This is a genomic window from Pseudomonas sp. S34 (genome assembly GCF_009866745.1).
In the GTDB taxonomy this organism is placed as follows: domain Bacteria; phylum Pseudomonadota; class Gammaproteobacteria; order Pseudomonadales; family Pseudomonadaceae; genus Aquipseudomonas; species Aquipseudomonas jessenii.
Genome location: NZ_CP019398.1, coordinates 2548090 through 2778775, shown reverse-complemented (window position 1 = coordinate 2778775; position 230686 = coordinate 2548090). Strand labels below are relative to the sequence as shown.

Genomic DNA, 230686 nt, shown 5'->3' with positions numbered 1-230686 from the left:
TTGATGTTTCATGTTCCGTGCCAGCTCATGAGCCCTTGTAAACCGGCACCTCCAGATCAACGAAGTCAATTTGACTCAACCCAGATATTGTCCTTATGACAACACAAAGAGTCATTACGACAACAACGTCCTCCAGACACGATTCAATCAACCTAAAAGCAAACCAATATCATTTGCGCAGACATGAGCCATTTGCTTTAATCGCGATCAATTCTTATTTACACAAGGACGCGAACCGCCCATGGACATGCGCTCACGATGACGGTTGCCGATTCCTCCTGCGTCCAGACCCTCTACGCCACGCATCACCGCTGGTTGCACGCGTTGCTGCGCCGGCGTCTGAACAACGCGTTTGATGCTGCCGACCTGGCCCATGACACCTTCATCCGTGTGCTCAAGCGCCCTCAGGTGTTCGACGGCGAAACCCACGAACGTTCGTATCTGGCGACCATCGCCCGAGGCTTGTGTATCGATCACTGGCGTCGTCGGCAACTTGAACAGGCCTGGCTGGACACCCTCGCGGCGCAGCCCCAAGCCGTTCACCCTTCGCCAGAGCAGCGGGCGATCATCGTCGAAACCCTGTATGAAGTGGACGCCATGTTGCAACGCTTGCCCCAACGGGTACGTGATGCGTTCGTGTTGGCCCAGTTGCAGGGGTTGCCCTACCGCGCCATCGCCGAAGAAATCGGCGTGTGTGAGCGCATGGTGAAGAAGTACCTGGCCCAGGCATTGATGCATTGCGCCATGCTCGAAGCAGAACTCGATGGCCTGCTGATTCAATGACACAGACCGCATCGAACGCCATCAGCCATGCCAGTCTCGAACAAGCTGCGCAATGGTATGTCCAACTCAACGACCAACAGGCCGGGGAACAAGAGCGCCAGCACTGGCAAGCCTGGCTGACGCAAAGTAGCGAGCATCAGGCTGCCTGGCATTATGTCGAGCGGGTTGGCCAGCGCTTTGCCGCCTTGCAGAACGATCATCCGCAAGCGGTCAGCCATGTACTGCGCAACACCGAACGTGCCGCCATCAGTCGCCGCCACACCGTGAAGGGTCTGCTGGTTCTGGTGTCGGGAGGTTTGCTGGGGTGGAGTGCCTGGGAGGAAACCGCCTTGGCGCCCACCCTGGTTCGCTGGCGCGCCGACCTCTCCACCGGCACCGGCGAAACCCGCGAAACCCGGCTCAGCGATGGCAGCCAGATCTGGCTCAATGCGTTGAGCGCGCTGAATGTTCGGTTCGACAGCACACAACGACTGCTGCTGTTGCGGCTTGGGGAGGTGTTGATCGACACCGCCAAAGACAGCCACCGCCCGCTGCTGGTGCACACCGCCCAGGGCCGGATGCGCGCGCTGGGCACGCACTTCAGTGTGCGCCAGGAGGATCGGCAGACAGTGCTCAACGTCTACGAAGGCGCCGTTGAAGTCCGGACTGCCCAAGGTCAGGTTCAGGTGGTGGAAGCGGGACGCCAAGTGGCATTCGGCGAAAACCACATTCCGATACCGACCGCAGCCACGGCGACTCGTGAAGCCTGGCGCCGTGGCCTGTTGCTGGCAGACAACCTGCCGTTGGGCCAATTGCTCCAGGAGCTGAGCCAATACCGTCACGGGCATCTGGGCTGCGACCCGGCGGTGGCCGGGCTGCCGGTCATGGGTTCGTTCCCGCTCAAGGACACCGATCAGGCCTTGCGCCTGCTGGAAGCGGCATTGCCGGTACGGGTGCAGAAGCCGCTGGACTGGTGGGTCAACGTCGGCCCAAAAGCCTGATGAAGGTTTTTTCTGTCGCGCCGGTTCCCTTTTGCCTTTTTCGTCCGGTTAACCCTTCAAGCACCTCGATTGCCGATTGATCCGACTCCCGGGAACCCCATGTCGCGCGCCACCGTTACCCGCAACCGCTTCGCCTTGCATCCGCTGATGCTGGCTCTGGCGGTTGTCTTGCCGGGCCTGGACGTGTCGCGGACTCAAGCCGCCCCCCTCGTCAACAGCGAACAACCCGGCAGCCAGGCACGCCATTACACCATCGCTGCCGGATCGCTGGTGAGCGTCCTCAACCGCTTTGCCGAACAGGCCGGGATTTTTCTCGCCGGACACAATGACCTCGCGGCCGGCAAACGCAGCCCTGGTCTTGACGGTGTCTACAGCCAGCAGCAAGCGTTGCAACGACTGCTGCAAGGCAGTGGCCTGCAAGCGCAACGCCAGGGCACCGGCAGCTACGTGCTGCAGGCCACAGCCGTGACACAAGATGCACTGGAACTGGGGGCGACGAACATTTCCGGGCAGGCACCCGGGACGATCAGCGAAGACTCCCGCGCCTACACCGTCGGCTCGACGTCTTCAGCCACTGGCTTGGCGCTGTCCCTGCGCGAAACGCCGCAATCGGTCACGGTCATCACCCGCCAACTCATGGACGATCAGGGGGCCACCAGCATTGTCGATGTCCTGCGCCGCACTCCTGGCATCAGCGTGCAAAACTACGACAGCGAACGCTGGGAGTTTTCCAGTCGTGGCTTGCCGATCACCAATTTCCAGTACGACGGCGTCAATACCGACTACGACGGTGTCTACGACTACGGCACCTCGAGCACCGACATGGCACCCTACGACCGCGTTGAGATCATCAAAGGCGCGACCGGCCTGATGACCGGGGCGGGTGATCCCTCGGCAACCGTCAATCTGATTCGCAAGCGCCCGACCCCGGCATTCAAAGCCTCGGTCACCGGCACCGTCGGCTCCTGGGACAACTATCGCAGCGAAGGCGATATTTCCGGCCCGCTGAGCGCCAGCGCAAATGTCCGCGGGCGTCTGGTCGGGGTCCACCAGGACCGCAGCGCCTACGCCGATCACTACCGCAACACCAAGGACATCGCCTACGGCATTGTCGAAGCCGACTTGACCCCGGACACCCTTGTCACCGTCGGTATCGACCAGCAAGACACCCGTTCCCGGGGTGCCAGCTGGACCGGTTTCCCGATGTACTACAGCGACGGCTCGCGCACCGATTTCTCCCGGTCCTTCAACCCGGCCACCGACTGGAGCCGTCGCGACTTCACCAACCAGACGGTGTTCGCCTCCGTGCAGCAGCAACTGACCAACGATTGGGCACTCAAGGTCAGTTACGACCGCAAACACCGCCAGCACGATACCTTCCTCGCCTCCGCCAGTGGTGGCAACCCGGACCCGGTCAGCGGTAACGGCATGTTCATGTATATGGGCAAGTTCGAGGGCGATCAGGTTCAGGACAACATCGACGTCAACCTGACCGGTCCATTCACCCTATGGGGTGGCGATCACGAACTGATCGTCGGTTTCATGTCAATGAACACGCGCCAGGACATCCCGGTGTACGGTTCGGTGTACCCGCCAGTGGACGGCAGCATCTTCGACTGGCGCGGCGAGTTTGCGAAACCCGGGATCCCACGGGTGGGCACCGACGACATTGTCCAGCGCCAGACCGGCGCCTACCTGGCCACCCGGCTCAAGCCCGTCGATGACCTGGCGCTGATCCTCGGTACGCGTGTCAGCGACTTCTCGGGGCACGACGACCTGGATTACAGCGACCCGCACACCGCCGACCTGCGCGACAGCTATCGCCAGAGCGGTGTCGTCACGCCTTATGCCGGGCTTGTCTATGATTTCGACGACACCTGGTCGGTGTACACCAGCTACACCAGCATCTATCAGCCGCAAATGAGCAAGGACGCCAACCGGCGACTGCTCGATCCGGTACAAGGCAAAAGTCTTGAAGCGGGCATCAAGGCTGAATACTTCGATGGACGCCTGAACACCAGGTTCGCCCTGTACCGCATCGAACAGGACAACATCGCCGAGTATGTCAGCGGCGTTGATACCGAGTCGGTGTACCGCGCCGTCCAGGGCGCCACCACCAAAGGCTTCGAGATCGAACTGGCCGGCGAGTTGCGGGACGGCTGGAACCTGTCGGCCGGCTACACCTATAACCACACCCGCGATGCCAAGGGTGATTACGTCTACGGTTCGGTGCTGCAAACCACTGCACCGGAACAAGTGGTGCGAGTATTCAGCACCTACCGCCTGCCTGGCCCCTGGGACAGGCTCACCGTCGGTGCAGGCGTGAACTGGCAAAGCGAATTCTTTGGCAATGTGTTCCGTCCCGACCCCGCCGATACGGTGAACTTCGGTCAGTACACGACGATCACCCAGCCCGGTTACGCCCTGGTGGACGCGATGGCGCGCTATCGCTTCAACGAGCACCTGAGCACCACACTGAACGTGAAGAACCTGTTCGATAAAACCTACTACACCGGGCTTGGCAACTTTGGCACCGGGTTTTATGGCGAACCGCGCGCCGTACAACTGATCACCCGATGGGCGTTCTGATCGTGGCCTGAAACGGGTGTTTGGCGATCTACGGTACTGCCGAACGAACTCAGGCTGGCTACGCTGTAATCCAGCATGCATAACCTGCCGAGGAGTGCCCGCCATGCAACGTGTTCAAAAACTCACGCCCTGCCTGTGGTTCGACGATCAGGCCGAAGAGGCGGCAAAGTTCTATTGCTCGATCTTCGACCATTCGAAAATCACCGCCATCACCCATTACGGCCACGCCGGATTCGAATTCCACGGCCGGCCCGAAGGTTCGGTCATGACCGTCAGCTTCGAGCTCGACGGGCAGAGCTTCACCGGTCTCAACGGCGGGCCGATGTTCACGTTCAGTGAAGCGGTTTCGTTTCAGGTCAATTGCGAGATCCAGGAAGAAGTCGACCATTTCTGGGGCCGCCTGTCGGCCGGCGGCGCGCCCGAGGCCCAGCAATGCGGCTGGCTCAAGGACAAGTTCGGGCTGTCATGGCAGATCGTCCCCGTTGCGATGATGGACATGATCAAAGACCCGGACACGAAAAAATCCCAACGAGCCATGCAGGCGATGATGCAGATGAAAAAACTCGATATCGCCGAACTGCAACGAGCCTTTGACGGCGAGAGCTAATACACTCGGGCACTGACCTGCCGAGGAGCGAGCATGAAGCACGCCGTTGCCAAGAACGCCGACAAGGCCCCGCGCTTCTGGCGCGATGATGCCCTGCCTTTCATCGAAGCCCGCTCCATCGCCGACGGGCGCGAAGTCTGCTACACACGGCATGCCCACGAGCACTTTTCCATCGGAGCGATCACCGCCGGGCGCAGCACCTATCTCCATGAGCAGTCGGCGTTCGAGGTCAGCGTCGGCACTGTCGTGCTGATGAACCCCGGTGACGTCCACGCCTGCAACCCGATCGAAGACCAACCCTGGTCGTACCTGATGCTGTACGTCGATACGCCGTGGCTGACCGATTTGCAGCATCAGCTCGGGTTCAGCGATGACGCGGCGTTTCGCCGCTTTTCAGTGACCCATACCCGGGACGCCAACCTGTTTGCCGGCCTCGCGGGCTTGTATGAGGTACTGGTCGATCCACAGCAAGACGTGCTGCGCAAACACAGCGTGGCCGTGGAGTTCTTTACCGAGGTTCAGCTCCGGTTCAACCCGGTCGATCAGCCGCTGCGCGAACCCAATTTCAAGCTGGAGCGTGCTGCCGATTACATCCGCGACCACTGCACGCAAACCCTCAAGCTCGAAGACATATGCGAGGCGGCGCAACTGTCACCGTCCTACCTGATCCGCGCCTTCAAACAGCATTACGGCATGACGCCCCACGCGTTCCTGGTGAACCGGCGCATCCAGTTCGCCCAGGATCAATTGCGCAGCGGCAAACTGATTGCGGACGTGGCACTGGAAGCGGGGTTCGCCGATCAGGCGCATTTTCAACGGGCATTCAAACAACACCTGGCGGCGACACCGGGGCAGTATCGGGGCTGAGGCAACACAAAGATGCTCTTGAGCCTGACTCCCCTGTGGCGAGGGGGCTTGCCCCCGTTGGGCTGCGAAGCGGCCCCCGACGTTCTTTCAGACATACATTGCATGCAGGATTTACGACGGCTGCGCCGCCGAACGGGGGCAAGCCCCCTCGCCACAAAACCTGCAGTGACTGCCGTTACGGCAGCAACAGGTACACCGCGCTCACCACCAGCAGCAGCGCCATGGCGCGATTGAACAGGCGCATCCCCGCCGGGTTGTTCAGGAAGCCGCGCAGAAATGTCCCGGCATACGCCCAGCAACCGACCGACACATAGCAGATCACCAGGTAAATCGCGGCGAATTGCCAAACCAGGCGTGCCTCGCCATCGGCGACAAACGCGCCCATGCCGGCCACGCAGGCCAGCCAGGCTTTCGGGTTGAGCCATTGCATGATTGCGCCATACAGCATCGACGGCGCCTGCGCCGATTCGCCGGCTTGCACCTGCCCATTGTCGGCCGCCAGCTTGAAGGCCATGTACAACAGAAACGCCACGCCTGCCCATTGCACCCCCTGCGTCAGTGCCGGCCATCGTTGCAACAACTCATGCAGGCCCAGCCCCATCAGCACCAACAGCAAAACAAACCCCAGGGTGGCCCCGGCCACGTGACGCTGGCTGGCCCGGAAGCCAAACCGCGCGCCGGAACTCAACGCCACAATGTTGACCGGCCCCGGCGTGATGGACGCGACCAGCGCAAACGCTGCCATGGACATCATCAGACTCATTGCACACCTTCTTCCATCGAGTTGAACAAGGCCCTCAAGGTAAAGACCCCACCGGTTCGCGTATTGAAGAAAACTACCCTTCCCGGCCTCGCTACGAGTAATAACTGACGATGTTTTTCACTTTGCTCAAGGCAGTGCGCAACGAGTCCATGTCCACCGAACCCAACGCCAGGCGTATCGCGTGCGGCACGTGGGCCGAAATCGCAAAAGGCTCGGCCGGCGACACCGACACCTGCTCGCGCATCAGTGCCATGGCGATCTGGTCGGCCCGGGCGTCCTCCGCCAACGGCAGCCAGATGAAGTAGGAATTGGGATGACTGATGGTCCTGAGCCCTGCCAGCATCTCGCGGGCCAGGGCTTGCCGGGCCCGGGCGTCTGCACGCTTTTGCGATTCCAGTTGGCTGACGGTGCCATCGTCGAGCCAGGCCGTGGCGATGGCGGTCACAACGCCGGGAGTGTTCCAGGTGGTCGCCATGATCGTGCGCTCGAACGCTGCGACCCATTGCGCCGGTGCGGCGATGAAACCGACGCGCAGCCCGGTGGCGACATTCTTCGACAGACCGGACACATACACCGTCCTCTCCGGCGCCAGCTCGGCCAACGGTGGCGGTACGTTTTCAGCCAGGAACGCGTAGGCGGCATCCTCGATGATCGTCAGGTCATGCTGGCGCGCTATCGCCACCAGTTGCTCGCGCTGACCGGCGTCCATCACCCAGCCCAGCGGGTTATGCAAGGTCGGCATCGAGTACACGGCCCGTACCGATCGGCTGCGACAGAGTTTTTCCAGTGCGGGCAGATCAGGCCCGGTATCCGTGACCGGAATGGGCAAGACTTCCAGATGCAGGGTTTCGGCCAGCGTCTTGAAACCGGGATAGGTCAGCGCATCGGCGGCGATCACATCACCAGGCTTGAGCAGCGACATCATCGCCACCGCCAGGCCATGCTGAGCGCCGCTGACGATCAACACCTGTTCAGCCGGCACGCTCAGCCCTCGATCAAGCAGATGGCGCGCGACCGAGGCCCGCTCGTGCAGGCGTCCCGCGTGAGGCTGATAGCGCAGGAGGGATTCAAGGTCCCCGGACAACGCCAGTTGACGCAAGGCAGTGCGCAACAGGTCGGCCTGACCGGGCAATGACGGGTAGTTGAAATTCAGGTCGATCATCCCCGCTGCCACCACGTGCTGCGAGATGCCCTGCCCCGGCGGCAGCGAGGTCTCCCTGACAAAGGTCCCGCGTCCGGTTTCGCCGCTGACCAGGCCCATACCCTCCAGCTCGGCATACACCCGGCTGGCGGTGACCAGCGCCAGACCGTGCTCGGTTGCCAGTTGCCGGTGAGTCGGCAGGCGCGTGCCGGGCGGCAGATGCCCGGAGCGGATGTCGGCGGCAAAGGCATCTACCAGGGTTTTATAGCGGGATCGCGGCATGTCGAGATGTATCCATGACAATTTTTTGATTGTATCGATAGTCGCTCATAGGATGAGTTTCGTGCAATCAGACAATGAGCGTGAGCCAAATGGAACGGACCTCGAACCTGCAACCCCGGACGCTGGACAGCAGCACCAGCGGCTGGATCAACGGCCTGATCGGCGTGGTGATCTTCAGCGGCTCGCTGCCGGCGACACGGGTGGCGGTGCTGGAGTTTGACCCCGTGTTCCTGACGGTTGCGCGCGCGACCATCGCGGCGGTCCTGGCGTTGTGCCTGCTGTGGTTATTCAAGGAAAAACGCCCGGCGCGCCAGCAACTGATTCCGTTGATGATCGTCGCCCTGGGCGTGGTCATCGGCTTTCCCCTGTTGACCGCGCTGGCGCTGCAATACGTGACTTCCGCGCACTCCATTGTCTTCGTCGGCCTGTTGCCCCTGGCAACAGCGGTGTTTGGCGTTCTGCGCGGCGGCGAGCGGCCAAGGGCGGCGTTCTGGATTTTCTCGGTGCTGGGCAGCCTGCTGGTGGTCGGGTTTGCCCTGTCCCAAGGGCTGACCGCCTCCCCCCAAGGCGACATCCTGATGCTGCTGGCCATCCTCGCCTGCGGCCTGGGTTATGCCGAAGGCGCGAAACTGTCGCGCACCCTCGGTGGCTGGCAGGTGATTAGCTGGGCGCTGGTGCTGTCGCTGCCGGTCGTGGCCGTGCTCAGCTGGATGCGCATGCCGGCTTCGTTCACCGGCATCAGCACGCCGGCCTGGTTCAGCCTGGCTTACGTCTCGCTGTTCAGCATGCTGATCGGTTTCGTGTTCTGGTATCGCGGCCTGGCCCAAGGGGGCATCGCCGCCGTCGGGCAATTGCAGCTGCTTCAGCCGTTTTTCGGGCTGACCCTGGCCGCCACCCTGCTGCATGAGCATGTCAGCCTCGGCATGCTGGGTGTCACCGTCGCCGTGATCCTCTGCGTCACCGGGGCGAAAAAGTTCGCCAGATAACCCCGTGTACGGTGGTTTGCGCCCATGACTGTATGGGTCTGGCCAAGGGTGAGCCGTGATAAAAATAGCGCTCTTGCTACAGGAGCCCACCATGGACCTCGCCACCCTCACCCTGTTTCTGCCGGCCTGTTTTGCCCTCAACATGGCGCCAGGCCCCAACAACCTGTTGTCGGTCAGCAATTCGACCCGCTATGGCTACCGTACCGCGTGCGTGGCCGGCATCGGCCGGTTGCTGGCGTTCGCCGGGATGATTGCCCTGGCCTCGGCGGGGCTGGCGGTGGTGCTGCAAACCTCTGAGCTGCTGTTCTACGCCATCAAGATCCTTGGCGCGGCATACCTGTTCTACCTCGCCTGGCAATTGTGGCGCGCAGATCCGGGTGTGGAAAACGTGGTCACCTCAGCGCCCGTGGGCACGCTGGCGCTGGCCCGGCAGGAATTCCTGGTCGCGGCCGGCAACCCCAAGGCCATCCTGATTTTCACCGCGTTCCTGCCGCAATTCGTCGACTCGACCCACGCCATTGCGCCGCAGTTCGTGGTGTTGGGCGCGCTGTTTCTGGTGCTGGAATGGGTCGCCATCGGCGCTTACGCCTACATGGGCCTGCACATGCGCCGCTGGTTCGCCAGGCCATCGGGCAAGCGGATGTTCAACCGCTGCTGCGCCGGGTTGTTGTCGGCAGCGGCTTCGGTACTTCTGATGGCCAGACGCGCCTGAAGTAGATGTTTTACCCATGTGGGAGCGGGCTTGCTCGCGAAGGCGTAGTGTCAGTCACCTCAATTTCGACTGACACTATGTATTCGCGAGCAAGCCCGCTCCCACAGGTTGGAATCACCTTTCGACTGGAAATTCGCTGTCGATTTTCCGGTGGAGGTCGCCCATGACGCGATCTATGCTGGGCCCATGAACCTACAAAAAACGCTTCTACCGCCCCGTGCCGAGATGGTTCGCGCCATGCTCGAACGAGACACCTCCTACGAGGGGGTGTTTTTCACGGCGGTCAAGACCACAGGCATCTTCTGCCGTCCCGGTTGCACCGCCCGCAGCCCGAAGCCTGCGAACGTCGAGTTCTTTGCCAGCGCCGAACAATGCCTGGCGGCGGGCTATCGCGCCTGCAAGCGCTGCAAACCGCTGGACACCGCCGCCAGCGCGCCGGACTGGGTGCAGAAACTGTTCAAGTCGGTAGACGCCGACCCGGAACAGCGCTGGACCGACGCCCGGCTACTGGCTGAAGGCATCGAACCACTGAAACTGCGTCGCTGGTTCAAGCAGCATTTCGGCATGACCTTCCACGCCTGGCTGCGCACCCGGCGCCTGGGCATGGCGTTGGGCGGGATCAAACAGGGCGACTCCATCGATGACGTCGCCTTCGATTCCGGCTACGAGTCCCTGAGCGGTTTTCGCGATGCCTTTCAAAAATCCTTTCACATCACCCCGGGCCGGGCGGCCAACAGCGAGCCGCTGCTGTTCACGCGCCTGACCACACCCCTGGGGCCGATGATCGCCATGGCCGAACGGCGTGGGCTGGTGCTGCTGGAGTTTCTCGATCAGGCCTCGCTGAACCCTTCGGTCCAGGCGCTGCAAAACCGTTTCGGTTATGCCGTGGCACCGGGGCACAACGCGCATTTGCAGCAGATCGAAGAGCAGTTGTCCGCGTATTTCGCCGGTACGCTCACTGAGTTCAGCGTGGCCTTGCACATGCCCGGTAGCGAGTTCTCCCGCCGGGTCTGGGCTGAACTGGCGAAGATCCCTTACGGCCGGACCACCACCTACGGCGCCATTGCGGCGATTCTGGGCAAGCCCGGTGCCAGTCGGGCGGTGGGCCTGGCCAACGGGCATAACCGCTTATCGATTGTCGTGCCCTGCCACCGGGTGATCGGCGCCGACGGCTCGTTGACCGGCTACGCTGGAGGCCAGCCGCGCAAGGCGTTTCTGCTCAGGCTGGAAAACGCAGCGGTGCAGCTCACGGAGCAGCTGGCGTTCTGATCCCCCCCACAGTTTTTTCATAAGGAAGGAAACTCGATGGACAGGCTCGACAATCAACTGCACCAACTGCATCACGAGGGTTTGCTGATCCTCACCAACGTCGCCGATGCCGCCGGTGCGCGGCTGGTGGAGCAACTGGGCAGCAAGGCCGTCGCCACCAGCAGTGCGGCGGTGGCCTGGGTACATGGCTATCCGGACGGCAACACCCTGCCCCTTGAGCGCCTGGTCTCGACGGTCGAGTCGATTGCCCGGGTCATTTCGGTGCCACTGACCGTGGACATCGAAGCCGGTTATTCCGATGACCTGGAACGGGTGGCAACAGTGGTTGACGCCGTGATTGCCGCCGGCGCTGTCGGAATCAATATCGAGGACGGCTCCTCGCCGCCGGAATTACTGGTACGCAAGATTGAAACCGCACGCCAGGTGGCCGATCGACGTAACGTGAACCTGTTCATCAATGCGCGCACCGATGTTTATCTTCGGGGTCTGGTGCCTGCCGAAGATCGCGTCGCCGAAACCCTCAGGCGCGCCGCGCTGTATCAGGCGGCCGGTGCCAATGGCCTGTTTGCCGCGGGCGTTACCGCGGAGTACGAGATCAAGGCGCTGTGCCACGGCACCTCACTGCCGTTGAATGTGCTTGGCTTCCCAGGCCTGCCGTCACCCGAAGTGCTCAAAGAACTTGGTGTGCGCCGCCTGTCCGCAGGTTCAGGCATCGCCGAATTCCTCTACGGTGCCATGGCCGGCATCGCCAAAAGCTTTCTGCAAACCGGCAAGTTCGATACCCACGACCTGAAGGCCCTCACCTATGGCGAAGTGAACGCCCTCTTGAAACCGTCCGGGAAAGCCTGAGCCCATGGCCGACGGCTATCAGGCGGCCAGTGAGTTCCTGGCGGCCATCGATGACGACTGGCGCCGCCACATCGACGCCGTCGGCCCGTGCCTGCACCAGCCGCATGCGGCCCGTGATCCCTATGAGTCGCTGGTGCGGGCGATTGCCTATCAGCAACTGCACGCCAAGGCCGGCGATGCGATTGTCGGCCGGCTGCTGGCACTGTTCGGTTCGGGTGCGTTTCCCAAGCCTGAACAGATCGTCGCGACCGATTTCGACCAACTGCGCAGTTGCGGATTTTCCGCGAGCAAGATCGCGACCATTCAGGGCATCGCCCAGGCGTCGCTGGACGGCGTGGTGCCCGATTACGCCACGGCGCTGGCCATGGACGATGAAGCACTGATCGAACGCCTGATCACGTTGCGCGGCGTGGGCCGCTGGACCGTGGAGATGCTGCTGATCTACAGCCTGGAGCGGCCGGATATCCTGCCGGCCGATGACTTTGGCGTGCGTGAGGGCTATAGGCGACTCAAGGGCCTGGAGGTGCAGCCGACGCGCAAGCAGATGATCGAGATCGGGTTGGGGTGGAGTCCTTATCGGACGGTGGCCTCCTGGTATTTGTGGCGGGTGCCAAACAAATAGACCGCGTTATCGTTTTTCGCGAGCAAGCCCGCTCCCACATTCGACCGCATTCCCATGTCAGAACTCGGTTAAATGTGGGAGCGGGCTTGCTCGCGAAGACGTCAGTCCAGTCAACACACCATCAAGGACCAGTCACAACCCCGACTTCAACCGACTGAACGCCCTGATCAACGCCCGGTTGAATGCCTTGCCATTGTCATTCTTGCTGTACAGCGAAGCCCGGACCGCGGCCGGCGGATACGTCCCCGGATCGTTGCGAATCGCCGGGTCGATCAAGCCGTCCGCCGCCGTAATAGCATTGGCGTAGTGGATGGTGTCGGTGATCGGCGCGATCACTTGCGGGGTCATCAGGTAATCCATCAACGCCAGGCCGGCCTGCGGATGCGGCGCGTCCTTGGGAATGACCATGGCATCGAACCAGATCAACGTGCCCTCCTTCGGAATCCGGTACTTCAGCGAATATGGCTTGCCCGCCGCCTCGGCCTGGCCCGCCGCAATGGCCACGTTGCCGTTCCACGACATCGCCACGCAGGTGTTGCCGTTGGCCAGGTCGCTGATGTTCAGGTCGTTGTCGAAGTAGCGGATGTACGGACGAATCTTCGCCAGTTGCTGCTCGGCCAACTTCAGGTCATCGAGGTTCTGGCGGTTGATGTCCAGGCCCATGTACTTCATGACCGCCGCAAACACTTCGTTGGGATCGTTGAGCAAGCTGACCCCGCAATCGGCGAACTTCGAGACCACGGCCGGATCGAACAGCATCGCCCAACTGTCGGTCGGCGCGTCGGGCAGGCGCTGTTTGACAGCCTGTTCCTGATACCCCACACCCGTGGTGCCCCAGGCGTAGATCCCGGCATAGCGGTTGCCCGGGTCGAACACCGCCATGTGCTGGCGGAACTCCTCGCCGACGCCGGCAAAGTGCGGCAGTTGCTGCTTGTCGACCGTCTGCACCGCGCCACTCTCGATGGCCCGGGACAGATGCTGCCCCGCCGTCAGCACCAGATCGTAGCCACTGCGGCCGGTGAGCAGCTTGGTCTCGACGGTTTCCAGGGAGTCGAAGTGGTCGACCACCACATGGATGCCGGTTTTCGCTTCAAAATTCTTCAAGGTGTCCGGGGCCAGGTACTCGCCCCAGATGTAGAGGTTGACCACCGGTTTGGCGGCGTCGGCAGCCTGCACACACAGGGGTGCAAGCACCAGCAGTATTGCTTGAGTCAGTTTGTGCAGGCCCACGATCACGCTCCCCTTTTGTTGTTGGCGGTGACGGCGTACTGCGGCATGGTGATGCACGCGACGTTGCCGCCACCGAGGAGGATTTCCCGGGAGTTTTCGATGCCGACGATGCTGTGTTGCGGGAACAGCTCGGCCAGGGTCGCCAGCGCCACTTTGTCGTTGCGATCACCAAACAGCGGCACCACGATGGAGCTGTTACCGGCGTAGTAGTTGATGTACGACGCGCAGATTTTCGTCCCGGCCTGGCGGGTATGGGTGCTGTCCTGCCGGTCCAGGCCTTCGGCTTCTTCGGCGGTCCACTCCAGCACCTCCGGCTGCGGCAGCTTGTGCACGATCAACTCGCGGCCACGACTGTCGCGGGTGCTGCGCAAGATGTCGTAGGCTTCCTGATAGATCTCCCACTGCGGATCGTCGCGGTTGTCGGTCCATTGCAACACCACTTCACCGGGGCGCACGAAGCACGCGAGGTCGTCGACGTGGCCGTCGGTTTCATCGAACTTGCAGCCCCGCGGCAGCCAGATCACCTGCTCGGCGCCGAGGTAATCGGTCAGGCGGCGGGTGACTTCGTCCTTGCCCAGGTGCTGGTTGCGATTGCGGTTGAGCAGGCATTGCTCAGTGGTCAGGATGCTGCCCTGGCCATCGCTCTGGATGCCGCCCAGTTCGGCGATCAACGGTGCGCGATAGCGGTCGAAGCGTTCGATTTCGAGGATCTTGCCGGCGATCTGGTCGTCCTTGTCCCACGGATAGTACAAGCCGCCGTCGAGGCCGCCGTAGGCGTTGAATTCGAAGTCGACGCCGCGCACTTCACCACGCTGGTCATTGACCACAAAACACGGGCCGCTGTCGCGGAACCAGGTGTCGTTGCAGGTCATTTCGACCACGCGTACTTGCGGCGGCAACTGGCGGCGCGCGGTGGCGAACTGTGCCGCCGAGGCGCACACGGTGACCGGTTCGCTCATGGAAATGGCGGTGACGATCTGCACCCAGACTTTCTGCGCCGGCTTGGCACCGTTGCGCCAGACGTCGGTACGCTCCGGCCAGCCGAGCCAGCAACCGGACTTGGCTTCGAATTCGCCGGGCAGACGGAAACCGTCCTGTTTGGGAGTGGTGTCGAGCAAACGGGCCATGGTCAAACCTCTTCAGCGGGGATTGGAATGACCACAGGCTAAGGGCGACAGCGACTGGCTCGCCAACGATGATTATTTCGGAATACTTGAATTCAACTCATCAATCGAGCAACTGATCGTTGAACCATTCCAGCATTTGCGCCACCGCCGGACGCTCCAGCCGCAGCCGCTCGCACACCAGCGCATATTGGCCCAGCGCGGTCATGCTCGAGGTGAACGGCCGTACCAGCCGCCCGCTGAGCAAATCTTCCTGGGCCGTCAAGTTGTCGCCCATGGCCACGCCCTGCCCTTGGGCCGCGGCCTCCAGTGCCAGCCCGGCGTGGGCGAAATACAGTTGACGATCAGGGCGCTGGTCACCGGCATGGCTGGTAAGCCACGCGGTCCAGGTCTTGCCGTCCTGGTCGTCGTGCAGCAGACAGTGGCGGGCCAGGTCCTTCGGGGTTTTCAGGGTGCCCTGGTTGAACAGGCCGGGGCTGCACACCGGGAAGAACTGCAACGCAGGCAGCGGCCGGACGAAATACGCGGTGCTGTCCACCGGGCCGGTGCCGTAGGTGATCGCCAGGTCGATGTCTTCCCCGGGCGCCGTGGCGTCGATCGGCTGTTCGTACAGATGCAAGGTGATGTGCGGGTAACGCGCGTAGAAATCCGTGAGACGACTCATCAGCCACTTTTGCGCCAGCTCGGCGGTAACCGCCAGACGCAATACCGCCAGGGATGAAGGGTCGCGCAGTTCATCGCAGGCATCGCCAATCAGTTCGAAAGCCTGCTGCAAACTTTGCATCAGGCGCCCGGCGGCCAGGGTCGGGCGAATCTGCCGGCCCTCGCGCACGAACAGCGGCACACCGAGTTGCTCTTCGAGTTGGCGAATCTGGTGGCTGACCGCGCTGTCGGTGACACACAACTCGGCCGCCGCCCGACCGAAATGGGCGTGACGGGCGGCGCATTCGAAGGTTCGCAGGGCTGCCAGGGAGGGTAATCGTCGCATCAGGTCATGTCCCGGTTTCGAGGGGGACATGCTGACTTGGCCTTTCGTGGGCGTCCAGTGGGACCGCGTTATCGTTCTTCGCGAGCAAGCCCGCTCCCACACTTGGAACGCAATACCCCTGTGGGAGCGGGCTTGCTCGCGAATAGGCCGGCCCATTCACCACAAATCCAACGACCTATCACGCTGACTGATCAACGATGACACTCCCCCAAACCCGGCGCGGGCACCTGCGATCGGTGAAGTGTTCATCGCCCGGGGCCGAGTGGTGAAGGCCGGCAAGAAACAGGTATTTGCCCGCGCCGAGCTGTTCGCGCAAACAGCCGGTCAATTGAAACTGGTGGCGACCGGCGACGCGATTCTGGTGCCGGTCGAGTAGCCCTTACGGTCTAGGCTGTTCAGGGTACGCTCAAGTCAGCCGGAGGCTCCCATGCATCTCGAAGGTTCCTGCCATTGCGGCGCGGTGTCGTTCAGTTTGACCAGCGCCCACCCCTACCCTTACCAGCGTTGCTACTGCTCGATCTGCCGCAAGACACAGGGCGGTGGCGGCTATGCGATCAACCTCGGTGGCGATGCCGCCAGCCTCAAGGTTCGCGGGCGCAAACACATCGCGATTTACCATGCGCGGCTCAAGGAACAAGACGACAAGCGCGCCCACAGCAGCACGGCCGAGCGGCATTTCTGCTCGGTCTGCGCAACGGCTCTGTGGCTATTCAGCCCGGAGTGGCCTGAGTTGATTCACCCCTTTGCCTCGGCCATCGACACGCCGCTGCCGGTGCCGCCGGAGCACACGCACCTGATGCTCGGTTCAAAAGCGCCGTGGGTGGAGGTCCAGGCGCAGCCCGGGGATCAACAGTTCGATCAGTACCCCGAGGAATCCATCGCCCAGTGGCATGAGCGTCTCGGCCTGGCCTGCCGAGAATAATTATCAGTTTTTTTCATACGGCAGTTCCCCTTTGCGTTTTTCGTTCGGTCAACCCCTCAGAAGCACTTCAACTACCGATCGATTCGATGCAAAGGGATCCCCATGTCGCACCCGCTTGTCGCCCGTTTCCGTTTTGCCTTGTGCCCTCTGGCGCTGGCCCTGCCTGCCACCCTGCTGAGCCTTGTACCCGTTGTCCACGCCGCTGAAACCGATGCCGAAAAGAACTCGGCCCGGGACGACGGCGTACTGCAACTGGGCGCAACGACCATTTCCGGCCAGGCGCTGGGCGCTACCACCGAAGGCACCCACTCCTACACCACCGGTTCAACATCCACGGCCACCGGCCTGCCCCTGTCGATCCGCGAAACGCCGCAATCGGTGACCGTCATTACCCGTCAGCAGATGGACGACCGCGGTGTGCAGAGCATCGGCGACGCGCTACGCAACACCCCCGGCATTTCGACGCAGAAGTACGACAGTGACCGCACCGAGTTTTCCGCCCGCGGCTTTGCCATCACCAACTTCCAGTACGACGGCGTGAACATTCCGTATGACGGTGTCTACGGTGAAAACCCTAACAACGGCGACGACGCGTCCAGCCTGGACCGCATCGAAATCGTCAAGGGTGCGACCGGCCTGATGACCGGTTCGGGCGACCCGTCCGCCACCGTCAACCTGATCCGCAAGAAGCCGACCAAGGAATTCAAGGCGTCGATCAGCGGCACCGTCGGTTACTGGGACGCCTATCGCAGCGTCGGCGATATTTCCGGTTCGCTGAACGATTCCGGCAGTGTGCGTGGCCGCTTTGTCGGCGCTTATTCCGACAAGAACTCCTACCAGGATCATTACAGCCAGAAGAAAGACCTGTTCTACGGCATCCTCGAAGCCGATCTGACACCCGACACCCTGCTGACCTTCGGCGTCGACAAGTCAAGCACCACCCCGCGAGGCTCGTCCTGGACCGGCAACCCGGTGTACTTCTCGGACGGAGGCCGTACCGACTTCCCCCGTCACTTCAACCCGGGCGCCGACTGGAGTCGTCGCGACTTCGACGACATCACTTACTTCGCCTCCCTGGAACAGGCTCTGGCCAACGACTGGAAGTTCAAGGCCAGCGTCGACCAGAAAACCACCGACCACGACACTCGCCTGGCCTCGGCCAGCGGCGGCAACCCGGACCGCGCCACCGGTGAAGGCATGTTCCTGTACTGGGGTCGCTGGGAAGGTCATCGCGTGCAAAACACCGCTGACGTGAACGTCACTGGCCCCTTCACCCTGGGAGGCCGCGAGCATGAACTGGTGGCTGGCTTCATGGCTTCCCACTCGCGCCAGACCGGCGCGACCTACGACACCAGCGCCTTCGAATTGGTCCCGGGCAGCATCTACGACTGGAGCGGCGATCTGCCGGAACAGAACTTCCCGAAAAACGGCAAGTACGAACGCACCCAAAGCCAGAATGGCCTGTACCTGGCCACGCGCCTGCACGCAACCGACGATCTGTCGATCATCCTCGGCAGCCGCCTGAGCACCTTCAAGTACAACGAGGATTATTCGTACTATCCGGGTGCGGGACTCGATGACACCCATGCCAGCTACAAGGAACATGGCGTGGTCACGCCCTATGCCGGTGTGGTCTATGACCTGGACGACACCTATTCTGCATACGCCAGCTACACCAGCATCTACCAGCCACAAACCTACAAGGATGCCACCGGTTCGACCCTGGCACCGGTCGAAGGCGCCAGTTACGAAGCCGGCCTGAAAGCCGCTTACTTCGACGGGCGACTGAACGCCAGCCTGGCCTTCTTCCGCATCGAGCAAGACAACGTCGCCGAATCGATCGGTACCAACCCGGTCACCAACGAAGGCATCTACAAAGCCATCGACGGCGCAACCACCAAAGGTGTGGAACTGGAACTGGCCGGTGAAGCGGCCGAAGGTTGGAACCTGTCGGCCGGCTATACCTACGCCCGCACCCGTGACGCTGATGAACAGCGCATCTTTGGCTTCCCGCTGGCGACCTCCAAACCGGAACATGTCGTGCGTACGTTCACCACCTACCGCCTGCCCGGCGCACTGGATCAGGTGACCATCGGTGGCGGTATCAGCTGGCAGAGCGCGTTCTACGGCAAGATCTACAGCCCGACAACGGGCGGCGACACCCGCATCAAGCAAGGTGGCTACACCCTCGTCGACCTGATGAGCCGCTATCAGTTCAACGAAAACCTGAGCTTCACCGTCAACGCCAACAACGTCTTCGACAAACGCTACCTGACGGGCCTGGGCAACTTCGACACCACGTACTACGGCGAACCACGCAACGTGATGTTGACCACCAAGTGGGATTTCTAAGCTGAGCGCCCGCCAGAAAACTGATACCTGTCAGTTAACACCGGAACCTGTGGGAGCGAGCTTGCTCGCGATAGCGGACTGTCAGCCACCTCAGGTGTGACTGCCTGATCCGTCATCGCGAGCAAGCTCGCTCCCACAATGGGTTGCGGTGTTCATGCCGCAGCCGGTATGCCGCTATGGAAGCGAAATTCCACATCCGGGGATTCGATCAGTTCCTGCTCGGCGGCACGGACCCTGTCGATCACCTGGGCGATGTCCTTGGCGTCCCCATATTGGTAGGCCAGCTTCAGGTAACCCTGGAAATGCCTGGCCTCGCTCTTGAGCAGACCGAAATAGAACTTGCCCAGTTCTTCGTCCAGGTGCGGCACCAGCGCTTCGAAACGCTCGCAACTGCGGGCTTCGATGAAGGCGCCGACCACCAGGGTGTCCACCAGTTTCACCGGCTCGTGACTGCGCACCACCTTGCGCAGCCCCGACGCATAGCGCCCGGCGGACAGCTGGCGCAGTTCGATCTTGCGCCGTTTCATCAGGCGCATGACCTGTTCGTGGTGCACCAGTTCTTCCCGGGCCAGACGCGACATCATGTTGATCAGATCGACGTGGGAGTGATACTTGGCGATCAGGCTCAACGCGGTGCTGGCGGCCTTGAATTCGCAGTTCTTGTGGTCGATCAGCAGGGTTTCCTGATCGGCCAGCGCGGCCTGGATCCAGCCGTCGGGGGTGCGGCAGCCAAGGAACTCGTGAATTTCGGGAAGGATCATGGGGCTCACGGAAAAATAGGTTCAAAACGAAGGGCGCCGATTATACCGGCCTGCCCGCAGACCACCAGTCGCCGACCGTTGATATGCATCAAGTCCCCGAATCGCCGACAGCAACTATAGTTGTGCAACGCCGTGCTTTTTCATTTTCAGGAGATCCCGCTCATGCAAGCCATTCGCAGCATTCTGGTGGTCATCGAACCCGAGCACTCGGAAAGCCTGGCGCTCAAACGGGCGAAGTTGATCGCCGGTGTGACCCAGGCGCAGTTGCATCTGCTGGTGTGCGACCCCAAGCATGATCACAGTGGCATGTTGGGTGTGCTCAAGGCCGCTTTGACGGAGGACGGCTACAGCGTCACCACCGAGCAGGCCTGGAACGACAGCCAACACCAAACCATCGTCGATGTGCAGCAAGCCGAAGGTTGCGGCCTGGTGGTCAAGCAGCACTTCCCCGACAGCCCATTGAAAAAAGCCCTGCTGACCCCGCAGGACTGGAAGCTGTTGCGGTCCTGCCCGACTCCGGTGCTGCTGGTGAAAACCGCCGATTCATGGAAAGACAAAGTGATCCTGGCAGCCATCGACGTTGGCAACTCCGACCAGGAGCATCGCCACCTGCACAACACCATCATCGATCATGGTTATGACATCGCAACCCTGGCCAAGGCCCGCCTGCACGTGATCAGCGCCCACCCGTCGCCGATGCTGTCGGCGGCCGACCCGACGTTTCAACTGAGCGAAACCATCCAGGCGCGCTATCGCGAACAGTGCAAGGCGTTCCAGGCGGAATTCGACATCGACGATGACCACCTGCACATCGAGGAAGGCCCGGCGGATGTGCTGATTCCGTTCATGGTGCACAAACTGCAGGCAGCGGTGACGGTGATCGGCACCGTAGCGCGCAGCGGGTTGTCAGGGGCGTTGATCGGCAATACGGCGGAAGTGGTGCTCGATGCGGTCGAGAGCGATGTGCTGGTGCTCAAGCCGATGGAAGTGGCGGATCATCTCGAGGAGATTGCGGACAAGCATTGAGATTTGTGGTGATTGAAAGGTCGTCTTCGCGAGCAAGCCCGCTCCCACACTGGATCTTCAGCAGACACAAACTTTGTGTTCGACCGAGGATAAATGTGGGAGCGGGCTTGCTCGCGAAGCTTTTAAAGTTCAGCCGCCAAAGGCGTCTTGCAGGAACCCCGGCGCAATATAGCGCTGGTAATGGGCTTCGGAGAGCAGGAAAAATTCCCGATCAATGGCGTCGCGCAATTCCGGCAGGTTCCACTCGCGAAACTCCGGCAGCAGCACCATCCCGTAGGCTTCCAGGTTGTTGATCACCCGCGCACCGCGCGCGATCAACTGGTAGGCCCAGCAATATTCCGACTGATGGGGCACGAAGCGGATCTTGCGCTGCTCCAGCTGCATTCGGAGCAGCGCCGGATCGAAAATTTCCACCTTGGCGGCCATCACCTGTGACAGCAACTGCTCAAGACGCAGCCATACCGCGCGCTTTTCTTCCTCGTTGTAACCGTTCCAGTGGATCACTTCGTGGTGGAAACGCTTGCAGCCACGGCACACCAGGTCACCGTAAACAGTGGAGCAGAGGCCGACGCAGGGAGTCTTGATGGTCTGATTGGGCATAGATAGGCAAAAACGCGAAAAAGCAGAACAGGCCGGCATGTTAGCCCTTTGTCGGCCATTGATCACCCCTCAAAGTTCAGGGCCTGTGGAGAATCGGGCTCTGGTGACCGCCACCACCAAAGTCCAATAAACACTGACTTACCTTTAATTTTTTTTTGCCGTAGAATCAGCCTGCCTTTTTAGGCGCCAATGTCCGTTAGAAGCTGTTTTCAAAGCGTCACGAGCACAGTCGTTCCTTCAGAGCGGTGTTGGCGAGGGGTTTTTCCAGCGGGGAAAAGCCCAACGCCAACCCTCATCAGCTCCCGTTCTGCAGGCGTAAAACTTTGAAAGCAGCTTCTGTAAGGAATTGTCGGTAATTCTGGCTAAGTGGCTCACAACGCCATGCAGCGCATGAGTACGGCAATTTCGGGATGAGCGTCCCGGACACCCATTTGGGACCACTGATGAGGGTAATAACTGTGCTTGAAGCCTACCGCAAACATATCGAAGAGCGCGCAGCACTGGGTATCGTTCCCCAGCCGCTAAACGCCGAACAAACTGCAGGCCTGGTCGAGCTGCTGAAAAATCCCCCGGCTGGCGAAGAAGCATTCCTCGTTGACCTGATCACCAATCGCGTTCCGCCTGGAGTGGACGAAGCAGCCTATGTAAAGGCCGGCTTCCTGTCCGCCATCGCCAAAGGCGAAGCCAAATCCCCCCTGATCGACAAGAAGCGCGCTGTTGAACTGCTCGGCACCATGCAGGGCGGCTACAACATCGTGACGCTGGTTAACCTGCTGGACGACGCCGAACTGGCTCCAGTAGCGGCCGAAGAACTCAAGCACACCCTGCTGATGTTCGACGCCTTCCACGACGTCGCTGAAAAAGCCAAGAACGGTAACGTTCACGCCCAAGGCGTGCTGCAATCCTGGGCTGACGGCGAGTGGTTCGTGAAGCGCCCGACCCTGGCCGACAAGATCAGCCTGCGCGTGTTCAAGGTCACCGGCGAAACCAACACCGACGACCTGTCCCCTGCTCCTGATGCCTGGTCCCGTCCAGACATCCCGCTGCACGCCCTGGCCATGCTGAAAATGGCTCGCGACGGCATCGTGCCTGACGCACAAGGCGTCACCGGTCCGATGAAGCAGATCGAAGAAATGCGCAACGCCGGTTTCCCTATCGCCTACGTCGGTGACGTGGTCGGTACCGGTTCTTCGCGTAAATCGGCGACCAACTCCGTACTGTGGTTCTTCGGCGACGACGTTCCTTATGTACCGAACAAGCGTGCCGGCGGTTTCTGCTTCGGCAGCAAAATCGCTCCGATCTTCTACAACACCATGGAAGATGCCGGCGCACTGCCAATCGAATTCGATGTTTCCAACATGCACATGGGCGACGTGATCGACCTGTACCCGCATGCTGGCAAAGTCTGCAAGCACGGCACCGACGAAGTCCTGACCACCTTCGAAATGAAGACTCCGGTGCTGTTGGACGAAGTTCGCGCTGGCGGCCGTATCCCGCTGATCATCGGCCGTGGCCTGACCGAAAAGGCTCGCGCCGAACTGGGTCTGCCACCTTCGAACCTGTTCAAGAAGCCTGAAGCACCGGCTGAAAGCACCAAGGGTTTCACCCTGGCGCAGAAAATGGTCGGCAAGGCTTGCGGCGTGACCGGCGTTCGTCCGGGCACCTACTGCGAACCGAAGATGACCACCGTGGGTTCCCAGGACACCACCGGTCCAATGACCCGTGACGAACTCAAAGACCTGGCGTGCCTGGGCTTCTCGACCGACCTGGTGATGCAGTCCTTCTGCCACACCGCGGCTTACCCTAAGCCGATCGACGTGACCACCCACCACACCCTGCCTGACTTCATCATGACCCGCGGCGGCGTTTCCCTGCGTCCGGGCGACGGCATCATCCACTCGTGGCTGAACCGCATGCTGCTGCCAGACACCGTCGGTACCGGTGGTGACTCCCACACCCGTTTCCCGATCGGCATCTCGTTCCCGGCCGGTTCCGGCCTGGTTGCGTTCGCCGCAGCCACCGGCGTCATGCCGCTGGACATGCCTGAGTCGATCCTGGTTCGCTTCAAAGGCGAACTGCAGCCAGGCGTCACCCTGCGTGACCTGGTTCACGCCATTCCTTACTACGCGATCCAGGCTGGCCTGCTGACCGTAGAGAAGAAAGGCAAGAAGAACGCCTTCTCCGGTCGCATCCTGGAGATCGAAGGTCTGCCTAAACTGACCGTAGAGCAAGCGTTCGAACTGTCTGACGCCTCGGCTGAACGTTCGGCTGCCGGTTGCACCATCCAGCTGTCCAAAGAGTCGATTGCCGAATACCTGCAGTCCAACATCACCCTGCTGCGCTGGATGATCGGCGAAGGCTACGGCGATGCACGTACTCTGGAACGTCGCGCTCAAGCAATGGAAGCCTGGCTGGCCAACCCTGAGCTGCTGGAAGCCGACAAAGACGCCGAATACGCCGAAGTCATCGAGATCGACCTGGCCGACATCAAGGAGCCTGTGCTCTGCGCGCCGAACGACCCGGACGACGCTCGCCTGCTCTCCAGCGTTGCTGGCGAGAAGATCGACGAAGTGTTCATCGGCTCGTGCATGACCAACATCGGTCACTTCCGCGCCGCCGGCAAGTTGCTGGAACAGGTCAAGGGTCAGCTGCCAACCCGTCTGTGGCTGTCGCCGCCGACCAAAATGGACGCTCACCAGCTGACCGAAGAAGGCTACTACGGCATCTACGGCAAGGCCGGCGCTCGCATGGAAATGCCAGGCTGCTCGCTGTGCATGGGTAACCAGGCACGTGTAGAGCCGAACTCGACTGTAGTGTCGACTTCGACCCGTAACTTCCCGAACCGTCTGGGTGACGGCGCGAACGTCTACCTGGCTTCGGCCGAGCTGGCGTCCGTGGCTTCCATCCTGGGTCGCCTGCCGACCGTCGAGGAGTACATGGAATACGCTGGCAAGATCGACAGCATGGCGGCCGATGTCTACCGCTACCTGTCCTTCGACCAGATCGCCGAGTTCCGTGAAGCTGCTGCGAACGCCAACATCCCGGTCGTTCAAGCCTAACGTTGCAACGCAATGAAAAACGCCGCCCATCGTGAGATGAGCGGCGTTTTTTTATGGCTGTTTTTTGTGTGTATATCCGTTTCTGGAGTAATGGCTGCTATTTGTTCCGCGAGCCGACCTGGCTCTGACTGAGGTCCCCGAACCTCTGTAGGAGCGAGCCTGCTCGCGATGGTCGTCAACGATAACGCAGGCTGTCTGAATCCCCGCGGTGTCCCGGCGTTTTTCGCGAGCAGGCTCGCTCCTACAGCCGACCGCGGCAGACCGAATACCCCCGAGCCCCCCAAAAAAAACGGCCAACCCGAAAACCGGATCAGCCGTCATTCACTCAGCAAATCAAACAGCAATCACGCACTCAGCGAATAGACCAACGCCGAAATCGCCACCAGGCCCACCGCCGTCACGAAGACATTGGACGCCTGACCGCGATAGCGTGCCATCGCCGGCACCTTGCGGATGGCGTACATCGGCATCAGGAACAGGATCGCCGCGATCACCGGGCCACCGAGGGTTTCGATCATGCCGAGGATGCTCGGGTTCAGCGTGGCGACGATCCAGCACACCACCAGCATGAACGCGGCGGTCATACGGTCCAGGGCCTTGGCGGACGGACGCTTGCCGCTCTTGACGATCAGACCCTTGAGGCCTTCGCTGGCGCCGATGTAGTGCCCCAGGAACGACTTGGAAATGGCCACGAAGGCAATCAACGGCGCCGCGAAAGCAATGGTCGGATTGCTGAAGTGGTTGGCCAGGTACGACAGGATCGACAGGTTCTGCGCCTTGGCTTCAGCCAGTTGCGCTGGCGACAGGGTCAGCACGCAACTGAAGACGAAGAACAGCACCATCACTACCATCAACAGATGGGCACGGGACAGGATCTGCGAGCTGCGTTCCTCGGCGTGTTCGCCATAACGACGCTTCTGGTCGACCGCAAACGCCGAGATGATCGGCGAGTGGTTGAACGAGAACACCATCACCGGAATCGCCAGCCACAAGGTGTGCAGCAGCGCAGACGGCGCAGGCACTTGGCTCGCGGTGGCGAGAATGCCGCCGTTCCAGTGCGGAATCAGGTACACCGCCAGAAACAGCAGCGCGACGATGAACGGGTAAACCATCAGGCTCATGGCCTTGACGATCATTTGCTCGCCGCAGCGCACCACGGCCAGCAGGCCAAGGATCAGCACCAGCGACAACACGGCGCGCGGTGGCGGCGTGATGTGCAATTGATGCTCAAGGAAACTGCCCACGGTGTTGGTCAGCGCCACGCTGTATATCAGCAGGATCGGGAAGATCGCGAAGAAGTACAACAGCGTGATCAGCGCGCCGGCCTTGATGCCGAAATGTTCTTCCACCACTTCAGTGATGTCGGCGCCTTCGCGCCCGGACAACACGAAACGGGTCAGCCCGCGGTGTGCGTAGAACGTCATCGGAAACGCCAGCAACGCCAGGATCAGCAGCGGCCAGAAACCGCCCAGGCCTGCGTTGATCGGCAAAAACAGGGTTCCGGCACCAATCGCCGTGCCAAACAGGCCCAGCATCCAGGTGGTGTCTTGGCGATTCCAGCTTGTAAGCGTCGCGGGTGTCGCGTCTACATAGCGTTCGTTAACGCTATTGGCCTGATCATTCATCCGGTGGGATCTCCACATTCCGGTCACTTGCCACCCGGCCAGGACGCGTCGGAATACCCGACAGGCGGCGCCCGGCCGAAACAGGGGCGCGATTCTGGAGGATTAGTGAGCAGAAGCAAAGACTTAGGTGAGGAACGGTGGTACCAGGTAGGCGAAAACCCCCTGTGGGAGCGAGCTTGCTCGCGATGGCTTCGGCACATCCAACAACCACTTGCCAGACACACCGCTATCGCGAGCAAGCTCGCTCCCACAAGGAATTGCAGTGTTTTCGAGGCTACGTTTCATCGCCAGACAGCATCCACCGCTTGATAAAGGTTCACCATCATGTATTTTTAACCGACCTGCATTCCTTCTGGAGTCTGCCCATGCCACTGGTTCGCGTCGACATCCAAAAACACCGGGACCCCACCCACGCCAGACGCATCGGGCAACTGATCTATGCCGCCATGCGCCAGACCATTGGCGTGCCTGAACACGACAACTTCCAGATCCTGGCCGAACACGACGAGCAGCATTTCATCTTTGATCCCGAGTATCTGGGCATCAACCGCACCGATAACCTGGTCGTCATCCAGATCACCCTCAACGAAGGGCGAACCCTGGAGCAGAAAAAAGACCTCTACAAAACCATCGCCGAAAGCCTTAACGCAGAGCTGGCGGTGCGCCTGGAGGACGTTTTCATCAATCTGGTGGAAGTGAAAAAAGAGAACTGGTCGTTCGGCAACGGGATTGCCCAATACGCCCTCTGATAGTCCACCTGCAAACCGAGAATGACCCATGCCCCGAGTTTCCCGCAAACAAGCCGACCTCAACCGCGAGACCATCGTCGATGCCGCCACCCGGCTGTTTCGTGAACGCGGCTTGCACGGGATCAGTGTGGTCGATGTGATGGCCGCCGCGGGCCTGACCCACGGCGGTTTCTACGGGCACTTCGAATCCAGGGAAGCCCTGGCGCAAGAGGCCAGCGGCCGGGCTTTCGAGCAGGCCGCGCAACGCTGGACAGGACGGGTGGCCGAGCATGACGGCAAGGACGCCGCCCGCCGTGCCGTGGTCGAAACCTACCTGTCCAACGAAAGCCGGGACAATCCGGGCGACAGCTGCCCGGTGGTGGCCTTTGCCGGGGACATGTGCCATGAGGCCGCCGAGAGCGGACTGCGCCAAACCTATCTGCAAGGCCTGAACAACCTGCTCGATTCCCTCGGCTCGCTGCTGGACGCAGAGGACGAAGCCGGCAAACGGCAGCAGGCGCTGGTGCAGTATTCGCTGATGTTCGGTGCGCTGATGCTGTCCCGGGCCACCCGAGGCGACCCGCTATCGGATGAAATTCTCGAAGCTGCCCGGGCCGCCCTCACGCCGTCGAAGTAAATCGCCCGCCCCCACGCAATAAAAGATCGCAGGCATTACCGGCTCCTACACTCAGCGCAGTGTCCACAATGGCGCAGGAGCTGCCACGAACTGCGATCGCTGGTGGTTGCCAAGCCGCCCTGAAATCAGCAATCTCAAGTGACGTTCGAGCCGATTTTTCGATGCCCACAGGGAGCCAAGCATGCCTGTAACCGTTCTGGTACTGGTTGAAACCATCAATGAGTACCTGCCTATCCTCGAACATCAGGGCTTTCACCTGATCCTGGCCCCGACGCCCGCCGAGCGCGCCGAAGCCATTGCCCACCACGCCGGGCAGATCGACGCCGTCCTCACCCGTGGCCCGCTGGGGCTGTATGCCGATGAAATCGCCGCCCTGCCCAGCCTCAAGATCATTTGCGTGATCGGCGCCGGCTATGAACACGTCGACCTGCTGGCCGCCGCCAACCGGGGCATCACCGTCACCAATGGCGCCGGGGTCAACGCCTCGTCCGTCGCCGACCATGCGATGGCGCTGCTGCTGTCGCTGGTGCGCGACATACCCCGCTGTGATGCCGCCGTTCGGCGCGGTGAGTGGCCGAAGATCATGCGCCCTTCCCTCGCTGGCAAACGCCTGGGCATCCTCGGCCTCGGCGCCGTCGGCATGGCCATCGCCAAACGCGCGGCCAATGGCTTCGACATGGCGGTGAGTTACCACAATCGCCAGCATCGCAGCGATGTGCCCTACACCTTCTGCTCCACCCCCACTGAACTGGCACGTGCTTCGGACTTTTTGATCGTCGCGACCCCGGGTGGTCTCGGGACCAGACACCTGATCAACAAAGCGGTCCTCGATGCCCTGGGTCCCAACGGGTTCATCGTCAACATCGCCCGCGCCAGCGTGATCGTCACCACCGACCTGATCAGCGCACTTGAACAACGCCGGATCGCCGGCGCCGCACTCGACGTGTTCGACGCCGAACCGAAGGTGCCGGATGCACTCAAGACCCTGAGCAACGTGATCCTCACCCCCCATGTCGCCGGGCTGTCCCCGGAAGCCACCCAGGGCACCGTCGAAATGGTGGGCAAGAACCTCGTGGCGTTTTTCTCCGGCCAACCGGTGCTCACGCCGATCGAACTGCCGGCGGCCCAGAGCCGGCTCGCCCATTGATGGCGATTCAAACAGCTGTATCAAAAACAATGATTGGCCGGCAACACGCTCACCTATAAGAGCCGTTCGCGGTTGTAGGTGCGCAGTGTGCGCATTAGATTAGCCAATAGTTTCAGGCCTCCAGAATAAGCAGAAGGGATAAGCATGGCGCTTACTGACCAGTCCACCCGTACCCGCACCGGCGAAGAGCTCGATGCCGGCCTGATCGATCCGTACCTCAAGGCCCATATTCCAGGGCTCAGCGGCTTGCCACGGATCAGCCAGTTTCCGGGCGGCGCTTCAAACCTCACTTACTTGCTGGAATACCCCGAACAGGAATTCGTCCTGCGTCGCCCGCCCTTCGGCCACAAGGCCAAGTCGGCCCACGACATGGGCCGTGAATTCCGCATCCTCAATCAACTGCGCGACGGTTTTCCGTACTGCCCGAAAGCCTACGTGCACTGCACCGACGAATCGGTGATCGGTGCCGAGTTCTATGTCATGGAACGGGTCAACGGCATCATCCTGCGCTCGGACCTGCCGCCGGAGCTGGGCCTGGATTCGGCGAAAACCGAAGCCCTGTGCAAGAGTTTCATCGACAAGTTCGTGGAACTGCATCGCGTCGACTACAACGCCTACGGCCTGGGTGACCTGGGTAAACCCGAAGGCTACGTGGCGCGACAAATCAAAGGCTGGAGCGATCGCTACGAAAAGGCCCTGACCCCCGATGCGCCACAATGGGAAGCGGTCAAGGCCTGGCTCAACGACAAGATGCCGGCCGACCATCCGACCTCCAGCATCGTGCACAACGACTACCGCTTCGACAACGTGATCCTCGACCCGAACAACCCGATGCAGATCATCGGCGTGCTCGACTGGGAACTGACCACCCTGGGCGATCCGCTGATGGACCTGGGCAACACCCTCGCCTACTGGATCGAAGCCGATGATCCGGCGCCGGTGCAGATGATGCGCCGCCAGCCGAGCCACGCGCCGGGCATGCTCACCCGCCGCGAGTTCGTCGATTACTATGCCGAACGCTCGGGCATACGCATCGACAATTTCGACTTCTACTACACCTACGGCCTGTTCCGCCTGGCTGGCATCGTGCAGCAGATCTACTACCGCTTCTACCATGGCCAGACCCAGGACAAACGCTTCGCGCAGTTCATTCACATGAACAAGCTGCTGGAGCAGATGAGCTTGCAGGTCATTTCGAAATCCAGCCTCTGACCGTATGCGATCCCTGTAGGAGCGAGCCCGCTCGCGAAGATCGTGAACGACAACGCGCACTGACTGGCCTCAACTGAACAGCATTAGCCGCAACACGGCATTTGACTCGATAACAAGACTTTTCATAAGGGAATCCCATGTCCAAGACTCAGTTGTTCGACCTCGACGGCAAGATCGCTTTCGTCTCCGGCGCCAGCCGTGGCATCGGTGAAGCCATCGCCAAACTACTGGCCCAGCAAGGCGCCCACGTGATCGTGTCGAGCCGCAAGCTTGAAGGCTGCCAGCACGTCGCCGACGCCATCATCGCCGCCGGCGGCAAGGCCACCGCCATTGCCTGCCACATCGGCGAGATGGAACAGATCAGCCAGGTCTTCGCCGGCATCAAGGAACAGTTCGGGCGCCTGGACATCCTGGTCAACAACGCCGCGACCAACCCGCAGTTCTGCAACGTGCTGGACACCGACCTCAGCGCCTTCCAGAAAACCGTCGACGTGAACATCCGCGGCTACTTCTTCATGTCGGTCGAAGCCGGCAAGCTGATGCGCGAAAACGGCGGCGGCAGCATCATCAACGTGGCGTCGATCAACGGTGTTTCACCGGGTATCTTCCAGGGCATCTACTCGGTGACCAAGGCGGCGGTGATCAACATGACCAAAGTCTTCGCCAAGGAATGTGCGCAATTCGGGATTCGCTGCAATGCCTTGCTGCCGGGTCTGACCGACACCAAGTTCGCCTCGGCACTGGTGAACAACGAAGCCATCCTGAACACCGCTTTGCAACAGATCCCGCTCAAGCGCGTGGCTGACCCAAGCGAAATGGCCGGCGCAGTGCTGTACCTGGCCAGCGATGCTTCCAGCTACACCACCGGCGTTTCGCTGAATGTGGATGGCGGCTTCCTGTCCTGATCATCTGAACAGCACAAATCCCTGTGGGAGCGAGCTTGCTCGCGATGGCGTTATCAGGTTCAACATCGATATTGACCGATACCCCGCTATCGCGAGCAAGCTCGCTCCCACAGAGTGAAACCCGGATTTACTGCGTGACGCAACGAGTCGTGGTGGTGACTCGGGTCACCTGCCCGTCTTCAGCCCGTACATCGCCCAGGACATCGGTTTTATCCATGGCCTGGCAAGTGCGTTCAGGAGGGGGTGGAGTGACCGCTGGAGGGGGTGGCGGACTGGCACAGCCGCCGAGGATCGCCACGCAGAATGCCAGCGACAAGGGTGAGATAACGCGTTTCCCAAGAGTTTTCATAGGTTGACCCGCGATAAGTGATAGACACATTTTTGTGACAACAAAACCGGCGCGCAAAATCCATGCACCTGTCAAAAAAATAAATATCTGCGAATCACTTATAGCCAAATCCGTAGCCAGCACCCGTAAAAGCTGACACTTCTTACATCACCGAATCAGGGCGCTGCAAGGAATTGCTGTCCAGTTCGTAACGCAGTTCTTCGGTCAATGCGGTGACCGATAGTGCGTTTGTAGGTTAACCCTGCCCCTTCGACCGGGATTCACCAGAGAACAGTCCCCCGCTCCCGCGCCCAGACAATCGCCTCGCTGCGGCTGTGCACATTGAGCTTGGAGTACACCGTCGCCACATGGTTGCGCACTGTGTTCGGTGCCAGTTTCAGGCGCGCGGCGATGTCCTTGTCGGCCAGGCCTTCGCAGATCAGACCCAGTACATCGCGCTCACGGGCGGTTAGTTGCCCAGTGCTGGCCCGGTCGGTGACATCGTCCATGATCAAGACCAGCGATTCCGGCTTGCCACGGCCGTCAACCAATACCAGGCTGCGCACGCGATGGACCCAGGTGCGCGCTTCGTTCCCCGCCGATGTCACCTCCACCAGCACATCGCTGAACGTCTCGCCACGGGCCACCCGACTGATCGGGTAGCTGTCGGCCGGCACGAGGTGATTGTTGCGATAACGCAAGGCGAAGCGTTTGACATAGGCCTTGGCGTTGCTGCCCAGGTCGCTGATCTGCGAGGCACCGTGCATGGCCAGCGCAGCCTCGTTGGCCCACAGGATGCTCTGGTCGGGATCGAGCAGAATCACCCCGTCGGACAAGCCGGCGATGATTTGCTGCAACTGGCGACGATTGGTCTCCGAGGTCAGGACGTGCTGGCTCATTTCGACTCCACAAGTATGGTGCCCCTGTGAAGAATACGACCGCCGGAGTTTTGGTTAGTGCAACGAACCTTGGGGCAGCGGGCTTGCTCGCGAAAGCGGTGGAGTTGGTCAGCGAAAAGCCTGGAGGGCCGGTGGTCCTTTGACTATTGCACGTTAAAGGACGCGTCAAGCCCCGCCAACTTGTCCGGATTACGCATGATGAAAACCCGATTCACCCGCCCGGTTTCATCGAAAGCAAACGTCATCGACGCGGTGATAACACCGTCGGCCTTGATGATGGCGCCTCGGGCCCCATTGATTTCAACGGGCAGCCATTCACAGGTTTGCCAATAGGCGTGCAACGACTGGCCAATGAAATCCAGCACGCTTTCGATGCCAAACAGCGTTTCACGGATCGCCGAAGCCTTGCCGCCGCTGTCGGCGCAGAGTTCGACGTCTTCGCTCAGTATCACGCTCAAGTTCGCCGTGGAACCACTGGTGATGGCGTTGTGGAAGGCACTGAGCAACTGGTTTTGGCGAGCAGGTTCCGGTTGATAGCGGGCCTGGGCACTGCCAAGACTCGCCTTGGCCCGAGACACCAGTTTGCGGCAAGCGGCTTCCTGCACCCCGACCGCATCGGCAACCTGCGGGTAATCCATGTCGAAGATTTCGTACAGCAGGTACGCGGCACGCTCCTTGGGTGTCAGCCGCTCCAGCAACAACACGAACGCGGTGGACAGCGACGAAGCCAGTTCATGCATGTGCTCGGGTGAGTCCTGATGCGCCGTGTGGATCGGCTCCGGCAGCCAGGTACCGATGTAATCTACCCGGGACTTGTGCGCCGACCGTAGCAGGTCAATGCAATGGCGGGTGCAGGCGGTGGTAAGCCAGGCGGCCGGCGTGGCGATGGAGGCCCGGTCGGCCTCCAGCCACTTGATGAACAACTCTTGCACCGCATCCTCGGCTTCGGCGCGCGAACCGAGAATGCGATAGGCCAGACCAAGCAAAAAGGGCCGCCGCTGCTCGAACACAGTGGCGGCGTTTTCAGCGCAGTTCATCAATCAGTGCCTCGACACCTGCAAGCGGTTCCACAGGTTGATCATGCCGATCTCGGCCGTCAAGGCGCCGATCTGTTCGTCATTGAAATACGCCCTCAGTTCACCGCGCAGGCTGGCGTAATCGGTTTTTTCATCCAGTACCGTCAAGGCTTCGGTCCACGCCAGCGCGGCGCGCTCCGCAGGGCTGAAATCACTGACGTGACGCCAGACGATCAGGCGATCCAGACGCTCGTCGGTTTCATTGGCTTCCCGGGCTTCGCGGGTGTGCATCTTCACGCAAAAACCGCATTGGTTGATCTGCGAGGCGCGCAGGTGGATCAAGTGCTTGAGGCCTGGATCAAGATCATGCTGATCGAGCGCGACATGAACCTGGGTCAGGCTTTCGAAAACCTGTGGAATCGATTGCAGCAGGTTGACCGCTTGGGTGTTGGACGACATCGTGTTGCTCCACTGATTGAGGGATTCAACAGGATGACGATTGAGGGTTGGGGGTTGTGACGTGCGCTGATTCATTCAGCGCACGTCACTCGGTTCAAGCAGCCAACTCTCCCTTCGCAAGTGCCGCCGAAGCCGCCAGCATTGCCCGCAACAGCACCGCACACCCGGCCGCCAGGTCATCCGGCGCGGCGTTTTCGATTTCGTTGTGGCTGATGCCGCCTTCGCACGGCACGAAGATCATCCCGGCCGGGCCGAGTTCGGCGAGGAAGATCGCGTCGTGGCCCGCGCCGCTGACAATGTCCATATGCGACAGGCCCAGGCTTTGGGCGGCGCCGCGTACCGCTTCGACGCAGCCCTTGTCGAAGTACAACGGTGGGAAGTCGGCCGTTGGCGTGAGTTCGAAGGTCAGGCCGTGTTCGTCGCAGGTGGTTTCGATGACTTCACGCACTTCGGCAATCATCGAGTCCAGGCGCGCCGGTTCCAGGTGCCGGAAGTCCAGGGTCATGCGCACTTCGCCAGGGATGACGTTGCGCGAGCCGGGATAGGCTTGCAGGCAACCGACGGTGCCGCAGGCATGGGGTTGATGGCTGAGGGCGGCGCGGTTGAGCGCACCGACGATCACCGCGGCGCCGACCAGAGCGTCCTTGCGCAGGTGCATCGGGGTCGGGCCGGCGTGGGCTTCGACGCCGCGCAGCTTGAGGTCAAACCATTTCTGCCCGAGGGCGCCCATGACCACGCCTATGGTCTTGCGTTCGTCTTCCAGTATCGGGCCTTGCTCGATGTGGGCTTCAAAGTAGGCGCCGACTTTGTGGCCGCTGACTTTGCGCGGCCCGGCGTAACCAATGGCATTCAGTGCCTGCCCCACCGTCACGCCCTCGGCATCGACCTTGGCCAGGGTTTCCTCGAGGGTGAATTTTTCCGCGAACACGCCGGAACCCATCATGCACGGGGCGAAGCGCGAGCCTTCTTCGTTGGTCCAGACCACCACTTCCAGCGGCGCTTCGGTTTCGATGTTGAGGTCGTTGAGGGTACGCAGCACTTCGACGCCGGCCAGCACACCGAAGCAGCCATCGAACTTGCCGCCGGTGGGCTGGGTGTCGATGTGGCTGCCGGTCATCACCGGTGGCAGGTCGGGATTGCGCCCGGGGCGACGGGCGAAGATGTTGCCGACGGCGTCGATGCTGACGGTGCAGCCGGCATCGATACACCATTTGACGAAGATGTCCCGGGCCTGGCGATCCAGATCGGTCAGGGCCAGGCGACACACGCCGCCCTTGACCGTGGCGCCGAGCCTGGCCAGTTCCATGAGCGATTGCCACAGGCGGTCGCGGTTGATGTGCTGATGGCTGGACTGCAGAACGTCTACGGCCGCGTTCATGATGATCTCCTCAGGCTGTTCTTATCGGTTTCTCTCAAGCATTTTTTGGTGTGTTTGAGGCCCTCTTCGCGAGCAAGCCCGCTCCCACCTTTGGAATGCATTCCCCGTGTGGGAGCGGGCTTGCTCGCGAAGAGGCCAGTCATCACACCGCAGATTTCGCGACAGACGGACTAGGCCGTATCACACTCAACCCGTAATAAATAACCCCACCCAGCGCCGAGCCAGTGAACCAGCCATAGCTGTAGAACCAGCTGAACGCATCGCTGCCCAGGGACAGCAGCGTCAGCACCACCGGCACACCAAACGCGATGAACCCGCTCCAGTTCCACGCCGGATACACGTCATCGCGATACAGGCCGGCGAGGTCCAGTTGCTGCTTCTTGATCAGGAAATAGTCCACCACCATGATCCCGGCGATCGGCCCCAGCAGGCTGGAATAGCCGAGCAACCAGTTGGAATAGACCGTTTCCAGGCTGAGATCGGAAACGATCAGGCCGAGCTTTTTCAGCAGTTCATGGGCCATCAGCGCCAGTCCGACCAGCCCGGTGAGGATTACCGCTTTGGTCCGGTTGATCGCCTTGGGGGCGATGTTCTGGAAATCGTTGGTGGGCGATACGATATTGGCTGCGGTGTTGGTCGACAGCGTGGCGATGATGATCAGCGCCATGGCCAGCGCCACCCAGACCGGACTCTGGATATGGCCGATCAGGGTCACCGGGTCGGACACCGTCACCCCCACCAGCTTCACCGAGGCGGCGGTCATCACCACGCCCAGGGAGGCAAACAGGAACATGGTCAGCGGCAAGCCGATGATCTGCCCGACAATCTGGTCCTTCTGGCTTTTCGCGTAGCGGCTGAAGTCGGGGATGTTCAGCGACAGCGTGGCCCAGAACCCGACCATCGCGGTCAGCCCGGCCGCGAAGTAACTGGCCACGCCCGCGCCTTCGGGGCGCTTGGCCGGGATCGCCAGTAACTCGGTCATCGACACGTTGGGCATGGCCCACACCAACAGCCCTACCCCCACCAGCACCAACAGCGGTGCCGAGAGCGTTTCCAGCCATTTGATCGACTCGGCACCGCGAATCACCACCCACAGGTTCAGCGCCCAGAACACCATGAAGCCGATGACCTCACCGGTGCCGCCCAGGGACTTCCAGCCCTCGAACACCGAGCCGAGGAACAGGTGAATCGCCAGCCCGCCGAACATGGTCTGGATGCCGAACCAGCCACACGCCACCAGGGCGCGGATCAGGCACGGAATGTTGGAGCCGAGCACGCCGAAGGACGAGCGCAGCAACACCGGAAAGGGAATACCGTATTTGGTGCCGGGAAAGGCGTTAAGCGTCAGGGGAATCAGCACGATGATGTTGGCAAACAGAATCGCCAGCAGCGCTTCACCGACGGTCAGGCCGAAGTACGCGGTCAGCACACCACCAAGGGTGTAGGTCGGCACGCAGATCGCCATGCCTACCCACAGCGCGGTGATGTGCCATTTGTTCCAGGTGCGTTCACGCACCTTGGTCGGTGCAATGTCGTGGTTGTAACGGGGACTGTCGAGGACATCGCTGCCGGCTTCAAGCTCGAACAAGCCGTCGCGCTCGGTCACTTGCGATCTGATCTGTTGCATGGCCGCTCCACTGTTCTTTGAATTATTTTTTGCTCATCGGGGGCTGGCGGCATCAATAAACGTGCCGGGTGCCCCGCTTACGCATCGGGCAGTTCCATAAACACTCTGTAAGCAACTGATGTTTATCAGTTTTATGCAGTCAACGATGCAGTCCTCAGTTGCATGTCATGCCACTCAGGCCGAATGCCAGGCAAGTTGTCCTGACAGTCAGGACTCAATCTGGTGCGTTGATCTTTTTTTCAATGGCTGCGCATCAACCATAGACCATACTCAAACAGCTGATTTCACATAAGAAATCTTGACTATTTTTCGATCCTGTCAAGTGCGTCAAAATGGTGAACGGCTTCACCATTTTGGTGATTCTTATAATTAATCTTTTAATATCAATTAGTTAATAACTGCATAAGCTTATAAAAAATATTCTTGCCGATTCGGATAACTGCAGCTAGCGTTTAATCCTGACAGCACTGACAGGAATAAATCTGACCGGGCTGTTTTTATATAGAACATCTAGAACCGGCATAAACCGGTCATTGCCTGCGAGGAACTCGGAATGTCTCTGTTGATCCGTGGCGCCACCCTGATTACCCATGATGAAAGTTATCGCGCCGATGTGTATTGCGCAGACGGCGTGATCAAGGCCATCGGCGAAAATCTCGATGTACCTGCAGGCGCCGAAGTGCTCGACGGCAGCGGCCAATACCTGATGCCCGGCGGCATCGACCCGCACACCCACATGCAACTGCCCTTCATGGGCACCGTGGCCAGCGAAGACTTCTACAGCGGCACGGCGGCCGGACTGGCCGGCGGCACCACGTCGATCATCGACTTCGTGATTCCCAACCCGCAGCAATCCTTGCTCGAAGCCTTCCATCAGTGGCGCGGCTGGGCCGAGAAGTCGGCGTCGGACTATGGCTTTCACGTCGCCATCACCTGGTGGAGCGAACAGGTCCGCGAAGAAATGGCCGAACTGGTCAGCCAGCACGGCGTCAACAGCTTCAAGCATTTCATGGCCTACAAGAACGCGATCATGGCCGCCGATGACACCCTGGTGGCGAGTTTCGAACGCTGCCTGGAACTGGGCGCGGTGCCGACCGTTCATGCGGAAAACGGTGAACTGGTGTATCACCTGCAACGCAAGCTGATGGCCCAGGGCATCACCGGACCGGAAGCGCATCCGCTGTCGCGGCCTTCACAGGTTGAGGGCGAGGCCGCGAGCCGGGCGATCCGCATCGCCGAAACCCTGGGCACGCCACTGTATCTGGTGCACGTCTCGACCAAGGAAGCCCTGGACGAAATCACCTACGCCCGGGGCAAGGGCCAGCCGGTCTACGGCGAAGTACTGGCCGGGCACCTGCTGCTGGACGACAGCGTCTACCGCGATCCGGACTGGCAAACCGCCGCCGGTTACGTGATGAGCCCGCCGTTCCGCCCCCGCGGCCATCAAGAGGCGCTCTGGCATGGCCTGCAATCGGGCAACCTGCACACCACCGCCACCGACCACTGCTGCTTCTGCGCCGAGCAAAAAGCCGCTGGCCGCGACGACTTCAGCAAGATCCCCAACGGCACCGCCGGCATCGAAGACCGCATGGCGGTGTTGTGGGATGAAGGCGTGAACAGCGGACGCTTTTCGATGCAGCAATTCGTCGCGCTGACGTCCACCAACACGGCGAAGATCTTCAACCTCTACCCACGCAAAGGCGCGATTCGTGTGGGTGCCGATGCCGACCTGGTGCTGTGGGACCCGCAAGGCACGCGGACCATTTCCGCCAAGACCCACCATCAGCAGGTGGACTTCAACATCTTCGAAGGCAAGACCGTGCGCGGCGTGCCCAGCCACACCATCAGCCAGGGCCGCGTGGTCTGGGCCGACGGCGACCTGCGGGCCGAACGCGGGGCCGGGCGCTACATCGAACGACCGGCGTATCCGGCGGTGTTTGATTTGCTGAGCAAGCGGGCCGAGTTGAATCAGCCGGTTGCCGTGAAACGCTGAAAGCGGCCTTCGGCCTATCGCGAGCAAGCTCGCTCCCACAGGGATCTCGGGTGTTCACAAAACCTGTGGGAGCGGGCTTGCTCGCGAAGAGGCCGGTACAGACAACGAAAAACAATGCCCATTCAGAGGCAGCACCTCAAATAACCGTGAGGCCAAAACCGTGATCAAGACCCTGGACCACCTCCCGCATCCCGTTGAGAATGCGGCCGCCCTCGCCGGCCATTTCACCGATCTGGCGCCGCCGCTCAACGAGCGCCAGGCGCACCTGGAAGCCTCGCGCTGCCTGTATTGCTACGACGCCCCCTGCGTGAATGCCTGTCCGAGCGAGATCGACATTCCCTCGTTCATCCGCAACATTGCGCAGGACAACGTGCAAGGCGCCGCGCAGAAAATCCTCTCGGCCAACATCCTCGGCGGCAGTTGCGCCCGGGTGTGCCCGACGGAGATTCTTTGCCAGCAAGCCTGCGTGCGCAACAACGCCCACGAATGTGCGCCAGTGATGATCGGTCTGTTGCAGCGCTATGCCGTGGACAACGCGCACTTCAGCGAACACCCCTTCCCCCGCGCCGCGGCCACCGGCAAACGCATCGCCGTGGTGGGTGCCGGTCCGGCCGGTTTGTCCTGCGCCCACCGCAGTGCCATGCACGGGCATGACGTGGTGATTTTCGAGGCGCGGGAAAAGGCTGGCGGCCTCAACGAGTACGGAATCGCCAAATACAAACTGGTGGATGACTACGCGCAAAAGGAGCTTGAGTTCTTGTTGGAGATTGGCGGCATCGAAATCCGCCACGGGCAGAAACTCGGGGAGAACCTGACCCTCAGTGAACTGCATCAACAGTTCGATGCGGTGTTCCTCGGCCTCGGGCTCAATGCCAGCAAACAACTGGGTCTGGCCCACGAAGACGCCCCCGGCCTGCTCGCCGCCACCGACTACATCCGCGAACTGCGCCAGGCCGATGACCTGAGCCAACTGCCCCTGGCCGACCACTGCATTGTCCTCGGCGCAGGCAACACCGCCATCGACATGGCGGTGCAAATGGCCCGCCTCGGCGCCCACGATGTGAATCTGGTGTACCGCCGTGGCATCGAGGACATGGGGGCCACCCATCACGAACAGGAGATTGCCAAGGCCAATCAGGTGCGGCTGATGACCTGGGCTCAACCCGAAGAAGTGTTGCTCGATGACCATGGCCGCGTGCGCGGCATGCGTTTCGCCCGCACCCGTCTGGTGGAAGACCGCCTGCAAACCACCGGTGAAACCTTCGAACTGGCCGCCGACGCGATCTTCAAGGCCATCGGCCAGACCTTCGACGGCAGCGCCCTCAGCGATCCGCTGGCCCGAGAACTCAAGCGTCAGGGCGAACGCATCGAAGTCGATGAGCAACTGCGCACCAGCATCCCCGGCGTGTATGCCGGCGGCGACTGCACCAGCCTCGATCAAGACCTTACCGTGCAAGCCGTGCAGCATGGCAAGCGCGCCGCCGAGGCGATCAACGCTCAACTGATGCTCAACGTGGAGGCTGCGTAAATGGCCGATCTGTCGATTGTCTTCGCCGGCATCAAAGCACCCAATCCATTCTGGCTGGCCTCCGCGCCGCCGACCGACAAGGCCTACAACGTGGTCCGCGCCTTCGAGGCCGGCTGGGGTGGCGTGGTCTGGAAAACCCTGGGTGAAGACCCGGCGGCGGTGAACGTGTCGTCGCGCTACTCGGCACACTTCGGGGCTAACCGGGAGGTGCTGGGCTTTAACAACATCGAGCTGATCACCGACCGCTCGCTGGAGATCAACCTGCGGGAAATCACCCAGGTCAAAAAGGACTGGCCGGACCGTGCGCTGATCGTGTCCTTGATGGTGCCCTGCGTCGAAGAATCCTGGAAACACATCCTGCCGCTGGTGGAAGCCACTGGCGCCGACGGCATCGAGCTGAACTTCGGTTGCCCCCACGGCATGCCGGAACGCGGCATGGGCGCGGCGGTCGGCCAGGTGCCGGAATACGTGGAACAGGTCACCCGCTGGTGCAAAACGTATTGCTCGCTGCCGGTGATCGTCAAGCTCACGCCGAACATCACCGACATCCGTGTCGCCGCCCGCGCCGCCCACCGTGGCGGTGCCGATGCGGTGTCGCTGATCAACACCATCAATTCGATCACCAGCGTTAACCTCGAACGCATGGTCGCCAATCCCATGGTCGGCAGCCAAAGCACCCACGGCGGTTACTGCGGCTCGGCCGTCAAGCCGATTGCCTTGAACATGGTCGCCGAAATCGCCCGCGACCCGCAGACCCAGGGCCTGCCGATCAGCGGGATCGGCGGCATTGGCAACTGGCGCGATGCGGCGGAATTCATCGCGCTCGGCAGTGGCTCGGTGCAGGTCTGCACGGCGGCGATGCTGCATGGCTTCCGGATTGTCGAAGACATGAAGGACGGCTTGTCACGCTGGATGGACAGTCAGGGCTATGCCAGCATTTCGGAATTTTCCGGCCGCGCGGTGGGCAACACCACGGACTGGAAGTACCTGGACATCAACTACCAGGTGATCGCGAAAATCGATCAGGAGGCTTGTATCGGTTGCGGTCGCTGCCATATCGCTTGTGAAGACACCTCGCACCAGGCCGTGGCCAGCCTCAAGCAAGCGGATGGCACTCACAAGTATCAAGTGATCGATGAGGAGTGCGTGGGCTGCAACCTGTGCCAGATCACCTGCCCTGTGCAGGACTGCATCGAGATGGTGCCGGTGGAGACCGGCAAGCCGTTCCTGGACTGGAATCATGATCCGAGGAATCCGTATCACGTCAGCCCTTGATGCCGGCGGCGCCTGAGCTGACGCCTTCGCGAGCAAGCTCGCTCCCACAGTGGATTTGTGTCGTACATCAAACCTGAGTACACCAATGATCCCTGTGGGAGCGGGCTTGCTCGCGAAGAGGCCAGCCACTGCAACACAAATCTCAAGGCGTCAATCCAATCTCTTGCGACTGCACCAAACGCTGATATCCCCCTGATCATCGCCAAAACACCTCATTGCCTATCAGTTCTGCTAGTAGACGCTCCGCCAAAAAAGTCTGAGGCTGATTCGGTCAAATTGCCGAAGGGAATTCGTCCCATGAAAATACTGCGTCGCTATAAATACGATCCCCTGGACCGCCTGGCGGGATTGCAGGCGCAAGAGCAGGCATTCACACAACGCTTCTATCAAGAGAACGACCTGGTGACGGAACTGGGGGAAGAGGATCAGCAAACGATCCTTCGTCATGGGGAGCAACCCTTGGCGCAACGGCAGACCCTGGCCGGCGCCACTGACACCCTTCTATTGGCAACAGATCAGGCGCATTCGGTATTGCAAACCCTTTCAGCGACCGGTCGCGAGCGCATGGCTTACTCCGCGTACGGACACCGTCCGGCTGACAGTGGATTGAGCAGTTTGCTCGGGTTTAACGGTGAATGCCTTGACGGTATTACTGGTCATTATTTGCTAGGGCAAGGGAAGCGGGCTTTTAATCCGGTATTGATGCGATTTAACAGTCCGGATGAGTTGAGTCCTTTTGGTGAAGGTGGGATTAATCCATATGCGTACTGCGGGGGAGATCCGATCAATTTCCAAGACCCGACAGGAAATATTAAATTACGTATTGTTCTAAATCACTTCCAATTGCCAGGTATTGCTAAAAAATCAAATAGCATAGCAAAGCCAGCAACTGGTCCAACCAAGGCAACTATATCAACAGCGGTTCAACCAATCGCACACGCCCCTCAATTTGAGCTTGGCGTGCCAGTAGCAATTCCCAAGAGCCAGCTAAAGACCAATCAAAGACCAAGAAAAACTCCATCTAAAAGTACGTTGGCTACTAGAAATCTGAAAAACAGGGCTAAAGAATACGATAAATATATTTCTGAAAACCCAGGACACCATCCGACGCCCCCTTCAAAATACCAAGATAAACTGAACAGGCGCCGAGGTGAACTTGAAGAGGCTAAAAATCGCAACGCATCGAAAACAGAAATTAATATGCATCGAGTAAACTATCTTCGCGCTCTTCGAACCTTTAAAGCTCAGGCAATTAAAGCAATTGATCTGACAGCGAAAAAAGTTCGAACCTCATGAAGTAAAACACAACTCACCATTAACTAAGTTGCTTACCCCTTCGCCGACGCTTCTAGGGCTCCAACCCAATCCCCCGCAAAATCACACTGGTCACCGTCTGCACCGCTTTCTCGAACTGCATGTCCGACAGCGGCTGATGGTCGTTGAGAATATTCACCTGGTGATCGAAGTCGGCGTAGTGCTGGGTCGAGGCCCAGATCATGTACAGCAGGCTCGAGGGCTCCACCGGCAGGATGCGTTTGTCGTCCACCCACTGGCGGATTTTCGCTTCCTTCATCTTGGCCCAGTCGTACAGGCTCGCATCCAGCGCTTCGCCGAGGGTCGGCGCGCCATGGATGATTTCGTTGGCCCAGACTTTCGAGCCATAGGGCCGGCTGCGGGAATGGTTCATCTTGGCGCGGATGTAGCTGCTGAGCACCACACGCGGGTCATCGAACATCTCGAAGCACAGCGCATCCTGCTTCCAGACTTCCAGCAAGTCGAACAGCACGGCGCTGTACAACTCGGTCTTGGTGCTGAAGTAGTAGTGCAGGTTGGAGCGCGGCAGTTGTACTTCAGCGGCGATGTCGGCCATGGCGGTGCTGCCAAAGCCCTTTTCAGCGAAGACTTTTTCCGCCCCCAGCAGGATTTTTTCGACGTTACTGCGACGAATCTCGATCTTGTGATTGCCCATGCGGATCCCCGACAACAACGTTGAGCAAGACTAGCATCCGCTCTGGATCGCGGCGACAGGGGAAAACGAAACTTCGTGCAGCCACTGTCGTAAAGCTAAACTCTGCGCACTTGGAAACTGCCTGAGGTACCCACGATGTTGCTCAGGAAAAACCTGACCGTCGCGGCCCTGCTCGGCACGCTGCCTCCGATGATTTCCAGCTGACAATCCAATCCCTTGTGGGAGCGAGCTTTTGTGGCGAGGGGGCTTGCCCCCGTTCGGCTGCGCAGCAGTCGTAAATATAAACTCCTCGATATGCCTGAAAGTCGTAGGGGCCGCTTCGCGACCCAACGGGGGCAAGCCCCCTCGCCACAGGGAACGGTGCAAGCCTTGAAAATCACACAGCAGGTCAACATGTCGCTAACACTGATCGAACTCGAAGACGAATTCACCCGCCTCACCCTCGCACCCGAGCTTGGCGCCAGCATCGTCAACTGGACGGTGCGCAGCACCGGACAGCCCTTGTTGCGGCACGCCGATGAGCACGCCCTGAATACCGGCCTGCCCGGCAAACTCGGCTGCTTTCCCTTGATCCCCTGGTCCAACCGCATCGCCGATGGCGGTTTCGATTGCCCCGATGGCTGGCTGGCACTGGCGCCCAACAGCCTCACCGATCCCCTGCCGATTCACGGCAGCGCCTGGCAGCAGCCGTGGGACGTGGTTTCCCGGTCGGAAAATGAAGTGGTCCTGCAACTCGACGGCACAACCCCCTTCGCTTATCGCACCCGGCAACGTTTCCAATTGAGCGCGGGCAAGCTGAGCATCGAACTGCACGTCACACACCTGGCCGAGCACGCTGCGTGGCATGGCCTGGGATTGCATCCGTATCTGCCGCGCACCGCGAACACCCGACTACAGGCACCTGCCCGGCATGTGTGGTTGTGCGACAGGGCAAAACTGCCGACAGAACTCAGCGCATTGCCGCTCGAGTGGGATTTCCAGCAACTGAAGGCATTGCCCGAATCGCTGGTGGACAATGGCTTCTGCGAATGGAACGGTCACTGCCTGATCGAGCAAGCGGATCTTGGTTACACGCTCGACTGCCAGGCCACCGGCAGCGATTACTACCTGCTGTACTGCCCCGTGGGCCTGGAGTTTTTCTGCATCGAGCCGGTGAGCCATCCGGTCAACGCGCACCACCTGCCCGGTCGGCCGGGGTTGCGTTTGCTGGAACAGGGCCAATCCACCGAACTGGGTTTCACCCTGCAGTATCGACCGCTTCAGGCAGATGCTCCCAACAGTTGACTCAACACCGCTCGCAACTTGCCGGGCTTCACCGGTTTGTTCAGCAAGGGTGCGTTGAGCCGCTGCAACGCACGCCGACATTGGTCGGTGCGGTCGGCGGTAATGATCACCGCGGGAATGTCCTGGTGGAAATGCTCGCGTAAATGTCGCACCACATCACAGCCGACCACCCCGTGATCGAGGTGATAGTCCGCGAGAATCAGCTCCGGCGCCTGTCCGCTTAGCGCCGTCAGCGCAGCCGCTTCATCGGTGGCGACCAGAACGTCGCAGCCCCACTGCCCGAGCAACGCGCCCATGCTTTCGAGAATGCTCACTTCGTTGTCGATCACCAGTAAACGGCGGCCCGGCAACGGATTGCCGGTGCCCGGTTGTGGTACCGCCTGGCTCACGGGCAACGGAACCTCGTCGGATATCGGCACCTCGATGCTGAACATCGAACCCCGCCCCGGCAACGAGTACACGCCGATCCTATAGCCAAGGATCTTGGCGATGCGCTCGACGATCGCCAGCCCCAGGCCCACGCCCTTGCGGTCGGCGGCGCGACCGACGTCCAGTTGGTTGAACTCGAGGAAGATCGAATCGAGCCGGTCGGCGGCGATGCCACGCCCGGTGTCCCAGACCTCCAGGCGCAGCATCTCGCCCCGACGCCTTACCGCCAGCAGGATGCTGCCTTCATCGGTGTAGCGGCAGGCATTGCTGAGGAAGTTGCGCAGGATCCGCGTCATCAGGCGCAAGTCGGTGCTGATGGCGTAATCGGCCATGCGCACCCGCAGGTTCAAGCCGGCCGCCTGGGCGACGGACTGGAACTCCGACACCAGCGGCCCAAGCAGTTCGTCGAGGCGGTACGACGCGATGTCCGGCTTGACCGCGGCCTGATCGAGCCGGGAAATGTCGAGCAGATCCGTCAGCAGGTCTTCGGCCCCTTCCAGGGCCTGGTGAGTGCGTTCCACCAGCACCTGTTCGGCTTCCGGCAATTGGCGTTCGCGCAAGGTCGAAATCAGCAACCGCGCGGCGTTCAGCGGTTGCAGCAGGTCGTGGCTGGCGGCGGCGAGGTATTTGTCCTTGCTGTGATTGGCGGCCTCGGCGGCATCGCGGGCATCGCGCAAGGCCTTGGCGATCTGTTTACGCTGGATGATCTGCTGCTGAAGGTTGCGGTTGGCTTCGAGCAGTTCATTGGTGCGCGAGACGACGCGCAGCTCCAGTTCGTCATTGAGTTGCTGCAGGCGTTGCTGGGCCTGTTTGCGCTCGGTGATATCGGAGACGAACCCCTCCACCAGCCCTTCCTGGCCGGGCTTGAGCAGCAGGTTCATCAACACATCGAGATGGCTGCCGTCCTTGCGGCGCAAGCGGGTTTCATAGCCGTGCAGGCTGCGCTGGTGCCTGAGGATCTCGCCGATGTTTTCCAGCTCCTGCGCGCCGTCGACAAACAGGGCGCCGGCCAGGTCGGTCAGGGAGAACAGCACCTCCTGCGGGTCCTGATAGCCAAGCATGCGTGCCAGCGCCGGGTTGGCGGCACGCATGCCATCGTGCAGGCTGGCCTGGAAGATCCCGTGCACCGCGTTTTCGAACAGCCACTTGTAGCGGTTACGCTCGGCTTCCAGATCATCCAGGCGCGCGGCCAGTTCCGGGTAATGACTCTTGCGCGCCGAATGGCTGCCCAGCCCCAGCAGCCCGGCCAGGGCGCGTTGTTGCTCGTCAGAGGGCTTCGCCATAGACGACCTCGACATCACGCTGGCTGGATTCGCGCGGGTTGGTCAGGATGCACGGATCATGCATCGCATGCTGCGACAGGAACGGAATGTCCGAGGTCCTGACGCCATGCAAACCGAGGGTTTCGTGAAAGCCGATGGCGTGCTTGAGGGCGATCAGGTGTTCGACCAGGCGCCCACAGATCTGCCGGTGATTCAGGCCTCGGCAGTCGATGCCGAAGGTCTCGGCGATCACCTTGAAGCGCTCCGGTGCCGAGTTGTAATTGAAGGCCACCACATGCTCGACGAGCACCGCGTTGCACAGGCCGTGGGGCAGGTCCAGAAAGCCGCCGAGGCTGTGGGACATGGCATGCACGGCGCCCAGGATGGCGTTGGAGAACGCAAGCCCGGCCTGCATGCTGCCGAGCATGATCTTCTCGCGCAGGGCGATGTCGGTCGGGTTGGCGATCATCTGCACCAGGTTGCCATTGATCAGGCGCATCGCTTCCAGCGCATGGGGGTCGGTCAACGGCCCATGGCCGGTGGACACGAAGGCTTCGATGGCATGCACCAGCGCGTCGATGCCGGTACAGGCCGACAGGAACGGGTCCATGCTCAGGGTGGTTTCCGGGTCGATCAGCGAAACGTCCGGCACCACGGCCTTGCTGACGATGGAGAACTTCATGCGCTCCTGCTGATTGGAAATGATCACGAATTGCGAGACATCGGCCGAGGTGCCGGCGGTGGTCGGAATCAGGATCAGCGGCGGGCTGGGCACGCGGATGGTGTCCACGCCCTCGAAATCGAGAATGCTGCGGCCATGGGCGACGACGATGCCGATGCCTTTGCCGCAGTCCATCGGGCTGCCACCACCGACGGCGACGATCACGTCGCAGTGGTTTTCCCGATACATCTCGGCACCGAGCATCACCTCTTCGACCCGTGGGTTGGGCGAGACATCGCTGTACAGGCAGTATTCGATGCCCAGCGCTTGCAGGCTGGCCTCGACATCGGCGACCCAGCCGGCGGCGATCACGCCGGGATCGCTGACCACCAGCACCTTGCGTGCGCCAAAGGTCTTGGCGTAATTGCCGACACTGTGTCGGCTACCGGCACCGAAGATGATTTCAGGGGAAACGAACTTGCGCAGCTGGTTGAGACTCTGGCTCATTGGAAAGCCTGTTTTTATTGTTTTGGAAGGTAGAAACCACACTAAACCATCCAGCTGCGAATGCAATCAGACCAATGGGTAGCAGGCTGGGGCGTACTCAGATTCGAATTCACCGCGGCCCCCCTGTGGGAGCGGGCTTGCTCGCGAAGAGGCCCTGTCAGTCAATATTGATGGTGACTGACACACCGCTTTCGCGAGCAAGCCCGCTCCCACACGGATCTGTGTCGCCAGACTAACCGCGATAGATCAGCTGTGAAGTCTTCGCATTGCGCAGCGTCAAGTGTTCGATCCCCAACCCTGGCGCCGAGGCTTCTTCGCGGGCCTTGAGGATCACGCCGTGGTGCGGCGACTTGCTGCACACCGGGTCGGCATTGCTGGCATCGCCAGTCAGCATGAAAGCCTGACAGCGGCACCCGCCCAGGTCCTTGTGCTTTTCATCGCAGGAGCGGCACGGCTCCTTCATCCAGTAATCGCCGCGAAAACGATTGAAGCCGAACGAGTCGTTCCAGATGTGCGAGAGGCTGTGCTCGCGCACGTTGGGAAACGCTACCGGCAACTGCCGGGCGCTGTGGCAAGGCAAGGCCGTGCCGTCGGGGGTGATGTCGAGAAACAGGTTGGCCCAGCCGTTCATGCAGGTCTTGGGGCGTTCCTCGTAGTAGTCCGGGGTGACGAAGATCAGCTTGCAGGGATGGCCCTGTGCCTCAAGCCGCTGGCGATACTCGTTGGTGATGCGCTCGGCGCGCTGCAATTGTTCCTGTGTGGGCAACAGGCCGACGCGGTTGAGTTCAGCCCAGCCATAGAACTGGCACGTGGCCAATTCGACGAAATCCGCTTCCAGCTCCAGGCACAACTCGATGATCTGCGCGATCCGGTCGATGTTGTGCCGATGGGTGACGAAGTTCAGCACCATCGGATAGCCCTGGGCTTTCACCGCACGGGCCATGGCGAGTTTCTGGGCAAAGGCCTTGCGCGAGCCGGCGAGCATGTTATTCACCGCTTCGTCGGCGGCCTGGAAGCTGATCTGGATATGGTCCAGCCCGGCCACCTTGAAGTCGCGCACCTTCTGCTCGGTCAGGCCGATGCCCGAAGTGATCAAATTGGTGTAGTAGCCCATGTCCCGGGCGGCCTTGATCAACTCGGCGAGGTCCTGACGTACCAGTGGCTCGCCACCGGAAAAGCCCAATTGCGCGGCGCCCATGTCCCGCGCTTCGCGGAATACGCGAATCCATTCGTCCGTACTCAGTTCCTCGCCGTGTCGAGCAAAGTCCAACGGATTGGAGCAATAGGGGCACTGCAACGGACAGCGGTAAGTCAGCTCGGCGAGCAGCCACAACGGCGGTCCAGGCAGCGTCTCACTCGATCCAGAATTGCGCATGGGCCACCTCCAGAAACGCCAGCACGTCTTCGTCGATCCCGGGTACGCCGGGGAAATTCGCGCTCAATCGATCAATGATCGCCGCCACGCTGCGCTGGCCATCCACCAGGTCCAGAATCTGCCCGGCGCTGCTGTTGAGCTTGATCATGCCTTCGGGGTACAGCAGCACGTGGCAATCCTGACAGGGCTCCCATTGCAGACGAAAACCACGACGCAAGGCCGGTGACTGCTGGCGATTGATCAGGCTCACAGGGCGATCCCCCGGTGCCAGACGTTGTCGCCGGTGACCGTGTGATAAGGCGGGCGTGCAAGTTCGTAGGCCATGCTCATGGCATCGAGCATGCTCCACAGCACGTCGAGCTTGAATTGCAGGATCTCCAGCATGCGTTGTTGCCCCTCGGCCGTCACGTAGTGCGCCAGGGTAATGCGCAAGCCATGCTCGACATCACGCCGCGCCTGACTCAGGCGCGTGCGGAAATAGTCGTAGCCGGTGACGTCGATCCACGGGTAATGGGTCGGCCAGGCGTCGAGTCGCGACTGATGGATCTGTGGGGCAAAGAGTTCGGTCAGCGAACTGCTGGCCGCTTCCTGCCAGCAGGCGCGACGGGCGAAATTGACGTAGGCGTCCACCGCAAATCGCACCCCGGGCAGCACCAGTTCCTGGGACAAAATCTGCTCGCGATCCAGGCCCACGGCTTCGCCCAGGCGCAGCCAGGCTTCGATTCCGCCCTCGCTGCCGGGGACGCCGTCGTGGTCGAGAATCCGTTGCAGCCACTCCCGGCGCACGTCGCGGTCCGGGCAGTTGGCCAGGATGGCAGCGTCTTTCAGGGGGATGTTGACCTGGTAATAGAAGCGATTGGCGACCCAGCCCTGGATCTGCTCGCGGCTGGCGCGTCCGGCGTACATGGCTTGGTGGAAGGGATGGTGGATGTGGTAGTAGGCGCCCTTGGCGCGCAGGGCGGCTTCGAATTCTGTAGGGGACATCGGGGTCTCGGTCATTGGGGTACTCCTGGAAGCGCTGCGGTGTCTGGTCTGGCCTCTTCGCGAGCAAGCCCGCTCCCACAGGGGTCAGGGTTGAACACATTTTTTTGATCGAAACAGATCCATTGTGGGAGCGGGCTTGCTCGCGAAGGCGTCAGTCGCTACAGCACGATATCCATGCCGTCATAAGCCACTTCGATCCCCCGCCGCTCCAGCAAAGCCCGCTCGGCCGAGTCTTCATCGAGAATGGGATTGGTGTTGTTGATATGGATCAGCACCTTGCGCTGGCGATTGAAACCCTCCAGCACGTCAAGCATCCCGCCGGGGCCGCTTTGTGGGAGGTGCCCCATTTCGCTGCCCAGGCTCTGGCCGACTTCGCAGATACGCATCTCGTCGTCCCGCCACAGGGTGCCGTCCAGCAGCAGGCAATCGGCACGCTGCATCCAGCCCAGCACTTCATCGAAGATTCGGCCAAGGCCAGGCGCATAGAACAGCGAGGCACCGCTGCGCAGGTCTTCTATGAACAGGCCAATGGTGTCGCCCGGTTGCGGGTTGCCGCGATTGGGTGAATACGGCGGCGCGTTGCTCACCAGGGGAATCGCGCGAAATTGCAAATGCTCGCAGGCCGGGATGCCGAACGGCTGGCGATCGAGGCCGACCGGTTGCCATTGCAATCCGCCGTTCCAGTGCTCAAGCATGGTGAACAACGGGAAACCGCTGCTCAGGTCCTGATGCACACGCGCGGTGCACCAAACGTCATGCGGACAGCCTTCGCGCAGGCTGAGCAAACCGGTGCAATGGTCGATCTGGCTGTCGAGCAGTACGACGCCGGCGATGGCAGTGTCACGCAATCGGCGCGCCGGTTGCAGCGGCGCAAAACCCTCGAGTTGCGCGCGAATGTCCGGTGAAGCATTGCACAGCACCCACTCCACACCGTCGTCACTCAGGGCAATCGACGACTGCGTACGGCGCTGGGCCCGCAGGCTGCCATTGCGCACACCGGCGCACTGGCGGCAGTTGCAGTTCCACTGCGGGAAACCACCGCCAGCGGCGGAACCGAGAACGCGGATGTGCATGGCGGATGCTCCAGAAGGCAGGCCCGGCCAACGCATCGGCTGGCCGGGTGGTCAATCAACGGTTGGCGAAATACATCGTCACTTCGAAGCCAATGCGCAGATCGGTAAACGCGGGTTTAGTCCACATGGGTCATTCCTCTTCTTGTGCCCGGGTGATTCCGGTAGAGCCATTAATGCACGGGGCGCCGAGTGCCCGAATGCTACTTTCGAAGGAGTTTGCGGGGTGATTTGGTAGGGGGTGATGCGCAGCCATTGGCATCACACAAACCCTATGTGGGAGCGGGCTTGCTCGCGAAAGCGGTGTGCCAGTCAACATCTCTGCTGAATGACACTCCGTATTCGCGAGCAAGCCCGCTCCCACATTTTGGTTTGCGGTGTTCCTGGGGAAGTTAGAAGAACCCCAGCGGATTGATGTCGTAGCTCACCAGCAGGTTTTTGGTCTGCTGATAGTGGTCGAGCATCATCTTGTGGTTTTCCCGGCCGACGCCGGACTTCTTGTAGCCACCGAACGCCGCGTGCGCCGGGTACAGGTGGTAGCAGTTGGTCCACACCCGCCCGGCCTTGATCGCCCGGCCCATGCGGTAGGCCCGGTTGATGTCGCGGGTCCACAGGCCGGCGCCGAGGCCGAACTCGCTGTCGTTGGCAATCGCCAGCGCTTCGGCTTCGTCCTTGAAGGTGGTGACGCCCACCACCGGGCCGAAGATTTCTTCCTGGAACACGCGCATCTTGTTGTGCCCCTTGAGCAGGGTCGGCTGGATGTAATAGCCGCTGGACAGGTCACCCTCCAGACGTTCGGCCGCGCCACCGGTGAGCAGCTCGGCGCCCTCCTCCTGGGCAATGGTCAGGTACGAGAGGATCTTGTCGTATTGCTGCTCGGACGCCTGGGCGCCGACCATGGTCTCGGTGTCCAGCGGGTTGCCGCGCTTGATCTTGACGATCTTCTTCATCACCTCGGCCATGAACGGCTCGTAGATCGACTCCTGGACCAGTGCCCGAGACGGGCAGGTGCAGACTTCGCCCTGGTTGAAGAACGCCAGCACCAGGCCTTCGGCGGCTTTTTCGATGAACGCAGGTTCAGCGTTCATGATGTCTTCGAAGAAAATGTTCGGCGACTTGCCGCCCAGTTCGACGGTACTCGGGATGATGTTCTCGGCGGCGCAATGCATGATGTGCGCGCCCACCGGGGTCGAGCCGGTGAAGGCGATCTTGGCGATGCGCTTGCTGGTGGCCAGGGCCTCGCCGGCTTCGCGCCCGAAGCCCTGGACGATGTTCAACACGCCCGCCGGCAGCAGGTCGGCGATCAGCTCGGCGAAGACCATGATCGACAGCGGCGTTTGTTCGGCAGGCTTGAGCACGATGCAGTTGCCGGCGGCCAGGGCCGGGGCGAGTTTCCAGGCAGCCATCAGCAGCGGGAAGTTCCACGGAATGATCTGCCCGACCACGCCCAGGGGCTCATGGAAGTGATAGGCCGTGGTCAGCTCATTGATCTCGGCAGCCCCGCCTTCCTGGGCGCGGATGCAGCCAGCAAAGTAGCGGAAGTGGTCGGCCGCCAGCGGCACGTCGGCGTTGAGGGTTTCGCGCACGGCCTTGCCGTTGTCCCAGGTTTCGGTGACGGCCAGGACCTCAAGGTTCTGCTCGATGCGGTCGGCGATTTTCAGCAGCACCAGGGAGCGGTCCTGGGCCGAGGTCTTGCCCCAGGCGTCGGCAGCGGCATGGGCGGCGTCCAGGGCCTTGTCGATGTCGGCGGCGCTGGAGCGCGGGAACTCGGCGATCACTTCACCGTTGACCGGCGAGGTGTTGGTGAAGTACTCGCCATTGATCGGGGCGACAAACTCGCCACCGATGAAGTTGCCGTAGCGCGGCTTGAAGGTAATGACGGCGCCTGGGGTTCCGGGTTGTGCGTAGATCATGATGGGCCTCTGTCTGGGTCGGAGCCTGTCGTACTGACAGGCGATACGCCGATACTAGAGAACCCCGCGCGCCAGACGAATGCATCGTTGGCAGGAGGGGCTCTCGTTATTTGGTCGTAGGTTTCACACATTCCAATGTGGGAGCGGGCTTGCTCGCGAAGGCGTCGTGTCAGCCAAAAAACCTGTTGAATGACACACCGCTTTCGCGAGCAAGCCCGCTCCCACAGGGGGTTATGCGGTGGGTTCGGGGGTTAGTGCTTGGCTACCAGATCCTTGGGCAGCTTGAAGGTCCAGAGCATGCCGCCCTGGTTGAAGTCCTTCACCCGCTTGGCCACTTCGCCGCCCCACAGCGGTACCGCGCCGCCCCAGCCGGAGAGCACCGAGACGTACTGTTCGCCGTCCATTTCCCAGGTCACGGGCGAGCCAAGCACGCCGGAGCCGGTCTGGAATTCCCAGACCTTTTCGCCGGTCTTGGCGTTGAAGGCCTGCAGGAAGCCTTCAGGCGTGCCGGTGAACACCAGGTTGCCCTTGGTGGTCAGCACCCCGCCCCACAGCGGCGCGTAGTTCTTGTGGCGCCAGACTTCCTTGCCGGTTTTCGGATCGATGGCCCGCAGCACGCCGATGTAGTCTTCGTTCAACGGCTTGATGGTGAAGCCGGCGCCGAGGAACGCCGCGCCTTTCTTGTAGGCGATACCTTCGTTCCAGATGTCCATGCCCCATTCGTTGGACGGCACATAGAACAGCCCGGTGTCTTTGTTGTAGGCCATCGGCATCCAGTTTTTCGCGCCGAGGAACGCCGGCGCGACGAAGACCGAACTGCCCTTGGCTTCGGAACCCGGGGCACCGGGACGGCTGGCTTCGTTGTAGATCGGCCGGCCGTTCTTATCCAGGCCAGTGGCCCAGGTGATCTTGTCCACGAACGGGAAACCACGGATGAATTTGCCGTTGGTGCGGTCCAGCACGTAGAAGAAGCCGTTACGGTCGGCAGTGGCCGCCGCCTTGATCTCCTTGCCACCTTCGCTGTAGTTGAAGGACACCAGCTCGTTCACGCCGTCGTAGTCCCAACCATCGTGAGGCGTGCTCTGGAAGTGCCACTTGATGGTGCCGTCGTCCGGGTTGAGCGCCAGGCGCGACGAGGAGTAGAGGTTGTCGCCAGGGCGCAGGTGCGAGTTCCACGGCGCCGGGTTGCCGGTACCGAACAACAGCAGGTTGGTTTCGGGGTCGTAGTAACCGCCAAGCCAAGGGGCCGCGCCACCGGTTTTCCAGAGATCGCCTGGCCAGGTCTTGCCCGCCTCGCCGCCGGAGATGCCGTTTTCCACCGCTTTGCCGTCCTTGTAGACGTAGCCCATATGGCCTTCGACCGTTGGCCGGGTCCACAGCAGATCACCGTTTTTCGGGTCGTAGGCCTCGATCTTGCCCACCACGCCAAACTCGCCACCGGCCACGCCGGTAATCAGCTTGCCGTTGATCACCAGCGGCGCGGCGCTGATCGAGTAGCCTTCTTTGTGGTCGGCGACTTTCTTGCTCCACACCACCTTGCCGGTGTCCTTGTTCAGCGCCACGAGCTTGGCGTCGAGGGTGCCGAAAATCACCAGGTCGCCATACAGCGCGACACCACGGTTGATCACGTCGCAGCAAGGGCGGATGTCATCGGGCAGGCGCGCATCGTATTGCCAGAGTTTCTTGCCGGTGCGCGCATCCACGGCAAATACCCGGGAGTAGGAACCTGTCATATACATCACGCCGTCCTTGACCATCGGCTGCGCTTGCTGGCCACGCTGTTTTTCTCCGCCGAAGGAAAACGCCCACGCCGGGCGCAGCTCCTTGACGTTGTCGACGTTGAGAATATCCAGCGGGCTGTAGCGCTGCCCTTGAACGCCGAGGCCGTTGGTCACGACCTGTTCCGGGTTCTTCGGGTCCTGGAGAATGTCCTGGTCGGAAACCCCGGCCAATGCCTGGCCGGACAACAGCATGGCACTGAGCAGCAGGCTCAAGACGAAGGGCTGGCGACGTGCGGGTTGGGTCATGACGGCTTCCTCTGCGGATTTTTGTTATGTCCGGAAAATTTTCCCGGTCTGGTGCAGATTCTTGGGCGCCGCTGCCCTGGCAACAATTGCCCGCAATGTGGAGTTTTCTAGTTCCTTGGTACAGGTTCGGAGGAGATGAGTAGCTAACTTTGTGCCATACATAGATCCCCTGTGGGAGCGGGCTTGCTCGCGAAGGGGCCGTGTCAGTCACCTTTTATGTCGACTGACACTCCGCTTTCGCGAGCAAGCCCGCTCCCACATTAGATCAGGGTGGGTCAGTTATTTGCGGCGGAGTCCACCCGGGTCATCTGCCCGCGCTCGTAACGTGGATACAAATGACTGACGCTGCGGATCAGTTCATAACGGCTCAGGTTGATCCCGGCGAAGCGTTCGGGGATGGGGCTGCGGATCATCTCGGCCATATCACTGCCATTGGCCGCGCCGTCGCGCATGAGCTGATCGAGCCAGGTCAGGTAATCGCGCATCTGCTCGAAGGGTTGTGGATCGCTCGACACCGGCCCATGGCCCGGCACGATCTGCGTCCAGGGCAAGCCTCGCAGGGTCGCGATGTCCGCCAGCCACACCGACAGCCCTGGACTGTTGGGCGTTGTCAGCGCCCGCTGATAAAACACCAGGTCCCCGGCAAACAGCACGCCGGTTTGCTGGTCGAGAATAGCCAGATCCGCGCCCGTATGCCCACCCAGGCTCAGCAAGCGCAGATCGTGATTCCCAAAACTTTTCACGCCGGGTGTCAGCGCCTGGGTGGGCAGCACCACTTCGGTGCCACGCATCCAGTCGCCGACCATCCGGTACATATTCTCCGCCATGGCATCGCCTTGCTGGTGCAACAGCTCGCTGGTGCCGGCCAAGGCGCCGATTGGCACGTCGGTGAAGGCTTGATTACCCAGCACATGGTCCGGGTGGTGATGGGTCAGCAAGACCTCGATCACCGGCTTGTCGGTGGTGGCGGCAATGGCCTTGCGCATCGCTTCGCCGTAACGCCTGGACGGCCCGGTGTCGATCACCACCACACCGCGTTCAGTGACGATAAACGCGGTGTTGACGATGTTGCCGCCGTTGGCCTTGGCGAAATTATCGGTGCGGCCTTCCAGTAACCAGGTGTCCTGGGCAATCCGCCGGGGCTTGAGCGAGTACTCGAGATCGGCCAGGGCCGGCAGACTGACGCTTAACACCATCAACAGGATCCAGCGCATGCCACGCTCCTTAGGGTCAGGGGATCGACGCATCGAACTCATTGCCGCTGTTGTCCCGTAGCAGCAGGCGCGTTTGCCCTGCCCCTTCGATGTCGAAGGCCAGGTTGGGGTTTTCGCTGACCGCGGGGAACAGCTCCAGCCGGGCCAGCACTTGCTCGTTGCGGTCGCGCAGTTCGGCATGGTTGATGAAGAATTCCGGAATGCCGCTGACCATGCCGTTGTCCATGGGATGGGCCACCTGCATACGCAAACGGCTGAACCCGTCCCGGGGATAACGGCCGCCGAGCACTTCGCCGATGCGCTCCTCCCAGCCCGGTTGAGTCCGCACCACGCTCGGCGCGGTGCAACCGCCACCCGCGGCGTCAATCAGGGTCGAGCCGACATGCCACACGCCGTCGCGGGTCAACACCGCCGCGCGCAAGGGCGTCGCCTGTTCGATGCGAATGCGCAAAGACAGCCACGGCAAAACCGAATTCAGCGGCTGGAAGTCGACGATTTTCGGCAACGGATTCAGCTCTGCCCAGGCGAGGATTTTCACCACCTCGCCATTGAACGCCCGGGCATCGATTTCCAGCGGCACCTGCCGGGCATCTTCGGCAAACGGCGGCGCCAGCAGCTTGACCCGCTCATCGAACACGAACGGCGCATTGCCCAGAAACCGCTGATGGTAGAAGGCCCACATCACCGATGGCACCGGATCTTTGCCCGGATCGATAGCGTCAGCCTGTGCCGCCAGGCTCAACCAGCAGGCCAACAGACAACTCCCTCGCCATTTCATCGCCTGCTCCTTATTGATACATCTCGGGCACGTCGTAACGCAGGCCGTAATGGCCGTAGATGGTCTTCACCGAACCGTCGCGGATCAGCGCTTCCAACGCCTCTTCCACGGCATAGGCCAGTTGACGGTTGCTTTCGTGCACCGCCATGCCGATTTCCCATAGCTGCTTGCCCATGTTCGGGTAGGCATTTTCTGCCAGCGCCACCTGTGGGTCGGCCGCTTCGTGCACTTGCCAGTCGATTTCTCCGCGCATGGCCATCACCGCGTCGACCTCACCGGCCCTCATCGCGGCAAACGCCTGGGGTACGCCCGAATAGTGATGCGTCTTGCCGGCGAGCATGCCGTTGAACACCGAGGTCAGGTAGAACGACGGCACGCTGTCGACTTCGACACCAATCGGGTGATGCTCGAACACCGCGACGCTGGCGACCTTGTCCAGCCTTCGGCGGTCATAGGCCACCTGCCATTGTTCGTTCTGGTACGGACCGAACATCACCACTTGGCCGTTGACCAGTTCGCCGAACTCGTTGCGCTTCTGCGCGTAGTCACGGTCGTAGGGCACGCGCATCATCAGGTCGGCCAGTTGCTGGTTGTGCAAGGCACTGGCACGCCAGATGTAGTCGCGCAGGTCGTCATCGAGTTTTTCCCCGGCCGGTGCCCAGATCAGCGACAGGCGCACACCGAGTGCCTTGGCCAAGGCCTCGGCGAGTTCAACATCGACTCCCTGGGGCTTTCCGGCGCTTTCGAAACTGTAGGGGGCGAAGTCCTTGTAGACCGCCACCTTCAGCTCCCCGGCGGCGATCATTTCGTCGTAGTTGCGAACCTGCGCCTGCACCGCCTGGCAGCACAGCCACAGAGCGCTGATCAACACCGCGAGCAGGCGCATGGGTCACTCCTCGACGCGCACAGTGTCCAGATAGGTACGCACCGCCCACAGGGCTTCCTGGCTCAGGTAGTCGGCCATCTTCGGCATGTACACCCGACCGTCGCGCACCGCGCCATGGCGCACCCGTTCGGCGAACCATTCATCGCCCGCCTCGCCGACATCGAGCATGCGCAAGTCGGGGGCGATACCGCCGGACTTGGCTTCCAGGCCATGACAAGCCGCGCAGTTCTGGGTATAGGCCGAGGCGCCGATTTCCACTGCCTTGTCGTGTTCCGGGGCGGTGCGATACGGGTTCACCGCGGCCCAGCCATCGGCATCGAGCTGCACCCCGGCGTCCTTGATCGGGGTCAAGCCCTGGGTGGCGACAGCCTGTGGCACCACATTGCCGTGGGCCCAGACGGAACCTGCACTGATCAAACTGGCCAATAGCCCGGTCACGAGCAAGGCGTTGCGTTTTGTTGTCATTGTTATGCCCTCTGGATTGCACGCAAAACCTCTTGGCAGAGGCTATGGCAGCCATCTTAGAAACGGCATCGCGCTCACCCCATGCTGCTTTGGTGGTCGCTACCTAGTCCCTTGGTAGTAAGGCGCTGGATGGACACCACCGGTACTTTCTGCATATTTCCTCAGCTTCACGGGCTACCTATGCTGGCGCTACCTGTAATGGAGTGCCCTATGCGCCAGCTCATCCCTTACGCCCTGATCTACCTGCTGGCGATTGCCTGCGCCGCCGGCCTGGCCACCCAGAGTCAGGCCGCCGATGCACCCTTGCAGGTGCGGATCGGCTACCTGGGTTATCGCCCCGACGCCGGCCCGTTGCTGTCGAACGTCATCCCCGAGCCCACCGATGCCGGGCTGCGCGGCGCCGAACTGGCGATCACCGACAGCAACAGCACCGGGCGTTTTCTCAACCACGGCTACAGCCTGGTCAGCGCCAGTGTCGACAGCCCCGAGGCCTTGCTCGAAGCGGCAAAGGTGCAGCATGAACAGGGCCTGCGCCTGTTTGTGGTGAATGCCCCCGCGACCAGCCTGCGCCAATTGAGTGCGGCACTGCCCGATAGCCTACTGTTCAACGCCGGCAGCCCCGACGACAGCCTGCGCATCAGCGATTGCCTGCCGAACCTGCTGCACACCTTACCGAGCCGGGCGATGCTCGCCGATGCACTTGCGCAGTTTCTGGTGTTGCGCAAATGGCAGCGGGCGCTGCTGATTGTCGGCCCGACGGCGGATGATCAAGCCTATGCCGCCGCCCTGCGCCGCGCCGCCAAGCGCTTCGGCTTGCAACTGGTGGCGGAAAAACCCTGGAGCTTTGATAACGACCAACGCCGCAGCGCCCAGGCCGACATGCCGCTGTTCACCCAGACCGCCGAGTACGACGTGGTGCTGGTGGCCGATGAGCGCGGCGACTTCGGCGAATACGTGCCCTACCAGACCTGGTACCCGCGCCCGGTCGCCGGCACCCAGGGCCTGACCCCGGTGGGCTGGCACAAGACCGTGGAAACCTACGGCGCCGCGCAGCTGCAAAAACGCTTTGAAGCCCTGACCGGACGCTGGATGAATGACCGCGATTTCGCGGCATGGATGGCCGTGCGCAGTATCGCCAGCGCTGTGAGCAAACTGCGCCAGGCCGAGCCGATGGCGATCCGTACGCTTGAAATCAGCGATCAGTTGCCGCTCGACGGTTTCAAGGGTCGCAAGCTCAGCTACCGGTCGTGGAACGGCCAGTTGCGCCAGCCGATTCCCATCGTCCAGCCCCGGGCGCTGGTCAGCACCTCACCCCAGGACGGCTTTTTGCACCCGTTCAACGAGATGGACAGCCTGGGTTACGACAAGCCCGAGGTCAGCTGCCGCTTTCCCTGATCCGAACATCACAACAATAAGGAATCCGCCATGCGCCGCACCCTGCTCTCTTGCACCTTGCTGCTCGCCGCTGGCAATGCCGTTGCCAGCACTGCCTGGGTCTCCAACGAAAAGGACAACAACCTGAGTCTGATCGACATGCAGACCCTGCAAGTCACCGACACCCTGCCCGTCGGCCAGCGCCCCCGCGGCCTGCTGCTGTCCCATGACAACAAGCTGCTGTACATCTGCGCCAGTGACTCGGACCGGGTCCAGGTGATGGACGTGGCCACGCGCAAGATCATCAAGGAATTGCCCTCGGGCAAAGACCCTGAACAATTCGCCCTGCACCCCAACAATCGCTGGTTGTACGTCTCCAACGAAGACGATGCGCTGGTCACGGTGATCGACACCGAGACCTCCAAGGTACTCGGCCAGATCAACGTCGGCGTCGAGCCCGAGGGTATGGCCGTCAGCCCCGACGGCAAGTGGGCGGTCAACACCAGCGAAACCACCAACATGCTGCACTGGATCGACACCGGCACCCAGACCCTGGCCGACAGCACCCTGGTGGACCAGCGCCCGCGCTTCGTCGAGTTCTCCCCCGATGGCGCGAAGCTCTGGGCCTCGGCGGAAATCGGCGGCACCGTGACCATTCTCGATGTGGCCAGCCGCACCGTGCTCAAGACCCTTAACTTCCAGATCAAGGGCGTGCACCCGGACAAGGTCCAGCCGGTCGGCATCAAGCTCAGCGCCGATGGCAAGTACGGTTTCGTTGCACTGGGCCCGGCCAATCATGTGGCGGTGATCGATGCCAAGACTTACGAGATTCTCGATTACCTGCTGGTGGGTCGACGGGTCTGGCAGATGGCGTTCACCCCGGATCAGAAGCAACTGCTGGCCACCAACGGCGTCAGCGGCGATGTCTCGGTGATCGATGTCGACAGCCTCAAGGTCAGCAAATCGGTGAAGGTCGGGCGCTATCCCTGGGGCGTGGTGGTGACGCCATGAACGCCCTTGAAGTCAGCGACCTGAGCTTTGCCTACGGCTCCCGGGAGGCCTTGCGCAAGGTGAGTTTCAGCCTGGAACCCGGGCGTTTCGCCGCGCTGCTGGGGCCCAACGGCGCCGGCAAGTCGACCCTGATTGCCCTGCTGACCCGGCTCTATGATCTGCAGCAAGGCGAGATCCGCGTCGGTGGCTGTTCATTGCGCAGCGCGGCACGCCCGGCACTCAGGCAATTGGGCGTGGTGTTCCAGCAAAGCACCCTGGACCTGGACCTCAGCGTCGAGCAGAACCTGCGTTATCACGCGGCATTGCATGGCCTGTCCCGGCGTCAGACCGACCTTCGGGTCGAGGCCGAACTGGCCCGTCAGGCCCTGACCGACCGTCGCCGCGAACGGGTGCGCGAACTCAATGGCGGCCATCGTCGCCGGGTGGAAATTGCCCGCGCCCTGCTGCATGAGCCGCGCCTGCTGCTGCTCGATGAAGCCAGTGCCGGCCTCGACCCGGCGAGTCGCCTGGCGCTCAACCGGCACATCCGCAGCCTGTGTCGCGAGGAGCACATCAGCGTGCTCTGGACCACCCACCTGCTCGACGAAGTACAGCCCAGCGATGACTTGCTGATCCTGCATCAAGGCCGGTTGGTGGCCAGTGGGCAGGCCGACGCCCTGAGCCTGGAGCACGGCGGCGATCTCGGCTCGGCCTTCACTCGCCTTACGACATCAGGGGTTGTCCAATGAACGCTTACTGGCAATGCTTGCGCGGTATCGTGCTGCGCGAATGGCTGCGCTTTGTGCTGCAACGCACCCGATTTCTGAGCGCCCTGGTGCGGCCGCTGCTGTGGCTGCTGGTGTTCGCCGCCGGTTTTCGCGCGGCACTGGGAATCGCGATCATCGAGCCCTACGACACCTACATACCGTACGAGGTCTACATCATTCCCGGGCTGGCCTGCATGATCCTGCTGTTCAATGGCATGCAGGGGTCACTGTCGATGGTCTACGACCGCGAGATGGGCAGCATGCGCGTGCTGTTGACCAGCCCCCTGCCCCGAACCTTTCTGCTGTGCAGCAAACTGCTGGCCACGTCGCTGATTTCGTTGTTGCAAGTGTATGCGTTCCTGGCGATTGCCTGGGTCTACGGCGTGCGGCCACCGGCCATGGGCCTGTTGCTGGCGTTGCCGGCCCTGTTGCTGGTGGCGTTGATGCTCAGTGCACTGGGCCTGTTGCTGTCGAACGCGATCCGCCAGCTGGAGAACTTTGCCGGGGTGATGAACTTCGTGATCTTCCCGCTGTTTTTCCTGTCATCGGCGCTGTATCCGCTATGGAAGATGCGCGAGGCCAGCCAGTGGCTGTATTGGCTGTGCGCGGTGAATCCCTTTACCCATGCGGTGGAACTGGTGCGCTTCGCCCTGTATGAACGCTTCAATCCGCTGGCGCTGGCGGTGTGTGCGGGTTTGACGCTGCTGTTCGCGCTGCTCGCCGTGCTGACCTTCAACCCGCAGCATGCTGCCTTGCGCAAAACCAGCTAACACCACAATCCCCGGTGGGAGCGGGCTTGCTCGCGAAGGCGGCGGCAAACTCAATAAATAAGTCGACTGACACAACGCTTTCGCGAGCAAGCCCGCTCCCACAGGGGGATCTTCATTGAACAGGGTGAAATTACTACTTTAGTACTGGTTTCCCTGTCTATCGTCGCATTCCCAACGCCCCCCGACTGGCATGTAATAGGTCCATAACTATAAGGACTGAACCCATGCCGCGAGCCCGACGTTGCCTGTTGCGCCCTACTCTCGCCGCCCTGTCGCTGGGCCTGCTGCTGAGCACCGCGCAGGCCGACACGGCGCTGTTCTCCACCGACGGCTATCGCATCGGCCTGTACCGCAGCCCGACGCCGGAACAACTGCAAGGCGCAACCATCATCGACACCCCCGCCCTGCAAACCCTGCTCGGCCAAACCCCGCGCCCGGTGCTGATCGATGTCTACCGCCGTCAGTGGCTGCAAGGGCAGTTCATCGAAGACCAGCCCCATGAAAACCTGCCCGGCAGCCATTGGCTGGCCAATACCGGCGACGGTGACCTGACGCCCGCCTGGCAGGATTACTTTTCCCGGAACCTGAAATCACTGACTGGCGGCGACCCGACGCGACCGCTGGTCTTCTACTGCCGCTCCGACTGCTGGTTGAGCTGGAATGCGGTCAAACGCGCAGCCACCATGGGCTATAAGACTCTGTATTGGTATCGCGATGGCCTGGACGCCTGGCAAGCGGCCAATCTGCCGGTTTCGCCAGCCAGCCCCGAACCCTTTCCCTGAAGCTTTACGCGTGCGTGTAGTTGCCACACCATAATCAAAATAATGAGGTGAAAGGCCATGTACAAAATCCTGATTGCCGACGATCACCCGCTGTTTCGCGAAGCCATTCACAACGTCATCAGCGACGGTTTTGCCGGCACCGAAGTGATGGAAACCGCCGACCTGGACAGCGCCCTGGCGCTGACCCAGGAACACGATGACCTGGACCTGATCCTGCTCGACCTGAACATGCCCGGCATGCACGGGCTCAATGGCCTGATCAACCTGCGTAACGAAGCGCCGACCATTCCGGTGGTGATTGTCTCCGCCGAGCAGGACAAACAGATCGTGCTGCAAGCCATCACCTACGGTGCGGTGGGTTTCATCACCAAGTCTTCACCCCGTACCCAGATGACCGATGCCATCCAGCAGATTCTCAATGGCAATGTCTACCTGCCCCCGGACATCATCCGCACCGCCAAAAGCAGCACCCATCGGCGGATGAACGACACCCCGGGCTTCCCGCCCGAACTGCTCCAGGCCCTGACCCGCAAACAACTGCAGGTACTGGAACGCATGACCAAAGGCGAATCGAACAAGCAGATCGCCTACACCCTGGAAATCGCCGAGACCACGGTCAAGGCCCATGTCTCGGCGATCCTGCGCAAGCTCAACGTGCACAACCGGGTGCAGGCGATCCTGAGTGCCGGGGATATTGATTTCGGGTCTTATCTGCGGCGTTGAGTCAGCAAGACCGCGGCGCGCCCTTCGCGAGCAAGCCCGCTCCCACACTGGACCTGCGTCGTACACAAAAAATGTGTTTGATGAAGATCAAATGTGGGAGCGGGCTTGCTCGCGAAGAGGCCAGCACCGACACCCAGAAAATCAAGGCCTGCCGAGCAAATGACTCATCGCCGTCTTCAGCTTCATCGGCCGCACAGGCTTGTGCATCAGGGTGTGGCCCAGTTCGCGGATCTGCTGCTTGAGTTCATTGCTGTAGTTGGCCGTGATCATCATCGCCGGGACCGGTGACGCGCGCCGGGCATTGATTCGGGCCACGGCGTCGACACCGTTGCGATCGTTGTCCAGGTGGTAATCGGCAATCAGCAGGTCGGCCTCGGCGTGGTAGTTGTCCACTTGCCGCGCCAGGTCCTCCTCCGACAGCGCCGTCACCACCCGACACCCCCACCCCTCCAGCAAGGTGCGCATGCCGGCACAGATGGTCGCGTCATTGTCCAGCACCCATATCCGCGCACCGCGCAGGCGCTCAAGCATCGGCTCGCTCATCTGCAACGTCGGCGGCGGTTTCGGCGCGGTGGCGCTCAACGGTACTTCGACCGAGAACATTGAACCCCGTCCCGGCCATGAGCGCACATGAATGCGATGCCCGAGGATGCCGGCAATCTTCTCGACAATCGCCAGACCCAGGCCCAGGCCGCGATCCTGATCGGGTCGCTGCACATCACCGCGCTTGAACTCCTGGAAAATCTCCTCCAGGCGATGCTCGGCAATGCCCATGCCACTGTCCCAGACTTCGATCGTCAGGCACTGATGATGCCGCCGGCACCCGAGCACCACGCGACCACTGTAGGTATAGCGGATCGCATTGCTCAGCAGGTTGCGCAGAATCCGGGCGAGCAGCTGGATGTCACTGCGCACCAGCGCCGAACAGCCGATGAAGTGCAGTTGCAGGCCTTCACTGCGCGCCACCTGGGTGTATTCGGCGGCCAGGTTGTCCAGCAGTTCACTGAGGGCGAACGGCGCAATGTCGGCTTTGATCACCCCCGCATCGAGCTTGGAAATATCCACCAGGGTGCCGAGCAGGTTCTCCACGTCTTCCAGGGAATTGCTCACGTTGCGCACCAGAACTTCGCTGGACATCGGCTCGCGCCGCTCCAGCAAGGCACTGGTAAACAGCCGAGCTGCATTCAACGGTTGCAGGAGGTCATGGCTGACGGCGGCGAGGAACTTGGTCTTCGACAGGTTGGCCTGCTCGGCCTCCTGCTTGGCCTCGCGCAAGCGTGACTCGACCAGGCGACGCTCATCGATCTCGCGCAGCAGTTGGTCATTGAGTGTGGTCAATTCCGCCGTGCGCTCGCGTACCCGCAGCTCAAGGTTCTGATAAGCCTGATGCAACGCCTCGGCGGTGCGCCGGCGTTCGGTGATGTCGCGGATCAGCACGAAAATCCCCACCACCTCGCCACTGGTCAGACGGTTGGGCACATAGGAGCGCAGCATATAGCGCTCCTGGTTGTTGACGTTGGTTTCGGCGAACTCGAACGTCACGCTCTCGCCGGCCAGTGCCCTGGCCACGTAGGACTCCAGCCGCTGGTAGTGCTGTTCGCTGTGCACTTCGCGCAGGCTCTGGCCGAGCATCACGCCGCGGGGCCAGCAGTACCACTCTTCGTAGACCTTGTTGGTGAACTCGTAGACCAGGTCGGCATTGAGGTAGGCAATCAATGCAGGTACGTGATCGGTGATCAGGCGAATCCAGTGTTCGCTTTCACTCAGCGCCTCGGCGTGCTGGTAGCGTTCGGTAATGTCGGTGAAGGTGTTGACGAAACCGCCGGCGGGCAACGCATGGGTGCGGATTTCCAGGACCCGGCCATCGTACAGGCGCTGTTCGCATTCGCGTACCGGTCGTCCGTTGCCATCGCGACTGGCCGGGGTCAGCAGGTTCAACTCGCTGTCGGCGATTACTTCGGCAAACGGGCGATGGGCCGCCACGGGCGCCAGACCGCTCAACTCCAGGAAACGCCGGTTCCACAACTCCAGAATGCCCTCGGCGCTGACCATCGCCACCCCTTGGGACAGGTTGTCGACCGCCCGTTGAAGCAGATGCGACTTCTGCGCCACCGCCTGCTCCCGGCGTACGGTTTCGCTGAGTTTGACGTCGGTAATGTCGGTGAACAGAATCACCCGCCCACCCTCCTGGGTCGGCCGCTCGCTGACTTGCAGCCAGCGCCCGTTCTGCAGGCGGTAAAGCAGGTTTTCGTCGGCATGCCCGCGTGGCTCTTCGGTGAACAGGCCGTTGTTCATCATCAGCCGCTTGACCTCGGTCAGGCGCATGCCGGAATTGATCCGCACCCGGCTGTTGCTCCAGAACGCCTTGAACCGACTGTTGAACAGCACGATGCGCTGCTCGGCGTCGAACAGGACGAAGGCGTCGGAAATGCTTTCAATGGCATCGATCAGGTGTTGATGCGCCGTTTCCGCGCGCAGGCGGGCTTCGCTGAGCAAATGATTACCAGCCTTGAGTTCGGCCATGGCCTGGTTCAGGGCATCGGTGCGTTCGCGCACCTGCTCGGCCAGCACCACCGAATGCTGGAATGCCGCGTACGGATCGTTGCCGCGGGTCACCCCGGACTCGACCCGTTCGATCAGCGCGCCATTGATGCGCTGCAGTTTATGGTTTTCCAGGCGCAGCCTGGCCAGCTCGGCCTGCAGCTCAGCGATGTCCTGGGGCACGGCCACGGGCAATGGCAACGCCGGTGAAGGTCTGGTTGATGTGCATGCCATTGAACTGTTCTCCGTAGGTGTTGAAACCCATCACCCGTTGCTCACGCAAAAACGTGCCGATCTGATCAAGACTGCCGTCGTCTTCGAGTTCCAGACGCCGCAGGAAACAGTCGCAACCGATGGTCAGCAGCAAATCACCCAGGCGCTCCTGCAAACCCTCGAACAGGCTTTGCAGGTTCGGCAGCATCGGCCCCGGAGTCATGGCGGTGAGGACGATGCCGTTTTCCACGGCGCAGTAGAAGCTCAGGCTCAGGTCCGGATGCACCTGCTGGATGGCCCGCACGTAGTACTGCTGATTGATCCGCACTGCCAACGGGTGCGCGGCGAAGACCCTGTGATCGAGTTGCGCCACCGGCACGCCGATGTGCCGGGCGTACTCGGCGGCGGCCGGCTCGGCATTGAGTTCGAAGACCCGGCGCAAGGTGCTGTCGGCCCCGGTGACCACCAGCTTTTCGGCGCGGGGCTGTACGTGGTGGGTGGTGAACACTTCGAAATCCAGCCAGGTATTGACCAGCACCACCACGGCCGCGCCGCTGTGGAACTCGCCATCGAAGTACACATGGGTATGGGTCAGGTAGTTATCGTCGCCGGCCGAGCCGCCGAAATGCGGAATGTCGCCCAATGCCGCGCTCAAGGCCGCCAGGACCATTTCTTCACGGCTGGACAGGCCGTCGAGCAGGGTCAGGGCAAAGCTGTTGCCCTTGATCGGGGCCAGGGTGTTGCTGCGACAGCCACTGACCAGGCGCTCGACCATTTGCTGGGCGTCGATCAGGCTGAAGTGCTCCATCTGGTCGATCAACTCGATCGCGATGGAAAAGTGCCGATGATCGAAACCCACCGCCGTCACGCAATTGCGTCCGTAGCCCAGCGGGGTGATTTCCCCGGCGCTGGTGCAGCCCACCAGGCGAATGCCGCCGAAGCTTTGCTGCAAGGCCTGGCCCAGCGCCTGCAAGTCGTACTCGGCGGAACAGAAGAACAGCACGAACCCCAGGTGCGGGTGCAACAACTGTCGTGCCAGTTCCTGCGCGACCTGCCGGGCATCGGTGGCCTGGGACACCGCACTGACGACGCCTTCGCTCTGCTGCATCCTTACCTCCCGCAGGTGCGTGTGTATGAGGCACGAGTGTACGAAGTCTGTGAGGTGCGACGAATGCTACTTGGGTAGCGGGTAGCCGCTTCGATGGGATGAGACGGTTGGCGACCCTCGCCGCGATGCGCACGGCCAGGGCCACCTCCCGGGGTTACCAGGTCAGCACCGCCCCCACGGCAAAGGTGTCGGTGTCTTCGTTCTGCTCGTCGGTGTCGTGGCCATTGATTTCGAACTGGTTGTACTCGGCCACCAGCTTGAGGTTGTCGTTCACGTCATGGAACAACGCGATGCCGCGGGTCTCGTAGTCCGCGCCGCTGCCGACCACGCCGTTGCCATCGTCATTGGTCTTGCCGTAGGACAAGGCCAGGCGGTTCTTGCCCAGTTTGTAGGAGCCCTGCATCAGGTAGCCGTCGCTGTCGACATTGCGCAGGGTCGGCTCGCCGGCATTGTTGGTGAAAAACGGGTTGATGCCCTTGGCCTGGAAACCGGAGCCGGTGAGGGACAAGCCGCCCATCTTCGCCTGCACGCCATAACCGACACCCTTGGAGGTGACGGTCTCGACCGTGGAATCAGTGTTGTCCGAGGTCTGGTAGCTGCCGTTGACCCAGCTGTAGATCTTTGCCCCGGCCAGGTCGAATTGATAGGTGACTTCGCTCTCGGTACGCGGGTTTTCCTGATAGGCCTTGCCCGTCGGGCTGCTGTCGTTGGTGTCCACCGGGTCCATGATGCCGACCGCCACGCGCAGACCGTCCATCACCGGGGTGCGATAGGTTATCTGTGAGGTCGGGAACGGATACGGATAACCGGTGCCGATGTTGCCGAACGACACCCCGCCGCCATCCACCAGTCCCAACGTATCGCTGACCTGACCATAACCGGCGAGCATTTCGTCGAGCAGGATGTTGGAACGGGCGAACAGCCCGAAGTCCTTGCCGATCAGCACCTCGCCCCACTCCGGGTTGGCCACGGTGCCGAAGAACTGCCGCACATCGATAGCGGTGTCGGTGCCGTTGGTTTCGCTGTCGTTGATGGTGACCCAGAACGAGGCACGGGCGCCGAGCTTGAGGTCGTCTACCTGCTTGCCCATGTTGAACCCCAGGTAGTTGGGCAGGAACCCCATCTTGACCCGCGACTGTCGACGGTCGAACTGATCGCCGGCGCGATCGACATCGCTGTTCACGTAGAAGGCGTTGATGTATCCGTCGGTGGAGAACGTGGTCTGGTCCTTGTCGTACAGCATGATATCCGCCTCGGCCAGCGGGCTCAGGCCAAGGGCGGACAGGCTGGCGATGAAGGCAGGCAGAAAACGATGCGTGACGTTCTTATTGTTGTGCATGGCGCGCTCCGAAACGGGGGACTGAGTGTCGGAGGCGATTATCGAAACCTGACGGGCGGCGCCATACGCTGCCTTGGGGCTGGTTTTCAGGTGCTTTGGATTGGCTGGCGGTGTGTGACCACTACGGTGTAAGACCGCGCGTCGGTGAGGCTCGCCACTAAGGGTGTAGGCCTGTGGACCCCACTGGCGTCCACAGGAACCGGTACCGGTCAGGCGTTGGCCCTGAACAGCATGTAGGCGGCGACCACGACGCAAATGCTGGCGAATCCGACCTGCAACGCCCGCGCCGGCACCCGGGCGCAGAGCTTGCGGCCGATGATCATGCCGACGATGCTGGAGACGATGAAGGCAATACCCGAATCGTCGATGCGCACCCCGGCATGGAACGCGCCGATCACGCCGATGCCGGAAATCAGGCTGATCACCATCAGCGACGTGGCGATGATCCCGCGCATCTGCACGTCGGTCAGTTGCTTGAAGGCCGGGACAATCAGAAAGCCGCCGCCCACCCCCAGCAATCCAGAGACCACGCCGGTTACTGCCCCGAGCGCGGCGAGGGTCGCGGTGCATTTGGCGGTCCAGGAAAAGCGCCCGGTCTGTTGATCGAGCATGCAGTTCTTCTGGCCCCAGTTAGCCTGACCATGATCGCTGGGACCCTCGTCCTTGCGCTCGCGGCGCAACATCCGCCCGGCCACCATGACCATCAGCAGGCTGAACAGGATCATCAGGATTTTTTCCGGCAACTGGTGGGCAAAGTAGATGCCTATCGGCGAAAACACCGCACCCAATGCCGCGATCAGCAGCGCTGCGCGATAACGCACCAGGCCATGGCGCAAGCCGTCGATGGCACCGACCGCCGCCGCACTGCCCACCGCGAACAACGCCACCGGAGCGGCCTGGGTCATGCTCCACCCCAACCCCAACACCAGGGCCGGGACCGCAAGGATACCGCCACCGGCGCCCGTCAAGCCGAGCACCAACCCCATCACTACACCAAACAGACTTGCCAGCAACATACGGAGTTCTCAGTCGACCCTGGACACACGTGTCAGCCACTCGCGGCCCTTGAGCATACCGTTCCAGTAGAACCACGGTAGCAGTGTCGCCTTCAGCCACCACGCCGAGCGGCGCGGGATCGTCGGGTCAAGGGGAAAGGTCGGCAGCAACTTGCCCGCGTACCCGAACTCGGCGAGGATCACCTTGCCCTTCTCCACTGTCAGCGGACAGGAGCCATAGCCGTCGTACTTCAGCGGCAGCGGTTGCTGCTTGCGCAAGGCCAGCAGGTTTTCCGCCACCACCACGATCTGCTTGCGCACCGCCGCAGCAGTTTTTGCATTCGTGGTGCCGCAGATGTCGCCCAGCGCGAACACACCTGGATAGCGCGGATGTTGAAGGGTGTAGGGATCGACCTCGCACCAGCCGGCGGCGTCGGCCAGCGGACTTTGGGCGATGAAGTCCGGGGAGACTTGTGGTGGCACGACATGCAGCAGGTCAAAGGTTTTTGCCTGGCGGGTGACATTGCCATCGGCATCCTTGACGTCGAACCACGCGGTTTTCGCCGGGCCGTCGACCTTGACCAGATTCGAGTTGAACGCCAACCGGGCTTTGTACTTTTCGATGTACTTCATCAGTGGCGGGACAAAGGTCGGCACTCCGAACAGTGCCGCGCCCGCAAGATTGAACTCGACGTCGATGTCGTTCAGCACACCGCTCTTGGTCCAGTGATCGCAGGACAGGTACAGCGCCTTTTGTGGCGCTCCGGCACATTTGATCGGCATGGCCGGCTGGGTGAACAGCACCTTGCCGCGGCGTAATTTCTGCACCTGGTCCCAGGTGTAGGTCGCGTGCCGGTAGCTGTAGTTGGAGGTCACGCCGTGCTGGCCGAGGGTGTCCTCCAGACCTTCGATTTTCTCCCAGGCCAGACGCAGGCCGGGGCAGACCACCAGGTTTTGATAGCCGACCGTACGCCCGTCACCGAGGGTGAGTTGGCGCTTGTCGGGATCGATGCCCGTCACGGCAGCCTGCAGCCAATGGGCCCCGCGCGGCATCACCGACGCCATGGGCCGCACGGTGTTTTCGACGTTGTAGGCACCACCGCCGACCAGCGTCCAGGCCGGTTGATAGTAGTGCCGGGAGTCGGGTTCGATCACGGTGATGTTCAGATGCGGGCTACGCTTGAGCAGGCTGGCGACAAGGCCGATGCCCGCCGTGCCGCCGCCGATGACCACGATATCTGCACTGATGGATGGGCCCCAGTGTTGATCGTTCATTGCTTGTTCCTTTTGCTGCACGCAAGGATGTTGCCAGTTTCACCACAAAACAACTGTGGGAGCGGGCTTGCTCGCGAAGGCGGTGTGTCAGTAGACATAAACGTTGGCTGACACACTGCCTTCGCGAGCAAGCCCGCACCCACAGGTTCTGTGTGTTGACCGGCATTCAGGGTTGAACCCAGCTTTTAAGCACGGCCCCGCAATAAAGCCCGGAGAGGGTTTTCATCACCTGGATCACTTCGTGACTGGCGAGACCGTAAAAAATGTACTTGCCTTCACGACGGGTGGCGACCAGTCCTTCATCGCGCAGGATCCCCAATTGCTGGGACAGGGTCGGCTGGCGCACGCCGGTCATTTTTTCCAGCTCGCCTACGTTGCGTTCGCCCTGGGTCAGTTGACACAGGATCAACAGGCGATCCTCATTGGCCAGGGCCTTGAGCAGCGCACACGCCTTGGAGGCCGAGGCGCGCAGTTGGGCGACTTCACATTCGGTCAGACTGGATTGCATTTGCAGGATGCCTTCAACGTCACTTAAGCTGTAAACATTATGTTTAAACATATAATGTTGCAACCCATGACTGAAATTTCGCCGTCTGACTTTTCTAACCCTGCACAGGTTCGTGTCCATGCCCGCACTGATTGAAGCTTTCCTCGACCCCGCCTCCTCGACCTACAGCTACGTGGTCTATGAGGCTGATGGCGGGCAGTGTGCGATTGTAGATCCGGTGCTCGACTACGACGGTGCCGCCGGGCGCACCGCGACGACCCAGGCTGACAAAATCATCACCTTCGTCCGTGCCCACAAGCTGCAGGTGCAGTGGCTGCTGGAAACCCACGCCCATGCCGATCACCTGTCCGCCGCGCCTTATCTGCGGCGGGAGCTGGGCGGCAAGATCGCCATAGGCGAGTCGATCAGCAAGGTCCAGGACGTGTTCAAGACACTGTTCAATCTGGAGCCCTCCTTTCGCGTCGACGGTTCCCAGTTCGATCACCTGTTCGCCCCCGACGAATCGTTCATGATCGGCAACCTCAAGGCGACCGCCCTGCACGTGCCCGGCCATACCCCGGCGGACATGGCTTACCTGGTCGACAGCGATGTGATTCTGGTCGGCGACACGATGTTCATGCCCGACGTCGGCACCGCCCGCTGCGATTTCCCGGGCGGCAATGCCAACCAGATGTTTGCCTCGATCCACAAACTGCTGGCCTTCCCCGCCAGCGTGCGGCTGTTCGTCTGCCACGACTACCCGCCCAATGGCCGCGCGCCCCAATGCATGACCACCGTCGGTGAACAACGCAAAAACAACATTCATGTACATGACGGGATCGATGAAGCCGCGTTCGTGGAAATGCGTACACGACGTGATGCAGGGCTGGGCATGCCGACACTGTTGCTGCCGGCGATCCAGGTGAATGTGCGGGCGGGGAATTTGCCGCCGGCCGAGGACAACGGCGTGACCTACCTGAAAATCCCGCTTAACAAATTCTGACCCTGTAGGAGCGAGCTTGCTCGCGATGGACTTGAGGGCAACGCATTTATCCAGAAGACTCGCGTTATCGTTAACGTCCATCGCGAGCAAGCTCGCTCCTACAGAGTGATCGTGTCAGTTGCCCAAAGTCAGGCCATTGGCCGGCAACGGCAGCGCGGTCTTGTACCTCACCTGCTTGAGCGCAAAGCTCGAACGGATGTTCGCCACCCCCGGCACCTTGGTCAGAAAGTCCATCATGAAGCGCTCCAGCGACTGGATGGTCGGCACCAGCACCCGGATCAGGTAGTCCGGATCGCCGGCCATCAGGTAGCACTCCATCACCTCGGGGCGATCGGAAATCGCTTCTTCGAAATGCTGCAACGCCTCCTCCACCTGCTTCTCCAGGCTGACGTGAATGAACACATTCACATGCAGCCCCAACAGATCGGCATCCAGCAGCGTCACTTGCTCGCGAATCACCCCCAGCTCTTCCATGGCCTTGACCCGGTTGAAACACGGCGTGGGTGACAGGTTCACCGAACGCGCCAGGTCGGCGTTGGTGATGCGCGCGTTCTCCTGAAGGCTGTTGAGAATGCCGATATCGGTACGGTCCAGTTTGCGCATGAGACAAAACCACCTGTTTTTTATGTTTATGCAGGTTTTTTATCTGCAAATGATCTTTAGCGCAACGAAACAGAGAGAAATATTCTTCTTGGTCGGGCCTATGATTGTTGTAGGACAAGATTTCTTCTACCGAACGAAATCTGTCAGCTCACTACAAGAAATTCACAAGATCGAGCGTAGAAGCCATGACCCAAGCGTATGAACCGCTGCGCCTGCACGTCCCCGAACCCTCGGGCCGTCCCGGCTGTAAAACCGACTTCTCCTACCTGCATCTGACCGATGCCGGCACGGTGCGCAAACCCCCAATCGACGTTGAACCGGCTGACACGGCTGACCTGGCCCGTGGCCTGATCCGCGTGCTCGACGACCAGGGCAATGCCCTCGGCCCATGGGCCGAAAACGTACCGGTGGAGATCCTGCGCAAGGGCATGCGCGCCATGCTCAAGACCCGCATCTACGACAACCGCATGGTGGTCGCCCAGCGTCAGAAAAAGATGTCGTTCTACATGCAGAGCCTTGGCGAAGAAGCCATCGGCAGCGCCCAGGCCCTGGCCCTGAACATCGACGACATGTGCTTCCCGACCTACCGCCAGCAAAGCATCCTGATGGCCCGCGACGTACCGCTGGTCGACCTGATCTGCCAGCTGCTGTCCAACGAGCGCGATCCGCTCAAGGGCCGTCAGTTGCCCATCATGTACTCGGTCAAGGACTCCGGTTTCTTCACCATCTCCGGCAACCTCGCCACCCAGTTCGTGCAAGCCGTGGGCTGGGGCATGGCCTCGGCGATCAAGGGCGACACCAAAATCGCTTCGGCGTGGATCGGCGACGGCGCCACCGCCGAGTCGGACTTCCACACCGCCCTGACGTTCGCCCACGTGTACCGCGCGCCGGTGATCCTCAACGTGGTCAACAACCAGTGGGCGATCTCCACCTTCCAGGCGATTGCCGGTGGTGAAGCCACCACCTTCGCTGGTCGTGGCGTCGGTTGCGGCATTGCCTCCCTGCGGGTCGACGGCAACGATTTCTACGCGGTCTACGCCGCCTCCGCCTGGGCTGCCGAACGTGCGCGGCGCAACCTCGGCCCGACCATGATCGAGTGGGTCACCTACCGCGCCGGCCCGCACTCGACCTCCGATGATCCGTCCAAGTACCGTCCGGCCGATGACTGGAGCCACTTCCCGCTGGGCGATCCGATTGCGCGCCTCAAGCAGCACCTGATCAAGATCGGCCAGTGGTCCGAAGAGGAACACACCGCCGTCAGCGCCGAGCTCGAAGCCCAAGTGATCGCCGCACAGAAAGAAGCCGAACAGTACGGCACCCTTGCCGGCGGCCAGATTCCGAGCGCCGCGACCATGTTCGAAGACGTCTACAAAGAGATGCCGGAGCACTTGAAGCGCCAGCGTCAAGAGTTGGGGATCTGACATGAACGATCACAACAACAATATCGAGCTGGAAACCGCCATGACCACGACCACCATGACCATGATCCAGGCCCTGCGCTCGGCCATGGATGTGATGCTTGAACGTGACGACAACGTCGTGGTCTTCGGCCAGGACGTGGGCTACTTCGGCGGCGTGTTCCGCTGCACCGAAGGCCTGCAAGCCAAGTACGGCACCTCGCGAGTGTTCGACGCGCCGATCTCTGAAAGCGGTATCGTCGGCACCGCCGTGGGCATGGGCGCCTACGGTCTGCGCCCGGTGGTGGAGATCCAGTTCGCCGACTACGTCTACCCGGCCTACGACCAGATCATTTCCGAAGCCGCGCGCCTGCGTTATCGCTCGGCCGGCGAGTTCACCGCGCCGATGACCCTGCGCATGCCCTGCGGCGGCGGCATCTACGGCGGCCAGACCCACAGCCAGAGCATCGAGGCACTCTTCACTCAGGTATGCGGTCTGCGCACCGTCATGCCGTCCAACCCCTACGACGCCAAAGGCCTGCTGATCGCCTCCATCGAAAACGATGACCCGGTGATCTTCCTGGAGCCGAAACGACTGTACAACGGTCCTTTCGACGGCCACCACGAACGCCCGGTTACCCCGTGGTCGAAACACCCCGCCGCACAGGTTCCGGACGGTTACTACACCGTACCGCTGGACGTTGCCGCTATCGCCCGTCCGGGCAAGGACGTCACGGTGCTGACCTACGGCACCACCGTCTACGTGTCGCAAGTGGCCGCTGAAGAAAGCGGCGTGGATGCCGAAGTCATCGACCTGCGCAGCCTGTGGCCGCTGGACCTGGAAACCATCACCAAGTCGGTGAAGAAAACCGGTCGCTGCGTGATCGTTCACGAAGCCACCCGCACTTGCGGCTTCGGCGCCGAACTGACGGCGCTGGTGCAAGAGCACTGCTTCCACTACCTGGAAGCGCCGATCGAACGCGTCACCGGTTGGGACACCCCCTACCCGCACGCGCAAGAGTGGGCGTATTTCCCAGGGCCGTCCCGAGTGGGCGCGGCGTTGAAACGGGTCATGGAGGTCTGAATGGGCACGCACGTCATTAAAATGCCGGACATTGGTGAAGGCATTGCAGAAGTTGAATTGTCGGTATGGCACGTCAAGGTCGGCGACATGGTCGTCGAAGATCAGGTGCTGGCCGATGTGATGACCGACAAGGCGATGGTCGATATCCCGTCGCCGGTGCATGGCAAGGTCATTGCCCTCGGTGGCCAGCCGGGCGAAGTCATGGCGGTCGGCAGTGTGCTGATCAGCATTGAAGTCGAAGGCGCGGGCAACGTTAAGGAATCGGCGCAACCGGCACCTGTTGTTAAAGAAGCACCGGTTGCAGCAACGAAAGTCGAAACCGTGGTTGAAAGCAAACCGGTCACTGCCCCGGCGCCGAAAGCTGCCGTATGCCAAGGCCCGATGGTTGCTCGCGAGGCCGATGAGCGTCCGCTGGCCTCCCCGGCCGTGCGCAAGCATGCGCTGGACCTCGGCATTCAATTGCGCCTGGTGCGTGGCACCGGCCCCGCCGGACGGATTCTGCACGACGACCTCGAAGCCTATCTGGCCCAGGGTCAGTCGAACGCTTCGGCACCGGCCCCCGCCGCTTATGCCCAGCGCACTGATGAACAGCAGATCCCGGTAATCGGCATGCGTCGCAAGATTGCCCAGCGCATGCAGGACGCCACCCAGCGCGCTGCCCACTTCAGTTATGTCGAAGAAATCGACGTCACTGCCGTGGAAGAGCTGCGCGCGCACCTCAACGAAAAACATGGCGCGACTCGCGGCAAGCTGACTTTGCTGCCGTTCCTGGTCCGCGCCCTGGTCGTCGCCCTGCGTGATTTCCCGCAGATCAACGCCCGCTACGACGACGAAGCCCAGGTCATCACCCGCCTCGGCGCGGTGCATGTCGGCATCGCCACCCAGGCGGATATCGGTTTGATGGTGCCGGTGGTGCGTCACGCCGAAGCCCGCAGCCTGTGGGACAGCGCCGCTGAAATCTCCCGTTTGGCCACTGCCGCCCGTAACGGCAAGGCCAGCCGCGACGAGTTGTCCGGCTCGACCATCACCCTGACCAGCCTTGGCGCCTTGGGCGGCATCGTCAGCACCCCGGTGCTGAACCTGCCGGAAGTGGCGATAGTCGGCGTGAACAAGATCGTCGAACGGCCAATGGTGATCAAAGGCCAGATCGTGATCCGCAAGATGATGAACCTCTCCAGCTCCTTCGATCACCGCGTGGTCGACGGCATGGACGCGGCGCTCTTCATCCAGGCCATCCGTGGCTTGCTCGAACAACCCGCGACCTTGTTTGTGGAGTAAGTCATGCAGACCCTCAATACCACGCTGCTGATCATCGGCGGCGGCCCCGGCGGTTATGTGACGGCGATCCGTGCCGGCCAACTGGGCATCCCGACCATCCTGGTGGAAGGCCAATCCCTGGGCGGCACTTGCCTGAACATTGGCTGCATTCCGTCCAAGGCACTGATTCACGTCGCTGAGCAGTTCCATCAAACGCAACACCACAGCCAGCATTCGGCCCTGGGCATCAGCGTTTCGGCGCCCACCCTGGACATCGGCAAGAGCGTGGAATGGAAAGACGGCATCGTCGATCGCCTGACCACCGGCGTCGCGGCGCTGCTGAAAAAGAACAAGGTCCAGGTGGTTCAAGGCTGGGCCAAAGTGGTTGACGGCAAAACCGTCGAAGTTGGCGACACACGTATCCAGTGTGAACACCTGGTGCTGGCCACCGGCTCCAAAAGCGTCAACCTGCCAATGCTGCCGATTGGCGGGCCGATCATCTCGTCCACCGAGGCTCTGGCGCCGACATCCGTGCCCAAGCGCTTGATTGTGGTCGGCGGTGGTTACATCGGTCTGGAGTTGGGCATTGCCTATCGCAAGCTCGGCGCCGAGGTCAGCGTGGTGGAAGCGCAGGAACGCATCCTGCCGGCCTACGACGCCGAACTGACTCAGCCGGTGCACGACGAACTGAAAAAACTCGGTGTGAAGCTTTACTTGAAACATAGCGTGCAAGGCTTTGATTCTTCTAACAATACCTTGCAAGTACTTGCCCCGAACGGCGAGACCCTGAACCTGGAAACCGACCAGGTACTGGTGGCCGTCGGTCGCAAGCCGAACACCCAGGGCTGGAACCTCGAAGCGCTGAACCTGGACATGAATGGTTCCTCGATCAAGATCGACAACCGCTGCCAGACCAGCATGCGCAACGTGTATGCCATCGGTGACCTGAGCGGCGAACCGATGCTCGCGCACCGGGCCATGGCCCAGGGCGAGATGGTGGCCGAGCTGATCAGCGGTAAAACCCGCGAGTTCAACCCGACCGCCATCGCCGCCGTGTGCTTCACCGACCCGGAACTGGTGGTGGTCGGCAAGACCCCGGACGAGGCCAAGGCCGCAGGTTGGGACTGCATCGTGTCGAGCTTCCCGTTCGCCGCCAATGGCCGGGCGATGACCCTGGAGTCGAAAAGCGGCTTCGTGCGGGTGGTCGCTCGTCGGGATAATCATGTGATTGTCGGCTGGCAGGCGGTGGGCGTCGGCGTGTCGGAGCTGTCCACGGCGTTTGCCCAGAGCCTGGAGATGGGCGCGCGGCTGGAAGACATCGGCGGCACCATCCATGCACACCCGACCTTGGGTGAGGCGGTGCAGGAAGCGGCGTTGCGGGCCCTTGGCCACGCATTGCATCTGTGATTCAGAGCGATTGATGGCGGCTGTGATGGCCTCTTCGCGAGCAAGCCCGCTCCCACATTTGGAATGCATTCCCCTGTGGGAGCGGGCTTGCTCGCGAATTCTCAAGGTCAACGCGAATTATCTGTCCGTCATCCGATAGTCCGGGCTGCGAAACAGCCCAAGAATGAAGTATTGTTGTCCCCATCCAAAAAACGTCAGAAGCCTTGAACCGTTTCGACGGTTGTTCAGTGATAGAGGGTGTCATGGGTAACGAAAGCATCAATTGGGACAAGCTGGGTTTTGACTACATCAAGACCGACAAGCGCTATCTGTCGTACTTTCGCAATGGCGAGTGGGACAAAGGCACCCTGACCGAAGATAACGTGCTGCACATCAGCGAAGGCTCCACTGCCCTTCACTATGGCCAGCAATGCTTCGAAGGCATGAAGGCCTATCGTTGCAAGGACGGCTCGATCAACCTGTTCCGCCCGGACCAGAACGCCCTGCGCATGCAGCGCAGCTGCGCCCGCCTGCTGATGCCGCAGGTGGAAACCGAGCAATTCATCGAAGCCTGCAAGGAAGTGGTCCGCGCCAACGAGCGTTTCATTCCGCCGTACGGCACCGGCGGCGCGCTCTACCTGCGCCCGTTCGTGATCGGCGTGGGTGATAACATCGGTGTGCGCACTGCACCCGAGTTCATCTTCTCGATCTTCTGCATTCCGGTTGGCGCCTACTTCAAGGGCGGCCTGACCCCGCACAACTTCCAGATTTCCAGCTACGACCGCGCCGCGCCACAAGGCACCGGTGCCGCCAAGGTCGGTGGCAACTATGCCGCCAGCCTGATGCCCGGCTCCAAGGCCAAGAAAGCCCACTTCGCCGACGCCATCTACCTGGATCCGATGACCCACACCAAGATCGAGGAAGTCGGTTCGGCCAACTTCTTCGGGATCACCCACGACAACAAGTTCGTGACCCCGAACTCGCCATCGGTACTGCCGGGTATCACCCGTCTGTCGCTGATCGAGCTGGCCAAGACCCGCCTGGGTCTGGAAGTGGTTGAAGGCGACGTGTTCATCGACAAGCTCTCCGACTTCAAGGAAGCCGGTGCTTGCGGTACTGCCGCGGTGATCACGCCGATTGGCGGCATCGACTACAACGACCACCTGCACGTGTTCCACAGCGAAACCGAAGTCGGCCCGGTCACCCAGAAGCTCTACAAAGAGCTGACCGGTGTGCAAACCGGCGACATCGAAGCGCCAGCGGGCTGGATCGTCAAGGTTTGACCTGACGCCAGACGCACAAAAGCCCCCCATCGGGTGACCGATGGGGGGCTTTTTGTTTGCATAGTACTGACGAACCCACCACTCCCCAGTGGGAGCGAGCTTGCTCGCGATGACGGCATTGCATTCAACACAGAAACAACCGGAATACACGCTCGTCAGTCAGCGAATGTTCCAGAACTCCGCCGAACCTGCGGCAATTTGCGAAACGTTGACATTACCCTCAACCACCAACGGCAACCCGATTCCAAACCGCGTTCCAAACTCCTTGCGCCCCAACGCCGTCAACGCCAACGCCCGACTGTCCAGATCCTGGGTCACCCACTTGCGCTTGAGCGCCGTTTGCAGCAACGCCGCGCCCAGCGACCCACCCAGATGTGGCCGACGCATGCTCCAGTCCAGGCACGGACAGGCGAAACGACGGCGCAAGGTGCTCAAGTCCTGCGTCTCGATCCCGAGCCCTTGAAACATTGCCGTACCGCTGTCGCTCAAGCGATAGGCCTGTTCGTCGGTTTCCTCAAGCCAGCCCGCTTCAAGCATCCGGTCATGCAGTAGCACGGCCAGGGTTCCCGCCATGTGGTCGTAACAGGTGCGGGCAAATTGCAGGCGATCCGGGGTCCGTGCCCGGAAGCTCGGCGCGGTGTTCTGGCCGATCACCATCAGGGCCTCCAGGGCCTGGGCCACGCGTTTGTCCGCCAGGCTGTAATAGCGATGACGCCCCTGAACGTGCAGCCGCACCAGCGCCAGCTCCTTGAGCTTGGCCAGGTGGGCACTGGCGGTCGACGCGCTGACTTCGGCCACCGCCGCCAGTTCGGTGCTGGTGCGGGCATGGCCGTCCATCAGCGAACAAAGGATTTTCGTCCGCGCCGGCTCAGCGATGGCTGCCGCCACCTGCGAGACGCCGATGTCGTGTTGTTCTGCGCTCATATTTCGCTCCCGGACGAATCAATGCCCTTTCGGACTGGAGATAGTAGCAACACTTTCCAACAACCAAAGGCTGTGCCCATGGACCCGATCATCGCTGCGACCCATGCCGATCCTTATCCCTACTACGCACAACTGCGTGCCGACGGTGGGCTGGCTTTTCATCCGGGGCTGAACATGTGGGTGGCCAGCAGCGCCCGGGCGGTGGCCGCCGTGCTGGCGCATCCCGATTGCCACGTTCGCCCCGCGCAGGAGCCAGTCCCCAAGGCGATCGCCGACGGCATGGCCGGCCAGGTGTTCGGCCAATTGATGCGCATGAATGAAGGTGAACGCCAGCGTTGCCCACGGTCGGCGATTGTGCCGGGGCTGGAGTTGATCGATGCGCGGGAAGTCGAGGCCCTGGTCAGCGCCCGATTGATGACCGCCGATGCCGCTGGCCTGTACAACGCCATGTTTCGCGGACCGGTTTGCGTGGTGGCGGCGTTGTTGGGGTTCACCCCGGCTCAGGGCCGCGCCATCAGCGAGTTGACGGCGGATTTCGTCGCCTGCCTGTCGCCCTTGAGTGACGCGGCACAATTGACCGCCGCCCACGCTGCCGCCGAACAATTGAGCGGTTATTTCATCGAATTGCTCGACGATCCGTACAACCACAGCCCTTTGCTTGCAGGTATCGGCCAGCGCTTCGCCTGCGGCGCGCCGCAAACCCTGATCGCCAACCTGATCGGCCTGTTCTCCCAGACCTTCGAGGCCACTGCCGGGCTGATCGGCAACGCCGTGCTGGCATTGATTCAACATCCGTCGTTGCGCAGCGAATCACCCCCGGTCGAAGACCTGCTGGCCGAAGTACAGCGCTTCGACCCGCCGGTACAGAACACCCGCCGCTTCGTCGCCGCCCCCTGCGAAATTGACGGGGTGAGGCTGAACGCCGCAGACGTGATCCTGGTGCTGCTGGCCTCGGCCAATCGCGACCCCCAGCTCAACGACAACCCCGACACCTTCCTGCTCGACCGCCCGAACCGGCGCAGCTTCACCTTCGGCGCGGGGCGCCATCAATGTCCGGGGCAACGGCTGGCGTTGAGCATTGCCAGCGCTACGCTCAAGCAGCTTCTGGCGATGAGGCCGACACTGGACCATCTGAAGCGGGAATACCGCCCCTCCACGAATGGACGGATTCCACTGTTCCGTGAATGACCGAAAGCCGTTCAAGCAACGCGGAGTTCGACGGTCAGGTGGGACAGTTCATGGACCGGCGCCAGGCGCTCGCGAATGGTGTCGGCACTGACATTGGCCGCCGCCACAACGCTGACAATCGCGGCCCGCGCCTGGGGGCCGACCTGCCAGACATGCAGATCGCTGATGCGCACATCGTCCGACGACTCCAGCAGTTCACGAATCTCGTCGGCGACGTGTGTATCCGTGACATCGAGCAACACCGCTGCGCTGTCACGCATCAATGCAACGGCCCATTTCGCGATCACGATGGCGCCCACAATGCCCATCACCGGGTCCAGCCACACCCATCCCAGATAGCGCCCCGCCAGCAACGCGGCGATCGCCAGCACCGAAGTCAAGGCATCGGCCAGCACATGGACATAGGCCGAGCGCAGGTTGTTGTCGTGATGGTGATGATGGCCGTGCTCATGGCTGTGGCCATGATGGCCGTGGTCGCCCGCCAGCAAAAAGGCACTGGCGATGTTCACCGCCAGCCCCACCACTGCAATCACCGTCGCTTCGGTGAATGCCACGGTCGTTGGCTGAAACAGGCGATAAACGGATTCACCGGCAATGCCGATCGCCACCAGCCCCAGCACCATGGCCGAGGCAAAACCCGCGAGATCCCCGACCTTGCCGGTGCCGAAGCTGTAACGCGCGTTGTTGGCATTGCGCCGTGCAAACCCATAGGCCGCCGCCGCGATGCCCAAGGCCCCGGCATGGGTGGCCATGTGAAAACCATCGGCCAGCAGCGCCATGGAACCGGTGATGTAACCGGCGGCAATTTCGCCAATCATCATCACAAACGTCAGCGCCACCACCCATAAGGTGCGTCGGGCGTTTTCATCATGGGATGCGCCGAGAAAAACATGGTCGTGAGAAAAGCGCGAAGCCTGTGGTGTCAGTGTCATGGAATTCAGGCCTCTATTTGGCATAACGACGGATGGCCAGCAACAGGTCTTCCACGCCCTGGGCGCGATCTTCATCGCTCAGGTCCGGATGGGCCACGTGCTCGCGGGCATGGGCGTCGATGAACTGCTCCAGCAGACCATTGACCGCGCCCCGGATGGCGGCCACCAGATGCAGGGTCTTGGCGCAATCGGCATCGGACTCAAGCGCTCGCTCCACGGCTTCCACCTGCCCGGCAATCCGCCGCACCCGCTTGATCAAGTCATCCTTGTGTTCGTGAATGTGTGCCATACCTATACCCCCTACCCCTATATGGCACCTATGGTCGCCGATAGTGCGGAGCCTGGCAAGGCACAACCCGATGACGGTCGGTTTGGCGTGACATCGATTTTCGCCGGCCGGTTGGCCGCTGAACGCTTGGGTTCAACACCCCTGCTGCCCGGCTGGATTAGTTACACCGGGTTAAAACAGTCATGACGGGCAGTGCGTTTATCCCGCCGGCCTTTCTCCATAGAGTCACCAGGATCATGGTGAACAACGAGGTTCGATCGATGCAAACCCAACTGGACAAGTCACTGAGTGTTTTTGCGCGGGCAGACCTGCTGCAAGGTCCCATGCCCATTCAGCGGGCTGCGCGACTCGAACAGCTGCTGGGCCTCGACAAGCAGGGTATCGGCCTGTTTCTCAAACGCGACGACCATATGTTGATCGGCGCGGGCGGCAACAAGCTGCGCAAGCTTGAATTCCACATCGGCGCAGCACTGCAAGCCGGAATCGATACGATCATTACCGTGGGCGGCATCCAGTCCAATCATGCCCGTCTGACCGCAGCAGTGTGCGCCCGGCTGGGCATCGCCTGCGAGCTGTTCCTGACCCGGGCCGTGGCCAAGGCCGAGGTGGATTACGAGCTCAATGGCAATGTGCTGCTCGACCAGTTGTTCGGCGCGAAGATGCAGGTGTTTGCCGGCGGTACCGACTCACTGGCCAAAGCCGAGGCCAGGGCGGCGCAGCTTCGAGACTCCGGGCACAAGGTCATGGTGCTGCCAACCGGTGGCTCGACGCCCCTGGGCAGCCTCGGTTATGCCCGCTGCGCAGCGGAGATCGCCCAACAAGAGGCCGAACTGCAACTCAGGTTCAATCAAGTGGTGGTACCCAATGGCAGCGCCGGCACGCATGCCGGGCTCGCGGCGGGTTTCCGGTTGCTGGGCCGGAGTATGTCCGTGGTCAAGTCGTTCTCGGTGTTGTCCGACCAGGACTCATCAGCGGCGAGAACCCTGCAACTGACCCGCGAAACATTGGCGCTATTGGGCAGTAGCGCCGAGGTGCGGGCTGATGAGCTGGTGATTGACGGCAGCCAGCTGGGTACCGGCTATGGGCTGCCAACCGCCGCCATGCAAGACCCGGTACGCCTGATGGCGCGTGCCGAAGGCCTGCTGGTCGACCCGGTGTACTCCGGCAAGGCGTTTGCCGGATTGCTGACCGACCTGCAGCAAGGGCGCTTCGTCCCCGGGGACAATGTGCTGTTCATCATGACCGGCGGAACACCCGGCCTGTATGCGTACCGGGAAACGTTTCAGGCCTGACGGTCAATCATCCCGCGTCAGCACTTCCAGCAATTCGATTTCGAAGATCAGGTTCGAATTCGGCGTGATCTTGCCCATGGTGCGTTCGCCATAGGCCAGGTGCGCCGGCACCAGCAACTTGCGCTTGCCGCCGACCTGCATGCCCATGATGCCCTGGTCCCAGCCCTTGATGACCCGCCCGGTGCCGATCACGCACTGGAAGGGTTTGCCACGACTGTACGAAGAGTCGAATTCGGTCCCGTCCTCCAGCCAGCCACGGTACTGGGTGGTGATCAGTGCGCCTTTTACGGCGGCTTTTCCGTCACCCACCTGAAGATCGATTACCTGAAGCTCGTCATTCATTGATTTCACTCGTATGCTCACTCGCCCTCAAGGGCCTGATGCGCGCCGTTTTCCCAGATTTGTCCTCGATTGGCAACCATTGCCGCCTCCGCGCGCGACGTTTAAAGCGGTTTGCTGAACTAAAATAATCAACAATTACCCGTACGGTTCTCCGCCCTGATGGCCACCCCCGAATGATCCTGCTCTGGACCAGCGTCCTCCTTGGTTCAATGACGCTCAGCCTGATCGTCGTGCTGGCTTGGCGCGAACGCTATCTGCAAAAGCAACTGGCGGAGTATCGCGCGATCATCAATAGCCTGTCCGAAGGCCAGAACATCCACAAGGATGACGACGCCGAGCGCTTCAAGCGCAGCCAGTATTTCGCTCGTATCGGCACCTGGGACTGGGATGTCGACACCGACCGGTTGTACTGGTCAGATGCCATTTTCGGCATGTTCGGCTTCAAGATCGGCGAAGTGGCGCCCTCTTACGCCCTGTTCTGTTCCTGCGTGCATCCGGAAGACCGGCTCAGGGTTCGGGCCGGCGAGCTGCGTTGCCTGGAAACCGGCGAAAACCATGATGAGGAATACCGCGTGGTGTGGCCCGACGGAACGATCCGCTGGCTGCGGGAAACCGGCAACGTGGTCAAGAACGACCACGACGAAACGATCAAGATGATGGGCGTTGTGCGCGACATCACCGAAGAAAAGGCCTCGGCCAACTACCTCAAGCACCTGGCCCATTACGACCCGTTGACCGGCCTGCCCAATCGCCTGGTGCTCGAAGAGCGCCTGTCCGAAGCCCTGGAGTTGGCGCGCACCAGTGCCACGCGGGTGGCGCTGGTGTTTGTCGACCTCAATGGCTTCAAGGCCATCAACGACCGCTATGGGCATGCGGCCGGCGACCGCGTGCTGGTCACGACCGCCACGCGGCTTAAGCGCATCCTGCACGGCACCGACACCGTCGCCCGGATCGGCGGCGACGAATTCGTGGTCATCCTCCAGGACCTGCCCCAAGGCAAAAGCCTGCAAGACGAAGCGCGCACGATCTGCCAGAAAATTTTCGTCGAACTCTCCCCACCCGTCACCCTCGGCAACGACCAGCGCCACATCGGCACCAGCCTCGGCGTCGCCGTGTTCCCAGATCATGCGCCGAGCATCGACCGCTTGCTGCACATTGCCGACCTGGCGATGTATGAGGCCAAGCGCAGCGGGAACAATCAGTATCGGTTGGGCACCGAGAGCCTGGTGCGGGCACACAGCGAATAGCGCTTCGTCCTTGAATGCCTTGATCCACTTCGCGCATCAATGCATACCAACAATGCAATTAACCTATCGATGCCCCTGCTCCACTATCCGCCCCAACAAGAACCGTGTGCCAGGTCCTTTGTGAATTCATGTCGCCCCAGAGCAAGCAGTCCCTAGCGGTTGGTGAAACAGGGCCGCCACTCCCATAAATGGGGGACTACACCCACTCAACCGGGTGTTTACCACCTAGTTTGAGGAATATCCCCACCCTACACTTCACCAAAAAGACACATTTTGAAACAACTTACTTATTACTCAGTATCTTCCTCATCCATGGCCCGACGGTTGCATAGCCCCTTGCAACGCAGGCAGATGCTGTCACCAACCGGGGATGGCGGGTTTCGCCGTTGCGCTATGTCGCGAGGGGAACCTCATGAAAATCATTGCATCGCCGTTCAATTCGTTCCGCTCCTTAAGGGTTTCGGGCGCAGGCTCTGTACTGTTGATCACCTTCAGTCTGTCCCCGGTCAACGCAGCACCGCTTGACGATGTCAGCCCGCCGCCGCCAACAGATCCTTCGGCGTATACCAATCCGCCGACCGACTTCAAGGCCGCGCTGGATGCCCTAAAGGCCATGCCACCCGCCAACCAGGGTTCCATCGCCTTGCCCAATGGTGTGTACGGCACCCGCACCACGCCAACGACCGACAACGTGCTGCCGCCAGCCCTGCAGACATCCTTCAAAATCCCCACCAACGGCAAGCCCAGCCCATTGTTCGGGGCCCAGCCGTACACTCAGCAACTGCTGCTGTTCGAAGAATTCGGCACGGAAAAACTCGACCCGACACTGCCGCCGCCCACCCTGACCTTCCCGGTTCCGATCGTCGGCCCGGCGCCCACGCAAGACCCGAACAACATCGCCCGCAGCGGCCCTTCGGCCGCGGCGCTGGAAGCCTTCATGCGCCAGCCGGGGCTGTACCCGTTTCCGGCGCAGTATTCCAACGTGCTGGACCGCAACCCGTGGAAAGCGCAGATCGAAGCCTTCCTCAACCGCCATCCGGTGGGCTCGCCGGCCGAAGGCCGTCCGCCAGGAAAAGGCTGGTCGCACCAGCGCTGGAACGAGTTCTACCCTCAGGTCGCCTTCAAGACCGCTCAAGCCGGCGCCAAGCTCAACGGCGGCATGCGCGACCGCCGCCAGTTGCACAACTACGCCGTCGGTGAATTCGGGCCGGGCGGGCTCTACAACCAGACCTCGGACACCCCGGTCATAACAGGCACCACCAAAGGTATCGACACCCGTTTTCACCCCAACATGCCGATTCAGAACCACAAGGCGCTCTGGACTTTCGACGGCACCTTTCCGCCAAAACTGCTGATGGTGCGGTACGGCCAACCGGTGCTGATGCGCCACTACAACGCCCTGCCGATCGATCCGTCGGCCAACATGGGGTTCGGCCTGCATACCCTCAGCACCCACGAACACAACGGCCACTCCCCGGCCGAAAGCGACGGATTTTCCAATGCGTTTTTCTTTCCGGGGCAGTACTACGACTATCGCTGGCCGATCCAGTTGGCCGGTTACGACACCATCAACACCAGCGCTCAGGATCCGCGCGCGGCATTCCCCTGCGCCCCGGGCGAAACCCTGTTCGTCAACGATGCCACGCCGGGCCTCAAGACCTGCGACAACGGCAGCATCAAAATCCGTGGCGACTGGCACGAAACCATGAGCACCCACTGGTTCCACGACCACATGCTCGATTTCACTGCGCAGAACGTCTACAAGGGCAACGCGGTGATGATGAACTACTACAGCGCCCTGGATCGCGGTAACGAAGCGTTTGTAGACGGCGTCAACCTGCGCCTGCCCAGCGGTTCGGCGTTGCCTTGGGGCAACCGCGACTATGACGTCAACCTGCTGCTGGCCGACAAGGCCTGGGACGCCAATGGCCAGCTGTGGTTCAACCCGTTCAACACCGATGGTTTTCTCGGCGACCAGCTCCTGGTCAACTGGCAATACCAGCCGCGCCTGAAGGTACGGGCGCGCAGCTACCGTTTCCGCATCCTCAACGGCTCGGTGTCGCGCTACTTCAAGATCGCGCTGGTGCGTGAAATCGTCGGCACCGGTGGCGAATTCCCCGGCCCGACAGGTTCCGGCCTGTCCTATACCCGCGTGCCGTTCCACTTGATCGCCAACGACGGCAACCTCATGGAACACGCCGTGCCGTTCGACGGCAGCATGGACCTGGACGCCGACGGCGATGTGCAGGACCACAACGCCATCCTGCCCACCATGGGCATCGCCGAGCGTTACGACATCATCGTCAACTTCGCAAAAAACGGGATCAGCACCGGCGACAAGCTGTATTTCGTCAACCTGATGGAGCACCACGACGGCAAGGGGCCGGAGAGTTTGCCGCCGAGCCTGGCCGATGTCCTGTCCGGCAAGTACAAAGCGGTGCTCAAGCTGGGCAGCAAAGGGCTGGAGTGGGACGCCGGCGACCCGGTGGTGGGCAAGTTCCTGCAACTGCTGGTACAGCCTTATGCCGGCCAGGACGTGAGCATGAACCCCGCTGACTACGAACCCGCCAAGCCGGGCAAGGCGATGGGTAAAACCATGCTTCCGCTGACCCTCAACCGTGACGACCCGACGGTGCAGGCCAAACTGAAACTGGCGCGCCATCGCGAGTTCATCTTCGGCCGCTCCGATGGCACCGACGAAGCCCCCTGGACCATCAAGACTGACGGCGGTTTAGGCTACCAGATGGACCCTCGAGTCATCAGTGCCGCTCCGCAACTGGCCAACGGTCCGACCGCTGCCGGGTTCTCCGGCGACGGCACCCTGGAAGTGTGGAAAATCAGGAACGGCGGCAACGGCTGGAACCACCCGGTGCACGTGCACTTCGAAGAAGGCATCGTCCTCAACCGCGACGGCATGGCACCACCGGAATGGGAAAAATGGGCACGCAAGGACATCTATCGCATCGGCGAGGGCATCGACAGCTCGCAGGACGTGGAAATGGCGATCCGCTTCCGTGAATTCGCCGGGACCTACATGGAGCACTGCCACAATACCCAGCACGAGGACACGTCCATGCTGCTGCGCTGGGATGTCGAGCACCCCGGCCAGTTCCAGTTGATGCCAACCCCCCTACCCGGCTGGGACGGCGTCACCTACGTCAATTCCGCGGCGCTGCCGACCTTCCGCACTGGCGATACACGTGTCGAGGACCCCGATAACCAAAAACCGGTCGCCAACGCCGACAGCGCCATCAGTAACACCGGCCAACCGGTGATCATCAACGTGCTGGCCAACGACAGCGACCCTGACGGTAACGTGCCACTTAAAGTGGTGGGTCTGGAGCAACCGGACTCCGGCAAGGGCGAGGTCAGCACCGATGGCCTGCGTGTGACCTACACACCACCGGCCACGGTCCCTGCGCCGTTTACCGCGACCTTTACCTATAGGGCCGCCGATGCCAAGGGCGCCGAGTCGGCACCGGCGACGGTGTCCGTGGCGGTCTCGGCACCAATCAACGAGAGCCTGATCGTCACCAGCGCCACCGTCACCGCCCGCAGCAACAGCCGCTGGTATTGGGTCCTGTCCGGCACCACCTCCCGTGGCACGGGCAATACCATCACGGCGACGGCCACGACCACAACCGGTACGGTGAACCTTGGCGCCGCCGTCCTGACGCAGACACCGACAGGCGCGCGCTGGAACATAGCAGTGACCACCGCCGGCAGTGGCCCGTCGCCTGGCCCGACGGCGACCATAAAATCGGCCTTCGGCAAAACCGTGACGGTGCCGATAAAAGCGAACTGAGTACAACCTGGCTTTAGCGATGAGGGCCTCATTGGGGCCCTCTTGCTAAAAAACTGACAACGCACCTGGCTGTCAAATCTCCAGAAGACCGGCATTTCAAGCTGTAGCTCGGAGCCAGAGTTTCCATTGTCGGCGGACAAATGACCGTTATGGGTCGATTCTGTTGAAAAAGTCGGTACTTCCAGACTGCTCGCATACTGACCGCTGAAAACGCCTTTTCCGCGCGCCGCTACGCGAAATCTGAACCCGGAATCCTCTGTTCAAAGTAAAGATTTCAATCTCAAGCGCGTACTTTTCTGTCGTGGAAACCATGGTCGACTTTTTCAACAGAATCGGTCGGTTGCAGACCTTCAGGACAGGCAGCAATCGGCTGAAGCGGTCATTCATCAACACTCATGTCTTAGGCCGACTGCCTGCGTATAGCGAGAATCGCAGCACCAAATCCGATGAACGTTACCCCCACCACCCGGCTAACCCAGCGGGACAGTTCGGGTCGTACCAGCACGCCCTTGGCGCGCGAGGCCAGCGCGGCATACAGGCTCAACGACGACACTGAGAGCGCCATGAAGATCGCGGTCAGGATCAGAAATTGCGGGAACAAAGCTGCGCCTTGATCGATGAACTGCGGGAACAGCGCCGTAAAAAACAGAGTCGCCTTGGGGTTGGAGAGTGCGGTAAAAAAAGCCGACCTGTACAGCTTTAGGCGTGTGGGCCGCAGGCTCTGCCCCTCCTGAATGCCATCAGCCAGCAGCGGCGTCTTGTTGAGCAGCTGCCTCACCCCCAGGTAGAACAGATACCCGGCGCCGACGATCTTTACCATGTTGAACAACCCTTCGGAGCTGGCAAGCAGCGCCCCCAGCCCCAGCATCGCAGCCGCCGACAGGCAGAACAGGCCACTGGCATTGCCCAGCGAGGACCACATCGCGCTGCGTTGGCCATGGGCGAGGCTGTTGTTGATCGCCATCAATGTCGCAGGCCCCGGGCTGGCGATGGCAATCGCGGCGACCAGGGTAAAAGCCAGCATAGTGTTCGGGTCCATGGTTCCAGGCTCGTAGAAAATTGAGGGCATACTACCGAAGGTTTCGTTGCCTGATGAGGCAAAATACTCATCACCTACAGGAGCAATCGGAGCCCTGCCAGCGACCCCACAGCAATCGCGACGGTGAACAGCATCGGCAAGCGCCACGCTGCAACCAGTGTGATGCCCAATGCGATCAACTCTTCAGGATGAGGCGAGACAAAGTGTGGAGCGATCACCGAGATCAGCACGCACCCCGGTGCTGCCTCCATTACCGCGCGGGCACGCGGCCCGAGCTTGCGTTTGCGCAGCAGCAGATAACCCGTCAGGCGTGTCGCATAGGTGGCTGACGCCATGCCCACAATCGTCAGCAAAGCTGCCATGCTGATCACGACTCCATCGCCCGCAGGTAAGTGAACAACATCCCGGCGATGACGCCGGCGAACACGAACCAGGCGCCGGGCACCGTAAGGTAGACCAGGATCGCGACCAGCAGGCTGATCAACCAGGAACAGGCCAGCCGCGAGCCTTTCCACATACCCCTGAGCAGCACGATGAAGACCGCCGGGAAGGCCATGGCAAAGCCATAGGCTTCGATGTTGCCCAGTGCCGGTCCGATCGCTGCGCCGATCAAGGCAAAACCGACCCAGACGGGGTAGAAAGGCAAGCAAGCGCCCCAGTAGTAGGGCCAGCTGAAGGCCGTTTGCTGCTGGGCCGAAGACCGCCGCAGGGTGTCGGCATAGCTGATCGCCCAGCCCTCGTCCGCCATGAAGAACAAGGCCGGGATCACCTTGCGTTTGGGCAAGTGCTGGAGATAAGGCGCCAGCGCCGCGCCCATGACGATATGACGGCTGTTGATCAGCAGGGTGATGAGCACGATCGTCAACATCGGTGGCACCGAAGCCCACAGCTTGATGGCGGCGAACTCCGAACCGCCGGCGAAGTTGAGGCCGGTCATGGCACCCACTTCAACCAGTGACAGGCCGACCTGGGAGGCTTGCGTACCGAGGACCATGGCATAGGGGGCGACCGCGAACATGACCGGGAGTGCGTCCCTCGCCCCTCGCAGGATCTCGCTTCTGGTGTTTGGGTGTGTCATTGGCGGCTGCTCACTGCATCGCTATTGCTGTCGTTGTGGCGACAAGTGTGAGTGCACTGGATCACCCAGAAAAGCGAATATCTGTTATACAACACATTCGATTATCGAATGTCTGAATACAATGATTCATTCCAAGGATTTGCAGATCGACTGGTTGCGCACGTTCCTGGCAGTCGTGGATACCGGTTCCATGACCGCGGCGGCGCGTCAGGTTGCCCGGTCCCAGTCTGCGGTGAGCATGCAGTTGAAGAAGCTGGAGGACAGCCTCGGTCGACCGCTGTTCAAACGCGAACCGAGGCAACTGACGTTGACCCCTGCCGGGTATGACCTGCTCGGCCACGCCCGCAAGCTGCTCGAAGCCTATTCGACGATGGTTGATGCGATGCACGGAGGCGCGGTCTCCGGACGCGTCACCCTGGGCGTGCCGGATGACTATGCCCTGACCTACCTGATGCCGGCCCTGCGCAGCTTCATGACCCGCTTCGGCGAGGTCGAGGTCACCTTGGTCTGCGAAGACTCCGCAAGCCTCTGGGCAAAGGTCGACCGCGGCCAGATCGACCTCGCCCTGGTCACTCGCGACGGCCCTTCACGGGGCGAACTGCTGTTCAGGGAAGCGTTGGTATGGGGCGGCGCCGAGCAACATGAAGCCTGGAAGCGCAGCCCGCTGCCAATCGCCGTGCACGGGCTCAGCGAACGTTTACGCACGGCAATACTGGCCGCTATCTCGGGGTTGGGGCGTGAGTACCGAGTGGTCTACAACAGCCCCAATGTCAGCGGCCAATTGACGGTGATGGAAAGTGGCCTGGCGGTGGCCGTGGTAACTCGTTGCAGCCTCCCGGCACATCTCAAGGTGCTGGATACTCGGCACGGTCTGCCGGAACTGCCGGTGGCGGAAGTCGTGTTGACCCGAAGCCGAGACTCGACAGGCTCACGCGCTGTAGATGCGCTGTACGTACATGTTGCCGGGGCGTTGCGCGACCCACTCTGCGATGGACCAACCCACGTCCCTGGGGGTGACAAACATGTCCTCTGAAAGTGCTCTGCCATGGGTACTGATTCCCGGCTTCATGCTCGACGAAACGCTTTGGGATGAAGTGATTGAACACCTGCCATCCACTCAGGATATTCACCTTGCCCACCTGCTTGAGGGACAGACTATCGCGCAGATCGCGCAGCACATTGCATCGTCTGCACCGCCAAGGTTTATCCTCGTAGGTTTTTCCCTCGGTGGCTATGTAGCAAGATCACTCGTGCAGCAGTTCCCTGATCGCGTGGCTGCCTTGGTCCTGATCGCCACCTCGTTACGTGCAGACTCGCCCGAGCAGCGGCGGATCAAGCAAGCCTCCATCGACGCCTCGGCACAAGGACAATTTCGTGGTTTGAGTTTCGCGACTATCGCGAAGTCGGTGCATCCGCAACGAGCTAATGACATGGCCCTGATTGGAAGAATTCGAGATATGAGCGCCCGCATGGGGCATGCGGCATTTGCCACTCAGTCCTTGCTGGATAGAGCGGATGTGCCAACGGACCAAATCCAGTGCCCGACTCTCATCATTGCAGCTGTACAGGACGGGCTGAGGCAGGCAGAAGAGGCACAGGAGTTGTGTGTGCAGATCCCGGGAGCACGGCTGGAGATGATTGAAGGATCGGGACATATGGTCCCGCTGGAGCAACCCGAAACGCTGGCACGGTTGATGTCGCAGTGGCTGGCTGCAACAGTGGTAACGAAGTAGTCGTGCCAGTTTACGAGCGGCCCAGAGTGAGATGGGCATCGAAACCGGTTTGCTGACTTCGATGGGATGCCCGCTTCACGCGCTGAGGAAGTCAGTCAACCAAAATCGAGGTTCTTGAGAATACCTCGCACAGGCCCCATCGTGGATTTATCCGCGATGGGGCCTGCAACCGCGTAGCAACGTTCGGCCAGTAGCAAATGCATCATACCGCCAGGATAAAGTCCGCCTGATCGATACCTGCACTGCTGACACCGACAAGGCGAATAGAGTCCATTCCGATCCCGATCAGCGTGTCCGCTCCGTCAGCCGCAATGCTCACGTTGGCAGCGAACGTCTCGCTGCTGATCCCCAGCCCCGCGATATTGAGCAGGTCCTGCCCTCCGGCCGGATTGACGTCGAAGTCCTGGATCGAGTCGTTGCCGAAGCCTGCGGCAGCAAACGCGAAGGTATCGTTGCCGAAGCCGCCGTTGAGCGTGTCGTTGCCCAGCCCGCCGAGGAACAGATCGTCACCCGCACCGCCGACCAGAGTGTCGTTGGCCAGGCCGCCGAGCATCCTGTGGTTTGCCGCCGCTGCATCGTAGGCCAGTTCACTGCCGCTGCCCTCGGCGTTCGCCTGCAAACCCGCCGCCGCGTATTGGCCATTCAGCGCGACCTGCGCCGCATGCGCGCCGTCGTTCACGATCAGCAGGCCGCCGGTGCCTGTGTCATTCGCTGCATAAGTGATCTGCGTATTGGCGCCGAACGCAATATCGCCAAAGTTCAGCGTGTCACCCTCGGCAAAACCGCTGACGCTGCCACTGAACGCCGTCGACACATCAAGCTTTAGCGTGCCTGCCGCGCCGCTGTCAAACGTCACATGCTGATCGGAGGCAGCACCGAATTCCAGCATCGCCGAACCGCTGATAGTCGCGCTTCCCCCGCCTTGGGCATCTCCGTGGATGGTGATATTGCCATCGTTCGCCCACAGGCTGCCGCTGTTGACCAGCGCACTTTCAATCACCAATCCGCCGCTGCCGCTGGCTTGCAGCACCCCCGTGTTGGTGACGGCGCTGTTACCGGTATCGATCACCAGCGCATTGACGCCGCTGGCATGAATCAGGCCTGAGTTGACCACCATCATCTGCCCCGCTCCCAACTGACCGGCACCCGAGATGGTGTTGTCGGCATTGGTGAGCACCGTGTCGGCGCTGCCGCCGAAAATCACGTTTTGCGCATTGTCGGATAGCAGCACCTGGCCGCCACCGGTCAAGGTCGCGCCACGGAACAGAATCTCAAGGCTGGTCTCGTTGCCGGTGGAGCCGAGCTCGATGGTGCCGCTGTTATGGATGCTGCCACCGAACGGCATGATCGCGCCGTCGGCAATGGTGAGGGTGCCGGCGTTGTTGGTGAGCGGATCGACATCGAACTGGAAGTTCGCTTCGCTCAAGTCCACGGCATCGACACCTTTCAGGGTGACCGTCTGGCCCGAGCTTATGCTGACCAATGCATTGCCATTGGCGTCGTTAGTGATACTCAGGTCAGCAAAGCCGGTGACGCCCGTGAAGCCGATCATGTCGATCTTGTCTGCCGTGGCATCGAAACTGTAGATCTGATTGTTGCCGATCGGCTGGGCGAAGACGAAGGTGTCGGCACCGGACGAACCGGTCAGGTTGTCGTCAGCGGACAGGGCGAAGATCGGCGTGTCGGGGGCAAAGGCCTCGACGTTATTGAATACATAGGAACTGCCCACACTGCCGTCGGCGTTAGTCCAGGTCATGTTGATGTGGAGTACCGCAGCGCCCGCGAAGCCTTCTGGTGTTGTCACGGTCAATGCTCCGGGATCGCTGGTCTGCACGGTCCAGGTGCCGTCGCCGTTGTTGATTCCGGCGTTCAGAGTCCAATTTGACGGAACGTCGGCAATTGTGACAACAAAGCTATCGCTCAGGCCTGCCGATGGATCAGCAATCGCAAGGTTTATTGCTTCTCCGGACACTCCCGCAGGGTAAGTCAGGCTAATGCTTGTTGCAGCACTAACGTTGCCTGCCGCGTCCATAGCCGTGACAAATAGCGTCTTGGTACCCGTAAACTTGCCAGCCAAATCAATATTGGCGAATTGACCGCCGGTATTGGTCGTTCCGGTCCCAATTTCTGTGTCGCCGGCGCCAAACACGCCATTGCCATTGTCCAGGTAAACCTTAATGAATGAATTAGCTTCGGCGCTCCCTGAAAGCTTATGGTTTGTACCGGAGTTGTTGTAAGTCAGCCCAGTCGGTGAAGCTGGCGGTGTTGTATCAATCGGAGTTTCAACGACGTTCTGCACATTCACCGTAATCGTCTGCGTGTCGATTCCGCCATTGCCGTCGGACACCTGAACGTCCACAACGTAGGCGTTGTCACCGTCAGTACCACCGACATCCTGGGCATTCTCGTAATCGGGCGCTGAGTTGAACGTCAGCACCCCGTTCGAACTGATCGAGAACTTGCTGAAGTCCGTCCCGGCCGTATTCAGGATCGAGTAGCTCAGCGTCTGCGCCGGCAGATCGGCATCGGTCGCCACCACCGTCGTGACCGCCGTGGTGTTCTCCGCCACGTTGATCGAAGCCGTCGCACCGCCACCGTTGGAAGTGATCGTCGGTGAGTCGTTGCTGCCGGCGATATGCACGGTGACCGAAGTGAGGGTGCCATCGGCACTGCTCACCGCAAAGGTGTCGGTGTAGGTGGTGCCAGCGGCGAACTCGTTGTGGGCGGAGCTGGCGACATAGGTCCAGGCACCGCCGGTGCCGATGGAGAACTGGCCGTAGCTGCCGGCAGTGTTGGTTTGCGCGACGAAGGTTGCGGCGCTGTCGACGTCGCTGATGGTCAGGGTGCCGGTGGTGGTCAGCGGAGCATTGGTTTCGCTCAGCGTAACGCTGGCCGAGGACAGCACGGCGGCGTCGTTGCTGCCGGTCAGGGTGATCGTCACCGTCTGCGGCGCCGAGGTCGCGTTGCCCGTACCGCTGTCGTCGCTGGCTACCACGGTGTAGGAGAAGCTGATGGTTTCACCGGCGCTCAGGAAGTCCAGGTTCTCGTTGCTGCTGTAGTTCCAGCCGGTCTGATCCACCGAGAAACCGGCGACCAGCGCGGCGGCTTGCGCCGCACCGAGGGTGCCGCCGCTCCAGACGAGGTCGTTGTTGGCAGTCTGGCTGACCGTCACGACGTCGTTGCTGTCCAGATCGGCGAAGCTCAGCGCCCCGCTGTCGCTCAGCGTGGCCGCGCCGTTGCCTTCGTTCATCGCCCCGGTCGTGTCGTCGATGGTCAGCGTCGGCTGGTCGTTGGTGCCGGTCAGGGTGATCGTCACCGTCTGCGGCGCCGAGGTCGCGTTGCCCGTACCGCTGTCGTCGCTGGCTACCACGGTGTAGGAGAAGCTGATGGTTTCACCGGCGCTCAGGAAGTCCAGGTTCTCGCTGCTGCTGTAGCTCCAGCCGGCCTGATCCACCGAGAAACCGGCAACCAACGCGGCGGCTTGCGCCGCACCGAGGGTGCCGCCGCTCCAGACGAGGTCGTTGTTGGCGGTCTGGCTGACCGTCACGACGTCGTTGCTGTCCAGATCGGCAAAGCTCAGTACTCCGCTGTCGCTCAGCGTGGCCGCGCCGTTGCCTTCGTTCATCGCCCCGGTCGCATCGTCGATGGTCAGCGTCGGCTGGTCGTTGGTGCCGGTCAGGGTGATCGTCACCGTCTGCGCTGCCGAAGCGGCGTTGCCCGTACCGCTGTCGTCGGTGGCTACCACGGTGTAGGAGAAGCTGATGGTTTCACCGGCGCTCAGGAAGTCCAGGTTCTCGTTGCTGCTGTAGTTCCAGCCGGTCTGATCCACCGAGAAACCGGCAACCAGCGCGGCGGCTTGCGCCGCACCGAGGGTGCCGCCGCTCCAGACGAGGTCGTTGTTGGCGGTCTGGCTGACCGTCACGACGTCGTTGCTGTCCAGATCGGCAAAGCTCAGTACTCCGCTGTCGCTCAGCGTGGCCGCGCCGTTGCCTTCGTTCATCGCCCCGGTCGCATCGTCGATGGTCAGCGTCGGCTGGTCGTTGGTGCCGGTCAGGGTGATCGTCACCGTCTGCGGCGCCGAGGTCGCGTTGCCCGTACCGCTGTCGTCGCTGGCTACCACGGTGTAGGAGAAGCTGATGGTTTCACCGGCGCTCAGGAAGTCCAGGTTCTCGCTGCTGCTGTAGCTCCAGCCGGCCTGATCCACCGAGAAACCGGCGACCAGCGCGGCGGCTTGCGCCGCACCGAGGGTGCCGCCGCTCCAGACGAGGTCGTTGTTGGCAGTCTGGCTGACCGTCACGACGTCGTTGCTGTCCAGATCGGCGAAGCTCAGCGTACCGCTGTCGCTCAGCGTGGCCGCGCCGTTGCCTTCGTTCATCGCCCCGGTCGTGTCATCGATGGTCAGCGTCGGCTGGTCGTTGGTGCCGGTCAGGGTGATCGTCACCGTCTGCGGCGCCGAGGTCGCGTTGCCCGTACCGCTGTCGTCGCTGGCTACCACGGTGTAGGAGAAGCTGATGGTTTCACCGGCGCTCAGGAAGTCCAGGTTCTCGCTGCTGCTGTAGCTCCAGCCGGCCTGATCCACCGAGAAACCGGCAACCAGCGCGGCGGCTTGCGCCGCACCGAGGGTGCCGCCGCTCCAGACGGGGTCGTTGTTGGCGGTCTGGCTGACCGTCACGACGTCGTTGCTGTCCAGATCGGCAAAGCTCAGTACTCCGCTGTCGCTCAGCGTGGCCGCGCCGTTGCCTTCGTTCATCGCCCCGGTCGCATCGTCGATGGTCAGCGTCGGCTGGTCGTTGGTGCCGGTCAGGGTGATCGTCACCGTCTGCGGCGCCGAGGTCGCGTTGCCCGTACCGCTGTCGTCGCTGGCTACCACGGTGTAGGAGAAGCTGATGGTTTCACCGGCGCTCAGGAAGTCCAGGTTCTCGCTGCTGCTGTAGCTCCAGCCGGCCTGATCCACCGAGAAACCGGCGACCAGCGCGGCGGCTTGCGCCGCACCGAGGGTGCCGCCGCTCCAGACGAGGTCGTTGTTGGCAGTCTGGCTGACCGTCACGACGTCGTTGCTGTCCAGATCGGCGAAGCTCAGCGTACCGCTGTCGCTCAGCGTGGCCGCGCCGTTGCCTTCGTTCATCGCCCCGGTCGTGTCATCGATGGTCAGCGTCGGCTGGTCGTTGGTGCCGGTCAGGGTGATCGTCACCGTCTGCGGCGCCGAGGTCGCGTTGCCCGTACCGCTGTCGTCGCTGGCTACCACGGTGTAGGAGAAGCTGATGGTTTCACCGGCGCTCAGGAAGTCCAGGTTCTCGCTGCTGCTGTAGCTCCAGCCGGCCTGATCCACCGAGAAACCGGCGACCAGCGCGGCGGCTTGCGCCGCACCGAGGGTGCCGCCGCTCCAGACGAGGTCGTTGTTGGCAGTCTGGCTGACCGTCACGACGTCGTTGCTGTCCAGATCGGCGAAGCTCAGCGCCCCGCTGTCGCTCAGCGCGGCCGCGCCGTTGCCTTCGTTCATCGCCCCGGTCGCATCGTCGATGGTCAGCGTCGGCTGATCGTTGGTGCCGGTCAGGGTGATCGTCACCGTCTGCGCTGCCGAGGTCGCGTTGCCCGTACCGCTGTCGTCGGTGGCTACCACGGTGTAGGAGAAGCTGATGGTTTCACCGGCGCTCAGGAAGTCCAGGTTCTCGTTGCTGCTGTAGTTCCAGCCGGTCTGATCCACCGAGAAACCGGCAACCAGCGCGGCGGCTTGCGCCGCACCGAGGGTGCCGCCGCTCCAGACGAGGTCGTTGTTGGCGGTCTGGCTGACCGTCACGACGTCGTTGCTGTCCAGATCGGCAAAGCTCAGTACTCCGCTGTCGCTCAGCGTGGCCGCGCCGTTGCCTTCGTTCATCGCCCCGGTCGCATCGTCGATGGTCAGCGTCGGCTGGTCGTTGGTGCCGGTCAGGGTGATCGTCACCGTCTGCGGCGCCGAGGTCGCGTTGCCCGTACCGCTGTCGTCGGTGGCTACCACGGTGTAGGAGAAGCTGATGGTTTCACCGGCGCTCAGGAAGTCCAGGTTCTCGCTGCTGCTGTAGCTCCAGCCGGCCTGATCCACCGAGAAACCGGCAACCAGCGCGGCGGCTTGCGCCGCACCGAGGGTGCCGCCGCTCCAGACGAGGTCGTTGTTGGCGGTCTGGCTGACCGTCACGACGTCGTTGCTGTCCAGATCGGCAAAGCTCAGTACTCCGCTGTCGCTCAGCGCGGCCGCGCCGTTGCCTTCGTTCATCGCCCCGGTCGCATCGTCGATGGTCAGCGTCGGCTGATCGTTGGTGCCGGTCAGGGTGATCGTCACCGTCTGCGCTGCCGAGGTCGCGTTGCCCGTACCGCTGTCGTCGGTGGCTACCACGGTGTAGGAGAAGCTGATGGTTTCACCGGCGCTCAGGAAGTCCAGGTTCTCGTTGCTGCTGTAGTTCCAGCCGGTCTGATCCACCGAGAAACCGGCAACCAGCGCGGCGGCTTGCGCCGCACCGAGGGTGCCGCCGCTCCAGACGAGGTCGTTGTTGGCGGTCTGGCTGACCGTCACGACGTCGTTGCTGTCCAGATCGGCAAAGCTCAGTACTCCGCTGTCGCTCAGCGTGGCCGCGCCGTTGCCTTCGTTCATCGCCCCGGTCGCATCGTCGATGGTCAGCGTCGGCTGGTCGTTGGTGCCGGTCAGGGTGATCGTCACCGTCTGCGGCGCCGAGGTCGCGTTGCCCGTACCGCTGTCGTCGGTGGCTACCACGGTGTAGGAGAAGCTGATGGTTTCACCGGCGCTCAGGAAGTCCAGGTTCTCGCTGCTGCTGTAGCTCCAGCCGGCCTGATCCACCGAGAAACCGGCAACCAGCGCGGCGGCTTGCGCCGCACCGAGGGTGCCGCCGCTCCAGACGAGGTCGTTGTTGGCGGTCTGGCTGACCGTCACGACGTCGTTGCTGTCCAGATCGGCAAAGCTCAGTACTCCGCTGTCGCTCAGCGTGGCCGCGCCGTTGCCTTCGTTCATCGCCCCGGTCGCATCGTCGATGGTCAGCGTCGGCTGATCGTTGGTGCCGGTCAGGGTGATCGTCACCGTCTGCGCTGCCGAAGCGGCGTTGCCCGTACCGCTGTCGTCGGTGGCTACCACGGTGTAGGAGAAGCTGATGGTTTCGCCGGCGCTCAGGAAGTCCAGGTTCTCGCTGCTGCTGTAGTTCCAGCCGGCCTGATCCACCGAGAAACCGGCGACCAGCGCGGCGGCTTGCGCCGCACCGAGGGTGCCGCCGCTCCAGACGAGGTCGTTGTTGGCAGTCTGGCTGACCGTCACGACGTCGTTGCTGTCCAGATCGGCGAAGCTCAGCGTACCGCTGTCGCTCAGCGTGGCCGCGCCGTTGCCTTCGTTCATCGCCCCGGTCGTGTCATCGATGGTCAGCGTCGGCTGGTCGTTGGTGCCGGTCAGGGTGATCGTCACCGTCTGCGCTGCCGAGGTCGCGTTGCCCGTACCGCTGTCGTCGGTGGCTACCACGGTGTAGGAGAAGCTGATGGTTTCACCGGCGCTCAGGAAGTCCAGGTTCTCGTTGCTGCTGTAGTTCCAGCCGGTCTGATCCACCGAGAAACCGGCGACCAGCGCGGCGGCTTGCGCCGCACCGAGGGTGCCGCCGCTCCAGACGAGGTCGTTGTTGGCGGTCTGGCTGACCGTCACGACGTCGTTGCTGTCCAGATCGGCAAAGCTCAGTACTCCGCTGTCGCTCAGCGCGGCCGCGCCGTTGCCTTCGTTCATCGCCCCGGTCGTGTCGTCGATGGTCAGCGTCGGCTGGTCGTTGGTGCCGGTCAGGGTGATCGTCACGGTCTTGATCACTGTCGCCCCGAAGTCGTCGGTCAGCGTCACCGTGAACACTTCGGACTTGGTCTGGCCCTCGGCCAGGTACTGCGCCGCGCTGTTGTTGAGCGTATAGGTCCAGCCCACGCTGCCCACCGCGTCGTCCGTGCTCTCGTCGCTGACACTGGCCGCCAGCGTACCCAGCGCACCGGCCGGCGCGCTCACGCTGGCCACATGGGCGTCATCGGCCAGGTCCACGTCGCCAAAGGCGAAGCTGCCACTGGCCACCGTGGTACCGTCTTCGGTCACCGCCCCGCTTTCGATTTCTGCCGCCGTCACCGTCGGCGCGTCGTTGGTGCCGGTCAAGGTGATCGTCACGTCCTTGGTCACCGTCGCCCCGAAGTCGTCGGTCAGTGTCACCGTAAACACTTCGGTCTTGGTCTGGCCCGCGGCCAGGTACTGCGCCGCGCTGTTGTTTAACGTATAGGTCCAGCCCACGCTACCCGCAGCGTCGCCCGTGCTCTCGTTGCTGACACTGGCCGCCAGCGTACCCAGCGCACCGGCCGGCGCGCTCACGCTGGCCACATGGGCGTCATCGGCCAGGTCTACGTCGCCGAAGGCGAAGCTGCCGCTGGCCACCGTGGTGCCGTCTTCGGTCACCGCCCCGCTTTCGATTTCTGCCGCCGTCACCGTCGGCGCATCGTTGCTGCCGGTCAGGGTGATCGTCACGTTCTTGGTCACCGTCGCCCCGAAGTCATCGGTCAACGTCACCGTGAACACTTCGGTCTTGGTCTGGCCCTCGGCCAGGTACTGCGCCGCGTTGTTGTTCAGCGTATAGGTCCAGCCCACGCTGCCCGCCGCGTCGCCCGTGCTCTCGTCGCTGATAATGGCCACCAGCGTACCCAGCGCACCGGACGGCGCGCTCACGCTGGCCACATGTGCGTCATCGGCCAGGTCTACGTCGCCGAAGGCAAAGCTGCCGCTGGCCACCGTGGTGCCGTCTTCGGTCACCGCCCCGCTTTCGATTTCTGCCGCCGTCACCGTCGGCGCGTCGTTGGTGCCGGTGATAGTGATGGTCACATTCTTCGTTACCGACGAACCCTGACCATCGCTGATGGTGACCAGGTAAGTTTCGGTTACTGTCTGTCCCTGGGCCAGGTACTGCGCCGCCGCATTGTTCAGGTTGTACGTCCATTGCACCGAACCGTTGGCCGCGTTCGCTGCTTCGCTTACCGGCGAGAGCATGAACGTACCAAGATGAGTAGCGTTGCCCCCCGCCTGCGTGAACGTCGCCATGTGCGTGTCATTGAGGTCGACGTCGTTAAAGACAATCGTGCCGCTGGCCGTCAGCGAGTCGGTCGTGCTCGCAGTGGTGTCGGCGTCTTCGGTTACCGTGCCGGCCTGCTCGCCGAGGCTGATCGTCACACCATCATTCACGCCCGAAAACTGCACGGTAGCAGTGGCCCAACTGAGCGTTCCGTTGCCGAGGCGAATCGCATAGGTAAAGCTGTCCGTCAGGAGCTCACCTGTGGCAAGCGCCTGGAGTTGCTCCTTGAACTCACACGAGAAGGTAGTGGCGTCGTAGCCGACCTTCCCGTCCGAGGTGATCCAGATCTTTGCACCATTCTTACTGGTGTCAGAACTCGCCGTCTCAACCCTCGCCGTATCCTGGGTCAGGAGGTCGGCCGGAGCATAAGCCTTGGTGGCAGTAGAAAAACTGTCCGCGTTGTCGAGTGACCAGAGTGTCTTCGCGTTACCGCCGAGGTCATTGGACATGACGTCCCAATACATGACCCCCAGCAGATTTTCAGTGGTGGCGGTGGTAATGAGGACGTCATCCTTCGCCTGCGGCGTGTTGGAAAACGAGGTAACGGTTCCGCCGCTGGTAGTTGTAGTGCTAGCCATATCTTTCTCCCTAGAATGTCACTCTGAGCAAAAAACCGCTGTGGGCCACCAACAGCCGCAAGCCGATTCTTCCTCAACCCACGAACACTTCACTCCACCGGTACCAGCCGGCTGGCCAGTAGCTTCACGCCTACCCCGGCCCTGCCGCCCAGCGGTTCAATGCGCACGATTTGTCCTTGCGCCTTGAACTTCATGGGGCCGCCGGGCGTGTCGAGTTCGATCTCGAAGTCAATCAAGCTACCCACCTGCTGCTCGCTATCGGTTTCGAAATACAAACCGGAGGCGCTGATGTCACGGATGACACCCTTGCCCCCGCCGATCAGTTGCAGCGACAGGGTGACTTGTTCACGGGGCTCAATTCGGTGTGCGTCTCTCATGACTGCAGTCTAAAAACGGCCGCTGTTTATTACATGAGTGCGCTATCCCTTTTTTTCTGGGAGTCAATCACCCATGAAAACAGTGTTTTATGGGACAAATGTCATGGGAGGGGGGACTGAAGCGCTATAGAAAAAAGCTACAGGCTGCAACGATTGCTATCATGATCAGCTAACACAACCCGCCTAAAGAGGCAGCGACCCGAATGCCAATTCAAGTCCTGTTAGTAGCTCTACCGCTCGTGGCCTGGGGCCTTGAGCGTCTGGTGGAAAGCGCTCAACCAAGGTTGGCGCTGGCGGGTTCGGTGGCGTCGGTGGCGCAATACCTGCTTTCGCAGCACCAATACGCGCCGGATGTGGTGGTGCTGGACCTGGACAGCGAGGACTGTATCGAGTCGCTGGCCGACTTGCACAGACAGACCAAAGCCAAGATTCTGGTCGTGACAGGGTCGAGCGACGTGACGCTGCATGACAGTGCGGTGCTGGCGGGCGCACGTGGCGTGGTGGATAAGCGGGAGTCGGCATCCGCATCAACATTGCTCAAAGCCATAGAAAAAGTGCATGACGGCGAGCTCTGGATTGACCGCAATGCGACCAGCCGTATCTTCCTTGAACTGGCGCGCAAGAAAGTCGAGCGCGATATAGACCCAGAGCAACAAAAAATCGCCAAGCTAACGCGCCGCGAGCAGCAAACCATTGCATCGCTGGCCCGCGACCCCTCTGCCCCTGGCAAGTTGGTCGCCGAGAAACTGCACATCAGCGAGCACACGCTGCGCAATCATTTGACATCGATCTACAGCAAGCTGGGCCTGACGAATCGCGTAGATCTGTACGCCTACGCACACAAGCATGGGCTTTCCACAGGCGACTGAGCCGATTCCTTCCAGATTGATCGAAAACCCGATCTACCCCTCCCATCTCCTGCGAGGCCGGCAAGATTCGCCATCAATCTGCGTAACAGACCACTGCCGCAGTGGATCTTCACGGAACCCAGCCTTTATCCTTGACGCCCCCCGCTGTCCCGAGTCCTGGAGTTTCGCCCATGCCCCATGAAGGCAACCTGCTACAAGCCGCTGTCGTGTTTCTGATGGCGGCCGTACTCATCGTTCCATTAGCCAAGCGCCTGCAACTGGGGGCGGTTCTGGGTTATCTGTTTGCCGGGGTGATCATCGGCCCGTCGGTGCTGGGCCTGATCGACAACCCGCAAAGCGTCGCGAACATTTCCGAACTCGGCGTGGTGTTGCTGCTGTTCATCATCGGCCTGGAACTGTCACCGCGACGTTTGTGGGTGATGCGCAAATCAGTGTTCGGCGTGGGCTTGGCCCAAGTGCTGCTGACGGGTTCGGTGATCGGCGTGGTGGCGCTGTGGCTGTTTGGCCAGCCATTGAACACCGCGATCGTCCTGGGCCTGGGCCTGGCGTTGTCGTCCACGGCGTTCGGCCTGCAAAGCCTGGCTGAACGCAAGGAACTGACCAGCCCCCACGGGCGGCTGGCGTTCGCGATTCTGTTGTTTCAGGACATCGCCGCGATCCCCTTGATCGCCATGGTGCCGTTGCTGGCCGGCGGCGATCACAGCACCACCGTCAGCGAAAACCTGAACCACGGCCTGCAAGTGCTGGCCAGCATCGCCGTCGTGGTGATCGGCGGGCGCTATCTGCTGCGACCGGTGTTTCGCGTGGTGACCAAAACCGCGTTGCCAGAGGTCTCCACCGCCACGGCGTTGCTGGTGGTGATTGGCACGGCATGGCTGATGGAGCTGGTCGGGATTTCCATGGCCCTGGGGGCCTTCCTCGCCGGTCTGTTGCTGGCGGACTCCGAGTATCGCCATGAACTGGAAGCCCAGATCGAACCGTTCAAGGGCCTGTTACTCGGGCTGTTTTTCATCAGTGTCGGCATGGGTGCGAACCTGAGTCTGCTGCTGAGCATGCCGGTGGCGGTGCTGGGCCTGACCCTGTTGCTGATCGCGATCAAACTGCCGCTGCTGTTTATTGTCGGTCGATTGGCCGGAGGCTTGAAGAACGTCAGCGCGATCCGCTTGGGTATCGTGCTGGCGGCCGGTGGTGAATTTGCCTTTGTGGTATTCAAGATCGGGCGAGATCACGGGCTGTTCGCGGCAGAACTGTATGACTTGCTGGTGCTGACCATCACCCTTTCCATGGCCGTGACACCGTTGTTGCTGCTACTCTGCGCACGGTTGGTCAGCCCGAAAGTGCAACCGGTGGAAGTGCCGGAGAAGTTCCGCGAAATCGACGCCGACGCGCCACGGGTGGTGATCGCCGGCATGGGTCGCATGGGCCAGATCGTTGCGCGGATTCTGCGCGCGCAGAACATCAAGTTCGTGGCCCTCGACACCTCGGTGGAAACCATCGAACTGTCCCGCAGTTTTGGTGGCGTGCCGGTGTTCTACGGCGACCCGATGCGCCCGGAAATCCTCAACGCGGCCAAGGTCGGGGAAGCCGAGTACTTCGTGATCGCCACCGACGACCCGGACACCAATATCAAGACCGCCGAGCTGGTGCGCAAGCTCTATCCACATATGAAAATCATCGCCCGCGCCCGTAACCGTCAGCATGTGCACCGGCTGATGGACGTCGGCGCACACGCCGTGCGCGAAACCTTTTATTCGAGCCTGGAAATGAGCCGGCAAACTCTGATCGGGCTGGGATTGACCCAGGCTCAGGCGGATGCGCGGATCAAGCGCTTCAAGCAGCACGACGAAGTGGTGCTCGAAGCCCAGCATGCGGTGTATGACGACGCGGTGAAAGTGATGCAGACGGCGCAGGAAGCGCGAATCGAACTGGCGAAGTTGTTTGAGTCGGATCAGCTGCAGGAGCAGGTGGGCACAAAATGAGGTGGATTTAAGGTCCCCTTCGCGAGCAAGCCCGCTCCCACATTGGATCTTGGGTGTTCACAAATATTGAGCCTGACAGAGCCCCCTTGTGGGAGCGGGCTTGCTCGCGAAGAACGATAACGCGGTGCATTGGATAAACAATCATTTCAAAGGAATCCACCATGACTGACCAACCTGCCCCCGCCCTCAAGGAAATCTTCAACACCGAGCGCCTCAGTCACATCGCCTCCGAGATGACCGCGGTCTATCCGGCATTCGAAGCCAAGCGCTTTCTGAAGCTTGCCCAAACCGGCCTGGCAGACCTCAGTGTCATGCAGCGCATGGCCCGGGTCAGCGAATGCCTGCACGCGGTGTTGCCGCTGGACTATGAAGCGTCGCTGCAGGTGCTGCGCGACCTCGCCCCGCGCCTGAACAGCGGCTTCGTCAGCATGTGCCTGCCGCACTTTGTCGCCAGCTACGGCGCCCATGCGTTCGATCAGTCGATGGACGCACTGAAGTACTTCACCGCTTTTGGCTCTTCGGAGTTCGCAATCCGTCACTTTCTGCGCAGTGACCTCGAGCGCTCGCTCAAGCTGATGCATGCCTGGTCGCTGGATGACAACGAGCATGTGCGGCGCCTGGCCAGCGAAGGATGCCGGCCACGCCTGCCCTGGTCATTCCGGCTGGAGCCCATTCAGGCCGACCCGACACTGGCCGCGAACATCCTCGACAACCTCAAGGCCGACACGAGCCTGTACGTACGCAAATCCGTGGCCAACCACCTCAACGACATCACCAAGGATCATCCCGACTGGGTGCTGGACCTGATCGAAGGCTGGTCGCTGGACAACCGGCACACCGCATGGATCGCCAAACACGCCCTGCGCAGCCTGATCAAACAGGGCAACCGGCGGGCACTGGCGATCATCGGCGCGGGCGGCAAGCCTGAAGTCGAGATCGTTGATGTAAAAGTCGAACCGCCGGTGATTGGCCTCGGAGAAAAAATCACCCTGTCGTTTGCCGTCAAATCCACCGTTCAAAGCAGCCAGCGCCTGGTGATCGACTACGCCATCGATTACGTCAAGGCCAACGGCAGCACCTCGGCGAAGGTGTTCAAGCTCAAGGCGCTGACGCTGCCGGGCAACGCCGTCGAAGCCGTCAGCCGTGGCCAGCAGATCAAGGAACTCACCACCCGCCGGCATTATGCGGGGCGCCATGCGGTGCACATCATGGTCAATGGTGAGCGGTTGGCCAGCACGGCGTTCGAGATTCTCGGTTAAACCATAAGATCAATTCTGTATGTGCCACCGCCTTCGCGAGCAAGCCCGCTCCCACATTGGAATGCGGCCCCCTGTGGGAGCGGGCTTGCTCGCGAAGACGCCAGTTCAGGCACCGCCCAACAACAACCCCTGCTCCCGCTCACACAACTCCACCACATAATCCCAAAGCACCCGCAGCCGCACCGATTTGTGCAGTTCCCGGCGGGTGCTGATCCAGTAGCTGCGCTGGATGCTTTCGTCCGGCAGCAGCGGCACCAGACCGGGATCAGCGCTGGCCATGTAGCACGGCAGCACGGCGATCCCCAGGCCTGAGCGCGCCGCCTGTTGCTGGGCGATCACGCTGGTGCTGTGAAACACCACCCGAGGGTTGCGGCAGAAGCTGTTGAGGAACATCAGTTCCTGGCTGAACAGCAAATCATCGACATAGCCAATCCACGCATGACGCCCCAGGTCCTCCCGACTGCGCAACGGCGGTGAACGATCGAGATAGTCCTGGCTGGCATACAACGCCAGGCGATAGTCGGTGAGTTTGCGGGTGACCAGCATGTCGGCGGCCGGGCGCTCAAGGTGGATGCTGATTTCCGCCTCGCGGTTGAGGATGCTGACAAAGCGCGGCACCGCCACCAGTTCCACCTCCAGCCCCGGATAGCGTTCGAACAAGCCGTTCATGCGACTGGCCAGGAACATGATGCCCAGCCCCTCCGTCACGCCGACGCGGATCTTGCCCAGCGGCGCGGTGGATTGGGTGATTTCCTCCTGGGCCAGCAGCGCCACGTTCTCCATCGCCTCGGCGTGTTTAAGCAACGCCTCGCCGGCCGGGGTCATCTCGTAACCCTGGGCATGCTGGACGAACAACGCCGTACCGAGGCTTTTTTCGATGGCCTCGATGTGCCGCGCGACGGTGGCATGGGTGGTGTTCAAACGACGGGCTGCCGTGAGCAAACGCCCGCTGCGCTGCAATTCGAGAAAAAACCGCAGGTCATTCCAGTCGAACATGAATCGTCCTTGTTCGTTGCCGTTCGGGATGCTGTTTAAAAACGCACAGCAGCTGCGCAAAAACTAACATTCTTTTGACGAAAGCTAACAACTAGGATGACAGACAACAAGAACAACAACACGAGGTCAGGGATGCAGGCTTCCCTAGATGAATTCGATTACATCGTGGTCGGGGCCGGGCCGGCCGGGTGTCTGCTGGCCAATCGACTGTCGGCCGATGCGCAACATCGCGTGTTGCTGCTCGAGGCCGGCGGTCGCGACAACTATGCGTGGATTCACATCCCCGTGGGTTACCTGTTCTGCATCGGCAATCCGCGCACCGACTGGTGCTTCAAGACCGAAGCGCAACCGGGCCTGCAAGGTCGCGCCCTGAGCTACCCGCGCGGCAAGGTGCTGGGGGGCTGCTCCTCCATCAACGGCATGATCTACATGCGCGGCCAGGCCGGCGATTACGACGGCTGGGCCGCCGACGGCAATCCTGGCTGGAGCTGGCGAGACGTATTGCCACTGTTCAAGCAGAGTGAAAATCACTTTGCCGGCGCCGCCGAGTTTCACGGCGCCGCGGGCGAATGGCGGGTCGAACGCCAGCGCCTGTCATGGCCGATTCTCGATGCGTTCCGCAGTGCCGCCGAGCAAAGCGGCATCGCCAGCATCGATGACTTCAACCAGGGCGATAACGAAGGTTGCGGTTATTTCCAGGTCAATCAGAAGGCCGGCATCCGCTGGAACGCGTCCAAGGCCTTTCTCAAACCCATTGGCCAACGCCCCAATCTCACCGTGCTGACCGGTGTCGAAGTCGACCGCGTGTTGCTGGACAATGGCCGCGTCTCGGCGGTCAGCGCCCGCTGGCAAGGCCAGGCAAAAACCTTCAAGGCGCGCAAGGAGATCGTCCTGTGTGCCGGCTCGGTCGGTTCGCCCAGCATCCTGCAACGCTCCGGCATCGGCCCGCGTCCACTGCTTGAGCGGCTGGGCATTGGCGTCGCCCATGAGTTACCCGGCGTCGGTGGCAACCTGCAAGATCACCTGCAACTGCGGCTGATCTACAAGCTGGAAAATGCCCGCACCCTGAACCAGATCGCCGGCAGCCTGTGGGGCAAGCTGGGCATGGGCCTGCGCTACCTGTATGACCGCAGCGGCCCGCTGTCCATGGCGCCGAGCCAGTTGGGCGCCTTTGCCCGCTCGGGGCCGGAGCAGACTTCAGCCAACCTCGAATACCACGTGCAGCCGCTGTCGCTGGAGCGCTTTGGCGAACCGCTGCATGCCTTCCCGGCGTTCACTGCCTCGGTCTGTGATTTGCGCCCGCAAAGCCGTGGCCGGGTGGAAATCCGCTCGGCCGATCCGCAAGAAGCCCCGCTGATCCAACCCAATTACCTGAGCCACCCGCAAGACCTGCGGGTCGCCGCCGACGCCATTCGCCTGACCCGGCGCATCGTCGCCGCCCCGGCCCTGCGTGCCTTCAATCCGGTGGAGTACCTGCCCGGCGACAGCCTGCAAAGCGAAGAACAGCTGCACGAAGCCGCCGCGCGGATCGGCACCACGATTTTCCATCCGGTGGGCACCTGCCGCATGGGCAATGACGCCGACGCCGTGGTCGATGCGCAACTCAAGGTCCATGGCATCCCCGGCCTGCGCATTGCCGATGCCTCGATCATGCCGCGCATCACCTCCGGCAACACCTGCTCGCCGACGCTGATGATTGCCGAGAAGGCTGCACAATTGATCCTCAACCCTGTTGTAAACACATCACCTGTGGGAGCGGGCTTGCTCGCGAAGGCGTCGTGTCATTCAACATCAATGTGAATGATCCACCGCTTTCGCGAGCAAGCCCGCTCCCACAAGGATCGCATTAGATTCACGGACACTGAGCATTACCCCTGAAATGGAACACGCAACACCAGTGGAACAACAAAAACAATCACTGTGAGGGATACCGGTATGTCAGAGAACGTTCAAACCCTGGAAGCCGTGCGTAGCGCGGGCACCAGTCAGGAAACCCAGAAAGTCATCTTTGCCTCGTCCCTCGGGACAGTCTTCGAGTGGTACGACTTTTTCCTCTATGGCGCCCTCGCGGCGGTGATCAGCAAGCAGTTTTTCGCCGGGGTCAACGACACCACGGCGTTTATCTTCGCGCTGATGGCCTTCGCCGCCGGCTTTATCGTGCGGCCGTTCGGCGCGCTGGTGTTCGGTCGGTTGGGGGACATGATCGGGCGCAAGTACACCTTCCTCGCCACCATCGTCCTCATGGGCCTGGCGACGTTCTGCGTCGGGCTGCTGCCGACCTACGCCAGCATCGGCATCGCCGCGCCGATCATCCTGGTGGTGCTGCGCATGCTCCAGGGCCTGGCCTTGGGCGGTGAATACGGCGGCGCCGCGACCTACGTCGCCGAGCACGCGCCCATCGGCAAGCGCGGCTTCCACACCAGCTGGATTCAATCCACCGCGACCCTGGGCCTGCTGCTGTCGCTGCTGGTGGTGCTGGGCTGCCGTTACTTCACCGGCGATCAGTTCGAAGTCTGGGGCTGGCGCATTCCGTTCCTGTTTTCCATCGTGCTGCTGGGCATCTCGACCTGGATTCGCCTGAGCCTGCATGAATCGCCGGCCTTCGTGAAAATGAAAGAAGAAGGCAAGCTGTGCAAACAGCCGATTCGCGACTCCTTCGGCAAGTGGGAAAACCTCAAGGTGGTGTTGATCGCCCTGTTCAGCATCAATGCCGGGCAAGCGGTGACCTTCTACGCCGCGCAATTCTATGTGCTGTTCTTCCTCACCCAGTTCCTGAAAATGGACCCGGCCGTGGCCAACGGTTTGCTGATCGTCAGCGTGACCATCGGCGCCCCCTTCTTCATTTTCTTTGGCTGGCTGTCGGACAAGGTCGGGCGTAAACCGGTGCTGATGATCGGCCTGCTGCTGGCCACCGCCCTGTACTTCCCGATCTTCAAGACCCTGGCCCACTACGCCAACCCGGCCATCGACCAGGCCAGCCGCCAGGCACCGATCACCGTGATGGCCGACCCGGCCACCTGCACCTTCCAGTTCGACCCGGTGGGCAAGGCGAAATTCGACAGCCCGTGCGACAAGGTCAAGACCTTCCTGGTCAAGCAGGGCCTGCCGTACCAGAGTGCTGTCGCACCGGCCGGCAGTGACGTGCAGGTGAGCGTCGGTGACGTGAAGATCGACGGGTTCGACGAAGCCGCTCTGCGCGGTGCCGTGACCCTCGCCGGTTACCCGCAACAGGCGGACATGCAGCAGATCAACAAGCCGATGATCGTGGCACTGATCGTCGCGCTGATCATCATCTCCGCGATGTGCTACGGCCCGCTGGCGGCGTTGATGGTCGAACTGTTCCCGACCCGCATCCGCTACACCTCGATGTCCCTGCCCTACCACATCGGCAACGGCTGGTTCGGCGGCTTCCTGCCGACCGTGTCGTTCGCGTTGGTGGTGTACACCGGGGATATCTTCTACGGACTGTGGTATCCGGTGGTGATCACCGGGGTGAGCCTGGTGGTGGGGATGATTTGCCTGCGTGAGACGCGCAACGTCGATCTCGACAAGAACTGAGGTCATTGCCCGCGACGAGGGAGCTGGCTCCCTCGTCGCGGCGATCAAACCCGATCAAACTTCGGCATCGAGCAACTCGAACTTCACTTGATCCGGGTAGAACGCCACGTACTCTCGAATCTGTTCGACAGATATCTTGGGGTTTTCGTAACTCCACACCGCGTTGGCGCTTTCATGCCCCGGCACCTGCAGGCTGAAATAGCTGGCATCGCCCTTGTAGGGGCAATAACTGGTGTGGTCGGTGCGGGCGAAATACTTCTCGTCGATGTCCTCTCGCGGCACGTAGTACACCGGCGGGTAGTTGGCCTCCAGCAACACCAGGGCCCGCGCCGAGGCGGCCACTTGAATGCCATGAAATTTTACCAACAGACAGCCAGGCTGCTCGGCGATGGTGATGACAGGGCTAGGACCGGAGCTTTTCATGGAAAACGTTCCTCATGACGGTAATGGACCTGCAAATCGATGTGGCAGCGTGGCTTGCCCGCGATGGGCTGCGCAGCAGCCCCAAAACCTGAAACCACGATTTATCAGGTATAACCCAAGTTTTACCCTCGCGACTGCTTCGCAGCCGAACGGGAGCGACACACAAACCTGTACATCCATACAGATAAAGATTGCTCCATCGCTCATCAAGCGCCATTCTGTGCATCTCTGGCACACTGATCGACGATGGTGGTTATGCGGCTGTACCTCTGTGAAAAACCTTCCCAGGCCAAAGACATTGCAGCAGTCCTCGGCGCCCGGCGCCGGGGCGATGGCTGTTGGCTGGGAACGGACGTCACGGTGACCTGGTGCATCGGCCACTTGCTGGAAACCGCACCGCCGGATGCCTACGACGCGCGCTACAAGCGCTGGGTGCTGGCCGACCTGCCGATCATTCCCGAAAAATGGAAAATGACCGTCAAGCCGCGCACCGCCAGCCAGTACAAGGCGGTCAAGCGCCTGCTCGGTGAAGCGTCCGAACTGATCATTGCCACGGACGCCGACCGCGAGGGCGAGATGATCGCCCGGGAACTGGTGGAGCATTGCCGCTATCGCGGGCCGATCCGCCGGCTCTGGTTGTCGGCGCTGGACGATGCGTCCATCCGCAAGGCCCTCGCAGCCCTCAAACCGGGGAACGAGACCTTCAGCCTCTATCACTCGGCCCTGGGGCGTTCCCGGGCCGACTGGCTGATCGGCATGAACATGAGTCGGCTGTTCACCCTGCTGGGGCGCCAGTCTGGCTATCAAGGCGTGCTGCCGGTCGGCCGGGTGCAAACGCCGACCTTGCGCCTGGTGGTGGATCGCGATCGCAGCATCGCCGACTTTGTGCCCGTCCCCTATTGGGCCATCGACGTGCAACTGTTGCACAACGGCACCGCGTTCACGGCGCAATGGCGCGCGGCATCCGAGCTTTGCGACGACCAGGACCGCTGTCTGAATCAGGCATTGGCGCAACAAGCTGCGGCCGCCATAAGCGGCGCGGCCAGTGCGCGGGTGATCAAACTGCGCACCGAACGGATGCGCGAAGTGGCCCCGCTGCCGTTCGACCTGGGTACCCTGCAGGAGGTCTGCTCAAAGAAACTCGGCCTCGGCGCCCAGGAAACCCTCGACATTGCCCAGGCGCTGTACGAGACCCACAAAGTCATTACCTATCCGCGCAGTGATTGCGGCTACTTGCCCCTGAGTCAGCACAGCGAGGCTCCGGCCATTCTGGCGGCATTGCGTCAGGCCGATCCGGCGTTGAACGCCTTGCACGATCACCTTGATCCGCAACGGCGCTCACGGGCCTGGAACGATGCCAAGGTCAGCGCGCACCACGGCATCATCCCCACGGCTGCGGCGAAGAACCTCGAACGTCTGGCGGGCAAACAGCGTGCGGTCTACACCCTGATCCGCGCCCGATACCTGGCGCAGTTCCTGCCCAATCACGAATACGACCGCACCCAGGCCGATTTCGACTGCGCCGGCGAGGCCTTGCGCGCTGTCGGAAAGCAGATCATCGAGCCGGGCTGGAAACGCGCCCTGCCCGAAGCACTGGCTCCGGCCAAGGGGCGCGAAGCCCCGGCACCGCAGACTCTGCCCAACCTGGCCGAAGGCATCGACTGCGCAGTGGCCGGCGTGCAATTCAAGGACCTCTGGACGCAACCGCCAAAGCCGTTTACGGAAGGCGACCTGATCAAGGCCATGAAGAATGTCGCCAAACTGGTGCAAGACCCGCTGCTCAAGCAAAAGCTCAAGGACACCACCGGCATCGGCACCGAAGCGACGCGTGCGTCGATCATTCAGGGCCTGCTCGACCGTGGTTATCTGGTCAAGAACGGCAAGGCCCTGGCCGCCACGCCGGCCGCGTTCAGCCTGATCGACGCGGTACCCCGGGCCATCGCCGATCCGGGCACCACGGCGATCTGGGAGCAGGCGCTGGACATGGTGCAAAGCGGGGAAATGAGCCTGGAAGAGTTCGTCACCAAACAGGCGGCGTGGATGAGCAAGCAGGTCAGTCGCTGTGCCGGCCTGAGCCTGACCATCAGCGGTCCACCGCCCGGCGGGCGCGCCGCAACCCCATGGAAGAAAAAGCGCAAGAGCCTCCCGCGCAAACCATCGAGTGGCACCAGGCGCGGGGCAAAGCCGGCAAGCAAAACCTGAACCCGACACCGAACCTTGTGGCCAACCATAATCAAGGGTGTACCTGCCCCGGCGTAACTGGAGCCAACCCGTATGCCTTCGATAGAACTGCACGCCGCCCAACGCGATGAACTGGAAACCATCGAGAACCTTATGCAGTTCTATACCTACGACTTCAGCGAATGGTTACCGCTGAAACTGGGCGAATACGGTTTCTTCAACATCCTGCCCATGCCCGACTACTGGCGAAACCCGGCTACCCGACCCTTCCTGATCAAGGTCGACGGTGAACTGGCCGGCTTCGTGACCGTGGATAACCAGGTCCATCTACCCGGCTCCGACTACAACATCGGCTACCTGTTTGTCAGTCGACGCTTCCGTGGCCAGGGTGTCGCGCGATTTGTCGTTTCCACCCTCTTGAGTCGGTTCCCCGGTCAATGGCAGATTTTCCACATCGAGGCGAATCAGCCGGCGCGCCTGTTCTGGGCCGCCGTGATGCCGGGGCTCAACGTTGCCGGGCTCACCTTGCACCAGCAGGTGGTTGACCGCTATCCCTGCACTTTTTACCGCTTTGAGTGTCCGCCTTTGTCGTCCTGACCGACACACCTTCGACTCCACCCGCTAATTCCCAACAGCTTTGTCCGACAATATGTAGTGACTAAAAATATTCACTACAAAACCGTTGACGCCTCCGATTTGCCCTTGCATGATGCAGACGTCTCCCCGATCGGGAGTACAGGCAACACGTTTGAGCAAGCTCGTCTGACCGCCGAGCTGTTTTTCCCGGATACACGCTGCCCACAAGGCAGATTGAAGAAGCTGACCTGGCCTGAACGTCCAGTACAAGGGCGAGAAGTCTTGGCGAGCAATCCTCATGAAGCTTGTGGCCGACCCTGAAAATGTCGGCAGTGGCCTTAAGGTTTTCGCCGCTTCTCTTCGTTGTGACGCTATTGCGTAGCAGTTATTCAACACGACTACATGCAACAGACGCAGGACCCCGCCCGATAAGGCGGTCGAACGCTGACGTCCTGGTTTCGGTGCCAGGGATCAACTAACCGATGGGCTACCTGTATTAGCGAATCAACTTTGAAAGATCACCAATTGGTCAAGGGGCTTTATGATGAATCTGAACAATCAACCAACTATCGATGAACTGGCTCGTATCTTCGCTGCAAAGAAAGACAGCCACGACAACCATATTCTCTGGATCAGCAAGTGTGGCCAGGTTCATATCGACTGCCTGTCGCCGCACGCCCATGAAGCAGAGTTCGACCAGAACAACCAGAACCTGCTCGCCCGACTGAAGATGTACCGTCGCGGCCAGGGCTATGTCGGCAAGAAGGCCGCGGCCGACAAGGACTTCATCGGTAATGTTCTGCAAACCCTGAAACAGGCCTGGGCCTCGATGCAGAACCAGAACGAAGTTCGGGTGATTGACCGGTTCTACTGATTAAGATGAGTCATTACTGACTTATTGATAAACAAGGCCTGCTCCCGATAAGGAGCAGGCCTTTTTTTCGACCAGGACACGGTCTCTTGCAGGAGCTGGCTTGCCAGCGATAGTCGTTAACGATAACGCGTGTAAACCGGATAAACGCGGCGCACTTGAGTCCATCGCCGGCAAGCCGGCTCCTTGGGTTGAAGGTTACTTCTTCAGTAACGCCGAGCAGGCGGCTTTATAAGCCTCATGCTGATACTTATTCAGCGTCGCCGACAGCTCAAACCCGTGCTTCTTGGCCTGGGCATTGATGGTCTGCGGCGACAGCAGCGCCACCTCGCAATTGTCCAGCAACTGCAAATCCCCTTCGATCTTGAACGTGGTCGGCCCACCGGCAAACTCACCCTTCTTGCTGCGCTTCTTGATCGCGATCCGATCTATCGAATTCTCGCGCACGAACGACGCAACCTACGCGGCAAACACTTTGACGTTGGCGGCTTCCTCATCATCGTCCAGGGCAATTTTCTTGGTGGCGAGCGCGACGTGATTCAACGCCTGACCGTCGAGGGCGGCCACGGCGATGATCGCTTCGCTGCCTTTGATTTCGATGCCGCAGATTTTCATTTCGATCCCTTTCACAGCCTAAATCTCAAGTTGATTAGCGGTAATACCAAACGCCGCTGCTATTTTTTTGCGAGTGGCCTTCCGAGGCTTTGAGACGGTCTCTTGCTGGGCAAATGCCGGTTGAGAGACACCCATCCGTTTGGCCACTTCATCCTGTGTAAGGCTCAAGTGCTTGCGCCATGGAGCGCTGTTCGAGGGAAGATCAGCGGACTGTGAAAGCTTGATCGAAATTGTCTTGCGCCTTATCGAGCAGAAATTTCTGTAGGATTTTTAGTATCGCAGTACTGCGAAGTTTCCTTTTCCTTCCTGTGACTGTGAATTCGGCGGTACGAATTATTTAGTTTGTGCCGCATCATTCATGGACACCCTTCAGATAAGGAGTCTGGAAATGAATGCTCCCCTCTCCCCTTTGTACACCAATGAAGCCTCCCCTGATTTTGTTCGCAGCTAAGAAGATTACCTTTTCTCGCAGCAACTTGAAGGGGCGAACAAAGACGCCTTGAGGATTATTGAACAACAACGGGCTTACGCCAACGCTCATCCGCCCACAGCTATCTACCGTGTGGCAACCGCGGGCAGCCAACCTCGTAATGACAGGAGGATTCAGCGTGCAACTTCGCCGTGGGAGTTCACATAGGATAAGCACCTAGACCGGGAGTACAGTCTTGACATCATCACTGACATTTAACCGTGCCGCGAGGCTTTCCCGTAGATATACATCCGAGATGCGCGAGAGTTCCCGGCTCTCGCTAGCCTTTGTATCTGGCAATATCGCGCATGTGATTATTGCGACTACGGACGTAATAATGGCTGGATGGATTAGTACCGAGGCGTTAGCTGCGTCGACTTTGGCACAGGGCCTCTACTATCTTCTGTTTTTATTATTTTCCGGGCTACTCATTTCTACAATCCCGTTTATTACTGATGCATTGGTATCTACGGCAAAAGAAGAACAATATGCATCTGTATCAACCAGCTGCATTCAGCTCATAGTAGCTGCATTTTTAATATGCTTAGCAATGCTCTATTTTACGAAAGAAATATTAGTTTTTTTTGGCCAGGATCCGCTTTTGTCTCTCGAAGCTCAGAGATACATGAATAGCCTGATGTGGAGCATCGGTCCAGCGATTTTATTTGTACACCTCAGAAATGTTTTATCAATAATGGGATCAGCGCGATATACAGTTATCGCAATTATTATAGCATCGATCTTTAACTTCGTTGCCAACCTGATTCTAATATTTGGTTTTTTGTGGATACCCCCCTTGGGTTTGTTCGGTGCAGGTATCGCCACGACGCTAACAAACATTTTGCTTTGTATATTGCTGGTCATATTAGGCTTAATGAATCCGCAGTTCAGGGGGCGGCAGCACTGTATAAAATTGACAGTAGTGAGAGGGTGGTTGATGCTGCCTATTTTAAGAAACGGTATTCCGGTCTCTTTAACGCAGGCAAATGACACGCTATTTTTCTTCATCCTCACAATCATAGTGGGTAAGTTTGGAGTCGTTGCGTTGGCTGCTCATGGTATCGCAATGCAAGTTCTTCAAGTCGTATTTACAATACCTAATGGCATTTCTCAAGCTTCTACTACGAGAATAAGCCTCTGCTCTCCTTTGGGGGTGTATTCGCGGCGGACGAGTGACGCCGGATGGAGTGCTTTATGGCTCAGCTGGATAGTACTCACTGTAATATCTTCTATCCTGATTATTTTTTCCCATGATATTGTTCAGCTATTTGTTGCTCGCGGTGAAGGTGGAGATGACGAGTTTATCAAGCTTTCTAGCCTTTTTGTCTGCATTTTAGGAATCTTCCATTTCTTTGATGGAAGTCAAATGGTACTGCTCGGTATATTTAGGGGCTTGAAACAAACCGTCTTTCCGATGTTGCTTTCGATCATTTGTTTTTGGCTAGTGGGGCTACCGCTCGCTCTCTTCTTGGCATTTTATACTGACCTAGGAGCAGCGGGTGTATGGTGTGGCGTAGGGCTTGGACTTATAGCGCTGTTCTCTCTACTTCTATTTAGATGGATCCGATACAAGGCTCCGGCGCAGGTTGCGGCATGAGAAATCTATACGGCATTCGAGGTATAAATTACATACTGAGCCTGCCATTGCTCGAGAGGCTATTCTTCGTGTTCGACAAACCGGCGCTCAAATACGTAGCCAGGGCCCGTTGCTGGCTCATATCAATGACTCTGCTGACGTCTGGGCGCGACTTTGGCAGACGCAAATCCAATTAGGTATTATTCCTTACTATATGTTTATCGAGCGTGATACCGGGGCCCGCCGGTATTTTGAAGTCCCTCTTGTATGTGCGTGGGAAATTTACCGGGACGCGGTCAAACAAGTTTCAGGTATTGCCAGGACTGCCAGAGGACCTTCGATGAGCGCAGATCCGGGGAAAGTTGAGGTCTGCGGTTTAGCTGAAATTCGAGGAGAAAAGGTGTTTGTTTTACGTTTTATCCAAGCACGAAACCCGGATTGGGTGCAGAGGCCATTCTTCGCACGATTTGATCCCGATGCTACGTGGTTCGATCAACTAAAACCGGCTTTTGGGGAGACTGCGTTCTTTTTCGAGAGGGAGGTTTCTTAACCCGTTTTTGCCAGCGTTGCCGCTGATGATCAAACTGCCAGGCTGGGACAATGTGCCCCCACTCAATACTCTGTGCGCGGTTTTCATGGATCCGCGTTTCATAACTGCAGGACGCGAGATCAACTGGTCGCGGTAGGAATGGCAGCCAACTGCCACCCCCGCACAGATCCGTACGTGCGGAATTACCGCATACAGCTCCTGCCTTGGGTTATGAGTAAGCGCTCCACACACACCACCGACTTCAATGTGAGTAGCCCGCTCAACTATTCGCGCGTTCTTTGACACCATCGATCACGAGTGGATGATGTGCTTTCTGCAACACCGAATCGCGGATCGACGGGTGTTAGCGTTAATAGTCCGATGGCTGCGTACAGGTGTTCTTGAAAACGGAAAGCGAACTCCTGCGAAGCAGGGCACACCACAAGGTGCGCCTATTTCACCGCTATTAGCCAATATCTATCTGCGCTTGCGGCTGGAAAAGGCGCGGCAGTTGCTGCGTCAAACCGACATGAGTGTGCTGGAAGTGAGCATTGCCTGCGGGTTTGAATCGCCGTCGTATTTCACCCGCAGTTATCGGGCGAAATATGCACGGTGCCCACGAGAAGACCGGCGTACCGCAAAAGCATGAACACTCGAGATCCGCTGTAGAAGCGAGCTCTGCTCGCGAAAAACGCCTGGGCGACGCGTTCATTCAGGTAGCACGCGTAATCGTTAACGTCCATCGCGAGCAGGGTTCGATCGACGCGCTGGATGCCGACAGCCGAAGCTTCGTGTCGCCGGTCGAGCATCCAAGCACTTGTGCCGTATCGGCCAAAGTGATCAAGACCGCGTGATCAGCACCGCCGATTGTTGAAGAAAGTGACCGCCCTTGCAGCGGTCACTGATTGCGCCATCTCAGCGTTTGACGCCCAGATCGATTTGGGTCATGCGACTACGAATGGTAAACACGCCATCACCCGAGAGAATCGCACTGCGAGCAAACAGGCGCCCGCTCTCCCAGTTCGAAAGCCCCAGTTCCGGCTTGTTCAACGCGTACTGGCCGTCGACCCAACGGGTGATGCCGTTGCCGACAAAAGGCGCGTTGACCGCGTTGTAGAAACGCTCCTGAGCCTCGGCACTTTCACTGATCAATGACACGGTGAATTGCGGGCTGTAGCGATTGAACAAGGCAACGGCATCGTCCAGGTTGTCGACGATCTTCAAGCTGACTTCCGGGGTTTCTTCCCACTCCCATTCACGGCCCAATTGATCTTCCGGCAACGGCTCGGCCTGCGCCTCGCTCTGATAGCCTTCGGCACGGTATACCTGGACCGATGCAGCCAGCCAGTCTTGCGGCAGGTGCGACTCGCTGCCTTCAACGATATGCAGCTTGCAGCCCTGGCCCCGTGCGGTGCCGGCCTGCTTGAGTGCGTCGAGGAACAGCGGCACCAGTTCAGCGGCGCGGTCGCGGTGAATCAGGCAGACGTTCAGGGTGTTGCAGACCTTGCGGTCCAGGGAGTTGCGCACCACGGCGGCAAAGCGCGGGGCGTCGGCATCGGCGTTGGCGATCAGCCACGCACCACCGGTGCCGTGCAGGCTGACCGCCGTGCCGGCCTGCTGCGCGATGCTGCCCAACTGGCTGACGGCGCGACCCGAACCACGGGCCACTGCCAATGACAGGCGTCGGTCAGCGAACATCGCCCAACCGGCGGCGTGGTTGATACTTTCTACCAGCGACACGGCTCCGGCCGGCAAACCGGCGTCGCTCAGCGCAGGGTTCAGTGCATGGGTGACGATCGCCTGGGCGGTGCCCAACGCATCACTGCCGATGCGCAGCACCGCGGTGTTGCCGGTACGCAATACACCGGCCGCGTCGGCAAACACATTCGGCCGGCCTTCGAAGACGAACGCGACGATGCCCAGCGGCGAGACCACTTGCTCGACTTTCCAGCCATCGTGTTCGACGCAACTGATCACCTTGCCACGACTGGCCGGTGCATCGCGCCAGGCGCGCAGGCCGGCGATCATGTCGCGACGCATGCGCTCATCGGCCAGCAACCGGGTGGTCGAACGACCGCGCGCCTTGGCCCGCTCGATGTCGGCCAGGTTGGCGGCTTCGATCAAGGCCCAGCATTGCGCGGTTTCCAGGCGTTGGGCAAACAGGTCGAAGAAGGCGCTGATGGCTTGATCGGACACTGCCGACAGCGCGGTGAATGCCGCCTGGGCGCGCTCGATCGCGACGTTGGCCGCTTGCTGGTCCGCCACGGGAATCAGCAGCAACTCGCCGCTGACCTGCTCCACCAGCAGGTGGTCACCGGGCTGGAAGCGTTGCGCCAGTTCGGGGCTGACGACAGTGACACGATTACCGGCGAAAGGGATTGGCGTGCCAGCGACTAGACGTTCGAGCGCAAGAGACATGAAGCGGTTTCACCATGCAGGGGGCGGCCGGAAAATGTATAGCAATTTCCCTGGAGCGTCACGCTTCGCACCGGCGATCCCCTGTGGGAGCGGGCTTGCTCGCGAATACGGTGTGTCAGCCACATTGATGGTGCCTGACACACCGTATTCGTCGGAACGCCGCCCGGAGCAAGCCCGCTCCCACCCTGGTTGTGCATTGGATGAAAAACCCCATGGTTACGTATCTCAGTGTATACAGCCCCACCCCAGACACACCCCGCACTCAAAACCCCGCCACAACGACACACCGCAGATACACCCCATTGATGAAATACGCCTGTCGATTGGCCAAGCCGATCAAAGCGCTCAACTCTCGGGGGTATGCCGTTGCCCCGCCGCCCTGACCTGAAAGAGAACTACGCCCATGACCACCTCCGTTTCTTCGGCCGTCAAAGGCCTGCACCTGAACCTCGACCGTGCCGGCGACTGGTTTGCCCCCCTGGCGCTGCGGGTGTTTCTCGCCTGGGAATTCTTCGAGTCCGGCCTGGAAAAATTCAACGGCCAGAACTGGTTCGCCGATATCCAGGAGCGCTTCCCGTTTCCGTTCGACCACCTTCCAGCGACGCTGAACTGGGAACTGTCGATGTGGGCCGAACTGATCTTCGCCCTGACCTTGCTGGTGGGCCTGGGCACACGTTTTTCGGCGCTGAGCCTGATGGTGGTAACCCTCGTCGCAACCACCGCCGTCCATTGGCCCGCCGACTGGCACACTCTCAGTGAACTCGCCCAAGGCTATGCCATCAGCAACAAGGGTTACGGCAACTTCAAGCTGCCTTTGATCTATCTTGTGGCCCTCACGCCGCTGTTGCTGTCGGGTGGCGGTAAGCTCGGCATCGATGCGCTGCTGGCGCGTTGCTTCTGGCGACGCTGAAACGACAGCTGCAACGCCGACAAACAAAAAGGGGACTTCCATGAAGTCCCCTGTTTTTTTTTCCCCGGAACTAACCCATCACCTCTTCCAGCCCGGTCTGTTCCGCCAGCTTTGGATGCGCGCTGCGCTCATGCACATGGGATTGCGGCGTGCGGTCGATCAGCAGGCTCAGCAGTTCCGGGCGGCTGTAGTGGCCACGGGAATCCATCATGCGCTTGCGCTTGTCGATCAGGCCCATGTCGAGGTCGGCGATCACCTCGCCCTCACCTTCATGCAACGAACCCAGCACCGAGCCATCCGGGCTGATGATCGCGGTGTAGCAACCGCCGGAGATCGGACCAATGGCGCAACCGGTGTCGGCCATGATCTGCGCCTGTTGCTCGGGGTACAGCCACGCCGTGGAGTTGACCACAAAGCACGCGGCCTCCAGAGCATGCTGACGAATGCTGACTTCCATTTGCGAGGCGAACAGCGGACCTGCAAACGACCCCGGGTACATGGCCGCATGGATCTGTTCGCCATCGGCCATCAAGGCATAACGGGCCAGCGGGTTGAAATGCTCCCAGCAGGCCAGTTGCCCGATGCGCCCTACCGCGCTGTCGACGGCCCGCAGGCCTGAGCCGTCGCCCATGCCCCAGATCATGCGCTCGTGGTAGGTCGGGGAAATCTTGCGGCGACGCTGGATCAGCGAGCCGTCGGCATCGAACAGCAACTGCGTGTTGTACAACGTGCCGCCATCGCGCTCGTTGACGCCGATGGACACGACCATCCCCGCTTGCCTGGCCGCAGCGCCGATGGCATCGGTGGCGTGCGAAGGCACGGTGACCGCCTGGTCCAGCAGCTTGAGGTGTTCGGCGGCCATTTCGAATGGCGACTGCACGTAGGAAAAGTACGGGTAGTACGGCACCACGGTTTCCGGGAATACGGCGAATTGCACACCTTGCTCGCCGAGTTCGAGAATCTTCTGCACCACTTTGTCGACGGTGCCTTCTCGGCTGTAAAGAACAGGGCTGATTTGTACGGCGGCGGCTTTGACGAGGGTCATGGCGGTGATCTCATTGAGGAAAAGGTTTCAACGAGATAAATATTACGCAAATAATATTAAGACCTGAATGTCGTATACACCACCTTTCAGGACATCACGATTCAGCCCCGACTGGCACGCTGAATCACCTGCGGCGGCTGCCCGAACGCACGAATAAAAGCGCGGCGCATCCGCTCCCGGTCACCAAAGCCGGTGTCCGTCGCTACCACATCGATAGAGTGCCGTCCGGTTTCCATCATCAACCGGGCCGACTCCACCCGCAGGTTTTCGATGGCCTTGGCCGGAGACTGGCCGGTTTCGGCATGAAACACCCGGCTGAATTGCCGAGGGCTGAGATTGGCCGCACTGGCCAGCTCCTCGACCGACAGCGCGGACTTGAGATTCTGCCTGGCGTAATTCAGCGCGGCCTGTATGCGATCGGTCTTGGGGGCCAGCTCCAGCATCACCGAAAACTGCGACTGCCCGCCGGAACGCCGGTGATACACCACCAATTGCCGCGCTACCTTGCGTGCAACGTCGACGCCCAGATCGTTCTCCACCAGGGCCAGCGCCAGATCGACGCAAGCGCTCATGCCGGCAGCCGTCCAGACGTTGCCGTCGTTGATGAAGATCCGGTCTTCCTCGACCTTCACGTTCGGGTACGCCTTGCGAAAGGCCGGCACATGCGCCCAGTGGGTGGTCGCCCGCCGACCATCAAGCAAACCGGCCTGGGCCAAGGCAATCGCCCCCGTACAAATCGAGCCCAGACGCCGGGTGCCGTGGCTGGCGCGACGCAAAAACTCCAACATGCCCGGCGTGGTCGGGCGGATCAGGTTGTCGCCCAGGACCAGCAGCGTATCGAACGCGCGCTGGTCGAACGCTTCGGTCTGCACTGCAAAACCGGCGGACGTTTGCACCAGGCCACCCGGCTCGGACAGCAATGCAATCCGGTACAACGGCTCGTCGCCGGCGCTATTGGCCAACTCGAAGGCGGCACACATGGCCAGGCCCAGAACCTGGAAGCCGGGGTAAACAATGAGTCCGATCTGGTGCATGGCGATATGACCATAAACGTGGCATGCCTGATGTTCAGGCCAGAAGACTTGTACTCTAACCCGAACAGCAGGCGCCGGGCATCAGGGTGGAGCACCTCGCGCATCGGCCGATAGCGACGGATAATCAGGTGGTTTGCATCTCACCGAGGAATTGCAGGATGTCACTGACTCTTTATTTCCATCCGCTCTCGTCGTTCTGCCACAAAGCGCTGATCGCTCTCTATGAACTGGGAATCGAGTTTGAAAAAAGGGTCATAGACCTGGGCAACGAGGCTGACCGGGCCGAGCTTCAAGCGCTGTGGCCGATCGGCAAGTTTCCGGTGCTGCGCGATCACGCCCGGCAAAAGGATGTGCCGGAGTCGAGTGTGATCATTGAGTACCTGGACCGGCTTCATCCCGGTCAGGTGCATCTGGTTCCGGACGACTGGGAAACCGCGCTGGAGGTGCGTCTGTGGGATCGTTTTTTCGACCTGCACATCCAGGTGCCGATGCAGAAGATCGTCGCTGACAGAATCAATGCCGCAAATGGCGACCTGACCCGCGAACGCGCCGCGCTAATGACGGCGTACGGCATTCTTGAACGTCAGCTGACGGCAAGAACCTGGGTCGCCAGCCCCGCGTTCAGCATGGCCGACTGTGCCGCCGCCCCGGCACTGTTCTACGCCAGCACCCTCGTACCCTTTCCTGGCGATCATCGCCACTTGAGTGCTTATTTCGACAGGTTGACCCAAAGGTCCTCGGTCAAGCGGGTCATCGACGAGGCAAGGCCGTATTTTTCCTGGTACCCGTTTGCCGAGGCCATTCCGGAGCGCTTTCGGTAGTGGCGCCAACGCGACCGGGGAACGGGAGGCAAAAAACCAACGAATCGACGAATAATAACCGTCGGTCGAGTGTTTTCTGATTATGCAGGAATAAAAAAATGGCAGGGGCGGCTGGATTCGAACCAACGCATGGCAGGATCAAAACCTGCTGCCTTACCGCTTGGCGACGCCCCTGTATCTGTTGCGATGAGTGCCTGGCACTCGCTTTCTTGAGTGGCAACAAGACCTGTTGCCTGCTCTCGCGGCTGGTTCCCTGAGGGTCGCTGCAAGAGTGGGCGCAAATTTACCAACTTTTTCCTCGTCTGGGAAGCCCAAACAAAAAAAATTGTTCATTAAAACAGGCGCTTAGTGTTGAGCCGGATCTCGGGGATTTATCGGCGCACATTCAGCCCGAACAGCTCTGCTACGCTTTTCAATACTCGAATTGAATCGGGAATCGTTTATGCAACACCCTTCCCTTGCCATTTGAGGGCGCCAAAAGTGAAAGGCAAATTAATGGGGGCCGCTGCAACCCTTCTGGTACTCGGGACCGCGGTTTATGGGTTGAACACCTGGGAACACATCCAGAACCAGCGACAGGAAGCGGTCTGCAAGGCCGCCCGGGAGCATCTGAATGACCTGGAAACCCAAGCGCGAGCCTTGGCCTCCGGGTTGACGGTCGAAGCCTATGCCGAAGCCGAAAAAGCCGAGGCCGGCCAGTTGGTCCTGGCACTCGATACCGCCAGGAATGAAGCCGAGGTCGATGCCGTCATCGACAAGCACGCCGCTGCCATCGAGGCGCAGATAACGGCCGAGGAGGCTGAGGTCCAGTCCCGAGGCGAACAACCCTTCCTCGGTCAGGAACTGAAAAGGCAACGCATCCCGACCGACGTCAAACAGGAATTCAAACGAGCTGAAAAGGCCGTCGCCGATACCTGTAAATAGTGTCGACCGCCAGCTCCAGGTTTATCGTCAGCGTCTGGAATTCAGCAAAAGAGGTTTCAGGCTGGAACAGGTGAGCGCGCCGTTGCGGCGCACTCACCGGTCACTCAGTGCGGTGCGCGCGGGATGGTCTTGAGCAGGTCTTCGGGGCTGATGTGCCCCACCACGCTGCCCGGTTGCGGCAGGTTGAGGATGTGCCCTTTCATCTTGCCGATGATGTGCATTTCACAAGGCTTGCAGTCGAACTTTAACGTCAGCACTTCATCGCCGTGTATCAGCTGCATCGGTGCAACCTTGGTGCGCACGCCAGTCACGCCCTTGGCCTGTTTCGGGCACAGGTTGAAGGAGAAACGCAGGCAGTGCTTGGTGATCATCACCGGCACCTCGCCGGTTTCCTCGTGGGCCTCGTACGCCGCGTCGATCAGCTTGACGCCGTGGCGGTGATAGAAGTCGCGGGCCTTCTGGTTGTAGACGTTGGCCAGGAAGGACAGGTGCGACTCCGGGTACACCGGCGGCGGCGTGGTCTCGGCCTTACGGCTGCCACGCGGGTGGGCGGCGATCCGCGCTTCGGTCAAGGCGTCGATCACTTCACGGCGCAGGGCCTTGAGCTGCGAGTTGGGGATGAAGTACGCCTGCGGCGCGTCCAGCTTGATGTCGATGGCGTGGTACTGCGTGGTACCCAGTTGGCCGAGCAGATCCTGCAATTGCTCTAGCGCCTGTTCCGGTTTGTTGGCGGCGCCGAACGGGCCGGCCAGGGTGACGCTGGCGCTGATGCCCTCTTCGCTGGTAGCGGTCAGTTCCAGCTGCTCTTCACGCAGGCAAGCGACCCAGTTCAGGGCAATGCGACGCTCGGCGGAGGTCTTTTGCAGCGCCTGTTGCCAGTTGTGATCAAGGTTGCGATTCAGCGGATGATTGGGGCGCAGCTTGTACATCCCCTCCGGCATCTCGTTGGGCTCGACGCGATAGCGATAACGCTTCTCGCCGTCCTCCTCGAATTCGCCTTTGGGTTCGGCGATGTTGGCGCGGAAACCCACCACTTCCCGCTTGACCAGCACGTTGAGGCCGTCGCCGTTGGACAGCGGCTCATGGGTCACGACCTGCATGTCACGCTTGGCGACTTTCTCGACCACACCCACCGGCAGACCGGTGAAGGTCGGCGAGTCAAAGGCGCCGATATCGATCTTGCGGTCAGTGACGAAGTAATCGGTGCTACCACGGTGGAAGGTTTTTTCCGGGTCGGGCAGGAAGAAGTGCGCGGTGCGGCCGCTGGAGGCACGGGCCAGGTCCGGGCGGTCTTCGAGCACGGCGTCGAGGCGCTGACGGTAGTAGGCGGTGATGTTTTTCACATAGCCCATGTCCTTGTAGCGGCCCTCGATCTTGAACGAACGCACGCCGGCCTCGACCAGGGCGCGGATGTTGGCGCTCTGGTTGTTGTCCTTCATCGACAGCAGGTGCTTTTCGTAGGCGATCACCCCACCTTTTTCGTCCTTGAGGGTGTACGGCAGACGGCAGGCCTGGGAGCAGTCGCCACGGTTGGCGCTGCGCCCGGTTTGCGCGTGGGAAATGTTGCACTGGCCGGAAAACGCCACGCACAACGCACCATGGATAAAGAACTCGATGGCTGCGTCGGTTTCGTCGGCGATGGCGCGGATCTCCTGGAGATTCAGCTCGCGGGCCAGCACCAGTTGTGAGAAACCGGCCTGATCGAGGAACTTCGCTCGCTCCAGGGTGCGGATGTCAGTCTGTGTACTGGCGTGCAGCTCGATCGGCGGAATGTCCAGCTCCATCACCCCCAGGTCCTGGACGATCAGCGCATCGACGCCGGCGTCGTACAACTGATGGATCAGCTTGCGGGCCGGTTCCAGTTCGTTGTCGTGCAGGATGGTATTGATGGTGGTGAACACCCGGGCGTGGTAGCGACGGGCGAACTCCACCAATTGGGCGATATCACTCACTTCGTTGCAGGCATTGTGGCGGGCGCCGAAGCTCGGGCCACCGATGTAGATGGCATCGGCGCCATGCAGGATGGCCTCGCGGGCGATGGCGACATCGCGGGCAGGGCTGAGCAATTCCAGGTGATGTTTGGGCAAAGACATAGTTTTTTTAGTCAGGCTTGTCACGGTCGAGGCGTGCATTGTAGCGGCGAAACGCCTGACCGGCACCCGTACACTGCCAGGTGGTGCTTCGAGCAGGCCTGGCATGCCTCAACCCCTGTGGGAGCGGGCTTGCTCTCGAAAGCGCTGGGTCAGTCAACACTTGTGCCAGCTGACACGCCGTCTTCGCGAGCAAGCCCGCTCCCACAGGGTTTTGTGTATGTCTGACTGAGATCAGGCCTTGGCCGCCATCGCGGTCACTTCCACGCGCATGCCTTCGACCGCCAACGAGGCAACCCCGACAGCAGCGCGCACTGGCCATGGCTTGGCGAAGTAGCGCTTGTAGACTTCGTTGAACGCGGCGCGGTCGGCCATGTCGGTGAGGTAGATGGTCAGGTGCATCACGCGGTCCATGGAACTGCCGGCTCGCTCCAGCGCGACCTTCAGCGCTTGCAGGGTGCATTCGCTTTGCAGGGTGATGTCGCCCAGTTCCAGGCTGCCGTCGGCGCGGGTGGGGATCTGGGTGGAGACCAGCACACCGCCGAAACCGACAACGTCGGAGGAAATCGAATCCGCATCGGGATCAGGGGTGAAGGTCAGGTCGTGGTTTGCCATGAGGACTCTCTTGCTTGAGGTGGTGAGGCAGGCGCCTTTTGCGCGGCCAGTTTACAGGGCCATTGGCGGCGCGTCGCTAATCCAGACCGGACGGCTGCTGGTGACCGGTAGCCTGTCGGTACTGGCGCGGGGTGAAACCGGTCAATGCCTTGAACTGCCGGGTGAACGCACTGTGGTCGGTATAGCCGCATTGCAGGGCGACCTCTGTGATCGGCATATCGGTGTGAAGCAGTCGATGCGCGTGTTCCAGGCGAACCTTCTGGATCATCTGCCGGGGCGTCAGGTGAAACACGCGCTTGCAGTAGCGTTCCAGTTGCGCCACGGAAATACCGGCGATGCGCGTCAACTCGCCCAGGGTGACGCGACGGTTGAAATGCGCGCGAATGTGCTCGTCCACTGCCGCCAGGCGCTGGTACGCCGGGTGCGTGTCACTGGCCGATTGCAGGTCGACCGAGATGCCCGCCAGACCGATGATTTCATTGCGGCGGTTATACAAGGGGCGCTTATGGGTCAGGCACCAGCCCGGCTCGCGGCTGCCGTACAGATGCAACTCCAGCTGGTCTTCCAGCACCAGCCCCTGCTCCAGCACCCGCCGGTCCTGCTCGGTGTAACCAGGCCCCAGTTGCTCCGGGAACACCTCGGCGCTGGTTTTTCCCAATAGCGGCTGGAGCTGCTTCAAGCCACAGCGTTGCACCAGCGTGCGGTTGGCCATGACATAGCGCGCCTGGACATCCTTGATGAAGATCGCCGCATTCGGAATGACATCCAGCATGGGCAGCAAAAGCGCGACACCTGCCAGCAGTTGCTCGATGGATTCGGGGCGGTTCGAGTCGTCGCCCTGGCACAACAGCGCAAACGCATCCTGAGTCATCAACCGGTCCCTCGCAAAAATCAGACATTTCCCATTGTGCTGATTTCGTCATCGACACCCAAGGAAAACATCAATCGCGGGCACACCGCCAAGTTCACTCTATGGCCACCGCCCTCCTCGGCAAAACCGACCGGGGCGTCTTGAAGTGCACACCTGCCTATCCAATAACTCACAAGAAGGCGATGCCATGTCAGGCCAAGGCAAGTTCAAAAAACAACTTTCGTTGATAGACCTTACGTTTATCGGACTGGGGGCCATCTTCGGTTCCGGCTGGTTGTTCGCAGCCAGTCACGTGTCCGCCATCGCGGGGCCGGCGGGGATCTTTTCCTGGCTGCTGGGCGGTTTTGCGGTGCTGCTGCTGGGCATCGTCTACTGTGAACTCGGCGCAGCGCTGCCCCGTGCCGGCGGCGTGGTTCGCTACCCGGTTTACTCCCACGGCCCGTTGCTGGGTTACCTGATGGGCTTCATCACGCTGATCGCGTTTTCCAGCCTGGTGGCCATCGAGGTGGTCGCCGCGCGCCAGTATGCCGCTGCGTGGTTTCCCGCATTGACCCAGGCCGGTTCCAGCAATCCAACGGCGATTGGCTGGCTGGTTCAATTCGGCCTGCTGTGCCTGTTCTTCATGCTCAACTACTACAGCGTGAAAACGTTCGCCAAGGCCAACAACTTGATCAGCATGTTCAAGTTCATCGTGCCGCTGCTGGTGATCGGCGTGCTGTTCACCTTCTTCAAACCAGAGAACTTCCAGTCCCAGGGCTTCATGCCGTTCGGGCTGTCAGGTGTCGAGATGGCGGTGTCCGCCGGCGGCATTATCTTCGCCTACCTGGGGCTGACACCGATCATCTCGGTGGCCAGCGAAGTGAAGAATCCCCAACGCACCATCCCGATTGCACTGATCCTCTCCGTACTGCTGTCCACCGCCATCTATGTGTTGTTGCAAGTGGCGTTCCTCGGCGGCGTGCCTACCGAAATGCTCGCCAACGGTTGGGCCGGCGTGGCCAAGGAACTGGCCCTGCCCTACCGCGACATCGCCCTGGCATTGGGTGTGGGCTGGCTGGCTTATCTGGTGGTGGCCGACGCGGTGATCTCTCCCAGCGGTTGCGGCAACATCTACATGAACGCAACACCGCGGGTGATCTACGGCTGGGCGCAGACCGGCACCTTCTTCAAGGTCTTCACGCGCATTGACGAAAAGTCCGGCATCCCGCGTCCGGCGCTGTGGCTGACCTTCGCCCTGTCGGTGTTCTGGACCTTGCCTTTCCCTTCATGGGAAGCGCTGATCAACGTGGTCTCCGCCGCGCTGGTATTGAGCTACGCCGTCGCCCCAGTGTCCGTGGCTGCCCTGCGCCGCAATGCGCCCGACATGCCGCGCCCGTTCAAGGTCAAGCGCATGGGTGTCCTCGGCCCGGTGTCGTTCATCATCGCCGCGCTGATCGTCTACTGGTCTGGCTGGAGCACTGTGTCCTGGTTGCTCGGCCTGCAAATCCTGATGTTCGTGGTGTACCTGCTGTGCGGACGCTTTGTGCCGACCCAACACCTGAGCCTGGCCCAACAAGTGCGCTCTTCGGCATGGCTGATCGGCTTCTATGCCGTGACCATCGTGCTGTCCTGGCTCGGCAGCTTCGGCGGCATGGGCGTACTCACCCATCCCTTCGACACAGTGGTCGTGGCGGCCTGCGCGATGGGCATCTACTACTGGGGCGCGGCCACCGGGGTGCCGGCGCATCTGGTTCGCCTGGAAGACGAGGACGGTGAAAGCCAAGCCGATCCTGTCCACACCGGCACGACCACAGGCCAGCGTCCGATCGGTGTATCCGCCCAGACCTCTCGCTGAAATTCAGGCCGGCAAAGCCTGCGTGTTCCTCTAATGGAAAGGTTTATGAAAAAAGTACATGTCATTGATTCCCACACCGGCGGCGAGCCGACTCGCCTGGTGATGTCGGGCCTGCCCCAGTTGTCCGGCCGGACCATGGCCGAGAAGCGCGATGCCCTGCGCGAGCAGCATGACCAATGGCGTCGCGCCTGCCTGCTGGAGCCCCGTGGCAACGATGTGCTGGTGGGTGCGCTGTATTGCGAACCGGTGTCGCCGGATGCCACTTGTGGCGTGATCTTCTTCAACAACGCCGGCTACCTCGGCATGTGCGGTCACGGCACCATCGGCCTGGTCAATTCGCTGCATTACCTGGGGCATATCCAGCCCGGTGAGCACAAGATCGATACGCCGGTCGGCCCGGTCATCGCCACGCTGCATGAGGACGGCAACGTCACCCTGCGCAACGTGCCCGCCTACCGCTACCGCCAACAGGTGCCGGTCGAAGTGCCGGGGCATGGCCGCGTGTACGGCGACATCGCCTGGGGCGGCAACTGGTTTTTCCTGGTGTCCGACCACGGTCAGGCGTTGCAGATGGACAAGGTCGAGTTCCTCACCGAGTACACCTGGGCCATGCTCAAGGCCCTCGAGGCCCAGGGCATCCACGGTGAAGACGGCGCGCTGATCGACCACATCGAACTGTTTGCCGACGACGATCACGCCGACAGCCGCAACTTCGTCATGTGCCCGGGCAAGGCCTACGACCGCTCGCCCTGCGGGACCGGTACCAGCGCAAAACTGGCGTGCCTGGCGGCCGACGGGAAACTGGCCGCCGGTGAACGCTGGGTCCAGGCCAGCATCACCGCGAGCCAATTTGTCGGCAGCTACGAATGGGAAGGCGAACAAATCATCCCTTTCATCACCGGCCGCGCCTACATGACCGCCGACAGCACCTTGCTGATCGACGAACAGGACCCCTTTGCGTGGGGCATTTGAGCCCCACGCCTTTTCCCTGACCAAATCTGAATGAACGCCTCAAGGAGTGACAACACAATGAGCGACAACATTTTCACTGGCTGCATCCCTGCACTGATGACCCCATGCACCGCCGATCGCAAGCCGGACTTCGACGCGCTGGTGGCCAAGGGTCGCGAGCTGATCGACATTGGCATGAGCGCCGTGGTGTATTGCGGTTCCATGGGCGACTGGCCGCTGCTGACCGAAGCCGAGCGTCAGGAAGGCGTGGCGCGCCTGGTGGCCGCCGGTGTTCCGACCATCGTCGGCACCGGTGCCGTCAACAGCCGCGAAGCGGTGTCCCATGCGGCACACGCGGCCAAAGTCGGTGCCCATGGCTTGATGGTCATCCCTCGCGTGCTGTCTCGCGGCGCTTCGGCCACCGCGCAAAAAGCCCACTTCGCCGCGATCCTCAAAGCTGCTCCAGGCCTGCCGGCGGTGATCTACAACAGCCCTTACTACGGCTTCGCCACCCGCGCCGACCTGTTCTTCGAACTGCGCCGCGAGTACCCGAACCTGATCGGCTTCAAGGAGTTCGGCGGTGCCGCCGACCTGCGCTACGCCGCCGAACACATCACCTCCAAGGACGATGACGTGACCCTGATGGTCGGTGTCGACACCCAGGTGGTCCATGGCTTCGTCAACTGCAACGCCACCGGCGCCATCACCGGCATCGGCAACGCGCTGCCACGCGAAGTGTTGCGCCTGGTGGCCTTGAGCAAACAAGCGGCCAAGGGCGATGCCAAGGCGCGTCGTCAGGCGCGGGAACTGGAATCGGCACTGGCGGTGCTGTCGTCCTTCGATGAGGGTTGCGACCTGGTGCTCTACTACAAGCACCTGATGGTGCTCAATGGCGACAAGGAATACACCCTGCACTTCAACGAGACCGATGCGCTCAGCGATGCCCAGCGTCGTTATGCCGAGAACCAGTACGCGCTGTTCCGCCAGTGGTACGAGCAGTGGTCGGCCGAGCAGGACTTCGCCTGACATTCAGCCTGTACAGCGGCGTGCCAAGGTGCGCCGCCTTTATTTTCGCCCACGGCGGTACGGCGTTTTTTTTTCGCAACGCCCCCCCTCTTTGTTTCAGGAAAGACCATGACTCTGACAGGCAACATGTTGATCGGCCAGCAGGCCATCGCCGGCAACCGAGAAGCGATCCGCGGCATCGATCCCGCCACGGATCTACCTCTTGAACCGGCCTATCACGGTGGCAGCGGCGAACACGTCGAACAGGCCTGCGCCCTGGCGTGGAGTGCCCTGGACAGCTATCGCGCGACCTCCCTGGACGCCCGCGCCGAATTCCTCGAAACCATCGCCAGCGAAATCGAAGCCCTGGGCGATGAATTGATCGACCGCGCCGTGGCCGAGACCGGCCTGCCACGCCCGCGTATCCAGGGTGAACGGGGCCGCACTTGCCAGCAACTGCGTACCTTTGCCCGCACCGTGCGTGCCGGAGAATGGCTGGATGTACGGGTCGACAGCGCGCTGCCGGAGCGTCAGCCCTTGCCCCGCCCGGACCTGCGTCAGCGTCAGGTGCCGCTCGGCCCGGTGGCGGTGTTCGGCGCCAGCAACTTTCCCCTGGCCTTCTCCGTCGCAGGCGGTGACACCGCGTCGGCGCTGGCCGCCGGTTGCCCGGTGATCGTCAAGGCCCATGGCGCGCACCCCGGCACCAGCGAGCTGGTGGGCCGAGCCCTGGCCCGTGCGGTAAAACTGTGCGGGCTGCATGAAGGCGTGTTTTCGCTGTTGTTCGGCTCCGGCCGCGAAGTGGGCATCGCCCTGGTCACCGATCCGCGCATCAAGGCCGTGGGTTTCACCGGCTCGCGCAGCGGTGGCATCGCCTTGTGCAACGCGGCCCAGGCACGTCCCGAGCCGATCCCGGTGTATGCGGAAATGAGCTCGATCAACCCGGTCTTGCTGTTCCCGGCAGCCCTGCAATCGCGAGCCGAAGCACTGGCGCAAGGCTTCGTCGCCTCCCTCACCCAAGGCGCCGGCCAGTTCTGCACCAACCCAGGTCTGGTGATTACCCGCCAAGGCCCGGACCTTGAGCGCTTCATCCAGTCGGCTGCGCAACTGCTACAGCGCAGCCCGGCGCAGACCATGCTCACCCCCGGTATTTTCAAGGCCTACGAGGCCGGCGTCGGCGCGCTGGCCGAGCACGCCCACGCGAAAACAGTGGCCGTCGGCTTGAAGGGCGAAACCCCGAACCAGTGCCAGACCCACCTGTTCGTCACCCAGGCCAGTGAATTTCTCGTCGACCCGGCGTTGCAGGCAGAAATGTTCGGCGCCGCGTCGCTGATCGTGCAATGCGCCAACGACGAGCAAATCCGCCAGGTCATCGAACACCTGGAAGGCCAGTTGACCGCCACCCTGCACCTGGACGATGCCGACGTGGAGAGCGCCAGGGCGTTGTTGCCGATCCTCGAGCGCAAGGCCGGGCGCCTGTTGGTCAATGGCTGGCCGACCGGGGTCGAGGTGTGCGATGCCATGGTCCATGGCGGCCCGTTCCCGGCGACGTCCGATGCGCGCACCACCTCGGTCGGCACCGCCGCCATCCTGCGTTTCCTGCGTCCGGTCTGCTATCAGGACTTCCCGGACGCCTTGTTGCCGGCCGCGCTCAAGCACGGTAACCCATTGCAGTTGCGTCGCCTGCTCGACGGCCAGAGAGAAGCCTAGGCCATGTCCAACGACTCCCTTTTCAACAGCCCCAATGCAGTGTCGGACGTTGCCGTGATCGGCGCCGGGATCATCGGCGTCGCCTGCGCCCTGCGCCTGGCGCGCCAGGGCCGGCGGGTGGTGGTCATCGATCAGCAGGAGCCCGGTCGTGGCGCCTCGTTCGGCAATGCCGGGCACCTGGCCACCGAGCAGGTGTTCCCCATCGCCGACCTGTCGATCCTCAAACGCCTGCCCGCCATGCTCATGGACCCGATGGGCCCGCTGCGCCTGGACTGGAAATACATGCCCCGGGCCCTGCCCTGGTTCGCACGCCTGTTGCTCAACCTGCGACCGGCGCCGTTCCAACGCACCGTGGCCGGCATCCGCGCGCTCAATGAAAGCAGCCTGGGGGCCTGGCACCGGTTGCTGGAGACCATCGACCGCCCCGGGTTGCTCAAGGAAGACGGCTCGTTGCTGGTGTTCGAGCGCGCCGACTCGCAACAGGCCATCGAAGCGCTACAGGCGCGCATGCGCCAGCAACAAGTGCCGGTGGATTTCTGGCGGGCCAAGGCGGTACGCGATGCGGCGCCACAACTCAGCGAGCAGCTCCGGGGCGGATTGTTCTTCCCGCGCACCGGGCATTTTCTCGATCCCTTCCAGGTGGTTGGCGAACTGGTGCACGCGGCCAAAAGCAGCGGCGTGCAGTTCCTCAAGCAGCGAGTCGAGGGCGGGCAATTGAATGAAAGCGGCGTGTCGTTGATCACCGATCAAGGACGCGTCAGCAGTCGACACGTGCTGGTGGCCTGTGGCGCCCATTCCGCCAAACTCACCGCTGCATTGACCGGCAAGAAGGTGCCGCTGGACACCGAGCGCGGCTATCACCTGATGCTGCCCCACGAGCACGAACGCTTGCCGTTCGCCGTCACCTCGCTGGAGCGCAAGTTCATCATGACGCCGATGGCTGACGGGCTGCGCCTGGCCGGCACCGTCGAGTTCGCCGGTCTCGACTGCCCACCGACCATGGAACGCGCCTGGCAGTTGCACCGCCTGAGCAAAGGCCTGTTCAAGCGCGACCTGAGTGCTGAAGCCGCCACGCCGTGGATGGGTTTCCGGCCGTCCTTGCCCGACTCACTGCCGATCATCGACCGGGTGTGCGACGGCAGGGTCCTGCTCGCCTTCGGTCATCAGCATCTGGGGTTGACCCAGGCGGCGGTCACGGCGGAAATGATCGCGCAAATGGCCTCGCCCTTGACTGGCACCCAGCCCCACAGCCTGCCGGCGACTGCGCCATACAGGCTGGATAGATTCTGAATGAACCCACCGAAAACCTTCTGATCAGGACGCTAGCGCATCTCGATCAGAAGGTCTTGCTGGCGCTGACCACAACGGTGGCGGTGCACACGTCGCCATAGCCGTAGTAGCTCGTGCACTCGTGCGCGGAAAGATCGGTGTCGATGTAGGCCACCGCCCAGTCGACGCCCACGGCGCTATGGGTCAGCCGGGCCTCCCACTCGTGATAGTCGCCGCGGGCATCGCCGTTACCGGCAATGAACACGTCATCCTTGAAATCGAATCGGCCATAGCGCACCTCCAGCCCCGTGTCCGCCGGTAGCACGTAGCTGTAGCCCAACCAGGTGTAGAGGGTGTCCTGGTCCTTGCCCACGAAAGTCTGCAAATCGTTGGAGTAGTAACTGGCGAACTTGAAACCATAGGCTTTGACGATGGCGTAGACCTCGCTCTGATTGAAGTCCGACTGCCTGGCGTAGGTGTACTTGAGGTAGCCAAGGTCGAGGCTGACGTCATCGGTGATCTGCTTGAAGAAGCCCGCGTAGAAATCCTGCTCCAACCGGGTTTTATAGTTCAGGCCGAAATCGACATTGGAGGTCCAGACCCCGGCGTAGGCACCACTGCTGTGCAGCAGTGTGGCGTCCAGTTGCGCAGCCGGGTCGCCCAGAGTCAGCGACAAGCCACGGCTGCGGTAGTCGCTGACCACCGCCGGTTTGAGCATCAGCTGAAAGTCATCGTTCAGCGTAATGGCGTGGGCAGCCAACGGCAAAAAAGTGCAGGCGACAAACAGGGTCAATGCAGGGCGATGCATGTTTCAGGTCCTTTCTTATTATTAAGTTGGCAAGGCTTCGCCCTCCCCTTGCCGGCAGGGCAAAGGGTGGGCGAACAGGGGGGGGTTACGGGCGGCTGTAGACTTCGCGGCCGGCGAAGTAAGTCTTGAGCACTTGGGTGTCGGCCAGTTGCGTTTCCGGCGCGCTGAACACATCGCGATCGACAACGATCATGTCGGCTTGCTTGCCAGGGGTCAGCGTACCGATCTGCTGCTCCAGGCCAATGGTTTTCGCGGCGTTGCGGGTGTAGGCGTTGAACATGGTTTCGCGGTCGATGGCTTCTGCCTGGTTCAGCACCCCCTTGGGGCCTCTACGGCTGATGGCTTGCCCGATCGCTTTCCACGGATCCGGTGTCGACACCGGCCAGTCGCTGGCCCCGGAAATGGTCGCGCCGTTCTTGAGCAACGAACGCGCCGGGTACATGAACTGAAATTGCATGGCATTGATGTAAGGCTGCAGCAAATCGATACTCAGCTCGTCTGCCGATGCCCAGTAAAGCTGCATCGATGCGATGACGTTGAGCGGCTTGAACCGGGTGAATTCCTTGGGGTTGACCATCTGCAAGTGGGTGACGGAGTGGGCCACGTTGTTGTGCCCTTCGCGACGCGCCTGCTCGATGCCATTGAGGGATTCACGCACCGCACGATCACCGATGGCATGCACATGCACCAGCCAGCCGCGGGCATCGGCAGCGCCCACCAATTCGCCGAAGTGCGCCGGGTCGATCAGCAATTCGCCGCCCTTGAGCGAGTTCTTGTAGGGCGACAGCAACGAGGCGGTTTGTGCCGGAAACTCGGCCACACCATCGGCAAACACCTTGATGCCCGGCAGGCTGAGATTGTCGACGTCGGCGAACTGTTGGCGGACCTGCTCCATGACCTCAAGGTCGGCGGGTTTGCTCTTGGGGTTGACGACCATCAAGGCCGCCACGTGCATACGCAGTTCGCCCTTGTCCGCCAACGCCTTGTAGGCCGGCAGCATCCCGACATTTTTCACCGTGGGCTTGAAGTCGAACAACGCATCCCCGGGCACCGCGTTGGCCGCCGGGTCCATCAGGGCCGTCACGCCCAGGCTGAGGTAAAGATCGCGGGCAGCTTGCGCCGCGCCGATCAATTGCTCAAGACTGGCGGGCGGCAGCTGCGACATCACCGCCGACAGACCGGCATCGGCGACGAAACCATTGGGGGTGTTGTCGTCATGGTGGCCGATGGTCGCCACCGCTTCGCCAGCGAGTGCCTTGACCCGCTCGGCATCGATACCGGCGCGTTTGAGCAGGGCCTTGTTGGCCCAACCGGTGTGATAATCCCAACCGACGAACAATATCGGCGTGCCTGCCCACTCGCCCTGGTTGAAGCGCTTTTCAAACTCCGCCACCTGGCTCCAGTAGGTCGAGGGTGTTCCACCGACGACCAGGATGTCGCCATGCCGTGCCTTGCCGTTGTCGCGCCACTCGCGCAAGCGCTGCTCCAGTTCGTCGAACGGCAGCATTTGTGTCTCAAGGTCGGCGGACTTGAGCTTCATCCCACCAAACACCGCGTGGCTGTGGGTGTCAATAAGGCCGGGCATCAACACCTTGCCCTGCAAGTCGATGACTTGCGTGCCGGGGTCCTTGAGGGCCAGCACCTCGGCGTCGCTGCCGACCTTGACGACTTTTCCGTCCTCCACTGCCACTGCCTGTTGCAGGGCCTTGCCTTGCTCGGCGGTAAAGACTTTGCCGTTATGCAAAATCAGATCGGCGGCCGCCATGCTTTCCATAGAGGAAAGACCAATTGCCATGGCCAATGCCGACTGGAGTATTCGCTTCATCGTCCCGCACCTTTTTCTTGTAAGAATGCCGAGAGACTAGCGAACCGGGCGGCAGTAAAGAATACTCGGCCCACGCAACACATACTTTCCAAACAGGAAACACTGCATGGACCAACTCAGCGCCATCGCGATGTTTGTCGAAACCGCCGACCAGGGCAGTTTCACCCGCGCCGCCTCGCAATTGGGCAAGACCACCTCGGCCCTGACCCGGGCCATCACCCACCTGGAGGAGGAATTGGGCACGCGCCTGTTCGAGCGTTCCACGCGACGCATCGCGCTGACCGAGGCCGGGGAGATTTTCCTCGCCAGTTCGCGGCAAGTGCTCACGCAATTGGAGCAAGCCCGGGAAGACATCGATCAATTGCAGCGGGAAATGTATGGCCTGCTGCGCGTGACCGCTCCACCCTCGTTCGCGCCGGCCTTTCTCAATGCGGTCTGCTGTCGCTTTCTCGAGCGCTACCCGCAGATGCACCTGGACGTGGTGCTGAGCGATGAGTTCGTCGACCTGGTCGAAGGCCGGTTCGACCTGGCGGTGCGAGACGGCCCGGTGGAACTGCCCGACCTGATCACCCGCCCACTGACCGCCAACCGCATCCTCTTGTGCGCCAGCCCCCGCTACTTGCAACGCAACCCGCTGGAGGTTCAACCCCACACGTTCAATCAACATGATTGGCTCCTGTTTCGTCATCCCGCCCTGAACCCGCATTACTGGTGGTTGGAGCACGAAGGCGAACGCAAACGAATCCCCCAGCCGATACCCCGGCTGAGCAGCGACAACTATGACTTCCTGTTCGGCGCCCTGCTGGCCGGCCGGGGTTTGCAGTTCTGCCCGCAGTGGAGCGCCGCGCCCTACCTCAGGCGCGGCGAACTGGTGCAACTGCTACCGGACGCCGACCTCGACCCTGAGCAGTTCGGCCGGAAAATCCATGTGATTTACCCGGCGCACCGACGCCACACGCGCAAACATCAGGCGTTCATCGAGTGCCTGAACGAGTACCTGGACGAGCAGGCGCTGCATTGAGGCGGGCATCCGGCCAGTCAAACCGTGCTTTGGTCATTGCAAGGGCGAGAACGTTGCAGGCAGGTAGATCGTCGAGCGCATGTCACGCAGTTGCGGGCCGGAGTTTTCCGGCGGCCAGACGCCGTCGGCGACCGATTGGGTGCGCACCTGCAAGCGCTGTTCAAGGGTGGTCCACGGCCAGATGTGCAGATAGCGCGGCAGCGCGCCGTCGGTGGCGTAGAACGCTGCGTATACCGGCGAATACTGTTCGGCGGTTCGCGCTTCGATGGCTTTGCTCCAGCCGTCGAGGGTGGGCTGCAAGCCGCTGCTGACCAGGTCGTAGACGCGCAGTTCATAGAACGGACCGTGCTGGCCTGCGCTCAAGGGTTCGAGGAAGGGAAACAGCGTGAAGTTTTCGATGCGCAGATCGGTGATGAACTCGTTGATGCCAAACGCCCCGCCCCCCAGCAGGAAACGCTCGCGCTCGGCTTGCCTCAGGTGTTCGTCGGCGTAGCCACGCAGCACGGCGATCTGGTTCAACTGGCCGATCTCCGAGGCCCAGCAGCCTATCAACGTGCCGCCGACTTTCGGGTCGTCCAGCGCCGCCTCGATCTGCGCCAACGCTTGCGCAACCGTGCGCACCCGCACGGTAAAAGTGATCAGTTCAAATAAACGCATAACAACTCCGCCCACCGGTTTGCCAAAAGCACACAGCCTAGGGCAGCCCCCACCAGCGGGATATTGAGACGAACCCCATTGGTAACGGCATTTGCCGCAGTGTTCTAGGTAGTTTCTTTACGTTGAGCAGCGCGCTGTAATTCACATATCGTGTTCAATGCCTTCACTTAATGGCGCTTGATGCAGGAATGGCGACGAATATGCTGTGGGTACGTTTCCGTGATCTCGCATGACAACAAGAGCCCACTCCATGCACAGCCCTAGAACGCTCTACCAAAAACACATCGACAGCCACACCGTATGCGCCCTCGACGATCAGGGCCACGTGCTGCTGTACATCGACCGCCAAGTCGCCAACGAGTACACCAGCCCGCAAGCCTTCAGTGGCATGCGCGAAGCCGGTCGCAAAGCCTGGCGCCCGGGCGCGACCCTGGCGGTCGTCGACCACGTCAATCCCACGGCGCCGACACGCACTGCCGCCATGCCGGACGCTGGCGGCGCTCGTCAGGTGTCTTACTTCGAAGAAAACTGCCGCGACTTCGGTATCGAACTGTTCGACGTGCTGGACAAGCGCCAGGGCATCGAGCACGTCGTGGCCCCCGAACAAGGCTTTATCCTGCCCGGCATGGTCGTTGCCGCCGGCGACAGCCACACCACCACCTACGGTGCCCTCGGTGCCTTCGGTTTCGGCATTGGCACTTCGGAAATCGAACACCTGCTGGCCTCGCAAACCCTGGTCTACAAGCGCCTGAAGACAATGCGCGTGACGGTTAACGGTGTACTCGGTACGGGCGTGACGTCCAAGGACATCATCATGGCCCTGATCGAAAAAATCGGCGCTTCCGGTGCCACCGGCTATGCCATCGAGTTCGCCGGCCCGGCGATCAGCGACCTCAGCGTCGAAGCGCGCATGACCATCTGCAACATGGCCGTCGAAGCGGGCGCCCGAGGCGCGTTCATGGGACCGGATGACAAGGTCTTTGCTTATCTGCAACACAAACCCCGTGCCCCCCAAGGCCAACTGTGGGAACAGGCCGTCGCAAAATGGCGCGGCCTGCACAGCGACGAAGGTGCGGTGTTCGATCGCGAAGTCACCCTGGATGTCGCGGCGCTCGAACCCATGGTCACCTGGGGCACCAGCCCCGATCAGGCCGCATCGGTGGGCGGGCATGTGCCGGACCCGGCCGCGCAACCTGACTTGATCCTGCGTCAGGGCATGCAACGCGCCCTGAACTACATGGGCCTGACACCGGGCATGCCGCTCAGCGACGTGGTGATCAGCCACGCCTTCATCGGCTCATGCACCAACGCGCGCATCGAAGACTTGCGCGATGTCGCCCGCGTCGTGCGCGGCAAACGGGTGGCAGCCCACGTGCGGGCCATGATTGTTCCCGGTTCGACCCTGGTGCGTGATCAGGCCGAAGACGAAGGGCTGGCGCAGATCTTCCTCGACGCCGGGTTTGAATGGCGCCAGTCGGGCTGTTCGATGTGCCTGGCGATGAATGACGACGTGCTCGCCCCCGGTGATCGCTGCGCCTCAAGCACCAACCGCAACTTCGAAGGCCGCCAAGGCGCCGGTGCGCGCACCCATTTGATGAGCCCGGCCATGGTCGCCGCCGCAGCGATTACCGGGCACCTGACCGACGTGCGCACCTTCGCGCTGGAGGCTTGAACCATGCAACCTTTCGATTTCGTCAGCGGCAGCGCCGCCCCGCTCCTGGCCTCCAACATCGACACCGACGTGATCATGCCCAAGCAGTTCCTCAAAGGGATTGATCGCAAGGGGCTGGACAAGGGTCTGTTCTTTGACTTGAGGTTCCTTGAGTCCGGCGAACCCAATCCCGGGTTCATCCTCAACCAGCCGGCCTGGAACGACGCTGCGTTCCTGGTGGTGGGTCCCAATTTCGGCTGTGGTTCGAGCCGCGAACATGCGGTCTGGGGGCTGAAACAGGTCGGCATACGCGCCCTGATCGGCACCAGCTTCGCCGGTATTTTCTACGACAATTGCCAACGCAATGGCGTGTTGGCAATCCAGCTGACCGAGGTTCAACTCAATCAGATTGCCGCGTTGACCAGCAACCCGGCAACGGCTCGAATCAGCGTCAATCTGCCGGAACAAACCATCGAACTGGCAGACGGCAACGTGATCCCGTTCGAGATCGATGAACTGCGCAAGCAATCATTGCTGCTGGGGCTGGATGCCATTGGCACCACGTTGCAACGCGCAGAGCAGATTCGCCGTTTCGAGGCCCGGCATCTGGCGGAAAATCCCTGGTTGGGCTGATGAGAACTTTGTAGGAGCGAGCTTGCTCGCGATGGTCGTCAACGATAACGCGTGTTTACTGGCTATACGCGGCGCTCTTGAATCCATCGCGAGCAGGCTCGCTCCTACAGAGATGCCGGTGGTTCATTCAACCGAAAGATGACGAAAGTATTCCTCGAGAAACTCGACGCAAACCCGCAGCTTGGCCGACTGGCTCAACCGCGTCGGGTACACCGCCCAGACGTTGGCGCTCTGGGTGTAATCGTGCAGCACCTGCACCAGTCGCCCCTGCTCCAGCATCGGCTTCACATCCCACATCGAGCGCAACAGGATCCCGCCGCCACTCAGGGCCCACTGCAACACGATCTCACCGTTGTTGGACGATAACGGCCCGCTGACGCGTACCGATTCTTCCTGCCCGTCCTTCGTCAGGCTCCACACGCCGAACGCGTTGTTGCGTTCCTTGAGCACCAGGCAATCGTGGTCTTTCAAGTCCGCCAGCGATTGCGGCACACCCCTGCGCTCCAGGTATTCGGGCGTTGCACACAGCACCCGCCGATTGCTCACCAGTTTGCGTCCCAGGTGCTGGCCCGGCAGGTCATCACCCACGCGGATTTCCAGATCGAAGCCCTCGCCGACGATGTCGACCACGCGATCAAACACGTCCAGGCGCAATTCAAGCCTGGGATAGGTTTGCGACAGCTCGCAGATCGCCGGTGCCACATGGTTGCGCCCGAAACCGAAGCTGCTGCAGATGTGCAGCGAACCCATCGGCTGTTGCCGCGCCTGTGATATTTCGCCGACGAAGTCATCGAAGTCACCGAGCAACTTCTCCGCCCACACCCGCACCCGCTCGCCGTCGTCAGTCAGCGCGATGCGCCGTGTGGTGCGGTGCAGCAGTCGAGTCGAGAGCGTGGTTTCCAGCACGGAGATGCGTTTGCTGATGTACGCCGGGGAATACCCCAGCTCCTCGGCAGCGCTGGCGAAGCCGTTTTTTCGAACGACGGTGAGGAACACCTTGAGGTCTTCAGGCAAGGGAAATTGATCACGATTCGTGTTCATACGCCTCATACTTTCGCTGTTTATTGCGTTATTAGCGAAGGATACCATCGATCTACCGAGTGGCAATCCATCCCCGGCCAACCGTGGTTTCTGAATCCTCGATAAAAACAACATGAGGAAAGCGCGACATGAACAAGCCCTATGAACAATCCCTGAAAATCGAAACCGCCTCCGACGGCGGATTTGTGCAACGCCTGCGCAGCCTGTGCGCCTACGAAATCGGCGTCATCCCGCTGCCGATCTTTCTCGGCATCGCGGTCATCGTTTATCTCTCGGCCCATCTGGGCTTCCTGCCCAAGAACATGATCGGCGGGCTCGCCGTCATCATGACCATGGGCGTGTTTTTCGGCCAAATGGGCTCGCGCCTGCCGATCCTCAAGGAAATCGGCGGCGGTGCCATCCTGTGCCTGATGCTGCCATCGATCCTGGTGTTCTACGGCTTCTTCGGACCGGCGACGATCGACGCCACCAAAATGCTGATGAAAGAAGCCAACTTCCTTTACTTCGTGATCGCCAGCCTGGTGGTCGGCAGCATTCTGGGCATGAGCCGTTTCATTCTGGTTCAGGGCATGCTGCGGATGTTCATTCCCTTGCTCGTCGGCACCCTGGCCGCCGTTGCCAGCGGGTTGATCGTTGGCAAGTTGGTCGGCTACAGCTTCCACCACACGTTCTTTTTCATCATCGTGCCAATCATTGGCGGCGGGATCGGCGAAGGGATACTGCCCCTGTCGCTGGCCTACTCGGCAATCCTCGGCGGCACGCCGGATATCTACGTGGCTCAACTGGCGCCCGCCGCCGTGGTCGGCAACATCGTGGCGATCATCTGTGCCGGTTACCTGGCGCGCCTGGCCCTCAAGCGCCCGACCATCAATGGCGAAGGCTCGCTGATTCGCGCCAAGGACGAGAATGACCAATTCCTGGTCAAGGAAGACACAGGCACTATTGTCGACTTCCGCGTCATGGGTGCAGGGGTGCTGGTAATCTGCGCGTTCTTCGTCCTCGGCGGCCTGCTGGAAAAAGTCGTGGGCATTCCCGGCCCGGTGATGATGATCCTCGCGGCGGTGCTGTTTAAGTACCTTCGGGTGCTGCCGGAAAAACTCGAGAAAGGCGCCAACAGCTTTTACAAACTGGTGTCATCAGCGTTCATCTGGCCGGTGATGATCGGCCTGGGCATGCTCTACGTGCCGCTGGACAGTGTGGTGAAAGTGTTCTCGGTCGGCTACGTGCTGGTATGCGTCTCGGTGGTGGTGTCGATGACCGTAGCCGGCTTCTTCATCGGCAACCTGATGAAGATGTACCCCATCGAATCGGCCATCGTGACCTGCTGTCACAGCGGCCTGGGCGGCACCGGAGACGTGGCGATCCTGTCGGCTTCCAACCGCATGTCGCTGATGCCGTTCGCGCAGATCTCCACGCGCATTGGCGGTGCCTCGACGGTGATTCTGGCGACGATACTGTTGCGGCTTTTTGTTTGACGCGGTGCCGGTGACCCAAGGGTGTTCTCTTGTGCAAGAGAACACCCTTTCCATCACTTGAAAAAATCGCTCGGCGTCTTGCCGAACTGCTTCTTGAACATGGTCGTGAATGCGCTTGGACTGTCGTATCCCAGCTCCCCGGCGATGTCGATGATCTTCTCCCCGACGGCTATCCGTTCCAGCGCCAACAGCAGTCGCGCTTGCTGGCGCCATTGGCCGAAAGTCATGCCGGTTTCCTTGCGAAACCTGCGCTGGATGGTTTTGGCGTCGAGGCTCAACCGGGCGCTCCAGTCCGACAACGTCGAGCCATCCCCGGGATCACGCTGCAACGCACTACAGATCAGGTTGATACGTTGGTCGGCGGGCTGCGGCAGGTTCAATGGCAAGGTCGGCAGGATCGTCAGCTCATCCAGGATCAGCCGCAGCACCCGGGCTTCCCGCGAGTCCGGATTGCAGGCGAAGTCGAAATCGACCGAGACCTTGATCAGCTCGCTCAGCAACGCGGAAACACTCACCGCCCGGGTTTCGGCGGGCAGATCCAGGCTCGGGTCAGGGCGCACGAAAACGCTGCGCATCTTGATCGCCCCCACGCAGCGAATCGAATGCACTTCACCACTCGGCATCCAGATGCCACGGCTCGGCGGCACCGTCCATTGGCTGGTGGCGGCGTGCACCACCATCACGCCTTCGATGGCATAGATCAGTTGATGCTTTTCATGCGAGTGCGGCGGGATGAACCAGTTTTCCGGGTAGTCGGTCGCACTGCTGCGTACGCTCCAGCCGCCCTGGTCGATCTCCGCGAGAAATGTCTGCAATGGTTTGATCATGACGCCCTTTTTGCGATGGTCCATGCCCGAGTTGCGCGAGACGGGCGCCGTTGAGGCCCCTAGGATAACGCCGAACCCTGAAATTGGCTGCGCCTTGCGTTCGCAGTTCGCGTTTTTATCCGGAAACTCGCCTATGTCGACCACTACCCTGAGCTCACCCTCACACACCGCTTCGGTGGCCAGCCAGGCCAGCCCGCTGGTCATGCGTGTCATTGGTGCCTGTGCCCTGGCGCACCTGATCAACGACCTGATCCAGGCCGTGCTGCCGTCGATCTACCCGATGCTCAAGGCCAGTTATGGCCTGAGTTTTACCCAGGTCGGCCTGATCACCCTGACCTTCCAGCTCACCGCCTCGCTGCTGCAACCGTGGATCGGTTTCTACACCGACCGTCATCCCAAACCGTGGCTGTTGCCGGCCGGCATGGTCTGCACCCTGATCGGTATTCTGATGCTGTCGATGGTCGGCAGCTTCCCGGCCATTCTCGTGGCCTCGGCACTGGTGGGGGTTGGTTCGTCGACCTTTCACCCGGAGACCTCGCGGGTGGCGCGCCTGGCTTCGGGCGGTCGCTACGGCCTGGCGCAGTCGACCTTCCAGGTCGGTGGCAACGCCGGTAGCGCCTTCGGCCCATTGCTGGCCGCCGCGATCATCATTCCCTATGGCCAGGGCAACGTCGCCTGGTTCGGCCTGTTCGCGGTGTTTGCCATCCTCGTGCAATACGGCCTGAGCCGCTGGTACCGCAATCACCTGAACCTGTTCAAGCTCAAGCAAGGCAGCAAGGCCACCCACGGCCTGTCGAAACGGCGGGTGACGTTCGCCCTGGTGGTGCTGGCGGTGCTGGTGTTCTCCAAATACTTCTACATGGCCAGCTTCACCAGTTACTTCACCTTCTACCTGATCGAGAAGTTCGACCTGTCGGTGGCCAGTTCACAGCTGTACCTGTTCCTGTTTCTTGGCGCCGTCGCGGCGGGAACGTTCTTTGGTGGCCCGATCGGCGACCGGATCGGCCGCAAGCAGGTGATCTGGTTTTCCATCCTCGGCGCCGCGCCCTTCACCCTCGCCCTGCCCTACGTCGACCTGTTCTGGACGGGTGTGCTGAGCATGATCATCGGCTTCATCCTCGCCTCGGCGTTCTCGGCCATCGTGGTCTTCGCCCAGGAACTGGTGCCCGGCAACGTCGGCATGATCGCCGGGGTGTTCTTCGGCCTGATGTTCGGTTTCGGCGGGATCGGTGCCGCGCTGCTGGGGCACCTGGCGGATATCCATGGCATCGAGTACGTGTACACCTTGTGTTCGTTCCTGCCGTTGCTGGGGATTCTGACGATCCTGTTGCCTTCGACCCGGAGTGCTCGCTAAAGGATTCAGCCGATCATTTTTGATACCTGCCCTGTAGCACTCGGTAACACCAAGCCCTGTTGCGGTGCGTCTTTGCCACGACGCACCGCCAACCGCCGCGCTTCACACGGGCAATACCGCCATGGCGTACTTTGTGCATCCAAAGGCCATCCTCTTCTGCCTGTAGCCGCCATGCGCCCCAAGGAACTGAAACTCTGGACCACCGGTGTCGCCCACCTGCTCGACCTGCCTGCCGGGCATGGGCGGTTGTCGGGGTTGAGCCATTGGCTTCGGCAAATCTGCCCGGTCGATCATTTCGTGTTGTTTGTCTACGAAGGCAATCACCGGCCACTGGCGTTGTTCGATACGTTCTCGGCGGACAAGCGGGCGGTGTATGTCGACGACTATCAGTGCGGGCCTTACCTGCTGGATCCCTTCTACCTGGCTTGTACCCGTGGGCAGGCGCCGGGGCTGTGGCGTCTGCGCCAGTTCGCCCCCGACCACTTCTACCTCGGCGAGTACTTCCTGACCTATTACCAGCAAACCGGACTGGCCGAGGAAGTGGCGTTCTTCGTCGACCTCGGCGGTGGCGCCATGGCGGTGTTGTCGCTGATGCGATCCAGCGCCAGCTGTGCATTCAGCCGGGACGAAATGCAACTGGTCGAGTGCGCGCAAGCGGTGGTCGAGCAGGTCATCAATGAGGCCTGGCGCTTGCGTCAGGCTCAGGAACCGCGACCGGCGCAGGACCTGGACTTCAAGATCCGCGAAGCCTTCGACCACTTCGGCGCGCACATCCTCACCGGACGCGAGCAGGAAATCGTTCAACTGTTGCTGCGCGGCCACTCCAGCGCCTCAGTGGCCGAACAACTGAACATCAGCCCCGGCACGGTGAAGATTCACCGCAAGAACATCTATGCCAAGCTGGGCATTGGCAGCCAGTCGGAGTTGCTGGGGTTGTTTATTCGGGAGCTGACGGAGGATCCGTTGCAGGCCCCCGGCCTCAAGCTGCAAGCCTGATACCTGTCGGCTAGCAGCCCGCTCCCACAGGTCTATCGGTGATCCGGAGATTGTGGTCAGGGCGGATCAAGCTGATCCAACGCCCCTGGGCTCGGTTTGCAGGTTAATACCTGTCGGTTGGCAATAATCCCTTGTAGGAGCGAGCCCGCTCGCGATGGTCGTTAACGATTACGCGTGATGACTGGCTCAACGCAGTGCTCTTGGGTCCATCGCGAGCGAGCTCGCTCCTACAACAATCCGCTTCTATCCCCCAAGGGATATATACACCGCAAAACCCCGATTGCTAGTTTGGCCCCCGACGCACTGATTCATCACTGCAAAGGAGCCCGTCTCGTGAACAACACCCCGCCAAGCGATATCGAATTCTGCAATGTGGTCAAACGCTATGGCGAGGTGCAGGCCGTCGGCGGTCTGAATTTCGCGGTGCGGCGTGGCTCGTTTCATTCCTTTCTCGGCGGCTCGGGTTGTGGCAAGACCACCACCCTGCGCATGATCGCCGGCTTCGAACAGCCCACCAGCGGCGAGGTCCGCTTGGCCGGCAAGAGCGTTGCCGGCGTGCCGGCCTTCGAGCGGCCGGTGAACATGGTGTTCCAGCATTACGCGCTGTTCCCGCACCTGACCGTGGCACAGAACATTGCCTATGGCCTGCGCTATCGCACCCCGCGCCCTGACAAAAAACAGCAACTGCGCATGGCCGATGAAGCGCTGGAGATGGTACGCCTGAGCGGCTTCGGTCAGCGCAAGCCGAGCGAACTGTCCGGCGGCCAGCAACAGCGTGTCGCCCTCGCCCGTGCGCTGGTGAACAAGCCGACGGTGTTGCTGCTCGACGAGCCGCTGGCCGCACTGGACCGCAAGCTGCGCAAGGAGATGCAATCGGAATTGCTGCGCTTGCAACGCGAGATCGGCATCACCTTCGTGCTGGTCACCCACGACCAGGAAGAAGCCCTGTCGATGAGTGACAGCATCAGCGTGATGCACAACGGTTCGATCATCCAGACCGCCACTCCGGAACAACTCTATGAAGCCCCGGCCAGCCGCTACGTGGCGGATTTTATCGGTGAGTCCAATCTGTTCGACGGCACCGTGCGCCAGCTCAACGGCAACTCCGTGGTGCTGCGTACGGTGCAAGGGCTGGAACTGACCAGCCCCCTCACCCCCACCGGCAAAGCCCTGAGCGCCAACACCGCCGGTTGCATTGCGGTCCGGCCTGAGCTGATCAGCATCGCCGGGGCCAACGCCGAGATGACCCGGGAGGTGAAGCTGCCGGGTTGCGTCGAAGATCGCATTTATCTGGGCAATTCCACCGAGTACCGCGTGCGCACCCAGGCCTTTGGCGTGGTTTGCGTGCGGGTTCCGCGCCAGCAGGATCACGGCGCCAATGCATTCGAACACGGCGCGGCAGTGCGCGTCGGCTGGGATCACGCCAATGGCCTGGCCATGGCGTTGTAAATCATCGATTCGTTTCATCAACCGGATGTGGAGCGTGCTATGGACCAGAAGACTTTTATAAAAACCCTGCGCAGCTGGCAGAACGGCTCGATCAGCCGCCGTGAGTTCCTTGGCCGCACGGGCCTTGGGATCGCCGCCGCCGTGGTCGCGACCAACATGCCCGGCCTGCTGACCTCCACCGCAGAAGCCGCCGAGCAAACCAGGCTCGGTGATCGCCTGTCGCTGGCGACCTGGCCGAACTACCACAGCCAGGAAAACCTCGACGCCTTCGGCAAGACCACCGGCGCCCGGGTGTCGATGAGCGTGTTCGGTTCCAACGAGGAAATGCTCGCCAAATTACAGGCCGGCGGCAGTGGCTGGGACGTGCTGGTGCCGACCAACTACACCATCAGCACCTACGTCGGCCTGGGCCTGATCGAGCCGCTGGACCTGTCGCGAATCCCCAACTTCGACGCCTCGGCGTTCCAGCAAAAGTTCATGGCCCAGGGCACGGTGGACGGCAAGGTCTACGCGGTACCGAAAAACTGGGGCACCACCGGCATGCTCTACGACGCCGGCAAACTGAAAAACGGCCCAGCCAGCTGGAAGGAATTCTGGGCCGCCGCCCAAGGCCCGGCCAGTGGCCGGACGATGGTCCACGACTACCAGTTGACCGCCATCGGCAACGCGCTGAAAAGCTTTGGCTACAGCTTCAACTCCCTGGACCCGAAAGAACTGGCCGATGCCGAAAAGCTGCTGATCGAGGTCAAGCCACACCTGTTCGCGATCAACTCCGACATCCAGCCGTCGATGCGCAGCGGCGATGCCTGGCTGGCGATGTCCTGGACCGGCGATGCTTCGCAACTGCACCGCGACAACGCGCAAATGCAGTTCGAACTGGGCAAGGAAGGTGGCGAGTTGTGGAGCGACTTCTTCGCGATTCCCAAAAGCTCTGAGCACAAGGATGCCGCCTACGCGTTCATCAACTACTTGCTCGATCCGCAGCACAACAAGCTTGAAGTGCTGAGCCACGGCTACCCGAGCGGCGACAAGCGTGTCGACGCGCTGCTGCCTGTGGCGATGCTCGACGATCCGATCATGTACCCGGCCGCCGAGGCCCTGAGCCCGCTGGAGTTCGGTGCCGCCGCGACGCTGACCAGCCCGGCGCGCGCCGAACTGATGGCGCGATTCAAGTCCGCCTGATCGCTTGACCATGGCCAATGAGGAGTCACCCATGAATGCCGCCGCCCACCCGCAAACGGTGCAGCCGGGCCATGCCCTGTCGGTCGAGGTTCGCCAACGGCGCAGCCTCGGCCGGCGCATTACCCTGCTGATGCTCTTGCCTTCGACCCTGTGGTTCCTGCTGCTGTTGTTGATGCCGCTGGTGATCATCCTGGTCTTCAGTTTCGGCGAGCGCAGCGCCGTGGGCGGTTACGCCGGTGGCTTCACACTGGCCAACTACCTGAACCTCGGTTCTCGCGGCGCGGCGTTCAGCAACACGCTGATGTTGGCGCCGCTGGGCACCCTGGTGTGCCTGGTGGCGGCTTATCCATTGGCGTACTTCCTTGCGGTCAAGGTCACAAGGAACCGCTCGCTGTTGCTGACCCTGGTGATCGTGCCGTTCTGGACCAGTTTCCTGATCCGCACCTACGCGTGGATTTTCATCCTCAGCGGCAAGGGCATCCCGGCGCTGCTGGCCAGCCTGGGTCTTGAGGATGTACGGCTGATCAACACGCCGTGGGCGGTGCTGATCGGCATCGTCTACGGCTACCTGCCGCTGATGGTGTTCCCGATCTACGTCAGCCTGGAAAAACTCGACAAACGCCTTCTCGAAGCCTCGGCGGACCTCGGTGCCAGCGCCTTCGAAAGCTTCCGCCGGATCACTCTGCCGCTGTCCGCGCCGGGGATCATCACCGGGGTGATGCTGGTGTTCATCCTGCTGATGGGCGAGTTCCTGATCCCGGCCATTCTCGGTGGCGGCAAGGTGTTCTTTGTCGGCAACGCGCTGGTCGACCTGTTCCTGCAATCGCGCAACTGGCCGTTCGGCAGTGCGCTGGCCATGACGTTGGTGGCGATGATGCTGCTGATCATCGGCGTGTATCTGAAACTGGTGGCGCGCTACGGCGGCCGCCCTGCCGACGGAGGCCTGTGACATGTGGCTGCGCAGCTATTCAACCTCGCTGTATCTGTTTCTCTACGCGCCGATTGCCTTGATCGTGCTGTTCAGCTTCAACGCCGGACGCAGTGGCCTGGCGTTCCAGTGCTGCTCGGTGCAATGGTTCGGCACCGCATTCGGCAACCCGTTCATCATGGAAGCCCTGGGCAACAGCGCGCTGATCGCCTTCAGTTCGGCGGTGATCGCCACGCTGTTCGGCACCCTGGCGGTGTTCGGCCTGCAGCGTTGCGGCGCCAAGGTGCGCCTGTTGTTCGACGCGCTGACCTATTGCGCGATCATCGTGCCGGGCATCGTCATCGGCATCTCGACGCTGATTGCCTTCATCAGCCTGTTCGACCTGATCAACCCGTTGCTGGCGAGCTGGTTGCCAACGGTACCGAAGTTGAACATGGGGTTCTTCACCGTGATCGCCGCGCATTCGCTTTTCACCATGGCACTGGTGATGGTGATCGTGCGCAGCCGCGTCGATTCCCTGGACAAGGCCTTGCTGGAAGCCTCCGCGGACCTGTACGCGCCACCGATGGACACCTTCTGGCGGGTGACCCTGCCGCAGATCAGTCCTGCGATCATGGCCGGGTTCCTGTTGGCGTTCACCTTCAGCTTCGACGATTTCATCATCGCGTTCTTCGTTGCCGGTTCCGAAACGACGTTGCCGATCTACATCTTTTCCTCCATCCGCCGTGGCGTGACGCCGGAGATCAACGCAATTTCCACGGTAATCATCTGCGTGTCACTGGCCCTGCTGTTCACTTCCCGCCATCTGCAAAACCGCCGCACCGGCGTCCAGGAGTCGCACCATGCGTGATCAGCTCTATATCAACGGCGAATGGGTCAGCCCGGACCTGGGCGGCTATCTGGACGTGATTGATCCGGCCACCGAGCAAGTCTTCCACCGCGTGGCGGCAGGCACTGAAGAAGACGTCGACCATGCCGTGCGTGCGGCCCGTCGCGCCTTTGACAATGGCTGGGACCAGACCAGCGGCGCCGAGCGCGGGCAATGGCTGGAGGCGCTGGCTGATGAACTGGAAAGTGGCCAGCAGGCGCTGGCGGAACTGGAAGTGCGCGACAACGGAAAACCCTTGCCCGAAGCGCAGTGGGACATTGGCGATGCTATTGGTTGCTTCCGTTATTACGCCGGGTTGGCCCGCGAACTGGATCAGCAACAGGATCAGCCGCTGGACTTGCCGGACGCGCGTTTCCGCTGTCGCATCCGCCACGAACCGATTGGCGTGGCCGGGCAGATCATTCCCTGGAACTACCCGCTGCTGATGGCCGCGTGGAAGGTTGCGCCGGCTTTGGCTGCCGGGGCCACTGTGGTGTTGAAGCCGTCGGAACTGACGCCGCTGACCGCCCTGGAACTGGCCGCTGCCGCCGATCGTATCGGCTTGCCCGCCGGGGTGTTGAACCTGGTCACCGGCCTCGGCGCCGATGCCGGTAGCCCGCTTACCGAGCATCCGGGGGTGGACAAACTGGCCTTCACCGGCAGCGTGCCCACCGGCGCGAAAATCATGTCGGCGGCGGCCCGCGACATCAAGAACATCAGCCTGGAACTGGGGGGCAAGTCTGCATTTATCGTGTTCGACGACGCCGATGTCGAAGCTGCCGTGGAGTGGATTTTGTTCGGGATTTTCTGGAACCAGGGCCAGGTGTGCAGCGCCACGTCTCGTCTGCTGGTGCAGGAAACCATCGCTGCGCGCCTGATCGAACGGCTGGTGGAGGAAACCCGCAAGATCAGCATTGGCCCAGGCATGCAGCCCGGCGTACTGCTCGGTCCGCTGGTCAGCCAGGGCCAGTACGACAAGGTGCTCGGCTTCATCGACCAGGGCCTGGCCAGTGGCGCCCGTTTGCTCACGGGCGGACGGCGACCGGCGCACTTGCGCGAAGGTTACTTCGTCGAGCCAGCGATTTTCGACGAGCCTGGCCACAGCAGTATTTTGTGGCGCGAAGAAGTGTTCGGCCCGGTGCTGAGCATCAAGCGCTTCAAGACCGAAGAGCAAGCGCTGCAAATGGCCAACGCCAGTCGCTTCGGCCTGGCCGCTGCCGTGATGAGCGCGGACTTGCAGCGCACCGCCCGGGTCGCCAACCAGTTGCGCGCCGGGATCGTCTGGGTCAACTGCTCGCAACCGACCTTCGTCGAAGCCCCCTGGGGCGGCATGAAACACAGCGGCATCGGCCGCGAACTGGGCCAATGGGGGTTACACAATTACCTGGAGGTCAAACAGGTGACCGAGTACGTCAGCGACCAGCCTTGGGGGTGGTACTTGAAGTAAGCAGGTCAAACTGTGGGAGCGAACTTGCTCGCGATAGCGGTGGGTCAGCCAATATCTTTGTTGGATGCGCCGGCCTCTTCGCGGGCAAGCCCGCTCCCACAGGGATGGTGGCCGGTCGTTAAATTGGCGTTCACCGAAAGTCAAAACTGTGGGAGCGAGCTTGCTCGCGATAGCGGTGGGTCAGCCAATATCTCTGTTGAATGTGCCGGCCTCTTCGCGGGCAAGCCCGCTCCCACCGGGATGGTGACCAGCCGCAGGATTGGCGTTCACTGAAAGTCAAAACTGTGGGAGCGAGCTTGCTCGCGATAGCGGTGGGTCAGCCAATATCTCTGTTGGATGTGCCGGCCTCTTCGCGAGCAAGCCCGCTCCCACAGGGATGGTGACCAGCCGCAGGATTGGCGTTCACTGAAGATCAAAACTGTGGGAGCGGGCTTGCTCGCGATAGCGGTGGGTCAGTCAATATCTTTGTTGGATGTGCCGGCCTCTTCGCGAGCAAGCCCGCTCCCACCGGGATGGTGGCCAGCCGCAGGATTGGCGTTCACTGAAAGTCAAAACTGTGGGAGCGGGCTTGCTCGCGATAGCGGTGGGTCAGCCAATATCTCTGTTGGATGTGCCGGCCTCTTCGCGGGCAAGCCCGCTCCCACAGTGATGGTGACCAGCCGCAGGATTGGCGTTCGCTGAAGATCAAAACTGTGGGAGCGAGCTTGCTCGCGATAGCGGTGGGTCAGTCAACATCTTTGTTGAATGTGCCGGCCTCTTCGCGGGCAAGCCCGCTCCCACAGGGATGGTGGCCGGTCGCTGGATTAGCGTTCACTGAAGATCAAAACTGTGGGAGCGGGCTTGCTCGCGATAGCGGTGGGTCAGCCAACATCTCTGTTGGATGTGCCGGCCTCTTCGCGAGCAAGCCCGCTCCCACAGTGTCCCCGGGATTAACTGACTGGCATTGGCCTCTGGAGAGCCGCTTTTTTTTCAGGACTGTCCTGCCCTAAAAACCTTTATCAAAGCGGAATGAGGCGCCGTAAGCAGAATCCGGTAAATGGCTGGCGCCATCGTCCCGTAACCGCGAACGGAAAGTACCGCTCTGTGGCTGGGTACGATACAAGCCGCGTTTTTGCAGTTCAGGAATGATCAGTTCAACGAAGTCCTCAAGGCTGCCCGGGCTGATCAGCGGGTTGAGCATGTAGCCGCTGGTGCCGGAAATACGGGCGTGTTCTTCGATCCGATCGGCCACTTGTTGCGGCGTTCCCACCAGAATCAGATCACTGCCCCGGGTGACTTTGGCAAAGCGCTGTTTGACATCGCCGGCGGTCAAGGGCTTGCCACTGCCATCAGGACGCATCACATAGGAAGTCATGCCTTCGGTGTGAGTGGACAACGCGTCGCTGTCCGCGTAGCGGCTGATGTCGATACCGGTATCACCGGCGTAGCTCACCAGTTGCGCCTGCAAGTGATAGTTGCTTTGCAGTTCGTCATATTTGCGTTGGGCTTCGATCTCGGTCCTGGCTGTGACGATGCGAAGTACCGTCAGTGATTTGACATCCCCGGCATGACGCCCCCGTGCCCTGGCCTGCGTCCATATATCTTCCAATCCCTGGCGAATCTCCAGCGGGTTGGACTTGGCGATGAAAATCAGTTCGGCGTGCTTGGCCGCAAACTCGCGGCCGCGGCCTGACCAACCGGCCTGGATCAGCAAGGGTGTGCGTTGCGGTGACGGGGATGTCAAATGCGGCCCGGCCACCCGGTAATGCTCGCCAACATGATTGATCGGTCGCACGCGATCGCCCTTGGCATAGACCTGGCGAGACTTGTCGGCAACCACGGCATCGTTTGCCCAGCTGCCTTCCCAGAGTTTGTAGACCACATCGAGAAATTCATCTGCGCGTTCATAGCGATCATCGTGCTTGATCATCTGCTCCAGGCCGAAGTTGCGAGCGGCGCTGGTCAGGTAGGAGGTGACGATGTTCCAGCCGACCCGGCCATTGGTCAGGTGGTCCAGCGTGCTGAAGCGCCGGGCGTGGGTGAAAGGATGCTCGTAACTGGTGGTGACCGTGACGCCGAAGGCGAGGTTTTCCGTCACGGCGGCCAATGCCGGGATGATCATCAACGGGTCGTTGGCCGGTGCTTCCACCGCCCACTTCATGGCCGCGTCGGCATTACCGCCAAACACATCGTAGAAACCCAGCACATCACCAAAAAACAGCATGTCGAGATGAGCCTGGTCGGCGATGCGTGCCAGGTTCGACCAGTAGCCCAGCGAGTTGATGGTCAGTCGCTCGTCGGCCGGGTGCGTCCAGAGGCTCGGCGCGCCGCCACAGCCAACGCTGGCTTGCTCGTATAACGCAAACAACAGAGGTTTTGGATCGGACATCGTAGTACCTGTAAAAAGTCATTAAACGGACGGGTCAGCGCTGATGCTTGAAACCTTTGCCGTAGTGGCGTTCAAGACGGTTCTGTATCAACTCCAGTCCAATGGACAGGAGCCAATAGATAACGGCTGCGGTGGTGAGCATTTCGATGTAGCGGTAAGACGAGCGACCATACGACTGCGCCAGGAACATCACTTCCCAGACCCCCATCACCGATATCAACGACGAGTCCTTGAGCATTGAAATGAACTGACTGGTTGTCGGGGGAATGATCGTGCGCATGGCTTGCGGCAGGACGATGTGCAGGAACGTTGCCGCCGGCCCCAGCCCCAGAGCCATCGCCGCTTCGCGCTGTCCGGGTGTTACAGCCATGATGCCGGCACGAAAAATCTCGCTGAGGTAGGCACCGTAATTGAGCGACAGCGCAATGATTCCCGCGCTGATGGCGCCCGGCACGACACCCAACTGCGGCAGCCCCAGGTAGATCAGCAGGATCTGGATCAACAGTGGAGTACCGCGAAAGAAAGACGCATAGAAACTGGCAACGCCGAAAGCCACTGCACTGCGAGACAGGCGCGCCAGTGCCGTCACGAAGCCAAGGAGCAACGAAAGCCAGATCGAACAGAAGCACAGGAACAGTGTCAGCGCGGCGCCTTGCAAGAAACCGTCAGGCCCCAAATGCAAGCCGACCAGGTTGGGCAGCTTCTGCACAATGATCGAGAACTTCAGATCGAAGCTCATGAAAAACATGACGCACAGGCCAAACAGCACTACCCAGGTCAAATACAGGCGAGTGCGAAAACCAGGTATCGGGCTGAAACGACTCGTCTCGGTTTCAGGGGCGACAGCCGTCTTGGCCGGGTGTGGATTGAGGGCTGTCATTGGCTGATATCGGCACCGATCCACTTCTGTGAAATCTTGCTTAATGTGCCGTCGGCCTTGAGCTGGGTCACGACCTCAGTGACTTTGGCATTCCATTGCGGATCGCCCTTTTCGATCGCGACCACGTTGGGCTCCGCATACAGCGTGTCGCCGGCAATTTTGAAGCGAGGATGCTGGGCGATGCGTTCGCGAGCGGTGATGAGGTTAGTGACCATGGCATCCAGGCGCACGCCCGTGCCCAGGGCCAGGTCCTGGAAAGCTACCGTTTCGTTGTCGTATGGCGCGACCTGGACGCTTTCGAATGGATAGCTCAACGGCTTGTCCTCGGCGCCCTCAATCACCAGATCCTTGTTCAGATAGGCTTCATAGGTCGACGCACTGATCACGCCGACTTTTTTACCTGACAGATCCTTGCCCGTGACGATGTTCTTGTCTTTGGCATTGACCACGATCACCGCCGGTGACCGGTAATACTCCACCGGAAAGTCGAACACTTCGGCCCGTGCCTTGCTCGGGGTCATCGAGCAGACGCAGATGTCATATCGTCCGTTCCAGTGGCCGGCAGCGATGACATCCCAAGACGGAGTCTGCAGCTTCAGCTTCACCCCTAGCCGTTGCGCAACGGCCTTGGCGACATCGACGTCAAACCCGTCCAGTTGGTTCTGTTCATTGAGAAAGGAGAATGGCGGATAGCTTTCCATCAGAACGCCGGTCAGCTCCCCGCTGCTGGTTACGCGATCCAGGGTGGCGCCCGCGAAAGCCGTCGAGCAGGTAGCCAGTAATGCCAAGCCAAATGGTAAAAGCGCCTTAGTGTTCACAGACAAGTGCTCCAATCGATTCAAAATACTGAATAGATTAAAACGCACTATAAAAATAGTTTGTACTAGCTTTATGGAATATACGACTGCATTCAAGCTATATTGGATCAAGCGGTTCAGGTGCTTGAACCGCTGACTTTTGGTGGCAAGCAACACCCCGACAGATCCGGTCCGGGCGTTGCTTTTTGTTCAGCGATAGCAATCGAGCAGGCGTGCGGCAACTTCCTTCAATTGCGCTTCGGCCAGATGGTTGATCCCGGCAGCACGTTTGCGCCCGCCCCCCGTTGGAAACTGCCGGCAGAAGGCATCCGCCGTCAGCCCGGCCTCTTCCGGTACCCGCAGGCTGAACGCCCAGTCACCGTCCGCCCTGGCGCTGAGCAAGCCGATCGCCTTACGTGGCGCACCGGCCGCCAACTGGTTGGCCAGCACACCGCTGACCCGCCGCGCCCAGGGTTGCGCGGGCAGGCGGTACAGCTGCGCGCCCCGGCCCTCGTGCCAGGGTTCAAGGCCTGCGGCTGCAGCCATGTCGGCGGCGTGGCCGGTGCGCAGGGTGGTGAAGCTTGTGCTGTGGCGGATGAAGTCCAGCGGGTCGTGGTAAGGCAGAAGCTCGGCGGCCAGCGCCAGCGGCTCGAAGTGCAGGTCCGACAGGCTGTCGCCATAGGCGTTGTAGTTGAGCAGCAGGCCCAGCTCCTCCAGGGCATGCACCTCATCGTCGGCCAGGCCATGCTGCGCCGCCAGCACCCGGGCCGGGCCGGCCAGGCCGTCACCAAAGGCGGCGGCCACCGCCCAGCGGTGATGACGCCCATCCAGGCAGGTGTTGACCAGCAGGCTGGTGCACACCTGGGCGGCCGTGTCGATGAAGGACTCGAATGCCGGATGCCGCGGCAGTTCGCCGGCAAAGTGGTGGTCGAAGTAGCGTACCCGGGCGCCGGCGTCGAGCAAGCGCCGGGTGGCCTCGCGGTTCTGCTCATGGGCCACGTCCAGCACCGTGACCCGCTCGCCGGGCCCGGCCTGGACCCGGCGCAACAACTCGATGTCGCGCTTGACCCCGCTGACCAGGCGCACCTGCGGATCCAGTTCACCCGCCAGGCGCAACTGCTGCAGGGCGCACAGACCGTCGGCATCGCCGTTGAAAGCGCAGTGATCGATTGTGTTCATCTGCCCTGCTCCTCAGTACATGACTTCGCCGCCGTTGGCATCGAGTTGCGCGCCATTGATCGCACTGGCGTAGTCCGATGCCAGAAACAACGCAGCGCGGGCGCACTCCTCGTCGCTGCGCATGCGCCCGCCAGGGATGCCGGCACTGAACTCGGCGCGCACCTGTTCTTCGCTGACACCCCGGGCGGCAGCGCTCTGGCGTACCAGGGCCTGCACCGGCTCGCCCCACATCCAGCCACAGGCCAGAGCGTTGACCCGCAAACCGTGGGCCGCCTGCTCGCTGGCCAGGTAGCGCACACTGGCCGCCAGGGCGCTTTTCGACGCGGCATAGGCCGCGCCACCCTGATACGGTTTGCGCACACCCAGGGTGTTGATCATGACGATCGCCCCCGCGCCCTGCGCGCGCATTGGCGCCAGCACCGCGCGGCTCATGTTCAGCGAGCCCAGCAGGTTGACCTCCAGGGCCTCGCGCAGCGGGTCGTTGTTCGCCTCGTCCACCGCCTGGAAACCGCCATGGGAAAAGGCGCTGTTGATCAGCGCATCGATACGGCCGAATTGCTCGAGGGTGGCTTCGGCGAAACGATTGCACGCCTGCACATCGGTGATATCGGTGGCCACGCACAGCACTTCGCAATGCCCGGCGACTGCCTTGATGCGCTGTTGTGCCTCAAGCAGGCGGCCCATGTCGCGGGCGCCGATGGCCACGGCCCGCGCCCCTTCACGCGCGGCCTCCAGGGCCAGTTTGATACCCAGCCCGGGGCCGACGCCCGAGACCATCACGACTTTGTCTTTAAGCAGCATGGGATGAATCCTCTTATTGTTATGGGGCAGGCTCAGGCGCTCAGATGCCGGGCGCGGTACTCGGCGTAGTCACGCTGCAGCAGCGCGTCGCTGAGGCCGAACTGGTCAGGGCTGTAGTGATGGGCAGCGCGTTTTTCCCGGCCATTGACGGACAACCATTGGCCCATCTCTGCCTGAACCTTTGCCGTGCATTCAAGGCCGGCGAAGCGATAGATGCGCTCGACCACGGCCTGGGGCGCGGCCAGGGTGTCTTCGAACTGCACATCGAGAAAGCGCCCGGCCGGCATGCCTTCGCGCACCGCCATGGCATGGCGCAAGGCCCGCGCCATGCGTCGGTTCCACTGCTCGCCGACGGCTTGGGCATCGGCCTGGTCGCTGTACAACTGCCACAGGGTATGGATGAAGCTGGCCAGCGAGGGAATGGTCCTGGCCGGTTCGCGATGGGTGAGCACCACCTGCGCACCGGGGAACACTTCGAACAACAGCTCCAGGGTATGCAGGTGCTGCGGGCTCTTGAGCAGCCAGCGCCGGCCGGGGGCGATTCCACGACGTGCCTGCTGCCATTGCAGGAACTGCAGGGAGCGCTTGAGGTAACGGTAGACCTGGGTCTGGTCCTGACAGTCGAGCCAGGCGGTGTAGCTGGGGACGTTGACGTAGGAGTCCATGGCGCAAAGGAACGAGTGCTCCATCAGCATGAACTCTTCGTCGGGCTGCTCGGCGTCCAGTGGGTGAATGGCCAGCAGTTGCGGAAGGAACTCGACCATCGCCGCGACTTCGGCGCGCGCCCGACCTAGGCGCTGCAACGGCTGCTCCAGGGTCTCCCCGTCGAGAGGCGCCGGGTAGCGGGTTTCCCACCACTGCGCCTTGCTGAACTGCGGGTCCACCGCCAGGGTGCGTTGCAGCAGCGTGGTGCCGGTGCGTGGCAGGCCGACGATCACCAGTGGGTCGTTGATTTCCAGCTCGAGGATTTGTGGGTAACGCCGACAGTGATCCTCGATGATCAGACGGTTGACCAGTTGCGCCAACAGTTTCTCACGCAACAGTCCGCGCCCCGACACGGATAGCCGCGCTTCTTTTTCCAGGGCGTCAGCCAGCACCACCAGGCCCTGGCGAAAATCGCCGGGGCCGAAATCGTCGAGGCCGCCCGCACGTGCGCAAGCTTCAGCCAGCAAGGCATCCAGGGCGAAGTCATTGGCACTCATCGCACAAGCTCCTTCAGATCATTGAGTTTGACCACGCGTGTCGTTGGCTGCACCGGCTGCTTTGCTCCCACCCATCGCAGGCAGAGGGTGCCATGGGGATGGCCGGCAGTTTCCAGCCAGTTCGCCAGACCGGGGTCAACGCAGCAGAGGATCATGCGCAAGCGGCCATCCGCCTCCAGTTGCGCCGACTGTTTGTTCAGACAGATGCGGTGGTAGCGGTAGTCGAGCGACTCCATCCAGTAGTTGTTGATCTGCACGTTCCAGAAATCGCAGTCGGGCACCTGATCGACCTCGATCAGCAATGCCTCGTCATCAGCCAGAGCCCAGTAGGAGTGGTAATAGAAAATGTTCGGGTCGCCCCCCACCGACTGGCACAGTGCCTGGTCGGCGGCGGGCAGTTGATTGGTGTGCTTCTGATAACCCTGAGCCCAGTCGGCGAATAACCGCGCGGTGTTCTCGACGAAACTTCCCACCCGCTGCAGGCTTTGTTGCAAGCGCGGCGCATTCAGCGGTTCGGGTGTCTGGCGAGCATTGAGGCGTTCAATGCGCAGTTGCGCCGGCTGCTCGCTGCTACGGTCCAGAAAGGTTTGGCGGACAATCAAGGCATTGCTCTGCGGTTCGAGCCGCAGCCAGTTACCGATGCCGGGTGGATGCTGGCTGAGGATGATTTCGAAGTTGCCCTCGGCATCCGACTGCAACATGCCTGCATCGAGAAAACCGGTCTGGATCATCTTGCCATCCGTCTCGTAGCCCCCCTTCTGGGAACCGAAACTGAGGTAGGCAACACTGCCGCGCTGGCCGCTGACCCGATACTCGTGCGCGCCGTTGAGGCGCGCATAGCTATACAGATTATCGGGGTTGTCGGCGCCAATTTTCGCGGTTTCATGGGAGGGGGTGATGAAGCCCGGGAAGTCCGGATCGGCAAATTCCAGGTGCATTTCCAGTGCAATGCGCAGCAAACGCGTGAGATAGCGAAATCCTTCGGCGCGGGTCTGCACATCGGCCGGGGCCTCGGCGCGCAGTATTTGCTCGCCGCTACGCCGCAGTTGCTCGCAGAAGAGGTTCCAGCTTTCGCCGCTGAGCACCTCCTGATCGATCCTGTCTGTAACCATGTCGGTCTCCTCTGTTGGCGGAAAGCCCGCCGCTGCCAGTGACCTTAGGGAGCACCCCCTTGCCGATTCTTCGTCCAAGCGGACTAAATCGCCTGCTAGTCCGCACGGACGAGGAGCCGTGCGCCGTGAGCGGCGAGGATCGCGCCTGAGCCCATGGCTTACTTCCCGCCGCAGTTCGTGGCGCGCAGTCATCCTCAGAGGAGTTACCCATGACCGCAGAGAAAAATCTGGTCCGTTCAGTGACCGTGGACATCGCCGCACCGGCCGAATTTGTCTGGTCGGTACTGATCGACCTGGTGCGTTATCCGCAGTGGAACCCCTACACCGTCAAGGTCGAGTCCAGCTTGAGATTGGGCGAACCGGTCAATCTGTTTCTGCCCGATCCGGGGCGACCTGGTGAACTGCTGCACGTGATCGAGTACCTGGCTGACTTCGAACCCCACCGGTTACTCGCCTGGGAGATGTATGCCAACGCCGACAATCCCGACGCTGCCCGTCGCGAGCAGCACATCGAGCCCACCGGCGCGGCCAGTTGCCGCTACCACACCACCGACCAGTTCCTCGGCGCCACCGCCGACCAGGTCATGACCGATCATGGCGCTTGGGTCAAACACGGGTTCGATGCCGTTGCCCACGCCCTCAAGATCCGTGTCGAGACGCTGTACGCGTCCGTCGCGTGACCTGCAGCTGCCGGCGCCTCTTCGTCCAAGCAGACGAAGAAGTGCCGGCGGTGCTTTACCTACCGTGGTGTTCAGCCGGCGCCAATCCCGGCAGAACTCGAGGAGGTATTCGATGTTGACTCATCTGCAATGGCTGGAAGCGGAAAGCATCCAGATCATCCGTGAAGTGGTGGCCGAGTGTGAAAACCCGGTGATGCTCTACTCCATCGGCAAGGACAGCGCGGTCATGCTGCACCTGGCGATGAAAGCCTTCGCCCCGGGCAAGCCGCCCTTCCCCCTGCTGCACGTGGACACCACCTGGAAGTTTCGCGAAATGATCGCCTTTCGCGACCAGACCGCCGAACGCCTGGGCCTGGAACTGCTGGTGCACATCAACCCCGAAGGCGTGGAAAAGGCCATCGACCCTTTCATCCACGGCTCGGCCTTGCACACCGATGTGTGGAAGACCCAGGGCCTGAAACAGGCCCTGGACCACTACGGTTTCGATGCCGCGTTCGGCGGCGCCCGGCGCGACGAGGAAAAGTCGCGGGCCAAGGAGCGGGTGTTTTCGCTGCGCTCCGAGCAGCACCGCTGGGACCCCAAGCAGCAGCGCCCGGAGCTCTGGCACCTGTACAACACCCGCAAGCGCAAGGGTGAAAGCCTGCGGGTGTTCCCGCTGTCGAACTGGACCGAGCTGGATATCTGGCAATACATCTACCTGGAACAGATCCCCATCGTGCCCTTGTACTTCGCCAAGGAGCGCCCGGTGGTGCGCCGTGACGGCACACTGATCATGGTCGACGACGAACGCATGCCGCTGCTGCCGGGAGAAACCCCGGAACTGCGCAAGGTTCGCTTCCGCACCCTGGGCTGCTACCCGTTGACCGGCGCCATCGACAGTGACGCCGACAACCTGCCGGCGGTCATCGGCGAAATGCTGGTCAGCCGCACCTCGGAACGCCAGGGCCGCCTGATCGACAGCGACTCGGCGGGCTCCATGGAGAAGAAAAAACAAGAGGGGTATTTCTGATGAACGCAATCACCGACGCACGCAATGGCGACCTGACGCCCTACCTGCAACAACAGCAGAACAAGCAGCTGCTGCGCTTCATCACCTGTGGCAGTGTCGACGACGGCAAGAGCACCCTGATCGGCCGACTGCTGTATGAATCCAAGGTGTTATTCGAGGACCAGCTTGGCCAGCTCGAAGCCGACTCGAAAAAGCTCGGCACCCAGGGTGACGAACTGGATTTCGCCCTGCTGGTCGACGGCCTGAGCGCCGAGCGCGAGCAAGGCATCACCATCGATGTGGCTTATCGCTTCTTTGCCACCGACAAGCGCAAGTTCATCGTCGCCGACACCCCCGGCCACGAACAGTACACCCGCAACATGGTCACCGGCGCGTCCACCGCCGACCTGGCGGTGATCCTCATCGACGCCCGCCAGGGCTTGCTGACCCAGACCCGCCGACACAGTTACCTGGTGTCGCTGCTGGGCATCCGCAAGGTGGTGGTGGCGATCAACAAGCTCGACCTGGTGGACTACTCCCAGGCGGTGTTCGAGCGCATCGAAGCCGAGTATCGCGCCTTCGCCGCACAGATCGGCCTGCAGGATATCCAGTGCATCCCGCTGTCGGCGCTGCGCGGCGACAACATGCTCCAGGCCAGCCCCAACACGCCCTGGTACCAGGGCCCGAGCCTGCTTGCCTACCTTGAAGACGTACCGCTGGAGCAGGACCGGCAGAGCCAAGCAGCGTTCCGTCTGCCGGTGCAGTGGGTGAACCGGCCGAACCTGGATTTTCGTGGCTATTGCGGCAACGTCGTGGCCGGCAGCGTGCGCGTCGGCGAGCGCATCCGCGTGCTGCCCTCGGGCCAGCAGAGCGAGATCACCGGCATCCTTGGCAGCGCCGGGGAGCAGCAGCAAGCCCTGTGCGGCCAGGCCGTGACCCTGACCCTCAAGGACGAGATCGATATCAGCCGCGGCGACCTGATCGCCCTGGCCGACACCCCTCCGGCGGTGGCCGACCAGTTCGAAGCGACCCTGGTATGGATGGACGAACAGCCCCTGCTGCCGGGGCGCCCGTACCTGATGAAGATCGGTTGCCGCACCGTCGGCATGAGCTGCGCCAACCTCAAGCACCGGGTCGATGTGAATAGCCTCGAGCACCTGGCGGCCAAGACCCTGGAGCTGAACGGCATTGGCGTATGCAACCTGCACCTGGACCGGCCGATCGCCTTCGATGCTTATGCCGACAACCGCGATACCGGGGGCTTTATCGTTATCGACCGCCTGAGCAATCGCACGGTCGGTGCCGGCATGCTGCACTTCGCCTTGCGTCGTGCGCAGAACGTGCACTGGCAGGCCATCGACGTCAACCGCGAGGCCCACGCCGCGCTCAAGGGCCAGTCGCCACGGGTGCTGTGGTTTACCGGTTTGTCCGGCGCGGGTAAATCGACCATCGCCAACCTGGTCGAGCGCAAGCTGCATGCCCTGGGCCGCCACACCTATCTGCTCGACGGCGACAACGTGCGCCACGGCCTGAACCGCGACCTGGGCTTTACCGAAGCCGACCGGGTGGAAAACATCCGCCGGGTCGCGGAGGTGGCCAGGCTGATGCTCGATGCCGGACTGATCACCCTGGTCTCGTTCATCTCGCCGTTCCGGGCCGAGCGTGACATGGCCCGCAGCCTGGCCGGTGACGGCAACTTCCTCGAGATCTTCATCGATGCGCCGCTGGCCCTGGCCGAGCAGCGCGACCCCAAGGGCCTGTACCTCAAGGCCCGGCGCGGTGAGCTGAAGAACTTCACCGGCATCGACTCGCCCTACCAGCCGCCAGTGGCGCCGGATATCCATATCGACACCCGGCACGAGTCTGCCGAGGCCGCCGCCGAACGCATAGTCGAAGCCCTGCTGGCGCTGTAAGAGCTACCGGGCGCAGCCTGCCCCTTGGGCATGCGCTGCGCCCGTCAGCGCCTAGGCCAAACGGACGATTTTGCCGCCGTGACCCCGGTCGATACTCGCCCATGACAACACGCAGCCAAAGAGGCGCGCATGACCCTGCCCTTTTCCACCTGCCCGGACCTGCACGCCAGCATCGACATCCCCTCTGCCGAGCTCAGCAACCTGCTCGGGCTGGTCTACCACGGCACGCTGGAGCCCACGCCCTGGGCCAGTTTGCTGGAAGCCCTGCGCCAGCGATTCGCCGCCAGCTTCTTCACCCTGGTGCTGCGCAACCCCGACCATGAACGCCCCGGGCTGATCGTCAATGCCTCGGTGCATGGCGCGCTGTTGCCCGGCGAGCCCTCTTACAGCGAACACTTCTATTCGATCTGCCCGTTCCTCGACTGGCCCGCGGACCAGGTGGCCAGTGCCGACCAGGTGCTGGGCACGGAGGCCTGGCTGGCCCATGATTTCTACCGCAACTACCTGCACCCCCTGGACCTGCGCGATGTGCTGGTGGCCAACATGCGCACCGCCGCCGGCATGCACTGCGCGCTGTTCGCCTGCCGCGACCACGCCAGCGAAGCGTTCACCCCGGCGCAGATCAACCTGATCCGCCTGTTGCTGCCGCACCTGCAACAGGCGGTGGACCTGCACTCGGCGGTGGATCAACTGGATGCCGAACGCCAGCTCTACGCGGCAACCATCGACCGCCTGATGGTGGGCACGGCCATCCTCGACGAGAACGGCCGGATGATGCGCTGCAATCGTGCCGCCCAGCGCCTGTTCGACAGCCATGACGGTCTGGAGTGCAAGCACGACAAGCTCTGTGCCTTCGCCAACCATGAGAACCGCACACTGCAGCAGGCCATCCAGGCCGTGTTGAAACAACGCCCCCGCGGCCTCGACGACCTGCAAGTCCTGACCCTGTCGCGGCCCAGCGGTGAGATGCCGCTGAACCTGCTGCTGCGCCCGATTGCCATGAACTACCAGACCCACAACAGCGCCCGACGCCCGGCAGTGGTGGTGTTCATCCGCGATCCCGCCGACTCGCCACAAGCCTCGCGTGACCTGCTGCGTAGCCTGTTCCAACTGACCCGCACGGAAACCGAAGTGGCCATGCTGGTCATGGACGGCCAGACCCTCGATGAGACAGCCGAGGCACTCGGGGTTTCGCGCAACACCGTGCGCGCTCACTTGCGCGGTGTATTCGCCAAGACTGGCGCCACGCGCCAGGCGCAACTGGTCAAGACCTTGCTCAATAGCGTGGCGTCGTTGGGGTAGATGTCTTCATAAACTCAACCGCGCACCAGGTAGGCCCCCGGGGGAACCCGATGTCGCAGCTTCTTGCATTTGCCGGGTGCGGGCTGATGCCCCGCCGGGCGATCAGGAAACCAGATTCGGCATTTACCCGGACGCGGCATATGGCCGCGGGGAATCTCGACCTCAGCGTACGCCCGCTCTGGCTCGACATTAGTCATTTGTAATTTTCCTTCGGGCCCGGCTCTGCCAGCCGACGGCGCATCCAGCCCCCGATATGCCTCTGCGCGAGCCAAGTTGCCAGCGTCGTTCCCAGTGTCCGGAGTGGATTGCTCAGCAACGGCAATTTCCGCTTCGCGACGCCTTTGGGCCTCCTCCTCCAGCCCCTTCTGTACTGCGACCACGTCCTCTTTTGCATTGGGTGGGGTACCCGAAGATTGGGCCTGCTGCGCCGCCTGGATCAATTGGAAGTTGCGGTTGCGTAACTCGACGTTGCGACCAACCCGTATGTTCGAGCGCGCCGCCAGGGTTTCAGCCTGCTGGTACTGCCCCTGCTGAAGGCGCAACACCCCCAGATAATGCAGCGTCGCGGGATTGTTCGGCTGGATATGCAGGGCACGCTCCAGCGTGGCGGCAGCCTGGTCCAGTTGGCCATTTTCATACTGCCGCGAGGCGGTTTCGATCAGGGTGGTTGAGGCGCTGTTACTCTGCGTCGGCGCGCTTCGTTCGCCAGCAACCGAACAAAGCGACGGGACAGTGCAGAACACCAGGATGAGGCCCGGCAGAAAACTCTTGGTTGGCATCAGGGGGCGGACTCGACTGAATTCAAACGGCACTGCCGTAAAACAGACCACAACGCTGCTCGGCATTTGCGATACAGGGCCGCTATTGACCTGGCCAATACCCTGAAGTTCCTGCTGCAACGACCGTTGCGACCAGTACCATTTTTTACCACCCCCAACATCCAGGCACGATCTGTTGCTGTTCTTCACGCAGGGCGCAAAACGGCTGTGGATTCAACCGGTCGACGTAACAGATTGGCTAAATCGTTCCCCGGGCGTTTCGTAGTTTCGTGTTTTCCGAGGGTGGCTGTTTAGCTGGCTGGTCACTTAATCGAGCGTGTCTTGCGAGTGGTCCGCAACCGGCACTACCAGGTGAGAGGCGATTTTCAATCTCCTGCAAGTGCATGTTCCACCCTCGCTGACAGCAACCGGGCCTCGCGCTCAGGACAGTACAAGGCGACGAACATGTTCCGCAGGTGACATATCGAGCTGGATCAAAACTCGGGTTGAAGCTATACCGAAAGGGTTCAGAGTGGGGATGGACCACACGCTCGATTAACGACTGAGGAGAACTTCGCGGTGTCGAATCAGCTGGTCATACGCAACATGGCCCGTCCCGAACTGGACGAGCTCGTCGATTGGGCTGCCCGTGAGGGTTGGAATCCCGGTCTTCACGATGCCGAGCTGTTCTGGGCGACGGACCCTGCCGCCTTCATCGCGGCGTCCCGGGGCGGCGAATTGATCGGCGGCGGTGCCATCACCTCCTACGATGGCGAATTCGGTTTCATGGGCTTTTTCATCGTCCGGCCTGAATATCGCGGTCAAGGTCTGGGCAATACCCTCTGGCACGCACGCCGCGAGCGACTCCTCGCCCTCCTGCGCCCAGGCTCGAGCATCGGCATGGACGGCGTCTTCGCGATGCAGGACTACTACGCCAAGGGCGGTTTCGTCTTCTCCCATCGCAACATGCGTTTTCGTGCCGAGATCACCGAACGCCCGGCGACCTCGCAATTAGACGACCAGGACATCGTCCCGCTGGCCACTTTCCCGCTCGATCAGGTTGTCGATTACGACCGCACCTGCTTCCCCGCCGCGCGCGCAACCTTCCTGAGCGGGTGGATAACCCAAGCCGATGCACTCGCCGTGGGTTGCCGGCGCGACGGCAGGCTAAGCGGCTATGGCGTAGTCAGACGCTGCCGGGAAGGCTGCAAGATCGGCCCCTTGTTCGCCGATGACGCCCTGGCAGCCAATGCTCTCTACGCGCGCCTGGCGGAATTTGCACAGGGTGGCCCGCTGTTTCTCGATGCCCCGCAGAACAACCCCGCCGCGATGGCGCTCGTGCACCAACAGGGCATGATCGAAGTTTTCGGCTGCGCACGCATGTACCTCGGCCCTCCTCCGGCGATCGCGCACGAACGTGTGTTCGGCGTCACGACTTTCGAGCTGGGCTGATGTCCGCTCGCGACCTCATCGGTTATGGCGGCTGCCCATCTCACCCGCGCTGGCCCGGTGAGGCGCGCGTCGCGGTCCAGTTCGTACTCAACATCGAAGAGGGCGCGGAGTCATGCATCCTCAATGGCGATGCACAGTCGGAGGCCTGGCTTCACGAGCTACCGGGCCGTCCGCCGCGTGTGGGGGAACCGGACTTGAGCGTAGAGGGCATGTACGAATACGGATCGCGCGCAGGTGTGTGGCGCATTCTGGAGCTGTTCAACGCCCGAGGCCTGCCGCTGACCGCTTTCGCCGTCGGCCGGGCACTGGAACTCACCCCGGCGATTGGCCATGCGCTCTGCGCTGCCGGGCATGAGATTGCCGGGCATGGCTACCGTTGGCTGGACTATCGCGACATGCCTGAAGACCAGGAGCGGCGCCATATCCGCCTCACCCTCGACGTGATCGAGCAGATCTGCGGTAAACGCCCCACAGGTTGGTACACAGGAAGGGTCAGCCAGAACACCCGCCGCCTGTTGCGTGAGGAAGGTGGGTTTCTCTATAGCTCGGACGCTTACAACGATGACCTGCCCTATTGGCTCCCGGGCTCGCCCGCCCACCTGGTGATCCCTTACACGCTGGTCAACAACGACGCCCGCTATCTGCTGGCGAATGGTTTCGCCTGCGGTGAAGACTTCTTCCGGCTGCTCAAGGATGCTTTCGACCTGCTGTGGCAGGAGGGCGCGCACCACCCGAAGATGATGAGCGTCGGCCTGCATGGGCGGATCAGTGGCCATCCTGGTCGTGCGATGGCGCTGGCGCGTTTTCTGGATTACGTGCAAGGCCACGACGCGGTGTGGATCTGCCGGCGCGAAGAGATAGCCAGGCACTGGATTGCCCAATTCCCCGCCTGAGTGATAAGTGGCTCGGGACGGCCTGAGCCACGCTCAATGAAGTGGCAATATATTTCGAACCCCAGTACGCGACCGTGCTGGCTACAAACAAATCGGGTGGGCGCGCTATGCGGTTCAACACCTCAATCCGCTAATCCACAATGAACAACTTCGCTGCGGTGGTGGCGGGATCCACCGGCTGAACCCAGAAGAGATGACTGGTCATGCAAGCTTTATGGTGCCGCCCTGGATATCGTCGCGCGCCATCCGCAAGTCATTGGCATCGCGGTTGAGCTGGTGAATCATGTTGAGCAACCGCTGACGAAGCACCTCGTCCTGGAGCTGTTCTGCTGCGCGCATCACATCAAGCGCCGCTACCTCATTATTGGTTGCGACGGAGTCGAGCAGTTTGCGCATGCTTCTTGATGGCCGATTCATCTCCAACCCCCCCAGGTTTCAGTGACGCGAATCATAAGGCTGGAATGTTTCGCCAGTGTTTCAGCTGCACGAACGGGTTCTGAATCACCGACTCCGGCTGAGTCGACGCTAGCCGGGGGCGATTACGCTTCAATCCATCAATGATGAAGCTAAGCGGCCCGCTCCAGGGCATCCAGCAAGCCAACAAACTCCAGCGAAAGCCTGTGGCGAGGAGCCAAATGGACGAGGGGGACTGAAACTTCGTGAGATTCACGCATCTTGACGGAGCTGCTCAGGTAAACCGGTAGCAGAGGTAAACCCTCTGCCAACAGCTCATCAATGAGACTTTGGTGCATGCCAGTGCGCCCAGTGAACTGGTTAACCACCACCCCTTCCACTTCCAGTGATTCGTTGTGATCACAACGTAGATCTTCTACCTGCGCGAGAACGCGATACAGCGCCTGACGAGAAAAGCTGTCGCAATCGAATGGAATCAGTATTCGATCGGCAGCCACCAGTGCACTGAATGTGTAGAAATTCAGCGACGCAGGTGTGTCGATATAGATGCGTTCATAGTCCCCGGACAGCTCAACCAATAACTTGCGTAGCTTGTTGATCTTGAACTTGCTCTCAAGTTTTGCCTGAATGTCTGAGAGTTCAGGGCTGGCAGCCACCAGGTGAAGGTTGTCGTAATGGGTCTCGGTTATGGCCACTCGATTCCTTCTGCCTTCGAAGCCGCTGGACAGTGTCTGTTTGAAGAAATCGGCTATGCCTGCGGGAATGCGCTCGTTGAGTAGTCCCGTGAGGTAGTGAGTCGAGTTTGCCTGGGGATCGAGGTCAACCAGCAGCGTTCGGTAACCTTCGGCAGCACTTACAGCGGCAAGATTGCAGGCGATGCTGGATTTTCCAACACCACCTTTCTGATTGAATACGACACGACGCATCGGGCTTGCTCATCCATGAAAGTGGCCTAAGGCCAACTGAAGAAAATCTAAGTAGTCATTTCAATTCTATGACCGCAACATTACAGTTTTACGACAGCCAGCCATCAGGCCAGCTTCAATCACTCGGAGTGCTGATGCACATCAATGACTAATCAGTACAAGGGGGACCGTTAAGCAACTTGCGCAGATAGTTCGCCGATGCAGGGCACAAATGCTTGAATTGAACTGTCTGGGTGATAGCCGCAGGCGCCTCGTCCCTGCCAAGCAGTTCGTATCCATTGGCAGAGAAAAAACCAGCAGCGCCTTGAGTCAACAGGTGCAATCGGACTGCGCCTTGAGAGACCGCATAGCGTTCCAGTTCAGACAACACCGCTTTACCCAGCCCCTCTCCACGATGCGTCTCACAAACGACTATTGAGCGAAGCAACAGATCGGAACCCGCACCTTCGAGCCCTCCATAAGCCACCCACTCCCCATCCACTTCGAACCGGTAAAACTGTCGATCTGGTTCACTGACATCACTGAAGGGCAGCCCTGCCTGGCTTAATGACTTACACAGATGATCCAGATCACTCGGCCCTACTTTTCTTGCCTGCATTGCCGCCCACCCTTGCTTCTGACTCACTGAGTTTCACGGTAGTAATTACCGGTGTCGACAAGATCACTGCAACGCAAGAGAGCGGTTAATGGCATGCTGACCTCGGTCTGTGATTGAGCACTCTCAAGATCGGTACCCATTTCTCATCCATGGTCAATAGGACGCAGGGTCGGCAGGAGGCATGCAATGGAACTGAAGTTCAGTCACATCGATGTACTGGTCAAGAATCTCGACGAAGCCTGTGCTTACTACGTACAGATACTGAACGCCAAGATCTCCAAAACGCTCGTCTGGGAACGAGGTGGTCTGCACGTGCGCTACGCGATTGCGCTGATCGGTCAAGAGCGTTTCATGTTAGTACAGCCGTTGGCCGGTAACCTGAGGGAGCTATTGGACTCCTCGGGTGAAGGGATGATTTATCGCCACTGCTATTCGACGCCGGACATCGAGAAGGCCTATGACGAACTCATGGTCGCCGGTGTTCAGCCAGAAGACGAAAACGGAAAGCCATTGGCCCGCGCGAACCTGCAATCCCCGTCCGGGACACGCATTATCTGGTTGCCCAAGCGCTTCGGGCACTTCTCTATCGAAATCCTGGAAGAAGAGGCGCTAGAGGCATTTGTAGAAGCTGCATTTGCCTGAGTGATGCGGCGATAAACGTCTGCTTGCTGTGGATTCAACGGTCATACCCATTTTTCGCATGCCCGAGAAGCACCTCCAAAACAGCACTGACAGACAGGGGAGCTACTTTTTCAACAGAACCGGTCAGAAGCAGCCTCCCCCCACAAAATCCTGAAATAAACAGAAGATGTGCCGCGCCGATCACAAAGGTAGCGGTCTGTCTTGAATGACCCGTTTCATGACCAGGGTCGAGGTGAGCCGTTGCACATTAGGCAATGTCGAGAGGCTCTCATCGTAAATCCTTTGAAAGGCGGGCAAGTCCTGGGCAATGACGTGCAGCAGGTAGTCCGGCTCCCCAAACAACCGTTGGGCATCGACCACCTGAGGTATTTCAATGAGCGCCGCCTCGAACGCCTCGACGGCTTGCCGGTCACCCTCGCGGAGCGTGGCAAATACCATTGCGGAAAAATTCAGGCCCAGTGCACCGGGATCAAGCTGCGCACGGTAGCCCAGCAATACACCGGAGTCCTCCAGTGCCCGCACTCGCCGATGACAGGGTGAAAGGCTCAAGCCGACGCGTTCGGCAAGTTCAGTGACCGAAAGACGGCCATCCTTTTGCAGCTCGGCAAGAATTTTCCGGTCAGTTCTATCCACGTAGAATAATCTCCCTCACTGCGACGAAAATACGACCACCTTTGAAAGTTAATTCTAACAATATTTCATTAATCTTCCCCCATCCATTAACAGCCGTACTCCTCTTCAGGAAACAAGAGGGGCGGCCTATGAGAGGCGGGATGATGAATAACGCGATGATTGATAAACGGGCGTGGGTGACGCCATGACCTTCAGTGTCTTTGTTGCCTTCTGGGCGGTGTCGTTTCTGTTCGTCGTTACGCCCGGAGCGGATTGGGCCTACGCGATATCCGCTGGCCTGAAGCATCGCGTCGTCATACCGGCTGTGGGCGGACTGCTGTCCGGCCACCTGATTGCCACATTGGTGGTAGCCGCTGGTGTCGGCACCCTGGTCGCCAACCATCCTGGGGTCATGTCAGTGCTGACGGTGGCCGGGGCGGGTTACCTGCTTTGGTTGGGCATCAACATGCTCATCCGTCCCTCCACACCCCACACCGATGAAGTTCAGGCGTCAGGCTCATGGTTGCGCTGGGCGCTCAAGGGGCTTTGCGTCAGCGGCTTGAATCCGAAAGTGTTCCTGCTGTTCCTGGCGCTCTTGCCCCAGTTTGCCGATGCCACTGCCCCCTGGCCTGTACCGACGCAGATGATTGCGCTCGGGCTCGTCCACACCGTCAGTTGTGGCGTTATTTATCTCCTGGTCGGTTTTGGCTCACAGGTTGTTCTAAAGGCACGCCCAGCCGCCGCTCAGTGGGTCAGTCGTTTCTCCGGAGCGATCATGATCATCATCGCCGTGACGCTGTTTACCGAACAGATGCCGGCTTGATTGCCTCATCAGGACAGGTCGTCGTTCTCATCCAGAGGTGATGATTGATGTGCGCATTCTCGTAGCCAGTTCATGAAAACCAGCAGTCGCTTAGGGATAGTGCCGAGCGACGGGTGAACCAGATAGTAATCGTAGCGGCCTGAGCGGCTGAACTCAGCGAGCGGCAGGACGAGCTCGCCGCGATCAACCCGCTTCTGCACAAGCTGCTGACGGCCAATCGCAATGCCGGCGTGGTTCATGGCTGCGGTCACACATAAATCAGAGCGATCGAAGGTCAAGCTACGTTTGGGAAGTGCCGCGAGCATGTTGTGTTGCTCTGCCCAAAGCGTCCACTCGGCATCATAGGCCGCATGATCCCACGCCAGGGAGTCATGCAAGATTGTGCAGTTCCTTAAGTTGTCCGGGTTCTCCTCCAGGCGGTGGCGTCGCGCATACTCGGGACTACACACCGGGGCCAACCGCTCGCGCATCAACCGATGGCTCGTCAACCCGGGAAACTCGCCATTGGCGTAGTACAGGGCCAAGTCGATTTTACGGGTTCGAAAGTCGACATTGTCATTGCCTACTCGCAGGTCCAATGACACCAAGGGATATCGCTCGATAAAATCCGCCAGCCTGGGAACCAGCCAGCATTGGGCAATGGAAGGCCTGACATAGAGCGCGATCGAGCCGGCAATTTCCGCCTGTGACGATTGCTCGAGTGCCTCGGACAATTCTCCCATCGCATTCTGGAGTATTTCGAAGATACGCTCGCCTTCGTCGGTCAGGCTGACCTGCCGGGTCAGGCGCTGGAACAGCTTCATGGATAAGGCGGTTTCCAGACGACTTATACGGTGGCTCACGGCGCTTGCGGTCAAACACAGCTCCTCTGCCGCACGGGCGAAGCTCAGATGACGAGCGGCAACCAAAAAGGTGTGAAGGTTCGCGAACTGGCTGCTGTTGAGCCTGGAGCTGATACGTGGAGGAAGGTTGAGCACGACAGTTTTCCCTCAAACCCAAAAGCCGCCTTGCGTTGTACGCATTTCCAGCGGGCAAACGTAACGGATGTGGCAAGACGTTGATCTTGCCACATCCGGTTCAGGCTTAAATCAGCGAGAACTCTGTCGAGTCCAGGCAATTGGGGTCCATTCAGGCCAGATCAACCTTTGGCGAGCAATTCACGGCCCTTGGCCAGATAAGCTTCCATCTCGTCGCAAGGCACCATATTGCCGCCCGTTGCCCAAACCAGATGGGTGGCTTGCACCATGGCCTGACGGTCCAGGCGCGCGCGAGCCAGGTAGCCCTGCTGGTCGGCCTGGACTCTGGCAATGCCGGGCACGCCGGCGAGCGCGGATGGCTCTAGGCGCACACCTTCGCTGCGCTCCATCAGTGCCAGCAAACTGTACATTTCCTCGTCGCTGACCGTGTAGAAACCATCAAGCAACCGCTGCATGGCCTTGCCGACAAAACCTGAAGCGCGCCCGACGGCGAGGCCGTCCGCAGCCGTCACGTTGTCGATGCCGAAGTCTTGCACGCTCACTTCGTCGTGCAGGCCGGTATAGACGCCCAGCATCATGCATGGCGAGTGTGTGGGCTCGGCGAAGATGCAATGGACAGCGTCGCCGAAGGCTAGCTTCAGGCCGAAGGCCACGCCGCCAGGCGCGCCACCCACCCCACAGGGCAGATAAACAAACAATGGATGTTGCGCATCCACGGTGATGTCAGCCGCTGCCAATTGCTTTTTCAGGCGCTCGGCAGCCACCGAGTAGCCCAGGAACAGGTTGACCGAGTTTTCATCGTCCACAAAATGGCAGGCTGGATCGGACTCCGCTTGTTGACGGCCTTGCGAGACGGCCACGCTGTAATCGGAGGAGTACTCAATAACGGTAACGCCGTGTGAACGTAACTTGTCTTTCTTCCATTGCCGCGCATCCGCCGACATATGCACGGTCACCTGGAAACCCAATGCCGCCCCCATGATGCCGATGGACATGCCAAGGTTGCCGGTCGAGCCGACGGCTATTTTGTATTGGCCGAAAAAGGCACGCGCCTTATCGCTGTCCAGCACCGCGTAGTCGTCATCAAGCGTTAGCAGATTCGCGGCCAACGCCAGGTCTTCGGCATGCTTGAGCACTTCATAGATGCCGCCACGCGCCTTGATGGAGCCCGAAATCGGCAGATGGCTGTCCCGCTTGAGCCACAGCGTCCCTTGCAACGCCTGACCGTAGCGCTCGCCGAGCAATTGCTGCAGGTGTGGTACGGGCAGAATGTCCGATTCGATAATGCCGCCACTGCACTCCGTCTCCGGAAACGCGCGCCGCAGGTAAGAAGCAAAACGCGTCAGTCGCGCACTGGCATCGGCGACGTCTGCGGCCGTCAACCCCACATCGCCAATCGATTCCGCGACCGGGGCCACGGCAGGGTTGAACCAAGTGGTTTCTTGCAGCGCGACCAGATCGCGAATCAAAGGATAACTGGCGTACCAGCTTTCAAGTGTCTTGCCCAAAATCATGGCGTGGTCCCTTTAAACAATCAGGCGGAAAATACGGGTTGAATCAAACGAATTGCGACAGCAGCAGGGTCAGGCCCAGCGCGATCAATGAAGCCAGTACGGTAGCCGAGGTGAATTTCTTCAACGCTTCGGCGAGCGAGACGCCCAGATACTCCTTGACCACCCAGAAGGCCGAGTCCGTCACATGGGTCCAGCCAATGGCGCCGGCACCGATGGCAATGCAGATAATTTCCTTACTCACGGTGGGATGAGCGCTCAGCATCGGCATCACCATGCCGGCGGCGCTGATCATTGCCACCGTCGCTGAGCCGACGGCGAAGTGCATCAGCCCTGCCACCAACCACGCCAGGACGATGGGATTCATATTCAATTGCGTCAACGAGCCGGACAGCGCGTTACCCACGCCGCTGTCGACCAGGATGCCGTTGAATGCCCCACCGGCACCGATGATCAGCAGAATGCTGGCCAGCGGAGGAAAGCTCTTCTGAGTGTGCGCGAGCAAGTCAGGCATTGATAAGCCGCGGCGCAAACCCAGCGCCCAGTAAGCGAACACCACAGCGATGGACAGTGCTATCAGCGGCGTGCCCAGGAACGAAACGATGCTGAAGAGCCCGGAGTCATGGGGCAGTCCGGCCGCAAAACTTTTGCCGACCATCAGCAGCAGTGGCAGCAGGATCGTCAGCAGTGTCAAGCCAAGGCCTGGCAAGTCCTGGGTCGCGCTGTCAACGCAATGTTCGTCCAGAAAAGCTTCTTGAGTGTCGGGCGCTTCACTCTTGCAGACCAGCTTGATCCACAGCGGCCCGGCGATGATGGCGGTAGGCAGCGCGATAATGAGGCCATACACAATGACCTTGCCGACATCGGCGCCCAGCAGCCCGGTGATGGCCATCGCGGCAGGGTGCGGGGGCAACATGCAATGAACCGCCATCAGCGACACGGCCAAGGGCACGCCCAGGTACAAAAGGTTGATCCGGGTCTCTTTGGCGACCACATAGATCAGGGGAATCAGCAGAACGAATCCAACCTCGAAGAACACCGGGATGCCCGCGATAAACCCTACTAGCATCATGGCCCATGAGGCACGCTCTTTACCCAGGGTGCTCAATAGCGTCTGGGCAATGCGCTCTGCGCCACCGGATTCTTCCAGCATCTTGCCGAGTATGCCGCCAAGACCAATGATCGTTGCCAGGAATCCGAGTGTTCCACCGACACCTTTTTCATAGGAAGAGGCCATTTGCACCAGTGGCATGCCTGAACCGATGCCCACCACAAAGCTCGCTGCGGTCAAGGCCAGGAATGCGTGGACGCGCACTTTGACGATTAGAAAAACGATCAGAATGATGGCGGAAAACAACACCACCAATAGAGTGGGACCACTGTGCATACAATCTCCTGAAAGAGCTTTTATTGTTGAAATAAGTGATCTTGGTCACTCAGCTTTTCGGCATTAGAGAGCGCAACACAGGGGCCTGACAAAGGATGGATTTTCAAGGGATGGATGACATGAGGTCATCTATGGTGAGTGCATGGCGTGAAGTGATGAAAGTTCGAGCCATATCTACAAGGGACTGGAGGCTATCAAAGCCTGGAAGCAAGCCTCGCAGGCCAAGTGAACCTGAAGCGCGCGGCCAATGAGTTTTTTTATCATGTCAAGGAGCGCAAAATGAGCTGTCTGGCGTTCGAATGATGTGTCGCAGTCGGCTGGCGTGTAGACATCTCGGGCACCATGGGTAAGGACTTTCTCGAGTACGATGAGCGCGCTTGCTGTCGACTGCAGGGGCCGGAGGAGGCGTTTTGAAACCATTCGCGCTCAGACCTGGCGCCTCGACTCTGAACATGTTCCTGCAAGGGGGCTTGCCACGCCGTGATGCTGTGCCGCAAACGTTAACGGAAAAAGCGGTCATCCCTGGCATTCCCAATGCTCGCTATTGGTTGGACCACGACCTGACTCTGTTCATTCAGGATGCAACTGAGGGCAACAAACGCGAGAGCGAGGCTCTCGCCAAGGCAGGGAAACCGAACAACATCCTGCCGCTGGCAAATATGCTGGCAGTTTCGGGAGGCGGTGACGCAGGCACATTCGCAGCAGGACTCATTACGGGGTGGACCACGCATGGGACTCGCCCCATGTTCAAGGTCGTCACGGGCATTAGCGCGGGCGCCCTGGTCGCCCCGTTCGCTTACCTGGGATCCGGGTACGACGAAGTCATTCGGTATATCGCTAACGCCATCGGTCCAAAAGACGTTTTTCATTCGCGAAACGTGCTGACCCGTCTTGCCAGCGACGGTATAGCGGACAGCAAACCACTGTCGCGGCTCATCACAAAGTACATCACCGCGGAAACTCTTGCGGCGATTGCGTCGGAATACGCCAAAGGGCGAATCCTGCTGATCGGCACAACCGACCTTGATTCAGGGCGGCCAGTCACTTGGAACATGGGCACTATTGCCGCAAGCGAAGCACCGGGAGCGCTCGACCTCTTCCGCAACATCATGATCGCGTCGATGAGTATTCCCGGCGCCGTCTCACCCGTCATGATCGATGTAGACGTTGACGGCAAACAGTTTCAGGAAATGCACGTGGACGGTGGGGTAATCACTCAGGTGTTCCTTTACCCACCTGGCACAAAGATGGCGCTGAACAGAGCCACCGGAGCACCTTTGCGACTCGAACGGCATTTCTATGTCATTCGTAACGGGACACTGGAGCCGCAATGGTCCGGGACAAAACGCCGTACATTGAGCATCGGCGGTCGAGCCATCAGTGCATTGATTCAAACTCAGGGGATCAGCGACCTGGAGCGAATTTACCGTATGGCGCAGCAGGATGGAGCGGATTTCAATCTTGCGTACATTGGCTCCGACTTTTACTTTCCGCGCAATAAGAAATTCGATGGCGAGTACATGAAGCGTTTATTCGATTACGCCTTTCAACTCGGCGCGAAGGGCTATCCGTGGCATAAATCACCGCCCTCGGAAAACTCTGAACTACGAAACACCCGCTGAACGATTGAGCCAATCTGTTGCGTCGACCGGTTGAATCCACAGCCAAGAGCAGACTGTCAAAAGTGTTTGAAACCCCAAGGGGAATTCATTATTGGACATTGCGGTTGGGCGGTAGCCGGATCGATACGCCGCTCGCGCCTAGCACATGGGGCCTAGGCGCTGCGCTGATAAGGATGCTCCCGGTCTATAGAGCCCGGAGAGATTCAATTTGTTGAGAAGTGTCGTCTATTTGGACGCAGTATCCATATAAGACTTTACCGCCGCGAGCCCAGGTTGACCTTCCACTGTTTGAACATCAAGCAACGTTCTATCAAGCCATTCGGGATGGGCACTCAGCCATTTTTTTACCGCAGAGCGTGGGTCAAGGCCACCATTGATCACGTAGTCCATCATGGTGTTTTCGGCATCAATGGAAAACTCCAGATTTTTCAGGAGCTGACCCACGTTAGGGCATTCGTCCAGATATCCCGTACGCACGTCGGTCCGCACCGACGATGCGCCGAAATTTGCTCCGTAGTACTTGTCACCACCTGACAAATATTCAAGTTCAATATTCTTGTTCATTGGGTGAGGTGCCCAGCCCAGAAACACAATCCAGTCGTTCTTTCTGATTTGCCTGCCGACTTGTGTCAGCATGCCCTTCTCACTGGACTCAACCAGGCTCCAGCTACCCAGGTTATACGCGTTATCCGCGATGAGGTTCTGGATCGGTTTGTTTCCGCCTGGCTCTACTCCATAGATTTTCCCGCCAAACTTTGACTTGTAAGTGTCCAGGTCAGCATAGCTTTTTACGCCTTGCTCATAGACGTATCGCGGAACCGCCAAGGTAAATTTTGCACCCGTGAGGTTCACTCGCACAGTCTGAATCGACTTGTTGTTGTAGTAAGGCTGAGCCGCCTCGATCAATGCGGGATCCCATGTTCCGAGGAACACGTCGATACTCTTGCCTTCCATCGCCTTGTAGGCAATTCCCGTCGATAACGTTATGACTTTTGGGGCGTAGCCCAGTCCCTCCAATACTGCTGTGGTCAAAGACGTCGTCAACGTGATGTCGGTCCATCCCACCTCTGCGAACTGAGGCGCGCGACACCCCACAGGGTCCGCGGCGCCGGCAATCCCCTGGAATGTCATCAACAGCACGGCACAACCGATAGCACTGCTTTTCATACCGGATCCCCTTGCGTTCTCTTGTTTTTTGGAGAATCTAGTGATAACTTTTTTTCATTGAGTGTCCAATGAAAAAAGAGAGCCCCCCATGCCAAAGGTCGGAATGCAGGAAATCAGAAGAAAGCAGCTCGTTGAGGCGACGCTCACCCTCATTGGTGAGCAAGGCATGGCGGGTACCAGCATGGCTCAGGTCAGCGCCCGTGCGGGGTTGGCCAACGGCATCGTCCACCACTATTTCTCGGACAAGAATGCTTTGCTTGAAGCCACCTTGAGAGAGCTGAACAAACGCATAAATGCTGAGATCTTTGCGCGCCTGCGCATGTCCGCAACACCCGCTGAGCGTGTTCTCGCGTTTGTGGACGGGAACGTCAGTGCCTTGAACCTGACGCGAGACAATGTCGCGGCCTGGCTCGCTTTCTGGGCTCAAGTACCGCAGTCCCCCAAATTGCAGCGGGTACAGAACATCGTTGCGCGCAGGAGCCACTCCTTACTTTTCCATGCCTTGTCAAAAAGCATGGACAAGGCAACAGCCCATTCCAAGGCGCAGATGATCGCGATCTTCATCGACGGTTTATGGTTGAGGGCTGCGGTCGATTGCAACCCGGACACGATCGATGATTCGCGCCGCCTGGCTTACGAGTTCCTCAACAACGTACTTGGTTATGATCTGGAGGCGTAGAAATGACACCTGAAGAGTTTAAAAGTCTTGATGCCGTGGGCCTCGTTCAACGGTTGAAGTCCGGTGAAGTCACTCCGCTGGAGCTGGTCAACCTGGCAGCCAGAGAAATTGAAATCCAGGACCCTGCCTTGGGCGCGGTCGTTGCAATCGATATCGAAGGCGCGCAACGAGCGGCGCTAGATCCCAAGGCAGGACCACTCGCAGGTGTACCGATCCTGATAAAGGACACCAATATCGATGTAAAAGGCTTTGCAACCAGGCACGGTTCGCGATTGTACGAAGATGCCGCCCCCGCTCAGGTCGACAGTGAGTTTGTGAGTCGATTGCGCAAGGCCGGGGCAATCATTCTCGGGAAAACCAAAACACCTGAGTTTGCAGGAGACTTTGTGACAGAGCCTGAATGGCAAGGCCCTTGTCGAAACCCCAGGAATCCGCAGTACGCTTCTGGTGGATCAAGTGGAGGATCCGCCTGTGCCGTGGGCGCAGGCATGGTGCCAGTTGCACACGGCACCGACTGTGGCGGGTCGATCAGGGTTCCGGCTTCCGTTTGTGGTGTGGTTGGGCTGAAGCCAAGCAGGGGACGCAACCCTGTAGGTCCTCATGTCGGCGAGTTTGTTGGTGGCCTCGATTCCGAGCATGTACTGACCAGGACCGTCCGCGATAGCGCATTGCTGCTGGATGTCCTGTCTGGCTATGAACCAGGCGCGCCTTATGCTGCTCCCCCCGCCCCTCCCTCTTGGCTCGAATGCCTGAAGACGAGGTCGCCACGACTCAAAATCGCCTTTGCCTGTGCCCGTCCAGATGGCTCGAGTATCGATGAGGCCATCCACAAAGCCATATTGAATGCTGTGGATTTTTTAAGTAAAGACGGCCATGAATTACGCCCGTTCAATTGGCCAGACATGACCAAAGCCGGTGCAGCTGCTGCATTATTCTGGCAGATGGAAATTGAGGCCTTGATGGAACACAAAGCCCAAACTCGCGGTTATCCGATCTCGGCACAAGATGTTGAATGGATTACCTATGAGTTTTACAAATGCTCGACTCAGAGAACGGCACTGGATGTACACCATGCACGGGCCACCCAGAACAAAGTAAGCCACGACATGGCCGATAGCTTCACCGATATCGATGTCCTCATCACACCAACGGTAGCGCTTGCTCCACCGCTGATTGGTGGTTTTGTCGCCACAGGAGAAAGGCATCTGGACGAGTGGTATAAAAACGCTTACGCATTTTCTCCCTTCACCGAGGTTTTCAACTTGACCGGCCAGCCAGCCATCAGTATCCCCGTCGGGATCATGGAGAACGGCCTTCCAATCGGGATGCAGATAGTTGGCAAATTTGGTGACGAGGAAACCATCCTTAGACTTGCAAGTGAAGTTGAACGGAGCTTGTTAGCAACCACCCTGTTTGCAAAGGCATGATCACGCGCTGAACTACGACAGATTTTCTGCGCGTTGTCGCTGGCTCGCTGAATTGACCCAAACTCTATAGACACTTCCTGCAGGCAGCTATTGGTTCGTTGCCTGACGTGATTGGCTGCTTCACGGAGCAGAAGGAGAATTTTATGAGTGTCGGATTTGGGTCGATTCTGTTGAGAAAGTCAGCTTCGGTTTCCACCGCAGAAAAGTTCACGCCTGTGTGCGCAATCCGTGTTTTGCGCAAAAAATTCAGGGCTCAGTGACATAGCCGCGTGCAAAAAAGACGCTCGCACTACTCACGCTCGGCCCAAATCACTTTTGATCTGCTTTGCGCATATGCCCATCTGCTTTGTGACCCAATCCCTGAAAGCGGTGCACTTGGCACTCTCCTCAAAAGGCCTGGGTGACAGCAGGCAATAGGCCGCCCCGTCCTGGATAAAGCCAAACGGTGCGATCAGTTGTCCGGACCTGAGTTCATCCTGAACCATGAGAAAGGACACCACACTGATCCCCAACCCCGCAGCTGCTGCCTGAATACACAGATAGAAATGCTCATAGTCGACCGAGCCAGCATTAGGCATAGCCATTTCCGAAAGGCGCAGCCAGTTGTCCCAGGCCAACGGGCGTGTCTGGCTACGTAGCAAGCGCACTCCTTGCGATTTCCTTTTATCGGGACTATTGGACGGGGTGCACACAGGTCCAATCCATTCCTCACAAATCGTCACGCTGTGGATTGATTGATCCAAGTGAAAATCATCACGCCGGATGGCCAGATCCGCACCTGAGCGCGCGAAGTCTATAGGACCACCGGCCGCCAGCAGTTGGACTTGAAGGTGCGGGTGAGCGGCATGGAAGTCGGGCAGTCGCGGGATCAGCCATTTCATTGCGATGGTGGGTTCACACGATAGTACGAGTACGTCCTCGCGGACTTCTCCCTGCAACCGGTAAACAGCACTTTCCAATTGTTCGAACATGGGCCCGGTAACGTCGTACAGAAGGCGGCCGGCACGGTTGAGAAAGATCGCACGGTTGCGCCGATCAAAAAGTTCGACCCCTATTGCCTCCTCCAACAATCGAACCTGGCGGCTGACTGCGCCATGGGTGACGTGCAGCTGCTGAGCGGCTCTCACGAAGCTTTGAGTCTGGGCCGCAACGTTGAAAAAACGAAACGCAGCCAAAGGAGGCAAATTCATATTGACGATGATTACTCACAGGTTTCGAGGACTATAAATCGTTTTTTTTATCGGTGGCAATTCTCCATCATGACCTCCAATCGCCCCATCTGCACGCACAACCATCAATGATTACAGGCATTGCATGAATGCCATGCGAAGCCAAATACCACTGGGTGATGTAAGTGCCGCGAGCAAGTGAAGCTGCCACCCACCCTCAATCTGTGCAAAAACGTAGCGCAAGTGCAATTACCGCCGTTCGCGGCATGGGCATCCATTGCGCCGGAGAGTCTTCATGAACGAATTGCTTCTAGTTGCTGCCATTTCCATCCTGGCAGTTATCAGCCCCGGCTCTGACTTCGCCATGGTCACCCGCAACAGTTATGCATATGGACGACGCAGCGGTTTGATGGCCGCCCTGGGTATCGCCTGTGGCGTCCAGATTCACGTTTTCTACACAGTGTTCGGCGCTGCAGTGATCTTCACTCAATCACCCTTGCTGTTCATGGCAATGAAGTTGCTGGGCGCCGGATACCTCATTTATCTGGGTATCAAGTCTCTGACCAGTACTTCTTCGTTGACATTTGGTGGCGCCAACGCCTCAGCACCCTCATCCTGGGAAGCATTTCGTACTGGCTTTTTCACTAACGCGCTCAATCCTAAAACCATGTTGTTCGTGGTGGCGACATATAGCCAAGTGGTGCACACAGGCAGTTCGCTAACCGCAAACTTTGCGTACGGCCTGTTTATGTCGTTCACCCATTGGGCGTGGTTCAGTTTCGTGGCACTGTTTTTCTCCGCTGAAGCGTTGCGCCAGCGAATGCTGGAAAAGCAGCAGGTTATCGACAGACTCATTGGCACGGCACTGATCGGCTTGGCGGCGCTTCTGGTCATTCCAGGGGTTGGAGGTTAGTGTCGGAGGGAGTGTTATGAGGTCAGCGCGAAGGGCTCCTTATAGGCAGCACTCGGCCACCAGCTGACAATCGCATTCACTTTTGAATCACCGCTTGAACTGGCTGGGTGCTATCAGTGCAGTTACGGGTTGCGATATTTTCCCGGGCAGTCGCCCCTGGTTTGGTCGCCGGCACCCCCGGCTTGCCGAGTCAGCCCGCCGGCCATACGATTCGACTATTCCTCAGGCGGAGGAGTCATTGTGAAGCCGGTGATGCTCCTGACGCGCATCCTGGCGCCTGCCATCGCTCTGGCGCTGGCATCTGCCGGCCTGCATGCCGACGACCCGTTCGCGCCGTTGCGCGACGCCATGGTGCGGGAGATCGCCAACATGTCATCCGTCACCCGCGACGAAACCGGCAGGGTCGAGTTTGCCGCGCCGGTGATGGCCGCGATGGCCAAGGTGCCACGCCATAAGTTCGTCCCGCCCGACGAGGTGCCCTACGCCTACGAGAATCGTCCGCTGCCGATCGGCTACGGCCAGACCATCTCCCAACCCTACATCGTCGCCCTGATGACCGACCTGACGCAGGTCGGGCCCGGCGACGTGGTACTCGAGATCGGCACTGGCTCGGGCTACCAGGCGGCGATCCTCGCCGAGCTGGCGCAGGCGGTCTACACGATGGAGATCATCGAGCCGCTGGCAGTGCAGGCCGGGGAGCGCTTGGGCCGTCTGGGATATGCGAACGTGCAGGCCCGGCTGGGCGATGGCTACCACGGCTGGCCGGAGCACGGGCCTTACGACGCCATCCTCGTCACCGCCGCCGCCAGCCATGTGCCGCCGCCACTGATCGCCCAGCTCAAGGCCGGCGGACGGATGGTAATCCCGGTCGGCGCGCCGTTCATGATCCAGTACCTGCTGCTGATAGAGAAGGCCGGCGATGGCAGTGTGTCCACCCGGCAGGTACTGCCTGTGCGCTTCGTGCCGCTGGTCGGAGGCGGTTGAGCATGCATTCGCCGCCATTGCTCGCCCTGACGCTGCTGTCTGCCTCCGCGCTCGGCTATGAGGTGCTGCTGCTGCGACTGCTTTCGATCGTCCAGTGGCACCATTTCGCCTACATGATGATCAGCGTCGCGCTGCTCGGCTACGGAGCTGCCGGCACCGCCGTGGCGCTGGCGCGGCCTGTGCTGGCGCCGCGCTTCCATGGCGTGTTCATCGGCGGCGCGGTGTTGTTCGGGCTGAGCGCCATCGCCTGCTTCAGCCTGGCCCAGCAGGTTCCGTTCAATCCCCTCGAGATCCTCTGGGACGCGCGGCAGTCGGCGCGCCTGCTGATGATCTACCTGCTGCTGTTCATGCCGTTCTTCTGCGCGGCGGTGTGCATCTGCCTGACCTTCACCTGCTTTCAGGAACAGATTCACCGGATCTACGCCTTCGACATTCTCGGTGCCGGCGTGGGCAGCCTGGCGATCGTCGCCGCGCTGTTCGCCCTGACGCCCGTCGATGCGCTGCGGCTGCTGGGCGGCACCGGCATCGCCGCCGGGGCGCTGGCTAGCATGGCTTGCACGGGGCATAGGCACTGGCTCGCGCCGTTGCTGTTGGCGGCGGCAGTCGCGGTACCGGCCAGCGTGCCCGGGCGCTGGATCGCCCTGTCGCCCTCCGAGTACAAGGAACTGAGCCAGACGCTGCGTATCAAGGATGCGCGCGCAATCACCCAGACCTGGAGTCCGCTGGGCCTGCTCACGGTCGTCGACAGCCCGACCATCCCCCTGCGCCACGCGCCGGGCCTGAGCCTCAACGCGACGCAGGAACCGCCCGCACAACTGGCCATCTTCACCGACGGCGACGGCCTTTCCGTGCTGAACCGCTATGACGGGCGCCGCGAGCCGCTCGCCTACCTGGACTACCTTACCTCGGCTCTGCCCTATCACCTGCTGCGGCAACCCCGCGTGCTGGTGCTGGGCAGCGGCGCCGGCGCCGATGTGCTGCAGGCGATCTACCACGGCGCCAGTGCGGTGGATGCCATCGAACTGAACCCACAGGTGATCGATCTGGTCCAGCGCCGCTTCGCCGACTTCTCCGGCAAGCCATACAGCGCGCCCAACGTCCGTGTGCTGATCGGCGAGGCGCGCGGCCTGGTGGCTTCGCGCGGCGAGCCTTACGACCTGATCCAGATCGCCCTGCTGGACTCCTTCGGCACTGCCTCGGGCGGCCTGCATGCGCTGTCCGAGAACTACCTGTACACGGTGGATGCCTTCGCCGAGTACCTGCGCCATCTCGCGCCCGGCGGCCTGCTGGCCATCACCCGCTGGGTCACCCTGCCGCCCCGCGATGTTCCCAGGTTGCTGGCCACCGCGGCCGCGGCCATCGAGCGCGACGGGCAGGCCAGCGCGGCGCGCCGCATCGTCATGATCCGCGGCTGGAAGACCGCGACGCTGCTGGTCAGCAACAGGGATTTCGACGACGCCGGCATCGCTGTGCTGCGGGAGTTCTGCCGAGCGCGCTCCTTCGACCTGGCCTACTACCCCGGGATGACCGTGGCCGAGGCGAACCGCTACAACCTGCTCGACCGGCCCTGGTTCTTCGACGCGGCGCAGGCCCTGCTGTCCGGCGAGCGCGCGGAGTTCCTGGCGCGCTACAAGTTCGACGTGCGTCCGACTACGGATGATCGGCCGTATTTCTTCCACTTCTTCAAGTGGCGCTCGCTGCCGGAACTGTTGGCGCTGAAGGCGCAGGGCGGCCTGTCAATGCTGGAGTGGGGCTATCCGGTGCTGATCGCCACGCTGCTGCAGTCCAGCGTGGCCGCCGTGCTGCTGATCCTGGCGCCGCTATGGGTGGCGCGGCGGCGCCAGCGGTGCTCTCGGAATGCGGCTTTGGCCAGGTTCGAACTTCGGGTCGTGTCCTACTTCGCCGCCATCGGCTTCGCCTTCATGTTCGTGGAAATCGCCTTCATCCAGAAGTTCACCCTGTTCCTCAGCCACCCGTTGTATTCGGTGGCGGTAACGCTCAGCGCGTTCCTGATCTTCGCTGGCCTCGGCAGCCGTTACTCCGGCCGGCGGCGGGGGGACATTGGAACGGGTGTGGGGCCCCGTCATCCGCTCGCGCGGCCAGTCCTGGCGATCTGCGCGATCGCCCTGCTCTACCTGATCGCCCTGCCCCCATTGTTCCAGCTGCTGGCGCCGGTGGGGACCCTCGCCAGGTTCGGCATCTGCGCCGCGCTGGTAGCGCCGCTGGCGTTCGCCATGGGCATGCCGTTTCCGCTCGGACTCGGGCGCGTCTCCGCGCGCGCCGAAGCACTGGTGCCGATCGCCTGGGGCGTCAACGCCTGCGTATCGGTGGTGGCGGCCGTGCTGGCGACCCTGTTGGCGATCCACCTGGGCTTCACCGTGTTGTTGCTGCTGGCGTTGCTGCTGTATCTCGCGGCGGCGGTCGCATTTCCCTGATCGCGGCGGTTCGCAGCAAAACGTCAACAGACCCTGGTGAGACGAATGGCCTGTTGGAACGCCGCTTGCCGCAGTTCACACGTCTTGCCGTGTCGATCAGCGAGGGTGACGCCTTTGCTGCTTCCAAGCTAAACATTTGAAAATGTGGACGTGTGCGTCATGCCAAAGATGAGAGGTTCCGTGCCGCAAGCAATTGGTTTTGGCCGACGCAGTCGAGTCGTAAGAAGTGGCTTTCATCCCATAGCTGCCGGTGGTGATCGGCAGAAACCGGCCAGAAGCTGTCGTTCGAACACCAAGGTTAAACGGGCTTGTTCAAGCCACCATTGCAACCTTACAGTTACTAATCCTTGCGAGTAAGGGCTAATGACGAAGCATCTAATGATGCCTCGTCTTGAAGCTTAGGCTGGCTTGAAACAGTACGCGGCCAGCTTGTTCCCATCGAGATCCCGCGCGTAAGCCGCATAGGCGTCAGGTGCCCAGCCTCGCGGACCCGGTGCACCTTCGTCGGTGCCGCCACTGGCCAGCGCCGCGGCGTGGAAAGCGTCAATGGCGGCACGATTCGGCGCCTCGAAGCTGATGGTGACACCATTACCCACACTGGCCGGGGCGCCGTTCGCCGGTTTCAGCACGAAGAAGGATGGAGCGCTCTCACCCCAGATCGAACCATTCTCGTCCAGATCAGCGATGCGTTTTTGGCCCAGGGTACCCAGGACATTGTCATAGAAGCTGCGCGCTTTTTGCAGGTCGTTGGTACCGACAGTCACATGAGTGAAAATGGTCATCTTTGTGCTCTCTTTGGTGTAGATACGGTGGGTTGATGTTGCAGGTTTTCGCGCCTTTGACTCGCCCTGACGGGCTTCGCCAATCTGTTGAGTCAGCGATCGAAATGGATAACGGTGCGGATGCTTTCGCCTTTGTGCATCAGGTCGAAGGCTCTGTTGATCTCGTCCAACCCCATGGTGTGGGTAATGAAACTGTCCAGCGGAATGTCGCCCTTTTGCGCGTTCTCGACATAGCTGGGTAGCTCGCTACGTCCTTTCACACCGCCAAATGCCGAGCCGCGCCAGACGCGCCCGGTCACCAGCTGGAAAGGACGGGTACTGATTTCCTGACCGGCGCCAGCGACGCCAATGATCACCGACTCACCCCAGCCCTTGTGGCAGCACTCCAGGGCGGCGCGCATCAGATGGACGTTGCCAATGCATTCGAAGGAATAGTCCACACCGCCCTCAGTCATCTCGATGATCACGTCCTGGATCGGCCTGTCATAATCCTTGGGGTTGATGAAGTCGGTAGCGCCCAGTTGCCTGGCAATCTCGAACTTGGCCGGGTTGATATCGATCGCGATGATCCGGCCGGCCTTGGCCATGGTCGCACCGATAATGGCTGCCAGCCCGATGCCACCCAGACCGAAGATTGCCACGCTGGCTCCCTCCTCCACCTTGGCCGTATTGATCACCGCGCCAATGCCGGTGGTCACACTGCAACCGAGCAGGCAGACCTTCTCCAGTGGCGCATCCTTGGGGATTTTGGCCAGGGAAATTTCGGGAAGCACGGTGTATTCGGAGAACGTCGAGGTGCCCATGTAGTGAAAGACAGGCTGCCCTTCGTAAGAGAATCGGCTGGTGCCATCTGGCATCAAACCTTTGCCTTGAGTGGCACGGATTTTCTGACAAAGATTGGTCTTGCCGGAGGTGCAGAATTTGCACTCGCCACATTCCGGGGTGTAGAGCGGGATCACATGGTCGCCCACCGCCAGTGAAGTTACCCCCTCGCCAACCGCTTCGACGATACCGCCACCTTCGTGGCCAAGAATAACGGGGAAGATCCCTTCGGGATCGGCACCGGATAACGTAAACGCATCGGTATGGCAGACACCTGTCGCAACAATGCGTACCAGCACCTCACCGACTTGCGGCGGCGCTACATCGACTTCGACAATTTGCAGAGGCTGGTTCGCCGCGAAGGCGACGGCCGCTCGTGATTTGATCATGTTCGTGATTTCCCGGACGCAAAGAGGCGCCGTTCCTGTGTAGAAACAGTCAAGAGATTGTGTTCATAGGAGCGTTACAGAGGGCGGGCGTCCTTGCCCTTGAGGCCGATTAGAGCGATGCCTCGATCTTCTTTGCTGCGGCTTCGTCGACCCAGGCATGCCAGATTTCCGGGTGTTCCTTGAGGAACATCCTGGCCAGCTTCGGCGATTCGATGCGTTCCCGGGTCATCCTCGCCAGGTTCTGATTCAACAAGTCGATCGGAATGTTGACCTTCTCCAGTACTGCGACCAGTTCAGGAGCCTGTTCATGAAATGCCTTGGAGAGTCCCACCATGGTGATGACGTCTTTGTTGGCGCCGGTCTTTTCCTCCAGCCTTATCGCATCGATCTGCCCCATCAGCGGCGTCGGTGACCAGTAGTAGAACAGCACCGGCTCACCGCGTTTGTAACTGGACAGGACAGCCGCATCCAATGCCGCACCGGTACCTGGACGAAAGTTTGTGAACGTGTTTTCAAGACCATACTCTTTCAACATCTCGGTATTGTCCTGCTCACAGATCCAACCCGCAGGACAGTTGTAGAAACGGCCTTTGGACGGTTCTTCCGAATCGCGAAAAACACTCGCGTACTTGCTCAGGTCCGCGACTGTCCTGAGGTCGGGCGCCTGCGCTGGCCGGTTACGTTTAGCGTCCCCTTCAACGACGTAACGCGGCACATACCAGCCCTGAGTCGCACCAATGATCGGAGCGCCAACCCCGACAACCTTTCCGGCCGCCGCCGCCTTTTTCCAGACTTCGCTGCGCTCCATCCACTCTTCGCCAAACACCTGAATGTCGTTGCCGGCCAGTGCGGTCTCGAGAATGATGGTGTTACCCACCAACTGATCCGTTGCACAGCCATAACCATCCTTGAGCACGATCATCATGATGTCGGTGAGGAGCATCCCGCTCTCCCAGTTCAACCCGGCAAATTTCACCGACTTGCCCGATTCACACCACCCTGAGGCCTGGCTTGAAGCACTACCGACAAGCAAGCCAAGGGTGAGCAACGAGGCCAACAAACTCTTCCTGTTTTTCATGATCAGACGCTCCGAATCATTATTATTGGGGGCAGCGAACTGTTGTGTGCGACACAGGAGCAAACGAGTCCATCAGATTTAGCATGGACAAGTGCGTGCGCAAACACGTGAAACAAAGGCGTGAATCAATTGCATTTATTGTTATTGGCGAAGCTCAAGCTAATGGATCAACAGAAGTACGCCCATAGAACAACTGGCGCGCATAGGCACTGAACTCGACATCGGGTTGGTCCACGTACGCAAACACCGCGTTGAGCCTCAGCCTGTCCCCTTCCACCGGCGTGACCCGGTGCAATGAATAGCGGCCGCGGAACAATGTCAGGGTGCCGGGCACTTGAGGCAGAACCTCTACCTGCTGTGTTTGCGAGTCATCGAGGAATTGCCTGACCGCGTCATAGCAATCGTCGCTTTCATTGCGCAGCATCCGCACATACTCGAAATCCCCACCGGCGCTTGCAGCCTGAAGCGACAACGTGACGCTGAAGTCGGAACGATCAAAGTGCCACCCCAACTCCTGCCCTGCCGTGAAGCCCTGCAAGTTAAGGGCGGCTAATGGATCGGCATGACGATAGAGCGTGTCCAGAGCCAAAACATCTTTGATGAAAGCAAGGACTTCGTCCGATCCATAGATCTGCCGGATCAAATGGTCGGCGGGAATATCGGCATAGGCAACAGTGTCTTTTGCCGTGTTCATCAAGCGTCGTAGCGGGTGTTCCGGATCAACGCTTTCGTCCTGAGGTTTGAAATAAACCGTGTGGTTTTCCCGAAAATGAAACATGCGCGAGTGCAGTGCAAGTGTCTGCTGCGCCATCGCGACAACCGATGGATTGCGAACAAAACCCGGAAAGATCGCAACGCCCTCTTGTGCCAGCAACGACTGACTGTGAGTGACCAGTGCGAGATAAGCGGGGCTGGTGCGATCGGTGATTGGGTAACGCTCGAGATCGACGAGATCGCCCAGGGTTAGCGCAGGTGTGAAAGGCAGGGTAGTCATTGTTGTTGGTCTCCGTTGGCTCTGCTGGATTCAGATTGCATCGGCACCAAAAACAAGTCACGCTCATAATTTTACGCAATTTTGTGAATTATTTTCAGGTCGTATACCCATGAGACTGACGCTGGATCACTTGGTGATGTTGCAAACCTTGTCGGAAGTCGATTCGATCACCGCGGTGGCCGAACGTTTATGGCTGACACCTTCAGCCGTCAGTCACCGCATACGCGAAGCGGAGCGGCGGCTAGGTGTGAGCCTGACGGAAAGATCAGGAGGAAAGCTCAGACTCAGCCCTGCCGGCGTGCGTCTGGAACGGGCCGCCAAAGACATCATCGCCATACTCAATGAGGCTGAGTCCGAGGCCCGGTCCATGGCTGGTGGCGTCACAGCGTTTGTCCGTATGGGTGTCACCTCCTACGGCCCATTTCGCTGGATTCCAAAATTCATCAAGCACTACTCAAGTCTTCGGCCGGACATCGAAATCACACTGGTGACCGTGCCCCGTAACGACGTTTACGCGAGCCTGATGCAAGGCAGACTGGATGTGTCCATTATCGATGACGGCATGGTGCCTAGCGGTGTCGCGAAGTTGCCACTTTTTCGGGACGATTTGATTGCAATCATGGCAACCGATCATCCCCTTGCGGGAAGGAAAAATATCTATGCGGAAGACTTCAAGACTTACAACCTGGTGACGTATTCGACCGATCGCGCCAGTGGCTGGGAGTATGACCGTTTCTTCGCCCCCGCCAGCATCTTGCCGCGCCGCATGATCACGGTGGAGTTGATCGAAGCCATCGTTGAACTGGTCCGCTCAGGATACGGAATCAGCATATTGCAACGGGATTTGGTAACCCCCAGTCTTGAACGCGGGGAACTTGCGTGGGCCGTCCTGAATGACGGCCTGGATATCGCCTGGAACGCAATCGTTCGGCCCTCGGAACGGGAAGATAGCGAGGTCAGTAAAATGGTTACGGAGCTTGATACCTGGATTAAAAATTCAGGAAAGCCTGAACGCAGCTAATCGCTGGTTAGCGCGTAAAAATGGTTTTTTAGTCGATTGCAGCCCTTCGCGACGGGCAACAATCGGCCAGAAGCCGTCATGGGCAGAAAACACAGCTTGCCCGTCAGCCGACGAATTCTTAGGCACGCCAGGCGGGATTTTCGATCAGTAGCGCCATGCCCTGCCCACCGCCAACACAGGCCGCGGTAACCCCGTAACGCAGATTGTGCTCACGCAGTTGTCGGGCCAGGGTCAGCACCAGGCGCAAGCCACTGGCGGCCAAGGGGTGGCCGAGTGCCAACGAACCACCCTGGACGTTCAGACGCGAAGGGTCCAGCTCCAGCTCCTGAGCCACTGCCAGGACCTGGGCGGCCTGGGCTTCGTTGATTTCAAAGCGGTCGATCCGATCCAGGCTCAAGCCGCTGCGCTGCAGCAGCAGGCGAATCGCCGGTGCCGGACCGATGCCCATGAACTCCGGCGCCACCCCGACCACCGCGCTGGCCCGCAGCAAGGCCAACGGTGTATCCCGACGGGCCGAAGCGCGCCCGACCAGGGCCGCCGCCGCGCCATCGACCACCGCACAACTGTTGCCGGCGGTTTGCACCCCGCCTTCGTGCACGGTGTGCAACCGGGACAACGCCGCGATGTCTCCGGGCCGTGGGTGGCTGTCTTCACTCACCGTGTCGACGCCGCGTGACAGGCGGATGCCCCGTGGCTGATAGCCTTGCAGTTCGAACACCTGATGCCCCACGGCAACGAGCTCGGGTGCCAGCCAGCCCGCGTGTTGTGCCGCAAATGCCCGCTGATGACTGGCACAGGCGTATGCGTCCACCGCTTCTCGACTCAGCCCATAACGCCGCGCGAGGTTGTCGGCGGTGGTGATCATGTCCACCCCGGGAGCCGGGTCGTACAAGGCTTCCCAGAGAAAATCCTTGAACTGCACTTGCGCGCCAAGGCGGAAACCGCCTCGATGGGTATAGGCCGCAATCGGATTGCGCGACATCGATTCGGTGGCCACGCACAGGGCCAATTGCACGCCGTCATCCAGTTGCCTGGCGGCCTGGCGCAGCAGTTCGAAACCGGTGGCGCAGATCCGCTGCACCCCCAGTGCCGGAACCGATTGCGCCACGCCGCTGTAGAGGCCGATGTGCCGTGGCAGCATGTAGGCATCGAAACTGGCCTGGGCCATGGAACCCGCCAGCACGCTGTCGACTGCCAGCGGGTCAACTTGCGCGCGCGCCAGTACTTCGCGCCCGACCTTGATGCCCAGGTCGATCGGCGACACCTCGGCCAGTGCCCCGCCGAGGTCCACCCACGGTGTGCGCACCGCATCGAAAATCGCCGCATCGGCAAAGGCCGAGTACTGCCCGCCGGTGTTCAGGACTACGCTCACGACTTCGCCCCGGCGCGCAGGATGGCTGGATCGAGCCCGCGATACAGCGCCTCGACCTGCTCCGCGCGCCACTGCAATACCGCACGCTGGTTGATCGAACCCTTGTCGGTGATTTCCCCCCGATCGATGGACGCCGGCTCGTCAAGCAAGGCGATCCATTCCAGGCGACTGGCATTGCCCGTGGCCTCGCGATTGAATCGCTGCAACCAGCCGGCGAACCACTCGCGCACCGGCGCACTGGCCAACACCTCGGCGTCGCTGGCACTGGCCGCCAGCCCTGACAGCCGTCGACATTCGAACATCCGCGCAAAGACCAGCGCACCCAGGCACTCGCGATCCGGCGCGGTCACCACCAGGTCCTGGACATAGGGTGAACCTTCGAGCACCGCGCGGCTGCGCAACGGCCCGACGCTGACGAACACCCCGGATGACAACTTGAAATCTTCGGCGATGCGCCCGTCGAACATCAGCCCCAATTGCGGATCGCGCGGGTCGGCGAGCTTGAGCGCATCTCCGGAGCAGTAGAAGCCCTGCGAGTCGAACGCATCGTGGGTCTGCTGTGGTGACCGCCAGTAGCCGGGCATGATGTGCGGCCCACGAAAGCGTCCTTCGAGTTTGCCGTCCACCGGCACCAGGCGCACCTCACAACCTGGCGCCGGCAAGCCGACATAACCGGCCATGGACAACGGCCCGGTGGTGAAGGTGCAAGACGGCGAAGCCTCGGTCATGCCGAGCCCGGCCATCATGCGGATACGCTCACCGCAGTGCTGTTCGCTGATCCGGTCGAGGCGGTCCCAGACACTTTGCGACAGACCGGCGGCGGCAAAGAAAAACAGACTGATACGCTTGAAAAAGATCTCCCGCAGCTCCGCGTCCTGCTCCAGTGCCGAGGCCAATTCTTCCCAGCCTTTGGGTACGGTCAGGTAGGCCGTAGGCGACACGTCTTTGAGATTACGCAGGGTTTGCGCAAACCCCTGCGCCGTGGGTTTGCCGTCGTCCAAGTAAAAGCTGCCACCGTTGTAGAGCACGATGCCGACGTTATGGCTGCCGCCGAAAGTGTGGTTCCACGGCAGCCAGTCCACCAGCACCGGCGGTTCTTCGCCGAACACCGGAAAGGTCTGCAACAGCATCTGTTGGTTAGAGCACAGCATGCGCTGGGTGGTGATCACCGCCTTGGGCAGCTTGGTCGAGCCGGAGGTGAACAGGAACTTGGCGATGCTGTCCGACCCCGTGCCAGCAAAAGCGGCCTCGGCCTCGGCTCCGCCCGGTTGTTCAAGCAGGCTGGCGAAACTCACCTGGTGGCGTCCCGCGATTTCGCCCCGGACGGTAATCATGGGCGTTTCAGCGGGTATCACGGCATCAATGGCGCGCTGGTAGGCCGCAGCATCACTGACAAACACCAAGCCAGGTTGCAGCAGATCGCAGACGTGACGCAGCTTGGCGAAATCCTGGGACAGCAGCGAATAGGCCGGCGACACCGGGCAGTAGGGAATGCCCGCGTACATGGCGCCGAAGGCGAGTTGCAAATGCTCGATGTCATTGCCTGAGAGCAACACCAGCGGTTTGTCTGCTGACAGGCCGTAGCTCAACAGGCTTTGGGCGATGGCCCGAACACTCTCGAGCATCTCGGCGTAACTGACCCGGCGCCAGTCACCGTCGGCCTGGCGGGCGGCGATAAAGGTTTGCTCGGGACGCACCTTGGCCCAAAGCACCAAACGGTCAAGCAGTCGCGATGGATACTCGGCCAATGGCTCCAGGGAACGCATGTGCAACGCGCCCTGCTGTTCTGTGACCTCAACCGCTGCGCGACCGATGGCCACGTGACGGTAGCGCGGCGCGCAGGCCTCGGTGTGGGGTTGCGATCTGAATTCGGAACTCACGTGCTTGTTCTCCATCAAGGCACGCTACCACCAAGCCGCACGAATGGGCATGGCGGTGGCTACAGCCTTTTTTTATTGTTATTTCTGCGGTTCAGATCGGGTAGTGCCGCGGTCCATGCTGCAAAGTAACCCAGCGCAACTGGGTGAAATGCTCGATGGACGCCTTGCCGCCAAAGCTGCCGTAGCCGCTGGACTTGACTCCACCGAAGGGCATTTGCGCTTCGTCGTGCACGGTCGGGCCGTTGATATGGCAGATGCCCGACTCGACCCGTTGGGCCAGCGCCAGGGCGCGCCCGGTATCGCGGCTGAAGATCGCCGCCGACAACCCGAACTCGGAATCGTTGGCCAGACGCAGCAACGCTTCATCGCCCACCCCGCGCAACAACACCGCCACCGGGCCGAAGGATTCCTCGCGGTACAGACGCATGCTCTCGTCAACGCCATCGAGCAGGGTCGGCTGCAAAATGCTGCCGTCCAGCTGTCCACCGACCACCAACCGCGCGCCCTTGGCCAGGGCATCATCGATCAACCCCTTGATGCGCGTTCCGGCACTGGCATCCACCAGCGAACCGAGCACCGAATCCGCCAGCGCGGGATCACCGGCGCGCAGGGTCTCGACCTTGGCCGCCAGCTTTTCGACAAAGGCGTCGGCGACCTTGGCATCGACGATCAGCCGTTCGGTGGACATGCAGATCTGTCCCTGATTGAAGTACGCGCCGAAAGCGGCTGCCTCCACCGCCGCATCCAGGTCGGCATCATCGAGCACCAGCAATGGCGCCTTGCCGCCCAGCTCCAGCAAGGCTGGCTTGAGGTGGCGCGCCGAAAGCTCGCCGACGATGCGCCCGACATGGGTCGAGCCGGTGAAGTTGACCCGCCGCACCGCCGGGTTGGCGATCAGCCGCTCGACAATCGCCGAGGCATCCGCCGGGGCATTGCTGATGACGTTGACCACGCCGTCACCCAACCCTGCATCCTGCAAGACCTGGCCGATCAGTCGATGCACCGCTGGGCTCAGCTCAGACGCCTTGAGCACCACGGTATTGCCGCACGCCAGCGGCATGGCGATGGCGCGGGTGGCGAGAATCACCGGGGCGTTCCACGGGGCGATCCCCAGCACCACGCCACAGGGTTGGCGCAGGGCCATGGCAAAACTGCCCGGCACATCCGAGGGAATCACTTCGCCATTGATCTGGGTGGTCATCGATGCCGCTTCACGCAGCATGTTAGCCGCCAGCCGCACGTTGAAACCGTACCAGTTGGCCATGGCCCCGGTTTCGCCGGCCGCCGCGATGAATTCGTCGCTGCGCGCCTGCAACTGCTCGGCCGCCTTGAGCAAACGGGTGCGACGTTCATTGGGCGCCAGGGCGGCCCAGGCGGGAAACGCTGCCTGGGCCGCAGCCACCGCGGCATCGGCATCTTCCAGGGTGGCGGCAGCAACCCGCGATACCAATTCACCGGTCACCGGGTTGCGGCGCTCAAAGGTTCGACCGTCGCGGGCAGGCAGCGACTGGCCGCCAATCAACAGGGGCACGTCCAGCATGGTGATTCCTCTTTATTGTCTTTGTCGGGAATGCATTCGAGCGATGCAGAGCGCCGGGGCGGACATGCACCCGGTGATCAGTCTCAGCGCTTGTAGGCCTGCAGACCGGGCTTGATGCTCTTGTCGTCGAGGAACTGCTTCATGCCCTGCTCGCGGCCACCCTCGGTGTCGAGCAGGCGCGACTGGTCAAGCTTGGCGTACAGGTAGTCCTCGTTCTGCTCCCAGGTCAGCTCGCGGCAGCGCTTGAAGCCATGCTTGGCCGCACGCAGTACCACCGGGTTTTTCTCCAGCAGGTTGCGCGCCAGGTCCACGGTGACTTCACGCAGTTGCACCAAGGGTACGCTTTCGTTGACCAGGCCCATCTCGGCGGCTTTCTGCCCACCGAAGGTCTTGCCGGTCATGATGTAGTACAGCGACTGACGATGGCCCACGGTGTCGGCCATGGCTTTGCTCACCAGGTTGCCCGGCGGGATGCCCCAGTTGATTTCCGAGAGGCCGAAGGTCGCTTCGTCGGCGCAGATCGCCAGGTCACAGGCCACCAGTGGGCTGAAGCCACCACCGAAACACCAGCCGTTGACCATGGCGATGGTCGGCTTGGTGTACATGCGCAGCAGTTTCCATTGCCACTGCGAGGCTTCGCGGCGGATTTTTTCCTGGAGGATCTCCGGGCCCGCGTCCACTTCGCGGAAGTATTCCTTGAGGTCCATGCCCGCGGTCCAGGCTTCGCCGGCACCGGTCAGCACCAGCACGCCGGCCGCCGGATCCTGCTCAAGGGTTTCCAGCACATCGATCATTTCCCGGTTGAGCGTCGGACTCATGGCGTTGCGTTTTTCCGGGCGATTGAGGATGACCCAGGCGATGCCTTCTTCGATCTCGACCTTGACGGTTGTCCAGCGACCTTCGTAATTGCTCATGGCGATACTCTCTTGTTCTTGGCTTGAAGATGACTGGAAATTAAAGGATCGATATAGTTATGTCAATTAACTATTAATCGAATTAACCATTTTTTATCCACCCGAAAATATCCTCCGCCCCCTTCACCATGAACGACGGGCATAGCTATCAGCGGCCAACCCCGGCAAACTAGATACACTTGTTAACCTCCATCTCTTCAGGATTCACCCGCAATGGCCAAGCCTTCTCCCCTCGCCGACCAGAACGAGTCCCCATCCGCCACCGCCGAGCTGCAGGCACCGCTGGATTCGGCACTGGATGACCTGATCGGCTACGCGATGCGGCGCGCCCAACTCAAACTGTTCCAGAACCTGATCGGTCGCCTGTCAGCCCATGACCTGCGCCCCGCGCAGTTCTCGGCCCTGGCGATCATCGACCAGAATCCGGGGCTGATGCAGGCCGACCTGGCCCGGGCCTTGGCCATCGAGCCGCCGCAGGTGGTGCCGTTGCTCAATAAACTGGAAAGCCGCGCGCTGGCGGTGCGAGTGCGTTGCAAGCCGGACAAACGCTCCTACGGAATCTTCCTGAGCAAGACCGGCGAAACCTTGCTCAAGGAGCTCAAGCAGATCGCCGCGCAAAGCGATTTCGACTCCACTTCAGCGCTGACCGGCGAAGAGCGCGAAGAGCTGCTGCGCTTGCTGAGGAAGGTTTACCAGGACTGAACGCACGCTGCCGGCACGCTCCAGAAGGGGCGGCCGGCGGGGAACATCGAAGGGCCCGGGCTTACCAGATCGGCAAGGTATAGAGCACCTGGAACCGGGTCTGGTTTTCATCACGAAACGCCGTACCGCTCGGGAAGTCATTGCGATAGATCGCCTTGCGCGCCAACAGCCCGACGTTTTTCAGCGGGCCGCTCTGAATCACATAACCCAGTTCCATCTGGAATTCGCGCTCTTTGCGGTCCTCGGCGTTGAAGGCGGCCAACTCGATATTGTCGCCGCGCACGTAACGCAACCTTCCCTTCAAACCGGGCACCCCGGACGCGACGAAGTCGTAGTCATAGATCGCTTGCCAGGTGCGCTCCTTGGCGTTGAGAAAATCCGAAGCCATGGTCTGTTCGCTCATGCCCATCAACTCGGTGCCAGAGATGTACGGCGTCGCCGTGTCGCCGCTGGAGTGCATGTAGCCGAGGCTCACCCGGTGCCCGCCGAAGCGGTAGCCAAACAATGCCGAGAGGTTGCGGTTGTCCACCTCACCCGCTTTGGCGGCGCCATCCTCACGGCTGAAAAAACTGCGCAAGTCACTGGTGAACACACCGTCGCCAAGCGGCAGGTTGTGCAGCAGCGCCAGGGTGTCCTGTTGGTAAAGCTCGGCCACCTCGGCATGGTAGGCGCGCAGACTGAGTTCTTTGTTGACCTGATAATCGCCCCCCACGTACGCCAGATGCGAGGTGGTAGCGGCACCGTTGAATCGCCGGTTTGGCGTGGCGATGCTCATGGCCTGATAGTCCGTGGAATCGCGCTTGTTGATGCGATCGATGTAACCGGTGTTCAGGGTCAGGCCATCGAAATCCCTGGAGCTGAGCGTGGTGCCGCGAAAGGTCTGTGGCAGCAGCCGCGACGGGCTGGCAAAGGCAAACGGCAGGAAGATCGAGACATCGCCGCTCTTGACCGTTGTCTGGGCAAACCGCAGCTTGGCCGTCGGCGCCAGCCGCGAATAATCATCCGCCGCGCGCTTGTCGCTGGCCGACACCGGCAACAGTTCGGTGCCGCTGCGATCCGGGGCGGAGTCGAGCTTGACCCCCAGCAGCCCCCGCACATCCAGGCCAAAGCCTACAGTCCCTTCGGTATACCCGGACTCCATGCCCAGGATGAAACCCTGGGCCCACTCCCGTGCAGCAGACTTGGCCCCGCCATCCTTGTAGTCACGGTCCATGTAGTAATTGCGCAGGGTCAAGTTTGCGTGACTGTCCTCGATAAACCCCTCGGCCCGCAGCTGAGAGGGCAGAACGCTGACGCCTAGCAGTGCCACGACCCACCCTGGATGGATACTGCAAACGCAGGGAAGTGACGCTACGGAACCGATGTTCATGGGGCGTTTTGGCATGTTCGATGTCCACTTTTTATTGTTGTTCGTGGGTGCCGGATCCGCACGGGACTGCCGGCTTCACGACCAGAGAATGGAAACAGCCAAGGGTCGCCGTCAATCGCACATGATCGATAATCGAACATTAATATTATTATCTATTTACACATATTCATATGAATGCATTCATAACAGTCTGTTTTTAAACACTTTATTTGTGGTTTTTACAGCTTTTAGGACATCATTCTTTTTTTAGTTATCTTTGTTATCTTAATCGCCAGCGGTCACCGACGGCGCGCCCAACGCACGGAGGGTTCGACTGCATAAAAAAAACAACAATGAGGTTCACCCATGGACAGTCCATCGCGTCGCTCGACGCTGACAATCGCTTTGTGCTTTATCGTTGCGCTGATCGAAGGGTTTGATCTGCAGGCTGCCGGCACTGCTGCCGCAGGTTTGCGTCAGAGCTTTGCCCTGGACCCGAAGATGATGGGCTGGGTGTTCAGCGCCGGGATCATCGGCCTGCTGCCTGGTGCGTTTTTTGGCGGCTGGGTGGCCGATCGTATCGGCCGCAAGAAAATCCTCGTCGGCGCCGTGCTGCTGTTCGGTGTCTTCTCGCTCTGCACCGCCTATGTCGAGAGCTACTCCAACCTGCTGCTGGTGCGCTTCATGACCGGCCTGGGCCTGGGTGCCGCCCTGCCCAACCTGATTGCCCTGTGTGCCGAGGCCGTGAGCGAGCGCCATCGCGGCACCGCCATTAGCGTCATGTACTGCGGCGTGCCCCTGGGCGGCGCGCTGGCGGCCGTGGTGGCAATGTTTTCCAGTGAACACTGGCAAACCACCTTCATCATCGGCGGTCTGACGCCCATGCTCGTAGTGCCGCTGATGGCCCTGCTGCTGCCCGAATCCACTGCGTTCCGCCAACAACATGTCACCACCGGCAGCCCACGGTCGTCCACCGCCCAGGCGCTGTTCGGCGAAGGACGCGCACGCTGCACGCTGGCCTTGTGGTTGAGCTACTTCTTCACCCTGACCGTGATGTACATGCTGCTCAACTGGCTGCCCTCGCTGTTGCTGGAACAGGGTTTCACCAAGCCACAGGCAGGCATGGTGCAGATGCTGTTCAACATCGGCGGCGCCATTGGTTCGCTGCTCGGCGGGGTGATGCTGGACCGCTGCAACGGCCTGAAAGTGGTCCTGTTCGTGTACGCCGGGGTGTTGGCGGCGCTGGCCGGGGTCGGCCTGTCAGTGGGTATCGTGCCGATGGCCATCGCCGGGTTTGCCGTCGGGCTGTTCGTCATGGCCGCACAGCTTGTGCTGTACGCCCTGGCGCCCCCTTCCTACCCGACTTCGGTGCGCGCCACCGGTGTCGGCGCGGCCGTGGCCATCGGCCGGCTCGGTTCGGTGGCAGGCCCCCTGGCCGCCGGCCAGATTCTCGCCGCCGGTGCCGGCACCACTGGCGTGCTGCTGGCAACGTCACCAGGATTGGTAGTCGCCGCGCTGTCGATCCTGACCGTGATCGCCCGCACTGGCGCGATCGCCGAGCCGCAACCGGAAGCGGCAAACTAAGCCCCGCTACAAAGGTTTCAGGAATGAAAATGCCCGGCAATTTGCCGGGCATTATTTATGGACATCAGACCAACTGCCCGGTTAGAGGTGCCTCGTACCGTGTTGGATGCGAGAAGCAGCAACCGGTTGAATCCACAGCCATAAGCAGTCACTCAGCGACATTCAATAATCTGTGTGCTTTCCCGGGTTTTTAAGTCCATATGCCCTGGTGAATCAAGATTGTACGGTCATCGTCTCAATGCTCTTTGACTTTCTTGATGCGAAGCACAATCAACGTAAGAATGCCGATTGCAAGCGGCGTCATTGCGAGCATGGCCTCTCGCGGGGCCACCGCAACGCCGAGCAGGTGCAGCCCCGAGTAGCCAAGTTTGAGCAGGTTAAGCAGGTAGTAGGTAATAGCAATAATCGACAGCCCCTCCACTGCGCGCTGGATCTTGATCTGAGCATCGGCACGAGCATTCAGGCTTTTCAGGATTTCCGAGTTCTGTTCCTCCATTTCTACCTGAACCCGTGCTTGTAACAAATCGCCAAGGTTGGCCACGCTTTCGGCCAGGTGCTCCAGGCGCTGTTCGGTGGCGGTGCAGTACCTGACGGTAGGTTTGAAGCGGCGCTCGATAAATACGCCCAGGCGTTGGCAATCACCTACGTGACTTTCTCGCAGCTCCCCCAAACGTTCGAACACCAATTGCGCATAGGCTTGCGTGGCACTGAAGCGGTGCCGGGTTTTCGCAGAGCTGCTGACCACTTGGGCAGAAAGGTTGGAAATATCCGCAAGCAGGGCTTTCGCATTACTGCCGTCCGGGTCGGCGTTCTGTTCGGAAAGGGCGACCAAGGTCTTGTCAAAAACATCGAGCTGCGCGCTCAGGTCTTTGGCCATGGTCAACGATAACGAGGCCATCATCCTATAGGTCTCGATTTCCAGCAGGCGGCGTATCATCCGGCCCTGGCGGTAGGCATTCAGGCGTCGGTTGACGAACAATATGTGGTTGTTGCCCTCCTCGCTGAGACGAAAATCGCTCCAGACCATTGCATCGCCACCACCCACGCAAGAGCCGCTCGGATCCTTGAAGCCGTAACGGGACAGATCCAGGTTGTTTTCACCACGCACGACAATCTGCACCGAGTTGATCAAGGCCGGCAAATGCGCTTCGACCTTTGACGCCAGCACCTCGGGCAGCGTCGTCCAGGACAGGTCGTCACAGGATGAAGTGACCACCAGAGTCAGGGTGAAAAACTCGGTATGGCGCTCCCATTTCAGTGCATGGCCATCGAGATGGGTAATTCCTTGGGCGGCAGTCAGGTCGAGGGAAGCAGGGCAGCAGTTTTCAAGGAATGCATTACACTCCTGAACGCTGCCGAGGAACGCCAGATGAAACACATGGGCCGGCTCATCGAAGTACAGTGATGGGCGCGCGTGTAGTTCGTTGTGCAGGCTTTGTCGTAACGGGTGCATGTTGTAGGGCCATGTTGGAGTTGTTTTTGCCGCTTGCGATTAATACCCACCCGAGCCGGGCGCCAAGTCTTTCGGGGCATTATCGACTGCTGTTGTTGGTGGGACAGTTTGTCGAACTCACAAGTCACTGCCAGGCCATGAACGTTGGGAAGGTACGGCGCAGCCCGTCCGTGGGGAACCCGGTCTGGAGTCGAAAGAGCGAGACGCGAATGAGCCATCGCGTTTCCTTCAGTAGTAGAGAAGCACTGCCGTCCCTGGCAAGCACCTCTCATACCGATTCCGTTGCCGGCGCTGTCACTCAAAAGCTCCGGTTCAGCTATGCCGATGACATCTGCTCGGGATAGTAGCGCCGGGCTTGTTCGACCGAGATGTATTGGTTTCTTACATCATCCTGGATAGCCTCCAGGCTCCGCGCTTTTGCCGGCCCCCAACCACCGCCGTTGGCAGTGACCAGACGCAGTAAATCGCCTTTCTCAAGCTCCACACGATTGGCTCGACTGAAGCGTTCGGTTGGCCCCTGTGCGCGAATTACTTCAGCGTAGTTGCACGAACCTTCATGACCACCGTCAATTCCCCACGGCGGGGTGATGCCGCGCCCGAAGAATGTCGACACCCAAGCTTTGGGCGACAAGATCCGATAATCGAGCATTACCCCTCTTCCGCCACAGTGACGCCCCGCGCCACCCTCTTCATGATGAAAACCATAGCGCTCGACTAATACCTCATAACAACGTTCGGTCAACTCGACCGGAATATTGCTGGTTTCACCATTTCCCACACAGAACTGACCGCTCTCTCCGTCCTTGTCATGTCCAGCGCCCCAACCGCCAACCAACGGCTGAACCATAAGGTACTCATCATTGGTAATGGAGTTGCGCCCGTTCAACACCATCGAGCACACAGAACCGAGTTGCCCTGCGATCAAGCGATCCGGCAGCGCTTGAGCCAATGCCCGACGTATCACATCGGCTGCCGCCACCATTGACTCGAAGTAAGCAGACACCGGCGCCGGGCGCTGGGCCGTGCAAATGGTGCCAGGCGGGCAGATCACCTCGATTGGGCGGAAACACCCGGCATTGGCCGCAATGCCAGGCCGCACGACCCCCATGAATACTTCGCGTACAGCAGACTGCAGACCGCACAGGGTATTGTTGATCGGCCCTTGCGCTTGCAGGCTTGATCCTGTGAAATCTGCCACGAAGCGACCTTCGCCGATCTCGACTTTGACTTTCACCGTGAACGGCCCATTGCCAAGACCGTCTTCGTCGATGACGTCCTCAGCGTAAAAAACGCCCCTCGGCAGGCTGGCAAACGCCGCCAGCGTCATCGCCTCGCCATGCTCGAGCAACCGCTCGATGGCATCGAGGGTGGTTTCCTCGCCGTACTTGGCCACGATCGACAACAGTCGACGCTCCCCTACGCGCAAAGCAGCGGCGCAGGCATGCAGGTCACCCAGCGTCATGTCTGGAAGGCGGACGTTGGCAGCAATGATGTCCACCACAGCCTGGTTGATCCGCCCCCGGTCAAAGATGCGTACGGTAGGAAACTGCAAGCCTTCCTGGTAAATCTCTGAGGCATCCGAACTGAAACTGCCGGGATCCTTGCCTCCCACCTCCGTCCAGTGCGCCTTGTTGGCCGTCCAGGCGATCAGGCGCTCCTTATGGAAAACCGGCATGATCATCGAGACATCCGAAAGATGCGTGCCACCTCCACCGTAAGGGTCGTTGGTGATGAACATATCGCCCGGCAAAATATCGGTTAGCGGGAATTTCTCCATCACGCTGCGTACGGCGCCATCGAGTGTGCCGATAAAGCCAGGAATACCGTTGCCTTGGGAAATCAACTGTCCTGTCGCATCAGTAAGACCAATGCCGTAATCCAGCGCTTCGTAGATGATCGGGCTCATGCTGGTGCGCTTGAGGGCAATGAACATCTCTTCGCCAATGGCAACCAAGGCGTTTTTGATGATTTCGCGGGTAAATGGATTGGCGTTGCTCATGCCGAAACCTCCTGCACACTGATATGGATATGAAGGCCACCGTACTTGTCGACCTCAAGTCGATCGGCTGGGCGAACGACTGTCGTTGTGGTCGCTTCTTCGATGATTGCCGGGCCATCGATCCGCATACCGCTGAGCAGCGCCGATCGTTGGTACAGGGGCGTCTTGACGGGTTGTTCAGGCTCGAACTCGACCCAGCGCCGCCCACTCAACGCAACTTCGGCTGTAGTCGAAGTGCTCACACCTATGGGCGCCATGGGCGATTTAGGTACTTCGCCAAACGCCACCAGATGGAGGTTGACAACCTCGATCGGCAACTCCAGCCGGAAGGTGTAGGCCTGCTCATGCTGCGCGTGAAAGCGCTCGAGTATTGACGGCAACTGCAGCTCATCAAGGGCTACTTTTACGGTGTGTTCCTGGCCGGTATAACGCGCATCGATGTGCCACTCGAAACGGAGCTTCTCGCGCGACATACCGTCGTCGGCAAATTGTGCTTCGGCAGTGCTCTGAAGGCTGGCAAAAGCCCCGGTCAGGCCAGGCAACCCTTCGTCATTGAGCAGTTGCAAGTGCGTCTGTATGTAATCGCGACGGGAATCGAGCATCAGCATGCCCCACGCCGAAAAAACACCGGCGAATGGCGGGATGATGACTTTTGGAATTCCCAATTCAGCGGCAAGGGCTGTGGCATGCAATGCCCCGCCACCGCCGAAGGCCATGAGCGCGAAGTCACGAGGATCATGACCACGGTTGACCGAAATCAACTTGAGCGCATTGACCATGTTGGCATTGGCGATTTGCAATACGCCATGGGCCAGCAGTTTGGCCGATACGCCAATCTGCTCTCCCAGTTTCGCAAAAGCCTTTTCCACCCCTGCGACATCCGGTTTGATTTCGCCACCGGCGAAGTCATCCGGATTGATCCGGCCCGTATAGAGGTTGGCATCGGTGGTTGTCGGTGCCATGCCGCCTCGACCATAAGCGACCGGGCCTGGCGTAGAGCCTGCACTTTGCGGCCCTACACGCAGGCTACCCGCCGCGTCGACCCATGCCAGACTGCCACCGCCATTCCCGATTTCAACGATGTCCACGACAGGCGTCATGATCGGATAACCGGCACTGATTGCGGTTTTCTCGATGACGTAATCGTTGCTGATGTCCACCTTTCCGTCATGGATCAAGGAGCACTTGGCCGTTGTGCCGCCGATATCCAACGCCAGCAACTGGTTTTCCCCGATCAACTGGCCGTAGGCCTGCGCCCCAAGGATGCCACCTACCGGCCCGGACTCCACCAGACTGATCGGATCCTGCTTGGCCGCATTAACCGGGGAAATGCCGCCATTGGACTTCATGATGAAGGGCGCCGATTGCAGCCCTTTAGCTGTCAGGTGCGTGGACAGATTATCCAGATAGTCTCGCGTAGCAGGCATCACATAAGCCGACAACACCGTGGTATTGGTGCGTTCATATTCACGCAGTGCACGACTGACCTGATGCGAAGCGATGACCGCCACTTGTGGCCACAACTCGTTCACGGCAGCCATTAATTGCTGTTCATGCGCGGGGTTGCAATAAGCATGCAGCAGGCAGATCGCGATCGCTTCAACGCCCTCCCCGCGCAAGGGGTCGAGTATGGCTGGAAGGGCTTCAAGGTTCAGAGGGGTTACTACTTCACCGCGATAATTCAAGCGTTCACAGATTTCCAGACGCAGATGACGCGGCACGAAAGGCGGCGGCTTGCGGTAGTAGGTATTGAAAATATCCGGTGTATTGCCCCGGGCAATCTCCAGCACATCGCGAAATCCACGGGTGGTCAGCAAGGCGGTTTTGACACCCTTGCGTTCGGTCAGGGTGTTGATCACCACGGTCGAGCCATGGGCGAAAAACTCGATGTCGGCATAACTGACGCCACTTTTCGCGACCGCATTGAGCAGTCCCTGTTCAAAGTTCGGCGGTGTAGTGTCGGCCTTGACCGCGTTGATCACGCCGTTTTCCAGGTAAACCAGGTCAGTAAAAGTGCCACCGATATCGGTAGCCACACGGATTGTCATAAGTCCTCCGGCAATCACGCAAAAGCCGGCCAGCCGCAGGGCCGCCGGCTGTTATTTCAAAAAGTGTGGGAAACGGTAAAGATCAAGCGTCCGTCGTTACGCAGGTACTCGCCACTGTTGTGGTAGCGACCCGACAAGTCGGTGTCGACCCAGCTCAGTTTTGTATTGACCGGGCCGAAGCTGCGTTTGAGTGCAACTTCCCAGTTCGAGTATTCATGGGCGCCTGTCAGATCCGGTTGGCGAAAGTACTCGCCAAAGGAGTGCCCGGCCAGGAACGTCAGATCTACATCCAACGGCAGATTGAAGGTGTAGTCGGCCGCCAGGTACTGTGACGACTGAGACGTACTGATCATGTCGTTGGAATAGTAGAAATACGTATTGAAGTTGCCGTAACCGAGACTGAATCCAATCTCCGGATAGTTGATGTTGTAGTTGGTCCCAGGGAACGTGTAGTAATAACCGATCACGCCATAACGCAAGCCGTTTTCCAGTTGGCCGTTATAGCCACCGTAAAAGTCGATCTCGATGTTCGCGCCATCGTCATAGGGGTCGCCACTTTCGAAGCTGTCGGTGTTTGTCGCCCAGGCGCCGACAAATAACCCGCTCTCCCCGGCCCAGTCCAGGCTCATGCTCAATGCCGGATCGTTGCCGGAGTAACCGATACCACGAACCTGGTACTCAGAGGTTAATGCCAGTGTGCTGGAGACTTGGGCATGGGCTGCGCAACTGAATCCGAACGCGGCCATCACGATGAGTCGGATGATGTTCATTGAAACTGCTCCTGAACTTCTAAAGCTTTTTATGGGCGTTGCGGTTGGCAAAAAAAAGACGAGCCAGCCCCGTCGAACACACGCTTGCAGTGTTCGTTTTTCTAAAAACGGGCATGGCTTCGCCCTTCGGGTAAAAACCCGGGTCAACGCATTGGGTGGGGAGTTATCGGTTTTACGAGTGCGACGGCACTACTGTAGAAACAGGGGTCAATCGACTGAGAACCAGGTATGCGACGAGGGCGACCAATAGTGAGTCCAATGTAGGTTGCGACGTCATTGTCCAACCTTCAAAGGACGTCATCCAGGCGACTGCGCTGGCCAATGCCCAACTGACCAGCGCCGGCCAGCCAAATGCGGAGGCCTGCTTCAGTGCGTCGATGTCATAGCGTTGTTGACGTACCAAAAAGAAGTCCGTGACATAGATACTCGCCAATGGCGGGATCACGATGCTCAAGGCCATGATGAAATCAAGGAAATGCGTCATGAACCCACCCACGGCCAGGCCGGTTGCCAGTACGCTCCCCCCCACTGTCAGCTTCCAGCTCGCGGTGCGGCTGACGGTCGCCAGCGTGAGCGTCGCGGAATACAAATTCGCGGTGTTGGTGATCCAGGTGGAGAACACGAGTACGGCCAAGGCCGGCAGCAGCACGCCCAGGCTAGCCATGATCAACATGATTTCGCTCTGGCCGGTAATGATCGACAACAAGCCACCGACGATAAGTACAAACGGAAAACCGGCGGCCATTCCAAGAATGGCAATCAAGGCATCTTTTTCAGTGCGTGCATAACGGGTGAAATCAGGCATCAATACCGGTGTCAAAATCACCATGCCAATGGTGCTGGCGATGGCCAGTGCCAGGCTGTCACCCGAGCCCGCGAACCCGCCCAGTTGACCGGGCGCTGCGCGCTGGAAGCCGAGGTACAATGCAAACAGCATGAACAGCGCCATAAGCGGCACCGAATAAATCGACAGCCGATCGAGCCCGCGCAATCCATAAATGGCCATCAATGTCATCAGGATGCTCCCCCATACACAGTGAACCCATGCCGGCGTGACAAAGCCCCAGGAACTTTGCAACGCGCTGGCCACTGTGCTGCCGAAGATATCCGCCGTGGCGGCATAGAACCCCAGCAAGGTCACCGCCATGGTCAGGTTGATCAGCTTGGCCCCATGCCGGCCAAAGGAAAACTGCAGAACCATGTAGGTACTCAGTCGTGTCCGCACACCGACCATCGCGGTCAATGCACACAGCAATCCGAGCACAACACATACCCCGACGAAGATCAGCGAGGCAGTCGAGAATCCGACTTTCCGGGTCACGTCTGCACCCAGCCAGAACACCGGCAAGGTCATCCCTATCCCAAAGGTAATCAGCGCCAGCCCGGTTCCGGAAACCGTTTCGGACTGGGGTACGGGCCTGCGATCGTACCCATCGGGAATCACGTTTTCTGTACTGTTCATGCTCGCCTCTATACTGGCAACGCCTGCTCTCCCACTAAGAAGCAGGAGGCAAACCGACTATTAGAATTGTTTTGAGGCGCTCGCGAACGCTGGAAACATGTTGCCAGCCTCACTGAAATCTAACTGCGCTTTTGCAGGGGCCAGGAAAAACAATCAACTGTTATTCAGCACGAAACTGCATGTTGTTCGGTAGCGTTTGCCGTAGCAACCATGCTGCGACGTCTGGTTCCAGAGACGCCGCCAATGCCCCCCGAACAGTCCAATGGTACTCATCGAGCCACTGAGTTTCGGCCGGGCTCAGCAGTCCACGGTCTATCAGTTCAATCGCAAACGGCGCCAGGGTAAGGACTTGGAACTTGAGGAACCCCGGATGCGCCTCGACTTCAATCACCTCATAGAGGTTCTCGATGCGAATCCCCAGCTCACCGGACAGGTAAACGCCCGGCTCGATCGAGGTCACCATTCCCGCTTGCAGTGGCACCGCGCTGGCGTGGGGGGCAATCCTGTGGGGCCCCTCGTGCACATGCAGGTAGCTGCCAACCCCGTGCCCGGTGCCATGTGCATAGTCCAGCCCCTCTCGCCACATCACCTGCCGCGCAACGCTGTCCAGTTGCTGACCACTGGTGCCGACGGGGAACAAACAGCTGGCCAGCGCAATATGGGCACGCAGCACGGTGGTGTAGAGGTAACGCTGGCGGGCGGTAGCGGGACTGCAGGCCAGCACTCGGGTCACGTCGGTTGTGCCCTGGGGGTATTGGCCACCGGAATCGATCAGCAGCAACTCGCCGTGCTTGAGCTTTGCCGCCCGCCCTGGCTTGGGCAAGTAATGGGGTTGGGCTCCATTGGCACCGGTGGCCGCGATGGTCTCGAAACTCGCGCCTTGGTAATCGGGATGCCGCGTACGCCAGCCCTCCAGAGATTCGACGATAGACAACTCGCTTTGCCCGAGAAACCGGTCGCAGCGATCGTGGAACTCATACAGAAATCGGCAAAGGGCCAGGCCATCGATACGATGTGCTTCACGGCTGCCGGACAACTCGGCGGGCTGCTTGCAGGCACGCTGCAATAGCAGAGGATTTTGCGCCTCATAAAAGGCACAACCGGCGGACTCGAACTGACGATAAACAGCCGCCGTGCACATTCGGCGATCGATCCATACTCGCTGGCCATAAAGTTCTGCGATGGCCTGGTCGAGCCACTGGGGTGAACGCACAGACACCGCTGCGGGCAGCCAGCCCTGGGGCAGTTGCAGGCGGTTGGCATCGATGAACCAGTCAAGCCGGCCGTCGGCGTACAGCAGGGCGTTGCTGAACGGCAATGGTGCGATATCGATATCCTGGCCGCGCACATTCAACAGCCACGCCACCATATCCGGCGCCGGCAGCCACAGGGCATCGCACTGCGACGCGCCCAAGCTGGCGGTGAGGTTTTCGAGTTTGTCTTGCGCAGCCATACCTGCATATTGCAACCCCCAGGCAAGCACTGGGCTGTTCGGCGCCTCTGGACGATTGCGCCAGCACTCAAGCACGGGATTGTCCAGGGACTCGTGCCAGTTGAAGCCCGACTGTGTCGCCATGACCTGCCAGCGCGCGCATTCGTCGACACTATGCAGCCTTGAATCGCAGGCAATGGTCGCGCCGGGTTGCAGCTGCCCGCGCAGCCAACTGAACAGGCTGCTTTCGTCCAGCATCAAGGTATCGAACTGAGTACATTCCTGGCGGGCCTGCTCGGTATAGCGACCATCGACCAACAGCGCCGCGCGCTCTTGTGTCAGCACCGCCAGCCCTACGCTGCCACTGAAACCGGTCAACCAGTGCAAGGCTTCGTCAGCGGGTGCGAGGTCTTCATTGAGGTAGGCATCGCTGCGGGGAAGCAAAAATGCATCGTATCGACGCGCTGCCATCGCCGCCCTTACATTCGCATAGCGCCCCATCACACACCTCGCGGCTGACGGTAGGCTCGTACGATGGCTATCTCGGCCTCAGGTAACAAATATTCTTGCGCTCCAGCACGACTCCAGATCGCCTCGACCACCTCCATGCCCGCACAGACCTGCCCGAACGCCGCAAAGCCCAGCCCATCAGGATGGCGAGCGCCACCATGATCGAAGTGCGGTTGATCACCGATACAGATGAAAAAATCACCCTCGGCACTGTTGGCCTCGTCACGTCCCAACGACACACTGCCATGTCGATGGCTCAAGCCGGTCTGCAGTGTGCTTTCGAGTTGGATCATGGGCAAATTATCGGCTGCCAGGGGGCGCGTGCCTCCGTGCACGACACTGATGCGCACCGGGTCTTCCGGTTGCTGATTGGACGGATTGACGATGCGAAAAATACTGCTGCCGTCATAGCGACCACTGTCCACGTAGGCCAGAAAGTTCGCGGTGGTCAGCGGTGCCTGTTGGCCAAACAGCTCGAGTGTAAAGGCCCCCAGTGCCGTTTCCAGGGTAACGTACGCAGATGCAGACATGGCTGTTCTCTCCCTCAGGATAAAACCACTATTGTCTGCAAAGACGACGGTGCAAAAGATTGAGATAGCCCGCGTGCATTGCACTTGCTGCGGGATGCACGCGCACTTACCGCAGATTGTGCAGATCGCGCGCCGTCACTCCCGCCAAATCAGATTCTCTAGCGGGTAGCCGGCAAACCACTTGGTTTTGTCGAGAATGATGTTGCTGCTGATTTTCAGGATGTTGGGGTTCTCATCCAGCAGCTGTTCACAGAGCGTGTTGAAATCGGTAACGGTCGAACAGGTGGCCAGGGCAATGTAGTCAAACTCGCCATCGACCTTCAGGCAGTCGACCAGCTCGCGACGCTTGGCAATGAAGCGTTCGAATTGAACACGCAGATGTCCGGCGTGATCACGCAAGCTGAACATGACATAGGCCATGACGTTGATACAGATTGCGTCGATATCGATCGATGCCATGTAGGCACGGATGTAACCGGCATCCTCCAGCGCCTTGGTTCTTTGCAGGCAGGCGCTGGGAGAGAGATTGATTTTCTCGGCCAGCTCCAGATTGCTGATCCGGGCATTGCTTTGCAGATTTTCGAGGATTGCTCGGTTGATACGATCCAACTTCACTTTTTTCATGTTGCCTCTACACGAATCAACGCTAAACCTCAGGAACTAGCGGAAAGAATGTCTGCCACGAGACTGACATGAGACTAGCGATCTGGATAGCCCATATCTTTTGTCCCCAATCGCAATCATTTCTGTTCATTCTGGCATTAACGAATAGCCAATACTGATGTCAGCTTTCGACTGAAGAAAAGAGCTTTGACGAATTGATGATCAGCTTTCCATAGCACTCAACGAAAGCTCAATTGTGGTCGGCGAATGTCTGCAATGGGTCGATTCTGTTGAAAAAGTCAGTACTTCCAGACTGCTCGCATACTGACCGCTGAAAACGCCTTTTTCGCGCGCCGCTCCGCGAAATCTGAACCCGGAATCCTCTGTTCAAAGTAAAGATTTCAATCTCAAGCGCGTACTTTTCTGTCGTGGAAACCATGGTCGACTTTTTCAACAGAATCGGCCAAAAGCGGTCGCTCGGCAGGTCCTGATTTTTGGATCGGCAAGTGATACACATCTGGTATTGCCCAACGAACATCGGTAAGCGTACGAGGAATACGCCTTGTGCAGGGTATGCGTGCGGCGAAGGCCGTACTCAAGTTAGTGCCGTAGGCCAGTGGCATGGACGTTAGCCCTATGAGACCAATGGCGTGCACTAGAGCTGGAGATTGGTAGATCGCGTTAGCCAGGCGGCTTGCCTTGAAGGGAGTGGCGTTCAAGCAGCCACTCGGTGAAGGAATTGAGTGCTGCCGAGAATTTAGCGGCACGCGAACTCTATTTATTCAGTTACCCAATTTAGCTCATGACTTAGGCCCGCCACGGTGGAAGAGCCCCTTCGAAAAGTGAAAAGGCTCGATGCAGGAAACTGTTGAAGCGAGCGGCATCACGCCGCAGCCCTGCCTGTTGACCACCAATCAGACACAGATGGGCCACCCGACCAATCACTTCTGCTTCGCCTGGCATAGGGACCAAGCGGCGGCACGTCCGTATCGCGAAGTCCAGTCGTCTTGTGTCAACACGCTGCTGAAACTCGCCTACCAACGGATCGTGCAGCGACCAGGCTCGGATGGAAACTTCCCGCCCAGGTTGTTTCTCAGCGGCAATACTCAAGTAGCGTTTCAAGATTTCGCCCGCGCTACGACCCTGCGCCGCATAAGCGAGCATGCGCTCCGTGTAGTCTTCTTCCCAAGCGGCCAGCAAGGTGCGGACAAAGTCTTCGCGATTGCGGAAATGGTGATAGAAGGATCCGCGGGTCACATTCAATCGGCGCGATAGGCTCTCGGCCGAAACGCCACTATGTCCTATTTGGTCGAGGGCCTCAAAACCAGCTGCGATCCAATGGTTGCGAGTTAGTTTTCCCACCAGTTATTTCGCTCCATATTTAGCGCCATACAGACTGTGTATGGTGCGCAACCGATTGATACGCTGCGAACACCAGCAAAGATGGCCGTTGCGTTTTGCACGCTAGCACTTTTCATGGAGCTCGCCTTGAAGAAAATCGTTCTGGTTGCTTTTGACCAATTCACTGATATCGACCTATTCCTGATGTGGGACATTTTAGGCCGCAACACTGAGGACTGGCACGTCCGAATATTGGGTGCTAGCGCTATCGTGCGATCGGCGCACGGCCTGCCTGTTCCGGTGCACGGTCCGCTTTCCGAGGCCAATAGTGCCGACGCGGTATTGTTCGTCAGCGGCAAGGAAGGGATACCCGCCGCACTTGCCGCCCCAGATTTCCTGCCGTCGTTTGAACTTGACTCCAGACGCCAGCGAATCGGCTCCATATGCGCCGGAGCTTTCATTCTCGAACGGCTTGGGCTGCTCAGCGGCCAAGCAACTACACACCCGGATGCACGATCGAGCTTGCAAGCTCTGGGACTTGAGCCCGTGGACCAGCCTCTTGTATGCCAAGGGAACGTTGCAACCGCTGGTGGATGCCTTTCGGCGCTCTATCTGGTGGGATGGTTGGTTGAATCCTGGTTCGATGTCGGCAAGCGCCGTGCGACGTTGCTCCCTGTTCTACCAGCTGGGCAGCAAGAGCTCTATGATGTCTTGATCGGGCTCAGTATCCGACAAGGAGCGTTATACGACAAACCATCGCAACAAGAAACGCGACATGGCACGTCATCTAATTGGTAGTTAGAACTCAGGAGAGATCCCCGATGCCCCGAGAATTTGAGCTCATTATGTCCGTGCCTGTACCCTCGAGGTCCGGCATCACCCACCTTTACAAGTCGATGAACCTAGCAGACGCTTTTGCGATTCGGCTCCCGGCGGGCACCTCCAGCAATCCAGATTTGCTAGCTCGATTCATCCTTTCCCACCAGCCATCCTGGATCGGATGGCTCATGAAAGTCCGAGACACTATCGTTGCCTGTTTTGGTCTCAAGACAGCCAAACATTTGGCAACGCTTGCGAATCGGATTCAAATCTTCAAGGTCTACAGCTCGAACCAGACTGAAGTCGTGTTGGGAGAGGACGACAAGCACCTCGACTTCCGGATTTCGATCCTATGTTCTGGAGAGGCAGAGCCAGAAGGCAGTCGCCAACTCGTTTTTTCAACCGTGGTCCAGTGCCACAACCGTCTAGGCCGGGCCTACATATTCGTTATTGCCCCATTTCACCGCTTGGTTGTCAAGGCCAGCCTTCTCCGTGCAGCGCGCATCGGTTGGCCTCTGGCTGCCTGCCCCGAAGGCTGAGAGCCGTTGCTGATCCATTAGGCACGAGATCGCGTCACTTTGGCGGTGCCACGCGGGTGCTGGATTTCAACGCAGATACTCGATGAAGGAGCCAGGGGATGCCCTTAAATCTGCCTTATCCTCGCCACATTTTGTCTACCTGCTAACCGCCGCGTGTGCCACAAATAGCGGCCACCGTCGAAAACAAGCAAGCCCACCGCCATCCAGATTGGGACGGACTATCTAAGTTGGGTCGGTTTCAGCCCGTCGCGCCAGGCATAAATCGGCCAGAAGCGGACTTCCGCTACACGAGCTATGGCTCAAGCCTTTTTCTCCGAGAGCCGTCTATCAAGCTCGTCTCGAATGTCTGTCCACTGCCGGGGCCTACGCCGAATCGAGAGTGCAATTTCGATTTCGGTTCCCCGCGAACAACATAGCCAACTCATTCGCACCCACGAGCAGGGCTGTTGTTTGCATGGCAAATCATTCCGTCCTCCAGCGAGACGTCGGCGAAAGGCTCACCCGACTCCCTTGATCGGCGTGACACACATAAACAATTTTGTGCCATTATGCTTGGCGCACAATTTGATTTTTGTGCCATAACCACCACTGGCGTCACAGAGCCCAACCCCGGGCTGAACCTTCGTCAGTAGCCTTTTCCCAATGACATCACTCCCAAGGAGGCGTCATGAGCAGTGCATTGCTTGGTCCGATCAGTCAGATCGGTTATCTGGTCGAGAGCCTGGAACAAAGCATGGAACGCTGGCGACAGCATCTCGGTGTCGGGCCCTGGACGCTCTTTCGCAACGTCAGCCTCCAAGGCAAGTATCGAGGTGAGCCGGTCACTGTCACGATCGATGTCGGGCTTGCGTATCAAGGGGATATCCAGATCGAGCTGATCCAGGTGACCAACGATGCGAAGTCGCCCTATCGAGATGCTGAAGGCCATCCAATCCGGGGCATGCACCATGTCGCCTGGGTCGTCGATGACTTCGACCAGACCCTTGTGCAATTGACTGCGACCGGGTTGCAAATTGTTTTTGAAGCCAGCAACCCGACGACCCGCGTGGCCTATCTGGAAAACCATTCGGAGCCTGGAGTGCTTTACGAAATCATCCATGGGATCGGGATGCGCGAGTTGATCCAGCAGGGCATTGAAGCCGCGAGGCACTGGGATGGCACGGATCCGGTTCACATTATTGATGTGGGGGCGTAAGGGACAGCATGTCGAAACGACTTGAAGGTAAGGCGGCATTGGTGCTGGGTGTGGCACCTGGCAACGTCGGCGAAGCCGTGGCTCGACGTTATGTCGAACAAGGGGCGCGTGTGCTGGTTTCAGGGCGCCGCGCCGATGCAGTGGCGGCGGTTGCACAGTCACTCGGGGTGCCTTGGTTGGCGTGCGATATCACCTCGCAGGCCGAGGTCGACGATCTGGTGGCGCAGAGCAAACAGTGCCTGAACGGCCTGGACATCGGCGTCAATGCCACGGGCTGGGGGCTCTTGAAGCCGTTCCTGGAACACAGCCGCGAAGACCTGGAGAAAATGAACGCGGTGCAATTCACCGGCCCGTTCCAGTACTTTCAGGCACTGCTGCGTCATATGCCGACGGGGGGATCAATCATCCAGATCTCGTCGGTCACGGCCAGCATCATGTTCGACAACCACGCCGCGTACATGGGCACCAAGGCAGGCATCGACCACGTCATCCGTTGCATCGCTCACGAATTCGGTCAGCACGGGATCCGGGCCAACTCCATTGCCCCCGGTGGTGTTGCCGATGCGCCGATGTCGGGTGGCGGGCTGCTGAGCCCGTCTATCGCTGCCCTCTATCACCGCGAAATCCCCCTCGGGCGCAGTGGTGTATCAGCCGACGTGGCCGATGCGGCACTCTGGCTGGCCAGCAGCGAGTCCAGCTTCGTGACCGGTCAGGTCATTCATGTCAGCGGTGGACAGACGCTTCGGCGCAATCCCTCCATTTCCGAGATCTATGCGGCGGCCACTGCACCCGCAGGCCCGGCCCGGCACCTCTGATAAACAGCACGGCTGGCATTGCCGGCCGTGCGACGGTTCAGGGCTTGATGATGACTTTGGCCGACCGCTGTGGGTCAGCCGCCGTTTTATAAGCCTGCGCAACGTCATCGAGCGAGAAACGGTGGCTGATCATGGACTCCGGATCGAATGCGCCGGATGCCAGCAGTTCCAGTGCCTGCGCGAACTCCGTCGGATAACACAGGGTGCCGATCAGTTCGAGTTCCTTGACCTGCAGGATCGAGAAGTCAAAAGCCTGCGGTTGCTTGTAGACACTTGCCACGGTGATGCGTGCGGCATCCCGGGCCCTGGCGATGGCCTCGTGCAGCACGCCGCTGACCCCTGAACACTCAAAGATCACCTGGGTCGCGGGCGCTTGCGTCCCCAGGAAAGTCGGCACGCGGCCATGGGCCCGTGCGAGTTCGCTCCACAGGTCGTCTCGTGTCGGATCGAGCGTCAGGTTCGCCCCCAGCCCGGCAGCAATCTCCAGGCGCCCGGCAGACAGGTCAGCCACAGCGATCTGGCTGATGCCCCGGGCCTTCAGGCACGCGACGATTCCCAGGCCAATGGCCCCGGCGCCAAGGACCAGCACGGACTCAGCGGCCGTCACCCGTGAGCGATTGACCGCGTGCAAGGCCACCGCCAGCGGTTCGACGAGGGCGGCCACCTCCAGGGGAAGGTTCGCCGGCAGTTGATGCAGAATCGGGCCGCTGTTTACGTTGCGCACCCGGACCAGGTTCGCCAGCGCCCCCTCATCGCTACCCACGCCGATCATCGCGCCGTTGGCCATGGGATTGACCACGACCCGCATGCCGGGCCGGTAGTGGACGACTGCCGTGCCCACCTCGCGGATGACCCCGGAGAACTCATGCCCCAATGGCATCGGTGCCCCATCGCGGCGAATGCCCCCGCTCTCATAGAAGCCCAGGTCACTCCCGCAAACACCGCACGCGGCAACTTCGATCAGCACATCTTTCTCACCCGGGGATGGTAAAGGGACTTCGTCCACCCGCAGGTCTCGAGGGCCGTGGAGTCGTACCTGTTTCATCACATGGTTCATTGTTGAGTCCTGTTGGTGGCTGATGCCGATTCGGCGGCGATGTGATCGGCAGCGATGAAGGCGAAGGTCATCGCCGGGCCAATTGTCGAACCGGGGCCGGGATAGGTCTTGCCCATCAGCGCAGCCGAGGTGTTGCCCACCGCATAGCAACCGGCAATGGCCGAGCCGTCCGGGCGCAGCACGCGCGCACAGGCGTCGGTGCGCAGTCCGCCTTTGGTACCCAACTCGCCCGGATCGATGCGCAAGGCATAGAACGGCGCGCGATCGATCGGGCCAAGGCAGGGGTTGGGTTTGCAGGTGGTATCGCCGTAGTAGCGGTCGAACAGGTTGCCACCCTTGCCGAACTGCGGATCAACGCCAGCGGCGGCGTATCGGTTCATCTGCACGAGGGTGGCTTCGAGCCCGGCGACGTCGACGCCGATCTTGGTTGCCAGCTCGGCCGGTGTTTCGGCGCGGTAGATCACATTGTCGAGCCAGCCGGCGGGGATCTTGCTGTCCGGCTGCACACTGCCCGGCAGCAACACACCGCAGGGATAGCGCTTGCGGTACTCGGCATCGAATACCAGCCAGGCCGGTGCATTGGCCTGGGTGCGCTGATGGTCGGCATACATCGCATAGATGATGTCCGTGTAGGGCGCGGCTTCATTGACGAAGCGCTGGCCCAGTCGATTGACCATCACGCAACGGGGCGCCGCACGCTCAACGAACAGGGCGCGCTGGCTCGACTCCCCTGGCACCTTCACTGTCGGAGCGCCCCAGGTGTGTTCCATCAGCGCCACCGCACCGCCGGCCTCCAGCCCGGCACGAATGCCGTCGCCATGGTTTATCGGCGGCGCCGCCGTCCATTGGGCCTGTGTGGGCCGTGGCAGATACAGTTCGCGCATCGCCTGGTTCGACTCGAAACCGCCGCAGGCAAGCACCACACCGTGCCGCGCCCGCAGGCGTTGAGTGCGACCCTCGCGCAACACATCGATGCCAACCACCCGGCCCTCATCCAGTTGCAATGATTGCATCGAGGTTTGCAACCACAAGGGAATGCCTCGCTCGGCCAAGGCTGCGCGCAGGCTCGCCACCAAGGCGTTACCTAGGGTCAGGCGGCGATCTCGCCGGCTGCGGCGACGCCAGCGAAAATCACTCAGGTAGCGCAACGCCAGCCCGGCGGTCAGCAGCAACCAGCCGCGCTCCTTGGCAAGGATGGTGTGGGCCTCGACCTGGGTCATGGCGATACGTCCGCCAATCAGGGTCGCCGGCGATGCCGCCCGCAACAGCTCGAAGTGTTCACCCAGGCGTGCCCCGTCGAACGGGGCCGGCTCCATGGTGCGGTAGCCGGGCTTGCCACCTTTACGGTCCGGGTAGTAGTCGGGGTAGCGCGGCACTGCGCGAAAATTCGTGCGCGCCTGGCGTGCCAGGTACTCAACCATTTTCGGGCCATTGTCGAGATAGGCGTCGATGCGCTGCTGATCAAAATCTTCGCCAACCACCTCGCGCAGATAGCTGATCGCTTCGTCGTATGAATCGCTGCCCCCCAGTGCGGCAATCTGGTCGTTACACGGAATCCAGATCCCTCCCCCGGATACCGCCGTGGTACCGCCATAGACATCGCTCTTTTCAATCGCGAGTACCGACAAGCCGTTGTCGTGCGCTCGCAGTGCTGCAGTCAAGGCCCCGGCGCCCGAACCGACAATCACCACATCAAACTCGTCGTCCCGGTTCGAGTCCTGCTGACTTCTGGTCATGGCTATGCCTCCTGTTAAATGGCTAACTCTATGTCACAATTTTTATTATCTGTGCCAGAGATTGGCACGAAATGGCTTTTTGTGCCATGCCATGTGAAAATCGGGCTCAATTGCTTTTCCAAAGGGCCGGGCACGAATGCTCGCCCCGCCCCCCCCCGAGCGTGTGAAGGTGCAAATGAGTCGACAATTACGCTGGGGTGATGCCAGCAGGATGGAAAACGCCAGTGATGGCCGGTCGCTGATTCTGCGTGCCGCCCTCGACGCGATGATTGCCGAGGGCGCCGAAGGTTTCTCGATCGATGACGTGGCCCGCGGTGCCAACATCTCGCGACGCACCCTGTACCGGTATTTTGGTTCCAAGAAGGAGCTGATTCAGGCTGTCGTCAGTGCAGAGAACGCTGCCTTTTTTGAGGAAATGCAACGCTCCCTGAATGAGTTCGAAGATGACTTCGAGGCTTATCTCACAGAGTGCGTGTGTTTCTCCGTACGCTACCTGGATCGTCATAACGGCGGCTTCCACCACAGCTATCTGACGAAGAACTCAACCCTGGAGGTGTTCACCTACATCCTCGAAAACATCGCACCGATGTGGCGTGATTTGCTGGAAGAGCCCTATCGTCGTTATGTCGAACGCAACAACAGGTCTGTCGCGTCGCTTGAGAACATCATCGCGCTGATCAGTCGAATCGGGCTCGCGTACTGTCTTGTTCCTGCCGATGAACATGCAATTCGTGAGCAACTGGCAATGCTTCAGCCGACGCTTGTTTGCAGGGCTCTTGAGTAAGTGATTAATCCCGTTTTTTGGTCGAAAATTCAGCGAGTCCTGATTGTCTCGATGAAAAAATTCGTGACAGGCAACTATCAGCGGTCACTCAAACACCGTCACCCTCGCCCACTGCCCTATCGATTAACGCAGTCTAAAGAGTTCGCCGATCCGCCTTAGCCAACCCCGATACTTCTTGCGAAGGCCCACGATTTTTTCAGTAAACGGAGTCACCTACATGGACGTCATCAATCAGTTGCAGCCCGAAGAGTGTGCAGGAATGGAGGATATTCGACGTGAAATCGATGCCCTTGATCAGGTTGTTATCAAACTGTTGGGCAAGCGTTTTCACTACGTACTGGCTGCCTCTAAGTACAAGACCTCAGTGACTTCGGTGCGTGCTCCGGAGCGTTTCAAGGCCATGTTGGCGACAAGACGCGAGTGGGCCGAGGCTGAGGGCCTGAGCCCGGATGCAATCGAGAGGATGTACAGTGACCTGGTGAACCACTTCATTGCAGAAGAGATGAAACACTGGGCGGCTCATCAATCCAACACCGGACTCTAGTGTCCGGATGGACTGTCCGCCATGGGGTGTGGATTCAACCGCCCTTCATGTCAGCTTCAATCGACCATTGGCGGACACATCATTGCTTTCCGTCACCCTGCGCTAGCCTTGGGACTCAGCTAAAGTACTGACTCATGGAGCTTAGAGACGAGCAATGAAACTGAACCACAGGCCAGTGAAGGCTAGCGACGTAAAAATGATCTGCGGCTTTCCTCAGAACGCTCAAGAGTTGTTTTTCATGTTTCCGAAAGCGCACTTCCCGCTAACGGAAACGCAGTTGATTACCGCGATCTCCCAACGCTTCGACTCTACCGTCGTGGAGATCAATGGGACTGTCGTTGGGTTTGCCAATTTCTATCGAGCTGAACGCAATGGCGTTTGCTGTGTCGGCAATGTCATCGTCTCACCGAGCGCTCGGGGCGAAGGAGTGGCCACGTTTATCATAGAGACGATGACCGCCTTGGCATTCGAGCGTTACGGAGCCAACGAGGTGCAGATTTCCTGTTTCAACGAAAACACGGCAGGGCTGCTGCTCTACCCCAAGCTTGGGTTTGTGCCTTATGCCATTGAGGAGCGACCTTCTTTGGGAAACGGCCGATCGGCCCTCATACACATGACGCGTAGCAGAAGCTCGACAGGTTGAATACACGGCCAAAAGCGGCTATTCAGGCCATCTGAAAAAACCGACAACTTGATGTATTCACTGATCCACCATGGGGTGACTGGACTGGGATACCTTGTTGACCCGGTTACTCACCGCTCAGGGAGAGCACCATGTCTGTAGAAATCCAACTTTCTGAAAATGCTACTGAAGCAGAGCGGCTGGGAATTTTGACCCCGTTGCTGGCCCATAACCAGGTCAACGGTGGAGACGACGCACATGAAACATTTGCTCTGTTGCTACGGGACCCTGACAGTAACGAAGTCATTGGCGGACTGTACGGCAAGGTCTCTTATCGATGGCTGCTCATCGATCTTGTCAGCGTTCCCGAGTCGATGCGTGGCCAGGGTATCGGAGAACGGCTAATGCGCATGGCTGAAGAAGTCGCGCAGAAAAAGCACTGTATTGGTATCTGGCTGGAGACTTTCAGCTTTCAGGCACCCGGGTTTTATCGAAAACTTGGTTACTCCGAATTCGGCCGCCTGGCAGATTATCCACCGGGACATACCCGGTTCTATTACCAGAAGTCGTTGTGCTGATCGCGTTTTGGATCTTGGGCCGATAGCTGCGCCTCGTAGCAGGCAGCAATCGGCCGTGGATTCAACCGATGCAACAGATTGGTTAAATAGTTCCGCGGCCGTTCCTGAGCTTCCATCTTTTCCACATGAGCATCAGATGAGCAAATGCCGAGAACGAAAAAAACATGAATACGAGAAAACGAGCCTTTCTGCTTTCCCTGGATTCATATAATTCTTCGCACTCACCTCCTGAAGAACATCGAGCAGAGCAAAGCTTCACGCCATCGACACTGCAGTCCAGCAAGCTGCCATTTATGAAAGACAACTCAATCTCTTTACCTTTTGCCTCCCTGAACAATCCGGGTGCGCGGGTTAATCGATAATCAAGCTGTTTATATCGGCCGGTCTCCGAATCTCGAACTGTGATTACGGACACTTTACTACCGCTGAAATGAACTGCCCTGCCACGCATGAACTCAATGTCGGCTCCACGGTAGCCATAGGAATCAATAATAATGAGCAAAATCAATATGACCACTCCGAAGACACCGAAGGTCAACCTGATCTGCTCAAAACCTCCTTTCGGCCATTGCATTTCAATCCCTCATTTTCCCGCAGCGAGTCTGGAGCCACCACTGTTCAGGTTAACGTGAAAAACAGGTCTGGCCCCGCGCCTCCACTCAAGCACCCCCATTATTTATTTCGCACTATTCAACCGACTTACTTCAATCGCTTCTTCAATTAGAAAACACATATTGCCCCCTGACTTTTCTTGGTGAAAAAAAAGCCAAATCTGGAAATATCTTCTGGCGAACGTAGTATACAAAAGCAAACATTCCGATACCTATAACCGAGCCGACAAACATTGGGATGGAGCCTGAGATCAACCCTTCAAACTGCTTCGCTGCCGAGCCCATGGATAGAACAATGTAAGCATTGTAAGCTCCTGCCAAGTGATTGTAGAAGCCCCAGGCAAACAAGAGCGGGACAAGTGCGCTCAAACCGCCAATTATCCATCTAGCGTTAGGTCCAATAGTTGAACCTATACCAAAGCCGATTAGAACAGCTAATGCTGCCTGGATAAACATTAGCGTAATAACGGCATTAACCTTGCGATCATGTATATCACAGAGGTAGGGGTCAGCAGTTGAAGCGATCAAGCGAGCAAGCAGACTGTCCTTGATCCCTTGTCCTGAGAGCCGAGTGAATACTTCCGACTTAGGTACTCCGGACGAGATCAGGTCTTTTATTTTGGCTTTAGCTTCTTTTTTTTTCATATTAGTGACGACTCCGTGGCACAAGGGCAAATTGTGATAACGCCTGAAGCGAGATGATCACGTTTTCACGAGCCTGCTGGACGGTGTTCCCCTCCAACGCGTACAGGTACCTGACCAAGCATAGCCACTAATTTGCCATCGCTATTCACGACGGCAAAAATGGCCGGTGGTCGTTGCATTACGATTGTCGCCGACGTTTGGCTAAGCTTAATAAATCAAGGCGAGCTGAAGCCTTGAGTAATAGCGGCCATCAACGGATCTGGATTGGCATCAAGGCGACACTCCCAAGGGAGACGACTATGTATGCGGTTATAAGAACCTACCTGGGTACTGGAGCAAAGCAGCTTTTCGAGTTGTTGGAAGAGCGCAATGCCGACGTCGAAGCGACCCTGCGGACAGTGCCTGGCCTCGTCAGCTACACACTGTTGAATACGGGTGATGGTGGTACAGCGGTGACTGTTTGCACGGACAAGGCCGGCAGCGATGCGAGCCTGAAAGTCGCGCGTGACTGGATTCAGAAAAATGCATCGAATATCCGCGCGAACCCGCCGATCGTGACGGAAGGTCCGGTCATTGTGCAGATCAGCCAGTGACCGGTCCGCAGGATGGTGAGTGCTATACTTTTTTCAAATTGCACCGGGTGTGCAACGTTCCCCACAGTACAGCTGCCAAGTGCTGCCGGACAGAGGAGGTCTGCAGCAAACCCGAGATGGGAGGTGTGGCATGAACCGACACTATTACATCAGTGACAATCTCAACGATCTTGAAAACGTTGAATATGAATTGGAAGCCAGCGGCATCAATTCCGAACAGATTCATGTGCTCAGTGAAAAAGTTGCTGATGTAGAAGAACATCACCTCCACGAGATCAGCTCGCTGATGGAACAGGATGCTGTTCACTCTGGTGAGATTGGTGCGGTGATCGGCGTGCCACTCGCAGCGCTGGTCCTGGGTGGCGCCTATTGGATGGGCTGGACCGAATCCGCCGCAGGCTGGATGCCCTTTATCTTCCTTGCCATTGTTGTATTGGGCTTCTGCATCTGGGAAGGCGGTTTTTTTGGGTTCCAGGTGCCGAACACTCACTTCCGCAATTTCAAACAGGCAGTAAAAGAAGGGAAACATATCTTCTTCGTGGATGTTGAACCGAATCAGGAATCGGTACTGGACCAGGTCATCAAACAGCATCCGAAGCTGAAGATCGCCGGCACGGGAACGGCAGCTCCCCACTGGACAGTGGCCTGGCAGCACAAATGGCATCAGTTCAAGCGAGTGATATCGGGTTAGCGCCTGGGGACTCAAGGCCATCCGAAAGCTGCTTGCCTACTGGCCAAAGAAAATGCCTCTGCTGAGGAAAATATAGTCTGCCTCGGAGGCCATCAGCCCGATAAGCACCAGTAAACACAACGGTGGCACCAGTATGGCGTAGACCAATGCCAGGCGCTCCCATGCCATATGCATGAAGATGGAGACAATCAAACCTGCCTTCAACAACATGAACGTGATGATCAGGGACCACCGAAGGTAGCCATGGAAGTGGAAATAGTCGACAAGGTACGACAGCGTGCTGAGGACGAATAACAGTCCCCAGATTTTAAGGTACAAACTGATTGGATGTTGCTGACCCTGAGCATGTGCCATCACTCGTGCTCCTCTACCATAAATAGAAGAATGCAAAAATAAATACCCACACCAGATCCACGAAGTGCCAGTAAAGCCCGGCTATCTCGACGTTCTGATAGTTGCCGGAGCGCTCATAATCTCCGCGCCATACCTTCAGCGCCACAATGCTGAGGTAGAGGGCGCCGATTGATACATGCAGTCCGTGAAAACCGGTAATCATGAAAAAGCTGGCGCCAAATTGCGCCGCTCCCATGGGGTTCCCCCAGGGACGCACCCCTTCTGCGATGAGCTTGCTCCATTCAAATGCCTGCATGCTGACGAAAGTCACACCCAAGGCAGCGGTCGCCAGCATCAGGGCCGCGGTTTTCGCGCGATTACGGCGATAGGCGAAATTGACGGCCATGGCCATGGTGCCGCTGCTACTGATCAGCACAAAGGTCATGATGGCGATCAGAATAAGCGGGATTTCCTTGCCGCCGATCGTCAATGCGAACACTTCACTGGGGTTCGGCCAGGCGCTGGTGATGGTCATGCGTACCGACATGTATCCGGTCAGAAAACAGGTGAATATAAACGTGTCGCTGAGCAGGAATATCCACATCATCGCCTTGCCCCAGGGCACCTGCTTGAAGGCCTCTTTATCCGAGGACCAATCGCTGGCGATGCCCTGCCATCCCGGTGCAGGCGGCGAACCTGGTGGATTGGATGAACTGGATTCGACTTGGGCTTGTGGGTGCAATGCCATGGCTGTTTACCTCAGGCCGCAGAATCTGGCGATGGCTTCATAGGTTTGCGGCGTGCTGGCCAGCAGCGCGAAAAGCACGAACCAAAGACCCAGCAAGTAATGCCAATAGATGGCACAGAGCTCTACGCTGGCGCCAAGTTGCGCCAGTGGCACATGACGCAGAAATCTGGCGACGATCCAGCACCAGGCGATCAGCCCGCCCAGCAGGTGGAGCCCATGCAGGCCGGTCAACAGGTAGAAGAAACTGTTGGCCGGATTGCTGGCGACAAAGTAGCCCCAGGCGACAAACTGCTGCCAGACCCAGAGTTGCCCCGCCAGAAAGGCAATGGCAAACACACCCCCCAATGCAAAACCAATGACCGTTGCGCCCAACCGAGCCTTTCGGGCGGCCATACGCGACCATTGCAGTGCGATGCAACTCAATACCAGAAAAGCCGAATTCAGCCAGAGCGGCCGGAGATTGTCTAACGGCGCCAAAGGCTCTGTCAGGGGTAGCCAGTCGGCCATTTGAGAACGGGCAATAAAGGCGATCAGGAAGAGGAAGAATAACGAACTCACCACCACCAGAAACAAGCGCAGGCCTACCCTTGCGGTTTGCCTTCTATCGGCATCCTCGGCGGCCGGAATACCCTCAGGGTCGCGACTCCAGCTACCGCCGGGATCAGCGCCGTCGGCGTTTCTCAATAGCAGCCTGTTCATGTCTTGATGTCCGCCTTGGTTCCGGCACTGAGTTGCCGCATCTGCTCCAGCTCCTCGGCGGAGACCGTTTGCGGCACGAAATCCTGCTCTATCCCCGGCACACTGTAGTCATAGGCCCAGCGATGCACGACCGGCAACTTCTCTCCCCAGTTACCGTGTTTCGGCGGGGTGTCCGGCGTTTGCCATTCCAGGCTGGCCGCACCCCAGGGATTACTGCCTGCGGGCTTGCCCTTGAATGCACTCCAGGCCAGGTTGAACAGGAACAGCAACTGGGAAACGCCGACAGTCAATGCGATCACCGTAATGAAGGCATTCAAGTCTTGCGCGGACTGCGGGATGAACGCGTAGTTTTCATAGGCGTAGTAGCGACGTGGCATGCCCTGGAAACCCAAGTAGTGCATGGGGAAGAAAATGGCGTAGGTGCCCAGAAAGGTTATCCAGAAATGCAACTTGCCCAGGGTGTCGTTCAACAGGCGCCCGGTGACTTTCGGGTACCAGTGATAAATGCCGCCGAACACCACCAGTACCGGGGCTACCCCCATGACCATATGAAAATGGGCCACAACGAAATAGGTGTCCGAAAGCGGAATGTCCACGATCACATTGCCGAGAAACAACCCGGTCAGACCGCCGACCAGGAAGGTGACGATAAAGGCCAGGGCAAACAGCATCGGCACGGTCAGGTGGATGTCGCCGCGCCACAGGGTCAGTACCCAGTTATAGACTTTCAGCGCCGTCGGCACCGCAATGATCAAGGTGGTGACGGCGAAGAAAAAGCCGAAGTACGGGTTCATTCCACTGACATACATGTGGTGCGCCCAGACCACAAAACTGAGTACGCCAATCGCAATAATGGCCCACACCATCATTCGGTAGCCGAAGATATTTTTACGCGCATGGGTACTGATCAAGTCGGAGACCAGACCAAACGCAGGGAGAGCGACGATGTAGACCTCCGGGTGACCGAAGAACCAGAACAGGTGCTGGAACAATATCGGGCTGCCACCCTGGTGATCGAGCTGCTGCCCCAGCGAGATCATCGCTGGCATGAAGAAGCTGGTGCCCAACAGCTTGTCGAACAGCATCATGACCGCACTGACGAACAACGCCGGGAAGGCCAGCAAGGCCATGATCGAGGCCATGAAGATGCCCCATACCGAGAGCGGCATGCGAAACAAGGTCATGCCGTGCGTGCGCGCCTGCAACACCGTGGTGACGTAGTTCAACCCGCCCATGGTGGCGGCGACAATAAAAATCGCCAGTGAGACGAGCATCAGGACAATGCCCCACTCGACCCCCGGTGTCCCCTGGGTAATGGACTGTGGCGGATAGAGCGTCCAGCCCGAACCTGTGGGGCCGCCAGGGACAAAAAAACTGCTGAGCAACACCAGTACCGCCACCAGGTAGAACCAGTAGCTGAGCATGTTGACATAGGGGAAGACCATGTCCCGGGCGCCCACCATCAGCGGGATCAGATAGTTGCCGAAGCCCCCCAGAAACAAGGCTGTGAGCAAGTAAATGACCA

General features: G+C 60.4%; 197 protein-coding genes, 1 tRNA gene and 6 pseudogenes (1 of these 204 cut by a window edge). 101 read left to right on the top strand and 103 right to left on the bottom strand.

Annotated elements, in window-relative coordinates; all coding sequences use genetic code 11:
* Positions 1-258 precede the first annotated feature (258 nt).
* The 5 genes from PspS34_RS12455 (at position 259) to PspS34_RS12435 (ending at position 5826) form a co-directional block, all read left to right on the top strand.
* Positions 259-783: a sigma-70 family RNA polymerase sigma factor gene (locus PspS34_RS12455; RefSeq protein WP_150814632.1), complete on the top strand. Its 525-nt coding sequence runs from the start codon at positions 259-261 to the stop codon at positions 781-783.
* A complete protein-coding gene (locus tag PspS34_RS12450) occupies positions 780-1763 on the top strand; it encodes a FecR domain-containing protein (RefSeq protein WP_159389831.1) in 984 nt (327 codons plus the stop codon). The genes PspS34_RS12455 and PspS34_RS12450 overlap by 4 nt, the downstream gene beginning before the upstream one ends.
* A 99-nt stretch (positions 1764-1862) precedes the next feature.
* Positions 1863-4352: a TonB-dependent siderophore receptor gene (locus PspS34_RS12445; protein WP_159389830.1), complete on the top strand. Its 2490-nt coding sequence runs from the start codon at positions 1863-1865 to the stop codon at positions 4350-4352.
* 103 nt (positions 4353-4455) lie between these two features.
* Positions 4456-4959, top strand: a complete 504-nt coding sequence (locus PspS34_RS12440; RefSeq protein ID WP_154860127.1) for a VOC family protein — start codon at positions 4456-4458, stop codon at positions 4957-4959.
* Between the two features lie 33 nt (positions 4960-4992).
* Positions 4993-5826, top strand: a complete 834-nt coding sequence (locus PspS34_RS12435) for an AraC family transcriptional regulator (protein WP_159389829.1) — start codon at positions 4993-4995, stop codon at positions 5824-5826.
* A gap of 175 nt (positions 5827-6001) precedes the next feature.
* Here PspS34_RS12435 and PspS34_RS12430 read toward each other — a convergent pair whose 3' ends face one another.
* Complete coding sequence (locus PspS34_RS12430; protein WP_159389828.1) at positions 6002-6589, bottom strand: LysE family translocator; 588 nt, start codon at positions 6587-6589, stop codon at positions 6002-6004.
* Between the two features lie 91 nt (positions 6590-6680).
* Entirely contained in the window at positions 6681-8012 is a 1332-nt protein-coding gene (locus tag PspS34_RS12425; RefSeq protein WP_154860129.1) for a PLP-dependent aminotransferase family protein, read from the bottom strand.
* Between the two features lie 89 nt (positions 8013-8101).
* On the opposite strand from PspS34_RS12425, the gene PspS34_RS12420 reads away from it, so the two are divergent.
* The 5 genes from PspS34_RS12420 (at position 8102) to PspS34_RS12400 (ending at position 12450) form a co-directional block, all read left to right on the top strand.
* Positions 8102-8998, top strand: coding sequence for a DMT family transporter (locus tag PspS34_RS12420; protein WP_159389827.1), 897 nt, complete (start codon positions 8102-8104; stop codon positions 8996-8998).
* Positions 8999-9089: 91 nt separating this feature from the next.
* Positions 9090-9710, top strand: a complete 621-nt coding sequence (locus PspS34_RS12415) for a LysE family translocator (protein ID WP_057715056.1) — start codon at positions 9090-9092, stop codon at positions 9708-9710.
* Between the two features lie 186 nt (positions 9711-9896).
* Positions 9897-10979: a bifunctional transcriptional activator/DNA repair protein Ada gene (locus PspS34_RS12410; protein WP_090457860.1), complete on the top strand. Its 1083-nt coding sequence runs from the start codon at positions 9897-9899 to the stop codon at positions 10977-10979.
* 36 nt (positions 10980-11015) lie between these two features.
* The gene (locus tag PspS34_RS12405) at positions 11016-11828 is read left to right on the top strand and encodes an isocitrate lyase/phosphoenolpyruvate mutase family protein (protein WP_159389826.1); all 813 of its coding nucleotides are present in this window, start codon (positions 11016-11018) and stop codon (positions 11826-11828) included.
* Between the two features lie 4 nt (positions 11829-11832).
* Positions 11833-12450 carry a DNA-3-methyladenine glycosylase gene (locus tag PspS34_RS12400; RefSeq protein ID WP_154860132.1) on the top strand — a complete coding sequence of 206 codons (618 nt, stop codon included), beginning with the start codon at positions 11833-11835 and terminating at the stop codon, positions 12448-12450.
* Positions 12451-12582: 132 nt separating this feature from the next.
* Here PspS34_RS12400 and PspS34_RS12395 read toward each other — a convergent pair whose 3' ends face one another.
* From PspS34_RS12395 to PspS34_RS12385, 3 genes are all read right to left on the bottom strand, one after another.
* A complete protein-coding gene (locus tag PspS34_RS12395) occupies positions 12583-13680 on the bottom strand; it encodes an extracellular solute-binding protein (protein WP_154947012.1) in 1098 nt (365 codons plus the stop codon).
* Positions 13681-13682: 2 nt separating this feature from the next.
* Positions 13683-14807, bottom strand: a complete 1125-nt coding sequence (gene aguA / locus PspS34_RS12390) for an agmatine deiminase (protein ID WP_154908917.1) — start codon at positions 14805-14807, stop codon at positions 13683-13685.
* A gap of 100 nt (positions 14808-14907) precedes the next feature.
* A complete protein-coding gene (locus PspS34_RS12385; RefSeq protein WP_090454991.1) occupies positions 14908-15792 on the bottom strand; it encodes a LysR substrate-binding domain-containing protein in 885 nt (294 codons plus the stop codon).
* A gap of 241 nt (positions 15793-16033) precedes the next feature.
* On the opposite strand from PspS34_RS12385, the gene PspS34_RS28800 reads away from it, so the two are divergent.
* From PspS34_RS28800 to PspS34_RS12370, 3 genes are all read left to right on the top strand, one after another.
* Positions 16034-16168, top strand: coding sequence for a hypothetical protein (locus PspS34_RS28800; RefSeq protein WP_256355696.1), 135 nt, complete (start codon positions 16034-16036; stop codon positions 16166-16168).
* 51 nt (positions 16169-16219) lie between these two features.
* Positions 16220-16714: a GFA family protein gene (locus PspS34_RS12375; protein ID WP_159389825.1), complete on the top strand. Its 495-nt coding sequence runs from the start codon at positions 16220-16222 to the stop codon at positions 16712-16714.
* Between the two features lie 102 nt (positions 16715-16816).
* Positions 16817-19066: a TonB-dependent siderophore receptor gene (locus tag PspS34_RS12370; RefSeq protein WP_159389824.1), complete on the top strand. Its 2250-nt coding sequence runs from the start codon at positions 16817-16819 to the stop codon at positions 19064-19066.
* A 152-nt stretch (positions 19067-19218) separates the two neighbouring features.
* On the opposite strand, the gene miaE is transcribed toward PspS34_RS12370, so the two are convergent.
* Positions 19219-19827, bottom strand: coding sequence for a tRNA isopentenyl-2-thiomethyl-A-37 hydroxylase MiaE (miaE, locus tag PspS34_RS12365; RefSeq protein WP_090454987.1), 609 nt, complete (start codon positions 19825-19827; stop codon positions 19219-19221).
* Positions 19828-19989: 162 nt separating this feature from the next.
* Here miaE and PspS34_RS12360 point away from each other — a divergent pair, with 162 nt between their 5' ends.
* Positions 19990-20853, top strand: coding sequence for a universal stress protein (locus tag PspS34_RS12360; RefSeq protein WP_154860137.1), 864 nt, complete (start codon positions 19990-19992; stop codon positions 20851-20853).
* A gap of 129 nt (positions 20854-20982) precedes the next feature.
* Here PspS34_RS12360 and PspS34_RS12355 read toward each other — a convergent pair whose 3' ends face one another.
* A complete protein-coding gene (locus tag PspS34_RS12355) occupies positions 20983-21453 on the bottom strand; it encodes a DUF1289 domain-containing protein (RefSeq protein ID WP_057715064.1) in 471 nt (156 codons plus the stop codon).
* A gap of 458 nt (positions 21454-21911) precedes the next feature.
* Here PspS34_RS12355 and acnB point away from each other — a divergent pair, with 458 nt between their 5' ends.
* Entirely contained in the window at positions 21912-24512 is a 2601-nt protein-coding gene (gene acnB, locus PspS34_RS12350; protein ID WP_090454986.1) for a bifunctional aconitate hydratase 2/2-methylisocitrate dehydratase, read from the top strand.
* A 344-nt stretch (positions 24513-24856) separates the two neighbouring features.
* Here acnB and PspS34_RS12345 read toward each other — a convergent pair whose 3' ends face one another.
* The gene (locus PspS34_RS12345; protein ID WP_057715067.1) at positions 24857-26137 is read right to left on the bottom strand and encodes a serine/threonine transporter; all 1281 of its coding nucleotides are present in this window, start codon (positions 26135-26137) and stop codon (positions 24857-24859) included.
* A 365-nt stretch (positions 26138-26502) separates the two neighbouring features.
* On the opposite strand from PspS34_RS12345, the gene PspS34_RS12340 reads away from it, so the two are divergent.
* The 5 genes from PspS34_RS12340 (at position 26503) to PspS34_RS12320 (ending at position 30766) form a co-directional block, all read left to right on the top strand.
* Complete coding sequence (locus PspS34_RS12340) at positions 26503-26886, top strand: tautomerase family protein (protein WP_154860139.1); 384 nt, start codon at positions 26503-26505, stop codon at positions 26884-26886.
* 28 nt (positions 26887-26914) lie between these two features.
* A complete protein-coding gene (locus tag PspS34_RS12335; RefSeq protein ID WP_159389823.1) occupies positions 26915-27502 on the top strand; it encodes a TetR/AcrR family transcriptional regulator in 588 nt (195 codons plus the stop codon).
* A gap of 181 nt (positions 27503-27683) precedes the next feature.
* Entirely contained in the window at positions 27684-28649 is a 966-nt protein-coding gene (locus tag PspS34_RS12330) for a 2-hydroxyacid dehydrogenase (protein WP_154860141.1), read from the top strand.
* 144 nt (positions 28650-28793) lie between these two features.
* Positions 28794-29861, top strand: coding sequence for a phosphotransferase family protein (locus tag PspS34_RS12325; RefSeq protein ID WP_057715177.1), 1068 nt, complete (start codon positions 28794-28796; stop codon positions 29859-29861).
* Positions 29862-29998: 137 nt separating this feature from the next.
* Complete coding sequence (locus tag PspS34_RS12320; RefSeq protein WP_159389822.1) at positions 29999-30766, top strand: SDR family oxidoreductase; 768 nt, start codon at positions 29999-30001, stop codon at positions 30764-30766.
* Between the two features lie 584 nt (positions 30767-31350).
* On the opposite strand, the pseudogene PspS34_RS12315 reads toward PspS34_RS12320, so the two are convergent.
* The 5 genes and pseudogenes from PspS34_RS12315 to PspS34_RS12295 all read right to left on the bottom strand — a co-directional run bounded on the left by PspS34_RS12315 (position 31351) and on the right by PspS34_RS12295 (position 36473).
* A pseudogene (locus PspS34_RS12315) lies at positions 31351-31993 on the bottom strand (LuxR C-terminal-related transcriptional regulator).
* Positions 31994-32136: 143 nt separating this feature from the next.
* The gene (sigJ, locus tag PspS34_RS12310) at positions 32137-33030 is read right to left on the bottom strand and encodes an RNA polymerase sigma factor SigJ (RefSeq protein ID WP_159389821.1); all 894 of its coding nucleotides are present in this window, start codon (positions 33028-33030) and stop codon (positions 32137-32139) included.
* A gap of 3 nt (positions 33031-33033) precedes the next feature.
* Positions 33034-33468 (bottom strand): carboxymuconolactone decarboxylase family protein, encoded by a 435-nt coding sequence (locus PspS34_RS12305; RefSeq protein WP_159389820.1) that lies wholly within the window; start codon positions 33466-33468, stop codon positions 33034-33036.
* 94 nt (positions 33469-33562) lie between these two features.
* Positions 33563-34846 carry a Zn-dependent hydrolase gene (locus PspS34_RS12300; RefSeq protein ID WP_154860146.1) on the bottom strand — a complete coding sequence of 428 codons (1284 nt, stop codon included), beginning with the start codon at positions 34844-34846 and terminating at the stop codon, positions 33563-33565.
* Positions 34847-34988: 142 nt separating this feature from the next.
* Positions 34989-36473 carry an NCS1 family nucleobase:cation symporter-1 gene (locus PspS34_RS12295; RefSeq protein ID WP_159389819.1) on the bottom strand — a complete coding sequence of 495 codons (1485 nt, stop codon included), beginning with the start codon at positions 36471-36473 and terminating at the stop codon, positions 34989-34991.
* A 553-nt stretch (positions 36474-37026) separates the two neighbouring features.
* On the opposite strand from PspS34_RS12295, the gene hydA reads away from it, so the two are divergent.
* From hydA to PspS34_RS12275, 4 genes are all read left to right on the top strand, one after another.
* A complete protein-coding gene (gene hydA, locus PspS34_RS12290) occupies positions 37027-38466 on the top strand; it encodes a dihydropyrimidinase (protein ID WP_090454976.1) in 1440 nt (479 codons plus the stop codon).
* Positions 38467-38626: 160 nt separating this feature from the next.
* A complete protein-coding gene (locus PspS34_RS12285; RefSeq protein WP_154860149.1) occupies positions 38627-39994 on the top strand; it encodes an NAD(P)-dependent oxidoreductase in 1368 nt (455 codons plus the stop codon).
* Positions 39995-41269, top strand: coding sequence for an NAD-dependent dihydropyrimidine dehydrogenase subunit PreA (gene preA, locus PspS34_RS12280; protein ID WP_102672357.1), 1275 nt, complete (start codon positions 39995-39997; stop codon positions 41267-41269).
* A gap of 57 nt (positions 41270-41326) precedes the next feature.
* On the top strand, positions 41327-42565 hold the full coding sequence (locus PspS34_RS12275; RefSeq protein ID WP_238786599.1) for an RHS repeat-associated core domain-containing protein: 1239 nt from the start codon (positions 41327-41329) through the stop codon (positions 42563-42565).
* A gap of 52 nt (positions 42566-42617) precedes the next feature.
* Here the strand turns inward: PspS34_RS12275 and PspS34_RS12270 are convergent, their stop codons facing one another.
* On the bottom strand, positions 42618-43238 hold the full coding sequence (locus tag PspS34_RS12270; protein ID WP_008046717.1) for a TetR/AcrR family transcriptional regulator: 621 nt from the start codon (positions 43236-43238) through the stop codon (positions 42618-42620).
* A gap of 393 nt (positions 43239-43631) precedes the next feature.
* Here PspS34_RS12270 and PspS34_RS12265 point away from each other — a divergent pair, with 393 nt between their 5' ends.
* Complete coding sequence (locus PspS34_RS12265) at positions 43632-44522, top strand: aldose 1-epimerase (protein ID WP_159389818.1); 891 nt, start codon at positions 43632-43634, stop codon at positions 44520-44522.
* On the opposite strand, the gene PspS34_RS12260 is transcribed toward PspS34_RS12265, so the two are convergent.
* From PspS34_RS12260 to pedF, 13 genes are all read right to left on the bottom strand, one after another.
* The gene (locus PspS34_RS12260) at positions 44498-46234 is read right to left on the bottom strand and encodes a NahK/ErcS family hybrid sensor histidine kinase/response regulator (RefSeq protein WP_159389817.1); all 1737 of its coding nucleotides are present in this window, start codon (positions 46232-46234) and stop codon (positions 44498-44500) included. The two genes, PspS34_RS12265 and PspS34_RS12260, sit on opposite strands and share 25 nt — an antisense overlap.
* A complete protein-coding gene (gene ercA / locus PspS34_RS12255) occupies positions 46218-47381 on the bottom strand; it encodes an alcohol dehydrogenase-like regulatory protein ErcA (RefSeq protein WP_057715188.1) in 1164 nt (387 codons plus the stop codon). The genes PspS34_RS12260 and ercA overlap by 17 nt, the downstream gene beginning before the upstream one ends.
* Positions 47382-47613: 232 nt before the next feature.
* Positions 47614-48756, bottom strand: a complete 1143-nt coding sequence (gene pqqE, locus PspS34_RS12250; protein ID WP_159389816.1) for a pyrroloquinoline quinone biosynthesis protein PqqE — start codon at positions 48754-48756, stop codon at positions 47614-47616.
* Positions 48734-49006, bottom strand: coding sequence for a pyrroloquinoline quinone biosynthesis peptide chaperone PqqD (gene pqqD, locus PspS34_RS12245; RefSeq protein ID WP_159389815.1), 273 nt, complete (start codon positions 49004-49006; stop codon positions 48734-48736). The genes pqqE and pqqD overlap by 23 nt, the downstream gene beginning before the upstream one ends.
* Positions 49003-49755: a pyrroloquinoline-quinone synthase PqqC gene (pqqC, locus tag PspS34_RS12240; protein ID WP_159389814.1), complete on the bottom strand. Its 753-nt coding sequence runs from the start codon at positions 49753-49755 to the stop codon at positions 49003-49005. The genes pqqD and pqqC overlap by 4 nt, the downstream gene beginning before the upstream one ends.
* Before the next feature lie 143 nt (positions 49756-49898).
* A complete protein-coding gene (gene pqqB, locus PspS34_RS12235; protein ID WP_159389813.1) occupies positions 49899-50813 on the bottom strand; it encodes a pyrroloquinoline quinone biosynthesis protein PqqB in 915 nt (304 codons plus the stop codon).
* Between the two features lie 55 nt (positions 50814-50868).
* Positions 50869-50940, bottom strand: a complete 72-nt coding sequence (gene pqqA / locus PspS34_RS12230; protein WP_003253598.1) for a pyrroloquinoline quinone precursor peptide PqqA — start codon at positions 50938-50940, stop codon at positions 50869-50871.
* 262 nt (positions 50941-51202) lie between these two features.
* Positions 51203-52723, bottom strand: coding sequence for an aldehyde dehydrogenase family protein (locus PspS34_RS12225; protein WP_057715193.1), 1521 nt, complete (start codon positions 52721-52723; stop codon positions 51203-51205).
* A 251-nt stretch (positions 52724-52974) separates the two neighbouring features.
* Entirely contained in the window at positions 52975-54750 is a 1776-nt protein-coding gene (locus tag PspS34_RS12220; RefSeq protein ID WP_102671474.1) for a PQQ-dependent methanol/ethanol family dehydrogenase, read from the bottom strand.
* Positions 54751-55025: 275 nt separating this feature from the next.
* Positions 55026-55964: a quinoprotein relay system zinc metallohydrolase 1 gene (locus tag PspS34_RS12215; RefSeq protein WP_159389812.1), complete on the bottom strand. Its 939-nt coding sequence runs from the start codon at positions 55962-55964 to the stop codon at positions 55026-55028.
* 16 nt (positions 55965-55980) lie between these two features.
* Complete coding sequence (locus PspS34_RS12210) at positions 55981-56742, bottom strand: quinoprotein dehydrogenase-associated SoxYZ-like carrier (protein ID WP_159389811.1); 762 nt, start codon at positions 56740-56742, stop codon at positions 55981-55983.
* 10 nt (positions 56743-56752) lie between these two features.
* Positions 56753-57628 carry a transporter substrate-binding domain-containing protein gene (locus PspS34_RS12205; RefSeq protein WP_159389810.1) on the bottom strand — a complete coding sequence of 292 codons (876 nt, stop codon included), beginning with the start codon at positions 57626-57628 and terminating at the stop codon, positions 56753-56755.
* 3 nt (positions 57629-57631) lie between these two features.
* On the bottom strand, positions 57632-58093 hold the full coding sequence (gene pedF / locus PspS34_RS12200; protein ID WP_057715198.1) for a cytochrome c-550 PedF: 462 nt from the start codon (positions 58091-58093) through the stop codon (positions 57632-57634).
* Positions 58094-58303: 210 nt separating this feature from the next.
* Here pedF and PspS34_RS12195 point away from each other — a divergent pair, with 210 nt between their 5' ends.
* The 6 genes from PspS34_RS12195 (at position 58304) to PspS34_RS12170 (ending at position 63499) form a co-directional block, all read left to right on the top strand.
* Complete coding sequence (locus PspS34_RS12195) at positions 58304-59488, top strand: ABC transporter substrate-binding protein (protein WP_154860159.1); 1185 nt, start codon at positions 58304-58306, stop codon at positions 59486-59488.
* A 30-nt stretch (positions 59489-59518) separates the two neighbouring features.
* Positions 59519-60478: a YVTN family beta-propeller repeat protein gene (locus PspS34_RS12190; protein ID WP_159389809.1), complete on the top strand. Its 960-nt coding sequence runs from the start codon at positions 59519-59521 to the stop codon at positions 60476-60478.
* Positions 60475-61206 carry an ABC transporter ATP-binding protein gene (locus PspS34_RS12185; protein ID WP_159389808.1) on the top strand — a complete coding sequence of 244 codons (732 nt, stop codon included), beginning with the start codon at positions 60475-60477 and terminating at the stop codon, positions 61204-61206. The genes PspS34_RS12190 and PspS34_RS12185 overlap by 4 nt, the downstream gene beginning before the upstream one ends.
* On the top strand, positions 61203-61994 hold the full coding sequence (locus PspS34_RS12180) for an ABC transporter permease (protein WP_159389807.1): 792 nt from the start codon (positions 61203-61205) through the stop codon (positions 61992-61994). Before PspS34_RS12185 ends, PspS34_RS12180 begins: the two co-directional genes overlap by 4 nt.
* A gap of 224 nt (positions 61995-62218) precedes the next feature.
* Positions 62219-62776, top strand: a complete 558-nt coding sequence (locus tag PspS34_RS12175) for a PQQ-dependent catabolism-associated CXXCW motif protein (RefSeq protein WP_057715203.1) — start codon at positions 62219-62221, stop codon at positions 62774-62776.
* A 57-nt stretch (positions 62777-62833) separates the two neighbouring features.
* On the top strand, positions 62834-63499 hold the full coding sequence (locus PspS34_RS12170) for a response regulator transcription factor (protein WP_057715204.1): 666 nt from the start codon (positions 62834-62836) through the stop codon (positions 63497-63499).
* A gap of 141 nt (positions 63500-63640) precedes the next feature.
* On the opposite strand, the gene nahK is transcribed toward PspS34_RS12170, so the two are convergent.
* The 6 genes from nahK to PspS34_RS12140 all read right to left on the bottom strand — a co-directional run bounded on the left by nahK (position 63641) and on the right by PspS34_RS12140 (position 71478).
* Entirely contained in the window at positions 63641-66235 is a 2595-nt protein-coding gene (nahK, locus tag PspS34_RS12165; protein ID WP_174245542.1) for a hybrid sensor histidine kinase/response regulator NahK/ErcS', read from the bottom strand.
* Positions 66204-67361: a nitric oxide-sensing protein NosP gene (gene nosP / locus PspS34_RS12160; RefSeq protein WP_159389805.1), complete on the bottom strand. Its 1158-nt coding sequence runs from the start codon at positions 67359-67361 to the stop codon at positions 66204-66206. The genes nahK and nosP overlap by 32 nt, the downstream gene beginning before the upstream one ends.
* 154 nt (positions 67362-67515) lie before the next feature.
* On the bottom strand, positions 67516-68700 hold the full coding sequence (locus PspS34_RS12155; protein ID WP_057715207.1) for a porin: 1185 nt from the start codon (positions 68698-68700) through the stop codon (positions 67516-67518).
* A gap of 209 nt (positions 68701-68909) precedes the next feature.
* Complete coding sequence (locus PspS34_RS12150; RefSeq protein ID WP_090454959.1) at positions 68910-69716, bottom strand: sulfite exporter TauE/SafE family protein; 807 nt, start codon at positions 69714-69716, stop codon at positions 68910-68912.
* Positions 69717-69725: 9 nt separating this feature from the next.
* A complete protein-coding gene (locus tag PspS34_RS12145; protein WP_159389804.1) occupies positions 69726-70970 on the bottom strand; it encodes an FAD/NAD(P)-binding oxidoreductase in 1245 nt (414 codons plus the stop codon).
* Positions 70971-71136: 166 nt separating this feature from the next.
* Complete coding sequence (locus PspS34_RS12140) at positions 71137-71478, bottom strand: metalloregulator ArsR/SmtB family transcription factor (RefSeq protein WP_007976596.1); 342 nt, start codon at positions 71476-71478, stop codon at positions 71137-71139.
* A 118-nt stretch (positions 71479-71596) separates the two neighbouring features.
* Between PspS34_RS12140 and PspS34_RS12135 the strand changes: the two genes are divergently transcribed.
* Positions 71597-72460 carry an MBL fold metallo-hydrolase gene (locus PspS34_RS12135; RefSeq protein ID WP_159389803.1) on the top strand — a complete coding sequence of 288 codons (864 nt, stop codon included), beginning with the start codon at positions 71597-71599 and terminating at the stop codon, positions 72458-72460.
* Positions 72461-72574: 114 nt separating this feature from the next.
* Here PspS34_RS12135 and bkdR read toward each other — a convergent pair whose 3' ends face one another.
* Complete coding sequence (gene bkdR, locus PspS34_RS12130; protein ID WP_007976593.1) at positions 72575-73063, bottom strand: Bkd operon transcriptional regulator BkdR; 489 nt, start codon at positions 73061-73063, stop codon at positions 72575-72577.
* A 185-nt stretch (positions 73064-73248) separates the two neighbouring features.
* Between bkdR and PspS34_RS12125 the strand changes: the two genes are divergently transcribed.
* The 5 genes from PspS34_RS12125 (at position 73249) to PspS34_RS12105 (ending at position 79470) form a co-directional block, all read left to right on the top strand.
* The gene (locus PspS34_RS12125) at positions 73249-74484 is read left to right on the top strand and encodes a 3-methyl-2-oxobutanoate dehydrogenase (2-methylpropanoyl-transferring) subunit alpha (RefSeq protein WP_154860167.1); all 1236 of its coding nucleotides are present in this window, start codon (positions 73249-73251) and stop codon (positions 74482-74484) included.
* A gap of 1 nt (position 74485) precedes the next feature.
* Positions 74486-75544, top strand: coding sequence for an alpha-ketoacid dehydrogenase subunit beta (locus PspS34_RS12120; RefSeq protein WP_007988197.1), 1059 nt, complete (start codon positions 74486-74488; stop codon positions 75542-75544).
* Positions 75545-76822 carry a dihydrolipoamide acetyltransferase family protein gene (locus PspS34_RS12115; protein ID WP_159389802.1) on the top strand — a complete coding sequence of 426 codons (1278 nt, stop codon included), beginning with the start codon at positions 75545-75547 and terminating at the stop codon, positions 76820-76822.
* 3 nt (positions 76823-76825) lie between these two features.
* Positions 76826-78208 (top strand): dihydrolipoyl dehydrogenase, encoded by a 1383-nt coding sequence (lpdA, locus tag PspS34_RS12110; protein WP_057715215.1) that lies wholly within the window; start codon positions 76826-76828, stop codon positions 78206-78208.
* Positions 78209-78450: 242 nt separating this feature from the next.
* Positions 78451-79470, top strand: a complete 1020-nt coding sequence (locus PspS34_RS12105) for a branched-chain amino acid aminotransferase (protein WP_053158498.1) — start codon at positions 78451-78453, stop codon at positions 79468-79470.
* A 159-nt stretch (positions 79471-79629) separates the two neighbouring features.
* Here PspS34_RS12105 and PspS34_RS12100 read toward each other — a convergent pair whose 3' ends face one another.
* A complete protein-coding gene (locus tag PspS34_RS12100; protein ID WP_159389801.1) occupies positions 79630-80394 on the bottom strand; it encodes a helix-turn-helix transcriptional regulator in 765 nt (254 codons plus the stop codon).
* Between the two features lie 78 nt (positions 80395-80472).
* On the opposite strand from PspS34_RS12100, the gene PspS34_RS12095 reads away from it, so the two are divergent.
* Positions 80473-81582: a cytochrome P450 gene (locus tag PspS34_RS12095; protein WP_159389800.1), complete on the top strand. Its 1110-nt coding sequence runs from the start codon at positions 80473-80475 to the stop codon at positions 81580-81582.
* Positions 81583-81593: 11 nt separating this feature from the next.
* Here PspS34_RS12095 and dmeF read toward each other — a convergent pair whose 3' ends face one another.
* Both dmeF and PspS34_RS12085 read right to left on the bottom strand, forming a co-directional pair.
* Positions 81594-82514 (bottom strand): CDF family Co(II)/Ni(II) efflux transporter DmeF, encoded by a 921-nt coding sequence (gene dmeF / locus PspS34_RS12090; protein WP_150814561.1) that lies wholly within the window; start codon positions 82512-82514, stop codon positions 81594-81596.
* Positions 82515-82527: 13 nt separating this feature from the next.
* On the bottom strand, positions 82528-82803 hold the full coding sequence (locus PspS34_RS12085) for a metal/formaldehyde-sensitive transcriptional repressor (protein WP_057715220.1): 276 nt from the start codon (positions 82801-82803) through the stop codon (positions 82528-82530).
* A 260-nt stretch (positions 82804-83063) separates the two neighbouring features.
* On the opposite strand from PspS34_RS12085, the gene PspS34_RS12080 reads away from it, so the two are divergent.
* Entirely contained in the window at positions 83064-84095 is a 1032-nt protein-coding gene (locus PspS34_RS12080; protein ID WP_159389799.1) for a D-cysteine desulfhydrase family protein, read from the top strand.
* Positions 84096-84098: 3 nt separating this feature from the next.
* Here PspS34_RS12080 and PspS34_RS12075 read toward each other — a convergent pair whose 3' ends face one another.
* Entirely contained in the window at positions 84099-84437 is a 339-nt protein-coding gene (locus tag PspS34_RS12075) for an FKBP-type peptidyl-prolyl cis-trans isomerase (RefSeq protein ID WP_057715221.1), read from the bottom strand.
* A 173-nt stretch (positions 84438-84610) separates the two neighbouring features.
* On the opposite strand from PspS34_RS12075, the gene PspS34_RS12070 reads away from it, so the two are divergent.
* Together PspS34_RS12070 and PspS34_RS12065 are read left to right on the top strand one after the other, a co-directional pair.
* Positions 84611-85684 (top strand): sensor domain-containing diguanylate cyclase, encoded by a 1074-nt coding sequence (locus tag PspS34_RS12070; RefSeq protein WP_150814560.1) that lies wholly within the window; start codon positions 84611-84613, stop codon positions 85682-85684.
* Between the two features lie 412 nt (positions 85685-86096).
* On the top strand, positions 86097-89489 hold the full coding sequence (locus PspS34_RS12065; protein WP_159389798.1) for an Ig-like domain-containing protein: 3393 nt from the start codon (positions 86097-86099) through the stop codon (positions 89487-89489).
* Between the two features lie 400 nt (positions 89490-89889).
* Here the strand turns inward: PspS34_RS12065 and PspS34_RS12060 are convergent, their stop codons facing one another.
* From PspS34_RS12060 to PspS34_RS12050, 3 genes are all read right to left on the bottom strand, one after another.
* Entirely contained in the window at positions 89890-90528 is a 639-nt protein-coding gene (locus PspS34_RS12060; protein ID WP_154862304.1) for a LysE family translocator, read from the bottom strand.
* A 74-nt stretch (positions 90529-90602) separates the two neighbouring features.
* Complete coding sequence (locus PspS34_RS12055) at positions 90603-90899, bottom strand: AzlD family protein (protein ID WP_150814558.1); 297 nt, start codon at positions 90897-90899, stop codon at positions 90603-90605.
* Positions 90896-91606 (bottom strand): AzlC family ABC transporter permease, encoded by a 711-nt coding sequence (locus PspS34_RS12050; RefSeq protein WP_154862303.1) that lies wholly within the window; start codon positions 91604-91606, stop codon positions 90896-90898. The genes PspS34_RS12055 and PspS34_RS12050 overlap by 4 nt, the downstream gene beginning before the upstream one ends.
* A gap of 121 nt (positions 91607-91727) precedes the next feature.
* Between PspS34_RS12050 and PspS34_RS12045 the strand changes: the two genes are divergently transcribed.
* Both PspS34_RS12045 and PspS34_RS12040 read left to right on the top strand, forming a co-directional pair.
* Positions 91728-92639, top strand: coding sequence for a LysR family transcriptional regulator (locus PspS34_RS12045; RefSeq protein WP_159389797.1), 912 nt, complete (start codon positions 91728-91730; stop codon positions 92637-92639).
* Entirely contained in the window at positions 92629-93339 is a 711-nt protein-coding gene (locus tag PspS34_RS12040; RefSeq protein ID WP_154908881.1) for an alpha/beta hydrolase, read from the top strand. Before PspS34_RS12045 ends, PspS34_RS12040 begins: the two co-directional genes overlap by 11 nt.
* A gap of 202 nt (positions 93340-93541) precedes the next feature.
* Here the strand turns inward: PspS34_RS12040 and PspS34_RS12035 are convergent, their stop codons facing one another.
* Together PspS34_RS12035 and PspS34_RS12030 are read right to left on the bottom strand one after the other, a co-directional pair.
* A complete protein-coding gene (locus PspS34_RS12035; RefSeq protein WP_159389796.1) occupies positions 93542-103033 on the bottom strand; it encodes a VCBS domain-containing protein in 9492 nt (3163 codons plus the stop codon).
* 89 nt (positions 103034-103122) lie between these two features.
* Positions 103123-103410: a PilZ domain-containing protein gene (locus PspS34_RS12030; RefSeq protein ID WP_154910473.1), complete on the bottom strand. Its 288-nt coding sequence runs from the start codon at positions 103408-103410 to the stop codon at positions 103123-103125.
* Between the two features lie 203 nt (positions 103411-103613).
* Here PspS34_RS12030 and PspS34_RS12025 point away from each other — a divergent pair, with 203 nt between their 5' ends.
* The 3 genes from PspS34_RS12025 to PspS34_RS12015 all read left to right on the top strand — a co-directional run bounded on the left by PspS34_RS12025 (position 103614) and on the right by PspS34_RS12015 (position 107517).
* Positions 103614-104279: a response regulator transcription factor gene (locus tag PspS34_RS12025; RefSeq protein ID WP_159389795.1), complete on the top strand. Its 666-nt coding sequence runs from the start codon at positions 103614-103616 to the stop codon at positions 104277-104279.
* 170 nt (positions 104280-104449) lie between these two features.
* Positions 104450-106258: a monovalent cation:proton antiporter-2 (CPA2) family protein gene (locus PspS34_RS12020; protein WP_150814989.1), complete on the top strand. Its 1809-nt coding sequence runs from the start codon at positions 104450-104452 to the stop codon at positions 106256-106258.
* Positions 106259-106419: 161 nt separating this feature from the next.
* The gene (locus tag PspS34_RS12015; RefSeq protein WP_159389794.1) at positions 106420-107517 is read left to right on the top strand and encodes a DNA alkylation repair protein; all 1098 of its coding nucleotides are present in this window, start codon (positions 106420-106422) and stop codon (positions 107515-107517) included.
* 105 nt (positions 107518-107622) lie between these two features.
* Here PspS34_RS12015 and PspS34_RS12010 read toward each other — a convergent pair whose 3' ends face one another.
* Positions 107623-108513: a LysR family transcriptional regulator gene (locus tag PspS34_RS12010; RefSeq protein ID WP_150754633.1), complete on the bottom strand. Its 891-nt coding sequence runs from the start codon at positions 108511-108513 to the stop codon at positions 107623-107625.
* Positions 108514-108645: 132 nt separating this feature from the next.
* On the opposite strand from PspS34_RS12010, the gene PspS34_RS12005 reads away from it, so the two are divergent.
* Together PspS34_RS12005 and PspS34_RS12000 are read left to right on the top strand one after the other, a co-directional pair.
* Positions 108646-110313: a GMC family oxidoreductase N-terminal domain-containing protein gene (locus PspS34_RS12005; protein ID WP_159389793.1), complete on the top strand. Its 1668-nt coding sequence runs from the start codon at positions 108646-108648 to the stop codon at positions 110311-110313.
* Between the two features lie 135 nt (positions 110314-110448).
* Positions 110449-112071, top strand: a complete 1623-nt coding sequence (locus tag PspS34_RS12000; RefSeq protein ID WP_057715232.1) for an MFS transporter — start codon at positions 110449-110451, stop codon at positions 112069-112071.
* A gap of 54 nt (positions 112072-112125) precedes the next feature.
* On the opposite strand, the gene PspS34_RS11995 is transcribed toward PspS34_RS12000, so the two are convergent.
* Positions 112126-112494 carry a DUF427 domain-containing protein gene (locus PspS34_RS11995; protein ID WP_090454941.1) on the bottom strand — a complete coding sequence of 123 codons (369 nt, stop codon included), beginning with the start codon at positions 112492-112494 and terminating at the stop codon, positions 112126-112128.
* Between the two features lie 255 nt (positions 112495-112749).
* On the opposite strand from PspS34_RS11995, the gene PspS34_RS11990 reads away from it, so the two are divergent.
* The 3 genes from PspS34_RS11990 to PspS34_RS11980 all read left to right on the top strand — a co-directional run bounded on the left by PspS34_RS11990 (position 112750) and on the right by PspS34_RS11980 (position 116125).
* Positions 112750-114696 (top strand): DNA topoisomerase III, encoded by a 1947-nt coding sequence (locus PspS34_RS11990; protein ID WP_159389792.1) that lies wholly within the window; start codon positions 112750-112752, stop codon positions 114694-114696.
* Between the two features lie 72 nt (positions 114697-114768).
* The gene (locus PspS34_RS11985; protein WP_159389791.1) at positions 114769-115272 is read left to right on the top strand and encodes a GNAT family N-acetyltransferase; all 504 of its coding nucleotides are present in this window, start codon (positions 114769-114771) and stop codon (positions 115270-115272) included.
* 523 nt (positions 115273-115795) lie between these two features.
* Positions 115796-116125, top strand: a complete 330-nt coding sequence (locus PspS34_RS11980; protein WP_032829393.1) for a hypothetical protein — start codon at positions 115796-115798, stop codon at positions 116123-116125.
* 195 nt (positions 116126-116320) lie between these two features.
* Here the strand turns inward: PspS34_RS11980 and PspS34_RS11975 are convergent.
* Together PspS34_RS11975 and PspS34_RS11970 are read right to left on the bottom strand one after the other, a co-directional pair.
* Positions 116321-116737, bottom strand: a pseudogene (locus PspS34_RS11975) (DUF3010 family protein).
* A gap of 18 nt (positions 116738-116755) precedes the next feature.
* A pseudogene (locus tag PspS34_RS11970) lies at positions 116756-116917 on the bottom strand (helix-turn-helix transcriptional regulator); the annotation flags it as partial.
* 545 nt (positions 116918-117462) lie between these two features.
* On the opposite strand from PspS34_RS11970, the gene PspS34_RS11965 reads away from it, so the two are divergent.
* Both PspS34_RS11965 and PspS34_RS11960 read left to right on the top strand, forming a co-directional pair.
* Positions 117463-118803 carry an MATE family efflux transporter gene (locus PspS34_RS11965; protein WP_275113808.1) on the top strand — a complete coding sequence of 447 codons (1341 nt, stop codon included), beginning with the start codon at positions 117463-117465 and terminating at the stop codon, positions 118801-118803.
* A 109-nt stretch (positions 118804-118912) separates the two neighbouring features.
* Positions 118913-119332, top strand: coding sequence for a hypothetical protein (locus PspS34_RS11960; RefSeq protein WP_202982167.1), 420 nt, complete (start codon positions 118913-118915; stop codon positions 119330-119332).
* Positions 119333-119339: 7 nt separating this feature from the next.
* Here the strand turns inward: PspS34_RS11960 and PspS34_RS28550 are convergent.
* Positions 119340-119456, bottom strand: a pseudogene (locus tag PspS34_RS28550) (deoxyribonuclease); the annotation flags it as partial.
* 135 nt (positions 119457-119591) lie between these two features.
* Here PspS34_RS28550 and PspS34_RS28545 point away from each other — a divergent pair.
* A pseudogene (locus PspS34_RS28545) lies at positions 119592-119960 on the top strand (helix-turn-helix domain-containing protein); the annotation flags it as partial.
* A complete protein-coding gene (locus PspS34_RS28275; protein ID WP_146023700.1) occupies positions 119917-120165 on the top strand; it encodes a hypothetical protein in 249 nt (82 codons plus the stop codon). The pseudogene PspS34_RS28545 and the gene PspS34_RS28275, both read left to right, overlap by 44 nt.
* A gap of 61 nt (positions 120166-120226) precedes the next feature.
* Here the strand turns inward: PspS34_RS28275 and PspS34_RS11950 are convergent, their stop codons facing one another.
* The gene (locus PspS34_RS11950; RefSeq protein WP_159389789.1) at positions 120227-121729 is read right to left on the bottom strand and encodes an aldehyde dehydrogenase family protein; all 1503 of its coding nucleotides are present in this window, start codon (positions 121727-121729) and stop codon (positions 120227-120229) included.
* 403 nt (positions 121730-122132) lie between these two features.
* Between PspS34_RS11950 and PspS34_RS11945 the strand changes: the two genes are divergently transcribed.
* Entirely contained in the window at positions 122133-122639 is a 507-nt protein-coding gene (locus tag PspS34_RS11945; RefSeq protein WP_159389788.1) for a DoxX family protein, read from the top strand.
* A 70-nt stretch (positions 122640-122709) separates the two neighbouring features.
* Here the strand turns inward: PspS34_RS11945 and PspS34_RS11940 are convergent, their stop codons facing one another.
* Positions 122710-123684 (bottom strand): nitrilase-related carbon-nitrogen hydrolase, encoded by a 975-nt coding sequence (locus PspS34_RS11940; protein WP_057715240.1) that lies wholly within the window; start codon positions 123682-123684, stop codon positions 122710-122712.
* A gap of 101 nt (positions 123685-123785) precedes the next feature.
* A complete protein-coding gene (locus PspS34_RS11935; protein WP_154862292.1) occupies positions 123786-124718 on the bottom strand; it encodes a GlxA family transcriptional regulator in 933 nt (310 codons plus the stop codon).
* Between the two features lie 158 nt (positions 124719-124876).
* On the opposite strand from PspS34_RS11935, the gene PspS34_RS11930 reads away from it, so the two are divergent.
* Complete coding sequence (locus PspS34_RS11930; protein WP_159389787.1) at positions 124877-125539, top strand: glutathione S-transferase family protein; 663 nt, start codon at positions 124877-124879, stop codon at positions 125537-125539.
* Between the two features lie 99 nt (positions 125540-125638).
* Here PspS34_RS11930 and PspS34_RS11925 read toward each other — a convergent pair.
* Positions 125639-125713, bottom strand: a tRNA-Gln gene (locus PspS34_RS11925).
* Positions 125714-126034: 321 nt separating this feature from the next.
* Between PspS34_RS11925 and PspS34_RS11920 the strand changes: the two genes are divergently transcribed.
* Positions 126035-126463 carry a hypothetical protein gene (locus PspS34_RS11920; RefSeq protein WP_057715243.1) on the top strand — a complete coding sequence of 143 codons (429 nt, stop codon included), beginning with the start codon at positions 126035-126037 and terminating at the stop codon, positions 126461-126463.
* Positions 126464-126567: 104 nt separating this feature from the next.
* On the opposite strand, the gene PspS34_RS11915 is transcribed toward PspS34_RS11920, so the two are convergent.
* From PspS34_RS11915 to PspS34_RS11905, 3 genes are all read right to left on the bottom strand, one after another.
* Positions 126568-128556, bottom strand: a complete 1989-nt coding sequence (locus PspS34_RS11915) for a U32 family peptidase (RefSeq protein ID WP_090454936.1) — start codon at positions 128554-128556, stop codon at positions 126568-126570.
* Positions 128557-128787: 231 nt separating this feature from the next.
* Positions 128788-129168, bottom strand: coding sequence for a RidA family protein (locus tag PspS34_RS11910; RefSeq protein WP_008021538.1), 381 nt, complete (start codon positions 129166-129168; stop codon positions 128788-128790).
* 76 nt (positions 129169-129244) lie between these two features.
* Complete coding sequence (locus tag PspS34_RS11905; protein WP_159389786.1) at positions 129245-130039, bottom strand: AraC family transcriptional regulator; 795 nt, start codon at positions 130037-130039, stop codon at positions 129245-129247.
* Between the two features lie 187 nt (positions 130040-130226).
* Between PspS34_RS11905 and PspS34_RS11900 the strand changes: the two genes are divergently transcribed.
* The 5 genes from PspS34_RS11900 (at position 130227) to PspS34_RS11880 (ending at position 136826) form a co-directional block, all read left to right on the top strand.
* Positions 130227-131873: an APC family permease gene (locus tag PspS34_RS11900; RefSeq protein WP_154862290.1), complete on the top strand. Its 1647-nt coding sequence runs from the start codon at positions 130227-130229 to the stop codon at positions 131871-131873.
* 45 nt (positions 131874-131918) lie between these two features.
* Entirely contained in the window at positions 131919-132845 is a 927-nt protein-coding gene (locus tag PspS34_RS11895) for a 4-hydroxyproline epimerase (protein ID WP_159389785.1), read from the top strand.
* A gap of 57 nt (positions 132846-132902) precedes the next feature.
* The gene (locus tag PspS34_RS11890) at positions 132903-133850 is read left to right on the top strand and encodes a dihydrodipicolinate synthase family protein (RefSeq protein WP_154862288.1); all 948 of its coding nucleotides are present in this window, start codon (positions 132903-132905) and stop codon (positions 133848-133850) included.
* A 108-nt stretch (positions 133851-133958) separates the two neighbouring features.
* Positions 133959-135536, top strand: coding sequence for an aldehyde dehydrogenase (NADP(+)) (locus tag PspS34_RS11885; protein WP_159389784.1), 1578 nt, complete (start codon positions 133959-133961; stop codon positions 135534-135536).
* 3 nt (positions 135537-135539) lie between these two features.
* A complete protein-coding gene (locus tag PspS34_RS11880; RefSeq protein ID WP_090454931.1) occupies positions 135540-136826 on the top strand; it encodes an FAD-dependent oxidoreductase in 1287 nt (428 codons plus the stop codon).
* Positions 136827-136872: 46 nt separating this feature from the next.
* On the opposite strand, the gene PspS34_RS11875 is transcribed toward PspS34_RS11880, so the two are convergent.
* Both PspS34_RS11875 and PspS34_RS11870 read right to left on the bottom strand, forming a co-directional pair.
* Positions 136873-137613, bottom strand: coding sequence for a TorF family putative porin (locus tag PspS34_RS11875; protein ID WP_159389783.1), 741 nt, complete (start codon positions 137611-137613; stop codon positions 136873-136875).
* 85 nt (positions 137614-137698) lie between these two features.
* Positions 137699-139438, bottom strand: coding sequence for an amidohydrolase (locus PspS34_RS11870; RefSeq protein ID WP_159389782.1), 1740 nt, complete (start codon positions 139436-139438; stop codon positions 137699-137701).
* A gap of 106 nt (positions 139439-139544) precedes the next feature.
* On the opposite strand from PspS34_RS11870, the gene PspS34_RS11865 reads away from it, so the two are divergent.
* Complete coding sequence (locus PspS34_RS11865; RefSeq protein ID WP_150814496.1) at positions 139545-140459, top strand: LysR family transcriptional regulator; 915 nt, start codon at positions 139545-139547, stop codon at positions 140457-140459.
* A 33-nt stretch (positions 140460-140492) separates the two neighbouring features.
* Here the strand turns inward: PspS34_RS11865 and PspS34_RS11860 are convergent, their stop codons facing one another.
* Positions 140493-141116, bottom strand: a complete 624-nt coding sequence (locus tag PspS34_RS11860) for an NIPSNAP family protein (protein ID WP_154862285.1) — start codon at positions 141114-141116, stop codon at positions 140493-140495.
* A gap of 250 nt (positions 141117-141366) precedes the next feature.
* Between PspS34_RS11860 and leuC the strand changes: the two genes are divergently transcribed.
* Both leuC and leuD read left to right on the top strand, forming a co-directional pair.
* The gene (gene leuC / locus PspS34_RS11855; protein WP_150814498.1) at positions 141367-142788 is read left to right on the top strand and encodes a 3-isopropylmalate dehydratase large subunit; all 1422 of its coding nucleotides are present in this window, start codon (positions 141367-141369) and stop codon (positions 142786-142788) included.
* 3 nt (positions 142789-142791) lie between these two features.
* Positions 142792-143400 carry a 3-isopropylmalate dehydratase small subunit gene (gene leuD, locus PspS34_RS11850; protein ID WP_159389781.1) on the top strand — a complete coding sequence of 203 codons (609 nt, stop codon included), beginning with the start codon at positions 142792-142794 and terminating at the stop codon, positions 143398-143400.
* 123 nt (positions 143401-143523) lie between these two features.
* On the opposite strand, the gene PspS34_RS11845 is transcribed toward leuD, so the two are convergent.
* The gene (locus tag PspS34_RS11845) at positions 143524-144441 is read right to left on the bottom strand and encodes a LysR substrate-binding domain-containing protein (RefSeq protein ID WP_057715257.1); all 918 of its coding nucleotides are present in this window, start codon (positions 144439-144441) and stop codon (positions 143524-143526) included.
* 128 nt (positions 144442-144569) lie between these two features.
* On the opposite strand from PspS34_RS11845, the gene PspS34_RS11840 reads away from it, so the two are divergent.
* On the top strand, positions 144570-145916 hold the full coding sequence (locus PspS34_RS11840; protein WP_057715258.1) for a 2-hydroxycarboxylate transporter family protein: 1347 nt from the start codon (positions 144570-144572) through the stop codon (positions 145914-145916).
* A 53-nt stretch (positions 145917-145969) separates the two neighbouring features.
* On the opposite strand, the gene PspS34_RS11835 is transcribed toward PspS34_RS11840, so the two are convergent.
* Positions 145970-146743 (bottom strand): helix-turn-helix transcriptional regulator, encoded by a 774-nt coding sequence (locus PspS34_RS11835; protein WP_150814501.1) that lies wholly within the window; start codon positions 146741-146743, stop codon positions 145970-145972.
* Between the two features lie 133 nt (positions 146744-146876).
* Between PspS34_RS11835 and PspS34_RS11830 the strand changes: the two genes are divergently transcribed.
* The 7 genes from PspS34_RS11830 (at position 146877) to PspS34_RS11800 (ending at position 154967) form a co-directional block, all read left to right on the top strand.
* Entirely contained in the window at positions 146877-148097 is a 1221-nt protein-coding gene (locus PspS34_RS11830) for an MFS transporter (RefSeq protein ID WP_159389780.1), read from the top strand.
* 171 nt (positions 148098-148268) lie between these two features.
* Positions 148269-149093, top strand: a complete 825-nt coding sequence (locus PspS34_RS11825; protein WP_150814504.1) for a LuxR C-terminal-related transcriptional regulator — start codon at positions 148269-148271, stop codon at positions 149091-149093.
* Between the two features lie 333 nt (positions 149094-149426).
* Positions 149427-150542, top strand: coding sequence for an ABC transporter ATP-binding protein (locus PspS34_RS11820; RefSeq protein WP_159389779.1), 1116 nt, complete (start codon positions 149427-149429; stop codon positions 150540-150542).
* 39 nt (positions 150543-150581) lie between these two features.
* Positions 150582-151724, top strand: coding sequence for a spermidine/putrescine ABC transporter substrate-binding protein (locus PspS34_RS11815; protein ID WP_057715263.1), 1143 nt, complete (start codon positions 150582-150584; stop codon positions 151722-151724).
* A gap of 31 nt (positions 151725-151755) precedes the next feature.
* The gene (locus PspS34_RS11810; RefSeq protein ID WP_057715264.1) at positions 151756-152673 is read left to right on the top strand and encodes an ABC transporter permease; all 918 of its coding nucleotides are present in this window, start codon (positions 151756-151758) and stop codon (positions 152671-152673) included.
* 1 nt (position 152674) lies between these two features.
* Entirely contained in the window at positions 152675-153502 is an 828-nt protein-coding gene (locus PspS34_RS11805; protein ID WP_015095519.1) for an ABC transporter permease, read from the top strand.
* Positions 153495-154967 (top strand): aldehyde dehydrogenase family protein, encoded by a 1473-nt coding sequence (locus PspS34_RS11800; RefSeq protein WP_159389778.1) that lies wholly within the window; start codon positions 153495-153497, stop codon positions 154965-154967. Before PspS34_RS11805 ends, PspS34_RS11800 begins: the two co-directional genes overlap by 8 nt.
* A gap of 985 nt (positions 154968-155952) precedes the next feature.
* On the opposite strand, the gene PspS34_RS11795 is transcribed toward PspS34_RS11800, so the two are convergent.
* From PspS34_RS11795 to PspS34_RS11765, 7 genes are all read right to left on the bottom strand, one after another.
* Positions 155953-157335: an LLM class flavin-dependent oxidoreductase gene (locus tag PspS34_RS11795; RefSeq protein ID WP_150814509.1), complete on the bottom strand. Its 1383-nt coding sequence runs from the start codon at positions 157333-157335 to the stop codon at positions 155953-155955.
* Positions 157336-157369: 34 nt separating this feature from the next.
* Positions 157370-158215, bottom strand: a complete 846-nt coding sequence (locus tag PspS34_RS11790) for an amino acid ABC transporter permease (RefSeq protein ID WP_159389777.1) — start codon at positions 158213-158215, stop codon at positions 157370-157372.
* Positions 158212-159033, bottom strand: coding sequence for an ABC transporter substrate-binding protein (locus PspS34_RS11785; protein WP_159390390.1), 822 nt, complete (start codon positions 159031-159033; stop codon positions 158212-158214). The genes PspS34_RS11790 and PspS34_RS11785 overlap by 4 nt, the downstream gene beginning before the upstream one ends.
* A gap of 189 nt (positions 159034-159222) precedes the next feature.
* Entirely contained in the window at positions 159223-160191 is a 969-nt protein-coding gene (locus PspS34_RS11780; protein WP_159389776.1) for a DHH family phosphoesterase, read from the bottom strand.
* A 12-nt stretch (positions 160192-160203) separates the two neighbouring features.
* Positions 160204-160992, bottom strand: coding sequence for an SDR family oxidoreductase (locus tag PspS34_RS11775; RefSeq protein ID WP_159389775.1), 789 nt, complete (start codon positions 160990-160992; stop codon positions 160204-160206).
* Between the two features lie 32 nt (positions 160993-161024).
* Positions 161025-162194 (bottom strand): sulfotransferase, encoded by a 1170-nt coding sequence (locus PspS34_RS11770; protein ID WP_159389774.1) that lies wholly within the window; start codon positions 162192-162194, stop codon positions 161025-161027.
* Complete coding sequence (locus PspS34_RS11765) at positions 162191-163306, bottom strand: DUF1214 domain-containing protein (RefSeq protein ID WP_159389773.1); 1116 nt, start codon at positions 163304-163306, stop codon at positions 162191-162193. Before PspS34_RS11765 ends, PspS34_RS11770 begins: the two co-directional genes overlap by 4 nt.
* A gap of 209 nt (positions 163307-163515) precedes the next feature.
* On the opposite strand from PspS34_RS11765, the gene PspS34_RS11760 reads away from it, so the two are divergent.
* From PspS34_RS11760 to PspS34_RS11745, 4 genes are all read left to right on the top strand, one after another.
* Complete coding sequence (locus PspS34_RS11760; protein ID WP_154862273.1) at positions 163516-163986, top strand: SRPBCC domain-containing protein; 471 nt, start codon at positions 163516-163518, stop codon at positions 163984-163986.
* Complete coding sequence (gene cysD / locus PspS34_RS11755) at positions 163901-164995, top strand: sulfate adenylyltransferase subunit CysD (protein ID WP_342792433.1); 1095 nt, start codon at positions 163901-163903, stop codon at positions 164993-164995. Before PspS34_RS11760 ends, cysD begins: the two co-directional genes overlap by 86 nt.
* A complete protein-coding gene (gene cysN, locus PspS34_RS11750) occupies positions 164995-166887 on the top strand; it encodes a sulfate adenylyltransferase subunit CysN (RefSeq protein WP_057715276.1) in 1893 nt (630 codons plus the stop codon). Before cysD ends, cysN begins: the two co-directional genes overlap by 1 nt.
* Positions 166888-167016: 129 nt before the next feature.
* Positions 167017-168189 carry a helix-turn-helix transcriptional regulator gene (locus tag PspS34_RS11745; RefSeq protein WP_154862271.1) on the top strand — a complete coding sequence of 391 codons (1173 nt, stop codon included), beginning with the start codon at positions 167017-167019 and terminating at the stop codon, positions 168187-168189.
* Between the two features lie 14 nt (positions 168190-168203).
* Here the strand turns inward: PspS34_RS11745 and PspS34_RS11740 are convergent, their stop codons facing one another.
* Positions 168204-168968, bottom strand: coding sequence for a tetratricopeptide repeat protein (locus PspS34_RS11740; protein ID WP_154862270.1), 765 nt, complete (start codon positions 168966-168968; stop codon positions 168204-168206).
* Between the two features lie 558 nt (positions 168969-169526).
* Here PspS34_RS11740 and PspS34_RS11735 point away from each other — a divergent pair.
* Together PspS34_RS11735 and PspS34_RS11730 are read left to right on the top strand one after the other, a co-directional pair.
* The gene (locus PspS34_RS11735; RefSeq protein WP_159389771.1) at positions 169527-170399 is read left to right on the top strand and encodes a GNAT family N-acetyltransferase; all 873 of its coding nucleotides are present in this window, start codon (positions 169527-169529) and stop codon (positions 170397-170399) included.
* Positions 170399-171292 carry a polysaccharide deacetylase family protein gene (locus tag PspS34_RS11730; protein ID WP_159389770.1) on the top strand — a complete coding sequence of 298 codons (894 nt, stop codon included), beginning with the start codon at positions 170399-170401 and terminating at the stop codon, positions 171290-171292. Before PspS34_RS11735 ends, PspS34_RS11730 begins: the two co-directional genes overlap by 1 nt.
* Positions 171293-171493: 201 nt before the next feature.
* Here PspS34_RS11730 and PspS34_RS11725 read toward each other — a convergent pair whose 3' ends face one another.
* The 3 genes from PspS34_RS11725 to arsN2 all read right to left on the bottom strand — a co-directional run bounded on the left by PspS34_RS11725 (position 171494) and on the right by arsN2 (position 173230).
* Positions 171494-171709, bottom strand: coding sequence for a hypothetical protein (locus PspS34_RS11725; RefSeq protein WP_057715303.1), 216 nt, complete (start codon positions 171707-171709; stop codon positions 171494-171496).
* Positions 171710-171858: 149 nt separating this feature from the next.
* Positions 171859-172632 (bottom strand): ParA family protein, encoded by a 774-nt coding sequence (locus tag PspS34_RS11720; RefSeq protein WP_150814519.1) that lies wholly within the window; start codon positions 172630-172632, stop codon positions 171859-171861.
* Between the two features lie 148 nt (positions 172633-172780).
* Complete coding sequence (gene arsN2, locus PspS34_RS11715; protein WP_150814520.1) at positions 172781-173230, bottom strand: arsenic resistance N-acetyltransferase ArsN2; 450 nt, start codon at positions 173228-173230, stop codon at positions 172781-172783.
* A gap of 186 nt (positions 173231-173416) precedes the next feature.
* On the opposite strand from arsN2, the gene PspS34_RS11710 reads away from it, so the two are divergent.
* Positions 173417-173872: a VOC family protein gene (locus PspS34_RS11710; RefSeq protein ID WP_154910501.1), complete on the top strand. Its 456-nt coding sequence runs from the start codon at positions 173417-173419 to the stop codon at positions 173870-173872.
* Between the two features lie 180 nt (positions 173873-174052).
* Here PspS34_RS11710 and PspS34_RS11705 read toward each other — a convergent pair whose 3' ends face one another.
* The gene (locus PspS34_RS11705; RefSeq protein WP_159389769.1) at positions 174053-174505 is read right to left on the bottom strand and encodes an Lrp/AsnC family transcriptional regulator; all 453 of its coding nucleotides are present in this window, start codon (positions 174503-174505) and stop codon (positions 174053-174055) included.
* 184 nt (positions 174506-174689) lie between these two features.
* Between PspS34_RS11705 and PspS34_RS11700 the strand changes: the two genes are divergently transcribed.
* The gene (locus PspS34_RS11700; RefSeq protein ID WP_150814522.1) at positions 174690-175307 is read left to right on the top strand and encodes a LysE family translocator; all 618 of its coding nucleotides are present in this window, start codon (positions 174690-174692) and stop codon (positions 175305-175307) included.
* Positions 175308-175315: 8 nt separating this feature from the next.
* Here PspS34_RS11700 and dsdC read toward each other — a convergent pair whose 3' ends face one another.
* The 3 genes from dsdC to PspS34_RS11685 all read right to left on the bottom strand — a co-directional run bounded on the left by dsdC (position 175316) and on the right by PspS34_RS11685 (position 179182).
* Complete coding sequence (gene dsdC, locus PspS34_RS11695; protein WP_154862265.1) at positions 175316-176284, bottom strand: DNA-binding transcriptional regulator DsdC; 969 nt, start codon at positions 176282-176284, stop codon at positions 175316-175318.
* A gap of 161 nt (positions 176285-176445) precedes the next feature.
* The gene (gene dsdA / locus PspS34_RS11690) at positions 176446-177798 is read right to left on the bottom strand and encodes a D-serine ammonia-lyase (RefSeq protein WP_150814524.1); all 1353 of its coding nucleotides are present in this window, start codon (positions 177796-177798) and stop codon (positions 176446-176448) included.
* Positions 177799-177841: 43 nt separating this feature from the next.
* Positions 177842-179182 (bottom strand): gluconate:H+ symporter, encoded by a 1341-nt coding sequence (locus tag PspS34_RS11685; protein ID WP_159389768.1) that lies wholly within the window; start codon positions 179180-179182, stop codon positions 177842-177844.
* Between the two features lie 410 nt (positions 179183-179592).
* Between PspS34_RS11685 and PspS34_RS11680 the strand changes: the two are divergent.
* Positions 179593-180783, top strand: a pseudogene (locus PspS34_RS11680) (patatin-like phospholipase family protein); the annotation flags it as partial.
* Between the two features lie 246 nt (positions 180784-181029).
* On the opposite strand, the gene choX reads toward PspS34_RS11680, so the two are convergent.
* Entirely contained in the window at positions 181030-181971 is a 942-nt protein-coding gene (choX, locus tag PspS34_RS11675; RefSeq protein ID WP_150814527.1) for a choline ABC transporter substrate-binding protein, read from the bottom strand.
* An 88-nt stretch (positions 181972-182059) separates the two neighbouring features.
* Here choX and betI point away from each other — a divergent pair, with 88 nt between their 5' ends.
* Both betI and PspS34_RS11665 read left to right on the top strand, forming a co-directional pair.
* A complete protein-coding gene (gene betI, locus PspS34_RS11670; RefSeq protein ID WP_150814528.1) occupies positions 182060-182650 on the top strand; it encodes a transcriptional regulator BetI in 591 nt (196 codons plus the stop codon).
* A gap of 2 nt (positions 182651-182652) precedes the next feature.
* On the top strand, positions 182653-184077 hold the full coding sequence (locus PspS34_RS11665) for an amidase (RefSeq protein ID WP_150814529.1): 1425 nt from the start codon (positions 182653-182655) through the stop codon (positions 184075-184077).
* A gap of 293 nt (positions 184078-184370) precedes the next feature.
* Here PspS34_RS11665 and PspS34_RS11660 read toward each other — a convergent pair whose 3' ends face one another.
* Positions 184371-185267 carry a LysR substrate-binding domain-containing protein gene (locus PspS34_RS11660; protein WP_159389766.1) on the bottom strand — a complete coding sequence of 299 codons (897 nt, stop codon included), beginning with the start codon at positions 185265-185267 and terminating at the stop codon, positions 184371-184373.
* A 274-nt stretch (positions 185268-185541) separates the two neighbouring features.
* Between PspS34_RS11660 and PspS34_RS11655 the strand changes: the two genes are divergently transcribed.
* The 3 genes from PspS34_RS11655 (at position 185542) to PspS34_RS11645 (ending at position 189578) form a co-directional block, all read left to right on the top strand.
* On the top strand, positions 185542-186159 hold the full coding sequence (locus PspS34_RS11655; RefSeq protein WP_159389765.1) for a LysE family transporter: 618 nt from the start codon (positions 185542-185544) through the stop codon (positions 186157-186159).
* Positions 186160-186399: 240 nt separating this feature from the next.
* A complete protein-coding gene (locus PspS34_RS11650; protein WP_238786597.1) occupies positions 186400-187143 on the top strand; it encodes a protein-L-isoaspartate(D-aspartate) O-methyltransferase in 744 nt (247 codons plus the stop codon).
* Between the two features lie 2 nt (positions 187144-187145).
* Positions 187146-189578, top strand: a complete 2433-nt coding sequence (locus PspS34_RS11645) for an SAM-dependent methyltransferase (protein ID WP_159389764.1) — start codon at positions 187146-187148, stop codon at positions 189576-189578.
* Between the two features lie 398 nt (positions 189579-189976).
* Here the strand turns inward: PspS34_RS11645 and PspS34_RS11640 are convergent, their stop codons facing one another.
* The 4 genes from PspS34_RS11640 to PspS34_RS11625 form a co-directional block, all read right to left on the bottom strand.
* Positions 189977-190360, bottom strand: coding sequence for a VOC family protein (locus tag PspS34_RS11640; protein WP_102669643.1), 384 nt, complete (start codon positions 190358-190360; stop codon positions 189977-189979).
* Between the two features lie 92 nt (positions 190361-190452).
* Positions 190453-191571 (bottom strand): S-(hydroxymethyl)glutathione dehydrogenase/class III alcohol dehydrogenase, encoded by a 1119-nt coding sequence (locus PspS34_RS11635; RefSeq protein ID WP_159389763.1) that lies wholly within the window; start codon positions 191569-191571, stop codon positions 190453-190455.
* Positions 191572-191680: 109 nt separating this feature from the next.
* Entirely contained in the window at positions 191681-192649 is a 969-nt protein-coding gene (locus PspS34_RS11630; RefSeq protein WP_150813667.1) for an ABC transporter substrate-binding protein, read from the bottom strand.
* A gap of 154 nt (positions 192650-192803) precedes the next feature.
* Entirely contained in the window at positions 192804-193643 is an 840-nt protein-coding gene (locus PspS34_RS11625; RefSeq protein WP_154862260.1) for a hypothetical protein, read from the bottom strand.
* 109 nt (positions 193644-193752) lie between these two features.
* Between PspS34_RS11625 and PspS34_RS11620 the strand changes: the two genes are divergently transcribed.
* A complete protein-coding gene (locus tag PspS34_RS11620) occupies positions 193753-194664 on the top strand; it encodes a LysR family transcriptional regulator (RefSeq protein ID WP_159389762.1) in 912 nt (303 codons plus the stop codon).
* 118 nt (positions 194665-194782) lie between these two features.
* On the opposite strand, the gene PspS34_RS11615 is transcribed toward PspS34_RS11620, so the two are convergent.
* The 4 genes from PspS34_RS11615 to PspS34_RS11600 all read right to left on the bottom strand — a co-directional run bounded on the left by PspS34_RS11615 (position 194783) and on the right by PspS34_RS11600 (position 200370).
* Complete coding sequence (locus PspS34_RS11615) at positions 194783-196024, bottom strand: thiolase family protein (RefSeq protein ID WP_150813719.1); 1242 nt, start codon at positions 196022-196024, stop codon at positions 194783-194785.
* A gap of 8 nt (positions 196025-196032) precedes the next feature.
* A complete protein-coding gene (locus tag PspS34_RS11610; RefSeq protein WP_159389761.1) occupies positions 196033-197916 on the bottom strand; it encodes a feruloyl-CoA synthase in 1884 nt (627 codons plus the stop codon).
* A 91-nt stretch (positions 197917-198007) separates the two neighbouring features.
* Positions 198008-199456, bottom strand: coding sequence for an aldehyde dehydrogenase (locus PspS34_RS11605; protein WP_150813671.1), 1449 nt, complete (start codon positions 199454-199456; stop codon positions 198008-198010).
* 83 nt (positions 199457-199539) lie between these two features.
* Complete coding sequence (locus PspS34_RS11600; RefSeq protein ID WP_150813672.1) at positions 199540-200370, bottom strand: p-hydroxycinnamoyl CoA hydratase/lyase; 831 nt, start codon at positions 200368-200370, stop codon at positions 199540-199542.
* Positions 200371-200583: 213 nt separating this feature from the next.
* Between PspS34_RS11600 and PspS34_RS11595 the strand changes: the two genes are divergently transcribed.
* Positions 200584-201072, top strand: a complete 489-nt coding sequence (locus PspS34_RS11595; RefSeq protein ID WP_150813673.1) for a MarR family transcriptional regulator — start codon at positions 200584-200586, stop codon at positions 201070-201072.
* 61 nt (positions 201073-201133) lie between these two features.
* Here the strand turns inward: PspS34_RS11595 and PspS34_RS11590 are convergent, their stop codons facing one another.
* Positions 201134-202456 carry an OprD family porin gene (locus tag PspS34_RS11590; RefSeq protein ID WP_159389760.1) on the bottom strand — a complete coding sequence of 441 codons (1323 nt, stop codon included), beginning with the start codon at positions 202454-202456 and terminating at the stop codon, positions 201134-201136.
* A 330-nt stretch (positions 202457-202786) separates the two neighbouring features.
* Between PspS34_RS11590 and mhpT the strand changes: the two genes are divergently transcribed.
* A complete protein-coding gene (gene mhpT, locus PspS34_RS11585; RefSeq protein ID WP_159389759.1) occupies positions 202787-204004 on the top strand; it encodes a 3-(3-hydroxy-phenyl)propionate transporter MhpT in 1218 nt (405 codons plus the stop codon).
* Between the two features lie 235 nt (positions 204005-204239).
* Here the strand turns inward: mhpT and PspS34_RS11580 are convergent, their stop codons facing one another.
* The 9 genes from PspS34_RS11580 to PspS34_RS11540 form a co-directional block, all read right to left on the bottom strand.
* Complete coding sequence (locus PspS34_RS11580; protein ID WP_159389758.1) at positions 204240-205457, bottom strand: DUF3422 domain-containing protein; 1218 nt, start codon at positions 205455-205457, stop codon at positions 204240-204242.
* A gap of 316 nt (positions 205458-205773) precedes the next feature.
* Positions 205774-207456 carry a hydantoinase B/oxoprolinase family protein gene (locus PspS34_RS11575; protein ID WP_154862255.1) on the bottom strand — a complete coding sequence of 561 codons (1683 nt, stop codon included), beginning with the start codon at positions 207454-207456 and terminating at the stop codon, positions 205774-205776.
* Positions 207453-209504 carry a hydantoinase/oxoprolinase family protein gene (locus tag PspS34_RS11570; protein ID WP_150813678.1) on the bottom strand — a complete coding sequence of 684 codons (2052 nt, stop codon included), beginning with the start codon at positions 209502-209504 and terminating at the stop codon, positions 207453-207455. The genes PspS34_RS11575 and PspS34_RS11570 overlap by 4 nt, the downstream gene beginning before the upstream one ends.
* 56 nt (positions 209505-209560) lie before the next feature.
* On the bottom strand, positions 209561-210274 hold the full coding sequence (locus PspS34_RS11565) for a TorF family putative porin (protein ID WP_154910516.1): 714 nt from the start codon (positions 210272-210274) through the stop codon (positions 209561-209563).
* 172 nt (positions 210275-210446) lie between these two features.
* Positions 210447-211736 carry a cytosine permease gene (locus PspS34_RS11560; RefSeq protein WP_150813680.1) on the bottom strand — a complete coding sequence of 430 codons (1290 nt, stop codon included), beginning with the start codon at positions 211734-211736 and terminating at the stop codon, positions 210447-210449.
* Between the two features lie 160 nt (positions 211737-211896).
* Positions 211897-213669 (bottom strand): aminopeptidase P family protein, encoded by a 1773-nt coding sequence (locus PspS34_RS11555; protein WP_275113804.1) that lies wholly within the window; start codon positions 213667-213669, stop codon positions 211897-211899.
* The gene (locus PspS34_RS11550) at positions 213669-214208 is read right to left on the bottom strand and encodes a peptidylprolyl isomerase (protein WP_150813682.1); all 540 of its coding nucleotides are present in this window, start codon (positions 214206-214208) and stop codon (positions 213669-213671) included. Before PspS34_RS11550 ends, PspS34_RS11555 begins: the two co-directional genes overlap by 1 nt.
* 135 nt (positions 214209-214343) lie before the next feature.
* Positions 214344-214832: an Lrp/AsnC family transcriptional regulator gene (locus PspS34_RS11545; RefSeq protein WP_102675000.1), complete on the bottom strand. Its 489-nt coding sequence runs from the start codon at positions 214830-214832 to the stop codon at positions 214344-214346.
* 786 nt (positions 214833-215618) lie between these two features.
* A complete protein-coding gene (locus PspS34_RS11540; protein ID WP_150813683.1) occupies positions 215619-216173 on the bottom strand; it encodes a TetR/AcrR family transcriptional regulator in 555 nt (184 codons plus the stop codon).
* 126 nt (positions 216174-216299) lie between these two features.
* On the opposite strand from PspS34_RS11540, the gene PspS34_RS11535 reads away from it, so the two are divergent.
* The 4 genes from PspS34_RS11535 to PspS34_RS11520 all read left to right on the top strand — a co-directional run bounded on the left by PspS34_RS11535 (position 216300) and on the right by PspS34_RS11520 (position 219520).
* The gene (locus PspS34_RS11535) at positions 216300-216950 is read left to right on the top strand and encodes a DJ-1/PfpI family protein (RefSeq protein ID WP_154910519.1); all 651 of its coding nucleotides are present in this window, start codon (positions 216300-216302) and stop codon (positions 216948-216950) included.
* Between the two features lie 23 nt (positions 216951-216973).
* On the top strand, positions 216974-217510 hold the full coding sequence (locus PspS34_RS11530) for a DUF2867 domain-containing protein (RefSeq protein WP_159389756.1): 537 nt from the start codon (positions 216974-216976) through the stop codon (positions 217508-217510).
* A gap of 667 nt (positions 217511-218177) precedes the next feature.
* Complete coding sequence (locus PspS34_RS11525; protein WP_159389755.1) at positions 218178-218705, top strand: VOC family protein; 528 nt, start codon at positions 218178-218180, stop codon at positions 218703-218705.
* An 8-nt stretch (positions 218706-218713) separates the two neighbouring features.
* The gene (locus tag PspS34_RS11520; protein ID WP_159389754.1) at positions 218714-219520 is read left to right on the top strand and encodes an SDR family oxidoreductase; all 807 of its coding nucleotides are present in this window, start codon (positions 218714-218716) and stop codon (positions 219518-219520) included.
* 37 nt (positions 219521-219557) lie between these two features.
* Here the strand turns inward: PspS34_RS11520 and PspS34_RS11515 are convergent, their stop codons facing one another.
* On the bottom strand, positions 219558-220577 hold the full coding sequence (locus tag PspS34_RS11515) for an alcohol dehydrogenase catalytic domain-containing protein (protein ID WP_159389753.1): 1020 nt from the start codon (positions 220575-220577) through the stop codon (positions 219558-219560).
* Positions 220574-222313, bottom strand: a complete 1740-nt coding sequence (locus PspS34_RS11510; RefSeq protein ID WP_159389752.1) for an FAD-binding protein — start codon at positions 222311-222313, stop codon at positions 220574-220576. The genes PspS34_RS11515 and PspS34_RS11510 overlap by 4 nt, the downstream gene beginning before the upstream one ends.
* A 175-nt stretch (positions 222314-222488) precedes the next feature.
* Between PspS34_RS11510 and PspS34_RS11505 the strand changes: the two genes are divergently transcribed.
* The 4 genes from PspS34_RS11505 to PspS34_RS11490 all read left to right on the top strand — a co-directional run bounded on the left by PspS34_RS11505 (position 222489) and on the right by PspS34_RS11490 (position 224841).
* Positions 222489-223097, top strand: coding sequence for a TetR/AcrR family transcriptional regulator (locus PspS34_RS11505; protein ID WP_159389751.1), 609 nt, complete (start codon positions 222489-222491; stop codon positions 223095-223097).
* Positions 223098-223314: 217 nt separating this feature from the next.
* Positions 223315-223641 (top strand): isochorismate lyase, encoded by a 327-nt coding sequence (locus tag PspS34_RS11500; protein ID WP_090454865.1) that lies wholly within the window; start codon positions 223315-223317, stop codon positions 223639-223641.
* Positions 223642-223795: 154 nt separating this feature from the next.
* The gene (locus tag PspS34_RS11495) at positions 223796-224284 is read left to right on the top strand and encodes a GNAT family protein (RefSeq protein ID WP_154862246.1); all 489 of its coding nucleotides are present in this window, start codon (positions 223796-223798) and stop codon (positions 224282-224284) included.
* Positions 224285-224415: 131 nt separating this feature from the next.
* Positions 224416-224841 carry a GNAT family N-acetyltransferase gene (locus PspS34_RS11490; protein ID WP_057715321.1) on the top strand — a complete coding sequence of 142 codons (426 nt, stop codon included), beginning with the start codon at positions 224416-224418 and terminating at the stop codon, positions 224839-224841.
* 82 nt (positions 224842-224923) lie between these two features.
* Here the strand turns inward: PspS34_RS11490 and PspS34_RS11485 are convergent, their stop codons facing one another.
* Together PspS34_RS11485 and PspS34_RS11480 are read right to left on the bottom strand one after the other, a co-directional pair.
* A complete protein-coding gene (locus tag PspS34_RS11485) occupies positions 224924-225415 on the bottom strand; it encodes a hypothetical protein (RefSeq protein ID WP_090454864.1) in 492 nt (163 codons plus the stop codon).
* Between the two features lie 142 nt (positions 225416-225557).
* Positions 225558-226097 carry a hypothetical protein gene (locus PspS34_RS11480; RefSeq protein WP_090454863.1) on the bottom strand — a complete coding sequence of 180 codons (540 nt, stop codon included), beginning with the start codon at positions 226095-226097 and terminating at the stop codon, positions 225558-225560.
* Positions 226098-226396: 299 nt separating this feature from the next.
* On the opposite strand from PspS34_RS11480, the gene PspS34_RS11475 reads away from it, so the two are divergent.
* Entirely contained in the window at positions 226397-226690 is a 294-nt protein-coding gene (locus PspS34_RS11475; RefSeq protein WP_057715330.1) for a hypothetical protein, read from the top strand.
* A gap of 130 nt (positions 226691-226820) precedes the next feature.
* Entirely contained in the window at positions 226821-227381 is a 561-nt protein-coding gene (locus PspS34_RS11470) for a hypothetical protein (protein WP_057715331.1), read from the top strand.
* Positions 227382-227417: 36 nt separating this feature from the next.
* Here PspS34_RS11470 and PspS34_RS11465 read toward each other — a convergent pair whose 3' ends face one another.
* The 4 genes in view from PspS34_RS11465 to ctaD are tightly spaced (at most 13 nt apart) and all read right to left on the bottom strand, a layout consistent with a single transcriptional unit that may run on beyond the window.
* Entirely contained in the window at positions 227418-227735 is a 318-nt protein-coding gene (locus PspS34_RS11465) for a cytochrome C oxidase subunit IV family protein (protein ID WP_057715332.1), read from the bottom strand.
* A 13-nt stretch (positions 227736-227748) separates the two neighbouring features.
* A complete protein-coding gene (locus tag PspS34_RS11460; protein WP_057715333.1) occupies positions 227749-228462 on the bottom strand; it encodes a heme-copper oxidase subunit III family protein in 714 nt (237 codons plus the stop codon).
* A 6-nt stretch (positions 228463-228468) separates the two neighbouring features.
* A complete protein-coding gene (locus tag PspS34_RS11455; protein ID WP_150813694.1) occupies positions 228469-229161 on the bottom strand; it encodes a cytochrome c oxidase subunit 3 in 693 nt (230 codons plus the stop codon).
* Positions 229158-230686: the 3' portion of a cytochrome c oxidase subunit I gene (gene ctaD, locus PspS34_RS11450; RefSeq protein ID WP_159390388.1), read on the bottom strand. It continues 244 nt past the right edge of the window; 1529 of the gene's 1773 nt are visible here — the last part of the coding sequence; its start codon lies off the right edge, out of view; its stop codon occupies positions 229158-229160. The genes PspS34_RS11455 and ctaD overlap by 4 nt, the downstream gene beginning before the upstream one ends.

Bases quoted from the DNA above. Each gene is read 5' to 3' on its own strand.
- PspS34_RS11665 (WP_150814529.1), top strand. From the start codon at position 182,653: ATGACACCTGAAGAGTTTAAAAGTCTTGATGCCGTGGGCCTCGTTCAA.
- PspS34_RS12035 (WP_159389796.1), bottom strand. From the start codon at position 103,033: ATGGCTAGCACTACAACTACCAGCGGCGGAACCGTTACCTCGTTTTCC.
- arsN2 (WP_150814520.1), bottom strand. From the start codon at position 173,230: ATGCAGGCAAGAAAAGTAGGGCCGAGTGATCTGGATCATCTGTGTAAG.
- PspS34_RS12210 (WP_159389811.1), bottom strand. From the start codon at position 56,742: ATGAAATGGCGAGGGAGTTGTCTGTTGGCCTGCTGGTTGAGCCTGGCG.
- PspS34_RS12405 (WP_159389826.1), top strand. From the start codon at position 11,016: ATGGACAGGCTCGACAATCAACTGCACCAACTGCATCACGAGGGTTTG.
- PspS34_RS12450 (WP_159389831.1), top strand. From the start codon at position 780: ATGACACAGACCGCATCGAACGCCATCAGCCATGCCAGTCTCGAACAA.
- PspS34_RS11710 (WP_154910501.1), top strand. From the start codon at position 173,417: ATGGAACTGAAGTTCAGTCACATCGATGTACTGGTCAAGAATCTCGAC.
- PspS34_RS12030 (WP_154910473.1), bottom strand. From the start codon at position 103,410: ATGAGAGACGCACACCGAATTGAGCCCCGTGAACAAGTCACCCTGTCG.
- PspS34_RS12045 (WP_159389797.1), top strand. From the start codon at position 91,728: ATGATTCATTCCAAGGATTTGCAGATCGACTGGTTGCGCACGTTCCTG.
- dsdA (WP_150814524.1), bottom strand. From the start codon at position 177,798: ATGATTTTGGGCAAGACACTTGAAAGCTGGTACGCCAGTTATCCTTTG.
- PspS34_RS12050 (WP_154862303.1), bottom strand. From the start codon at position 91,606: ATGACACACCCAAACACCAGAAGCGAGATCCTGCGAGGGGCGAGGGAC.
- PspS34_RS11990 (WP_159389792.1), top strand. From the start codon at position 112,750: ATGCGGCTGTACCTCTGTGAAAAACCTTCCCAGGCCAAAGACATTGCA.
- PspS34_RS12170 (WP_057715204.1), top strand. From the start codon at position 62,834: ATGTACAAAATCCTGATTGCCGACGATCACCCGCTGTTTCGCGAAGCC.
- PspS34_RS12105 (WP_053158498.1), top strand. From the start codon at position 78,451: ATGGGTAACGAAAGCATCAATTGGGACAAGCTGGGTTTTGACTACATC.
- PspS34_RS12360 (WP_154860137.1), top strand. From the start codon at position 19,990: ATGCAAGCCATTCGCAGCATTCTGGTGGTCATCGAACCCGAGCACTCG.
- PspS34_RS12305 (WP_159389820.1), bottom strand. From the start codon at position 33,468: ATGTCGTCCAACACCCAAGCGGTCAACCTGCTGCAATCGATTCCACAG.
- PspS34_RS11525 (WP_159389755.1), top strand. From the start codon at position 218,178: ATGAGCAGTGCATTGCTTGGTCCGATCAGTCAGATCGGTTATCTGGTC.
- PspS34_RS11980 (WP_032829393.1), top strand. From the start codon at position 115,796: ATGAATCTGAACAATCAACCAACTATCGATGAACTGGCTCGTATCTTC.
- PspS34_RS12025 (WP_159389795.1), top strand. From the start codon at position 103,614: ATGCCAATTCAAGTCCTGTTAGTAGCTCTACCGCTCGTGGCCTGGGGC.
- PspS34_RS11835 (WP_150814501.1), bottom strand. From the start codon at position 146,743: ATGATCAAACCATTGCAGACATTTCTCGCGGAGATCGACCAGGGCGGC.
- PspS34_RS11455 (WP_150813694.1), bottom strand. From the start codon at position 229,161: ATGAACAGGCTGCTATTGAGAAACGCCGACGGCGCTGATCCCGGCGGT.
- mhpT (WP_159389759.1), top strand. From the start codon at position 202,787: ATGGACAGTCCATCGCGTCGCTCGACGCTGACAATCGCTTTGTGCTTT.
- PspS34_RS11940 (WP_057715240.1), bottom strand. From the start codon at position 123,684: ATGACCCTCGTCAAAGCCGCCGCCGTACAAATCAGCCCTGTTCTTTAC.
- PspS34_RS11880 (WP_090454931.1), top strand. From the start codon at position 135,540: ATGTCCAACGACTCCCTTTTCAACAGCCCCAATGCAGTGTCGGACGTT.
- PspS34_RS11630 (WP_150813667.1), bottom strand. From the start codon at position 192,649: ATGAAAAACAGGAAGAGTTTGTTGGCCTCGTTGCTCACCCTTGGCTTG.
- PspS34_RS11885 (WP_159389784.1), top strand. From the start codon at position 133,959: ATGACTCTGACAGGCAACATGTTGATCGGCCAGCAGGCCATCGCCGGC.
- PspS34_RS11740 (WP_154862270.1), bottom strand. From the start codon at position 168,968: ATGCCAACCAAGAGTTTTCTGCCGGGCCTCATCCTGGTGTTCTGCACT.
- PspS34_RS12385 (WP_090454991.1), bottom strand. From the start codon at position 15,792: ATGCGACGATTACCCTCCCTGGCAGCCCTGCGAACCTTCGAATGCGCC.
- PspS34_RS12440 (WP_154860127.1), top strand. From the start codon at position 4,456: ATGCAACGTGTTCAAAAACTCACGCCCTGCCTGTGGTTCGACGATCAG.
- PspS34_RS12015 (WP_159389794.1), top strand. From the start codon at position 106,420: ATGACTGACCAACCTGCCCCCGCCCTCAAGGAAATCTTCAACACCGAG.
- preA (WP_102672357.1), top strand. From the start codon at position 39,995: ATGGCCGATCTGTCGATTGTCTTCGCCGGCATCAAAGCACCCAATCCA.
- PspS34_RS11465 (WP_057715332.1), bottom strand. From the start codon at position 227,735: ATGGCACATGCTCAGGGTCAGCAACATCCAATCAGTTTGTACCTTAAA.
- PspS34_RS11825 (WP_150814504.1), top strand. From the start codon at position 148,269: ATGCGCCCCAAGGAACTGAAACTCTGGACCACCGGTGTCGCCCACCTG.
- PspS34_RS12010 (WP_150754633.1), bottom strand. From the start codon at position 108,513: ATGTTCGACTGGAATGACCTGCGGTTTTTTCTCGAATTGCAGCGCAGC.
- PspS34_RS11900 (WP_154862290.1), top strand. From the start codon at position 130,227: ATGTCAGGCCAAGGCAAGTTCAAAAAACAACTTTCGTTGATAGACCTT.
- PspS34_RS11720 (WP_150814519.1), bottom strand. From the start codon at position 172,632: ATGCGTCGTGTCGTATTCAATCAGAAAGGTGGTGTTGGAAAATCCAGC.
- PspS34_RS11660 (WP_159389766.1), bottom strand. From the start codon at position 185,267: ATGAATTTGCCTCCTTTGGCTGCGTTTCGTTTTTTCAACGTTGCGGCC.
- PspS34_RS12430 (WP_159389828.1), bottom strand. From the start codon at position 6,589: ATGAGTCTGATGATGTCCATGGCAGCGTTTGCGCTGGTCGCGTCCATC.
- leuC (WP_150814498.1), top strand. From the start codon at position 141,367: ATGCACAGCCCTAGAACGCTCTACCAAAAACACATCGACAGCCACACC.
- PspS34_RS11545 (WP_102675000.1), bottom strand. From the start codon at position 214,832: ATGAAAAAAGTGAAGTTGGATCGTATCAACCGAGCAATCCTCGAAAAT.
- PspS34_RS11575 (WP_154862255.1), bottom strand. From the start codon at position 207,456: ATGAGCAACGCCAATCCATTTACCCGCGAAATCATCAAAAACGCCTTG.
- PspS34_RS12140 (WP_007976596.1), bottom strand. From the start codon at position 71,478: ATGCAATCCAGTCTGACCGAATGTGAAGTCGCCCAACTGCGCGCCTCG.
- hydA (WP_090454976.1), top strand. From the start codon at position 37,027: ATGTCTCTGTTGATCCGTGGCGCCACCCTGATTACCCATGATGAAAGT.
- PspS34_RS11500 (WP_090454865.1), top strand. From the start codon at position 223,315: ATGGACGTCATCAATCAGTTGCAGCCCGAAGAGTGTGCAGGAATGGAG.
- PspS34_RS12260 (WP_159389817.1), bottom strand. From the start codon at position 46,234: ATGGCGAAGCCCTCTGACGAGCAACAACGCGCCCTGGCCGGGCTGCTG.
- PspS34_RS28275 (WP_146023700.1), top strand. From the start codon at position 119,917: ATGCACGGTGCCCACGAGAAGACCGGCGTACCGCAAAAGCATGAACAC.
- PspS34_RS11590 (WP_159389760.1), bottom strand. From the start codon at position 202,456: ATGCCAAAACGCCCCATGAACATCGGTTCCGTAGCGTCACTTCCCTGC.
- PspS34_RS12355 (WP_057715064.1), bottom strand. From the start codon at position 21,453: ATGCCCAATCAGACCATCAAGACTCCCTGCGTCGGCCTCTGCTCCACT.
- PspS34_RS11580 (WP_159389758.1), bottom strand. From the start codon at position 205,457: ATGCACCCGTTACGACAAAGCCTGCACAACGAACTACACGCGCGCCCA.
- cysD (WP_342792433.1), top strand. From the start codon at position 163,901: ATGGCGCTTGGGTCAAACACGGGTTCGATGCCGTTGCCCACGCCCTCA.
- PspS34_RS11890 (WP_154862288.1), top strand. From the start codon at position 132,903: ATGAGCGACAACATTTTCACTGGCTGCATCCCTGCACTGATGACCCCA.
- PspS34_RS11865 (WP_150814496.1), top strand. From the start codon at position 139,545: ATGGACCAACTCAGCGCCATCGCGATGTTTGTCGAAACCGCCGACCAG.
- PspS34_RS12335 (WP_159389823.1), top strand. From the start codon at position 26,915: ATGCCCCGAGTTTCCCGCAAACAAGCCGACCTCAACCGCGAGACCATC.
- PspS34_RS11625 (WP_154862260.1), bottom strand. From the start codon at position 193,643: ATGACTACCCTGCCTTTCACACCTGCGCTAACCCTGGGCGATCTCGTC.
- PspS34_RS11845 (WP_057715257.1), bottom strand. From the start codon at position 144,441: ATGAACACGAATCGTGATCAATTTCCCTTGCCTGAAGACCTCAAGGTG.
- PspS34_RS11840 (WP_057715258.1), top strand. From the start codon at position 144,570: ATGAACAAGCCCTATGAACAATCCCTGAAAATCGAAACCGCCTCCGAC.
- PspS34_RS11945 (WP_159389788.1), top strand. From the start codon at position 122,133: ATGACCACCTCCGTTTCTTCGGCCGTCAAAGGCCTGCACCTGAACCTC.
- PspS34_RS11530 (WP_159389756.1), top strand. From the start codon at position 216,974: ATGCCCCGAGAATTTGAGCTCATTATGTCCGTGCCTGTACCCTCGAGG.
- PspS34_RS12115 (WP_159389802.1), top strand. From the start codon at position 75,545: ATGGGCACGCACGTCATTAAAATGCCGGACATTGGTGAAGGCATTGCA.
- pqqB (WP_159389813.1), bottom strand. From the start codon at position 50,813: ATGCACATCCGCGTTCTCGGTTCCGCCGCTGGCGGTGGTTTCCCGCAG.
- PspS34_RS11870 (WP_159389782.1), bottom strand. From the start codon at position 139,438: ATGAAGCGAATACTCCAGTCGGCATTGGCCATGGCAATTGGTCTTTCC.
- PspS34_RS11685 (WP_159389768.1), bottom strand. From the start codon at position 179,182: ATGCACAGTGGTCCCACTCTATTGGTGGTGTTGTTTTCCGCCATCATT.
- PspS34_RS12175 (WP_057715203.1), top strand. From the start codon at position 62,219: ATGCCGCGAGCCCGACGTTGCCTGTTGCGCCCTACTCTCGCCGCCCTG.
- lpdA (WP_057715215.1), top strand. From the start codon at position 76,826: ATGCAGACCCTCAATACCACGCTGCTGATCATCGGCGGCGGCCCCGGC.
- PspS34_RS11805 (WP_015095519.1), top strand. From the start codon at position 152,675: ATGTGGCTGCGCAGCTATTCAACCTCGCTGTATCTGTTTCTCTACGCG.
- sigJ (WP_159389821.1), bottom strand. From the start codon at position 33,030: ATGAACTGCGCTGAAAACGCCGCCACTGTGTTCGAGCAGCGGCGGCCC.
- PspS34_RS12075 (WP_057715221.1), bottom strand. From the start codon at position 84,437: ATGAATGACGAGCTTCAGGTAATCGATCTTCAGGTGGGTGACGGAAAA.
- cysN (WP_057715276.1), top strand. From the start codon at position 164,995: ATGAACGCAATCACCGACGCACGCAATGGCGACCTGACGCCCTACCTG.
- PspS34_RS12205 (WP_159389810.1), bottom strand. From the start codon at position 57,628: ATGCGCCTGCTCGCGGTGTTGATCAGCGCTCTGTGGCTGTGCTGCCAG.
- PspS34_RS12135 (WP_159389803.1), top strand. From the start codon at position 71,597: ATGCCCGCACTGATTGAAGCTTTCCTCGACCCCGCCTCCTCGACCTAC.
- PspS34_RS12095 (WP_159389800.1), top strand. From the start codon at position 80,473: ATGGACCCGATCATCGCTGCGACCCATGCCGATCCTTATCCCTACTAC.
- PspS34_RS11915 (WP_090454936.1), bottom strand. From the start codon at position 128,556: ATGTCTTTGCCCAAACATCACCTGGAATTGCTCAGCCCTGCCCGCGAT.
- PspS34_RS12060 (WP_154862304.1), bottom strand. From the start codon at position 90,528: ATGGACCCGAACACTATGCTGGCTTTTACCCTGGTCGCCGCGATTGCC.
- PspS34_RS11565 (WP_154910516.1), bottom strand. From the start codon at position 210,274: ATGAACATCATCCGACTCATCGTGATGGCCGCGTTCGGATTCAGTTGC.
- PspS34_RS11795 (WP_150814509.1), bottom strand. From the start codon at position 157,335: ATGTCCGATCCAAAACCTCTGTTGTTTGCGTTATACGAGCAAGCCAGC.
- PspS34_RS11480 (WP_090454863.1), bottom strand. From the start codon at position 226,097: ATGAAAAAAAAAGAAGCTAAAGCCAAAATAAAAGACCTGATCTCGTCC.
- PspS34_RS11895 (WP_159389785.1), top strand. From the start codon at position 131,919: ATGAAAAAAGTACATGTCATTGATTCCCACACCGGCGGCGAGCCGACT.
- PspS34_RS11470 (WP_057715331.1), top strand. From the start codon at position 226,821: ATGAACCGACACTATTACATCAGTGACAATCTCAACGATCTTGAAAAC.
- PspS34_RS11910 (WP_008021538.1), bottom strand. From the start codon at position 129,168: ATGGCAAACCACGACCTGACCTTCACCCCTGATCCCGATGCGGATTCG.
- PspS34_RS12120 (WP_007988197.1), top strand. From the start codon at position 74,486: ATGAACGATCACAACAACAATATCGAGCTGGAAACCGCCATGACCACG.
- PspS34_RS11935 (WP_154862292.1), bottom strand. From the start codon at position 124,718: ATGCACCAGATCGGACTCATTGTTTACCCCGGCTTCCAGGTTCTGGGC.
- PspS34_RS12085 (WP_057715220.1), bottom strand. From the start codon at position 82,803: ATGGCACACATTCACGAACACAAGGATGACTTGATCAAGCGGGTGCGG.
- PspS34_RS12070 (WP_150814560.1), top strand. From the start codon at position 84,611: ATGATCCTGCTCTGGACCAGCGTCCTCCTTGGTTCAATGACGCTCAGC.
- PspS34_RS11550 (WP_150813682.1), bottom strand. From the start codon at position 214,208: ATGTCTGCATCTGCGTACGTTACCCTGGAAACGGCACTGGGGGCCTTT.
- PspS34_RS12415 (WP_057715056.1), top strand. From the start codon at position 9,090: ATGGACCTCGCCACCCTCACCCTGTTTCTGCCGGCCTGTTTTGCCCTC.
- dmeF (WP_150814561.1), bottom strand. From the start codon at position 82,514: ATGACACTGACACCACAGGCTTCGCGCTTTTCTCACGACCATGTTTTT.
- PspS34_RS12065 (WP_159389798.1), top strand. From the start codon at position 86,097: ATGAAAATCATTGCATCGCCGTTCAATTCGTTCCGCTCCTTAAGGGTT.
- PspS34_RS12190 (WP_159389809.1), top strand. From the start codon at position 59,519: ATGCGCCGCACCCTGCTCTCTTGCACCTTGCTGCTCGCCGCTGGCAAT.
- PspS34_RS11515 (WP_159389753.1), bottom strand. From the start codon at position 220,577: ATGAACCATGTGATGAAACAGGTACGACTCCACGGCCCTCGAGACCTG.
- PspS34_RS11985 (WP_159389791.1), top strand. From the start codon at position 114,769: ATGCCTTCGATAGAACTGCACGCCGCCCAACGCGATGAACTGGAAACC.
- bkdR (WP_007976593.1), bottom strand. From the start codon at position 73,063: ATGCGCAAACTGGACCGTACCGATATCGGCATTCTCAACAGCCTTCAG.
- PspS34_RS12375 (WP_159389825.1), top strand. From the start codon at position 16,220: ATGCATCTCGAAGGTTCCTGCCATTGCGGCGCGGTGTCGTTCAGTTTG.
- PspS34_RS11770 (WP_159389774.1), bottom strand. From the start codon at position 162,194: ATGAGTGCCAATGACTTCGCCCTGGATGCCTTGCTGGCTGAAGCTTGC.
- PspS34_RS12020 (WP_150814989.1), top strand. From the start codon at position 104,450: ATGCCCCATGAAGGCAACCTGCTACAAGCCGCTGTCGTGTTTCTGATG.
- PspS34_RS12445 (WP_159389830.1), top strand. From the start codon at position 1,863: ATGTCGCGCGCCACCGTTACCCGCAACCGCTTCGCCTTGCATCCGCTG.
- PspS34_RS12300 (WP_154860146.1), bottom strand. From the start codon at position 34,846: ATGAACGCGGCCGTAGACGTTCTGCAGTCCAGCCATCAGCACATCAAC.
- PspS34_RS12320 (WP_159389822.1), top strand. From the start codon at position 29,999: ATGTCCAAGACTCAGTTGTTCGACCTCGACGGCAAGATCGCTTTCGTC.
- PspS34_RS12005 (WP_159389793.1), top strand. From the start codon at position 108,646: ATGCAGGCTTCCCTAGATGAATTCGATTACATCGTGGTCGGGGCCGGG.
- betI (WP_150814528.1), top strand. From the start codon at position 182,060: ATGCCAAAGGTCGGAATGCAGGAAATCAGAAGAAAGCAGCTCGTTGAG.
- nosP (WP_159389805.1), bottom strand. From the start codon at position 67,361: ATGCAGCAGAGCGAAGGCGTCGTCAGTGCGGTGTCCCAGGCCACCGAT.
- PspS34_RS11875 (WP_159389783.1), bottom strand. From the start codon at position 137,613: ATGCATCGCCCTGCATTGACCCTGTTTGTCGCCTGCACTTTTTTGCCG.
- PspS34_RS12125 (WP_154860167.1), top strand. From the start codon at position 73,249: ATGACCCAAGCGTATGAACCGCTGCGCCTGCACGTCCCCGAACCCTCG.
- PspS34_RS12340 (WP_154860139.1), top strand. From the start codon at position 26,503: ATGCCACTGGTTCGCGTCGACATCCAAAAACACCGGGACCCCACCCAC.
- PspS34_RS12195 (WP_154860159.1), top strand. From the start codon at position 58,304: ATGCGCCAGCTCATCCCTTACGCCCTGATCTACCTGCTGGCGATTGCC.
- PspS34_RS12270 (WP_008046717.1), bottom strand. From the start codon at position 43,238: ATGGGCAATCACAAGATCGAGATTCGTCGCAGTAACGTCGAAAAAATC.
- PspS34_RS11460 (WP_057715333.1), bottom strand. From the start codon at position 228,462: ATGGCATTGCACCCACAAGCCCAAGTCGAATCCAGTTCATCCAATCCA.
- PspS34_RS11490 (WP_057715321.1), top strand. From the start codon at position 224,416: ATGTCTGTAGAAATCCAACTTTCTGAAAATGCTACTGAAGCAGAGCGG.
- PspS34_RS11950 (WP_159389789.1), bottom strand. From the start codon at position 121,729: ATGTCTCTTGCGCTCGAACGTCTAGTCGCTGGCACGCCAATCCCTTTC.
- PspS34_RS11520 (WP_159389754.1), top strand. From the start codon at position 218,714: ATGTCGAAACGACTTGAAGGTAAGGCGGCATTGGTGCTGGGTGTGGCA.
- PspS34_RS12185 (WP_159389808.1), top strand. From the start codon at position 60,475: ATGAACGCCCTTGAAGTCAGCGACCTGAGCTTTGCCTACGGCTCCCGG.
- PspS34_RS11645 (WP_159389764.1), top strand. From the start codon at position 187,146: ATGCATTCGCCGCCATTGCTCGCCCTGACGCTGCTGTCTGCCTCCGCG.
- PspS34_RS11655 (WP_159389765.1), top strand. From the start codon at position 185,542: ATGAACGAATTGCTTCTAGTTGCTGCCATTTCCATCCTGGCAGTTATC.
- PspS34_RS12040 (WP_154908881.1), top strand. From the start codon at position 92,629: ATGTCCTCTGAAAGTGCTCTGCCATGGGTACTGATTCCCGGCTTCATG.
- PspS34_RS11920 (WP_057715243.1), top strand. From the start codon at position 126,035: ATGGGGGCCGCTGCAACCCTTCTGGTACTCGGGACCGCGGTTTATGGG.
- leuD (WP_159389781.1), top strand. From the start codon at position 142,792: ATGCAACCTTTCGATTTCGTCAGCGGCAGCGCCGCCCCGCTCCTGGCC.
- PspS34_RS12220 (WP_102671474.1), bottom strand. From the start codon at position 54,750: ATGACCCAACCCGCACGTCGCCAGCCCTTCGTCTTGAGCCTGCTGCTC.
- PspS34_RS11815 (WP_057715263.1), top strand. From the start codon at position 150,582: ATGGACCAGAAGACTTTTATAAAAACCCTGCGCAGCTGGCAGAACGGC.
- PspS34_RS11780 (WP_159389776.1), bottom strand. From the start codon at position 160,191: ATGAACACAATCGATCACTGCGCTTTCAACGGCGATGCCGACGGTCTG.
- PspS34_RS11555 (WP_275113804.1), bottom strand. From the start codon at position 213,669: ATGGGGCGCTATGCGAATGTAAGGGCGGCGATGGCAGCGCGTCGATAC.
- PspS34_RS11810 (WP_057715264.1), top strand. From the start codon at position 151,756: ATGAATGCCGCCGCCCACCCGCAAACGGTGCAGCCGGGCCATGCCCTG.
- PspS34_RS11595 (WP_150813673.1), top strand. From the start codon at position 200,584: ATGGCCAAGCCTTCTCCCCTCGCCGACCAGAACGAGTCCCCATCCGCC.
- PspS34_RS12330 (WP_154860141.1), top strand. From the start codon at position 27,684: ATGCCTGTAACCGTTCTGGTACTGGTTGAAACCATCAATGAGTACCTG.
- PspS34_RS11930 (WP_159389787.1), top strand. From the start codon at position 124,877: ATGTCACTGACTCTTTATTTCCATCCGCTCTCGTCGTTCTGCCACAAA.
- PspS34_RS11635 (WP_159389763.1), bottom strand. From the start codon at position 191,571: ATGATCAAATCACGAGCGGCCGTCGCCTTCGCGGCGAACCAGCCTCTG.
- PspS34_RS11860 (WP_154862285.1), bottom strand. From the start codon at position 141,116: ATGCGTTTATTTGAACTGATCACTTTTACCGTGCGGGTGCGCACGGTT.
- PspS34_RS11700 (WP_150814522.1), top strand. From the start codon at position 174,690: ATGACCTTCAGTGTCTTTGTTGCCTTCTGGGCGGTGTCGTTTCTGTTC.
- PspS34_RS11965 (WP_275113808.1), top strand. From the start codon at position 117,463: ATGCGCGAGAGTTCCCGGCTCTCGCTAGCCTTTGTATCTGGCAATATC.
- ercA (WP_057715188.1), bottom strand. From the start codon at position 47,381: ATGAGCCAGAGTCTCAACCAGCTGCGCAAGTTCGTTTCCCCTGAAATC.
- PspS34_RS11995 (WP_090454941.1), bottom strand. From the start codon at position 112,494: ATGAAAAGCTCCGGTCCTAGCCCTGTCATCACCATCGCCGAGCAGCCT.
- PspS34_RS12150 (WP_090454959.1), bottom strand. From the start codon at position 69,716: ATGTTGCTGGCAAGTCTGTTTGGTGTAGTGATGGGGTTGGTGCTCGGC.
- PspS34_RS11800 (WP_159389778.1), top strand. From the start codon at position 153,495: ATGCGTGATCAGCTCTATATCAACGGCGAATGGGTCAGCCCGGACCTG.
- miaE (WP_090454987.1), bottom strand. From the start codon at position 19,827: ATGATCCTTCCCGAAATTCACGAGTTCCTTGGCTGCCGCACCCCCGAC.
- pqqE (WP_159389816.1), bottom strand. From the start codon at position 48,756: ATGCGCAATTCTGGATCGAGTGAGACGCTGCCTGGACCGCCGTTGTGG.
- PspS34_RS12425 (WP_154860129.1), bottom strand. From the start codon at position 8,012: ATGCCGCGATCCCGCTATAAAACCCTGGTAGATGCCTTTGCCGCCGAC.
- PspS34_RS12215 (WP_159389812.1), bottom strand. From the start codon at position 55,964: ATGCGCTGGATCCTGTTGATGGTGTTAAGCGTCAGTCTGCCGGCCCTG.
- PspS34_RS12435 (WP_159389829.1), top strand. From the start codon at position 4,993: ATGAAGCACGCCGTTGCCAAGAACGCCGACAAGGCCCCGCGCTTCTGG.
- PspS34_RS11730 (WP_159389770.1), top strand. From the start codon at position 170,399: ATGTCCGCTCGCGACCTCATCGGTTATGGCGGCTGCCCATCTCACCCG.
- PspS34_RS12145 (WP_159389804.1), bottom strand. From the start codon at position 70,970: ATGAACGATCAACACTGGGGCCCATCCATCAGTGCAGATATCGTGGTC.
- PspS34_RS11485 (WP_090454864.1), bottom strand. From the start codon at position 225,415: ATGCAATGGCCGAAAGGAGGTTTTGAGCAGATCAGGTTGACCTTCGGT.
- pqqC (WP_159389814.1), bottom strand. From the start codon at position 49,755: ATGACCGAGACCCCGATGTCCCCTACAGAATTCGAAGCCGCCCTGCGC.
- PspS34_RS11605 (WP_150813671.1), bottom strand. From the start codon at position 199,456: ATGCTGGACGTGCCCCTGTTGATTGGCGGCCAGTCGCTGCCTGCCCGC.
- PspS34_RS12225 (WP_057715193.1), bottom strand. From the start codon at position 52,723: ATGATCTACGCACAACCCGGAACCCCAGGCGCCGTCATTACCTTCAAG.
- PspS34_RS11560 (WP_150813680.1), bottom strand. From the start codon at position 211,736: ATGAACAGTACAGAAAACGTGATTCCCGATGGGTACGATCGCAGGCCC.
- PspS34_RS12420 (WP_159389827.1), top strand. From the start codon at position 8,102: ATGGAACGGACCTCGAACCTGCAACCCCGGACGCTGGACAGCAGCACC.
- PspS34_RS12410 (WP_090457860.1), top strand. From the start codon at position 9,897: ATGAACCTACAAAAAACGCTTCTACCGCCCCGTGCCGAGATGGTTCGC.
- PspS34_RS11570 (WP_150813678.1), bottom strand. From the start codon at position 209,504: ATGACAATCCGTGTGGCTACCGATATCGGTGGCACTTTTACTGACCTG.
- PspS34_RS11505 (WP_159389751.1), top strand. From the start codon at position 222,489: ATGAGTCGACAATTACGCTGGGGTGATGCCAGCAGGATGGAAAACGCC.
- PspS34_RS11510 (WP_159389752.1), bottom strand. From the start codon at position 222,313: ATGACCAGAAGTCAGCAGGACTCGAACCGGGACGACGAGTTTGATGTG.
- PspS34_RS12400 (WP_154860132.1), top strand. From the start codon at position 11,833: ATGGCCGACGGCTATCAGGCGGCCAGTGAGTTCCTGGCGGCCATCGAT.
- PspS34_RS11495 (WP_154862246.1), top strand. From the start codon at position 223,796: ATGAAACTGAACCACAGGCCAGTGAAGGCTAGCGACGTAAAAATGATC.
- PspS34_RS12180 (WP_159389807.1), top strand. From the start codon at position 61,203: ATGAACGCTTACTGGCAATGCTTGCGCGGTATCGTGCTGCGCGAATGG.
- PspS34_RS12155 (WP_057715207.1), bottom strand. From the start codon at position 68,700: ATGCACAACAATAAGAACGTCACGCATCGTTTTCTGCCTGCCTTCATC.
- PspS34_RS12265 (WP_159389818.1), top strand. From the start codon at position 43,632: ATGTCGCTAACACTGATCGAACTCGAAGACGAATTCACCCGCCTCACC.
- PspS34_RS11790 (WP_159389777.1), bottom strand. From the start codon at position 158,215: ATGACAGCCCTCAATCCACACCCGGCCAAGACGGCTGTCGCCCCTGAA.
- PspS34_RS11600 (WP_150813672.1), bottom strand. From the start codon at position 200,370: ATGAGCAATTACGAAGGTCGCTGGACAACCGTCAAGGTCGAGATCGAA.
- PspS34_RS11905 (WP_159389786.1), bottom strand. From the start codon at position 130,039: ATGACTCAGGATGCGTTTGCGCTGTTGTGCCAGGGCGACGACTCGAAC.
- PspS34_RS12080 (WP_159389799.1), top strand. From the start codon at position 83,064: ATGCAAACCCAACTGGACAAGTCACTGAGTGTTTTTGCGCGGGCAGAC.
- PspS34_RS12100 (WP_159389801.1), bottom strand. From the start codon at position 80,394: ATGAGCGCAGAACAACACGACATCGGCGTCTCGCAGGTGGCGGCAGCC.
- PspS34_RS11765 (WP_159389773.1), bottom strand. From the start codon at position 163,306: ATGGTTACAGACAGGATCGATCAGGAGGTGCTCAGCGGCGAAAGCTGG.
- PspS34_RS12345 (WP_057715067.1), bottom strand. From the start codon at position 26,137: ATGAATGATCAGGCCAATAGCGTTAACGAACGCTATGTAGACGCGACA.
- PspS34_RS11640 (WP_102669643.1), bottom strand. From the start codon at position 190,360: ATGACCATTTTCACTCATGTGACTGTCGGTACCAACGACCTGCAAAAA.
- PspS34_RS11745 (WP_154862271.1), top strand. From the start codon at position 167,017: ATGACCCTGCCCTTTTCCACCTGCCCGGACCTGCACGCCAGCATCGAC.
- PspS34_RS11475 (WP_057715330.1), top strand. From the start codon at position 226,397: ATGTATGCGGTTATAAGAACCTACCTGGGTACTGGAGCAAAGCAGCTT.
- pedF (WP_057715198.1), bottom strand. From the start codon at position 58,093: ATGACAACAAAACGCAACGCCTTGCTCGTGACCGGGCTATTGGCCAGT.
- PspS34_RS12455 (WP_150814632.1), top strand. From the start codon at position 259: ATGACGGTTGCCGATTCCTCCTGCGTCCAGACCCTCTACGCCACGCAT.
- PspS34_RS11775 (WP_159389775.1), bottom strand. From the start codon at position 160,992: ATGCTGCTTAAAGACAAAGTCGTGATGGTCTCGGGCGTCGGCCCCGGG.
- PspS34_RS12370 (WP_159389824.1), top strand. From the start codon at position 16,817: ATGTCGCACCCGCTTGTCGCCCGTTTCCGTTTTGCCTTGTGCCCTCTG.
- PspS34_RS12325 (WP_057715177.1), top strand. From the start codon at position 28,794: ATGGCGCTTACTGACCAGTCCACCCGTACCCGCACCGGCGAAGAGCTC.
- PspS34_RS11760 (WP_154862273.1), top strand. From the start codon at position 163,516: ATGACCGCAGAGAAAAATCTGGTCCGTTCAGTGACCGTGGACATCGCC.
- PspS34_RS11830 (WP_159389780.1), top strand. From the start codon at position 146,877: ATGTCGACCACTACCCTGAGCTCACCCTCACACACCGCTTCGGTGGCC.
- PspS34_RS11725 (WP_057715303.1), bottom strand. From the start codon at position 171,709: ATGAATCGGCCATCAAGAAGCATGCGCAAACTGCTCGACTCCGTCGCA.
- PspS34_RS12295 (WP_159389819.1), bottom strand. From the start codon at position 36,473: ATGCAACAGATCAGATCGCAAGTGACCGAGCGCGACGGCTTGTTCGAG.
- PspS34_RS12000 (WP_057715232.1), top strand. From the start codon at position 110,449: ATGTCAGAGAACGTTCAAACCCTGGAAGCCGTGCGTAGCGCGGGCACC.
- choX (WP_150814527.1), bottom strand. From the start codon at position 181,971: ATGAAAAGCAGTGCTATCGGTTGTGCCGTGCTGTTGATGACATTCCAG.
- aguA (WP_154908917.1), bottom strand. From the start codon at position 14,807: ATGGCCCGTTTGCTCGACACCACTCCCAAACAGGACGGTTTCCGTCTG.
- PspS34_RS11620 (WP_159389762.1), top strand. From the start codon at position 193,753: ATGAGACTGACGCTGGATCACTTGGTGATGTTGCAAACCTTGTCGGAA.